Annotated in this window: 191 protein-coding genes and 1 pseudogene (2 of these 192 running past the window's edge); 97 read left to right on the top strand and 95 right to left on the bottom strand. The window is 72.1% G+C overall.

Translation table 11 applies throughout. From position 1 onward, the window contains the following. Positions 1–928, top strand: the 3' portion of a protein-coding gene (locus ACZ5NW_RS01750; protein ID WP_468741703.1) for an ABC transporter ATP-binding protein. 149 nt of this gene lie to the left of the window's left edge; the window shows 928 of its 1,077 coding nt (coding positions 150–1,077); the start codon falls outside the window, past its left edge; it ends in the stop codon at positions 926–928. 25 nt (positions 929–953) lie between these two features. Here the strand turns inward: ACZ5NW_RS01750 and pdxR are convergent, their stop codons facing one another. Then, positions 954–2,618, bottom strand: a complete 1,665-nt coding sequence (gene pdxR, locus ACZ5NW_RS01745) for a MocR-like pyridoxine biosynthesis transcription factor PdxR (RefSeq protein ID WP_468741702.1) — start codon at positions 2,616–2,618, stop codon at positions 954–956. A 21-nt stretch (positions 2,619–2,639) separates the two neighbouring features. Here pdxR and ACZ5NW_RS01740 point away from each other — a divergent pair, with 21 nt between their 5' ends. The 3 genes from ACZ5NW_RS01740 (at position 2,640) to ACZ5NW_RS01730 (ending at position 5,998) form a co-directional block, all read left to right on the top strand. Further along, the gene (locus ACZ5NW_RS01740) at positions 2,640–3,572 is read left to right on the top strand and encodes a DMT family transporter (RefSeq protein WP_468741701.1); all 933 of its coding nucleotides are present in this window, start codon (positions 2,640–2,642) and stop codon (positions 3,570–3,572) included. Positions 3,573–3,698: 126 nt separating this feature from the next. Continuing rightward, entirely contained in the window at positions 3,699–5,147 is a 1,449-nt protein-coding gene (locus tag ACZ5NW_RS01735; RefSeq protein WP_468741700.1) for a family 43 glycosylhydrolase, read from the top strand. Positions 5,148–5,233: 86 nt separating this feature from the next. Then, the gene (locus tag ACZ5NW_RS01730; RefSeq protein WP_468742954.1) at positions 5,234–5,998 is read left to right on the top strand and encodes a polysaccharide deacetylase family protein; all 765 of its coding nucleotides are present in this window, start codon (positions 5,234–5,236) and stop codon (positions 5,996–5,998) included. Positions 5,999–6,064: 66 nt separating this feature from the next. Here the strand turns inward: ACZ5NW_RS01730 and ACZ5NW_RS01725 are convergent, their stop codons facing one another. Then, on the bottom strand, positions 6,065–7,075 hold the full coding sequence (locus ACZ5NW_RS01725) for a DUF2278 family protein (protein ID WP_468741699.1): 1,011 nt from the start codon (positions 7,073–7,075) through the stop codon (positions 6,065–6,067). Positions 7,076–7,218: 143 nt separating this feature from the next. Here ACZ5NW_RS01725 and ACZ5NW_RS01720 point away from each other — a divergent pair, with 143 nt between their 5' ends. Further along, the gene (locus ACZ5NW_RS01720; protein WP_468741698.1) at positions 7,219–7,659 is read left to right on the top strand and encodes an SRPBCC family protein; all 441 of its coding nucleotides are present in this window, start codon (positions 7,219–7,221) and stop codon (positions 7,657–7,659) included. 37 nt (positions 7,660–7,696) lie between these two features. Here the strand turns inward: ACZ5NW_RS01720 and ACZ5NW_RS01715 are convergent, their stop codons facing one another. From ACZ5NW_RS01715 to ACZ5NW_RS01695, 5 genes are all read right to left on the bottom strand, one after another. Continuing rightward, positions 7,697–8,878: an XdhC family protein gene (locus tag ACZ5NW_RS01715; protein WP_468741697.1), complete on the bottom strand. Its 1,182-nt coding sequence runs from the start codon at positions 8,876–8,878 to the stop codon at positions 7,697–7,699. A 38-nt stretch (positions 8,879–8,916) separates the two neighbouring features. Further along, positions 8,917–10,374, bottom strand: coding sequence for an NCS2 family permease (locus ACZ5NW_RS01710; protein ID WP_468741696.1), 1,458 nt, complete (start codon positions 10,372–10,374; stop codon positions 8,917–8,919). 171 nt (positions 10,375–10,545) lie between these two features. After that, complete coding sequence (locus tag ACZ5NW_RS01705) at positions 10,546–12,930, bottom strand: xanthine dehydrogenase family protein molybdopterin-binding subunit (RefSeq protein WP_468741695.1); 2,385 nt, start codon at positions 12,928–12,930, stop codon at positions 10,546–10,548. A 2-nt stretch (positions 12,931–12,932) separates the two neighbouring features. Then, positions 12,933–13,502, bottom strand: coding sequence for a (2Fe-2S)-binding protein (locus ACZ5NW_RS01700; RefSeq protein ID WP_468741694.1), 570 nt, complete (start codon positions 13,500–13,502; stop codon positions 12,933–12,935). Continuing rightward, positions 13,502–14,392 (bottom strand): FAD binding domain-containing protein, encoded by an 891-nt coding sequence (locus ACZ5NW_RS01695; protein ID WP_468741693.1) that lies wholly within the window; start codon positions 14,390–14,392, stop codon positions 13,502–13,504. The genes ACZ5NW_RS01700 and ACZ5NW_RS01695 overlap by 1 nt, the downstream gene beginning before the upstream one ends. Positions 14,393–14,761: 369 nt before the next feature. Between ACZ5NW_RS01695 and ACZ5NW_RS01690 the strand changes: the two genes are divergently transcribed. Further along, complete coding sequence (locus ACZ5NW_RS01690) at positions 14,762–16,435, top strand: PucR family transcriptional regulator (protein ID WP_468741692.1); 1,674 nt, start codon at positions 14,762–14,764, stop codon at positions 16,433–16,435. A gap of 129 nt (positions 16,436–16,564) precedes the next feature. Further along, on the top strand, positions 16,565–17,341 hold the full coding sequence (locus ACZ5NW_RS01685; protein ID WP_468741691.1) for a hypothetical protein: 777 nt from the start codon (positions 16,565–16,567) through the stop codon (positions 17,339–17,341). Positions 17,342–17,383: 42 nt separating this feature from the next. On the opposite strand, the gene ACZ5NW_RS01680 is transcribed toward ACZ5NW_RS01685, so the two are convergent. Continuing rightward, entirely contained in the window at positions 17,384–18,148 is a 765-nt protein-coding gene (locus ACZ5NW_RS01680) for a GntR family transcriptional regulator (RefSeq protein ID WP_468741690.1), read from the bottom strand. Between the two features lie 188 nt (positions 18,149–18,336). Between ACZ5NW_RS01680 and ACZ5NW_RS01675 the strand changes: the two genes are divergently transcribed. Together ACZ5NW_RS01675 and ACZ5NW_RS01670 are read left to right on the top strand one after the other, a co-directional pair. Continuing rightward, a complete protein-coding gene (locus ACZ5NW_RS01675) occupies positions 18,337–19,164 on the top strand; it encodes a (2Fe-2S)-binding protein (RefSeq protein WP_468741689.1) in 828 nt (275 codons plus the stop codon). A gap of 315 nt (positions 19,165–19,479) precedes the next feature. Next, positions 19,480–20,514: a DUF2637 domain-containing protein gene (locus tag ACZ5NW_RS01670; RefSeq protein WP_468741688.1), complete on the top strand. Its 1,035-nt coding sequence runs from the start codon at positions 19,480–19,482 to the stop codon at positions 20,512–20,514. A 72-nt stretch (positions 20,515–20,586) separates the two neighbouring features. Here the strand turns inward: ACZ5NW_RS01670 and ACZ5NW_RS01665 are convergent, their stop codons facing one another. The 3 genes from ACZ5NW_RS01665 to ACZ5NW_RS01655 form a co-directional block, all read right to left on the bottom strand. Then, on the bottom strand, positions 20,587–21,045 hold the full coding sequence (locus ACZ5NW_RS01665) for an ATP-binding protein (protein ID WP_468741687.1): 459 nt from the start codon (positions 21,043–21,045) through the stop codon (positions 20,587–20,589). Positions 21,046–21,383: 338 nt separating this feature from the next. Further along, positions 21,384–23,126, bottom strand: a complete 1,743-nt coding sequence (locus ACZ5NW_RS01660; RefSeq protein WP_468741686.1) for a pyruvate dehydrogenase — start codon at positions 23,124–23,126, stop codon at positions 21,384–21,386. 53 nt (positions 23,127–23,179) lie between these two features. Then, a complete protein-coding gene (locus ACZ5NW_RS01655) occupies positions 23,180–24,937 on the bottom strand; it encodes a PP2C family serine/threonine-protein phosphatase (protein WP_468741685.1) in 1,758 nt (585 codons plus the stop codon). A 434-nt stretch (positions 24,938–25,371) separates the two neighbouring features. On the opposite strand from ACZ5NW_RS01655, the gene ACZ5NW_RS01650 reads away from it, so the two are divergent. From ACZ5NW_RS01650 to ACZ5NW_RS01640, 3 genes are all read left to right on the top strand, one after another. Beyond that, complete coding sequence (locus ACZ5NW_RS01650; RefSeq protein ID WP_468741684.1) at positions 25,372–26,355, top strand: helix-turn-helix domain-containing protein; 984 nt, start codon at positions 25,372–25,374, stop codon at positions 26,353–26,355. Positions 26,356–26,405: 50 nt separating this feature from the next. Then, complete coding sequence (locus ACZ5NW_RS01645; RefSeq protein ID WP_468741683.1) at positions 26,406–26,888, top strand: DUF456 domain-containing protein; 483 nt, start codon at positions 26,406–26,408, stop codon at positions 26,886–26,888. Between the two features lie 128 nt (positions 26,889–27,016). Next, positions 27,017–27,397, top strand: coding sequence for a PPOX class F420-dependent oxidoreductase (locus tag ACZ5NW_RS01640; protein ID WP_468741682.1), 381 nt, complete (start codon positions 27,017–27,019; stop codon positions 27,395–27,397). Here the strand turns inward: ACZ5NW_RS01640 and ACZ5NW_RS01635 are convergent. From ACZ5NW_RS01635 to ACZ5NW_RS01620, 4 genes are all read right to left on the bottom strand, one after another. Next, positions 27,394–27,882, bottom strand: a complete 489-nt coding sequence (locus ACZ5NW_RS01635; RefSeq protein ID WP_468741681.1) for a methylated-DNA--[protein]-cysteine S-methyltransferase — start codon at positions 27,880–27,882, stop codon at positions 27,394–27,396. The two genes, ACZ5NW_RS01640 and ACZ5NW_RS01635, sit on opposite strands and share 4 nt — an antisense overlap. Beyond that, positions 27,879–29,312 (bottom strand): AlkA N-terminal domain-containing protein, encoded by a 1,434-nt coding sequence (locus ACZ5NW_RS01630; protein ID WP_468742953.1) that lies wholly within the window; start codon positions 29,310–29,312, stop codon positions 27,879–27,881. Before ACZ5NW_RS01630 ends, ACZ5NW_RS01635 begins: the two co-directional genes overlap by 4 nt. Before the next feature lie 163 nt (positions 29,313–29,475). Beyond that, positions 29,476–30,579 carry a ribosome small subunit-dependent GTPase A gene (rsgA, locus tag ACZ5NW_RS01625; RefSeq protein ID WP_468741680.1) on the bottom strand — a complete coding sequence of 368 codons (1,104 nt, stop codon included), beginning with the start codon at positions 30,577–30,579 and terminating at the stop codon, positions 29,476–29,478. A 247-nt stretch (positions 30,580–30,826) separates the two neighbouring features. Beyond that, positions 30,827–31,567, bottom strand: a complete 741-nt coding sequence (locus ACZ5NW_RS01620) for a GntR family transcriptional regulator (RefSeq protein ID WP_468741679.1) — start codon at positions 31,565–31,567, stop codon at positions 30,827–30,829. A 223-nt stretch (positions 31,568–31,790) separates the two neighbouring features. Between ACZ5NW_RS01620 and ACZ5NW_RS01615 the strand changes: the two genes are divergently transcribed. The 5 genes from ACZ5NW_RS01615 to ACZ5NW_RS01595 all read left to right on the top strand — a co-directional run bounded on the left by ACZ5NW_RS01615 (position 31,791) and on the right by ACZ5NW_RS01595 (position 37,436). Further along, positions 31,791–32,954 carry an ABC transporter substrate-binding protein gene (locus tag ACZ5NW_RS01615; RefSeq protein WP_468741678.1) on the top strand — a complete coding sequence of 388 codons (1,164 nt, stop codon included), beginning with the start codon at positions 31,791–31,793 and terminating at the stop codon, positions 32,952–32,954. Further along, on the top strand, positions 32,951–33,877 hold the full coding sequence (locus ACZ5NW_RS01610) for an ABC transporter permease (protein WP_468741677.1): 927 nt from the start codon (positions 32,951–32,953) through the stop codon (positions 33,875–33,877). The genes ACZ5NW_RS01615 and ACZ5NW_RS01610 overlap by 4 nt, the downstream gene beginning before the upstream one ends. After that, a complete protein-coding gene (locus tag ACZ5NW_RS01605) occupies positions 33,865–34,719 on the top strand; it encodes an ABC transporter permease (protein WP_468741676.1) in 855 nt (284 codons plus the stop codon). Before ACZ5NW_RS01610 ends, ACZ5NW_RS01605 begins: the two co-directional genes overlap by 13 nt. Positions 34,720–34,723: 4 nt before the next feature. Further along, entirely contained in the window at positions 34,724–35,803 is a 1,080-nt protein-coding gene (locus tag ACZ5NW_RS01600) for an ABC transporter ATP-binding protein (RefSeq protein WP_468741675.1), read from the top strand. A gap of 154 nt (positions 35,804–35,957) precedes the next feature. Further along, positions 35,958–37,436 carry an HAD-IA family hydrolase gene (locus ACZ5NW_RS01595; RefSeq protein ID WP_468741674.1) on the top strand — a complete coding sequence of 493 codons (1,479 nt, stop codon included), beginning with the start codon at positions 35,958–35,960 and terminating at the stop codon, positions 37,434–37,436. 7 nt (positions 37,437–37,443) lie between these two features. Here the strand turns inward: ACZ5NW_RS01595 and ACZ5NW_RS01590 are convergent, their stop codons facing one another. Both ACZ5NW_RS01590 and ACZ5NW_RS01585 read right to left on the bottom strand, forming a co-directional pair. Further along, the gene (locus ACZ5NW_RS01590) at positions 37,444–38,934 is read right to left on the bottom strand and encodes a cellulose binding domain-containing protein (RefSeq protein ID WP_468741673.1); all 1,491 of its coding nucleotides are present in this window, start codon (positions 38,932–38,934) and stop codon (positions 37,444–37,446) included. A gap of 258 nt (positions 38,935–39,192) precedes the next feature. Next, the gene (locus ACZ5NW_RS01585) at positions 39,193–40,515 is read right to left on the bottom strand and encodes a radical SAM protein (protein ID WP_468741672.1); all 1,323 of its coding nucleotides are present in this window, start codon (positions 40,513–40,515) and stop codon (positions 39,193–39,195) included. A gap of 190 nt (positions 40,516–40,705) precedes the next feature. Here ACZ5NW_RS01585 and ACZ5NW_RS01580 point away from each other — a divergent pair, with 190 nt between their 5' ends. The 7 genes from ACZ5NW_RS01580 (at position 40,706) to ACZ5NW_RS01550 (ending at position 51,503) form a co-directional block, all read left to right on the top strand. Beyond that, complete coding sequence (locus tag ACZ5NW_RS01580) at positions 40,706–41,971, top strand: FAD-binding protein (protein WP_468741671.1); 1,266 nt, start codon at positions 40,706–40,708, stop codon at positions 41,969–41,971. 138 nt (positions 41,972–42,109) lie between these two features. Beyond that, the gene (locus ACZ5NW_RS01575; RefSeq protein ID WP_468741670.1) at positions 42,110–43,369 is read left to right on the top strand and encodes an ROK family protein; all 1,260 of its coding nucleotides are present in this window, start codon (positions 42,110–42,112) and stop codon (positions 43,367–43,369) included. 85 nt (positions 43,370–43,454) lie between these two features. Beyond that, positions 43,455–45,224, top strand: coding sequence for a glycoside hydrolase (locus ACZ5NW_RS01570; RefSeq protein WP_468741669.1), 1,770 nt, complete (start codon positions 43,455–43,457; stop codon positions 45,222–45,224). A 248-nt stretch (positions 45,225–45,472) separates the two neighbouring features. Next, positions 45,473–46,735, top strand: a complete 1,263-nt coding sequence (locus ACZ5NW_RS01565; RefSeq protein WP_468741668.1) for an ABC transporter substrate-binding protein — start codon at positions 45,473–45,475, stop codon at positions 46,733–46,735. Between the two features lie 20 nt (positions 46,736–46,755). Next, positions 46,756–47,724, top strand: coding sequence for a carbohydrate ABC transporter permease (locus ACZ5NW_RS01560; protein ID WP_468741667.1), 969 nt, complete (start codon positions 46,756–46,758; stop codon positions 47,722–47,724). Next, positions 47,721–48,596, top strand: a complete 876-nt coding sequence (locus ACZ5NW_RS01555; RefSeq protein WP_468741666.1) for a carbohydrate ABC transporter permease — start codon at positions 47,721–47,723, stop codon at positions 48,594–48,596. Before ACZ5NW_RS01560 ends, ACZ5NW_RS01555 begins: the two co-directional genes overlap by 4 nt. Positions 48,597–48,608: 12 nt before the next feature. Then, on the top strand, positions 48,609–51,503 hold the full coding sequence (locus tag ACZ5NW_RS01550) for a glycoside hydrolase family 2 TIM barrel-domain containing protein (protein WP_468741665.1): 2,895 nt from the start codon (positions 48,609–48,611) through the stop codon (positions 51,501–51,503). A 50-nt stretch (positions 51,504–51,553) separates the two neighbouring features. Here the strand turns inward: ACZ5NW_RS01550 and ACZ5NW_RS01545 are convergent, their stop codons facing one another. Beyond that, the gene (locus tag ACZ5NW_RS01545; RefSeq protein WP_468741664.1) at positions 51,554–52,822 is read right to left on the bottom strand and encodes an MFS transporter; all 1,269 of its coding nucleotides are present in this window, start codon (positions 52,820–52,822) and stop codon (positions 51,554–51,556) included. A 123-nt stretch (positions 52,823–52,945) separates the two neighbouring features. Between ACZ5NW_RS01545 and ACZ5NW_RS01540 the strand changes: the two genes are divergently transcribed. The 3 genes from ACZ5NW_RS01540 (at position 52,946) to ACZ5NW_RS01530 (ending at position 55,754) form a co-directional block, all read left to right on the top strand. Beyond that, positions 52,946–54,277 (top strand): jacalin-like lectin, encoded by a 1,332-nt coding sequence (locus ACZ5NW_RS01540; protein ID WP_468741663.1) that lies wholly within the window; start codon positions 52,946–52,948, stop codon positions 54,275–54,277. A gap of 90 nt (positions 54,278–54,367) precedes the next feature. After that, positions 54,368–54,961 (top strand): TetR-like C-terminal domain-containing protein, encoded by a 594-nt coding sequence (locus ACZ5NW_RS01535; protein WP_468741662.1) that lies wholly within the window; start codon positions 54,368–54,370, stop codon positions 54,959–54,961. Further along, complete coding sequence (locus ACZ5NW_RS01530) at positions 54,954–55,754, top strand: alpha/beta fold hydrolase (protein ID WP_468741661.1); 801 nt, start codon at positions 54,954–54,956, stop codon at positions 55,752–55,754. The genes ACZ5NW_RS01535 and ACZ5NW_RS01530 overlap by 8 nt, the downstream gene beginning before the upstream one ends. Here the strand turns inward: ACZ5NW_RS01530 and ACZ5NW_RS01525 are convergent. The 4 genes from ACZ5NW_RS01525 to ACZ5NW_RS01510 form a co-directional block, all read right to left on the bottom strand. Next, positions 55,735–56,499 (bottom strand): isocitrate lyase/PEP mutase family protein, encoded by a 765-nt coding sequence (locus ACZ5NW_RS01525; protein ID WP_468741660.1) that lies wholly within the window; start codon positions 56,497–56,499, stop codon positions 55,735–55,737. The genes ACZ5NW_RS01530 and ACZ5NW_RS01525 overlap by 20 nt on opposite strands. Positions 56,500–56,562: 63 nt before the next feature. After that, a complete protein-coding gene (locus tag ACZ5NW_RS01520; RefSeq protein ID WP_468741659.1) occupies positions 56,563–56,937 on the bottom strand; it encodes a VOC family protein in 375 nt (124 codons plus the stop codon). 81 nt (positions 56,938–57,018) lie between these two features. Beyond that, complete coding sequence (locus ACZ5NW_RS01515) at positions 57,019–58,782, bottom strand: DUF2264 domain-containing protein (RefSeq protein WP_468741658.1); 1,764 nt, start codon at positions 58,780–58,782, stop codon at positions 57,019–57,021. Positions 58,783–58,860: 78 nt separating this feature from the next. Then, positions 58,861–59,907 (bottom strand): rhamnogalacturonan acetylesterase, encoded by a 1,047-nt coding sequence (locus ACZ5NW_RS01510; protein WP_468741657.1) that lies wholly within the window; start codon positions 59,905–59,907, stop codon positions 58,861–58,863. 450 nt (positions 59,908–60,357) lie between these two features. On the opposite strand from ACZ5NW_RS01510, the gene ACZ5NW_RS01505 reads away from it, so the two are divergent. After that, positions 60,358–62,037 carry a rhamnogalacturonan lyase B N-terminal domain-containing protein gene (locus tag ACZ5NW_RS01505; protein ID WP_468741656.1) on the top strand — a complete coding sequence of 560 codons (1,680 nt, stop codon included), beginning with the start codon at positions 60,358–60,360 and terminating at the stop codon, positions 62,035–62,037. Between the two features lie 7 nt (positions 62,038–62,044). Here ACZ5NW_RS01505 and ACZ5NW_RS01500 read toward each other — a convergent pair whose 3' ends face one another. Next, positions 62,045–63,457 (bottom strand): RICIN domain-containing protein, encoded by a 1,413-nt coding sequence (locus ACZ5NW_RS01500; protein ID WP_468741655.1) that lies wholly within the window; start codon positions 63,455–63,457, stop codon positions 62,045–62,047. Positions 63,458–63,642: 185 nt separating this feature from the next. On the opposite strand from ACZ5NW_RS01500, the gene ACZ5NW_RS01495 reads away from it, so the two are divergent. Further along, complete coding sequence (locus tag ACZ5NW_RS01495) at positions 63,643–65,808, top strand: autotransporter (protein WP_468742952.1); 2,166 nt, start codon at positions 63,643–63,645, stop codon at positions 65,806–65,808. A gap of 132 nt (positions 65,809–65,940) precedes the next feature. After that, positions 65,941–66,870: a homocysteine S-methyltransferase gene (mmuM, locus tag ACZ5NW_RS01490; RefSeq protein WP_468741654.1), complete on the top strand. Its 930-nt coding sequence runs from the start codon at positions 65,941–65,943 to the stop codon at positions 66,868–66,870. Between the two features lie 10 nt (positions 66,871–66,880). On the opposite strand, the gene ACZ5NW_RS01485 is transcribed toward mmuM, so the two are convergent. Continuing rightward, positions 66,881–68,596, bottom strand: a complete 1,716-nt coding sequence (locus ACZ5NW_RS01485; RefSeq protein WP_468741653.1) for a carboxylesterase/lipase family protein — start codon at positions 68,594–68,596, stop codon at positions 66,881–66,883. A 269-nt stretch (positions 68,597–68,865) separates the two neighbouring features. Here ACZ5NW_RS01485 and ACZ5NW_RS01480 point away from each other — a divergent pair, with 269 nt between their 5' ends. Further along, positions 68,866–69,879 carry a hydroxyacid dehydrogenase gene (locus ACZ5NW_RS01480; RefSeq protein ID WP_468741652.1) on the top strand — a complete coding sequence of 338 codons (1,014 nt, stop codon included), beginning with the start codon at positions 68,866–68,868 and terminating at the stop codon, positions 69,877–69,879. 255 nt (positions 69,880–70,134) lie between these two features. After that, positions 70,135–70,536, top strand: a complete 402-nt coding sequence (locus ACZ5NW_RS01475; protein WP_468741651.1) for a VOC family protein — start codon at positions 70,135–70,137, stop codon at positions 70,534–70,536. On the opposite strand, the gene ACZ5NW_RS01470 is transcribed toward ACZ5NW_RS01475, so the two are convergent. Further along, positions 70,519–71,196, bottom strand: coding sequence for a helix-turn-helix transcriptional regulator (locus ACZ5NW_RS01470; protein ID WP_468741650.1), 678 nt, complete (start codon positions 71,194–71,196; stop codon positions 70,519–70,521). The two genes, ACZ5NW_RS01475 and ACZ5NW_RS01470, sit on opposite strands and share 18 nt — an antisense overlap. Before the next feature lie 41 nt (positions 71,197–71,237). After that, positions 71,238–72,221 carry an AraC family transcriptional regulator gene (locus ACZ5NW_RS01465; protein WP_468741649.1) on the bottom strand — a complete coding sequence of 328 codons (984 nt, stop codon included), beginning with the start codon at positions 72,219–72,221 and terminating at the stop codon, positions 71,238–71,240. Between the two features lie 80 nt (positions 72,222–72,301). Here ACZ5NW_RS01465 and ACZ5NW_RS01460 point away from each other — a divergent pair, with 80 nt between their 5' ends. Beyond that, complete coding sequence (locus tag ACZ5NW_RS01460) at positions 72,302–73,153, top strand: NmrA family NAD(P)-binding protein (protein ID WP_468741648.1); 852 nt, start codon at positions 72,302–72,304, stop codon at positions 73,151–73,153. 56 nt (positions 73,154–73,209) lie between these two features. Here the strand turns inward: ACZ5NW_RS01460 and ACZ5NW_RS01455 are convergent, their stop codons facing one another. Beyond that, the gene (locus ACZ5NW_RS01455; RefSeq protein WP_468741647.1) at positions 73,210–74,370 is read right to left on the bottom strand and encodes a YihY/virulence factor BrkB family protein; all 1,161 of its coding nucleotides are present in this window, start codon (positions 74,368–74,370) and stop codon (positions 73,210–73,212) included. 189 nt (positions 74,371–74,559) lie between these two features. Between ACZ5NW_RS01455 and ACZ5NW_RS01450 the strand changes: the two genes are divergently transcribed. The 15 genes from ACZ5NW_RS01450 to ACZ5NW_RS01380 all read left to right on the top strand — a co-directional run bounded on the left by ACZ5NW_RS01450 (position 74,560) and on the right by ACZ5NW_RS01380 (position 89,639). After that, on the top strand, positions 74,560–76,194 hold the full coding sequence (locus ACZ5NW_RS01450) for an acyl-CoA dehydrogenase family protein (protein WP_468741646.1): 1,635 nt from the start codon (positions 74,560–74,562) through the stop codon (positions 76,192–76,194). 398 nt (positions 76,195–76,592) lie between these two features. Further along, on the top strand, positions 76,593–77,885 hold the full coding sequence (locus ACZ5NW_RS01445; RefSeq protein WP_468741645.1) for a helix-turn-helix domain-containing protein: 1,293 nt from the start codon (positions 76,593–76,595) through the stop codon (positions 77,883–77,885). 211 nt (positions 77,886–78,096) lie between these two features. Further along, on the top strand, positions 78,097–79,431 hold the full coding sequence (locus ACZ5NW_RS01440) for a hypothetical protein (RefSeq protein WP_468741644.1): 1,335 nt from the start codon (positions 78,097–78,099) through the stop codon (positions 79,429–79,431). Positions 79,432–79,448: 17 nt separating this feature from the next. Then, entirely contained in the window at positions 79,449–80,021 is a 573-nt protein-coding gene (locus ACZ5NW_RS01435) for a GNAT family N-acetyltransferase (RefSeq protein WP_468741643.1), read from the top strand. 127 nt (positions 80,022–80,148) lie between these two features. After that, positions 80,149–80,232 carry a putative leader peptide gene (locus ACZ5NW_RS01430; protein WP_309486338.1) on the top strand — a complete coding sequence of 28 codons (84 nt, stop codon included), beginning with the start codon at positions 80,149–80,151 and terminating at the stop codon, positions 80,230–80,232. Between the two features lie 180 nt (positions 80,233–80,412). After that, on the top strand, positions 80,413–82,110 hold the full coding sequence (locus tag ACZ5NW_RS01425; RefSeq protein ID WP_468741642.1) for a nitrite/sulfite reductase: 1,698 nt from the start codon (positions 80,413–80,415) through the stop codon (positions 82,108–82,110). Positions 82,111–82,138: 28 nt separating this feature from the next. Continuing rightward, positions 82,139–82,318 carry a hypothetical protein gene (locus ACZ5NW_RS01420; protein ID WP_468741641.1) on the top strand — a complete coding sequence of 60 codons (180 nt, stop codon included), beginning with the start codon at positions 82,139–82,141 and terminating at the stop codon, positions 82,316–82,318. Further along, positions 82,315–83,025 (top strand): phosphoadenylyl-sulfate reductase, encoded by a 711-nt coding sequence (locus ACZ5NW_RS01415; RefSeq protein ID WP_468741640.1) that lies wholly within the window; start codon positions 82,315–82,317, stop codon positions 83,023–83,025. Before ACZ5NW_RS01420 ends, ACZ5NW_RS01415 begins: the two co-directional genes overlap by 4 nt. A gap of 23 nt (positions 83,026–83,048) precedes the next feature. After that, on the top strand, positions 83,049–83,585 hold the full coding sequence (cysC, locus tag ACZ5NW_RS01410; RefSeq protein WP_468741639.1) for an adenylyl-sulfate kinase: 537 nt from the start codon (positions 83,049–83,051) through the stop codon (positions 83,583–83,585). Continuing rightward, entirely contained in the window at positions 83,582–84,517 is a 936-nt protein-coding gene (gene cysD / locus ACZ5NW_RS01405; RefSeq protein ID WP_468741638.1) for a sulfate adenylyltransferase subunit CysD, read from the top strand. Before cysC ends, cysD begins: the two co-directional genes overlap by 4 nt. Before the next feature lie 2 nt (positions 84,518–84,519). Continuing rightward, complete coding sequence (locus tag ACZ5NW_RS01400) at positions 84,520–85,854, top strand: sulfate adenylyltransferase subunit 1 (protein WP_468741637.1); 1,335 nt, start codon at positions 84,520–84,522, stop codon at positions 85,852–85,854. Positions 85,855–86,077: 223 nt separating this feature from the next. Beyond that, a complete protein-coding gene (locus ACZ5NW_RS01395; protein ID WP_468741636.1) occupies positions 86,078–87,187 on the top strand; it encodes an aliphatic sulfonate ABC transporter substrate-binding protein in 1,110 nt (369 codons plus the stop codon). Positions 87,188–87,223: 36 nt separating this feature from the next. Next, a complete protein-coding gene (locus ACZ5NW_RS01390; protein ID WP_468741635.1) occupies positions 87,224–88,009 on the top strand; it encodes an ABC transporter ATP-binding protein in 786 nt (261 codons plus the stop codon). Beyond that, positions 87,996–88,892 (top strand): ABC transporter permease, encoded by an 897-nt coding sequence (locus ACZ5NW_RS01385; RefSeq protein ID WP_468741634.1) that lies wholly within the window; start codon positions 87,996–87,998, stop codon positions 88,890–88,892. Before ACZ5NW_RS01390 ends, ACZ5NW_RS01385 begins: the two co-directional genes overlap by 14 nt. A gap of 6 nt (positions 88,893–88,898) precedes the next feature. Then, positions 88,899–89,639 (top strand): sirohydrochlorin chelatase, encoded by a 741-nt coding sequence (locus ACZ5NW_RS01380; protein ID WP_468741633.1) that lies wholly within the window; start codon positions 88,899–88,901, stop codon positions 89,637–89,639. Positions 89,640–89,659: 20 nt separating this feature from the next. Here the strand turns inward: ACZ5NW_RS01380 and ACZ5NW_RS01375 are convergent, their stop codons facing one another. Beyond that, positions 89,660–90,679: an ArsR/SmtB family transcription factor gene (locus ACZ5NW_RS01375; protein ID WP_468741632.1), complete on the bottom strand. Its 1,020-nt coding sequence runs from the start codon at positions 90,677–90,679 to the stop codon at positions 89,660–89,662. Between the two features lie 57 nt (positions 90,680–90,736). On the opposite strand from ACZ5NW_RS01375, the gene ACZ5NW_RS01370 reads away from it, so the two are divergent. Next, on the top strand, positions 90,737–92,029 hold the full coding sequence (locus tag ACZ5NW_RS01370; RefSeq protein WP_468741631.1) for an MFS transporter: 1,293 nt from the start codon (positions 90,737–90,739) through the stop codon (positions 92,027–92,029). A gap of 52 nt (positions 92,030–92,081) precedes the next feature. Here the strand turns inward: ACZ5NW_RS01370 and ACZ5NW_RS01365 are convergent, their stop codons facing one another. The 4 genes from ACZ5NW_RS01365 to ACZ5NW_RS01350 all read right to left on the bottom strand — a co-directional run bounded on the left by ACZ5NW_RS01365 (position 92,082) and on the right by ACZ5NW_RS01350 (position 94,472). Then, positions 92,082–92,702, bottom strand: coding sequence for a mycothiol-dependent nitroreductase Rv2466c family protein (locus tag ACZ5NW_RS01365; protein WP_468741630.1), 621 nt, complete (start codon positions 92,700–92,702; stop codon positions 92,082–92,084). A gap of 89 nt (positions 92,703–92,791) precedes the next feature. Then, complete coding sequence (locus ACZ5NW_RS01360; RefSeq protein ID WP_468741629.1) at positions 92,792–93,391, bottom strand: TIGR03086 family metal-binding protein; 600 nt, start codon at positions 93,389–93,391, stop codon at positions 92,792–92,794. A 102-nt stretch (positions 93,392–93,493) separates the two neighbouring features. After that, positions 93,494–93,889 carry a nuclear transport factor 2 family protein gene (locus tag ACZ5NW_RS01355; protein WP_468741628.1) on the bottom strand — a complete coding sequence of 132 codons (396 nt, stop codon included), beginning with the start codon at positions 93,887–93,889 and terminating at the stop codon, positions 93,494–93,496. Between the two features lie 34 nt (positions 93,890–93,923). Continuing rightward, positions 93,924–94,472, bottom strand: coding sequence for a DUF1697 domain-containing protein (locus tag ACZ5NW_RS01350; protein WP_468741627.1), 549 nt, complete (start codon positions 94,470–94,472; stop codon positions 93,924–93,926). Positions 94,473–94,841: 369 nt separating this feature from the next. Between ACZ5NW_RS01350 and ACZ5NW_RS01345 the strand changes: the two genes are divergently transcribed. Beyond that, positions 94,842–97,103 (top strand): MMPL family transporter, encoded by a 2,262-nt coding sequence (locus ACZ5NW_RS01345; protein ID WP_468741626.1) that lies wholly within the window; start codon positions 94,842–94,844, stop codon positions 97,101–97,103. A gap of 72 nt (positions 97,104–97,175) precedes the next feature. On the opposite strand, the gene ACZ5NW_RS01340 is transcribed toward ACZ5NW_RS01345, so the two are convergent. Beyond that, positions 97,176–97,805, bottom strand: a complete 630-nt coding sequence (locus ACZ5NW_RS01340; RefSeq protein ID WP_468741625.1) for a dihydrofolate reductase family protein — start codon at positions 97,803–97,805, stop codon at positions 97,176–97,178. Positions 97,806–97,996: 191 nt separating this feature from the next. On the opposite strand from ACZ5NW_RS01340, the gene ACZ5NW_RS01335 reads away from it, so the two are divergent. Continuing rightward, positions 97,997–98,860, top strand: a complete 864-nt coding sequence (locus tag ACZ5NW_RS01335) for a phosphotransferase enzyme family protein (protein ID WP_468741624.1) — start codon at positions 97,997–97,999, stop codon at positions 98,858–98,860. A 102-nt stretch (positions 98,861–98,962) separates the two neighbouring features. Here the strand turns inward: ACZ5NW_RS01335 and ACZ5NW_RS01330 are convergent, their stop codons facing one another. From ACZ5NW_RS01330 to ACZ5NW_RS01315, 4 genes are all read right to left on the bottom strand, one after another. Then, positions 98,963–99,676, bottom strand: coding sequence for an exonuclease domain-containing protein (locus tag ACZ5NW_RS01330; RefSeq protein WP_468741623.1), 714 nt, complete (start codon positions 99,674–99,676; stop codon positions 98,963–98,965). 161 nt (positions 99,677–99,837) lie between these two features. Continuing rightward, positions 99,838–101,076: an SAV2148 family HEPN domain-containing protein gene (locus ACZ5NW_RS01325; protein ID WP_468741622.1), complete on the bottom strand. Its 1,239-nt coding sequence runs from the start codon at positions 101,074–101,076 to the stop codon at positions 99,838–99,840. 104 nt (positions 101,077–101,180) lie between these two features. Then, entirely contained in the window at positions 101,181–102,524 is a 1,344-nt protein-coding gene (locus ACZ5NW_RS01320; protein ID WP_468741621.1) for a copper amine oxidase, read from the bottom strand. Positions 102,525–102,568: 44 nt separating this feature from the next. Beyond that, positions 102,569–103,372 (bottom strand): Tat pathway signal sequence domain protein, encoded by an 804-nt coding sequence (locus ACZ5NW_RS01315; protein ID WP_468741620.1) that lies wholly within the window; start codon positions 103,370–103,372, stop codon positions 102,569–102,571. Positions 103,373–103,563: 191 nt separating this feature from the next. On the opposite strand from ACZ5NW_RS01315, the gene glgX reads away from it, so the two are divergent. From glgX to ACZ5NW_RS01300, 3 genes are all read left to right on the top strand, one after another. Then, positions 103,564–105,666 (top strand): glycogen debranching protein GlgX, encoded by a 2,103-nt coding sequence (gene glgX / locus ACZ5NW_RS01310; protein ID WP_468741619.1) that lies wholly within the window; start codon positions 103,564–103,566, stop codon positions 105,664–105,666. Between the two features lie 124 nt (positions 105,667–105,790). Further along, positions 105,791–108,133 (top strand): malto-oligosyltrehalose synthase, encoded by a 2,343-nt coding sequence (gene treY, locus ACZ5NW_RS01305; RefSeq protein WP_468741618.1) that lies wholly within the window; start codon positions 105,791–105,793, stop codon positions 108,131–108,133. A 210-nt stretch (positions 108,134–108,343) separates the two neighbouring features. Then, positions 108,344–109,609 (top strand): M14 family zinc carboxypeptidase, encoded by a 1,266-nt coding sequence (locus tag ACZ5NW_RS01300; RefSeq protein ID WP_468741617.1) that lies wholly within the window; start codon positions 108,344–108,346, stop codon positions 109,607–109,609. A gap of 49 nt (positions 109,610–109,658) precedes the next feature. On the opposite strand, the gene ACZ5NW_RS01295 is transcribed toward ACZ5NW_RS01300, so the two are convergent. The 3 genes from ACZ5NW_RS01295 to ACZ5NW_RS01285 all read right to left on the bottom strand — a co-directional run bounded on the left by ACZ5NW_RS01295 (position 109,659) and on the right by ACZ5NW_RS01285 (position 112,117). Further along, positions 109,659–110,072 carry an SSI family serine proteinase inhibitor gene (locus tag ACZ5NW_RS01295; RefSeq protein WP_468741616.1) on the bottom strand — a complete coding sequence of 138 codons (414 nt, stop codon included), beginning with the start codon at positions 110,070–110,072 and terminating at the stop codon, positions 109,659–109,661. After that, positions 110,069–111,391, bottom strand: a complete 1,323-nt coding sequence (locus tag ACZ5NW_RS01290) for a M14 family zinc carboxypeptidase (RefSeq protein ID WP_468742951.1) — start codon at positions 111,389–111,391, stop codon at positions 110,069–110,071. Before ACZ5NW_RS01290 ends, ACZ5NW_RS01295 begins: the two co-directional genes overlap by 4 nt. A 174-nt stretch (positions 111,392–111,565) precedes the next feature. Beyond that, positions 111,566–112,117 (bottom strand): FHA domain-containing protein, encoded by a 552-nt coding sequence (locus tag ACZ5NW_RS01285; RefSeq protein WP_468741615.1) that lies wholly within the window; start codon positions 112,115–112,117, stop codon positions 111,566–111,568. A 204-nt stretch (positions 112,118–112,321) separates the two neighbouring features. Between ACZ5NW_RS01285 and treZ the strand changes: the two genes are divergently transcribed. Beyond that, entirely contained in the window at positions 112,322–114,067 is a 1,746-nt protein-coding gene (gene treZ / locus ACZ5NW_RS01280) for a malto-oligosyltrehalose trehalohydrolase (RefSeq protein WP_468741614.1), read from the top strand. A gap of 117 nt (positions 114,068–114,184) precedes the next feature. Here the strand turns inward: treZ and ACZ5NW_RS01275 are convergent, their stop codons facing one another. The 5 genes from ACZ5NW_RS01275 to ACZ5NW_RS01255 form a co-directional block, all read right to left on the bottom strand. Continuing rightward, entirely contained in the window at positions 114,185–115,126 is a 942-nt protein-coding gene (locus ACZ5NW_RS01275; RefSeq protein WP_468741613.1) for an aminoglycoside phosphotransferase family protein, read from the bottom strand. A gap of 46 nt (positions 115,127–115,172) precedes the next feature. After that, positions 115,173–116,300 (bottom strand): aminopeptidase P family protein, encoded by a 1,128-nt coding sequence (locus ACZ5NW_RS01270; protein WP_468741612.1) that lies wholly within the window; start codon positions 116,298–116,300, stop codon positions 115,173–115,175. Positions 116,301–116,418: 118 nt separating this feature from the next. After that, the gene (locus ACZ5NW_RS01265; RefSeq protein WP_468741611.1) at positions 116,419–117,075 is read right to left on the bottom strand and encodes a LysE family translocator; all 657 of its coding nucleotides are present in this window, start codon (positions 117,073–117,075) and stop codon (positions 116,419–116,421) included. Between the two features lie 97 nt (positions 117,076–117,172). After that, a complete protein-coding gene (locus ACZ5NW_RS01260) occupies positions 117,173–117,823 on the bottom strand; it encodes a PDZ domain-containing protein (RefSeq protein WP_468741610.1) in 651 nt (216 codons plus the stop codon). 118 nt (positions 117,824–117,941) lie between these two features. Next, on the bottom strand, positions 117,942–118,808 hold the full coding sequence (locus ACZ5NW_RS01255; RefSeq protein WP_468741609.1) for a LysR family transcriptional regulator: 867 nt from the start codon (positions 118,806–118,808) through the stop codon (positions 117,942–117,944). A gap of 86 nt (positions 118,809–118,894) precedes the next feature. On the opposite strand from ACZ5NW_RS01255, the gene ACZ5NW_RS01250 reads away from it, so the two are divergent. After that, positions 118,895–119,632 (top strand): CTP synthase C-terminal region-related (seleno)protein, encoded by a 738-nt coding sequence (locus ACZ5NW_RS01250; RefSeq protein WP_468741608.1) that lies wholly within the window; start codon positions 118,895–118,897, stop codon positions 119,630–119,632. On the opposite strand, the gene phsA is transcribed toward ACZ5NW_RS01250, so the two are convergent. From phsA to ACZ5NW_RS01220, 6 genes are all read right to left on the bottom strand, one after another. Next, positions 119,620–121,494 carry an O-aminophenol oxidase PhsA gene (phsA, locus tag ACZ5NW_RS01245; protein WP_468741607.1) on the bottom strand — a complete coding sequence of 625 codons (1,875 nt, stop codon included), beginning with the start codon at positions 121,492–121,494 and terminating at the stop codon, positions 119,620–119,622. The genes ACZ5NW_RS01250 and phsA overlap by 13 nt on opposite strands. A gap of 192 nt (positions 121,495–121,686) precedes the next feature. Next, entirely contained in the window at positions 121,687–123,867 is a 2,181-nt protein-coding gene (gene cyc2 / locus ACZ5NW_RS01240; RefSeq protein ID WP_468741606.1) for a germacradienol/geosmin synthase Cyc2, read from the bottom strand. A 228-nt stretch (positions 123,868–124,095) separates the two neighbouring features. After that, positions 124,096–124,947 carry a TIGR03619 family F420-dependent LLM class oxidoreductase gene (locus ACZ5NW_RS01235; protein ID WP_468741605.1) on the bottom strand — a complete coding sequence of 284 codons (852 nt, stop codon included), beginning with the start codon at positions 124,945–124,947 and terminating at the stop codon, positions 124,096–124,098. Positions 124,948–125,062: 115 nt separating this feature from the next. Then, a complete protein-coding gene (locus ACZ5NW_RS01230; protein ID WP_468741604.1) occupies positions 125,063–126,250 on the bottom strand; it encodes a damage-control phosphatase ARMT1 family protein in 1,188 nt (395 codons plus the stop codon). A gap of 99 nt (positions 126,251–126,349) precedes the next feature. Then, the gene (locus ACZ5NW_RS01225) at positions 126,350–127,009 is read right to left on the bottom strand and encodes a ScbR family autoregulator-binding transcription factor (protein ID WP_468741603.1); all 660 of its coding nucleotides are present in this window, start codon (positions 127,007–127,009) and stop codon (positions 126,350–126,352) included. 70 nt (positions 127,010–127,079) lie between these two features. Beyond that, entirely contained in the window at positions 127,080–127,982 is a 903-nt protein-coding gene (locus tag ACZ5NW_RS01220; protein ID WP_468741602.1) for a ScbA/BarX family gamma-butyrolactone biosynthesis protein, read from the bottom strand. A gap of 177 nt (positions 127,983–128,159) precedes the next feature. On the opposite strand from ACZ5NW_RS01220, the gene ACZ5NW_RS01215 reads away from it, so the two are divergent. Continuing rightward, positions 128,160–128,816 carry a ScbR family autoregulator-binding transcription factor gene (locus tag ACZ5NW_RS01215; protein WP_468741601.1) on the top strand — a complete coding sequence of 219 codons (657 nt, stop codon included), beginning with the start codon at positions 128,160–128,162 and terminating at the stop codon, positions 128,814–128,816. Between the two features lie 136 nt (positions 128,817–128,952). Here ACZ5NW_RS01215 and ACZ5NW_RS01210 read toward each other — a convergent pair whose 3' ends face one another. Then, on the bottom strand, positions 128,953–130,773 hold the full coding sequence (locus tag ACZ5NW_RS01210) for a S8 family serine peptidase (RefSeq protein ID WP_468741600.1): 1,821 nt from the start codon (positions 130,771–130,773) through the stop codon (positions 128,953–128,955). Positions 130,774–131,142: 369 nt separating this feature from the next. Here ACZ5NW_RS01210 and ACZ5NW_RS01205 point away from each other — a divergent pair, with 369 nt between their 5' ends. Beyond that, positions 131,143–132,096, top strand: a complete 954-nt coding sequence (locus ACZ5NW_RS01205) for a lytic polysaccharide monooxygenase auxiliary activity family 9 protein (RefSeq protein ID WP_468741599.1) — start codon at positions 131,143–131,145, stop codon at positions 132,094–132,096. An 18-nt stretch (positions 132,097–132,114) separates the two neighbouring features. Here the strand turns inward: ACZ5NW_RS01205 and ACZ5NW_RS01200 are convergent, their stop codons facing one another. Then, positions 132,115–132,750, bottom strand: coding sequence for a Tat pathway signal sequence domain protein (locus tag ACZ5NW_RS01200; protein WP_468741598.1), 636 nt, complete (start codon positions 132,748–132,750; stop codon positions 132,115–132,117). A gap of 689 nt (positions 132,751–133,439) precedes the next feature. On the opposite strand from ACZ5NW_RS01200, the gene ACZ5NW_RS01195 reads away from it, so the two are divergent. Together ACZ5NW_RS01195 and ACZ5NW_RS01190 are read left to right on the top strand one after the other, a co-directional pair. Then, complete coding sequence (locus tag ACZ5NW_RS01195; protein ID WP_468741597.1) at positions 133,440–134,114, top strand: DUF6230 family protein; 675 nt, start codon at positions 133,440–133,442, stop codon at positions 134,112–134,114. Further along, on the top strand, positions 134,111–134,566 hold the full coding sequence (locus tag ACZ5NW_RS01190; protein WP_468741596.1) for a DUF6114 domain-containing protein: 456 nt from the start codon (positions 134,111–134,113) through the stop codon (positions 134,564–134,566). The genes ACZ5NW_RS01195 and ACZ5NW_RS01190 overlap by 4 nt, the downstream gene beginning before the upstream one ends. Positions 134,567–134,732: 166 nt before the next feature. Here ACZ5NW_RS01190 and ACZ5NW_RS01185 read toward each other — a convergent pair whose 3' ends face one another. Further along, complete coding sequence (locus ACZ5NW_RS01185; RefSeq protein ID WP_468741595.1) at positions 134,733–135,146, bottom strand: ankyrin repeat domain-containing protein; 414 nt, start codon at positions 135,144–135,146, stop codon at positions 134,733–134,735. A 193-nt stretch (positions 135,147–135,339) separates the two neighbouring features. Here ACZ5NW_RS01185 and ACZ5NW_RS01180 point away from each other — a divergent pair, with 193 nt between their 5' ends. Continuing rightward, positions 135,340–136,722, top strand: a complete 1,383-nt coding sequence (locus ACZ5NW_RS01180) for a glycoside hydrolase family 43 protein (protein ID WP_468741594.1) — start codon at positions 135,340–135,342, stop codon at positions 136,720–136,722. An 85-nt stretch (positions 136,723–136,807) separates the two neighbouring features. Here the strand turns inward: ACZ5NW_RS01180 and ACZ5NW_RS01175 are convergent, their stop codons facing one another. After that, entirely contained in the window at positions 136,808–137,764 is a 957-nt protein-coding gene (locus ACZ5NW_RS01175; protein ID WP_468741593.1) for an ABC transporter substrate-binding protein, read from the bottom strand. 365 nt (positions 137,765–138,129) lie between these two features. On the opposite strand from ACZ5NW_RS01175, the gene ACZ5NW_RS01170 reads away from it, so the two are divergent. The 4 genes from ACZ5NW_RS01170 to ACZ5NW_RS01155 all read left to right on the top strand — a co-directional run bounded on the left by ACZ5NW_RS01170 (position 138,130) and on the right by ACZ5NW_RS01155 (position 142,338). Next, positions 138,130–140,724 (top strand): ATP-binding protein, encoded by a 2,595-nt coding sequence (locus ACZ5NW_RS01170; protein ID WP_468741592.1) that lies wholly within the window; start codon positions 138,130–138,132, stop codon positions 140,722–140,724. Further along, the gene (locus ACZ5NW_RS01165) at positions 140,721–141,233 is read left to right on the top strand and encodes a roadblock/LC7 domain-containing protein (protein WP_468741591.1); all 513 of its coding nucleotides are present in this window, start codon (positions 140,721–140,723) and stop codon (positions 141,231–141,233) included. The genes ACZ5NW_RS01170 and ACZ5NW_RS01165 overlap by 4 nt, the downstream gene beginning before the upstream one ends. 72 nt (positions 141,234–141,305) lie before the next feature. Then, complete coding sequence (locus ACZ5NW_RS01160; protein WP_468741590.1) at positions 141,306–141,752, top strand: DUF742 domain-containing protein; 447 nt, start codon at positions 141,306–141,308, stop codon at positions 141,750–141,752. Continuing rightward, positions 141,739–142,338, top strand: coding sequence for a GTP-binding protein (locus ACZ5NW_RS01155; protein ID WP_468741589.1), 600 nt, complete (start codon positions 141,739–141,741; stop codon positions 142,336–142,338). The genes ACZ5NW_RS01160 and ACZ5NW_RS01155 overlap by 14 nt, the downstream gene beginning before the upstream one ends. Before the next feature lie 42 nt (positions 142,339–142,380). Here the strand turns inward: ACZ5NW_RS01155 and ACZ5NW_RS01150 are convergent, their stop codons facing one another. The 6 genes from ACZ5NW_RS01150 to ACZ5NW_RS01125 all read right to left on the bottom strand — a co-directional run bounded on the left by ACZ5NW_RS01150 (position 142,381) and on the right by ACZ5NW_RS01125 (position 147,530). Continuing rightward, a complete protein-coding gene (locus ACZ5NW_RS01150) occupies positions 142,381–143,049 on the bottom strand; it encodes an ABC transporter permease (protein WP_468741588.1) in 669 nt (222 codons plus the stop codon). Then, entirely contained in the window at positions 143,046–143,741 is a 696-nt protein-coding gene (locus ACZ5NW_RS01145) for an ABC transporter permease (protein ID WP_468741587.1), read from the bottom strand. Before ACZ5NW_RS01145 ends, ACZ5NW_RS01150 begins: the two co-directional genes overlap by 4 nt. Continuing rightward, on the bottom strand, positions 143,738–144,877 hold the full coding sequence (locus tag ACZ5NW_RS01140) for an ABC transporter ATP-binding protein (RefSeq protein ID WP_468741586.1): 1,140 nt from the start codon (positions 144,875–144,877) through the stop codon (positions 143,738–143,740). The genes ACZ5NW_RS01145 and ACZ5NW_RS01140 overlap by 4 nt, the downstream gene beginning before the upstream one ends. Positions 144,878–145,012: 135 nt before the next feature. Beyond that, positions 145,013–145,735 carry an FAD:protein FMN transferase gene (locus tag ACZ5NW_RS01135; protein ID WP_468741585.1) on the bottom strand — a complete coding sequence of 241 codons (723 nt, stop codon included), beginning with the start codon at positions 145,733–145,735 and terminating at the stop codon, positions 145,013–145,015. 2 nt (positions 145,736–145,737) lie between these two features. Beyond that, positions 145,738–146,133 carry an FMN-binding protein gene (locus ACZ5NW_RS01130; RefSeq protein ID WP_468741584.1) on the bottom strand — a complete coding sequence of 132 codons (396 nt, stop codon included), beginning with the start codon at positions 146,131–146,133 and terminating at the stop codon, positions 145,738–145,740. 56 nt (positions 146,134–146,189) lie between these two features. Beyond that, positions 146,190–147,530, bottom strand: a complete 1,341-nt coding sequence (locus tag ACZ5NW_RS01125) for a ferredoxin reductase family protein (RefSeq protein ID WP_468741583.1) — start codon at positions 147,528–147,530, stop codon at positions 146,190–146,192. Positions 147,531–147,748: 218 nt separating this feature from the next. Here ACZ5NW_RS01125 and ACZ5NW_RS01120 point away from each other — a divergent pair, with 218 nt between their 5' ends. The 3 genes from ACZ5NW_RS01120 to ACZ5NW_RS01110 all read left to right on the top strand — a co-directional run bounded on the left by ACZ5NW_RS01120 (position 147,749) and on the right by ACZ5NW_RS01110 (position 151,161). Next, complete coding sequence (locus ACZ5NW_RS01120) at positions 147,749–148,438, top strand: response regulator transcription factor (RefSeq protein WP_468741582.1); 690 nt, start codon at positions 147,749–147,751, stop codon at positions 148,436–148,438. Continuing rightward, positions 148,435–149,904, top strand: coding sequence for a sensor histidine kinase (locus ACZ5NW_RS01115; RefSeq protein ID WP_468741581.1), 1,470 nt, complete (start codon positions 148,435–148,437; stop codon positions 149,902–149,904). The genes ACZ5NW_RS01120 and ACZ5NW_RS01115 overlap by 4 nt, the downstream gene beginning before the upstream one ends. 246 nt (positions 149,905–150,150) lie before the next feature. Then, complete coding sequence (locus ACZ5NW_RS01110) at positions 150,151–151,161, top strand: lysylphosphatidylglycerol synthase transmembrane domain-containing protein (RefSeq protein WP_468741580.1); 1,011 nt, start codon at positions 150,151–150,153, stop codon at positions 151,159–151,161. Between the two features lie 18 nt (positions 151,162–151,179). On the opposite strand, the gene msrB is transcribed toward ACZ5NW_RS01110, so the two are convergent. The 4 genes from msrB to ACZ5NW_RS01090 form a co-directional block, all read right to left on the bottom strand. Continuing rightward, positions 151,180–151,587, bottom strand: a complete 408-nt coding sequence (msrB, locus tag ACZ5NW_RS01105; RefSeq protein ID WP_468741579.1) for a peptide-methionine (R)-S-oxide reductase MsrB — start codon at positions 151,585–151,587, stop codon at positions 151,180–151,182. 14 nt (positions 151,588–151,601) lie between these two features. Next, positions 151,602–152,990, bottom strand: coding sequence for a UDP-N-acetylmuramate--L-alanine ligase (murC, locus tag ACZ5NW_RS01100; RefSeq protein ID WP_468741578.1), 1,389 nt, complete (start codon positions 152,988–152,990; stop codon positions 151,602–151,604). An 83-nt stretch (positions 152,991–153,073) separates the two neighbouring features. Further along, positions 153,074–153,547 carry an indole-3-glycerol phosphate synthase gene (locus tag ACZ5NW_RS01095; protein ID WP_468741577.1) on the bottom strand — a complete coding sequence of 158 codons (474 nt, stop codon included), beginning with the start codon at positions 153,545–153,547 and terminating at the stop codon, positions 153,074–153,076. Positions 153,548–153,655: 108 nt separating this feature from the next. Further along, positions 153,656–154,696, bottom strand: a complete 1,041-nt coding sequence (locus tag ACZ5NW_RS01090) for a pyrimidine reductase family protein (protein ID WP_468741576.1) — start codon at positions 154,694–154,696, stop codon at positions 153,656–153,658. A gap of 36 nt (positions 154,697–154,732) precedes the next feature. On the opposite strand from ACZ5NW_RS01090, the gene zapE reads away from it, so the two are divergent. The 5 genes from zapE (at position 154,733) to ACZ5NW_RS01065 (ending at position 158,666) form a co-directional block, all read left to right on the top strand. Further along, entirely contained in the window at positions 154,733–155,854 is a 1,122-nt protein-coding gene (zapE, locus tag ACZ5NW_RS01085) for a cell division protein ZapE (RefSeq protein ID WP_468741575.1), read from the top strand. Between the two features lie 121 nt (positions 155,855–155,975). Then, on the top strand, positions 155,976–156,761 hold the full coding sequence (locus tag ACZ5NW_RS01080; RefSeq protein WP_468741574.1) for a slipin family protein: 786 nt from the start codon (positions 155,976–155,978) through the stop codon (positions 156,759–156,761). 117 nt (positions 156,762–156,878) lie between these two features. Then, entirely contained in the window at positions 156,879–157,715 is an 837-nt protein-coding gene (locus ACZ5NW_RS01075; protein WP_468741573.1) for a polysaccharide deacetylase family protein, read from the top strand. 18 nt (positions 157,716–157,733) lie between these two features. After that, complete coding sequence (locus ACZ5NW_RS01070; protein WP_468741572.1) at positions 157,734–157,913, top strand: hypothetical protein; 180 nt, start codon at positions 157,734–157,736, stop codon at positions 157,911–157,913. Positions 157,914–157,958: 45 nt separating this feature from the next. Next, positions 157,959–158,666, top strand: a complete 708-nt coding sequence (locus ACZ5NW_RS01065; protein ID WP_468741571.1) for a peptidyl-tRNA hydrolase — start codon at positions 157,959–157,961, stop codon at positions 158,664–158,666. 20 nt (positions 158,667–158,686) lie between these two features. Here the strand turns inward: ACZ5NW_RS01065 and ACZ5NW_RS01060 are convergent, their stop codons facing one another. Then, entirely contained in the window at positions 158,687–162,301 is a 3,615-nt protein-coding gene (locus ACZ5NW_RS01060) for an nSTAND1 domain-containing NTPase (protein WP_468741570.1), read from the bottom strand. A gap of 188 nt (positions 162,302–162,489) precedes the next feature. Here ACZ5NW_RS01060 and ACZ5NW_RS01055 point away from each other — a divergent pair, with 188 nt between their 5' ends. The 4 genes from ACZ5NW_RS01055 to ACZ5NW_RS01040 all read left to right on the top strand — a co-directional run bounded on the left by ACZ5NW_RS01055 (position 162,490) and on the right by ACZ5NW_RS01040 (position 167,501). After that, the gene (locus ACZ5NW_RS01055) at positions 162,490–163,836 is read left to right on the top strand and encodes an MbnB/TglH/ChrH family RiPP precursor modification enzyme (RefSeq protein ID WP_468741569.1); all 1,347 of its coding nucleotides are present in this window, start codon (positions 162,490–162,492) and stop codon (positions 163,834–163,836) included. Positions 163,837–164,081: 245 nt separating this feature from the next. Beyond that, positions 164,082–164,882, top strand: coding sequence for a DUF4142 domain-containing protein (locus ACZ5NW_RS01050; protein ID WP_468741568.1), 801 nt, complete (start codon positions 164,082–164,084; stop codon positions 164,880–164,882). Positions 164,883–164,996: 114 nt separating this feature from the next. Then, complete coding sequence (locus tag ACZ5NW_RS01045; RefSeq protein ID WP_468741567.1) at positions 164,997–165,785, top strand: TIGR04222 domain-containing membrane protein; 789 nt, start codon at positions 164,997–164,999, stop codon at positions 165,783–165,785. A gap of 129 nt (positions 165,786–165,914) precedes the next feature. Then, positions 165,915–167,501, top strand: a complete 1,587-nt coding sequence (locus ACZ5NW_RS01040) for an alpha/beta hydrolase (RefSeq protein WP_468741566.1) — start codon at positions 165,915–165,917, stop codon at positions 167,499–167,501. 88 nt (positions 167,502–167,589) lie between these two features. Here the strand turns inward: ACZ5NW_RS01040 and hemQ are convergent, their stop codons facing one another. Both hemQ and hemG read right to left on the bottom strand, forming a co-directional pair. Next, positions 167,590–168,321 (bottom strand): hydrogen peroxide-dependent heme synthase, encoded by a 732-nt coding sequence (gene hemQ / locus ACZ5NW_RS01035; RefSeq protein ID WP_468741565.1) that lies wholly within the window; start codon positions 168,319–168,321, stop codon positions 167,590–167,592. Positions 168,322–168,326: 5 nt separating this feature from the next. Further along, positions 168,327–169,781: a protoporphyrinogen oxidase gene (gene hemG, locus ACZ5NW_RS01030; RefSeq protein WP_468741564.1), complete on the bottom strand. Its 1,455-nt coding sequence runs from the start codon at positions 169,779–169,781 to the stop codon at positions 168,327–168,329. A 186-nt stretch (positions 169,782–169,967) separates the two neighbouring features. Here hemG and ACZ5NW_RS01025 point away from each other — a divergent pair, with 186 nt between their 5' ends. Both ACZ5NW_RS01025 and ACZ5NW_RS01020 read left to right on the top strand, forming a co-directional pair. Next, on the top strand, positions 169,968–170,981 hold the full coding sequence (locus ACZ5NW_RS01025; RefSeq protein ID WP_468741563.1) for a DUF4349 domain-containing protein: 1,014 nt from the start codon (positions 169,968–169,970) through the stop codon (positions 170,979–170,981). A 55-nt stretch (positions 170,982–171,036) separates the two neighbouring features. Beyond that, positions 171,037–172,452, top strand: coding sequence for an FAD-dependent oxidoreductase (locus ACZ5NW_RS01020; RefSeq protein ID WP_468741562.1), 1,416 nt, complete (start codon positions 171,037–171,039; stop codon positions 172,450–172,452). Positions 172,453–172,487: 35 nt separating this feature from the next. On the opposite strand, the gene ACZ5NW_RS01015 is transcribed toward ACZ5NW_RS01020, so the two are convergent. Beyond that, a complete protein-coding gene (locus ACZ5NW_RS01015) occupies positions 172,488–172,754 on the bottom strand; it encodes a hypothetical protein (RefSeq protein WP_468741561.1) in 267 nt (88 codons plus the stop codon). A 92-nt stretch (positions 172,755–172,846) separates the two neighbouring features. On the opposite strand from ACZ5NW_RS01015, the gene ACZ5NW_RS01010 reads away from it, so the two are divergent. Further along, positions 172,847–173,665: a rhomboid family intramembrane serine protease gene (locus tag ACZ5NW_RS01010; RefSeq protein WP_468741560.1), complete on the top strand. Its 819-nt coding sequence runs from the start codon at positions 172,847–172,849 to the stop codon at positions 173,663–173,665. A 52-nt stretch (positions 173,666–173,717) separates the two neighbouring features. Here the strand turns inward: ACZ5NW_RS01010 and hemE are convergent, their stop codons facing one another. Then, on the bottom strand, positions 173,718–174,785 hold the full coding sequence (gene hemE / locus ACZ5NW_RS01005; RefSeq protein ID WP_468741559.1) for a uroporphyrinogen decarboxylase: 1,068 nt from the start codon (positions 174,783–174,785) through the stop codon (positions 173,718–173,720). 96 nt (positions 174,786–174,881) lie between these two features. Between hemE and ACZ5NW_RS01000 the strand changes: the two genes are divergently transcribed. The 5 genes from ACZ5NW_RS01000 (at position 174,882) to ACZ5NW_RS00980 (ending at position 181,634) form a co-directional block, all read left to right on the top strand. Then, on the top strand, positions 174,882–175,550 hold the full coding sequence (locus ACZ5NW_RS01000) for a DUF3000 domain-containing protein (RefSeq protein WP_468741558.1): 669 nt from the start codon (positions 174,882–174,884) through the stop codon (positions 175,548–175,550). Between the two features lie 314 nt (positions 175,551–175,864). Further along, entirely contained in the window at positions 175,865–176,527 is a 663-nt protein-coding gene (locus ACZ5NW_RS00995) for a response regulator transcription factor (protein WP_003972894.1), read from the top strand. A gap of 225 nt (positions 176,528–176,752) precedes the next feature. Then, the gene (locus ACZ5NW_RS00990; protein WP_468741557.1) at positions 176,753–178,042 is read left to right on the top strand and encodes a ribonuclease D; all 1,290 of its coding nucleotides are present in this window, start codon (positions 176,753–176,755) and stop codon (positions 178,040–178,042) included. A 248-nt stretch (positions 178,043–178,290) separates the two neighbouring features. Then, entirely contained in the window at positions 178,291–179,508 is a 1,218-nt protein-coding gene (locus tag ACZ5NW_RS00985) for a thiolase family protein (protein WP_468741556.1), read from the top strand. Continuing rightward, positions 179,505–181,634: a 3-hydroxyacyl-CoA dehydrogenase NAD-binding domain-containing protein gene (locus ACZ5NW_RS00980; RefSeq protein ID WP_468741555.1), complete on the top strand. Its 2,130-nt coding sequence runs from the start codon at positions 179,505–179,507 to the stop codon at positions 181,632–181,634. The genes ACZ5NW_RS00985 and ACZ5NW_RS00980 overlap by 4 nt, the downstream gene beginning before the upstream one ends. A 109-nt stretch (positions 181,635–181,743) precedes the next feature. Here ACZ5NW_RS00980 and ACZ5NW_RS00975 read toward each other — a convergent pair whose 3' ends face one another. Further along, positions 181,744–182,760, bottom strand: a complete 1,017-nt coding sequence (locus tag ACZ5NW_RS00975) for a DUF8189 domain-containing protein (RefSeq protein WP_468741554.1) — start codon at positions 182,758–182,760, stop codon at positions 181,744–181,746. A 96-nt stretch (positions 182,761–182,856) separates the two neighbouring features. Here ACZ5NW_RS00975 and ACZ5NW_RS00970 point away from each other — a divergent pair, with 96 nt between their 5' ends. Beyond that, positions 182,857–183,228, top strand: a complete 372-nt coding sequence (locus tag ACZ5NW_RS00970; RefSeq protein WP_468741553.1) for an NTP pyrophosphohydrolase — start codon at positions 182,857–182,859, stop codon at positions 183,226–183,228. Positions 183,229–183,274: 46 nt separating this feature from the next. Here the strand turns inward: ACZ5NW_RS00970 and ACZ5NW_RS00965 are convergent, their stop codons facing one another. The 9 genes from ACZ5NW_RS00965 to ngcE form a co-directional block, all read right to left on the bottom strand. Then, entirely contained in the window at positions 183,275–184,804 is a 1,530-nt protein-coding gene (locus tag ACZ5NW_RS00965; RefSeq protein ID WP_468741552.1) for an amino acid permease, read from the bottom strand. A gap of 143 nt (positions 184,805–184,947) precedes the next feature. Next, positions 184,948–186,876, bottom strand: coding sequence for a 1-deoxy-D-xylulose-5-phosphate synthase (gene dxs, locus ACZ5NW_RS00960; protein ID WP_468741551.1), 1,929 nt, complete (start codon positions 186,874–186,876; stop codon positions 184,948–184,950). A 208-nt stretch (positions 186,877–187,084) separates the two neighbouring features. Continuing rightward, a complete protein-coding gene (locus tag ACZ5NW_RS00955) occupies positions 187,085–188,431 on the bottom strand; it encodes a sugar ABC transporter permease (protein WP_468741550.1) in 1,347 nt (448 codons plus the stop codon). Then, positions 188,428–189,219, bottom strand: a complete 792-nt coding sequence (locus ACZ5NW_RS00950) for an ATP-binding cassette domain-containing protein (RefSeq protein WP_468741549.1) — start codon at positions 189,217–189,219, stop codon at positions 188,428–188,430. Before ACZ5NW_RS00950 ends, ACZ5NW_RS00955 begins: the two co-directional genes overlap by 4 nt. A 254-nt stretch (positions 189,220–189,473) precedes the next feature. Then, complete coding sequence (locus ACZ5NW_RS00945; RefSeq protein WP_468741548.1) at positions 189,474–190,562, bottom strand: sugar ABC transporter substrate-binding protein; 1,089 nt, start codon at positions 190,560–190,562, stop codon at positions 189,474–189,476. Positions 190,563–190,696: 134 nt separating this feature from the next. Further along, positions 190,697–191,908: an ROK family transcriptional regulator gene (locus ACZ5NW_RS00940; RefSeq protein ID WP_468741547.1), complete on the bottom strand. Its 1,212-nt coding sequence runs from the start codon at positions 191,906–191,908 to the stop codon at positions 190,697–190,699. 274 nt (positions 191,909–192,182) lie between these two features. Then, positions 192,183–193,109 carry a carbohydrate ABC transporter permease gene (locus tag ACZ5NW_RS00935; RefSeq protein WP_468741546.1) on the bottom strand — a complete coding sequence of 309 codons (927 nt, stop codon included), beginning with the start codon at positions 193,107–193,109 and terminating at the stop codon, positions 192,183–192,185. Between the two features lie 2 nt (positions 193,110–193,111). Continuing rightward, entirely contained in the window at positions 193,112–194,038 is a 927-nt protein-coding gene (locus ACZ5NW_RS00930) for a carbohydrate ABC transporter permease (protein ID WP_468741545.1), read from the bottom strand. A 38-nt stretch (positions 194,039–194,076) separates the two neighbouring features. Further along, a complete protein-coding gene (ngcE, locus tag ACZ5NW_RS00925; RefSeq protein ID WP_468741544.1) occupies positions 194,077–195,528 on the bottom strand; it encodes an N-acetylglucosamine/diacetylchitobiose ABC transporter substrate-binding protein in 1,452 nt (483 codons plus the stop codon). A gap of 337 nt (positions 195,529–195,865) precedes the next feature. On the opposite strand from ngcE, the gene ACZ5NW_RS00920 reads away from it, so the two are divergent. Next, the gene (locus ACZ5NW_RS00920; RefSeq protein ID WP_468741543.1) at positions 195,866–199,672 is read left to right on the top strand and encodes a GH92 family glycosyl hydrolase; all 3,807 of its coding nucleotides are present in this window, start codon (positions 195,866–195,868) and stop codon (positions 199,670–199,672) included. Between the two features lie 110 nt (positions 199,673–199,782). After that, entirely contained in the window at positions 199,783–201,774 is a 1,992-nt protein-coding gene (locus ACZ5NW_RS00915; protein ID WP_468741542.1) for an alpha-glucuronidase, read from the top strand. Between the two features lie 13 nt (positions 201,775–201,787). Here ACZ5NW_RS00915 and ACZ5NW_RS00910 read toward each other — a convergent pair whose 3' ends face one another. From ACZ5NW_RS00910 to ACZ5NW_RS00890, 5 genes are all read right to left on the bottom strand, one after another. Next, positions 201,788–202,468 carry a hypothetical protein gene (locus tag ACZ5NW_RS00910; RefSeq protein WP_468741541.1) on the bottom strand — a complete coding sequence of 227 codons (681 nt, stop codon included), beginning with the start codon at positions 202,466–202,468 and terminating at the stop codon, positions 201,788–201,790. Between the two features lie 36 nt (positions 202,469–202,504). Beyond that, entirely contained in the window at positions 202,505–204,022 is a 1,518-nt protein-coding gene (locus tag ACZ5NW_RS00905) for a GH39 family glycosyl hydrolase (RefSeq protein WP_468741540.1), read from the bottom strand. Beyond that, positions 204,019–205,686: an ABC transporter substrate-binding protein gene (locus tag ACZ5NW_RS00900; protein WP_468741539.1), complete on the bottom strand. Its 1,668-nt coding sequence runs from the start codon at positions 205,684–205,686 to the stop codon at positions 204,019–204,021. Before ACZ5NW_RS00900 ends, ACZ5NW_RS00905 begins: the two co-directional genes overlap by 4 nt. 68 nt (positions 205,687–205,754) lie before the next feature. Next, positions 205,755–206,627, bottom strand: a complete 873-nt coding sequence (locus tag ACZ5NW_RS00895; RefSeq protein ID WP_468742950.1) for a carbohydrate ABC transporter permease — start codon at positions 206,625–206,627, stop codon at positions 205,755–205,757. Positions 206,628–206,644: 17 nt separating this feature from the next. After that, a complete protein-coding gene (locus tag ACZ5NW_RS00890) occupies positions 206,645–207,637 on the bottom strand; it encodes an ABC transporter permease (RefSeq protein ID WP_468741538.1) in 993 nt (330 codons plus the stop codon). Between the two features lie 248 nt (positions 207,638–207,885). Between ACZ5NW_RS00890 and ACZ5NW_RS00885 the strand changes: the two genes are divergently transcribed. Further along, entirely contained in the window at positions 207,886–208,884 is a 999-nt protein-coding gene (locus tag ACZ5NW_RS00885) for an acetylxylan esterase (protein WP_468741537.1), read from the top strand. Positions 208,885–209,156: 272 nt separating this feature from the next. On the opposite strand, the gene ACZ5NW_RS00880 is transcribed toward ACZ5NW_RS00885, so the two are convergent. The 3 genes from ACZ5NW_RS00880 to ACZ5NW_RS00870 all read right to left on the bottom strand — a co-directional run bounded on the left by ACZ5NW_RS00880 (position 209,157) and on the right by ACZ5NW_RS00870 (position 214,148). Beyond that, positions 209,157–210,233: a lytic polysaccharide monooxygenase gene (locus ACZ5NW_RS00880; RefSeq protein WP_468741536.1), complete on the bottom strand. Its 1,077-nt coding sequence runs from the start codon at positions 210,231–210,233 to the stop codon at positions 209,157–209,159. 238 nt (positions 210,234–210,471) lie between these two features. Then, complete coding sequence (gene acnA / locus ACZ5NW_RS00875) at positions 210,472–213,189, bottom strand: aconitate hydratase AcnA (protein WP_468741535.1); 2,718 nt, start codon at positions 213,187–213,189, stop codon at positions 210,472–210,474. 209 nt (positions 213,190–213,398) lie between these two features. Then, positions 213,399–214,148, bottom strand: coding sequence for a hypothetical protein (locus ACZ5NW_RS00870; RefSeq protein ID WP_468741534.1), 750 nt, complete (start codon positions 214,146–214,148; stop codon positions 213,399–213,401). 212 nt (positions 214,149–214,360) lie between these two features. Between ACZ5NW_RS00870 and ACZ5NW_RS00865 the strand changes: the two genes are divergently transcribed. The 3 genes from ACZ5NW_RS00865 to ACZ5NW_RS00855 all read left to right on the top strand — a co-directional run bounded on the left by ACZ5NW_RS00865 (position 214,361) and on the right by ACZ5NW_RS00855 (position 219,034). Then, positions 214,361–215,890, top strand: a complete 1,530-nt coding sequence (locus tag ACZ5NW_RS00865; RefSeq protein ID WP_468741533.1) for a helix-turn-helix domain-containing protein — start codon at positions 214,361–214,363, stop codon at positions 215,888–215,890. Between the two features lie 273 nt (positions 215,891–216,163). Continuing rightward, on the top strand, positions 216,164–217,735 hold the full coding sequence (locus tag ACZ5NW_RS00860) for an MFS transporter (RefSeq protein ID WP_468741532.1): 1,572 nt from the start codon (positions 216,164–216,166) through the stop codon (positions 217,733–217,735). A gap of 60 nt (positions 217,736–217,795) precedes the next feature. Further along, the gene (locus tag ACZ5NW_RS00855) at positions 217,796–219,034 is read left to right on the top strand and encodes a glycosyltransferase (RefSeq protein ID WP_468741531.1); all 1,239 of its coding nucleotides are present in this window, start codon (positions 217,796–217,798) and stop codon (positions 219,032–219,034) included. A 161-nt stretch (positions 219,035–219,195) separates the two neighbouring features. Here the strand turns inward: ACZ5NW_RS00855 and ACZ5NW_RS00850 are convergent, their stop codons facing one another. After that, positions 219,196–219,633, bottom strand: coding sequence for a DUF6299 family protein (locus ACZ5NW_RS00850; protein ID WP_468741530.1), 438 nt, complete (start codon positions 219,631–219,633; stop codon positions 219,196–219,198). Positions 219,634–219,878: 245 nt separating this feature from the next. Between ACZ5NW_RS00850 and ACZ5NW_RS00845 the strand changes: the two are divergent. Next, positions 219,879–220,046: pseudogene (locus tag ACZ5NW_RS00845) on the top strand (DUF5999 family protein); the annotation flags it as partial. A gap of 2 nt (positions 220,047–220,048) precedes the next feature. Here ACZ5NW_RS00845 and ACZ5NW_RS00840 read toward each other — a convergent pair. Both ACZ5NW_RS00840 and ACZ5NW_RS00835 read right to left on the bottom strand, forming a co-directional pair. Further along, positions 220,049–220,450, bottom strand: a complete 402-nt coding sequence (locus ACZ5NW_RS00840; RefSeq protein WP_468741529.1) for a RidA family protein — start codon at positions 220,448–220,450, stop codon at positions 220,049–220,051. Continuing rightward, complete coding sequence (locus ACZ5NW_RS00835) at positions 220,447–221,574, bottom strand: acyl-CoA dehydrogenase family protein (RefSeq protein WP_468741528.1); 1,128 nt, start codon at positions 221,572–221,574, stop codon at positions 220,447–220,449. Before ACZ5NW_RS00835 ends, ACZ5NW_RS00840 begins: the two co-directional genes overlap by 4 nt. A gap of 128 nt (positions 221,575–221,702) precedes the next feature. Between ACZ5NW_RS00835 and ACZ5NW_RS00830 the strand changes: the two genes are divergently transcribed. Together ACZ5NW_RS00830 and ACZ5NW_RS00825 are read left to right on the top strand one after the other, a co-directional pair. After that, positions 221,703–223,292 (top strand): AMP-binding protein, encoded by a 1,590-nt coding sequence (locus ACZ5NW_RS00830; RefSeq protein ID WP_468741527.1) that lies wholly within the window; start codon positions 221,703–221,705, stop codon positions 223,290–223,292. Between the two features lie 15 nt (positions 223,293–223,307). Next, on the top strand, positions 223,308–224,165 hold the full coding sequence (locus ACZ5NW_RS00825) for a PaaX family transcriptional regulator (protein ID WP_468741526.1): 858 nt from the start codon (positions 223,308–223,310) through the stop codon (positions 224,163–224,165). A 2-nt stretch (positions 224,166–224,167) separates the two neighbouring features. Here the strand turns inward: ACZ5NW_RS00825 and ACZ5NW_RS00820 are convergent, their stop codons facing one another. Continuing rightward, positions 224,168–226,456, bottom strand: a complete 2,289-nt coding sequence (locus tag ACZ5NW_RS00820) for a bifunctional salicylyl-CoA 5-hydroxylase/oxidoreductase (RefSeq protein ID WP_468741525.1) — start codon at positions 226,454–226,456, stop codon at positions 224,168–224,170. Positions 226,457–226,458: 2 nt separating this feature from the next. Continuing rightward, a complete protein-coding gene (locus tag ACZ5NW_RS00815) occupies positions 226,459–227,286 on the bottom strand; it encodes an enoyl-CoA hydratase family protein (RefSeq protein ID WP_468741524.1) in 828 nt (275 codons plus the stop codon). 269 nt (positions 227,287–227,555) lie between these two features. On the opposite strand from ACZ5NW_RS00815, the gene ACZ5NW_RS00810 reads away from it, so the two are divergent. Next, on the top strand, positions 227,556–228,014 hold the full coding sequence (locus ACZ5NW_RS00810; RefSeq protein WP_468742949.1) for an ATP-binding protein: 459 nt from the start codon (positions 227,556–227,558) through the stop codon (positions 228,012–228,014). Positions 228,015–228,020: 6 nt separating this feature from the next. On the opposite strand, the gene argF is transcribed toward ACZ5NW_RS00810, so the two are convergent. Both argF and ACZ5NW_RS00800 read right to left on the bottom strand, forming a co-directional pair. Beyond that, a complete protein-coding gene (gene argF / locus ACZ5NW_RS00805; protein ID WP_468741523.1) occupies positions 228,021–229,028 on the bottom strand; it encodes an ornithine carbamoyltransferase in 1,008 nt (335 codons plus the stop codon). A 119-nt stretch (positions 229,029–229,147) separates the two neighbouring features. After that, positions 229,148–230,374, bottom strand: coding sequence for an arginine deiminase (locus ACZ5NW_RS00800; protein WP_468741522.1), 1,227 nt, complete (start codon positions 230,372–230,374; stop codon positions 229,148–229,150). 152 nt (positions 230,375–230,526) lie between these two features. Here ACZ5NW_RS00800 and ACZ5NW_RS00795 point away from each other — a divergent pair, with 152 nt between their 5' ends. Beyond that, positions 230,527–230,686: the beginning of an SPFH domain-containing protein gene (locus ACZ5NW_RS00795; protein ID WP_468741521.1), read on the top strand. The gene runs 1,037 nt beyond the window's last position; 160 of the gene's 1,197 nt are visible here — the first part of the coding sequence; it begins with the start codon at positions 230,527–230,529; the stop codon falls past the right edge of the window.

Here is a 230,686-nt window from a genome sequence, read left to right as displayed (position 1 = left end):
CAAGACCACCGCCCTGCGCGCCCTCGCCGGGCTCGTCGCGCTGTCCGGCGGCCATCTGCGGCTGGACGGCGCGGAGTTGGACCGTACGCCGCCGGAGTCCCGCCCGGTCGGCGTCGTCTTCCAGGACTATCTGCTCTTCCCCCACCTGTCCGCGCTGGACAACGTGGCCTTCGGACCGCGCTGCCACGGTGCCGGCAAGGCGCGGGCCCGCGCCGAGGCGGCCGCCTGGCTGGAGCGCATGGGCCTCGCCGAGCACGCCGCGAGCAAGCCGCGCGGGCTCTCCGGCGGGCAGGCGCAGCGCGTCGCGCTCGCCCGTGCCCTGGCCACCCGGCCACGCCTGCTGCTGCTCGACGAGCCGCTGGCCGCCCTCGACGCCCGCACCCGCCTCGACGTGCGCGCCCAGCTCCGTCACCATCTGGCCGCGTTCGAGGCGGTCGCCGTCCTCGTCACGCACGACCCGCTGGACGCCATGGTGCTCGCGGACCGTCTGGTGGTGGTCGAGGAGGGCCGGGTCGTCCAGGAGGGCACGCCGTCCGACATCGCCCGCCGTCCGCGGACGGACTACATCGCCCATCTCGTCGGCCTCAACCTGTACCGGGGCCGGGCCGAGGGCCACACGGTCCACGTCGACGAGGGGCCCGCGATCACCACCACCGAGGACCTCACCGGCCCGGTCTTCGTCGCCTTCCCGCCGAGCGCGGTCACCCTGCACCGGGACCGGCCCACCGGATCCAGCGCCCGCAACGTCTGGCGCTGCGCGGTGGCCGGCCTGGAGACCCACGGCGACCAGATCCGCACCGCCCTCACCGGCGAGCTCCCGCTGGCCGCCGACCTGACGACGGCGGCCGCGGCGGAACTCGGCCTGCACCCCGGAGCGGAGGTCTGGGCGACCGTGAAGGCGACCCAGACACACGCGTACCCGGCGTGAGGGAGGCGGTCGGGCGGGGCGGAGGTCAGGCGCGCAGGTCGCGCAGGGCGGCGCCGATGACGGCGATGCCCTCGTCGATCGCGTGGGCCGGGCCCGCCGCGTAGCCGAGCACCAGGCCGGGTGGCCCGGGGGCGATCCGGTGCCAGGACAGCGGCTGCGCCTTGACGCCCCGCTCCAGGGCGGCCGCGGCGAGGTCGACGTCGCTGAAGCCCGCTCCAGGGCGGCCGTGCGCAGGGCGTCGTCCGCCGCGGAAGCCCCCGCCGGGGACGCCGTCGGTCGCGTCGCCGAAGGTGATCATGAGGTGCAGGCCGGCCGCGGCGCCGTGCACACGGGCGCCGGGCAGATGCTCCGCCACGGCCCGCAGCATCACGTCCCGGCGCCTGCGGTGGCGGCGCCGGACATGGCGCAGATGCCGTTCCAGCTCGCCCGAGTCCATCAGCCGGGCCAGTACCAGCTGGGTCAGGACGCCGTTGCCGAGGTCGGCGTACCGCTTGGCGGTCACCACGGCGTCCAGCCGGTCCCGTGGGACGAGGAGCCAGCCGACCCGGAGCGCGGGCGCGAGCAGTTTGGAGACGCTGCCCGCGTAGCAGACGCCCTCGGGCATCAGCGAGCGCAGTGCCGGCACCGGCGGCCGGTCGTAACGGTGCTCGGCGTCGTAGTCGTCCTCGATCACCACCCCGCCGTCAGCCGCCCAGCGCAGCAGTTCGCGGCGGCGTTCCCCGTCGAGGACGACACCGGTGGGGAACTGGTGGGCCGGCGTCATCAGCACCGCCCGGGCCCCACCGGCCCGCAGCGCGCCCACGTCGAGCCCGCCGGCGTCGACGGGGACGGGCACGGTGACGTGACCCCCGTACTCCAGCTGCTGGCGCGCCCCGAGGGATCCGGGGTCCTCGACGGCGACACGGCGGATCCCGTCCGCCCGCAGGATCTGTCCGAGCAGGCCCAGGGCCTGCGCCACCCCCGCGACCACGACGACCTCGTCAGGGTCGGCGCGGATACCGCGGTTGCGGGCCAGCCAGCCGACGACGGCCCGGCGCAGGGCGGGGGCGCCCCGGGGGTCGCCGTAGCCGAAGTCGGCGGGGGTGACCCCGGCGAGGGCGGCGCGTTCGGCACGCAGCCAGGCGGTCCGGGGGAAGGCGGCGAGGTCGGGGACGCCCGGGGAGAGATCGATCCGGCAGGGCAGCGCGCGCAGGGCGTCGACGACCCCCTCACGGTCGGCCGAGCCGAAGACCTCGCGTCCGGGGGCGGGCGGGCGCGGGGGTGCGGGTGCGGGTGGGTGTTCAGGTGTGCGCGCTGATTTCGGCGTCGGCCTCGTGGCGGCGGCCGGAGCCGCCACGACCACCGTGCCGAGCCGGCCGCGGCCGGCGATCTGGCCGGACTCGGCGAGCCGCCGGTACGCCTCGGTGACCACGCCCCGGGTGACGCGCAGCTCGTCGGCGAGCACCCGGCTGGCCGGCAAGCGGGTCCCCACGGGCAGCCGTCCGTCGGCGATGGCCGACCGCAGCCGCTCGGCGAGCCAGGCGGTACGCCCGCCGGGCGGCGCCTGGCCGATGTCCAACTGGAGGAAGTCCGACCCCGAGACGGAGATCGGGGCCGGGGTCGGGGCCGGGGCCGAGGTCTCCGCCGGCCGGGCGTCCGCCCTTTTGGACCCCTTGGCCCGTGGGGTCGTGGACCTGTTCATGGCGTCCATTGTGTCGGCAGGGTGGCCGGTATGGACACTCCCTCCGCTTCCCTCGGCCGGCTCGTCCCCGGCATGGTCGGTATGACGCTGGTCGGCAGCAGCGTCACCGTCTCGCACACCCTCGTCGACGCCCCGCTGTTCACCGCCCAGGCCGTCCGCTACGCCGCCGCCACCGTGTTCCTGCTGGTCATGGCGCGGTTCGCGGGGGCCCGGGTGGTGCGGCCGCGCGGTGTGGAATGGCTCTGGCTGGCCGGCGTCGCGGTCACCGGGCTGGTCCTGTTCAACGTGGCCGTGGTCCGGGGCGTCGAGCACGCGGAGCCCGCCGTGGTCGCCGTCGCGGTGGCCTGCGCACCGGTCGTGCTCGGCGTCGCGGGCCCGCTGCTGGAGCGGCGCAAACCGAGTCGGCAGGTGCTGCTGGCCGCGCCCGTGGTGGTGGCGGGTGCGGTGCTGGTGGAGGGGACGGGCCGGACCGACGCCGTCGGGGTGGCCTGGGCGGCGCTCACCCTGGGCTGCGAGGCCGCGTTCACGCTGCTGGCGGTGCCGGTGCTGCGGCGGCACGGCCCGTGGGGGGTGTCGGTGCACGCGATGTGGCTGGGCGGCGCGCTGCTGTCCGTCTTGGGCTGGACGGTGGAGGGTCCGTCGGCGGCGGGGGAGCTGACCGGGGCCCAGTGGGCGGCCGTCGGCTATCTGGCGCTGCTGGTGACGGCGGTCGCGTTCGTGCTCTGGTACTCGACGGTGCGTGCGGTGGGGGCGGGGCGGGCCGGACTGCTCACCGGCATCGCGCCGCTCGCCGCGGCGGGCGTCGGCGCCGCCTCCGGCTCGGGCGCGCCGGGGCCGTCGGTGTGGCTGGGCATCGCCGTGGTGATCGCCGGCCTGGTCGGGGGTCTGCGACCGGGGCGGACCGGGACCCCGGATCCGGCGGTCGCCGGGAGCCGCCCCGCGACGGTCCACCCGCCCGTCTGAGGCGCCCGTGGCGGGGGCGGGGGTCGGCAGCCCGCCTCCGTCCAAACCATTGACGAGAACATGCCCACCCCCTATGTTCTGGCCGCAGTTACGAACCACGTTCGAAATTACGGACGGAGAACTCCCTTGACCCGCACCGCCGTTCGGCTGCTCACGGCCGCCTTCATGGCCCTCGCCGCCGCCCTGATCGGCCCGGCAGCCCCCGTCCACGCCGCCGCACCCGACTCCCCCGCCGTGACGTACACCAACCCGATCGCCGAGAAGCGGGCCGACCCGCACATCGTCAAACACACCGACGGCTACTACTACTTCACCGCGACGGTCCCCGAGTACGACCGGATCGTGCTGCGCCGGGCCACGACCCTCCAGGGCCTGTCGACGGCCCAGGAGGTCACCATCTGGACCAAGCACAGCAGTGGCGTCATGGGCGCCCACATCTGGGCGCCGGAGATCCACTTCATCGACGGCAAGTGGTACGTGTACTTCGCGGCCGGGTCGACGTCCGACGTGTGGGCGATCCGGATGTACGTCCTGGAGGGCACCGGCGCCAACCCGCTGACCGCAACCTGGACCGAGAAGGGCCAGATCAGGACCACATGGGAGAGCTTCTCCCTGGACTCCACCACCTTCGTGGTGAACGGCGTGCGCTATCTGGCCTGGGCGCAGCGCAATCCGGCCGAGGACAACAACACCAGCCTGTTCATCGCGAAGCTGGCCAACCCCTGGACGATCGAGGGGACTCCGACGGAGATCTCGCAGCCGACGCTGCCCTGGGAGACCGTCGGTTACAAGGTGAACGAGGGCCCGGCGGTGATCCAGCACGGCGGCAAGGTCTTCCTGACGTACTCGGCGAGCGCCACCGACGCCAACTACTGCCTGGGCATGCTGACCGCGTCGGCGACGGCCGATCTCACCGACGCGGCGTCCTGGTCGAAGGGTTCGTCACCGGTCTTCACGTCGAACGCCGCGACCTCGCAGTACGGTCCCGGCCACAACTCCTTCACCGTCTCCGAGGACGGCAGGTCGGACATCCTCGTCTACCACGACCGCGCCTACAAGGACATCACCGGCGACCCGCTGAACGACCCCAACCGCCGCACCCGTGTGCAGAAGCTGTACTGGAAGGCCGACGGCACCCCCGACTTCGGCGTCCCGGTCGCCGACGGGGTCAGTCCGCAGCGCTTCTCCTCGTACAACTACGCCGACCGATTCATCCGCCACTGGGACTACCGCGCCCGCATCGAGGCGAACGTCAGCCCGCTCGCGGACTCGCAGTTCCGGGTGGTGCCGGGGCTGACCGGCAGCGGCACGGTCTCCCTGGAGTCGGCGAACTTCCCCGGCTACTACCTGCGGCACAGGAACTTCGAGGTGTGGCTGGAGAAGAACGACGGGACGACGGGGTTCGCCTCGGACGCCGCCTTCCACCGCCGCTCCGGACTCGCCGACCCGGCGGGTGTCTCCTACGAGTCCGTCAACTACCCCGGCCGCTATGTCCGGCACTACGACTACCAGCTGTATGTGCAGACCCCGAGCACCGCGACGGACCGGGGGGACGCCACCTTCTACGCCCAGTGACCGGCCGAGAGGGCACGCGGCCGGGACTATACGCGGGGCGTATACGCGGTATGTATAGTCTCGGCATGCCCTCTCCGACCAGGATGATGAAGAAAACGCGGTCCGGGTTGCGTGCCGCCGCCGTCTCGGCGGCGGCCGCGTGCCTGGCGCTCGCGCTCACCGGCTGCGGCGGCCTCGACACCACCGCCCCGAGCTCCGTGCGCGCGCGGCCCGCGGCCACCGCCCAGGCCCGGGTCGGCACCGTCGACTGCAGTGAGGCGAAGTGCATCGCGCTCACCTTCGACGCCGGGCCGAGCGAGCACTCCGCCCGGCTGCTGGACATCCTGAAGGAGAAGCAGGTGCCGGCCACCTTCTTCCTGCTCGGGCAGCGGCACATCGAGAAGTACCCGGAGCTGGTGCGGCGGATGGCGGCGGAGGGTCACGAGGTGGCCAGCCACACCTGGGACCACAAGATCCTCACCGAGCTGAAACCGGACGAGATACGCGAGGAGCTGGAGCGGCCGAACCAGGCGATCGAGCGCCTCACCGGTCACCGGCCCACCCTGATGCGCCCGCCGCAGGGCCGCACGAACGACACCGTGCACGCGGTCTGCCGCGAGCTGGGCATCGCCGAGGTGCTGTGGACGGTGACCGCCAAGGACTACCGGACGGACGACCCCGACCTGATAGAGCGGCGCGTCCTCGACCAGGCCGACCGGGACGGGATCATCCTGCTGCACGACCTCTACGACGGAACCGTGCCGGCCGTGCCCGGCATCATCGACTCACTGAAGGCGCGCGGCTTCGTCTTTGTGACGGTCCCTCAACTCCTGGCCCCGGGACGGGCGGAACCCGGCAAGGTGTACCGCTGACGGAGGACGGCCCCGCGGGGGCCCGGCGATCGGTGGACGGGCTGCCCCGCGGGGTGCGGCGGGCGGTCAGAAGACGACCGACCAGCCTTCCCTGGACGCCTGTTCGGCGGTGTAGGAGACGCCGTGCACCTTGAGGCCGGCCGCGTCGACGAGGGTGATCTCCCCACCGTGGTTGCCGAGTTGGGCGCCGCCGTCGAGCGGCACGGGCAGCGCGGCGCCGGGGGCGAGCGGACCCGCCGGGACGGCGGAGAACTGGCCGATGCGGTCCAGCAGGCGCCAGCCGGTGAGGTCGACCGGCTCCGGGGAGGCGTTGAGCAGGGTGACCCGCTCGGCCTCCGGGGCCGGTCCGGCCGGGTTGACCAGGGCGGCGACGATCCGCACGGGCTGCGCACCGGGCTCGGGGCGGGTGCCGTCGGCCTCCGGGATCGTGTGGCCGGTGCTGTCGTCGGTGTGCCAGGACTGGCTCTGGAAGGCGAGGAAGATACCGACCCAGCGCTGCTCGGAGGGGAAGTGCAGCAGCAGGCCGCCGTCCTGCCAGACCCCGTCGTCCCCTCTGAACCGGCCGCTGTTGCCCTGGTTCATATGGACGTCGTGCACGCCGTTGCCCGGCAGGAAGCCGAACACCTTGTCCGCGATGGCGCTTTCGGGTCCCCAGCGCTCGCCGAAGATGTACAACCGGGCGTCCTCGGTCTCGACCGCGCGGCGGACGTAGTGGTCGAGGAGGTCGGCGAGGTCGTTGTCCGGGCCGGTGACCTCGGGCGGCAGCGGCCGCATCTTCGCCGGGTCGAACAGATTGCCGCGCACGAAGTCGAGGTTGGGGCCGCCGGGGCCCGGCGGCAGCGTGTTCCAGCCGCTGCCCAGGCCCGCCAGACGGGCCGTGACGGGGTGGTGGAGGTCGTCGTCGAGCAGGTAGAGCAGCTCCGAAGGGCTCTGCTGCGACAGCACGTTGACGGAGGCACGGTAGTGCGTGCCGGTGTCGTCCGTGAGGTGGATCTGGTAGTGCGGGGTATCGGCGGCACCTTCACGCCGGGTGCCCTCCGCGCGCGCGATCAGCACGCCATAACTCTTCAACGGCATGGTGCTCAACTCCCCTGGGGCAGGACGCGATGTCACCGTGCGCACAGAGTAGAGGGAACAGGTCCGATTATATCCGGAGTGGGGGCAATTGGACATCTGTGTTCCGCCTGGGTCCGCGCTCCGGACGGCTTTACGATCACTTCGTGGTCGTCTTCCATCTCGAACGCACGGCACCGCTCTCCCCGGCGGAGGCCTGGCGTCGGCTCACGGAGTGGTCCCGGCACGGCGACGCGGTGCCGCTGACCCGGATCGATGTGCTCACTCCCCCGCCCACGCACGAGGGCACGGTGTTCGTGGCCCGTTCGGGGCTGGGCCCGCTGTCCGTCGCCGACCGGATGGAGATCACCGTCTGGCGCCCGCCGGCGGACGGCGAGCCGGGCCTGTGCCGGCTGGAGAAGCGCGGCCGCCTGGTGCGCGGCTGGGCCGAGATCGACGTCCGGCCGGGTCCGGGCGGACGCGCGCGGGTGGTCTGGCTGGAGGATCTGCGCGTACGCCCCCTGCCGTCCTTCTGCGACCCGCTGCTGCGCGTGACGGCCCGCTGGACGTTCGGCAGGGCGGTCAACCGGCTGCTGCGCACGCCCTGACGGACGTACGCCACCGGACCGGGGCACCGAAGGGGGGTCAGGCCACCGAGTCGACGCGGTCCGCCGGGAGGGCGGTCGCGTCGTGGTGGATGGGGATGCGGGCGCCCGTGAGGGGGACGCCGCTGCCGCCGCGCCGGTGGGCGACGATCTCCGCGCCGATCGACAGGGCCGTCTCCTCCGGGGTGCGCGCGCCGAGGTCGAGGCCGATCGGGGAGCGCAGCCGGGCCAGCTCCAGCTCGCTCACGCCGACGGCGCGCAGCCGCTCGTTGCGGTCGAGGTGGGTGCGGCGGGAGCCCATCGCGCCGACGTAGGCGACGGGCAGGCGCAGGGCCAGGCGCAGCAGCGGGACGTCGAACTTGGCGTCGTGGGTCAGCACGCACAGGACGGTGCGCGCGTCGGTCCGGGTGCGCTCCAGATACCGGTGCGGCCACTCGACGACGATGTCGTCGGCCTCGGGGAAGCGCGCGCGGGTCGCGAAGACCGGGCGCGCGTCGCACACGGTGACGTGGTAGCCGAGGAACGCGCCGACCCGCACCAGCGCCGACGCGAAGTCGATCGCGCCGAACACGATCATCCGGGGCGGGGGGACGGACGACTCGACGAGGACGGTCAGCGGGGCGCCGCAGCGCGAGCCCTGTTCGCCGATCTCCAGGGTGCCGGTGCGGCCGGCGTCCAGGAAGGCGGCGGCCTCGGCGGCGACCGTACGGTCCAGCTCGGGGTGCGCGCCGAAGCCACCCTCGTAGGCCGGACCCCGCTCGGCACCCCACTGCCCCGTGCCCTCGGGTCGGACCAGCAGGGCCCGGCCCAGCAGCTCCGCCGGTCCGGACACGATCCGCGCCACGGCTGCCGCCGCCCCGCGCGCCGCCGCCGCGAGCGCCCCGGCGAGCACCGGCCGGGCGGGGTCGCCCGACCGGACCGGGGTGACGAGGATGTCGATGACGCCGCCGCAGGTCAGGCCGACGGCGAACGCGTCGTCGTCGCTGTAGCCGAAGCGCTCAAGGACGGTCTCCCCGTCCTCCAGGGCCTGCCGGCACAGCTCGTACACCGCGCCCTCCACACAACCGCCGGAGACCGAGCCGATCGCCGTGCCGTCGGCGTCGACCGCGAGGGCGGCGCCGGGCTGGCGAGGGGCGCTGCCGCCGACGGCCACCACGGTGGCCACGGCGAAGTCGCGTCCCTGCTCGACCCACCGGTGCAGCTCTTCGGCGATGTCCAGCATCTCTCGGTCTCCTCACGGAAGTCGTGTAAAGGGGGCGGCTAGTGCACGCCCATCCAGCTCTCAATGGGCTTCAGGGCGAAATACACGAAGAAGATCACCGTCAGGGCCCACATGAACGCCCCGATCTCCCGCGCCTTGCCCTGGGCGACCTTGATGGCGACGTACGAGATGACGCCCGCCGCGACGCCCGCCGTGATCGAGTACGTGAACGGCATGATCACGACCGTCAGGAACACCGGGATCGCCGTCGCGCGGTCCGCCCAGTCGACGTGCCGCGCGTTCATCATCATCATCGCGCCGATCACGACCAGGGCCGCCGCTGCCACCTCGCCCGGCACGATCGCCGTCAGCGGGGTGAAGAACAGGCACGCCGCGAAGAACAGGCCGGTGACGACGGAGGACAGGCCGGTTCGGGCGCCCTCGCCCACTCCCGTCGCCGACTCCACGAACACCGTCTGGCCCGAGGCTCCCGCCAGGCCGCCGATCGCGCCGCCGGCGCCGTCGATGAACAGCGCCTTCGACAGGCCCGGCATCCGGCCCTGCTCGTCGGCCAGCTCGGCCTCCGTACCGACGCCGATGATCGTCGCCATCGCGTCGAAGAAGCCCGCCAGGACCAGGGTGAACACGATCATGCCGACCGTCATCGCGCCGACCTCGCCCCAGCCGCCGAACTCGACGTCGCCGAAGATCGAGAAGTCCGGCATCGAGACCGCGCTGCCGTGGAGTTCGGGGGCGCCGCCGGCCCACTGCCCGGGGTCGACGACGTCGAGCGCGTTGAGCACGACGGCCAGGACGGTGCCGCCGACGATGCCGATCAGGATGGCGCCGGGGACGCCGCGCGCCTGGAGCATGAAGATGGCGAGCAGCGTGGCGGCGAACAACAGGATCGGCCAGCCCGCGAGTTCGCCCGTCGGGCCCAGCGTCACCGGGGTCGCCTTGCCCTGGTGCACGAAGCCGGCCTTGTAGAAGCCGATGAGGGCGACGAACAGGCCGATGCCCATGGTGATGGCGTGCTTGAGGGCCAGCGGGATGGCGTTCATGATCATCTCGCGCAGGCCGGTGACGACCAGCAGCATGATGACGACGCCGTACATCACACACATGCCCATGGCCTGCGGCCAGGTCATCTGCGGCGCGACCTGCGAGGACAGGACGCCGGAGACGGAGAGGCCGGCGGCGAGCGCGAGCGGTACCTTGCCGAAGAAGCCCATCAGCAGCGTGGTGAAGGCCGCCGCGAACGCCGTCGCGGTGATCAGGGCCTTCTGGCCGAGCGTGTCCCCCGCCACGTCCTTTCCGGACAGGATCAGGGGGTTGAGCAGCAGGATGTACGCCATCGCCATGAAGGTGGTGACGCCACCGCGCACCTCACGGGCGACCGTGGATCCGCGCTGGGATATGTGGAAGTACCGGTCGAGCCAGGACCGTCCGGCCGGGACGCGGGAGCCTTCACCCGCGTCGTCGGCAACGGTCGTCGGCTCAAGTGACTGCTGGGTCATGTGGGCCTACTCCCAAGGTTCAAAGGGGCACCCGCGAACTACGGTGAGCGGTGCGGGATTTGGGAAGGTGCTGCGGCCGCACGACCCGGGGGACGGCCCGAGACGAACGAACGGGATACTCCGGGCGGCACGTCGAAGTGTGACGTTCCCGTGCCGCCCGGAGAGATATGACTACGCCGTGCCCGTGAGGTGCTCCGGGCGTACCGGCGTCCTGTTCAGCTCCAGGCCCGTCGCGTTGCGGATCGCCGCGAGGACAGCGGGAGTCGAGGACAGGGTGGGGGCCTCGCCGACGCCGCGCAGCCCGTACGGGGCGTGCTCGTCGGCGAGTTCGAGCACGTCGACGGGGATGATCGGCGTGTCGAGGATCGTGGGAAGGAGGTAGTCCGTGAAGGACGGGTTCCTGACCTTCGCGGTCACGGGATCGACGATGATCTCCTCCATCACCGCGATGCCCATGCCCTGGAGGGTGCCGCCCTGGATCTGGCCGAGGACGGACAGCGGGTTGAGGGCCTTGCCGACATCCTGGGCGCAGGCCAGCTCGACCACCTTGACCAGGCCGAGTTCGGTGTCGACCTCGACGACGGCGCGGTGCGCGGCGAAGGAGTACTGGACGTGGCCGTTGCCCTGGCCGGTGCGCAGGTCGAAGGGCTCGGTCGGCCGGTGCCGCCACTCCTCCTCGATCTCGACGACCTCGTCCTCCAGGACGTCCGCCAGGTCGGCGAGGACCTCGCCGCCGTCGGTGACGACCTTGCCGCCCTCCAGGAGGAGTTCGGCGGTGGCCCAGGCCGGGTGGTACGTACCGAACTTGCGGCGGCCGATCTCCAGGACCCGCTCGCGGACCAGCTCGCAGGCGTTCTTCACGGCGCCGCCGGTGACGTACGTCTGACGCGAGGCGGACGTCGAACCGGCGCTGCCCACCTGGGTGTCCGCCGGGTGGATGGTCACCTGCGCGACGCCCAGCTCGGTGCGGGCGATCTGCGCGTGGACGGTGACGCCGCCCTGGCCGACCTCCGCCATCGCGGTGTGGACGGTGGCGACGGGCTCGCCGCCGACGACCTCCATGCGCACCTTGGCGGTGGAGTAGTCGTCGAAGCCCTCGGAGAAGCCGACGTTCTTGATGCCGACCGCGTAGCCCACACCGCGTACGACGCCCTCGCCGTGGGTGGTGTTGGACAGACCGCCGGGCAGCTGCCGTACGTCGGCGCCCTCGCTGGACTCCCACTGGCGCTCGGGCGGCAGGGGCATCGCCTTGACGCGGCGCAGGAGTTCGGCGACCGGCGCCGGGGAGTCGACCGGCTGCCCGGTCGGCATGATCGTGCCCTGCTCCATCGCGTTGAGCCGGCGGAACTCCACCCGGTCCATGCCGAGCCGGTCGGCGACCTTGTCCATCTGCGCCTCGTAGGCGAAGCACGCCTGGACCGCGCCGAAGCCGCGCATCGCGCCGCAGGGCGGGTTGTTGGTGTAGAGGGCGATGGCCTCGATCTCGACGTCGTCGACGACGTACGGGCCGATGCCGAGGGAGGAGGCGTTGCCGACGACGGCCGGGGAGGCCGAGGCGTAGGCGCCGCCGTCGAGCACGATCCGGCACTTGACGTGGGTGAGCTTGCCCTCGCGCGTGGCGCCGTGCTCGTAGTACAGCCGCGCCGGGTGGCGGTGGACGTGGCCGAAGAAGGACTCGAAGCGGTTGTAGACGATCTTGACGGGCTTGCCGGTGCGCAGCGCGAGCAGGCAGGCGTGGATCTGCATGGACAGGTCCTCGCGGCCGCCGAACGCGCCGCCGACGCCGGCCAGCGTCATGCGCACCTTCTCCTCGGGCAGGCCGAGGACGGGCGCGATCTGGCGCAGGTCGGAGTGGAGCCACTGGGTGGCGATGTAGAGGTGGACGCCGCCGTCCTCCTCGGGCACCGCGAGACCGGACTCGGGCCCGAGGAAGGCCTGGTCCTGCATGCCGAAGTAGTACTCGCCCCGGACGATGACGTCGGCCTTCTTCGCGGCCTCGTTGGCGTCGCCCCGGACGATCGGCTGGCGGTGGACGATGTTCGGGTGCGGGACGTGCCCGATGTGGTGGTCGGTGCGGTTCTCGTGCACGAGGATCGCGTCCGGCGCGGTCGCGGAGGCCTCGTCGGTGATGACGGGCAGCTCGCGGTACTCCACCTTGATCTTGGCGGCGGCGCGGCGGGCGGTCTCCGGGTGGTCGGCGGCGACGATGGCGACGGGCTCGCCGTGGTGGCGCACCTTGCCGTGCGCCAGGACCGGGGTGTCCTGGATCTCCAGGCCGTAGTTCTTCACATCGGTCGGCAGATCGTCGTACGTCATGACGGCGTAGACGCCGGGGGTCTTCAGTGCCTCGCTCGTGTCGATCGAGACGATCTCGGCGTGGGCGACGGGGGAGCGCAGGATCTGGCCCCAGAGCATGTCCTCGTGCCACATGTCGGACGAGTACGCGAACTCGCCGGTGACCTTGAGGGTGCCGTCCGGGCGGAGCGTGGACTCGCCGATGCCGCCCTTGGTCGGGGAGCCTTGCGTGATCTTCGTAGGAGCGCCGTTGGCGGGCATGCTCAGACCCCCTCTGACTGCCGGGCGGCCGCCAGGCGGACCGCGTCCATGATCTTCTCGTAGCCCGTGCAGCGGCACAGGTTGCCCGACAGGGCCTCGCGGATGTCCGCGTCGGTCGGGTTGGGGTTGCGCTCCAGCATCTCGTCGGCGGCGACCAGCAGACCCGGGGTGCAGAAGCCGCACTGGACGGCGCCGGCGTCGATGAACGCCTGCTGGATCGGGGCGAGTTCGGCGCCCTCACCGGTCTGGGAGTCCTGGCCCTTGGCGGCCCACTGCTTCGCCTCGTCGAGCGAGGTCCCGCAAGTGGAGCCACAGGCACGCTGCTTGGCGAAGTCGGCGAGACCCTCGACGGTCACCACGTCACGGCCTTCCACCTGGCCCGCCGCGACCAGACACGCACACACCGGCACACCGTCCAGGCGGACCGTGCAGGAACCGCACTCGCCCTGCTCGCAGGCGTTCTTGGAACCCGGCAGCCCGAGTCGCTCCCTGAGCACGTACAGCAGGGACTCGCCCTCCCAGACGTCGTCGGCCTCCTGCGGACGGCCATTGACCGTGAAATTGACGCGCATTACGCGACTCCCTCCGTGTGAGCGGCGGTGCCGCGGTACGACTCCCAGGTCCAGGTCAGCGTGCGGCGCGCCATGACGCCCACCGCGTGGCGGCGGTAGCTCGCGGTGCCCCGGACGTCGTCGATCGGGTTGCAGGCGGCGGCGCACAGGTCCGCGAACTGCTTGGCGACCGAGGGGGTGATGATCTTTCCGTTGTCCCAGAAGCCGCCCTCGTCGAGCGCCGCGTTCAGGAACTCCTCGGCGGCCTTGGCCCGGATGGGCGTAGGAGCGGCCGAGCCGATCCCCGTACGGACGGTCCGTGTCCGCGGGTGCAGGGCGAGGCCGAAGGCGCACACGGCGATGACCATGGCGTTGCGGGTGCCGACCTTGGAGTACTGCTGCGGGCCGTCGGCCTTCTTGATGTGGACGGCGCGGATCAGCTCGTCGGGCGCGAGGGCGTTGCGCTTCACGCCGGTGTAGAACGCGTCGATGGGGATGCGGCGGGAGCCGCGCACCGACTCCACCTCGACCTCGGCGCCGGCCGCCAGCAGGGCGGGGTGGGCGTCGCCGGCCGGCGAGGCGGTGCCGAGATTGCCTCCGACGCCGCCGCGGTTGCGGATCTGCGGGGAGGCGACGGTGTGCGAGGCCAGGGCCAGGGCGGGCAGCTCGGCCCGCAGGTTCTCCATGATCCTCGTGTAGGGGACGGAGGCACCGAGCCGCACACTGTCCTCGCCGACCTCCCACTCGTAGAGGTCACCGACGCGGTTGAGGTCGAGGAGGTACTCGGGCCGCCGGTGGTCGAAGTTGATCTCGACCATCACATCGGTGCCACCCGCAATCGGCACAGCGGTGGGGTGCTCGGCCTTCGCGGCGAGCGCCTCCTCCCAGCTGGCGGGGCGAAGGAAGTCCATGACCGGCTCTCTTCTTCATCATCGGGGGTCGTACGGATCGAGCCAGATCAGGTGCGGCGGGCCCGGCTCGTTCATGTGCTGTTCACGCGGAGTGGGGTCAGTACACAGCGCCTTACTGCGACCGGGTCAGTCACGGAAACCATGAAGGAGTTGGCTGGCCAGGCCGGGCATCTTGTAGATTCGTATGAACGGAGGTCATCAGTAACCTCCTGGTTTTCCTGTGGAAACGTAGGAAACACCCAGGCCATCGACGAGTGCGGCTCGCGACGGCCCCGAGCGGCTGCCGAGGACCCCCGCGCCCGGGACTCCTCCCGGCGGAGCCCTCATGATTCATCGTAGATTTCGAGACAAGGAACGGCGGCGACAAGAATGCGGCTGCGCGCACTGCTGGACACGGACGCGCTGGGCCTGCGGCTGCTCGGTGGCGAGGACGAGCTGGACCGCACCGTGCGCGGTGTGATGACGACGGATCTGCGGGATCCCAGCCGCTATCTCTCCGGCGGCGAGCTGGTGCTCACCGGTCTGGCGTGGCGCCGGGACGCCGACGACTCCGAGCCGTTCGTACGGATCCTGACGCAGGCCGGGGTGGCCGCGCTGGCGGCCGGCGAGGCCGAGCTCGGGGACGTCCCCGAGGACCTCGTCGTGGCCTGCGCCCGGCACCGGCTGCCGCTGTTCGCCGTGCACGAGTCGGTGGCGTTCGCGACCATCACCGAGCACGTGGTGCGGCAGGTCAGCGGCGAGCGCGCCGGGGACCTGGCGGCCGTGGTGGACCGGCACCGGCGGATGATGACCTCGGGCCCGGCGGGCGGCGGCCCGGACGTCGTACTGGACCTGCTCGGCTCCGACCTGGACCTGCGCGCCTGGGTGCTCTCCCCCACCGGCCGGCTGATCGCGGGCTCCGAGCTCGCCGCCGGCGGGCTGCCCGCCGACGTGTGCGCGAAGCTGGCGGCCGAGCATCTGGCGGCGGTGCGCACCGGCCGCCGGGGCCCCTACCGGGTGACGGTCGGCCCGGCGACGTACTCGCTGTTCCCGGTCCGTGGCAGCGGCCGCTCCCCGCAGGGCGGGCGGGACGTGCGGGAGAGCGTGCTGTCGGACTGGCTGCTGGCCGTGGAGGCGGACGCCGGGGACTGGGCGGACGAGCGGCTCGACCTGCTGCAGGGCGTCACCCAGCTGATCGCGGTCGAGCGCGACCGCCGGGACGCGGCCCGCACGGTCCGCCGCCGCCTCGCCCAGGAGGTCCTGGAGCTGGTGCAGACGGGCGCGGCGCCCGCCGAGATCGCCGCCCGGCTGCGGGTGGCGGCCCCGGTGCTGCTGCCCGGCCTGGGCGCGGCCCCGCACTGGCAGGTGGTCGTGGCCCGGGTGGAGTGGGACGGCGGGGAGGTGGAGACCGGCGCGGTGGCGCAGTCGCTGCTGGAGGAGATCCTCGTCGACCCGCTGGCGACCGGCCCGGAGCCGTCCGACCGGATCGCCGTCGCCCACACGGGTGACGAGGCGATCGCCCTGGTTCCGCTTCCGGCGATGGCGGCCGAGCAGGACGGCTCCGAGACCGGCGTCCTCGCCGACGCCCTCCTGGCGTCGGTGCGCGACCCTCTGTCGGCCGGGCTGGACGACGACGGCCGCCTCACCCTGGGCGTGAGCGCGGCGGTGCACTCGGCGGAGGGCCTGCGCGGCGCGCTGGAGGAGGCCCGGCACGCCCGCCGGGTCGCGGCGGCGCGACCGGGCCGGGTCTGCGCGGCGGGCCACCAGGAACTCGCCTCGCACGTCCTGCTGCTGCCCTTCGTCCCCGACGACGTCCGCCGCGCCTTCACGGCCCGGCTCCTCGACCCGCTGCGCGACTACGACCGCCGGCACCGGGCCGAGCTGATCCCCACGCTGGAGGCGTTCCTCGACTGCGACGGCTCCTGGACGCGCTGCGCCTCCCGGCTCCACCTGCACGTCAACACGCTGCGCTACCGGGTGGGCCGCATCGAGCAGTTGACGAGCCGGGACCTGTCGCGCCTGGAGGACAAGCTGGACTTCTTCCTGGCGCTGCGCATGAGCTGAAACCTGTGACCCGCGGGACTCCCCCGACTTTGTGAATTCTTTCACCCATCCTCTTGGCTGCACCGGTCCATCCGTGCTGAGATGCGGCCACCACTCAAGAGCTCGATGGCGTGCTAATGGGGAGGGCAAGTGGCGCAGACCGCCATGTCTGGTGAGGGAACTACCGATGGTGACGATCCGCTCCAGACCGCGGTGTGGCGGCTGCGCTCGCGGGCCTGCTGGGCCGACGCGGCCGCCCTGCTGCCGGCCGACACCGCGCCCGGCTCGCTGCAACGGGCCGCGCTGCTGGTCGAACGGTGTCTGTACACCGAGCGGGGCTGGGAGGACGCGGAGGACGCGCTGCGTACGGCGGAGGCGCTCGCGCACACCGACGACGAGCGCGGCGCCGCCGCCTGCGAACGGGGCCAACTCGCCTACGCCGCCACGCTGCACGGTGTCCGCGACCGCGCCGACGAGGCCCGCGCCGCGCTCGGCCGGGCGGCGGCGCTGATCCCTCCGGGGGCGGCGGGCCGGGCGCTGCTGGACTTCCGCCGGGGGCTGCTGGCGGAGAACCTGGCACGCTCCCCGCAGGCGGCGCGGGCGGCGTACCGCAGGGCGCACGCGGCCGCCACGGCGCACTCCGACGCGCTGCTGCTGTCCTTCACCTGGCGCCATCTCGCGGGACTGGCCCTGCGGGACGGCGAGTTGGCGGAGGCCCGGCACGGCTTCGCCGAATCCCTGCGCATCCGCGAGGAGTTGGGCTACCTGGTGGGCACGGCCCCGGCGCTGGTGTCCCTGGCGGACGCGGAGACGGAACCGGAGGCGTCCCGCCTGCGGGAGGAGGCGAGGAGACTCTTCCGGCTGCTCGGGGGCGTACCGACCTGGCTGGCCCGACAGTTGGCGGGACCGGAGGCGGCGACGGCGTAGCGCGGCGGACACCCGCGGGGGCACCCGCGGGAGGCGTGCTGCTCAGCCGAAGTGCCCCCGCACCAGCATCTGTACGGCGTCCAGGTCCCGTGCGGCGAGGGCGTCCAGCAGGGCCATGTGGTCGGCCGCGTCGGCGATGAGCCGGGCGGACGAAGGGCCCTGGGTCCGGCGGTGCAGGTCCTCGGCGAGCCGGACCAGCTGCTCGTTGCCCGCGAGAGCGAGCACCGCCCGGTGGAAGGCGCGGTCGGACTCGGCGTACGTCGCCCGGCACCCGGAGGCCGCCGCCCGCACGGTCGCCTCGGCGAGCGGCCGCAGTTCGGCCCACCGCTCGGCCGGCACCGTGCGCGCGAGCCGCAGCACCATCGGCACCTCGATGAGCGACCGCACCTCGGCGAGCTCCGCGAGCTCGCGCGCCCCGCGCTCGACGATCCGGAAGCCCCGGTTGGGCACGACCTCGACGGCGCCTTCGAGGGCCAGCTGCTGCATGGCCTCCCGCACAGGCGTCGCCGAGACCCCGAAGCGCTCCCCGAGGACCGGCGCCGAGTACACCTCGCCGGGCGTCAGCTCGCCGGAGTCCAGGGCCCTGCGCAGGGCGTCGAGGATCTGTCCGCGCACCGAGGACCGCTGCACCAGGGGCCGGGGCCGCGGGATCGGCGCCTCGCCGTGCGTGTGCTCGCCCCGGGCGGCGGGGAGGCCGCCGGGCGGCTCGGGCGTCCGCCGCTCCCGGCCGACGTCCGCCGCGCGCGGCTGCGCCGGCACCCGCGCCCCGGCCGTCGTCTCGCCGGAGCCGTGCGTGCCCTGTTTCACGGGGTCCTCCTCTGGCTCCGGGCTTGTCGGTACTTGGGGTCATTACGGCCGGTTGTTACTCGTCCGTCAAGCACCTTAGGCGCACCGGGCGAGAGTTCAAATCCACCCAGGGGACAGGTAAGGTAAGGCTTACCTTCAATCGCTGCCGAAACGGCCGCGCGACGACTGACGGAAACGGTGGCCCCGGCATGCCTGTGACGGACGCGTACGCCCGCCTCGCGGAGGCCTTCCCCCGCCTGACCGTACGAACGCTCGCACACGGCGAACCGGCTCCCCGGGGCGGCGGCTGGGTCGCCGCCACCGCGCTCGCGGAGGGCGGCCCCGCGCTCGACGCCTTCCTCTCCTGGGACGACGTCCAGGTGCTGCGCGACTACGGGCAGCAGGCCCGCCCCGACGTCATAGCGAGCTTCGGCCTGCACCGCTACGCCTGGCCGGCCTGCCTGCTGATCACCGTCCCGTGGTTCCTGCACCGCCGGGTCCCCCGCTACCCCGTGACCCACGTCTCCTACGACCGCACCGGCGACGGTATGCGCCTGGCGGTCCGGCCGCCCGCGTCCTTCGCGTGCCTGCCCGACGATCCGGCGGCCGCGCTGCCCGGCGCCCGGGTGGTCGCGGACGAGGAGGCGCTGCGCGCGGAGGTGCGCGCCGCGGTCGCCGAGCACCACGAGCCGCTCCTCGCCGGCTTCGGCCCGCGCATGCGGCGCGGCGGGCGGGCCCTGTGGGGCATGGTGACCGACGAGGTCGTCGAGGGCCTGTGGTACGTCGCCCATCTGCTCGGCGAGCAGGACCGCGCCCGGCACGAGCTGGAGCTGCTGCTGCCCGGCGCCACCCGGCCCTACGTCGGATCGGCGGCGTTCCGCGAGCTGACCGGCCCGAACGGCGAGTCGCTGGCCACCCGGGACCGGGCGAGCTGTTGCATGTTCTACACCGTGCGCCCCCAGGACACCTGCGCCACCTGCCCGCGCACCTGCGACGCCGACCGGGTCGCCAAACTCGTGGCGGCCGCCGCGGGTTGAGGCCCCCTCAGACGCGTCACCCGGGCGCGGGCGGAGCCCTCCCGTCCCGTATGATCGACGCCGACGAGGCCGCCGTAGGTTACGGGTGGTTCACAACTTCCTCACCTGTCGCGGGAACTTTCCGTGGAACCACCCGTACGGGTAGTCTTATTCGAACTCAACTCCCGCCCCTCAAGCGGCAGTTCGAGCAGAACGTCGCCCTGGGCATTCCCTTGCACTTCCTTGGCGGCCTCTTGCCCCGAAACCCCCTGAGGGCTGCTGGGAGTGGGCCACTATGGCGGGCGTTACGCCCTATCCCAATGCAAGGGACCCCAGATGAGACTGACCGACATATCGCTGAACTGGCTGCTTCCGGGCGCCGTACTGCTCCTGGGCATGCTGGCGGCGGTGGCGGTGCTCGCGCGCAGCAAGCGATCCGGGGAGCACGCCAAGACCGAGGATTCCTGGGAGCGCAGCGAGGAGCGCCGTCGGCGCAAGGAGGCCATATACGGCACCGCCTCCTATGTGCTGCTCTTCTGCTGTGCGGCCGTCGCGGCCGCGCTCTCCTTCCACGGTCTGGTGGGCTTCGGCGAGCAGAACCTGGGCCTCACCGACGGCTGGCAGTACCTGGTGCCGTTCGGCCTGGACGGAGCGGCCATGTTCTGCTCCGTGCTCGCGGTGCGCGAGGCCAGCCACGGTGACGCGGCCCTCGGCTCCCGGATACTCGTATGGGCCTTCGCGGGCGCCGCGGCCTGGTTCAACTGGGTGCACGCGCCGCGCGGCCTCGGCCACGACGGCGCCCCGCAGTTCTTCTCCGGCATGTCGCTGTCGGCGGCCGTACTGTTCGACCGCGCGCTGAAGCAGACCCGCCGGGCCGCGCTGCGCGAGCAGGGCCTGGTGCCGCGTCCCCTTCCGCAGATCCGCATCGTGCGCTGGCTGCGGGCCCCCCGCGAGACCTACCGCGCCTGGTCGCTCATGCTCCTGGAGGGTGTGCGCAGCCTGGACGAGGCCGTCGAGGAGGTGCGCGAGGACAAGCGCCAGAAGGAGGAGAACCGACTGCGCCGCCGCGACCAGCAGCGCGTGGAGCGGGCTCAGCTGAAGGCGCTCAGCCGGGGCCACCGCGGCCTGATCGGCCGGGGCGGACGCGAGCTGGAGATGCCCGTCGAGCGAGGCGGCGAGCGCGTCACCGCGGAGCCTGCCATATCCGCGGCGGAGCAGCTGCCCGTACGCGCCCGTCCCTCGTTGCAGCCCGTCCGCAGCGGTTCTGACCCGATCACCGTCGACCTCACCGCGGAGGACGACACCATGGCCCTGCCGCGCCTCGACTCCCTGGAGCGCAAGCTCAAGGACCTGGAGCAGCAGTTCGGCTGAGACCGGGGGCACGACCTCGGACATACGACGGGACGGGGTGCGGCGAAGAGCCGCACCCCGTCCCGTTTTCCGTCAGGCCGCGTCCGTGCCCAGTTCGAACCACACCGCCTTGCCGACGGCGTGCGAGCACACCCCCCACGCGTCGGCGAGGGACTCCACGAGAAGCAGGCCCCGGCCGTGCGTGCCGTCGTCGGCGTCCGGCACGCGCACCCGGGGCCTCGCGGCCACGAAGTCCCTGACCTCCACCCGCAGGCCGGAGGGTCCCACGGTCGCGGTCAGGACCGCGTCGTGGTCGGTGTGGACGAGCGCGTTGGTGACGAGCTCGCTGGTGAGCAGCTCCGCGATGTCGGAGCGTCCCGGCCTCCCCCAGTGCCGGAGGAGTTCGCGCATCTCCCGCCGGGCCTCGGGCACCGCCCGCAGGTCCGACCGCCCCAGTCTGCGCCGCAGTCGGTGTGACTGCGGCCGCCCCGGAGCGCTGTCGGTCGTCTCCTGTTCCGTCCCCCGGTCCGCCGAGGTACCCGCGATCGTCATGGGACCGCTGCCTCGTGCCTGCCTCTTCATGACCCCCGCCCGCGCGCCGATGTCGGTTCCCCTCCTGCTCGAACACGTACACGGGGATCCTTGCCCCCCTGGGCACCGGCCCAGTCCTGCCGCATCCCCGACGGCCGCCCCTTCGGCCACGCCCAGGTACCCGGATACCGACCGGGCCGTTCCTGGCGGCCGAACTCCGTTAAGAATTGGGGCTGTTGATCCCGAACATCGGGCCACCACACCCCTGCCCCGCCGGACCCGCCCACGACCCGCCCCCCGAATTTGGCCGAAACGCGATCCCGCCGACGGGCCTCGAACGCGTCACGGGGCCGCGCCGCCTAAGGCCGGGGCACGTTGCGGAGGTTGGAGCGGGCGAGCTGGAGCATGCGGCCGACGCCGCCGTCCAGCACGATCTTCGAGGCGGACAGCGCGAAGCCGGTGACCATCTCCCTGCTGATCTTCGGGGGGATGGACAGGGCGTTGGGGTCGGTGACGACATCGACGAGGGCGGGGCCCTTGTGCCGGAAGGCGTCCTTGAGGGCGCCGGCGAGCTGCTTCGGCTTCTCCACCCGGATGCCGTGGGCGCCGCAGGCGCGGGCGACGGCGGCGAAGTCGGGGTTCCTGTTCGTGGTGCCGTACGAGGGCAGTCCGGCGACCAGCATCTCCAACTCCACCATGCCGAGCGAGGAGTTGTTGAACAGAACGACCTTCACGGGGAGGTCGTACTGCACCAGCGTCAGGAAGTCGCCCATCAGCATGGAGAATCCGCCGTCGCCGGACATCGACACGACCTGCCGGCGACGATCGGTGAACTGGGCGCCGATGGCCATCGGCAGCGCGTTCGCCATCGAGCCGTGGGAGAAGGACCCGATGACGCGACGGCGACCGTTGGGGGTGATGTACCGGGCGGCCCACACATTGCACATCCCGGTGTCCACGGTGAACACGGCGTCGTCGGCGGCGAGTTCGTCGAGCACGGACGCCACGTACTCGGGGTGGATCGGCACATGCTTGTCCACCCTGCGGGTGTACGCCCGCACCACTCCCTCCAGCGCGTCGGCGTGCTTCTTCAGCATCCGGTCGAGGAAGCGCCGGTCGGTCTTCTCCCGCACGCGCGGGACGAGACAGCGCAGCGTCTCCCGGACGTCGCCCCACACCGCCAGGTCCACCTTCGCACGGCGGCCCAGCACTTCGGGGCGCACATCGATCTGCGCGATCCTCACGTCGTCGGGCAGGAAGGCGTTGTACGGGAAGTCGGTGCCGAGCAGGATCAGCAGGTCGCACTCGTGGGTGGCCTCGTAGGCGGCGCCGTAGCCGAGGAGTCCGCTCATGCCGACGTCGTAGGGGTTGTCGTACTGGATGAACTCCTTGCCGCGCAGGGCGTGTCCCACCGGGGACTTGACCTTCTGCGCGAACTCCATGACCTCCGCGTGCGCGCCGGCCGTGCCGCTGCCGCAGAACAGGGTGACCCGCTCGGCCCCGTCGATCAGCTCGACGAGCCGGTCGAGTTCGGCGTCGCCGGGGCGGACGGTGGGCCGGGCCGTGACCAGGGCGGTCTCGGCGGCCTTCTCGGGCGCGGGCTCGGCGGCGATGTCGCCGGGCAGGGCGACGACGCTGACGCCGGACCGCCCGACGGCGTGCTGGATGGCGGTCTGGAGCAGTCTCGGCATCTGCCGGGGGCTGGAGATCAGCTCGCTGTAGTGGCTGCACTCGCGGAACAGCTGGTCGGGGTGGGTCTCCTGGAAGTAGCCGAGGCCGATCTCGCTGGAGGGGATGTGGGAGGCGAGGGCGAGCACCGGGGCCATGGAGCGGTGGGCGTCGTAGAGGCCGTTGATGAGGTGCAGGTTGCCGGGGCCGCAGGAGCCCGCGCACGCCGCGAGCCTCCCGGTGATCTGTGCCTCGGCGCCGGCGGCGAACGCGGCGGTCTCCTCGTGGCGGACCTGGATCCAGTCGATCGCGGAGTTGCGGCGCACGGCGTCCACGACGGGGTTGAGGCTGTCCCCGACGACGCCGTAGAGGCGTTTCACCCCCGCCTCGACAAGGATGTCCGTGAACTGTTCGGCGACGGTCCGCTTGGCCATGGCTCGATGCACCCCTCAGGTCGCTTGGGTCCATCAATCCACAGGTGGCGCGTTCACGCCTCCCACACGGCGGCGGCCGTACGGTCGTCGGCGTACCCCTTCACCCGCACCTGGGTGTCCGCGAGGAACGCGGCGAGGCCGGGCGGGGCGGGCGGCGACCACCGATCCGTGAGGTGGGCAGACAGCTCGGGTTCCCCGCGCAGAGGGTCGGCGAGTCCGGCGGTGCACATCAGGAGCGTGTCACCCGGACGGGCTACGGAGGCGCGGAAGCGGAAGGGTTCGGGGCGGGGGCCCGGCGACGGGTCGTAGGGGTCCGGCGGGGTGATCCGGTCGCCCTCGGGCGGCCGGGCCGGCGGCGAGCCGAATCCGACGACCGGGCCGCCGGCGATCTCCCCGGGCGCGGGCTCGATGTCCTGCCAGATGCCGTCCCGCAGGCGGAACAGTCCGCCCGGACCGACGCCGAAGAAGACGCGGGTGCGGCAGTCCGGGTCGGCGGGCAGCAGCAGACAGCGCAGGGTGGCCGCGTACTCCCCGGGTTCCAGGCCCTGTTCGGCGGCGCTGGCGCGCAGTCGGCCGAGGCTGCGGTCGGTGAGGCGGTGCAGGCCCGACTTCAGGTCGCCGCGCCGGGCCGCGCGGATGTCCTCGGCCAGCCGCGCGTGACTGCGGCCGACGGCCCGGGCGATCCACGCGCACACCTCGGCGGCCGCGCGATGGGCGCCCGGCGTGGCGCGGGCGCCGGTGGCCATGGCGACGAGGACGAGGGCGTGCTCGCCACTGCCGAAGCGGGCGGTGAGCAGGGAGTCGCGGCGCGGCTCGCCCCGGTAGCGCGCGGAGTCCCCGCGCACGGAGACCGCCCGCAGCGTGCAGGCCCCGTACCGGGCGCCGTCCAGCACGGTGTCGGGGACGAGATCGTCGAGATCCTCCGGATCGGCGAGGGGCAGAGCGGTGGGCTCGCCCTCGTAGGTGGGCGGCCCGGATCCGACGTAGTCCTTGTACGCGGGGGTGGGTGTGGGGGCGGGGCCGAGATAGGCCGCCTCGTCGTCGGCGGGCGGGGACGCGGAGGGCGAGGGCAGGGAGTCGGGTGCGGTGCGGGCGGAGGGGATGACGGGGGTGGCGGGGATTTCCGGGGTGGCGGAGGCCGGGTGGGGTGGCGCCGGGTCGGACGGGACGGGCGGCGCTGGGGGCGCGGGGAGGGGCGGATGGCGGTCGGGGGAGCCGGGTGAGCCGGGCGAGCCGGGTGAGCCAGGTGAGTCGGGCGCGCCGGGTGACGGGGTCTCGGCGGAGGCACGGGCACCAGTGGCGGCGGAGGTGGGGCTTTGCGGGGCTTCCGGGCTCTCCGGCCGGTACGGGGATTGCGGGGCTTCCGGGGTCCCCGCGCCGTACAGGGGCGGCGCCTCCGGGCTCCCCGGACCGTACGGGGATCGCGGCGCCTCCGGGCTCCCCTGCCCGTACGAGGATCGCGGCGCCCCCGGGCTGCTCCCCGGCCCTCCTCGCCCCTCGGGTGGCCGGCCCGGTCGTTCCGCGAAGCCCGGTGGCAAGGGGCCGGGTGGGACGGCGCCGGGTCCAGGGGGCGTGTCAGCGGGGGCCTCCCCGCGTTCCCCGGGCTCCCTCGGCTCCTCCCAGGTGTCCCAGCGGTCGGCCCCCGCCGGTGCCGCGGGCCGGTCCGCGCTCACCGTGCCCACCACGGAGGCGAACCGGTCGTCGAGGGAGTCCGGCGCTGCCGTGGGGCCCGTGTCCTCGGTGGAGTCGTCGTACAACTGGCCCCACCAGTCGTCCTCGTGACCGGTGGGCCTTCCCCCCTGCTGGCTCATGCCCCTGATTGTCCACCGCACGGGCCGGAAGAAAACGGGGCATCAGGAAAAACCGGCCCGCCACCCCGCGCCGAACCCACACCCCGGGGGACATCTCGAACGCGAGTGCGATGAGCGTCGCCGGACGGCTCCACCCCCCACGGGAGAGCCGCCCGGCGACGTCGGGTGATCCGGGCGCCGATCCCCTGGGCGCCCCTGCGCGTCGGCGCACCCGGATCACGTTCGGGAAGATCCGCGGTGACGGATGATCACGGTCACCGCCGTGGCCACACCTTGGCAGAGTGAGCGGTGCTACGGCGATGATGTGCCGAGGCGGGTTTACGCCGTGGCCGGTTCCCGCCAGCCACGCGCGCCCAAGCCCCGTCCGCGCAGGTCGTTCGGGTCGCGCGGGTTCGTACGGAGGAAGCGGTCAGGTCAGGGAGGGACGGCCCCGGATGCTGGGAGCGATCGGGCTCGACGAGACGCACGAGGCGGCCTACCGGGCGCTGGTGTCGGTGGGCGCCGCCGATGTCCCCGATCTCGCGCGCCGACTGGCGCTGGGCGAGGCCGACACCGAGCGTGCGCTGCGCCGCCTGGAGGGCCAGGGCCTGGCCGCGCAGTCGTCGGGGCGGCCGGGCCGCTGGGTGGCCGCTCCCCCGGCGGTCGCGCTGGCGGCGCTCCTCACCCAGCAGCGCCATGAGCTGGAGCGGGCGGAGCTGGCGGCCGCCCTGCTCGCCCAGGAGTACCGGGCCTCGGCCGCCGAACCGTCGGTGCACGACCTCGTCGAGGTGGTCACGGGCGCGTCGGCGGTCGCGCAGCGCTTCCTGCAGATCCAGCTCGGCGCCACCGAGGAGGTGTGCGCCCTGGTCACCGGGACCCCGGTCGCGGTGACCGGCATGGAGAACGACGCGGAGGAGCGCGCCGCCGAGCGCGGGGTGCGCTACCGGGTGGTGATCGAGCGGGCGGTCCTCGACCAGCCGCACGGCATCACCGAAGTGACGGCCGCGCTCGGCCGGGACGAGCGGGTGCGCGTGGTGGACGAGGTGCCGACGAAGCTGGTGGTGGCCGACGGCTCGCTCGCCCTGGTGCCACTGACCGGCCGCGGCACCGAGCCGGCCGCGCTGGTGGTGCACGCCAGCGGGCTGCTGGAGCTGCTGTCGGGTCTGTTCGAGTCGGTGTGGCGGCAGGCGCTGCCGCTGCGCCTGGGCGTGGAGGGGGTGTCGGAGCAGGGCCCGGACGGCCCCGACGCCGCCGATCTGGAGATCCTGTCGCTGCTGCTGGCCGGGCTGACCGACGCGAGCGTGGCCAAACAGCTCGACCTGGGCCTGCGGACCGTGCAGCGCCGGGTGAAGCGGCTGATGGAGCTGACCGGGGTGACGACCCGGCTGCAATTGGGCTGGCACGCGTACGAGCGGGGTTGGGTGGCGCGCGAGCCCTGAGCCGCCCTTCTTGACCTGCGGGTCCCCGAACGCTCCGGCACTCTGGGCAGATGGGAGCGTGGGAACTCCTGCTGGTGGGCCTGGTCATCCTCTTCGGCCTGTGCGGAGTGCTGGTGCCCGGGGTGCCGGGGTCGTGGCTGGTGTGGTCCGCGGTCCTGTGGTGGGCGCTGAAGGATCCGCGGCCGGTCGCCTGGGCGGTGCTGGTGAGCGCCACGGTCGCGCTGTTCCTGTCCCAGGTGGTCCGCTGGGCGCTGCCGCCGCGCCGGCTCCGCGCGGGCGGTGCCACGCCCCGCATGGCGGTGTACGCCGGGGTCGGGGCGCTGCTCGGCTTCGTACTGCTGCCCGTGGTGGGCGCCATCCCCGGTTTCATGGCGGGCGTCTATCTGTGCGAGCGTCTGCGCCTGGGCCGCCATGGCGAGGCCCGAGCGGCCCTGCGCACGGTGATGCGCTCCGGCGGCTCCAGCGTCCTGGCTGAACTCTTCACCTGCCTGCTGATCGCGGGGGCGTGGCTGGGCGCGGTGCTGTGGGGGTGAGGGCGGGGCTACGGATCTACGGACCTACCGATCTACGGGGCTACGGGGCTACGGGGCTACGGCGTAGGCCCGGGGGCCTAGGGCGATGAACCGATGTGTCCAGGACGGGCCGGTGGTTGGCTGGTGCCATGGCGGAATGGGTGGAATTCAGCGCGGCGGAGCGGGCGTATCTGACGGGGCAGCGGCTGGGGCGGATGGCGACCGTCGATCAGCGGGGGCAGCCGCAGGCGAATCCGGTGGGGTTCCGGCTGCGGGACGACGGCACGATCCTCATCGGCGGATACGCGATGGGCACGACGAAGAAGTGGCGCAATCTGCGGACGAACCCGAAGGTCGCGCTGGTCGTGGACGACATCGTGAGCGTGCGGCCGTGGCGGGTGCGCGGGGTGGACATCCGCGGCGAGGCCGAGCTCCTGGTCGGCCCGCACGACCTCGGCCCGCACTTCAGCGAGGAGGTCATCCGCATCCACCCGGCACGCGTCCACAGCTGGGGCCTGGAGGAGAGCTAGCGGACACCCTCCAGGGTGAGCAGGCTGAGCTTGCGGTCCAGGCCGCCCGCGTAGCCGGTGAGGGAGCCGTCGGCGCCGATCACCCGGTGGCAGGGGCGGACGATCAGCAGCGGGTTGGCGCCGATCGCCCCGCCGACGGCCCGTACGGCGGCCCGGGAGGCGCCGACGCGCGCCGCGATCTCGCCGTACGTCGTGGTCGCGCCGTACGGCACGTCGTCCAGGGCGTCCCAGACGCGCTCCCGGAAGGCCGTGCCGGCGGGGCGCAGCGGCAGGCGGAACTCCTTCAGCTCGGCGGCGAAATAGGCGCCGAGCTGGTCGGCGGCATCCCGGAAGGGCCCGGGATCGTGCCGCCACCCGTCCTGAACGGCCCGTCCGCCCTTCTGCCCGGGCAGGGAGAGGGAGGTCAGGGCGCCGTCGGGGTCGGCGGTCAGCAGGAGGGGGCCGAGCGGGCTGTCCACGCTCGTGAAGTACGTCGTCCCGGTCATCGTCGCTCCAGTGTGTCAGGCGTGTCGGGGGTGTCGGGGTCGTCGGGGGTGCCGCTGCCGGCCGCCCGCAGGTGGTGCAGGGCGTAGGTGCGCCAGGGGCGCCAGCTGTCGGGGAGGTCCGCGCCCGGTGGCTCCACGTCGGGGTCGCCGAGGGCGCGGGCCCGGATCGCGGCGGCGGTGCGGGCGTCCAGGCCGGGCAGGGCGAGCAGCGCCCGTTCGGCGTCGTCGCGGTCGGCGCCGGGGTCCAGGCGTACGGTGCCGTCGGCGAGGGCGGCGGCCAGCGCGCCCAGGGGGCCGTCGGGTTCCGCCTCGGCGAGGACCGCCGGTTCGGGGAAGAGGTGGGTGAGGGTGCCGCAGGGCGCGTCGAGGGCCTTGCCGTAGGCGTTCACCAGGCGTTCGGCCTCCGTCCGGCCGACGAGGGCCCGTACGGCGTACTCCTCGGCGTCGGCGGTGCCGGGCGCCCGTAGCCCGGGCCGGGCGGCGACGAGCGGGGCGAGCCGGGGGTCGGCGCCGAGGCGCTCGTCCACGGCGTAGGGGTCGGCGTCGAGGTCGAAGAGGCGCCGCAGCCGCTGGACGGCGGTGGTGAGGTCGCGGTGGTCGGTGAGGTGCAGCCGGGCGTCGAGCCAGGCTCCCGGGTGGGTCGCCGACCCGGTGGGGGCGGCGCCGGAGCGCTCGTGGACGGCGGCGACGCCGGTGCCGTACGGCAGCCGGAGCGTGCGCCGGTACGTGCGCCGTCCGGTCCGGCCGCTCACGTCCTCGACGCCGGTGACGGCCTCGCGCTCCAGCAGATCGAACACGGCGGCCGCGTGGTACGGGCCGCGGTGGGCGAGGCGGAGCGGGATCCCGGCGGCCGGGGTGGCCGTACGGCGTGCCGGGTGGCCGGCGGCGCGCAGGGCGGTCGGGGTGGCGGCGTAGACGGCGCGGATCGTGTCGTTGAACTGCCGGACGCTGGCGAAGCCGGACGCGAAGGCGATCTCGGTGATCGGCAGGTCGGTGGTCTGGAGCAGGACCCGTGCGGTGTGCGCGCGCTGGGCGCGGGCGAGGGCGACGGGGCCGGCGCCGAGTTCGGCGGTGAGCTGCCGCTGGACCTGGCGGGCGCTGTAGCCGAGGCGGTCCGCGAGACCGGCGACGCCCTCGCGGTCGACAACGCCGTCGCCGATGAGCCGCATGGCGCGGCCTACGACATCGGCGCGGACGTTCCACTCGGCCGAGCCGGGCACGGCGTCGGGCCGGCACCGCCGGCAGGCCCGGAAACCGGAGCCCTGCGCGGCGGCGGCGGTCGCGAAGAACCGGACATTGCGCCGCTTCGGCGTCACGGCGGGGCAGCTGGGCCGGCAGTAGATGCCGGTGGTCTCGACGGCGAAGAAGAACGCGCCGTCGAACCGCGCGTCCCGGCTGCGGACCGCTTCGTACCTGGTGTCTTCGTCCATCACGTGGTCCAGTCTCCGCCGGGGGCGGGACGGCCGCTGGCGGAAAACGGACATGGCGATGACGGTGGCGGCGGCGGTCGTGGTGGTGGCGGTTGTGAAAGCCCACGGAGCGCCGCCGGACGGGCGCGGGTGTGGCCGCCCGTCCGGCGGGTGAGGGGGCGTCCTACCGCTGGTGGCCGCGCTTCGCCTCCATCGCGGCCCGCCCGATCTGCCCCTTGCGCTTCCAGTCCTTGCGGAGCTCCGCCCGCATCCGGGCGTCCGTCTTGGCGACGATCCACTGGTTCTCGCGCTTCAGCTTGCGATAGCTCTCCAGCCGGCGCTGCGGCAGCGTGCCCTCCTCGATCGCGGCCAGCACCGCGCACCCGGGCTCGGCCTCGTGCGCGCAGTCGTGGAAGCGGCATCCCTCGGCGAGTTCCTCGATCTCGGCGAAGACCTGCCCGACGCCGCTCTCGGCGTCCCACAGGCCGACGCCCCTGAGGCCGGGGGTGTCGATGAGGACCCCGCCGCCCGGGAGGGCGAGCAGATTGCGCGTGGTGGTGGTGTGGCGGCCCTTGCCGTCGACGTCACGGATCGCCTGGACCTCCATCACCTCCGTCCCGAGCAGCGCGTTCGCCAGCGTGGACTTTCCGGCGCCGGACTGTCCGAGCAGCACGGAGGTGCCGCCGCCGACGACCGCGGTGAGGACGTCGAGCCCGTCCCCGGTGAGCGCGCTGACGGTCAGCACCGGCACGCCGGGCGCCGTCGTCTCCACGTCCTGGACGAGATACGACAGCGTCACCGCGTCGGGCACGACGTCGGCCTTGGTGAGCACGACGACGGGCTGTGCCCCGGACTCCCAGGCGAGGGCGAGGAAGCGCTCGATGCGGCCGAGGTCGAGCTCCGCGGCCAGGGACACGGCGACGATCGCGTGGTCGACGTTGGCCGCGAGGATCTGCCCCTCGGACCTCTTGGAGGAGGTGGAGCGCACGAACGCGGTACGGCGCGGCAGATACGTCCGTACGTAGCGAGGGTTGCCGCCGGGCTCGACGGCGACCCAGTCGCCGGTGCACACGACCCGCAGGGGATCGTGCGGGGTGACGAAGGCGGTGTCGGCGCGGACGACGCCGTCCGCGAGGGCGACGTCGCACTGGCCGCGGTCCACGCGGATCACGCGGCCGGGCAGCAGGCCTTCGGCGAGGTGGGGGGCGAACGCGTCCGCCCATGCGTCGTCCCAGCCGTAGGCGACGAGCGCGGAGAAAGCAGAGGGGTAAGTCGAGGGGGAAGTCAACGGGTGACCCTTCACAAGGGTGGCCCCGGCACGGTGTGAGGTGGTCAGCCGGCGGCCACGGAGGTGGAGTGGACGATCTTCTGGATGCGGGCAGCGCCCATCGCAAAGACAGCCATCGGTCACACCTCCTGTTCCTCGCTGGACCTCAAGTCGCTCTGACCTCAAGTCGTTGTGGGTCTCACCCTAGAAGACGTCCTCGCCCGGACGCCAACCCTTTTTTCGCCGCGTCCCTTTGGCCCGCCCCGGTTCACTCGGCCGTCTTGCGTGCCAACGCGTTGTTCCCGATGGAGTTGTGCACGCTGAAGCTCACCGCGTCGGAGCGATAGCGGTCGTCGGACCACTCCACCGGCCGGCCCTCGCGGGTGGTGGTCACCCGGCGGACGCGCAGCAGGGGGCTGGTGCGGCGGATGCCCAGCAGTTCGGCGTCCCGGGCGCCGGCCGCGACCGCGTCGATGACGTGCTCGCCGTAGGCGAAGACCAACCCCGTCTCGTCGTACAGGCGTTGGGTGACGGACGGGCAGTCCGGCTCGATGGCCTCCACGGCCGGGGTGATCCAGTCGGCGTAGACGGTCCGTTCGAGCAGCACCGGTTCGCCGTCGAGTCCGCGGACCCGCAGCACGTGCAACACGGGTGTGCCCTCGCGCAGTTGGAGGCGCACCGCGTCCTCCTGGGTGGCGGGGCGGCGCTCCTGGGCGACCACCCGGCCGGTCGCCTCGCGGCCCATGGCGCGCGCCCACTGGGCGAAGCTGCGCAGTTCGGCGAAGCTCTGGCTGCGCCGGCTGGCCAGCACCACGCGGCGGGCGCCCTGGCGGGAGCCGATGAGCCCCTCGGCGGTGAGGGCCGCGACGGCCTGGCGGACCGTGCCGCGCGAGACGCCGTACCGCGCCGCGAGGTCGGTCTCCGCGGGCAGCAGAGCGCCCACGGTGTACTCCTCGCGGTCGATCGCCCGCCGCAGTGCGTCGGCGATCTCCTCGTGTCGCGCCGCCATGCGTTCCCTCCGAATCGGCCGCTGTGCACAGCGTGACCAGCCTAATGGACATCCGTCACCGACCGGTGCCGACCGGGATTGTGCAGGGAATCGGGGGTCGGCGTTTCGCCGGAGTTCATGAACGGGACACCGGCACCGGGCGTACTGAGGCCAACTTGTTCAGACAAGTCATCCGCTTCTTCTGCATCACCTCCCGAACCCTCACGCGTCCCCTGGAGCAGCCGTGCCCCTCTCCCCGCGCCCGTCGAGAACCGCCGTCCTGAGCGGCTCCCTCGCCGTCGTCGCCGCGCTCGCCCTGAGCGCCTGCGGCGCCGCCCCCGACACCGCGTCCACCACCGCCGACGGCAAGAACGCCGCCACCGCCACCTCGCTCGCCGACTTCGGCGGCATGGACAAGCTGGTCGCCGCCGCGAAGAAGGAGGGCACCCTGCACGCCATCGCCCTCCCCCGCGACTGGGCGAACTACGGTGCCCTGATCGACGGGTTCCAGAAGAAGTACGGCATCAAGATCGAGGTGGAGAACCCGGACGGTTCCAGCCAGGACGAGATCAACGCGGTCACCTCCCGCGCGAAGCAGGACCGCGCCCCCGACGTCCTGGACCTGGGCTCCTCCTTCGCGCTCAGCGCCGCCCAGCAGGGGCTGCTGGCGCCGTACAAGGTGGCCGGGTTCGCCGATCTGCCCGAGGCGCAGAAGGACGCGCAAGGCCGCTGGTACAACGACTACGGCGGCTATGTCTCGATCGGCTGCGACGCCGCACGCGTGAAGCAGTGCCCGACCACCTTCGCGGACCTGCTGAAGCCGCAGTACAAGGGCCAGGTCGCGCTCAACGGCAATCCCACCAAGTCGGGTTCGGCGTACGCGGGCGTCTTCGCGGCGTCGCTCGCCAACGGCGGTTCCTTCGACGACATCCAGCCTGGCCTGGACTTCTTCTCGAAGCTGAAGAAGAACGGCAACTACACGCCCGTGGAGTCGACTCCGGCGACCGTCGAGAAGGGCGAGACACCGATCAGCATCGACTGGGACTACCTCAACGCCGGGTACGCCGACGAGTTCACGTCCAAGGGCCTGAAGTGGCAGGTCGCCGTCCCCGCCGACGGACAGTTCTCGCAGTACTACTCGCAGGCCGTCAACAAGGACGCCCCGCACCCGGCGGCCGCCCGGCTGTGGGAGGAGTACCTGTACAGCGCCGAGGGCCAGAACCTGTGGCTGAAGGGCTATGCCCGTCCGGCGCTGATGGCCGCGCTGGAGAAGGCCGGCACGCTCGACGCGACCGCCGCCGCGAAGCTTCCGAAGGTGTCCGGCACGCCGACCTTCCCGACGGAGGCGCAGCAGAGCAAGGCCAAGGCCGCTCTCACGCAGGGCTGGGCGAAGGCCGTCTCCGGATGACCGCCGCACTGCCCGGCACCGTCGAGGCGAAATTCCCCCCTCCCGCCCCCGACGAGGTGGCCGCCGCTTCCCCGAAGCGGCGGCGCCGCGCCGGCGGTGGGCTCGCCGTGGTCCCGCTGCTCGCGTTCACCGCGATCGCCTTCGGCGTGCCCTTCGCGGCGATGGTCGACGGTGCCTTCACGACCCGGGACCCGGCCACGGGCGTCACGTCGTACACCACGGGCAATGTGACCGCCTCGCTGCACGACGCGTACCTGACCGCCCTGCTCGGCAGTGTGAAGCTGTCCGCCGTCTCCGCCGCGATCGCGACGGTGCTGGGGCTGCCGCTCGCGCAGGCCGTCGTCACCTCGCGCCTGCGGGCCCTGCGCGAGGGCGTGCTCACCGCCTCCGGGGTGCTCGCCAACTTCGGCGGCGTCCCCCTGGCCTTCGCCTTCGTCGCCACCCTCGGCAACGCCGGTGTCCTCACCACGCGGCTGCGGCTCGCGGACCGGGGCTGGGACCTGTACAGCTTCTGGGGACTGGTCGTCGTCTACCTGTACTTCCTCATCCCGCTGATGGTCCTCACCGTGACGCCCGCCCTGGAGGGCCTGCGCACGCAGTGGCGGGAGGCCGCGTACAACAACGACGCCGACACCCCGCGGTACTGGGCGCACGTCGCCGTGCCCGTGCTCGCGCCCACGCTGCTCGGCGGGTTCGTGCTGCTCTTCGGCAGCGCCTTCGCCGCGTACGCCACCGCGGCCGCCATGGTGGGCAGTTCGGTGCCGCTGATCACGCTCCAGATCGCCGACGCCATCTCCGGCAACGTCCAGGTCGGCCAGGAGAACATGGCGCTCGCCCTCAGCCTCGACATGGTCCTGATCGCAGGCCTGGTCATGGCCGTGTACCTGCCCCTGCAACGCCGGAGTGCCCGATGGCTCGCCTGAACTCCCCCGCGGCCCGGCCGGTTTCCGCCGCGTCCGGGCCGGCCCGGTGGCGCTGGGCCGTGCTCGGCCTGGCCGGGCTGTACTTCCTGCTCCCGCTCGCCGCGTCCGTCGTGTTCACCGTCGACGTGCCCGGCCGGGGGATCACCCTCGACGCCTACACGCAGATCGTCGGCGCCGACGGCTTCACCTCCTCGCTGCTGCTGTCGCTGGAGCTGGCGGCCGCCACCATCGCGCTGGTGCTGGTCCTGATGGTGCCCGCCATGGTCGCGCTGCGGCTCGGCGCGCCCCGGCTGCGGCCGGTCGTCGAGGTGGTGTGCTCGCTGCCGCTGGTGGTGCCGCCGATCGCGTTCGTCGCGGGCTGGGTCACCGTCCTGAAGTGGGGTCCCGAACACCTCTCCCGCACCCCGCTGTTCCAGACGTTCGTCGCGATCCAGAATCCGCGCTTCCCGTTCGTGCTGGTCATGGCGTACGCCGTGATGGCGCTGCCGTTCGTGCACCGGGCGCTGGACGCCGGGCTGCGCGCGATCGACGTGCGCACCCTCGTCGAGGCCGCCCGCAGCTGCGGGGCCAACTGGCCGACCGCGCTGGTGCGGGCGGTGCTGCCCAATCTGCGCGGCGCGCTGCTGAACGCGTCGTTCCTGACGCTGGCCCTGGTGCTGGGCGAGTTCACCGTCGCCCAGCTGCTCGGCTTCCAGCCCTTCGCGGTGTGGATCGTCACCGTCTCCGGCTCCCAGGCCCAGCTGTCCGTCGCCGTATCCGTGCTCAGTCTGCTGGTGACCTGGGCACTTCTCCTCGCGCTCGCCTCCGCCGGCGGCCGCTCCCGCACCTCGCCCAGGGGATGAGGACATGACTGTCACTGTTGTTGAGGAAAAGTCCGCCACGACCGCGGCCACGGTCGAATTCCGGGGCCTGCGCCGGGAGTTCGGACCGACCGTCGCCCTGGACGGGCTGGATCTGAGCGTACGGCCGGGCGAACTGCTCGCGCTGCTCGGCCCGTCGGGCTGCGGCAAGACCACCGCCCTGCGGATGCTCGCCGGGTTCGAGCATCCCGACGCCGGCGCGGTGCTCGTCGACGGACGGGACATCACACGGGTGCCGGCACATCGCCGGGACGCCGGGATGGTCTTCCAGTCGTACAGCCTCTTCCCGCATCTGAACGCGCTCGACAACGTGGCCTTCGGGCTGCGGATGCGCAAGGTGCGCACGGCCGAACGGCGCGCCCGGTCCGCCGAGTTGCTGGAGCTGGTGGGGCTGGGCGACAAGGCCGAGCGGTTCCCGCACCAGCTGTCCGGCGGGCAGCAGCAGCGCGTCGCGCTGGCCCGGGCGCTCGCGCTGCGGCCGCGGGTGCTGCTGCTGGACGAGCCGCTGTCCGCGCTCGACGCCAAGGTGCGGCTGTCGCTGCGCGAGGAGATCCGTCGCCTTCAGCGCGAACTCGGCATCACCACCCTGTTCGTGACGCACGATCAGGAGGAGGCGCTGTCCATGGCCGACCGGGTCGCGGTGATGCGCGCCGGACGGCTCGAACAGTGCGCGGAACCGGCGGAGTTGTACGGCCGCCCCGCCACCGCGTTCGTCGCGGAGTTCGTCGGCACGATGAGCCGGATCCCGGGCCGGGTCTCGGACGGCGTGGTCGAGGTGCTCGGGCAGCGGCTGCCGGTCGACGGCGCCGCGCCGGCGGAGGACACGGTGAACGTCCTGGTGCGTCCGGAGGCCGTTCGGGTGCGCCGCGACGAGGCCGGTGCGGCGCGGGTCGTCGCCAGCGCGTTCCTCGGCGCCGTCGTCCGCGTCACCGTCCGCCTCGCCGACGGCACCGAGGTGAAGGCCGACCTGCCCGCCCACGAGGCCACCGGCCTGGCCGCCGGAGCCCCGGTCGACGTATCTCTCCCCGACCGCCCGGTACTGGTGGCCGAACGTACGGCCCGGTGAAGAGGCCCCAGTGAAGGCCCTGTGAAGAAGGCCGTCACGAAGACGGCCGTGGCGAAGGCGGCCACCGCGAAGACGGCCACCGCGAAAACAGCCATCGTAGAGACGACCGCCGTAAGACGACCGTCGCGAAAGAACGCGAAAGAAGAGGTTTCACGTGTCCCCCCACCCCCAACTTCCGCTCCAAGCCGTCCTGTTCGACATGGACGGCACGCTCGTCGACACCGAGCGGCTGTGGTGGGAGGCGGTGGAGCAGGTCGCCGGGCGGGCGCTGACCGAGGCGGACCAGCCGGAGGTGCTCGGCCGCGCCGTCGAGCACACGGCCGCCTGGCTCGCCACGGCCACCGGCCACCCGGCGGCCCGGACCGCCGAACGGCTCCACACCGCGTTCGCGGACCGCGTCCGCACCGGCGTCGTCCCCCGCCCCGGCGCCCTGGACCTGCTCGACGCCCTCGCCCGGGAGGGCGTACCCACCGCGCTGGTCACCGCGTCGCCCCGGTCCGTCGCCGACACCGTGCTGGACGCGCTGGGCCGCGACCGCTTCGCGGTGTCCGTCACGGCCGACGACACCGCCCGTACCAAGCCCGCCCCGGACCCCTATCTCGCCGCGTGCCGCGCCCTCGGCGTCGATCCGGCGGCCTGCGTGGCGGTCGAGGACACCCCGACCGGGGTCAGTTCGGCGGAGGCGGCCGGCTGCGCGGTCCTCGCCGTGCCGTCGCTCGCCCCGATCGAGCCGGCGCCCGGACGGGTCGTACGGCAGAGCCTCGCCGGGGTCGCACCGGCCGAGCTGACCGCCATGGTCCGGCCCGGACTGCGGGTGCTGACCTGGAACCTGTGGCTCGGCGGCCGCGAGGTGGACGACCACCGCGCCAAGCAGCTCGCGGCGATCCTGGACAGCGGCGCGGACGTGGTCGGGCTCCAGGAGACGGGCGGCACGGCCGCCGGGGAACTCGCCGCGGCCCTGGGCTGGCACCACCACCGGGCCGGCGAGAACCTGGGTCTCCTCAGCCGCCACCCCATCACCGCCCGGTTCGGCGACCCCGACGTCGGTTTCTACGGCGCGGCCGGGGTGCGGATCGCGCTGGGCGCGGGCCGCGCGGCCGACATCTGGACGGTCCACCTGCCCGCCTGGCCCTACGGCCCCTACGAGCAGGCCTTCGGCGACCGCCCCGCGCAGACGCTGATCGCCCACGAGGAGGAGCGGTTGGCGGTCCTGCGCGACACGCTGCGCCGGATCGCCGAGGCCGGCGATCCCGATGTCCCGGTGGTCCTGACCGGTGACTTCAACAGCCCCTCCCACCTGGACCGGCCCGAGCTCGCCTGGCCGGTGACCCGGGCCGCCGAGGAGGCCGGGCTGCGCGACTCCTACCGGGAGGCCCACCCGGACCCGGTCGCCGAGCCCGGCCACACCTGGTCGCCGGTCCACCCCCTGCACGAGGACGGCAGCGGGCGCCCCGAGCCGCAGGACCGCATCGACTTCGTCCTGTACGGCGGCCGGGGCCTGCGCGTCCTCGACGCCCGTACGGTGGTCACCGGAACCCCGCGTCCCTGGCCCGACGTCGCCGGGAACGCCTGGCCGTCGGACCACGCCGCGGTGCTGACGACGTTCGCGGTGACCCCCCGCACGGATCACTGACGGCGCGTCAGGACGTCGTACAGGGGTGCCCGTTGAGGTCGAAGGCCGAGGGGGCGCCGTTCCCGCCGTGCCAGGAGGCGAGGAAGCCGAAGGTGAGGGAGGCGCCCGCCGCGACGGTCCGGTTGTAGTCGGCGGCCGCGGCGATGACGCGGGCGCCGCTCTGGGTGAAGCCCGCGTCCCACATCTGGGTCACCTTCTGCCCGTCCGGGAAGGACCAGCCGACGCTCCAGGAGGCGAGGGCGTCGTCGGTGGTGACGGTGACGGTCGCCTGGAAGCCCTCGGGCCACTCGTTGACGAGCTCGTAGTGGGCCGAGCAGACCGACGCGCCGGGGGTGCCCGTGCCGCCCGCGGCGGTGGACGAGGAGGTGCCCTGCGGCTCGGGGTCGGGCCGGCCGCCGTCGCCGGGCGTGGCGGAGCCGGAGGTCGTCGACGAGGTCTCCGGGGATCGGGAGCCCGGCGTGGAGGTGGACGGCCGGACGCTCGGGAACGGCAGGGCGGGGCCGGAGCCCGCGACGGGGCTGCTGTCCGTGGGCAGGCGGGTGGCGATGTCGTGGCCGGAGTCGCCGAACGGCATCATCGACGCGGCCAGCGCCAGCAGCGAGACCAGTACGGCGGCCGCGAGCAGCCCGTGCCGCAGCACGCGCGCCCGGCCGGCGCCGTTCCGCGCGTCGTCGCCGTCCGGGTCGGGCACGTCGGGGCGTCCGGCGCCGAGGCGGACCTCGGCGGCCCGGCGGCGGCGCTCCAGATAGGCGAGCCCGCCCCAGCCGATGACGCCCTGGGCGAGCGCGCCCGGCAGTCCGCCGCCGTGCAGCCGCAGGCACGCGGCGGCCTCCGCGCACTCCTGGCAGGTCGCGAGGTGGCGGGAGAGGTCCTCGGGCGTGTCGGCGACCGGGGAGCGGGTGACGGCGTCCAGGAGGCGGATGTAGCTGCGGCACTCGGCGCCCATGGGCGTGTCGAGGTGGTTGCGGTGGCAGCGGTCCCGGAACAGCGCGCGCACCTGGTTCAGTTCCTCGGCCGCGGCGGCCGGGTCCAGGCCGAGCCGGCGGGCCACACCGCGCAGCGGCAGCGCCTCCACCTCGGCCAGCCACAGCAGGGCGGCGTCCGGTTCCTGCATGTCGCGCAGTCCGCGCAGCGCGATGGGCCGGCCCAGGGGCGGGCCGGTGTAGCGGGCGGCCTTGTCCGAGTTGAGCCACAGGCGCAGGTCGGGGTCGAGCTTGTGGCCCTGGCCGGCGGCCTCCCAGTCGGCCGCCGTGGTGCGCACGGCGGTCAGCAGCAGGGGGATGCGGGGCAGACGGGGCGAGCGGCGGCCCGCGCCGCGTCGGGTACCGTCTTCGGCGGCGCGGGCCTCGCGTATGCCGAGCGCGAAGGCCTCGCGGGCCAGTTGGTGGGCCGCGGTCGAACCGGCCGTGCACAGGTCGGCGTACGACAGGACGGCGTCCCAGCACTCCGAGAACAGCGCGGCCTCGGCGTCGTCCCTCGGGGTCGGCAGGTCGGGCATGGGTCTCCTGCATTCGAATGCGAGGTCAACTCACCATGACGGCAATGGAGTTGGGGGGAACCTCGCGGCAGGGCCAGAGCTTTTCACGTTACCGACACAACTGACAAGCGCCGTCTTCAGATGTCATGACCAGCGGCTCACCGCCGGTTGCCTTGTCGACAAAGCGTCCGGTCCGTACGCGCGCCGGACTCCGGTTCCGGCTACTGGTACGGACGCGGACGCCCTGTTTCTCATCGCCTCACGCGAACGCCGCCTCGGTCACGCCACCGGCGTCGGCTCCCCGGCGGGCAGGCTGTCCATGAAGGAGCTGACGGAGAACACCGCGCGGCCGGGGCCGGGCGGGCCGTAGCCGGGGGGCGAGGAGAGGCCGAACTCGTCCATCGTCGCGCGATACGCCTCCAGGAGCCGGATGTGGTACTCCAGCGGCGCGCCCTGCGGGTTGGCCTTGCCGAGCGGGGTGGTGGGCTCCGGGCACCAGGTGGTGAAACGGGGCGTGATGCCGTGCGACATGAAGAAGCGCAGGCCCTCGGTGGTCGACGCGATCGCCTCGTCGACGGTGGTGAAGCCGAACGGCTCGGCCATCTCCACGCCCGCCACGAAGTTGGGGATCACGTTGCGCGCGCCGAACACGTCGGCGGAGTCGAGGATCCGCCGGTGCCACTCGTCGCGGCCGACGTAGCGCTCCTTGCCCGGGCAGTACATCTTGAACAGATACTCGTCCCACACCTCGTAGTTGGGGTGGTAGATCTGCACGCCGTAGTCCTTGAAGCGCTGCACGTCGTCCTTGGGCAGCGCCTGGGCGACGACCTTGCCGATCCAGCGGCCCGGGAAGCGCTCCTCGATGGCCTTGGCGTAGTGGCCGTAGAAGTCGGCCTCGTCGCGCCCGGAGACCGTCTTGGTGATGGCGCCGCCGGTGAGGGTGTAGGCGGTGGAGGCCTTCGCCGTGTCGTACCGGTCGATGATCTCCAGGGCCTCCAGGACCTCCTCGACGTCCTTCACCCCGGTGTACGGGCGCCCGGCGGCCTTGTGCTGGCGCCAGTTGTGGTTGATGTCGCAGTACTGGCACTCCTCCTTGGCGCCGAAGTACTGGCAGACCCGGAAGACGGTCAGATAGATCAGGTAACCCCACTGGATGGTGGGGGCCACCTCCATGACCGACTTCCCGTTGGACAGCTTGTGCCGGTAGTACTCCGGCATCGGCGGCACGCCGACGTCCGCGATCCGCCGGCCGTCGAGATACAGCCCGAGCAGGCCCTCGTCGTCCGCGGCGACCCGGTACGGCGACGCCGGGTTCACCCGCACGGAGACAACCGTGCGCCGCAGGTCGTAGGGCCCGCCGGTGAGGATGATCTCCTCGGGCGGCCGCCGGAGCGCGGCCTCGCCCAGCTCCGGCAGGGTGCCGTGGTCGAAGGAGAAGATGAAGTACGACTTCGGCTTCACCTCGCCGCTCTCGTTGTCGCTCAGCGCCGACGGGTCGAAGGCCACGCCGCCGCGCAGCAGGTCCTCCTTGAAGACGGCCTCCCGCGGAACGTGCGGAAACCGCTCCATCAGATCCTCGACCAGCGCGGTACGGCTGCCCATCCGTCTCTCCTCCCGGCTCAGGCGTACGACTCCTCACGGTATGCCCCCGCCGTGCGAGGACGCGGGGCGGGGGTCCGGTCAGCGTGTCCCGCCGCCGGACCGGCACGATACGTTCCTCCTGCGGAGACACGCGCGATGCTCGTTCTCGTCGTTTCCGCTGTTTCCTCGTTTCCTCGGAAGGGGCGACCGTATGACCGGGACGGCCGGGGCCGTGACCAACTGGGCGGGCAACATCACCTACGCCGCCAAGGAGCTGCACCGTCCGCGGTCGCTCGACGCCCTGCGGGCGCTGGTCGCGCGGAGCGAACGGGTGCGGGTGCTGGGCAGCGGGCACTCCTTCAACCGGATCGCCGAGCCGGGCCCCGAGGGCGCGCTGGTGTCCCTGGACGCGCTGCCCGCCGTCACCGACATCGACACCGCGGCCCGCACGGTACGGGTCGGCGGCGGGGTCCGCTACGCCGAGCTGGCCCGCCGGGTGCACGAGAGGGGCCTCGCGCTGCCCAACATGGCGTCCCTTCCGCACATCTCGGTGGCCGGCTCGGTGGCCACCGGGACGCATGGATCGGGGGTGGGAAACGGTTCCCTCGCCGCCGCCGTGCGGGAGGTGGAGATCGTCACGGCGGACGGGGAGGTCGTCGTCATCGGGCGGGGCGACGAGCGCTTCGGCGCGGCGGTCACCTCGCTCGGCGCGCTCGGCGCGGTCACCGCGCTCACCCTCGACCTGGAGCCCGCCTACGAGGTGGAGCAGCACCTGTTCACGGAGCTCGCGCTGGACGGGCTGGACTTCGAGACGGTGGCGTCGGCCGCGTACAGCGTGAGCCTGTTCACCGACTGGCGGGCGCCGGGCTTCCGGCAGGTGTGGCTCAAGCGCCGCACCGACCAGCCGCTGCCGGACTTCCCGTGGGCGGCGCCCGCCACCGAGAAGCTGCACCCGGTGCCGGGGATGCCGGCGCTCCACTGCACGGAGCAGTTCGGCGTGCCGGGGCCCTGGCACGAGCGGCTGCCGCACTTCCGGGCGGAGTTCACGCCGAGCAGCGGGGCGGAGCTGCAGAGCGAGTATCTGATGGCGCGGTCGTCCGCCGTCGAGATGCTGTATGCGATCGACAGGATCCGGGAGACGGTCGCCCCCGTACTGCAGACCTGCGAGGTGCGCACGATCGCCGCCGACGAGCAGTGGCTCGGTCCGGCGTACGGGCGCGACTCCGTGGCCGTGCATTTCACCTGGACCGACGACACCGAGGCCGTGCTGCCGGTGGTCCGGGAGGTGGAGGCGGCGCTGGAGCCGTTCGCGGCGCGGCCGCACTGGGGGAAGGTGTTCACGATGCCGCCGGCGGTCGTCCGTGGACTGTATGCACGGGCCGACGACTTCGCGGCGGTCGTCCGTGGACTCGATCCCGCCGGCACGTTCACCAACCCCTTCGTGCGGGACGTCCTCGGCGACGCACCGGACCGCTGACGCGACTCCCCGAAGGCGACTTTATAAACCCCCTTTCCTAACCCCTTGTCGAAAGCTCGGCAACGCCATAGCCTGGCGCGGCGCCGGAGCGAGGACGCCCCGGCCGGCCCGGCACGGGGAAGGGATGGGTCGACTCCGGTGAAGCGCACATCACGTGACATCCGCACCGCGAACCGCTACGAGGTGCTGCGCCAGATCATCGCCCGCTCGCCCACCTCCCGGCAGGAGCTGGCGGCCGCCACCGGTCTGTCGCTCGCCACGGTCGCCACCCTCGTCGGCGAGCTGCTGGACCTGCGGATGATCACCGAGGTCGGGTTCGAGGACTCGGCCGGTGGCCGCCCCCGGGGCCTGGTCGCCGTCCACGCGACCGGCGGCGCGCTGATCGGCGTCGACATCGCCGAGACGTACGTCCACGTCGAGCTGTTCGACCTCGCGCTGAACGTGCTGGCCCGGGCCGAGGAGGACCTCAGCCCCGGCGAGAGCCGCCCCGAGCAGGTGGTCGGCCATGTCGCCGCGGCCGTCGGCTCGGTGGTCGCGCAGGCCGGGATCGAGGGCGCGCGGGTGCTCGGCGTCGGCGTGAGCGTGCCGGGGCAGGTGGACCGCGCCACCGGTATCGCGGAGTACGCGCCGAACTGGGACTGGCACGACGTACCGCTGCTCGACCTGCTCACCGAGCACATCGCCTACCCGCTGTACCTGGACAATCCGCTGCGCGCCAGCGCGGTGGCCGAGCTGTGGTTCGGGGCGGCGCGCGGGCGCGGGGACGCGGTGGTGGTCAACCTCGGCACCGGCGTCGGCGCCGGCCTCGTCCTGGGCGGCGGCCTGCACCGGGGCGTCAGCAACAGCGCCGGCGAGTGGGGCCACACCACGATCGTGCTGGACGGAAGGCTGTGCCGCTGCGGCAAGCACGGCTGTGTGGAGGCGTATGCCGGCGCGTCCGGCATCATGCTGAGCCTGCGGGAGCTGAGCCCCGACAGCACCTTGCTGCACCCGGAGGACCAGACGGCGACCATCGCCGCACTGGCCCGGGCGACGCGCGAGCGGGACCCGGTGGCCCTCAAGGTGGTCCGCGACACGGTCCGTTACCTCGGCGCCGGCATCGCCAACCTGGTCAATCTGTTCAACCCCGAGGTGGTCGTGCTCAGCAGCTGGGTCGCGGCCGCCCTCGGCGAGCCCCTGGTCGCCGAGGTGCGCGAGGCCGTCGCCCGGCACGCGCTGAAGCGGCCGCTGGCCGCCACCGAGATCGTCCTCTCCCCGATCCCCACGGACCCGGTCTGCCTGGGCGCGGCGACCTTCGCGCTCGAAGGGGCCCTGCAGTCCGTCGGGCAGCTCCGCAGAGACCGAACGCACCCCCAGCGCACCACCCCCGCAAGGAGCCGTACCGCACCGCCTTCATGACGACGGAAGGGATGCAGTTGTGACGCGCACCGCCAGACCCGTTCTCGCGACAGCCGCAGCCGCGCTGGCTGTCACGGGAAGCCTGTTGTCCGCCCCGCCCGCGACCGCCGCGGGCACCTTACCGGCGGAGGTCTCCCCGCACGCCGCCCAGACCATCGACAACATCGGCGCCTCGGGCGCCTGGTGGGTCAACGACCTCCAGCACTTCGACCCGAAGGTCCAGGACCGGGTCGCCCGACTGCTGTTCTCCCGGCAGGGGTTGGACCTCAGCTCGTACCGCTACAACATCGGCGGCGGTGGCACGGGGGTGACGTACGCGCCCCGCGCCCCCGAGGACTTCCTGCGCGAGGACGGGACGTACGACTGGAGCAAGGACAAGGCCGGCCGCACCTTCCTGTACGCCGCGGCCCGGTACGGCGTCGAGGACCTGATCGCCTTCGTCAACAGCGCGCCCGCCGCGTGGAAGACCAACGGCAAGAGCTGCGGCGGCTATCTGAGGACGGAGAACGAGAAGGACTTCGCGAAGTACGTCGCCGACGTCACCGACCACTTCGCCCGGCAGGGCGTCGGGATCGACTACATCAGCCCGTTCAACGAGCCGACCAACAGCTTCGACAGCTGCGGCCAGGAGGGCATGCTGGTGCCGGTCGACCAACGCGACGACATCGTCCGGGCGTTGGGCGCCGAGCAGCGGGCCCGGCACCAGCGGACCGGGATCATCGCCGACGAGTCGTCGAGCACGGTGAAGTTCAACGAGGAAGTCCCGCAGTGGATTTCACAGCCCGGGACCGCGCAGTACGTCGACCGGCTGGCCCACCACACCTACGACAACCCGGGCGACGCCAACCGGGCGAAGGTGTACGAGACGTCGAAGGCGGCCGGCATCGCGTCCTGGTCGACGGAGATCTGCTGCTTCGGCAAGGGCGGCACCGGCTGGGCGCAGGAGTACGACCCGACGATCGACGGCGGCCTGAACCTCTCGCGGATCATCTACAAGGACTTCGCGGTCGCCCACGACTCCGCCTTCCAGTGGTGGGTGGCGCTGTCGGAGATGATCGGCACCGACGGCACCACCCGCAACGACCAGGGCTGGAACGACGGACTGATCTACTACGACCCGGATTACGCCACCAACGGCAACCAGACGCTGTACTTCACGAAGCGGTACTACGCGCTCGGCCAGTACAGCAGGTTCGTGAGGCCGGGCTCGGTCGCGCACGACGTGACGGGGCTGCCGGCCGGCGTCGAGGTGTCGACGTACGACCGGAACGGCACCTGGGTGGTGGTCGTCAACAACCACAACACCACCGACACCGCGCTGGATCTGCACTTCAACAGCGGGAAACCGCTGGCGGCCACCCAGGCCGTACGGACGTCGGCGGAGGAGAACTGGGCGAAGGTGGCCCGGCCGAAGGTCGCGGGCGGCACCCTGTCGGCGACGCTCGCGCCCCGCTCGATCACGACGTACGTCCTCGCGCAGAGCAAGCACAGCGCCCCGACGGCCGTCACCGGCGCGCTCGTCGGGAAGCAGTCCGGCAAGTGCCTGGCGGCGGGCGCCGAAGGGGCCTCGCTGGCCACCTGCACGGGCGAGCCGGGTCAGGCGTGGTCCTACGACGCCCGGGGCGCCCTGAAGGGCGTGAACGGCTATCTGACGGCCGGGAGTTCGGGCCTGACGACGACGGACGCGTACACCGGTGACGTGGGCCAGCGGTGGCTGCTCAACGCCAACGGGCAGATCGTCAGCGAGGCGTCCGGAAGGTGCCTGGACGTGAGCGGGCAGTCGACGGCGGACGGCGCCCAGGTGATCCTGTACAGCTGCACCGGCGGCACCAACCAGGCCTGGTCACGGCCGTAGCCGCCCGTCATACCCCGTAGTTCCCCCCTTGGACCGAGGGCCGCCGGCCCCTGACCCGGCGGCCCTCACCCCTTCCCCGCCCCCCTCATGTTCGTCATTCCGAACCGCGCACAACGTTTCGCACAGGCTTCGTCCAACCCCTTGCCGAAGCCTTAGCCGAAGGTTAACGTCCCGCTCCGCAACGCCATTTGAGCCACACCGCGCTGAAGCCGTGGCGCCGCAGCCGCACTCGAGACAAGGACGTCACCATGTCGGCAAGCAACAGCAACTTCTCCCGCCGATCACTCTTCCGGGCCGCGGCGGGCATGGCCGCCGCCGGCACGCTGGCCGCCTGCGGCAGCAACAACGGCCGGAGCAGCGGCTCGGGTTCGGGCCCCAATCTGACGCAGTACTTCCACGCCTACGGCGAGGCGGGCACCGAGCAGGCGATCAAGAAGTACGCGAAGGCGTACCAGGGCGCGAATGTCACCACGCAGTGGATCACCGGCTCCGACTTCGAGAGCAAGCTGTTCGCGACGCTGCTCACCAAGAACGCGCCCGACCTGTTCGAGTTCCACCCGCAGATCCAGCTCGTCAAGAGCGGCCAGGTGGCGGATCTGACGGACATCATCGAGCCGGTCAAGTCCCAGTTCAACCAGGCGGACATCGCCTCGCACACGGTCGACGGCAAGATATACGGCGTCCGCATGATCGACGACCCGCAGTTCTTCTTCTACCGCAAGTCGCTGCTGGAGAAGGCCGGCGTCGGAGTCCCGCAGACCCTCGACGAGCTGATCGAGGCCGCCGCCAAGCTCACCACCAGCAAGGTCAAGGGCCTCTTCCTCGGCAACGACCTGCACCCGGTGATCAACCCGATGATCTGGTCCGCCGGCGCCGACACCCTCAACGAGAAGAACGAGATCGCCTACCACACGGACGGCGTCGTCGAGGGCCTGAAGAAGATGCGCAAACTCTTCACCAGCGGCGACCTGCTCCTCGGCGCCCCGGCCGACTTCTGGGACCCCTCGGCGCTGAACCAGGGCCTGTGCGCGATCCAGTTCTGCGGTATGTGGGCCATGCCGCAGATGCAGCAGGCGCTCGGCGACGACCTCGGCGTCTTCCCCTTCCCGAAGGTCACCGACGCGGGCAAGCCCTCGGTCTACAACGGCGGTTGGTCGATGTTCGTCAACGCCAAGGGCGACAACGTGGACGCGGCCAAGGAGTACGTGAAGTGGCTGTGGATCGACCAGAAGGAGTACCAGGAGGACTGGGCCACCTCCTACGGCTTCCACATCCCGCCGCGCACCTCCCTCGCGCAGTCCGCGACCAAGCTCAAGTCGGGCCTGCCGGCCGAGGGCGTCAAGCTCTTCACCGACTACGGCCACTTCGACAACATCGGCTGGACGCAGGCCATGATCAAGGCCACCGAGGACGTCTTCGCCGACGCCGTCCGCAAGGGCGGTGACCCGGAGGCCGCGCTCGACAAGTGCGACACGGCCGTCAACCGCGAGCTCAAGAAGCTCTTCGGATAGGCCGGCGGACGGACCACGCCATGTCGACGACCACCAAGCTCGACCTCGCGAGCCCCGCCCCCGCCCAGCCCGCCCGGGGCCGACGGCCCCGGCGGGGTCTGCGGGGCAGCCCCACCTTCAACTTCTGGCTCTTCACCGGGCCGTTCCTGGCCGGCCTGATCGTCTTCGTCTACGTCCCGATCGGCTGGAGCATCTGGCTCAGCTTCTTCGAGGCCCGCTTCACCGTCACCCCGGACAAGTTCGTCGGCTTCGAGAACTACACGTACATGCTGACGAACGACAACTTCACCGGCGCGCTGGTGACGTTCACCGTCTTCGCGGCGTTCATCGTGCCCACCACGTGGGCGCTGTCGCTGGCCCTGGCGCTGCTGGTGAACCGGCTCAGGTTCATGCGGGCGTTCTTCCGCTCGGTGTTCTTCCTGCCGACCGCCTGCTCCTACGTGGCGGCCTCGCTGATCTGGAAGATGTCCCTCTTCAACGGCGTCCGCTTCGGCCTGGCCAACACGGTGCTCGGCTGGTTCGGGGTGGAGAACATCGCCTGGCTGGCCGACCCCGACCCGCCGTGGTACTGGCTGGTCATCGTCACCGCCCGCCTGTGGCTGCAGTCCGGTTTCTACATGATTCTCTTCCTGGCCGCCCTGCAGAACATCCCCCAGGAGCTGTACGAGGCCGCCGCCCTCGACGGCGCCAAGCCGGGCTGGCAGACCTTCCGCCACATCACGCTCCCGCAGCTGCGCGCCACCTCCACGGCCGTGATCCTGCTGCTGCTGGTCGCCGCCTACCAGGCGTTCGACGAGTTCTTCAATCTGCTGGCAAAGACCACCTGGGGCCGGCCCCCGCTGGTGGAGCTGTACTACACCGCGCTCGGCCAGAACCAGGACTACGGCGCCGGCAGCGCGGGCGCGGTGATCCTGACCATGCTGATCTGTGTCGTGACCCTCTTCCAGGGCAAGATCATGGGTTTCGGAAGGGGTGACGAGTCCTCGTGACCAGCACCGCGCCGGAGACGGCCAAGCCGCGCCGCAGGAGGCGCGGGGGCGGCGTGATGAGCTCCACCGGTCTCTACCTCGCGACCGGCATCGCCGCTCTCCTCTTCCTGATCCCCTTCTATCTGCTGATCCGCAACGCGCTGTCCACCGACCCGGAGATCACCGGCGAGAACTGGAAGTTCTTCCCCACGGACATCCAGTGGGGCAACATCACCGAACCGTTCGACGACGCCTCGGTCGAGTTCGGGCGGTCGCTGTGGAACTCCATGGTCGTCGGCACCCTGCACACCATCGGCACCCTGCTGGTGTGCTCGCTGGCCGGCTACGGCCTCGCCCGCATCCCGTACCGGCACGCCAACAAGATCTTCTACGCGATCCTGGTGACCCTGATGGTCCCGGCGGCCGTCACCTTCGTCCCCAGCTTCGTGCTGGTGTCCTCCCTCGGCTGGGTGGACTCCTACCGGGGTCTGATCATCCCGGGCCTGTTCAGCGGTTTCACCTGTTTCCTCTTCCGCCAGTACTTCCTGGGCTTCCCCAAGGAGCTGGAGGAGGCGGCGCGCGTGGACGGCCTCGGCTACTGGGGCGCGTACTGGCGGGTCGTCGTGCCGAACTCGCTGAACTTCTTCGCCGCGATCGCGACGATCACCTTCATCAACGGCTGGAACGCCTTCCTGTGGCCGCTGGTCATCGGGCAGGACCCCAGCGCGTGGACGGTGCAGGTGGCACTGTCGTCGTACATGACCAACCAGACCGTCAACTACCACCTGATCTTCATGGCCACGGCCATTTCCATCCTGCCGCTGCTGTTCGTGTTCCTGTTCCTCCAGCGCTGGCTGGTGCAGGGCATCGCGCAGACCGGCATCAAGGGCTGAGCTAGGAGACCGATGTCTTTCCGCACGACCACCGCGGCGACCACGGCCGTCCCGTACGTCGAGGACGTCTCGCCGGGCTCCGGGGCGCTGCCGCCCCGCGCCTGGTACGCCTCCTCGGACGCCGCCTCCCTGTCGCTGAACGGCAGCTGGCGGTTCCGGCTCTCGCAGACGGCCGACGCCGAGGACGACTCGTTCGCAGCCGAGGGCTTCGACACCGGGAACTGGGCCGAGGTGACGGTCCCGGGGCACTGGGTGCTCCAGGGCGACGGGGCGTTCGGCTCCCCGATCTACACCAATCACCTCTTCCCGTTCCCGGTCGACCCGCCGCGCGTACCGACGGAGAACCCCACCGGTGACCATGTGCGCGTCTTCGACCTGCCGGCGGACTGGCCGGACCTCGCCGGGGGCGGCGCGGTGCTGCGGTTCGACGGGGTGGAGTCGTGCGCCCGGGTGTGGCTCAACGGCACCGACCTCGGCGAGTTCAAGGGCTCCCGGCTGCCGCACGAGTTCGCGGTCGGCCATCTGCTGAAGACCGTGGGCAATGTCCTGGCGGTGCGGGTCCACCAGTGGTCGGCCGGCTCCTATCTGGAGGACCAGGACCAGTGGTGGCTGCCGGGCATCTTCCGGGACGTCACCCTGCTGCACCGCCCGGCCGGCTGCGCGCTCGACTTCTTCGTGCACGCCTCCTACGACCACGCCACCGGAGCGGGCACCCTGCGCGTCGACTCCGACGTCGACGGCCGGGTCACCGTGCCGGACCTCGGCATCGACATCGCCACCGGCGAGGCGGCGACGGTCCCCGTCCGGCCGTGGACCGCCGAGACGCCCACGCTGTACGACGGCGTCCTCGCCACCGAGGGCGAGCGGGTGCCGCTGCGCATCGGTTTCCGTACCGTCGTCCTCGAAGACCGCCTGATCAAGGTCAACGGCGAGGCGATCCTGTTCAAGGGCGTCAACCGGCACGAGTGGCACCCCGAGAAGGGGCGCGCGCTCGACCTGGACACCATGCGCGAGGACGTGCTGCTGATGAAGCGGCACAACGTCAACGCCGTCCGCACCTCGCACTACCCGCCCCACCCGGCCTTCCTGGACCTGTGCGACGAGCTGGGCCTGTGGGTGATCGACGAGTGCGACCTGGAGACCCACGGCTTCGTCGAACAGGACTGGCGCGACAACCCCTGCGACGACGACCGCTGGACCCCCGCCCTGCTCGACCGCGCCGCCCGCATGGTGGAGCGGGACAAGAACCACCCGTCGGTCGTGATCTGGTCCCTCGGCAACGAGGCCGGCACCGGCCGGGGCCTGACCGCGATGGCCGAGTGGATCCACGCCCGCGACACCTCCCGCCTGGTCCACTACGAGGGCGACCTCGACTGCCGTGACACCGACGTGTACTCACGGATGTACGCCTTCCACGAGGAGGTCGAGCGGATCGGCCGCGACCTGGACGGCGGCACCCATCGGCGGCGCCAACTGCCCTTCATCCTCTGCGAGTACGCCCACGCCATGGGCAACGGACCCGGCGGACTCGCCGACTACCAGCGGCTGTTCGAGTCCTACGACCGGCTCCAGGGCGGGTTCGTCTGGGAGTGGATCGACCACGGCATCAAGGACGAGCGCCACGGCTACGCGTACGGCGGCGACTTCGGCGAGGAGCTGCACGACGGCAACTTCGTCTGCGACGGCCTGGTCTTCCCCGACCGCACCCCCTCCCCCGGCCTGATCGAGTTCAAGAAGGTGATCGAGCCGGTCGCGATCGTCCCGCAGGGCCCGGACGGCACGGTCCGTGTCACCAACAAGCAGGACTTCGCCGACCTGTCCGCGTACGCCTTCGAGTGGTCCTACCACGTGGACGGCGAGACGGTCGCCTCGGGCAGCCTGTCCGTGCCGCCGCTCGCGGCGGGCGCGTCGGCCGAGGTGAAGTTGGAACGGCCGCCGGCGGAAGCCCGGGCGGGCGCGGAGACGGGCTGGACGGTGCGCGCGCTGCTCGCCGAGGACACCGCCTGGGCGCCGCGCGGCCATGTCGTGGCGTGGGGGCAGGTGCCGGGCGCGGCGCGCACGGTGCCGTCGGTCGCGGCGAGCGACGGTCCGGCCGTCGCGGACGGGCTGATCACGCTGGGCCCGGCCGCGTTCGACGCGCGCACCGGCGCGCTGCGGAGCATCGGCGCGGTGGAGGTGACCGGGCTGCGCCTGGACGTGTGGCGGGCGACCACCGACAACGACGACGGCGCGCCCTGGCAATCGGACGTCCGGCACGGTCTGCTGTGGCGCAAGCTGGGCCTGCACCGCATGCGGCACCGGCTGGACGCGGTCGAGGCCGGCGACGACACGCTGACCGTGCGCACCCGGGTGGCGCCGGCCGCCTGGGAGGTGGGCCTGGCGACCGTCTACCGCTGGACGTCGGACGGCAGCCGGCTGCGGCTGACGGTGTCGGTGACACCGGAGGGCGACTGGACGGTGCCGCTGCCGCGGCTCGGCATCCGGTTCGGGCTGCCGGGTCCGGCGGACGCGGTGCGCTGGTTCGGCGGCGGGCCCGGGGAGGCGTATCCGGACAGCAGGGCGGCGTCGATGGTCGGCCGCTGGCAGTCGACCGTGGACCGTCTGCAGACGCCGTACGTCCGGCCGCAGGAGAACGGCGCCCGTGCCGACGTCCGCTGGGCGGAGCTCGGCGGCCTGCGCGTCGAGGGCGACCCCGAGTTCTGGTTCAGCGCCCGCCGCTGGACCACCGAGCAGCTCGACGCCGCCGCGCACCGCACCGATCTGGTGCCCGGTGACACGGTGTGGGTCAACCTCGACCACGGGCAGCACGGCATCGGATCGCAGTCCTGCGGTCCGGGCCCGCTGCCGCAGTACTTCCTGGACGTCGCCCCCGCCGAGTTCTCCTTCGTGTTCTCGGTGACCGACTGATTCACGGTGACCGGCCGGCCCGTCGTCCACCGGGCCGGCCGTGCGGCCGCTCAGCGGGGGCGCCCCGACCGTCGTATCGGGGTCGCCAGGGCCGCCAGCGCGATGAGCGCACAGCACCCGCCGGCGACCGCCGCGACCGGCGCCGTGCCGTGCCGCTGCGCCGCCCAGGTCAGGGTGGCCGCGCCGACCGGGGCGGCGGAGTACTGCACGGTCCAGAAGGCGGAGGTGACCCGGCCGAGCAGGGCCTCGGGGGTGACCTCCTGGCGCAGGGACATCGAGCAGGTGCCCGCGACCGCCACGGCCGCCAGGAAGGCGGCGGCGAGCACGGCGACGACGGGCACCTGCCGCGCCCACCCCAGTCCGGCCACGGCGCAGCCGGACACCGCGACCGCGCCCGTCCAGGCCCGGCCGAACCCCAGGCGGCGGCGCAGACGGGCCACCAGAAGGGACCCGGTCACCGTGCCGAGCGCACCGATCGCCAGGACCGTGCCGACCGTGCCGTCGTCGTGTCCGAGGTCGTGCTTGAGGTGGTAGATGACCAGGTCGTTCAGGCCGAGCGTGAGGAAACTGAAGACGAACAGCAGCGCGGTCAGCGCCCGCAGCACGGGATGACCGTACAGAAACGCGACGCCGGCCCGCAGATCCCGCCACAGCCCGAGCCGCGGCGCGGGCCGCTCCCCGATCCGCTCGTCGGCGGGCCGGGGACGCAGGCGTACGACGGCGAGGCAGGCCGCCGAGACGCCGAAGCTGGCCGCGTCCACCCCCACGGCGGCGGCCGGTCCGGTCCAGGCGGCGACGACGCCCGCGCACAGCGGTCCCAGCACGCCGGCGGCGGCCGCGGTGGCGTTCAGCCGGCCGTTGGCCTCGGTGAGCCGGTCGGCGCCGACCAGGCCGCGCACCACCGTCACATAGCCGACGGCGAAGAGCATGCCGACCGCCTCGCACAGCGGCAGCACGGTGTACAGCAGCCAGACGCGCGGCCCGAACAGCCAGACCAGCGGCACCAGTCCGTACAGCACCAGGCGCACCAGGTCGCAGCCGATGAGCAGACGGCGCCGGTCGACGCGGTCCACGACCGTCCCGGCGAACACGGCCGCCACCACCGAGGCCGCGCCGCCGGCCGCCGTGAGCAGGCCCATCCGGGCGAGCGACCCGGTGGCCTCCAGGACCAGCAGGGGCAGTGCGACGAGGGCGAAGGAGTCACCGAGGACGGAGAGGGTCTGCGCCGTCCAGAAGATCCCGAAGTCCCGCTGCCGCCACAGCGGCCGGCCCCCGTCCCGGCCGGCCTCCCGCACCTGTCCCCGCCGCGTCCCGTACACCGATCGCCCCGCCTCTCTCCGTTTCCCCAACTGTCCTTCCCCGTCAGACTGGTTGACACCGAACATGAGCACCGTTCATGTTCGAGCCCACCCCTTCCTCCCCCGACCGGAGACACCCCCACCATGAGAAGACTGATCGGCACCCTCGCGGCCGCCGCACTGGCCCTCACCGGTCTCGCCACCGCCGGCACGAGCCCCGCCGCCGCGAGCCCCGCCGCCGCGGACTCGGGCACCTTCAACGTGCTGACGTACAACGTCGCGGGCCTGCCCGAGGGCCTCAGCTCCGGCCACCCGGCCACCAACACCCCGTTGATCTCTCCACGGTTGGCGGCGTACGACATCGTCAACGTCCAGGAGGACTTCAACTACCACGCGGCCCTGTACGCGGGCGACAACCACCCGTACCGCACGGCGACCAGCGGCGGCGCCGCGTTCGGTGACGGCCTCAACACCCTCTCCGACGTCCCCTTCGAGGACTTCGAGCGGGTGAAGTGGAACGCGTGCACCGGCACCAACTGCCTGACGCCCAAGGGTTTCACACTGGCCCGGGTGCGGCTCGCCGAGGGCGTGTTCATCGACCTGTACAACGTGCACACCAACGCCGACGACGATGACGCGGCCCTCGCCGCCCGCCGCGCCAACATCGAGCAGCTCTCGGCCTTCATCCAGGCCAACTCGGCCGGCAACGCGGTGATCGTGATGGGCGACACGAACACGCGCTACACCCGCAGCGGCGACAACATCCGCACGCTGGCCGACCAGAACGGTCTCACGGACGCGTGGGTGCGCCTGGTGCGCGGCGGTACCCGGCCGACCCAGGGCGCCGCCCCCCTGCTGTGCCCGACGACGGCTCCGCCGAACGACTGCGAGGTCGTGGACAAGGTCCTCTACCGCGGCAGCAACCTGCTGTCCCTGACGGCGACGCGCTACAACAACGAGTGGGCGTCGTTCCTGGACTCCGCCGGCGGCAATCTGTCCGACCACTTCCCGCACACGGTCGGCTTCTCCTACACCCTCGCCTCCGGTCTGCGCGCGAGCGACTTCTTCGGCGGACCGCACGGTACCGCGTTCAGCGACGCGGACGACCTCCCGGCCGCGCTCTCCCCGCGCACGCTGACCCTGCGCGGCGGCTCCCGCCTCGACGCGGTCTCGCTGACGCATGACGGCGGCACGACGCTGACCCACGGCGGTACGGGCGGCACGGCGACCTCGCTCACCCTGGCGAGCGGCGAGCACCTCACCTCGGTGAAGTTGACGGAGGGTCAGAAGGACGGCCACACGCGGCTCTTCTCGGCGTCCTTCACGACGGACAAGGGCCGCGGCCTGACCTCGGGCACGGCGACGGCGGACAGCAGGACCTTCACCGCCCCCGCCGGCTGGCAGATCGTCGGGTTCACGGGCCGCTCGGGCGACGAGATGGACAAGCTGGGCGTGCTGTACGCGCCGATCGGCTGAGCACCCGGCACCGCACGGGATCCAAGAGGTGGCAGGCGGAAACCTAGATGCCCTAGGATTCCGCCTGTCGCCATCGAAGGAGGACTCCGTATGCCCCGTGCGGGACTGACCGCCGACCGCCTGGTCGCGGCCGCCGCCGACCTCGCCGACGAGGTGGGCTTCGACAACGTCAGCCTGTCCGCGCTCGCCCGGCGCTTCGGCGTGAAGGACGCGAGCCTCTACTCGCACGTCAAAAACCTCCAGGACCTGCGCACCCGGCTGGCCCTGCACGCGGGCGCGGAGATGATCGACCGGATCGCGGCGGCCGTCGCCGGCCGGGCCGGCAAGGACGCGCTGGCCGCCTTCGCGGGCGCCTACCGGGCGTACGCCCTGGAGCGGCCGGGCCGTTACGCGGCAACCCAGATCCGCATGGACCAAGCCCTGATCGCCGAGTCCCCGCTCCTGCGCCGCACCGCCGAGATCACCTACGGAATGCTCCGCGCCTACGGTCTCGACGAACCCGATCTCACCGACGCCGTCCGCCTGTTGCGCAGCACCTTCCACGGCTACTGCGCGCTGGAGTCCACCGGCGGCTTCGGCGCCCCCCGCGACGTGCAGCACTCCTGGGACCGCTGCGTCGACGCCCTGCATGTGCTGCTCCTGAACTGGCCCCGCGAGGAAACGGACACGGACCGCGATGACTGATCTCCACTACGACGTCCTCGGCGGCGGACCCGTACTGCTCGTCGTCCCGGGCGGCGCGGGCCACCCCATGGGGCTCGGTCCGCTCACCGACGCGCTCGCCGAGCGGTTCACCGTCGTCACCTTCGACCCCCTCGGCCTCGCCCACGGCCGCCTCGGGCTGCCCGTCGCCGACCAGCGGGTCGAGGAGTGGAGCGACGGGGCGCGGCGGGTGCTCGACGCGGTGCTGCCCGACGGCGAGCGCGCGTACGTCCTCGGCACCAGCTCCGGCGGCATCGCCGCGCTCGACCTCCTCGCCCGGCATCCCGGGCGGTTGCGGCACGTGATCGCGCACGAGCCGCCCTGCGTGGGCGTGCTGCCCGACGGGGAGCGTCAACTGGCCGCGTTCCAGGGGGTGTACGACACCTACCGCACCGCCGGACCCGCGGCGGCGGGGGCCCGCCTGGGCGCCGTGCTCGCCGACCGGCCGACCGAGGAGCCCGCGCCCACCGAGTCCGCCCGGCCCCTGTCCCGCGACGAGGAGTCGAACAGTCCGATGGCCCTGTTCCTCGCCCACGTCCTGCGGGGTTTCACCGCGTACGTCCCCGCTCCGGGGATCCCGCCCGTGCCGCTCACGCTCGCCGCCGGGACCGACTCCCGGGGGCACCTCCTGCATCGTACGGCCGCGTTCCTCGCGGAGCGCGCGGAGAGCGGCTTCGTCGAGTTCCCCGGCGGTCATCTGGGAGCTCTGGAGCATCCGCGCGGGTTCGCGGCGGCCGTGGCGGACGTCCTCTGCCTCACACCGGACCGGCCGTAGCGTTCAGCAGCGCCTGCACCTCGTCGTACGCCGGTGCCGGGCCCCGCGGTGTCCGGCCGGCGCGGATGTCCGTCAGCGTGTCCAGGGCGGCGCCCAGGGCCCGCCGGTACAGCAGCGAGCCCAGGCTGACACGGCGTACGCCGAGGTCGGCGAGGTGCGGGAGGGCGGGCCCGGCAGGCGAGTAGAGGATGTTGAGCGGGACGTCGAGGTGCCGGACGAGGGCGGCGATCTCTCCTGGATCGCTCAGTCCCGGCACGAACACCCCGTCCGCGCCCGCCTGCCGGTAGGCGTCCAGCCGTTCCCTGGTGCCGGTGCCGTCGCCGAGCCAGTACGTGTCGGTGCGGGCGTTGACGAAGAGGCCGGGGGCGGCCGCCTTGACGGCGGCGATCTTCGCGGCGTGCCGGCCGACCGGGCCCAGGCCGTCCTCCAGGTTGATGCCGACCACACCGACCGCGGCCAGCTGCCGCGCGAACTCCCCCACCTCGTCCGGGTCTTCGCTGAAACCGCTCTCCGCGTCGACGGACACATACCAGGGCTGCGACCCCAGGACGCGGGCGAGCCGCAGGGTCTCCTCCCGGGTCGCCGCCGCCCCGTCGGGCAGCCCGGCGGCCGCGGCGACACCGAGACTCGTCGTCCCGACCGCCGAGAAACCGAGCGCGACGACGGCCGCCGCGGAGGCGTGATCCCAGACGTTGGGCAGAAGCAGGGGCTCGGGGGCGTGGTGGAGCGCGGCGAAGGAGGTCATGGGGCCACGCTAGGTCCGCGAACCTTCGGCCCTAGCCGAACTGTCCTGAACGGACCGACCCCGTCAGCCCGTCGCCGCCCGTTCCCGCGCGCTGCGCTCCACGCAGAACTCGTTGCCCTCCGGATCGGCGAGCACGGCCCACCCCGTGCCGTCGGGTCGGCGCCGGTCGTCGACCAGCGTGGCGCCAAGGGCGAGCAGCCGCTCGACCTCCTCGTCGCGCGTGCGGTCCTGGGGCTGGAGGTCGAAGTGGACGCGGTTCTTGACGGTCTTCTTGTCCGGCACGGTGACGAAGAGCAGCCCGGCCCCCTCGATCAGCACCTCCGGGTCGCCCGGCTCGTCGGCGTCCTGCAACGGCTGTCCGAGGACCTCGGACCAGAACAGCCCGAGGGCGTAGGCGTCGGCGGAGTCGATGGTCGTGTGGCGGATCGCAGATGTCATTCCACGGATTCTCGTCCGCCCCCGGAAACCGGGCGACAACTTTTTCCGCGCCGGCGGCGACTTCAGACCGTCGAACCCCGCTCAGCGGCGCGTCACCGACCACGACGACGCTCCGGATCGCCCGTCGGGAGCCGTGAACCGGTAGTGCTCCCGCGTTCCGTCGGACCACTGGAGGTGCACCTCGTGCGAGTCGTGCCGGTCGTGCGCGTCGTGCGCCTCCACCGTGACGAGCCGTGTCAGCGGGACGGGGTCCGGCTCGGCGGTGAGCCGGGCGAGGGCCACGAAGAGGGTGGGTCCGTCGCCCGTCTCACCGGTCAGCGTCGGTTGCTCCAACGGTTCCCGCACCGCGGCGAGTCCGGCTCCCGCCCCGGCCGGCTCCAGTTCGGTCCGTACGCCGTCGGCGGGCGCCCAGCCGGTGATCCGTACCGGCGTGCCCGGAGCCGCCCCCACGACGAGGTGGGCGCGCACCTCGGCCGCGCCGCGGGCCACGACCAGGCTGGTCACCCGGGCCGTGCCGGAGGCCGCGGTGTGCCGGGAGGCCGCCCAGCCGTCGCCGACGCCCAGCGGCTCGATCTCGGTGCGGCCGGGGTCGTCGCCGAGGGTCACGCTGTTGTCGTACGACGCGGAGGGCGCCGTCACGGTGGAGTAGGCGAGGCGGGTGTAGTACGGGTCGTAGCGGACGTCCTCGCTGCCGTGGTTGTGCAGCCGGACCAGTCCGTCCGAACGGGTCGACTGGAGCAGCCAGTTGGGGGCGGCGATGGGGGTGACCGCGTCCGCCCGCTCGGTCGGCCCGGGCTCCTCGGTGGCCGTCCAGACCTCGTGGTCGGGCGGAAGCAGCAGGCCGAGGAATCCCTTGCTGGCCCAGTAGGGGGAGGCCGGTCCGGAGTAGCCCTGAAGGACCCTCTCGTCCGGGCCGTGCCAGCCGAGGGTGAGCAGACCGCGGGAGTCGACCGCGCCGCGCTCCAGGAAGTACTTCAGGGCGCCCGAGGCGAGGCGGCGCGTCTCCCCAGGGGCCAGCGGGGTGTGTCCGGTCAGGGCGCCGAGCCAGAGCGGGGCGGCGGTGGCGAAACGGTACGTCAGGGAGCGGCCCTGATGCAGGGGGGCTCCGTCGGCGCCGAACAGGCGGGCGTAGTCGGCGAGGTGTTCCGACAGCCGCATACCGTAGACGGACAGCAGTTCATCGTCGCCCGCCAGCCAGGCGTGGAGCACCGGATACAGGTGCATCGCCCAGCCGTTGTAGTAGTCGAACTTCCGGCCGTCGCCGTCGGTGTACCAGCCGCCGCCGACGTACCACCGCTCGATCCGCTCCAGACCGCGCTCGGCGGCCGTGCGGGACGCCTTCGTCTCGTAGCCGACCGACTCCAGGAATCCGCCGACCGTGACCGGGAACAACTCCCAGTTGCACGGCCACGGTTCGGCGGTGAGCGCGTCCTCCAGCCAGGCCGCGGCCCGCTGCCGTACGGCGTCGTCGAGGCGGTCCCACAGCACCTCGCGGGTCAGCCGCAGCGCGAGCGCGATCGACGCCGCCTCGACCAGGGGCTGCCCGCGGTGTCCGATCCGGGGCCAGACGCCCGCGGTGCCGGCGGCGAGGCCGTCGGCGTAGCGCTGGAGCGCGGTCTCGTCGCGGCGGAAGGCCGCCAGCAGCAGCGTGCGGGCGTATCCCTCCAGGCCGTCGGAGAGCCGGCCCGACCAGCTCTCGTGGTCGCCGGGGAGGTGGTAGAGGGCGCGGTCGTCGGTGGCGTACGGCTCCACGGCGGCGAGCAGGGCGTCGGCGGCCGCCTCCCAGTGGGCGCGGGTGTATCCGGTGTACGGGCTGCGGTCGACCGCGGGCGGAGGCAGGTGCATCGGGTCTGTCGGTCCTTCCGGAGGGGAACCTGGAGCGCCTCGGTTCCGGTCCCGGCGCTCCAGGGGCTCATACGGGGTTCATCCCACCCGGACCAGGCCCTCCGGCACCAGATGCCGGGCGACGAGTTCGTCGCGCACCAGGCCGGCGTAGAGGGTGGCGCCGTGCTCGGAGGTGTGGGTGTTGTCGCGCTTCTCGTCGGTGAGGTAGAGCGCCTTGGAGCCCTCCACGCCCAGCGACTCGACGAGCGCCTTGGTCTTCGCCGTGAGGTCGATCAGCGGGACGCCCTCGGCGGCGGCGACCGAGCGGATCACGGCCGGGTGGTCGACGCCGAGGCCGTTGACGAGGAGCGCGGTGTTGTTGTTCAGCGTGCCGTCGGAGTTGAACCAGCGGCGCACGATCGGGGTGACGAGCACCGGCTCGCCGCCCCGGGCGCGCACGCCGGCCACCAGGGTCTCCAGGTTGGTCCGGTAGGTGGCTTCGTCGGTCGTCTTGTCGTTGTGGGCGAGCTGAATGAGGACAAGATCGCCGGGGCGGATCAGCGTGTCGACCGTCGCCCAGAGCCGGGGGTCGGCGAGGTAGGTGACCGTACTCTCCCCGGAATCTGCGTGGTTGGCGACCGACAGCCCCTTCCGCAGGTACTGCGGCAACTGTTGGCCCCAGCCGGAGTACGGGGCGCCGGGCTGGTCGCAGACCGTGGAGTCGCCGACGAGGAGGATCTGCCGGGCGTGGCGAGCGGGGGTGACCCGGATGTCGGCGAGGGCGGGCGCGGAGCCGCCGATGACCAGGTCCAGGCCGGGAGTTCCCTCGGCGCCGGTGGGTTCGCCCTCCGGCGTACGGACGTCGACGGTGAAGCCGCGGGCGACGCGCTCGCCGGCCGGGACGTCGGTCTCGGGCAGGAGCGCGCGCCGGGTCTCGCCGGTGACGCTCGTGCTGGAGTCGGCGTCGTCGCCGAGGAGGACCTTCACGTCGTAGGTGCCGGCCGGGACGTCGAAGTGGCAGACGCCGGCGGTGCAGTGGTCGAGGCCGAGGGGCCTCCCGCCGGCGCCGTGCGCGTGGGCGGGCGCGGCCGCCAGCGCGGCGCTCAGGCTCACCGCCGCCAGCAGGGCGATGTTGAAACGTCTCACGTGCGGCTCCTCCGTCACGGCGTCGGGTCCTGGCCGCTGGACGGTACCGCCTTCGGCAAGCGCTTTCTAGTCCTGGGGTGCCATTCACAGAACTGCCAACGCTCCCCGCGCGAAAGCCCTTTCGCGAAATCGATTCAACTGCCACCCTGCAAGAGCTCGCCCGGCAGGTCGGCCGGAGACCGGGAGCCCTTCCGGCCACCCCGGCGGGCGGCGGCGGTCGACGGGGGCGACGGCAGGGCGGCGGCTGTCGACGCGTGCCGCACCCCGACGAGCCGACCCCGGGCGCCTCCGCACCGGACCCCGCCTGGACCCGCACGACGACCGCGACCCGCACGACGGTCGCGACCCGGCGAACGGGTCCGACCCCGGCAGCACGTCCGGCGCGACCTGCCGGACGGGCTCCGACACCCGCACCCACCCCCACACACACCTCCCGTAAGGAGGATCCCCATGTCCGCATCCCCGCAACGGCCCCTCGGCCGCCGCGCCTTCGTGGTCGGCACCGCTGCCGCCGCCGGCGGCGCCGCCCTCGCCGGCCCGCTCGCGCCGATCGCCTCGGCCGCGTCCTTCGGCTGGCGCGACGACGGCTCGAACTACGTCGTCGACACCGGCGCCAACCTCGTCTTCAAGATCAGCAAGACCAACGGCGACCTGACCTCGCTGGTGTACAAGGGCACCGAGTACCAGGGCTACGGCGGCAAGAACTCGCACATCGAATCCGGCCTCGGCACCTCCACGGTGACGATCCGTCAGTCGGGCTCGACGATCCTGATCTCGGTCGCCTACGGCACACTGCGGCACTACTACGCGGCCCGCAGCGGCGAGAACAACATCTACCTGTGGACCAACCGCGCCGACACCTCGGTCGCCTCGACCCGCTTCATCCTGCGCGTCAAGGCGGGCCTGCTCCTCAACGACGAGCCCGATTCCTACACTTACGCGCCCACCACCATCGAGGCCTCGGACGTCTTCGCGAAGTCCGACGGCCAGACCCGCTCCAAGCACTACTCCAAGCTGCGGGTCATCGACTACAACTACATCGGCTGGAGCGCGAACGGCGTCGGCCTGTGGATCGTCCGCTCCAACCACGAGAAGGCCTCCGGCGGCCCCTTCTACCGCTCCCTCCTGCGCCACCAGAGCGCGGACGGCGGCGGCCTGTACGAGATCCTGCACTACGCCCAGAACCAGACCGAGGACGAGCGCTTCGGCCTCCAGGGCCCGTACGTCATCGCCCTCACGGACGGCGGCGCCCCCTCCTCGTCTCTCTACCCGGGCACCCTGACCACCTCCTGGGCCGACTCCCTCGGCATCTCCGGGTACGTGCCGGCGAGCGGCCGCGGCCGGGTCGCGGGCGTCGGGATCACCGGCCGCAACACGGCGTACCCGTACACGGTCGGGCTCGCCAACTCGGCCGCCCAGTACTGGACTTCGGCCCGCGCCTCGGACGGCTGGTTCTCGATCGCGGGCGCGCTGCCGGGGACGTACACGCTGACCGTCTACAAGGGCGAACTCGCCGTTTACACCACCTCGGTGACGGTGACCGCGGGCGGCACGACCACCCTCAACACGATCGCGATCCCGTCCTCGAACGACCCGAGCAACGCGAGCGCGATCTGGCGCATCAACGACTGGAACGGCACCCCGAGCGGCTTCAAGAACGCCGACCTCATGACGTACGCCCACCCGTCCGACGTCCGCGCCGCGGCCTGGACGGGCAACGTGGTCATCGGCAGCGGCACCGAGACCTCGGCCTTCCCCTGCTACCTCTGGAAGGACGTCAACAGCGGTCTGCTCGTGTACTTCAAGCTGACCGCTGCCCAGGCCGCCGCCGCTCACACGCTGCGCATCGGTGTGACGACGGCCTACGCCAACGGACGGCCGCAGGTCGTCGTCAACGACACCTGGACGTCGACGATCCCCTCCCCGCCCACCCAGCCGAGCACCCGGTCCCTGACCAACGGCTCCTACCGGGGCAACAACCACACGTTCACCTACAGCGTCCCGGCGAGCGCCTGGCGCACGGACACCGGCCAGTACAACATCCTGAAGATCAACGTGGTGAGCGGTTCGGGGACGACGGGCTATCTCAGCGCCGGTACGTCGATCGACGCGATCGATCTGCTGGTCTGACCTCACGTCATGTTCCGCGCGTCCACTGCTGGTTGGTCGCTCCGTTGCAGGTGTACGTGATGATCGCGGCGGAGTTGGCGGTGGACGCGCCGTTCACGTCGAGGCACTCGCCGGTGGCGCGGGCCTTGATGTTCACGTACGACCCCGAGGCGACCACCGACCACTGCTGGGTGGTCGTACCGGAGTCGCAGTCCTCCTGGGTGACATTGGTGGCGTTCTCCTGGAGGCACAGGGAGCTGCCGCGGCCGACCAGCTGGTAGTAGCCGGTGCCGAGGTCCTTGAACCACCACTTCTGGTTGCCGCCGCTGTTGCAGGTGTACTGGGTGAGGGCGATGCCCTGCCGGAGCGACTGGTTGGGCACGTCCGCGCACTTGGAACTGTTGTGCGCGATCAGCGTGTTGTACGTGGCGCTCGTCCCGCCGATCGTGCCGGCGGCCGTGTCCACGGTGATCTCCGGGTACCAGGACATGGACATCGTGGTGGAGGTGGGGAAGGCCAGCGGCAGCCACACGTACCGGGAGTCGTTGACGGTCCCGCCGAAGGAGTTGCCCCAGCGGTCGCCCATGTAGAGGTACGAGGTGCCGGACGTCCCGGTGATCGGGAGGACGTACGCGGTCTGGGAGTTGTACGTCGTGGAGTCGCCGACGTTCGCCATCGAGGTCCACGGTCCGGCGAGCGAGGTGGCGGTGGCGTACTGCTGCTGGTTGGCGCTCCAGCCGGTGGCGCCCGAAGTGAGCATGAAGTAGACGCCGCCCCGCTTGAAGAGCGCCGGGGCCTCGCGATGGCCGCTCGGCCACGGGTTGGCGACCAGGCTGTCGATGGCCGTGTAGTCGGCGGTCAGCTTGTAGATGTGCAGGTCGTAGTTCTCGTTGGCGGCCGAGACCATGTAGCCGGTGCCGTCGGTGTCGACGTACGTGGTGATGTCGCGGGACATGTACTGGCCGAGGGGGCGGAAGCTGCCCTGGTAGGTGTAGCTGCCGTCGACGGTGTCGGAGACGGCGACGGCCGCGCGGGCCTCGCTGTAGTCCGTGCCGTTCTCCTTGTGCATCCACATCACGAACTTGCCGGTGGACGCGTTGTAGACGACCTTGGGCCGCTCGATGTAGGCGGTGCCCAGCTCGGCGGCGGAGGACTGGGTCAGGACGTTGTTCCTGAACTCCCAGTTCTTCAGGTCGGTGGAGCGGTAGACGGAGACAGCCTTGAAGGTGTTGTCGGCGTTGCGGTTCTCGCCGAACCAGTAGTAGTACGACCCGACCTTGATGACTCCGCCGCCGTGCGCGTGCACCACATCGCCCGCGGTGTCGGTGAACTGGGTGCCGTTGGCCACGGTCTGGGTGGCCGCCTGGGCGGGGCCCGCGGTGGCGAGGGCGCCGGCCAGCGCCAGCAGCACGGCGAGGAGGATCGCGTACGCGCGTCTCATCTCAGGTCTCTCCTTCAAGTTCGAGACTGCGAACGGCGTGTGGCGTGACGAACGCCGAAAAGGTAAGGGTGTGTCACGGCCGGGTCAACGGGTCTGACGAGACAGGAGGGAAAGCCCTGCGCAAGCGTTTTCCACCGCAGGGCGATTTTCTGTTATCCGTGGCCGCCCGATCCGTCTCCCAAGGTGTGCGCAATCCACTCCCCACCACAGCCTCGGCCGCCGGTGCGCTGGCGGCGGTCGCCGTCCTGCTCGGCGCTCCCCCGGCCTCCGCCGCCGTCCGGGACGTCACCGCCGACGTCCTCGCCGGCCGCGATGTCACCCTGACCGGCGACACCGTGATCACCATGCCCCGCGGCACGACGACGTACGACGGCGTCCTGCGCGGCGAGGGCACCCTGACCGTGCGCGGCGCCGGAACCCTCGTCCTCACCCGGGACAGCGACTTCACCCTGCCCAGGTCCCGACAGCGGCAGCGCGTCACCGTACGGGGCGGCAACCACCCGTACGTCACCACGACCGCCCCGGACCCGCCCGCGATCACCGTCGAGCGCGGGGCGACCCTGCAGTACGGAAACGGCGGCACGACCGGATTGATCGGCCATTTTCCGTACGACACCCCGGCGTTCCGGCTCAACCAGGACAACATCCGGGTCGACGGCACGCTGCGGCTGTCGCTCACGAGCGCCTACAACCTGGGCACGATCAGCGGCTCGGGCCTGATCACGCAGCCCCGCTTCCTCTGGGGCAGCTGGTCCCTGTCGGGCACCCACCCCTTCTCGGGAGTGATCGACAATGGCACGCAACTCAGCGCGGGAGCTCCGGAGTTCGCCACATCGCTGCCGAACGTGCGCAAGGTCCTCAACCAGGGCACCTGGACCGTGGACACGCCTCTCGGGCAGACCGTCACCATGGGCATGGACTTCTACCAGCGCGAGTACGGCAGTGACATCAACATCCAGTCCCGGCCCGGCAGCAAGGTGATCCTGACCGGCCAGTACAGCTGGTCGAACCAGGGCGGCGACACCGACCCGTCCCTCAGCGACCCGGCCCTGAACTGGACGCCCGCGCGCAAGAACGTCAACAAGCGCGGCACCAACATCAAGGGCGCGAACGTCCAGTGGGGCGACGGCACCACCCATCGGATCTTCATGCCGGGAACCGCCGAGACCGTCTACATCAACCTCCTCGCCGCCCGCTCCCGTTCGACGCTCACCTTCGACTACGACGGCCCCGTCACTCTCGGCGCACCCATCGGCGGCGGCGTCTTCCACGACACCCTCGCGGCCCCCGGCGCGGGCGATGTGGTCATCGCCGGGACCCGCGGGAACGACGTGACGTTCGCCGCCGCGCAGTACTACGACGGCTCCACCACCGTGGAGAAGGGCGCGATCCTGCGGCTCGGGTCCGCCCAGGGGGACGGCTCCCTGCTCCTGAGCACCCCCCACAGCCGGATCCGGAACGACGGGACGCTCGTCGTCCAGAACACCGCGAAGGCGGTCTCGCTGTCCCGGATCGGCGGCAGCGGGGCGCTCGTGCAGTCCGGCGCCGCCACCACCACCCTGACGGGCGCCTCCGTGACGTACACGGGGACGACGACGGTCACCCGGGGCACCCTGGCCCTGCGCGGCGGCGCCACGCTCACCAACAGCCGGGCGATCCGGCTCACTTCGGCGGGCGCGCGACTGGACGCGGGCGGCTCCGCGCTGCGCGTGAGGAGCTCGCTGAGCGGCCCGGGCACGGTCCTGGGCGCGGTCGCCAACGAGGGCGCGGTCGTCGGCGGAGTGCGGGTGGCCGGCGACTACACGCAGGACGAGCACGGTCAACTCGGCGCGGCCGCACGGCCGTTGACGGTGAGCGGTGCGGTCCGGCTCGCGGGCGGGCTGGATCTGTCCGCGCTCGCGACCGGTTCCCCCACCGCCTCCGCCTCCCCGTCCGGCTCGGCCGGCCGGCCCTCGCCCCCCGCCGAGATCAGGATCCTGGACCACACCGGTCGCGCCCCGACCACCGGCACGTTCGACGAGCTGCGCGAGGGCACCGAGGTGAAAGTCGGCGACAGCGTCTACCGGATCAGCTACCGGGGCGGCGACGGCAACGACGTCGTCCTCACGGCCGCCGCCGCGGGTGCCTCGGCCGGCGCGCACGGTCCGGCGTCCCCGGACGCCGGCGCCCCGGAGGCGAGCGGCAGTACCGCCGACGGAGACGGGTTCGGATGGTGGCCGTACGTCCTGGCCCTCGGGATGCTCGGCGGACTGGTGGTCCCGGCGACCCTGCGCCGGCAGGGCACCGGCCGCCGACGGGCCGGCCGGCACGCGGCGCACGGAAGCGAGCCGTACGGACCCGTGGACGGCTGAGCGTCGGCTTCCGGGGGGCGGTCGGCGCCCGCGCGGTCGGGAACCCCCGGGGTTCGTCCCATATACCGGTCGGTCTGTTCACCTATTGGACATCGCGGACGCCTTCCCTGCCCTGTCGACTAGCGTCATGTCATGACCAGCGACACCCCTTCCCGTCCCACCCTCGCCGAGGCGCTCGCCGCCGGATCCGTCGTCCTCGACGGCGGCATGTCGAACCAGCTGGAGTCGGCCGGGCACGACCTGAGCGACGAGCTGTGGTCGGCGCGGCTGCTCGCCGAACGGCCCGAGGCCGTCGTCGAGGCCCATCTGGCCTACTTCCTGGCGGGCGCCGACGTGGCGATCACCTCCAGCTACCAGGCCACGTTCGAGGGCTTCGCACGGCGCGGGATCAAACACGAGGAGGCGGCCGGTCTGCTGCGGCGGTCGGTGGAGCTGGCACGGGAGGCGGCCCGACAGGCCCATGCGCGGGGCGTCGCGCGCCCGCTGTGGACGGCGGCCTCGGTCGGCCCGTACGGGGCGATGCTGGCGGACGGCTCCGAGTACCGGGGCCGGTACGGCCTGAGCGTCGACGAGCTGGAACGTTTCCACCGGCCCCGACTGGAGGTGCTGGCCGCCGCCGGACCGGACGTGCTGGCCCTGGAGACCGTGCCGGACGCCGACGAGGCACGGGCGCTGCTGCGCGCGGTGCGCGGGCTGGGGGTGCCCGCCTGGCTCTCGTACACGGTCGACGGTCGGCGGACGCGGGCCGGCCAGCCCCTGGAGGACGCCTTCGCCCTGGCCGCCGACGCGGACGAGGTGATCGCGGTCGGCGTGAACTGCTGCGCCCCGCAGGACGTGGACGCGGCCGTGGAGATCGCCGCCCGGGTGACCGGCAAGCCGGTGGTGGTCTACCCCAACAGCGGCGAGGGCTGGGACGCCGAGGCCCGCGCCTGGACCGGCCGCGCCTCCTTCGCCCCCGAGCAGGTCCTCGCCTGGCGACAGGCCGGGGCCCGTCTGATCGGCGGCTGCTGCCGGGTGGGACCGGAGGCGATCACGTCGATCGCCGGGACGTTGGCGGCGTAGCGACGACGGATCAGTGCCGTCGTTCCCCTGCCGCGCGGCGGAACCTGCGGACGGCGGAGCGCAGTTCCGTGCTCCGGGCGAGGGCGAGGCGCACCGACAGCAGGCTCGACGCGGCGGCCTGCTGTGTTCCGGTGTCGGGGGCGGGGTCGGTACCGGTGCCCGTACCGGTAGCGGTTTCTGGGCCGGGGTCGGCGCCGGGGACGCGGGCGCCGGTCGGCGGTGTGTCGGCCATGTCCCACAGAGCGAGTTCCGCATCCCGTGGACCGTATGCCGTATACGTTCCACCGCCACCCGTCGACTCGCCGCCGTAGATCCGTACCGGATGGGTGGCGTCCCATGCCTCCCACCCGGGATCCCCCGTCTCCGCGAACCGCACCCACGCCCCGTGCATCGCCTCGGCCAGCTCGCGCGGGGCGCCCTCGCCGGCCAGTCTCGCGGACTCCGGCACGTCCCCGGTGTCGAAGACGAAGCCGAGTTCCAGGGCGTGGCAGGCGCCGAGGTCGGGCAGCTGGGAGGGCCAGGCGAACTCGTAGACGTACGACGTTCCGGGGCGGGCGTCGGCCAGGCGCTGGAGCGGGCGGCGCAGCAGGTGGTCGGTGACCATCTGGCCGACGATCTCGGCGGTGCCGGCCTCGGGGTGCAGGGCGCGGTAGCCGCGGGGCACCTCGTGGCCGCAGTGGCAGCGGGCCATGGCGCCGGCCAGGGCGACGGGGCCGAGCCGGTCGACGCGTTCCAGCAGGCCGCCGGGGACGAGCCAGAGGCGGTACTCGTCACGGGTCCAGCCGAGCAGCAGGTCGACACCGGGGGCCGCGTCGCCCGCGACGAGTGCCTCCAGGGGGTCGCGCGGGACGAGGTCGCCGTCGACGACGATGCCGAAGGCGGGCCCGCCCAGGACGGGGCTGCTGAGCCGGCCGGCCTCGGCCTGGGTGCGCAGCAGCAGTTCGCGGTCGACGGCGGCGAACGCCTCGGCGGTGGCCGGCACCTTCAGTCGCGCCGCCATCCGGCGGACCATGCGCCGTACCTTGTCGCGGTCGAGCGCCTCCGGCGCGCCGCTCTGCAGCACGGCCCGCCGGAACAGGCCCTGTGCCTGCGGGGCGGCGATCAGCGCGCCGATGCTGATCGCCCCGGCGGACTGGCCGGCCAGGGTGATCCGCTCGGGGTCGCCGCCGAACGCGGCGATCGAGCGGTGGATCCACCGCAGGGCGGCGAGCTGGTCGCGCAGCCCGGCGTTGGCGGGGGCGTCCGGGAACAGGCCGTAGCCCTCGACGCCCAGGCGGTAGTTGATCGAGACGCAGACGATGCCGTCGCGGGCGAAGGTACGCCCGTCGTAGACCGGCACGGCCGAGGAACCCCTGGTCAGCGCGCCGCCGTGGAACCACACCAGGACCGGCAGCCGGGAGCCCGGGCCGGGTGCCGGGGTCCAGATGTTGAGATTGAGGCATTCGTCGCCGGGCACGACGGGGTCGGACAGGTACTTCTCGAACGCTTCGGAGTACGGCGGTTTCGGCGCCGTCGGCCCGAAGGCGCCCGCGTCGCGCACACCGTCCCAGGGTTCGGGCGGTGCGGGCGGCCGGAACCGACGGGGGCCGAAGGGGGGTGCGGCGTAGGGGATCCCCCGGAAGACCGCGATCCCGCGCTCGTACCTGCCGCGCACGGCCCCGTACGGGGTCCCCACCACGGGGTCCGTGCCGGCCGCGCCCACGGGTTCCGTCCGGTCCGCCGTCATGCGCCCCACCAGCCCTTCGCCGCGCTCCTGCACCGGGTATCACCAGAGCACCACATCGGCGCCGGGTATTCCGGCGCACGAGCCCGGCGGGAGGGCTGTTCGGCGTACATCGGGGTGCCGAAGCCGTGCCGGCCGAGGCATCCATCCGTCGGCGGCGGACCCGTAGCCCCCGCACCGACGATTGACCACGCCTCCACGCCGGATCTACGGTGGAAGGCGCTTTCAGAAAACGCTTTCCCCGCACGCTGTCCCCGCACCTCAGGAGAGGCATGCCCAGCGCCCAGCTGCCCCGGGCCGTGTTCGCGATGGATCCGGTGCACCTCCCGCTGCTGTTTCCGGCACCGCTCCTGGACCGGTTGCGGCGGACCGCCCGGATCGATCCCGCGCTCGTCGTGCGGGACCTCGCCGATCCCGCCGCCCGGGCCGCACTGGCCGACGCGGACGTGCTGATCACCGGCTGGGGCTGCCCCCAGCTGGATGCGGACGTCGTCGTCGCCGCACCCCGGCTGCGTACCGTGCTGCACGCCGCGGGCTCGGTGCGTTCGCTGGTCGGCGAGGCGCTCTGGCAGCGGGGTGTCGCCGTCTCCAGCGCGGTCACCGGCAACGCCGTACCGGTCGCCGAGTACACCCTCGCCATGATCCTGCTCGCCGGGAAGGACGCCTTCACCCATCGCGAGCGCTACCGGCGCACCCACGCCCAGCCCACGCCCGCCGAGACCGCGCCCACCGGCAACCTCGGACGCCGGGTCGGGGTGATCGGCGCGTCCCGGGTGGGCCGCCGGCTGCTGGAGCTGCTGCGGCCCTTCGACTTCGAGGTCCTGCTGTACGACCCGTACGCCGACGCCGTCGAGGCGGCCGACCTCGGTGCTCAACTGGTCTCGCTGGAGGACCTGTTGACACGCAGCGACATCGTGAGTCTGCACGCCCCCGACCTCCCCGAGACCCATCACCTGCTCGACCGGGCCCGGCTCGCGCTGGTCCGGGACGGCGGCGTGCTGATCAACACCTCCCGCGGCGCCCTGGTCGACCACGCCGCGCTCACCGACGAACTGGTGTCCGGCCGGCTGCACGCGATCCTGGACGTCACCGACCCCGAGCCGCTGCGCGCCGACTCCCCTCTCTACACGCTGCCCAACGTCGTCCTCACCCCGCACATCGCGGGATCGCTCGGCAACGAGCTGGAGCGGCTCGGCCGGATCGTCGTGGAGGAACTGGAGCGACTGGCGACGGGCCTCCCCCTGGCCCACGAGGTACACCACGCGGACCTGTCCCGGGTCGCCTGACGCGGCGGAAGCGTTGCGGCGGGCGGCGAAATCGAACGTCTCCACCGCCGCGTCGGCCGGGAACTCCGGGTGGTCCTGCCAGAGGTGCGCGACGGACACCAGGAGATTCCACGAGGCGTCGGCGTGCAGTTCGGCCCGCCGGGGAGCCCTCCGGCCCGGAGGCCCGGAAGTGGCGGACGGCGCGGGGATTACCGCGCCCAGCCGCTGTCCGATTCGTTCAAGACCGCGCATCCGACGGCCGCCTACGGTGGCCGCATGACTCCACGATTCGACGCCATCGAACTGGTCGTCTCCGACATGGCCGCCTCCCTCGCCTTCTACCGCCGGCTCGGCCTCGTCTTCCCCGAGGGGGCGGAGCAGCAGCCGCACGTCGAGACGGAACTGCCGGGCGGGCTGCGCCTGTTGCTCGACACCGAGGAGACGGTGCGCTCCTTCCACCCGGGGTGGCGGGCCCCGTCCGGAAGCGGGCGCGTCTCGCTCGCGGTGCGCTGCGACGGGCCGGACGAGGTCGACGCGGTCTACGCGGAGCTGGTGGACGCCGGTCACCACGGCGAGCTCAAGCCGTGGGACGCGTTCTGGGGGCAGCGGTACGCCGTCGTGCACGACCCGGACGGAAACGGCGTCGATCTGTTCGCGCCGCTAGCTCCGCGGCAGTAGATCGGTCGCCGTCACGCCCGTCAACTCACGTACGTCCCGGGAGAGATGGGCCTGGTCGGCGTATCCGGAGCGGGCCGCCGTCTCCGCGAGCGGCACGCCGGTGCGGGCCAGGGCGAGGGCTCGCTGCAGCCGTAGGATGCGGGCCAGCGTCTTGGGGCCGTAGCCGAAGGCGGTGAGCGAGCGGCGGTGCAACTGGCGGGCACCGTAGCCGAGTTCGTCGGCGGTCGCGCCCACCGGACGGCCTGCGGCGAGGGCGGCGACCAGTCGGCGCAGGGCCGCGTCGGGCGGGGCCGCCCGTTCCAGGGCCAGTTCCTCCAGGCCCGTCGCCGGGTCCGGCGCGGCCGCCACTCTCGCGCGCAGCCGCCGTACCTCCCCGGCCGGCCACAGCTCGGCCAACTCCACGCGTCGGTCGCGCAGTTCGTGGGCCGGTACGCCGAGGAAGGCGGGCGCGGCACCGGGGAAGAAGCGAAGGCCGGCCCAGGGGGTGGGCGGGCCGTCGGGGACGTACGCGCGCGTGTCGGGGCCGGCGACCAGCAGCCGCCCCTCGTTCCAGAGCAGGTCCATGCACCCGTCGGGCAGCACCGGACCCGCCCCGGCGCCATAGGGGGTGTTGGTCCACACCACCGCCCCGTCCAGCCGCGAGGGACGCTCCCTGTACATGCGAGCAAGGCTACGCCGCGACCGCCCCTGCGCCCCTCCCCCTACACCCCCTGCGCCACCGCCCTCCCCCGGTGTTCCTGTGGGCTCACCCCGTACACCCGTTTGAACGCGATGGAGAGCGCGAATGCGCTTCCGTAGCCGACCTCTCGGGCGATCGCGCCGAGCGTGTCGTCGGTGTCGCGCAGGCGGTCCGCGGCCAGGGCCAGGCGCCAGCCCGTCAGATAGGTCATCGGGGGCTCGCCGACCAGCGCGGTGAAGCGGCGGGCCAGGGCGGCGCGCGAGACGCCCGCCTTGGCCGCGAGCGACGCGACGGTCCACGGGTGGGCCGGGTCGCCCTGGACGAGCCGCAGCACGGGACCCACGACCGGGTCCGCCAGCGCCCGGTACCAGGCGGGCGCCTCCGCCTCGGGCCGGGCGAACCAGGCCCGCAGCGCGGCGATGACCAGCAGGTCCAGCATCCGGTCCAGGACCACCTCCTGGCCGGGCTCGTCGCGCACGATCTCCGTCATGAGCAGCGGGGTGAGCGGGTACGGCCACACCGCGGCCGGCAGCGCGAGCAGCGGCGGCAGCGCGTCGAGGAGCCGTCCGCTGATCTCGCCCCGCATCAGATACGTACCGATCAGCAGGACCGTTTCGCCGTCGGTCCGGTCGCCCCAGGTGCGCACACCCAGGTCCATCGATCCGTTGAGCGGGCGCCCGTCGGGGTAGGCGCAGGCGCCGCCGGGCAGGATCAGCGCCTGCGGGGCGGTGGCGGGGTCGTCGGCGCAGGTGTACGGCGCGGGGCCGCGGGCGATGGCGAGGTCGCCGGGGCCGAGCCGGACGGGGTCGCCCGTGTCCGGCAGGACCCAGGCCGCGCCGCGCACCACGAGCATCACCGTCAGCGGGGCGCGGTCCTCGACGCGCACGCTCCACGGCGGGTCGAAGCACGCTCGGATCATGAGGGCACCACGCGCGCGTGGCCCCTCCAGCAGCCCCGCGAGGGGGTCACCCTGGGTGAGGAGGGTCGAACGTGGGGGTGCGTCCATGCGGTCAGCGTAGACGCGCGCGTATGCGGGTGAGGCGTTCGGCGATGGGCCGCTCCGGCTCCCGGCGTTTCACTGGAGGCATGACGGCGAACACGGCGCACGAGACACGGAACATGACGGTGGTGGTGACCGGCGCGACCGGTCGCAGCGGCAGCAGGGTGGCGCGGTCCGCGGAGGCGGCGGGGCTGACGGTCCGGGAGGCCACCCGCGCCCGGGGCTTCGACTGGTACGCCCCGGCGACCTGGGCGGACACCCTGCGCGGAGCGGACGCGGCCTATCTGGTGCACCCCTCGGACGTGGGCGCCCCGGACGCGCCGCGCACGATCGGGCTGTTCGCGCACGAGGCGGTCTCGCTCGGCGTACGGCGGCTGGTGCTGTTGTCGTCGCGCGGTGAGGAGGACGCCCGGCCGACGGAGGAGGCGCTGCGCGAGTCGGGGGCGGACTGGACGGTCGTACGGGCCGCGTGGTTCGCGCAGAACTTCAGCGAGGGCCCGCTGGTGGAGGAGCTGCGGGAAACCGGTGAGCTGGTGTTTCCGGGCGGGGAGGTGCGGGAGCCGTTCGTCGACCTGGGGGATGTGGCGGACGTGGTGGTGAGGGTGCTGACGGCGGGCGAGCGGTACGTGGGGCAGTCGCTCGCGGTGTCGGGGCCGCGCCTGCTGACGTTCCGGGAAGCGGTCGCGGAGATCGCTCGGGCGACCGGGCGCCCGCTGACGTACACGCCGGTGCCGGCGCGGCGGTACGGGGAGCGGCTGGCCGGCTTCGGGGTGCCGGCCGAGGAGGTGGATTTCCTGGTCGAGCTGTTCGAGTCGCTGCTCGACGGGCGCAACGCGTACCTCTCGGACGACGGGGTGCGGCAGGTGCTGGGCCGGGCGCCGCGCGACTTCTCGGAGTTCGCCAGGGAGACGGCGGCGACGGGCGTCTGGAAACACTGAGCGCGCCGCGGACGCCGTGCACTGTGCCGACGCCCGCGCGCCCCGGGCCCGACGCCCTACGTCTCCCCGTTCGACCCCTCCCCCTGTCCCTTGGACGGCGTCTTCGCGTGGGTGCGCAGGCGGCCCGTCACGTCCTCCGGGGGGAGGAAGCGGGACCAGCGCTCGGGGAACTCGGACGGCATGTCGGGGTCGTCCGGATCCTCCTCGTGGGAGCGGGCGGCGGCGACGCGGGCGACGTACTCGGCGGCCTCCTCCTGGCGCAGCCGCTCGTTGGCGGCGCGGGCGGCGGCGGTCGCGGCGGCCGGCCAGACCCGGTCGATCGCGGCGTTGACGGCGGCCCCGACGAGCACGGCGAAGGCGGACACACCGATCCACAGCAGGACGGCGACGGCGGCGGCGAGCGAGCCGTAGATGGTGGCGCCCTCGATGGTGTTCTGGAGGTAGATGCGCAGCAGGAAGCTGCCGAGCACCCACATGCCGAGCGCCACCAGCGCGCCGGGCACGTCCTCGATCCACGGGGAGCGCACCGGCACGGACACGTGGTAGAGCGTCGTGAGGAAGGCGACGGACAGCCCGATGACGACGGGCCAGTACAGCACCTGCACGACCGTCGCCGACCAGGGCACGATCCGCACCACGGCGTCCGGCCCGGCCACGATGAGCGGCAGCGCGATGGAGCCGATCAGCAGGGCGGCGAGGAACAGCAGGAAGGCGACGACCCGCGTCTTGACGATCCCGCGCACACCGTCCAGGCCGTACATCACGGTGATCGTGTCGATGAAGACATTGACCGCGCGCGATCCGGACCACAGGGCGAACAGAAAACCGATGGAGATGACGTCGGGCCGGCCGCCCCTCATCACGTCGTCGAGGATGGGCTGGGCGATCTGCCGCACGCCCTTGTCGGAGAGCACCGTCCGCGAGGCGTCGAGGATGTTGGCCTCCAGGCTGCTGATGGTGTCGGTGCCGGTCCAGTCGTCGACGTAGCCGAGCAGGCCGATGAGGCTGAGCAGGAGGGGCGGCACGGACAGCAGCGAGAAGAAGGCGGCCTCGGCGGCCAGGCCGAGGATGCGGTACTCGATGCAGGAATTGACGGTGTCCTTCAGGAGCAGCCAGGCGGTCCGGCGCTTGGAGACGTTCCGGTAGAGGGCACGCGCCCGGTGGAGACGCCCCGGGGCGCTCTCGGGTTGCTCGGGTGACTGACTTGCTGGCTGCACGTCCTAAAGGTATCCGCCACGGGAGGCTCCACTCATCCCCGGTGGACGGCGCTGTTCTCCCCGGTGGGCCGCGCTGTGGGGTCGCGGCCCGGGTGCCGGGCGGCGCCGGCACCGGCCGGTGCCAGGCTCGGGCCCGCCGGATCGTGTCCCGGCCGCCATGCGGACCGTACCCGGGGGTACGTTCGCGGTATGGCAGGCAGCACGCACACCGTGACCAACCAGCCCCCGCCCCTCGTCGGGTACGACGTCTACGGCGCCGACCGCGCCCTGGTGGCGGCCGTCGAACGGCATCTCGACCCGACGCTGCTGGACGAGGCGCGCGGCGACCTCTCCGCGCTGGGCCGGGCCGCGGGCTCGGCCCAGCTCCAGGAGTGGGCCGTCCAGGCCGATCAGAATCCACCGCGGCTGCGCACCCACGACCGGTACGGAAACCGCGTCGACGAGGTCGACTTCCATCCCGCCTGGCACCGGCTGCTCGGCAAGGGCGTGGGGGCCGGCCTGACCGCGGCCTGGGCACGGCCCGGCGGGCATGTGCGGCGGGCGGCCGGGTTCCTGGTCTGGACGCAGGTCGACGCCGGCACATGCTGTCCGCTGTCCATGACCCACGCGGCCGTGCCCGCGCTGCGGGCGGAGCCGGCTCTGGCAGCCGAGTGGGAGCCCCGGCTGACGTCCACCCTGTACGAGAGGGTGCTGCGGCCCGCCCCCTTGAAGGCGGGGGCGCTGTTCGGGATGGGCATGACGGAGAAGCAGGGCGGCAGTGACGTCCGGGCCAACACCACGCAGGCGCGGCCGCTCGCCGAGGCGGGGACGTACGTCCTGACCGGGCACAAGTGGTTCTGCTCGGCGCCCATGTCCGACGGTTTCCTGGTGCTGGCGCAGGCGCCGGACGGACTGACGTGTTTCCTGGTGCCTCGGGTCCTGGCGGACGGTACGCGCAATCCGTTTCTGATCCAGCGTCTGAAGGACAAGCTGGGAAACCGGTCGAACGCCTCCGCCGAGGTCGAGTTCGACGGCACCTGGGCGCGTCGGGTCGGTGAGGAGGGCCGGGGGGTGCGCACGATCATCGACATGGTCGCGGCGACCCGGCTGGACTGTGTGCTGGGCTCGGCGGGGCTGATGCGGCAGGCGGTCGTGCAGGCGCTGCACCACTGCGCGCACCGCGCGGCGTTCGGCGGGAAGCTGCTCGACAAGCCGTTGATGCGCAATGTTCTGGCCGATCTGGCGCTGGAGTCGGAGGCGGCGACGGCGCTGGCGCTGCGCCTGGCGGCGGCCTGCGACGACGGCGGCGAGCAGGAGCGGGCGCTGCTGCGGATCGCGGTGCCGGCCGCGAAGTACTGGGTGACGAAGCGGTGCGCGCCGGTGGTGGTGGAGGCCGCGGAGTGTCTGGGCGGAAACGGTTATGTCGAGGAGTCGGGGATGCCCCGGCTGGTGCGCGAGTCGCCGCTGAACTCCATCTGGGAGGGCGCCGGGAATGTGCAGGCGCTGGATGTGCTGCGGGCGCTGCGGCGCGAGCCGGGGGCGCTCGACGCGTATCTGCGGGAGGTCGGGCAGGCGCGGGGTGCCGATCACCGGCTGGACGCGGCGATCAAGGACCTGCTGACGGATCTGGCCGATCTGGAGGGTGTCGAGGCGCGGGCCCGGCGGCTGGCGGAGCGGTTCGCGCTGGTGCTCCAGGGGGCGCTGCTGGTGCGGTTCGCGCCGCCGGAGGTCGCCGACGCGTTCTGCGCGGCCCGGCTGGGCGGTGACGCGGGCGCGGCCTTCGGGACGCTGCCGCACACGCTGGATCTCAAGGCGGTGGTGGACCGGGCGGGGCCGCCGTCGTGACGCCGCGCCCGCGTCCTCGGCTGCGCGCCGCCGAACGGGGAAACAGCTCCGCCGAGCCGGGAGCACAGGTCCGCCGAGCTGCGAAAACAACGCCGCTGAGCTGGGAGAACAGGTCGCGGGGGTGATGCTGCGCCGACACGGCACCACCCCCGCGGGTATGGCCCTGCGAGGCCAGATACGCCGCTCGGGACGGCGTGCGTCAAGTTTCAATCACCCTGGGGACGTCCACCAGGGTTGCAGAGGGTTGCAACTTGGTGCCGGAGTGTCCGGACTGCGCCCCTCCGCCGGGCGCGGGCGGCAGTATTGAGACGCATCAGCGCGACCGGAAACCGTCGGCCGCGAGGCTTGACATCCGGTCACTCATCCGTCCGAGCGCATGTCCTCCCCGGGAGGCCCCTGTGGCGAACTCGCCCAAGAACGTGGCGCAGCTCGCGGCCGTCGACGCGGCGCGGGCCGCGCGGGTGCTCAGCGAGGTGCGCGACGCGCGGCTCGCCGGCCGGCGGGCCCGGCCCGCGCCGCGCCCGGTGATCGAGCAGTCCTGGAACCGCATGCTGCGCAGCGGGGTCGACCCCGATCACGATGTCCGGTCGGGTCTGCTCAGCGCCGACGAGGTGCGCCGGCGCCGGGAGGAGTCACCGCTGAAGGACGTGCTCCCGGTGCTGCGCGAGGGGTTGCTGTCGGTCGCGGACGTGGCGCACCACATCATGGTCGTCGCCGACGACGAGGGCCGGGTGCTGTGGCGGGAGGGCTGCAGTCCGGTGCTGCGCCGGGCGGACGGGCTGGGTTTCGAGCTGGGCGCGGACTGGCGCGAGGACGTCGTGGGCACCAACGGCATCGGCACGCCGGCGGTGGTGCGCAGACCGGTCCAGGTGTTCGCCTCCGAGCACTTCGTGCGCTCGCAGACGACGTGGACCTGCGCGGGCGCCCCGATCACGGATCCGCGCGACGGGCGGCTGCTGGGTGTGGTGGACGTCAGCGGTCCGCTGGAGACGATGCATCCGGCGACCCTGGCCTGGGTCGGCTCGGTGGCCCAGCTCGCCGAGGCCCGGCTGCGCGAACGGCATCTGGGCGCGCTGGAGCGGCTGCGGGCGGTGGCGGCGCCGGTGCTGGCGCGGCTGGGCGGGCGGGCCGCGGTGGTGGACCGGGACGGCTGGACGGCGGCGGTCACCGGGATGCCGTACGCGAACCGCATCGCGCTGCCCAAGGCGCCCGCGCCGGGCCGCCGGTGGCTGCCGGCGCTGGGGCTGTGCTCGATGGAACCGCTGGACGGCGGCTGGCTGGTGCGGCCCGTCGACGAACCGGTGCCGACGGGCGCCACCCGGATCGCCCTGGATCTGACGCGGCCGCGCCGCTGGTCGGTGACGGTGTCGGGTCCGGCGGGTTCGTGGACGCGCGAACTGAGTCCGCGGCACGCCGAGTTGCTCTATCTGCTGGCGGTGCGGCGCGGCGGGCGCAGCGCGGCGGAACTGGCCGAGGACGTGTTCGGCGATCCGGCGCGCACGGTGACGGTGCGGGCCGAGATGTCGCGGATACGGCGGTATCTCGGGGGTCTCCTGGAACACCGGCCGTATCGTTTCTGCGAGGACACGGAGGTCGAGGTGCTCCTCCCCGACGACCCCCGGGACCTGCTCCCGCATTCCTCGGCGCCGGCGCTGCTCGGCGAGCGGGCGACGGCCGGAAGCGAGCGGTGACCCCACACCACCGCACACCGTGAATGTCCCTACCTCACCGCGACGCCGCTCGGGGCGTCTTCCGTACAACCCGGACCATCTTCCGTATATCTGCGGGGTCTTCGTCCGCCGCACGGGTCACCTGCCGTAGCATCCCTCTACGGGCCACCCCACCTGCTCCTCGGTCAACGTACGGATCATCAGGCGCAGTTGGCTCGCCTCGGGAGGACGAATGAAGCATCGGGGCCGACATCGCCGGCGCAGGCGCGGCAGGGCGTTGCGCGCGTTCCTGGCCGGAACCGCTCTCGCGCTCACCGGCGCCGCCACCATGATCAGCGCGTCCCAGGCCACCGTGACGAACGAGCCTGGAGCCCTGAAGCCGCTGACCGCTCCCGCCGCCGCCGAGCAGGCGGAACTCACCGAGGAAGCGGTCCCCCAGGCATCGCTGGACCTGCTCGCCTCGGGCATGGGCCGGCCGGTCGGGGTCGGCGAGGTGCTGGCCGACCCCGACGGCACGCTGCGCGACGCCATCGGCTGCACGTCCGCCGAGCGCCGGGCGCTGCCCGTGGCGCCGACGGCCACGCGCGCGTACTGCTGGGACGCCGACGACACGCGCGGCTGGCAGCCGGGCGCGGTCACCACCTCCGGGGACGCGGACGAGGACGGCCGCTGGGGTGCGAACCGGGTGATCCTCTCCGGCTGGTCGGCCCTCGACGGCGCGGCGGGAGGCCGCACCACGGCGGGCGACCGCGGCAGGGCGGGCGACGGCCGGCTGGCCCGGGTCGCCGTCGTCGACGCCAACGACCTCGGCTCGCTCACCTACACCTGGGTGCTGCTGGTCGTCCCGGTGGAGGGCGGCCGCGACTACCGGGCGCTCGGCTCACGTGTCGCCGGAATGGTCTGGTACCAGAACAAGCTGCTGGTCACCGCCGACGAGGGGGACCGGGCCGCGCTCTACGTCTACGACATGAACCGCGTCCAGCGCGCGAACGTGACCGGTGACGCGGTCGGCCGGGTGCCGGGCGGCTGGTCGGCGCACGGCGAGCGGTACGTCCTGCCGGCCGTCGGGGTGTACCGGGCGACGGGCGGTGCGCGGGCGCCGTACGCCGCCTCCGTCTCGCTGGACCGCAGCACCGCGCCGGACAGCCTGGTGGCCGCCGAGTGGACGCTGCCCGGCGGCGACCGGCACGCGCGCCTGTGGCGCTACCCCCTCAGCACCCTGCCGGAGCGCTCCGGGCTGCTGCACACGGACGCGGCGGGACGGGCGGTGCCGACCGAGGTGTACGAGACGAAGGCGACCGGGGTGCGCGGGGTGCTCGCGCGCGGGGACGCCTGGTACGTGACGCGCGCGGCCGACGCGCACGAGCGGCACGGCACGCTGTGGCGGCTGGACGAGGACGGTTCGCGGGCCGCGGAGTGCGGGACCGGAGCCGCGGACTCGCGGCGCTGCTGGAGCGGGCTGACGGAATCGCTTTCCTACGCGGAGGACAGCGGGGAGGTGTGGACACAGTCCGGGCAGGCGCTGTTCGCGATGCCGCTGGCCTCGATCGACAGATCGGCGGAGTAAATGGTTACCTGGCCGGCATGACCAGCATTCCCGTGACCACGTGGTCGCTGGAGCAGACCGCTCCGAGCGACCTCCTCCCGGCCGCCGCGCCGGACGACGACGTCCGGATCGTGCGCTCGGCGGTGCCCTCACCCGAGTTCAGCCGTTTCCTGTACACGTCGGTGGGCGGGGACATCCGCTGGATCGACCGGCTCGGCTGGTCGTACGCGCGCTGGGAGGAGCATCTGGCGCGTCCGGGTGTCGAGACGTGGGTGGCCTACGAGCGGGGCACGCCGGCGGGATACGTGGAGCTGAGCCCGCAGGACGACGGGATCGTGGAGATCGAGTACTTCGGGCTGATCCCGGCCTTCCGGGGGCGGCGCATCGGCGGGCATCTGCTGTCGTACGGCACCGCCCGCGCCTGGGACCTGGCGGACCGCTGGCCGGGGCTGGCCGAGACGAAGCGGGTGTGGCTGCACACCTGCAGCCTGGACGGCGAGCACGCGATGGCGAACTACCAGCGGCGGGGCTTCAAGCTGTTCGACACCAAGGTGGAGGAGCAGCGCGAGGTGACCGCGCCGGGACCCTGGCCTGGGGCATACCCTGCCTGACCTGCGCGGACAAGACCCACGGCGCAGTGTGTGACCGACGACACCCTTGTCCCACATTCCGGGACAAGGGTGTCCGCATGATGGACGAAGCTGGACTGTGTCCAGATCCGCGTGACACGCTTCCGCCATGTCTGGAACTGGAATTGCCTTGGTGAGTCGGCGGCACGTCGACCTCGGCCGCATGTCCAGCGCCATCTGTCCGGCGAGCTGACAGCCACAGCACCGCCGCACTCCCCCGCTCTCGCCCCAGCGCCGCGCAACGATGCGCACGCAGCACCTCCGTGCGCCCGTACGCGCAGGTCAGAGCCTCCCTCCCGCCCCGACCGCCACCCGCATCGACGGCGCCGCGCGCCGGTCCCTGCCCGCTGCTGTCCCGAAGGACGTTTTCACCATGGCCGCCACCCCGCAGAACCCTGCCGCCTCCGCGCCCCGCCGCAAGGTGAGCCGTCACCGCGGTGAGGGTCAGTGGGCGATGGGTCACTTCACCCCGCTGAACGGTGCCGAGCAGTTCAAGAAGGACGACGACGGTCTCAATGTGCGGACACGCATTGAGACGATCTACTCCCAGCGCGGCTTCGACTCCATCGACCCCAACGACCTGCGCGGCCGTATGCGCTGGTGGGGCCTGTACACCCAGCGCCGCCCCGGGATCGACGGCGGCAAGACGGCGATCCTGGAGCCGGAGGAGCTGGACGACAGCTACTTCATGATGCGCGTCCGCGTCGACGGCGGGCGGCTCACCACCCGTCAGCTGCGGGTGATCGGCGAGATCTCGCAGGAGTTCGCGCGCGGCACCGCCGACATCACCGACCGGCAGAACATCCAGCTGCACTGGGTCCGCATCGAGGACGTGCCCACCATCTGGAACCGGCTGGAGGCCGTGGGTCTGTCCACCACCGAGGCGTGCGGCGACGTCCCGCGCGTCATCCTCGGCTCGCCCGTCGCCGGCATCGCCGAGGACGAGATCATCGACGGCACGCCCGCGATCGAGGAGGCCCACCGCCGGATCGTCGGCAACCCGGACTTCTCCAACCTGCCGCGCAAGTTCAAGTCCGCGATCTCCGGCTCGCCGCTGCTCGACGTGGCGCACGAGATCAATGACGTCGCGTTCGTCGGCGTGGACCACCCCGAGCACGGCCCCGGCTTCGACGTGTGGGTCGGCGGCGGTCTGTCGACCAACCCGAAGATCGGTGTCCGGCTGGGCGCCTGGGTGCCGCTGGACGAGGTCGCGGACGTCTTCGAGGGCGTCGTCTCGATCTTCCGTGACTACGGCTACCGGCGGCTGCGCACCCGCGCCCGGCTGAAGTTCCTGGTCGCCGACTGGGGCGCGGAGAAGTTCCGGCAGGTACTGGAGGACGAGTACCTGAAGCGCAAGCTCGTCGACGGCCCGGCCCCCGCGCAGCCTGTGGAGCGCTGGCGCGACCACGTCGGTGTGCACCGGCAGAAGGACGGGCGTTTCTACGTCGGTTTCGCACCGCGTGTCGGCCGCGTCGACGGCACCACCCTCACCAAGATCGCCGACCTGGCGGAGGCGCACGGCTCGGGCCGGGTGCGCACCACCGTCGAACAGAAGATGATCGTCCTCGATGTCGAGGAGGCGCGGGTCGCCTCGCTGGTCGAGGCCCTGGAGGCGCTGGACCTGACGGCCGAGCCGTCCCCGTTCCGGCGCGGCACGATGGCCTGCACCGGCATCGAGTACTGCAAGCTCGCCATCGTCGAGACCAAGGCGCGCGGCGCCTCGCTGATCGACGAACTGGAGCGCCGCATGCCCGAGTTCGACGAGCCGATCACCATCAACATCAACGGCTGCCCGAACGCCTGCGCCCGTATCCAGGTCGCGGACATCGGTCTCAAGGGCCAGCTGGTCCTCGACGAGCGGGGCGAGCAGGTCGAGGGCTTCCAGGTGCACCTGGGCGGCGCGCTCGGCCTGGAGGCCGGCTTCGGCCGCAAGGTGCGCGGTCTGAAGGTCACGGCCGAGGAACTGCCGGACTACATCGAGCGGGTGCTGAAGCGGTTCCAGGCCGAGCGCGAGGACGGCGAGCGGTTCGCCACCTGGGTGGCGCGCGCCTCCGAGGAGGCACTGTCGTGAGCGCGGCGAACGAGACGAGGGACGCGGTATGAGCGAGCGGGCTGCCCCCTTCCACTGCCCCTACTGCGGCGACGAGGACCTGCGTCCCAACGACCAGGGTCACGGCGCCTGGGAATGCGCGGCGTGCAACCGGGCCTTCCAGCTGAAGTTCCTCGGGCTGCTGGCCCGGGGTCTTCGGCGAGCCGACACCGGAGGGGACCAGATATGACGACGACTCAGCAGGCGTACGCCGATGAGGAGTTGAAGGCGCTCGCCGAGCAGGCGGGCCGCGAGCTGGAGGACGCCTCCGCCCTGGAGATCCTGCGGTGGGCGGTGGACACCTTCGGCAAGGACTTCTGCGTGACGTCCTCGATGGAGGACGCGGTGGTCGCGCATCTCGCCTCGCGCGTGCGCAAGGGCGTGGACGTGGTGTTCCTCGACACCGGTTACCACTTCCCCGAGACCATCGGCACCCGGGACGCGGTGGCCGCGGTGATGGACGTCAACGTCATCACCCTCACCCCGCGCCGGACGGTCGCCGAGCAGGACGCCGAGTACGGCCCGCGACTGCACGACCGGGACCCCGACCTGTGCTGCAAGCTGCGCAAGGTGCAGCCGCTGGAGGAGGGCCTGAAGGGCTACCGGGCCTGGGCGACGGGCCTGCGCCGCGACGAGTCCCCGACCCGGGCGAACACCCCGGTCGTCGGCTGGGACGACAAGCGCCGCAAGGTGAAGATCTCCCCGATCGCCCGCTGGACGCAGGACGACGTGGACGCCTACGTCGCCGAGCACGGCGTGCTGACCAACCCCCTGCTGATGGACGGCTACGCCTCGATCGGCTGCGCCCCCTGCACCCGGCGGGTCCTGGAGGGCGAGGACGCGCGGGCCGGCCGCTGGGCGGGACGCGCGAAGACCGAGTGCGGGCTGCACGGATGACGACGAACCACCAGGAGACTGACGTGAGAAGCGGAGCCACCGTCTGGCTCACGGGTCTGCCCAGCGCCGGCAAGACCACCATCGCCCACGAGCTGGCCGGCCGGCTGCGCACCGAGGGCCGGCTCGTCGAGGTGCTCGACGGCGACGAGATCCGCGAGTTCATCTCGGCGGGCCTCGGCTTCAGCCGCGAGGACCGGCACACCAATGTGCAGCGCATCGGTTTCCTCGCCGAACTGCTCGCCCGTAACGGCGTGACCACGCTCGTCCCGGTGATCGCGCCCTACGCCGACAGCCGCGAGGCGGTGCGCAAGCGCCACCAGCAGAGCGGAACCGCCTACCTGGAGGTGCATGTGGCGACGCCCGTCGAGGTGTGCTCCGTGCGCGACGTGAAGGGCCTGTACGCCAAGCAGGCCGCGGGCGAACTGACCGGGCTCACCGGCGTCGACGACCCGTACGAGGCGCCCGAGGCGCCCGATCTGCGCATCGAGTCGCAGCACCAGACCGTCCAGGAGTCCGCGGCCGCGGTTCACGCGCTGCTCACCGAAAGGGGACTGGCATGACGACCGTCGCCTCCGTCCACGAGGGCACCGGCACCCCGTACTCCCTGACGCACCTGGACGCGCTGGAGTCCGAGGCGGTGCACATCTTCCGCGAGGTCGCGGGCGAGTTCGAGAACCCGGTGATCCTGTTCTCCGGCGGCAAGGACTCCATCGTCATGCTGCACCTGGCGCTGAAGGCGTTCGCCCCCGCGGCCGTCCCCTTCGCGCTGCTGCACGTCGACACCGGGCACAACTTCCCCGAGGTCATCGACTACCGCGACCGCACGGTCGCCCGGCACGGGCTGCGCCTGCACGTCGCGTCCGTGCAGGACTACATCGACCGCGGGGTGCTCAAGGAGCGCCCGGACGGGACCCGCAACCCGCTCCAGACGCTGCCGCTCACCGAGAAGATCCAGAGCGAGCGGTTCGACGCGGTCTTCGGCGGCGGCCGGCGCGACGAGGAGAAGGCCCGGGCCAAGGAGCGCGTCTTCTCGCTGCGCGACGAGTTCTCGCAGTGGGACCCGCGTCGGCAGCGCCCCGAGCTGTGGAACCTGTACAACGGGCGGCACGCGCCGGGCGAGCACGTCCGGGTGTTCCCGCTCTCCAACTGGACCGAGCTGGACGTCTGGCAGTACATCGCCCGTGAGGGCATCGAACTGCCGGACATCTACTTCGCGCACGAGCGCGAGGTGTTCCGGCGCGGCGGGATGTGGCTGACCGCCGGCGAGTGGGGCGGGCCGAAGGACGACGAGACGGTCGAGAAGCGGCTGATCCGCTACCGCACCGTCGGCGACATGTCCTGCACGGGCGCGGTCGACTCCGACGCGACCACGCTGGACGCCGTGATCGCCGAGATCGCCGCCTCCCGGCTTACCGAGCGCGGTGCGACCCGCGCCGACGACAAGCTCTCCGAGGCCGCGATGGAAGACCGCAAGCGCGAGGGGTACTTCTAAGCATGAGCACGACCACGACCGAGGAACTCTCGGCCACCACGCTGCTGCGATTCGCCACCGCGGGCTCCGTCGACGACGGCAAGTCCACCCTGGTGGGCCGGCTGCTGCACGACTCCAAGTCGGTGCTCACCGACCAGCTGGAGGCCGTGGAGCGCGCCTCCGCGAGCCGGGGCCAGGAGGGTCCCGACCTCGCGCTGCTCACGGACGGCCTGCGCGCCGAACGCGAGCAGGGCATCACCATCGACGTGGCCTACCGCTACTTCGCCACCGCGCGCCGGCGGTTCATCCTCGCCGACACGCCGGGCCATGTGCAGTACACCCGGAACATGGTCACCGGCGCCTCGACCGCCGAGCTGACCGTGATCCTCGTCGACGCCCGCAACGGCGTCGTCGAGCAGACCCGCCGGCACGCGGCGATCGCGGCCCTGCTGCGCGTCCCGCACGTGGTGCTCGCCGTCAACAAGATGGACCTGGTCGACTACGCGGAGACCGTCTTCGCGTCGATCGCCGAGGAGTTCACCGCGTACGCCACCGAGCTGGGCGTCCCGGAGGTCACCGCGATCCCGATCTCGGCGCTCGCCGGTGACAACGTGGTGGAGCCGTCCGCGAACATGGACTGGTACGGCGGCCCGACCGTGCTGGAACACCTGGAAACGGTTCCCGTCAGCCATGATCTGGCGCACTGCCACGCGCGGCTGCCCGTGCAGTACGTGATCCGGCCGCAGACTGCCGAGCACCCCGACTACCGGGGCTACGCGGGCCAGATCGCGGCCGGCACCTTCCACGTCGGCGAGGCGGTCACCGTGCTGCCGTCCGGCCGGGCCACCCGGATCGCGGGCATCGACCTGCTGGGCACGCCGGTCGACACCGCCTGGACCACGCAGTCGGTCACCGTCCTGCTGGAGGACGACCTCGACGTCTCGCGCGGCGATCTGATCGTGCCCAGCAAGGACGCGCCGGCGACGACGCAGGACATCGAGGCGACCGTCTGCCATGTGGCCGACGAGCCGCTGACGGTGGGCCACCGGGTGCTGCTCAAGCACGGCACCCGCACGGTCAAGGCGATCGTCAAGGACATCCCCTCCCGGCTCACGCTGGACGACCTGTCCCTGCACCCGCACCCGGGACAGCTCGCCGCCAACGACATCGGCCGGGTGAAGATCCGCACCGCGGAACCGCTTCCCGTGGATGCCTACGCCGACTCGCGCCGCACCGGGTCCTTCATCCTGATCGACCCGGCCGACGGCACCACGCTCACCGCGGGCATGGTCGGCGAGTCGTTCGCCTCCCCGGAGCCGGTCAGGGACGAGGCCGGGGACGACGGGTGGGACTTCTGACATGAACTCCACCGACTACTACGCGACGTTCGCGAAGGAGGGCGGCCGCGTCGGCAGCGGCGACCTCGGCAGCGGACAGGGCGGGGTGGCCCGATGTGTGCGATGACGTACGCGCACCGCTCGCGCGCCCGCACCCCCCACCCCCGTAGACGAAGACCTGCCGACCTCCCGGCCACGACCTGAGGGATCGTGACCGCCGGGCCTCCGAGAGGACACGCCTCCCGTGCCTGCCACCACCGCTCTTCGCCGCACACTCGCGGTCGCCGCCGCGCTCCCCCTGCTCACGCTGGCCGCCTGCGGCTACGGCTCCTCCAAGGACGACGACAGCGGCACGAACCAGAAGGTCGCCGCCGGTGCCGAGAAGATCGACGGTCTCGACTCCGTCAAGATCGGTTACTTCGGCAATCTGACCCACGCCACCGCGCTCGTGGGCGTGAACAAGGGCTACTTCCAGAAGGCGCTCGGCGCCACGCAGGCGAAGTACCAGATCTTCAACGCCGGACCCTCCGAGATCGAGGCCCTGAACTCCGGTTCCATCGACATCGGCTGGATCGGCCCGTCCCCGGCGATCAACGGCTACACCAAGTCCGACGGCAAGAACCTGCGGATCATCGGCGGCTCGGCGTCCGGCGGGGTCAAGCTCGTCGTCGACCCGAAGAAGATCAAGTCCCTGGCGGACGTCAAGGGCAAGAAGATCGCCACCCCGCAGCTCGGCAACACACAGGACGTGGCGTTCCTCAACTGGATCGCGGAGCAGGGCTGGAAGGTCGACGCCGAGAGCGGCAAGGGCGACGTCTCGGTGGTCCGCACCGACAACAAGGTCACCCCGGACGCCTACAAGTCGGGCTCCATCGACGGCGCGTGGGTCCCGGAGCCGACGGCGTCGAAGCTGGTCGCCGAGGGCGCGAAGGTACTGCTGGACGAGGCGTCGCTGTGGCCCGACAAGAAGTTCGTGATCACGAACATCATCGTGTCGCAGAAGTTCCTCAAGGAGCACCCGAAGGCCGTCGAGGCGGTGCTGAAGGCGTCCGTCGAGACCAACAAGTGGATCAACGCGAACCCGGACGAGGCGAAGGCCGCGGCGAACGCCCAGCTGAAGACCGACTCGGGCAAGGAGCTGCCGGCCAAGGTCCTGGACCCGGCGTGGCAGTCGGTCCGGTTCATCGACGACCCGCTGGCGGCCACCCTCCACACCGAGGCGGAGCACGCGGTCAAGGCCGGTCTGCTGAAGCAGCCGAAGCTCGACGGCATCTATGACCTGACCCTGCTGAACAAGGTCCTCCAGGCCGAGGGCGAAGCGACCGTCGACGATGCCGGCCTCGGCGTCAAGTAAGCCCCGATTCCCCAGAGTTCCCAGGAGGTGACGACCATGGCCACCGCGATCGTGAAGGCCGAGGACGCCGAGTCGGTCGAGTACGCCGCCCGGATCGAGCACGTCTCGAAGTCCTTTGCCACTCCCGCCGGGCAGCAGCTCGTCCTCGACGACATCTCGCTGGATGTCGCGCCGGGCGAGTTCGTCACCCTCCTGGGGGCCTCGGGCTGCGGCAAGTCGACGCTGCTGAACCTGGTGGCGGGCCTGGACCGGCCCACCGCCGGCAGCATCGAGACCGACGGGCGTCCGGCGCTGATGTTCCAGGAGCACGCCCTGTTCCCGTGGCTGACCGCGGGCAAGAACATCGAACTCGCCCTGAAACTGGGCGGAGTGGCCAAGGCCGAGCGGCGCGGCCGCGCCGAGCGGCTGCTCGAACTGGTCCGGCTGAAGGGGTCGTACGGCAAGCGGGTGCACGAGCTGTCCGGCGGTATGCGCCAGCGCGTGGCGTTGGCCCGGGCGCTCGCTCAGGACAGCCGGCTGCTGCTGATGGACGAGCCGTTCGCGGCGCTCGACGCGATCACCCGCGACGTGCTGCACGACGAGCTGACCCGGATCTGGGAGGAGACGGGCGTCTCCGTCCTGTTCGTCACGCACAACGTGCGCGAGGCCGTGCGGCTCGCGCAGCGTGTGGTGCTGCTGTCCTCCCGGCCCGGCCGGGTGGCCCGCGAGTGGCGGGTCGGCATTCCGCAGCCGCGCCGTATCGAGGACGCGCCGGTCGCCGAACTGTCCCTGGAGATCACGGACGTACTGCGTGGGGAGATCCGCCGACATGGCCAGCACTGAGACCACCGGCAAGAGCGCGGACACCACCGCCCTGGGCGGGCTGGAGGCCGGCCTCGACGCCCTGGAGACGTCGGCGGCGAGCCGTGCGCCGTTCCGCCGGACCTTCGTGGACAAGATCCTGCCGCCGATCGTGGCGATCGCGGTGGTCCTCGTCCTGTGGCAGGCGCTGATCTCGCTGAAGATCGTGGACGATCCGAGCAAGCTGCCCTCGCCCGCGGACGTGGGCGGCGAGTTCAAGGACGCCTGGCTGGAGGGCAAGCTCCTGGACTTCGTGTGGACGAGTGTCTCGCGCGGTCTGCTGGGCTTCCTGTTCGCACTGGCGATCGGCACGCCGCTGGGGCTGCTGGTGGCGCGGGTGAAGTTCGTACGGGCGGCGATCGGGCCGATCCTGTCCGGGCTGCAGTCCCTGCCGTCGGTGGCGTGGGTGCCGCCGGCCGTGATCTGGCTGGGCCTGAACAACTCGATGATGTACGCGGTGATCCTGCTGGGCGCGGTGCCGTCCATCGCCAACGGTCTGGTCTCCGGCATCGACCAGGTGCCGCCGCTGTTCCTGCGGGCCGGCCGCACGATGGGGGCGACCGGTCTGAAGGGTGCCTGGCACATCGTCATGCCGGCGGCCCTGCCCGGGTACTTGGCGGGGCTGAAGCAGGGCTGGGCGTTCTCCTGGCGGTCGTTGATGGCTGCGGAGATCATCGCGACCTCGCCGGACCTCGGCATCGGGCTGGGCGCGCTGCTGGAGAACGGCCGCAACACCAGCTCCATGTCGATGGTGTTCGAGGCGATCATCCTGATCCTGTTCGTCGGCATCGCGATCGATCTGCTGATCTTCAGCCCGCTGGAGCGGTGGGTGCTGCGCAGTCGCGGCCTGCTGACGAGGAGCTGACCGTCCATGCGCAACGAGCCGGTTCTCCTCGTCATCGCCCACGGCAGCCGTGATCCGCGGCATGCCGCGACCGTGCACGCCCTGGTGGAGCGGGTGCGGTCGCTGCGGCCGGGCCTGCGGGTGGAAACCGGCTTCCTGGACTTCAACATCCCGTCTACGCAAGGGATGTTGGAGTCGCTGGCGGCGGAGGGCGTACGCGATGTGGTGGCGCTGCCGCTGCTGCTGACGCGGGCGTTCCACGCGAAGGCGGACATCCCGGCGGTGCTGCGGGACGCGCCGCCGCGGCTGCGGATCCGGCAGGCGGAGGTGCTCGGCCCGTCGCCGCTGCTGCTGTCCGCGCTCGAACGCCGCCTGTACGAGGCCGGGGTGAGCCCGGCCGACAAGTCCCGGACCGGGGTCGTGCTGGCCTCGGCCGGGTCCACCGACCCGGAGGCGATCGCGGTGATCGCAGCAATCGCGCGGGAGTGGCGGCACACCGGTTGGTGCGCCGTGCGGCCCGCGTTCGCCTCCGCGTCTCTGCCCCGGGTCGAGGACGCGGTGCGCGAGCTGCGCGCGCTGGGCTGCGCGCGGGTCGCCGTGGCGCCGTACGTCCTCGCCCCGGGCCGCCTGCCCGACCGCATCGCCGAGGGCGCGGCCCACGCGGACATCCTGTCCGAGGTCCTGGGCCCGGCCCCGGAGGTGGCCCGCCTCCTCCTGCACCGCTACGACGCGGCACACGTACGGGTGCCGGCGGCGCTGGGTGCCTAGGGCCTGACGCCGGCCGAGCCTTACGGCGACGATGCCTCTCCGGGGGCGTCCGTCCGGCACAGGGCGTCGCCCGTCGGGGTGCGGGTGTAGCGGACGACGCGGCCGGTGCGGGTGCGGGTGAGCAGGCCCGCGGCGTGCAGGACGGCGAGGTGCTGGCTGACCGCGCCCGGGGTGACGTCCAGGCGGTGGGCGAGTTCGGTCGTGGAGGCCGGTTCGGCGAGCAGGCGCAGCAGGCGGGCCCGGGGGCGGCCGAGGAGGCGGTCCAGGGGGTGGCCGGTGACCGGGGGCGGGGTCTCGGCGAGAGTGGCGCGACCGCGGGCGGGATAGATCAGCACCGGTGGGCGCGAGGTGTCGATGAGGGGCTGGGCGCCGCGGGCGAAGATCGTCGGCAGCAGCACCATGCCGCGTCCGGCGATGCCGACGACGGGTTCGGTCCAGGGCGCCTGCACCACGAAGTCGCTGGTGGACAGCCGCAGTCGGGAGCCGTTCCAGGTGAGCCGCGGGTCGAGGTCCTGAAGGACCGCGCTCGCGCCCCGTTCGGCGAGCACCTTGCCCCGATGGGCGAGATCGGCCTCCAGGATGCTCTGGACGCGCGGCCACCAGTCGGCGGCCAGGCAGTCGCGCCAGTACGCGTCGAGGGCGTCGGCGATCCGCGCGAGGAACGCCTCCGGCTCGGCCAGTCCCCGGACGACGACGGGCGGCAGCGCGTCCTCGGTGCGGTAGGTGGCGCGGAAGTCGGCGACGACCACGTCGGCCGGCGTGGCGCGGATCCGGTCGAGTTCGTCGGCGAAGGCAGGTCGGGCGCGCTCGGGACGCGGGGTGAGGAAGTCCGGGACCCACAGCCAGGGGCTGACCAGCGCGGTGAGCGCCTCGTGGTCGAGGGCGTCGAGGCGCGGGCGGATGCGGCGCAGCCAGGGCCGGTGGTGCGGATAGCGGGCCGGGTCGTACAGGGTGCGCAGCGAGAACACCGCCTCCTGCAACGGGGAGTACGCGAAGGAGGTGGTGGCGAGGTCTCCGATGGCGAAACGGAACTCGATCATTGAGCCCCACGCTAAATCATTGCCCCGCGCGACGGGCGCCCGGGTTGGCTGAGGGTCATGACCACGACACCGGCCGAACAGGTCTCCGATCAGGATCGTCCTCCGACGTCGGGGCTCGCGGGGCTGCTGCCCACCGAGCCCGCCCTGCGCCGCGCGACGGCGCTGACCCTCGTCAACTCCCTGGGAAACGGCCTCTACTTCCCGCTCGGGATTCTGTACTTCACGCGGATCGTCGGCCTGGAGGCCACGTCGGTGGGCGTCGGGATGACCGTCGCGGGCCTGGTCGGCGTGGTCGCCGGGGTGCCGGCCGGGCGGGCCGCGGACCGGTGGGGCTCCCGGCGCGTGGGCGCGCTGCTGTGGGGCGGGAGCGGGCTGGCCACGGCGGCGTACGCGCTGGTGCACTCGTACGCCGGCTTCCTGATCGCGGTGGTGTGCGCGACGGGGCTCATGCAGGCCGCGCGCGGGGTTCAGGGCGCGGTGTACGCGGACGTGCTGCCGCTGGCGACGCGGGTGGAGGCGCGCGCGTATCTGCGGATGGTGACCAACGTCGGCATGGCGGCGGGCGGCGCGGTGGGCGCGGTGGCGCTCCAACTCGACACCCGGGGCGCCTATGTGACGGTGATTCTGATCGACGCGGTGTCCTTCCTCGCCCCGGCCCTGCTGCTGCCCCGGCTTCCGCTGGCGCCGCACGCGGTCGACCGGCCCGCGCTCGCGGCGGACGCGCCGGCGGCGGACCGCTGGCGGGCGGTGCGGGATCTGCCCTACTTGGCGGTGACCGTGCTCAACGCGGTGCTGGTGGTGCAGTACACGCTGTCCGAGGTGGGGCTGCCGCTGTGGATCGTGGAGCGGACGGACGCGCCGCGCTGGACGGCGGCGCTGCTGATGATCGTGAACTGTGTGCTGGTGGCGCTGTTGCAGGTGCGGGTGGCCCGCCGGGCGTCCCATGTGCCGTCCGCCGTACGGGCGATGGGCTGGTCGGGGCTGCTGCTGGCCGGGGCCTGCGCGGTGTACGCGGTGTCGGCGGGACTGTCCCCGCTGTGGGCGGTGCTCGCGCTGACGGCCGGGGCCGTGGTCCAGGTGGGCGCGGAGGTGCTGTCGGCGGCCGGCGGGTGGACCCTCGGTTACGAGTTGGCGGACTCCCGGGCCCACGGCGTGTACCAGGGCGTGTTCGGGGCGGGCATGGCGGCCGGGATGACCGCGGGGCCGGCCCTGGTCACGGTGACGGCCGTGCAGCACGGCACGATCGGATGGGCGGCGCTGGGCGCGCTGTTCGCGGCGGCGGGCCTCGCGGTGGCCCCGGCGGTACGCCGGGCGGGGCGGGACGGGTGGCGGGGCGAGGGGCTGACCTGACGGGACGAGGACAGCGCCGCGCGGCCCCCTCGCGCCCTCGCCCCCTCCTCCCCTACGCGAAGGACAGTCCGCCGGTCCGGGTCCGCTTCAGTTCGAAGACGTCCGGGTGGACGGCCAACACGCGGAAGGCGTCGAAGAGTTCGGCGGCCCCCTCGCCGCGCGGGATCGCCCGCAGCACCGGCCCGAACCACACCGTTCCGTCGACATGGATGGTCGGCGTGCCCACGTACCCGCCCGACTCCGGCTCGACGCCCGCCGCGTGAGCGCTGCGCACCGCCTCGTCGTACGACGGGTCGTGCGCGGCGGAGGCGAGTTCCGCGGGGAGTCCGAGCTCGGCCAGGGCCTCGGTGACGACGGCGTCGAAGTCCTTCTGGCCGCCCTCGTGGATGCGCGTTCCGAAGGCGGTGTAGAGATCGCGCAGCACCTTGTCGCCGTGTTCCCGCGCCGCGGCCGCCGCGACCCGGGCCGGGCCCAGCGACTTGTCGACCAAGGTGCGGTACCAGTCGGGGAGTTCGTTCCCCACGTTGTGCAGGTAGAGGCTCATCGCGTGGAAACGGAGGTCGAGCGGGCGGTGCCGTTCGACCTCCAGCAGCCAGCGGGAGGTGATCCAGGCGAAGGGGCAGGCGGCGTCGAACCAGAAGTCGACCCGGGTGGGCGCGGTGCTGTCGTTCATGTGATCGACCCTAGCCAGCGATTGGGTCCTTATCACGGCCCATTTGAGATCGGCTTTCTTGGTCCAATCGGGGATCCAAGGGGGTTCCGTCAGCCGAGCTTCGGGTCCCGGCCGCTCTCACCCAGGGCCCGGGCGAACACTGGCGCGTCCTCGGGGACCGGCACCGGGGCGGCGAAGCCGTCGTACTGGCGGTAGAGGTCCGCGTTCCGCCGCACCACGTCGTGGACGAAGCGGGCCGCGCCCTCGGAGATGCGCAGGTCCTGGCCGGTGCAGACGGCGACGTCCCAGCCGTGCACCGCCATCTCCTTGATGATCATTCCGGCGATGTCGGCGGCGGGCAGGGCCGCCCCGCCCAGGTCGACGTCGCCCTCCCAGATCGCCGGGTCCGCCCAGGCGGCGACCGCCCGGTCGAGCTGGGCGGCGTACGCCTCGGCCCACCCGGGGTCGGCGGTGAAGTCGCGGGCGGTCAGCTCCTCGGGGAGCGGGATGCGGCGGGCGCGGTGCTCCAGGCCGTGGGAGGTGTAGAGCACCCAGTGGTTGACCAGGGCCCTCATGTCCCAGTCGGTGCAGTGGGTCGGCTCGTCCAGGCGCTCCGCCGGGACGCCGCGCGCGATACGGGCGGCCTCGGCGGCGCACTCGGCCATGTACTGGTGTGCCGTGCTGTGCGGGTGTGCCGTGTCGTCGTTCATGAGGATCACGCTAGGGACGACCGACCCGCCCGGTCTTGAAAAAACGCGACAGACCACCGCGCGACGACCGGCCCACCCCGCCCCACACTCCCGTCGGCCTCCTCAGCTGTCCGGCCGCTGCTCCGTCGCTCCGGGCGTGAAGGGTGTCGCCTGGTGGAAGTACATCCGCCACCCGTCCTCCGTGCGCCGCCACAGCGAGCTGCGGTGGGCGTGCCGGCCCTCGCGGCCGGTGTCGAAGGTGAGGTGCACGAGGTCGGGGGCGAGTTCGGTGCCGGTCATCCGGGTGACGGTGACGGGGCTGTCGTCGGGGTCGGTGTCGGCGGCGAGGGCGGCGATGATCGAGGGCCGGTCCCACACCCGCCCGGAGGCCCCGAACTCGTGGAAGCCGGGGTGCAGCAACGCCGCGACCCGCTCGGGCGAGCAGCGCACGGCCGGGTCGAGCAGCCGCAGTTCGCCCTCGATCGCGGCCGCGACACTCGCCGGCAGGGGCTCGGCCATCGGTGAACTCCCCTCCGCCGCCCCTCGCTTCCCCTCACCCACTCGTCAACTCCACCAGCTTCACCACAGTGTTCCAGTTCCGGCTGGTGGCGATCAGACCCTTGGTGAAGCGGGGCTTCGCGAGCTGTTCGGCGAGTTTGGAGCGGCCGAGGCCGTCGGGGGCGTAGAGGTACAGGGCGCGGTCGCCGAGGCGGAACTCCTCGGGGGCGTGGGCGGCCGGGTCGATCTCCGCGAAGCGGGCCGCGTCGACGGGTCCGGAGAAGTAGGTGACGTGCAGTTGCTTGGGCTGGAGGTCGGCGGCCGGGAAGGGGCAGGCGTCGGCGACCGCCTTGAGGTAGGCGTGGTCGCGCACGATCACGCCGACGGCGAAGCCGAACCGCTCCTCGATGGCCTCGGTGATGCGCGCGGCGTGGGATTCCTCGTCGCCGTGGTCGGCGGTGAAGACGGCCTGGCCGCTCTGGAGGTGGGTGCGCACACCGTCGTAGCCGAGACCGTCGAGCAGGGTGCGCAGATCGGCCATCGGGACCTTCCTGCTGCCGCCCACGTTGATGCCGCGCAGCAGCGCCGCGTACGTCGTCGCCATGGCCCCACTCTAAGCGGCCGTCGTGCCCCGTGGGGGTGGGCACGAGGGCCGCTCAGGGTGGGGGTGCGGGTCACTCTGACGCATCCGCCGGGTGTGGATCAAGCCCTCCACGCTGCTGCGATTTCCTCAACAAGGTTTCTTAACAGCGTGTACACATGCCGCGCACCCTGATCGTCTTCCCCGAGGGTCCCGGATAGATGTAGGGGGCCACTGTCCTCCCCAGCGGTGACAGCGCCCAGTCCGAGCGGAGGAGTCGGGCGCCCGGCACTTCACCGGCCAGCACGACGAGATGGCTTTATCCGGCCCATACCTTCATTACGGAAGGTGGCGGCAGGGGGCTGTCACCGTGCACGAGGGGGCATGCCCGTCATGAGGAAGCAGGAAGCGCGGGTGCGGGGCCTCGCCGCCCGGGCCGGCGGCTGGAGCGCGCGCCATCGATGGGCGGCCGTCGGTATCTGGGTGCTGTTCGTCGTCCTGGCGATGGGACTCGGCTCGGCCGCCGGCCGGGTCGATGTCAGCGAGAGCGATCAGCTCAAGGGCGAGACACACACCGCCGCCAAGATCATCGAGGACGCGGGGATCGAGGAACCGGCCAGCGAGACGGTCCTGGTCCAGGCCAAGGGCTCGGGGCTCAAGGCCACGGACACCGAGTTCCGGCAGGCCGTCCAGTCGGTCGTCAAGGCCGTCGAGTCGACCGGTCGGGTCACGGATGTGACCTCGCCGTACGACACGCGGACCATCTCCGCGGACGGCCGCAGCGCCCTGGTGCAGTTCGACATGCGCGGTGACTCCGACACCGCCGGGGACCGGGTCCAGCCGGTCCTCGACGCGGTCGCCGGGGTGCAGAAGGAGCACGCCGACACGCTGCGGATCGAGGAGATCGGCGGCGCCAGCATGATGAAGACGTTCGACGACGCGTTCGGCGACGACTTCCAGAAGGCCGAGTACTCCGCGGTGCCGGTGGCCCTCGGCATTCTGCTCATCGCCTTCGGCGCGCTGGTGGCGGCACTGCTCCCCGTGCTGCTGGCGATCTCCGCGATCATGGCGACGATGGGCCTGATGGGCGTCGTCAGCCATGTGATGCCGATGAGCGACACCGCCAACTCCGTGATGCTGCTGGTCGGTCTGGCCGTCGGCGTCGACTACTGCCTGTTCTATCTGCGCCGTGAGCGCGAGGAGCGGGCGGCCGGGAGGGACGCGCAGACGGCCCTGCAGATCGCCGCCGCCACCAGTGGCCGGGCGGTCGTCGTCTCCGGCATCACCGTGTGTGTGGCGATGGCGGGCATGCTGTTCACCGGGCTCGTCACGTTCCAGGGGATGGGTCTGGCCTCGCTGATGGTCGTGGCGGTCGCCATGGTCGGCTCGGTGACCGTGCTTCCGGCGCTGCTGTCGCTGCTGGGCGAGCGCGTCGAGAAGGGGCGGATCCCGTTCCTGCGCAAGGCCATGGAGCGCCGGGCCGCCCGTACCGGCGGGGAGAGCCGGTTCTGGACGGCCGTGCTGCGGGGTGTGCTCGCCAAGCCGCTGGTGTCGGTGCTCGTCGCGGGCGGCGCGCTGCTGGCGATCGCGGCTCCCGCGGTCGGCATGAAGACGCAGAACCTCACGCTGGACCAGGAGTTCGGCGACTCGCTGGCGATCGTGCAGACGTACAACCGGGTCAACGGCGCCTTCCCGGGCGGCTCGGAGCCGGCCGAGGTGGTCGTCAAGGCGAAGGACATCAACGCCCCCGAGGTGAAGGACGCCCTCGCCGCCTTCAAGGACCGGGCGATCAGTTCGGGCGCCTCGCGCGGCCCGGTCGAGATCAAGCTGCACGACGCGCAGAACATCGCCTACGTGTACGTTCCGCTGGTCGGCGGCTCCGACCTCGACAAGGCGGGCGCGAGCCTGGAGAAGCTGCGCGACGAGGTGCGTCCGGCGACGCTGGGCAAGGTGACCGGGGTCCAGGCCCCGATCACCGGGCAGGTGGCCGGTTCGCACGACTTCAACGACCAGCTCGGCGGCGCCGTGATCCCGGTGTTCGCGTTCGTGGTGGTCTTCGCCTTCTTCCTGATGCTGCTGTCGTTCCGCTCGCTGACGGTCGCGATCACCTCGATCCTGCTGAACCTGCTGTCGGTGGGCGCGGCCTACGGCATCCTGGTCGCCGTCTTCCAGCACGGCTGGGGCGCGTCCCTGGTGGGCGCGGAGGGCGTCGGCGCGATCGTCACCTGGCTGCCGCTGTTCCTCTTCGTGATCCTGTTCGGCCTGTCGATGGACTACCACGTCTTCGTGGTCTCCCGGATCCGCGAGGCGCGGCTGCGCGGCCGGTCGACGAAGGACGCGATCCAGCACGGTGTGGTCACCACGGCCGGTGTGGTCACCAGCGCCGCGGTCATCATGGTCGCCGTGTTCGCGATCTTCGGCACGCTGTCCATGCAGTCGATGAAGCAGATGGGTGTCGGCCTCGCGGCCGCGGTGCTGATCGACGCGACGATCATCCGGGGCGTGCTGCTCCCGGCGGTGATGGCACTGCTCGGCGAGCGCAACTGGTACCTGCCGAAGTGGCTGCACCGGCTGCCCGACCTCACCCACGACGAGTCCCCGGAGGCGGTCGGCCCGACGGCGCGGGACGACGAGGGTGAGCCCGCCAGGGTGTGAACCCACCTCCGAGCAGGGCCCGTTGGTATCCCGATGACCAACGGGCCCTGCTCGTCGTCCTGTTGCTTCGTTTCAGTGGCCCACCCGGAGCACCCGATACGTCACATGGGTGACCCCGCTCGCCGCCCGTGACTCCACCTGCTCCAGATCCAGTGCCGGGACGCCGTCGAACAGCCGGGTACCGGCGCCGAGTGTGAACGGCACGATGTGCAGCCGCACCTCGTCGACCAGGCCCGCGGCGAGGTACTGGTTGATGGTGGTCGCGCCGCCGTGGACGGAGACGTCGCGGTCGCCGGCCGCCTCCCGCGCACGGCTCAGCGCGGACTCGATGCCGTCGGTGACGAAGTGGAACGTGGTGCCACCGGCCATCGGCTGCGGCTCGCGCGGATGGTGGGTGAGCACGAAGACCGGTACGTGGAAGGGGGGATTCTCGCCCCACCAGCCGTTCCACTCCCGGTCCCACGCGCCGCGCACCGGGCCGAACATGTTGCGGCCCACGATGAACGCCCCGGCCGCCGTCATCCGGTCGATCTCGGCCCGGTTCTCCTCGGGCGTGTCGAACATCCAGGCGTGCAGCCGGCCGCCCCAGCCGTCAGCGCCGTCGTCGCCGAACGGGCGCTCCTCGGTCTGGTCGAGCCCGGCCGCGTACCCGTCGACCGAGATCGAGAGGTCGCAGGTCACCCTGCCCGTACGTGGGGTCATCGCACTGTCCTCCTCATGACGCCCGCCGCCTGCGCGAGGGGCTGCTCGGCTTCCGCCGACGACCGGGTAGACCGGAGCGGGGCCACGAACTCATCGTGCGGCCCCGCCGTCCCCCGCGCACGCCTCCCCACCTGGGTGAATGCGACACTGGCCGTCGAACGGCACGGGGGCGGACGACACGGAGGCGGGCGATGGACGAGGCACGGGCGCGCGAGGTACTGGCCGCGGCGGGGGTGCTGCCGGGGCCGGCCGGGGGCGCGCGGCTGCTCGCCCTCGGCGAGAACGCGGTGTTCGCCGCCGGTGACCTGGTCGTCAAGGTGGGCCGGGACGCCGAACTCCTCGACCGCGCGCGCCGCGAGCTGGACATCGCCCGGTGGCTCGCGGAGACGGGCGTGCCGGCGGTCCGCGCGGCCGTGGCCGAGCCGCTGCTGGTGGCGGGGCATCCGGTGACGGTGTGGCACCGGCTGCCCGATCCCGTACGGCCCGCCGGGCCACGGGATCTGGCGGAACTGCTGCGGCTGGTGCACGCCCTGCCCGCCCCGTCCTTCGCCCTGCCGCCGCGTGATCTGCTCTCCGGGGTGGAGCGCTGGCTGCGGCTGGCCGGGGAGGCGATCGATCCGGCGGACGCGGCCTATCTGCGCGAGCGGCGGGACGGATTCGCGGCGGCCGCGGCCGCGCTCACCCCGCGACTGCCGGCCGGCCCGATCCACGGTGACGCGCTGCCGCGCAATGTGCACGTCGGCCCCGACGGTCCGGTGCTGGTCGACCTGGAGACCTTCTCCGCCGATCTGCGGGAGCACGACCTGGTGGTGATGGCCCTCTCCCTGGACCGCTACGGCCTGCCGGCCGACTCCTACGACGCCTTCACCGAGACCTACGGCTGGGACGTACGCGAGTGGGAGGGCTGCGCGGTGCTGCGCGGGGCCCGGGAGACGGCGAGCTGCGCATGGGTGGCCCAGCACGCCCCGAGCAACCCGAAGGCCCGCGAGGAGTTCGACCGCAGGGTGGCATCACTGCGCGACGGCGATCCGACGGTCAGGTGGTACCCCTTCTAGGCGCGCCTTGCAAGAGACGGCAACGACACCCACCCCAAAGGGGCGCGGGAACTGCGCGACCAGCCACAAACCGACCCGCACCCGACGTCACACCGTCACGCGTCACGCCGTCACAACCTCCCGCACCGGCCACGTCCCATCCACCACAGCGGCAGCGTCCTTGCGGCGCAGGAAGTCCTGGAAGTCCGCCGCCCACTCGGCATACCACTCGATCTGCCGCCGGTGCAGCTCCGCGGGACCGAGCGCCGCCACCTTGGCATGGCGGTCGGCTATCGCGCAGGCCAGCCGCGCCGCCGCGAGGGCGTCGGCGGAGGCGTCGTGGGCGGAGTCGAGGGCGACGCCGTACTCCGCGCAGACGGCTTCGAGGTTGCGCTTGCCGCGGCGGTAGCGGTCGGCCCAGCGGTCGATGGTGTACGGGTCGACGACGGGCGCCGGATCGAGGCCGCCGAGCCGCTCGCGCAGGGAGGGCAGGCCGTGCCGGTGCAGTTCGGCGGAGAGCAGGGTGAGGTCGAAGGCCGCGTTGTAGGCGACCACCGGTACGCCCGTCTTCCAGTAGCCCACGAGGACCTCGGCGACGGCGTCGGCGACCTCGTCGGCCGGGCGGCCCTCGGCGGCCGCGCGCTCATTGCTGATGCCGTGGACCGCGACCGCGTCCGCCGGGATCTCCACGCCCGGATCGGCGAGCCACTCCCGGTGTCCGAGCGTCCGCCCGTCCCTGACCTCGATCACGGCCGCGGTGACGATGCGCGCCTCGCGCGGATCGGTGCCGGTCGTCTCCAGGTCGAAGCCGATCAGCAGCTCCCGGTGCCAGGCCATGGTGGCCCCCCTTCTTGGTGGTGCGTCCCCCAGTGGTCTCCACCTTCCCACGCACCACTGACAACCAGAGGATCGCCTTCCGCTTACGCCGCCCGACACCACCGGGCCCGGCCCCTCAGCGTCCGAACACCGACCGAACACCAGCCCTCGAAAAGGACAGTTCAGGACACTGGCCGCGAATCCGCCCAACCCAGCTCGAACTCCTCGCGATACGCCGCGAAAAGTCCCCCTTCGTCCATCTCACCCGACTTGACCACCCGGTTGCCGCCGCGCAGCACCAGCACCGGCGCCTCCATCCCGCGCATGCGCCGCAGATACGACTGCACCACCCCGATGCCGTCGGTGCCGTCGCCGTCGACCAGATAGGCCGTGAAGCGGGGCGTGTCGTCGTAGACCTGGATCTGGAAGGCGCCGGGATCGCGCAGCCGGGAGCGGACCCGGCGCATGTGCAGGATGTTCATCTCCACGGCGCGGCTCAGCTCACCCCGCTTGATGCCGAGTTCCCGCTCGCGCCGCTTGACGGCGCTGGAGGCGGGGTTGAGGAACAGCAGCCGCACCCGGCAGCCGGCCTCGGCGAGGCGGACCAGCCGACGCCCGGAGAAGTTCTGCACGAGCAGGTTGAGGCCGATGCCGATGGCGTCGATGCGGCGGGCGCCGTCGAAGATGTCCTCGGCGGGGAACTGACGCAGCAGCCGCACCCGGTCGGGGTGGACGGCGACCACGTCCGCGTACCGGTCACCGACGAGGTCCTCGACGGCGTCCACGGGCAGCCGGCGCGCGGACGGCACGTCGCCGCCGGTGCCGAGCATCTCCAGCAGGCGCGCGGAGGCCCGCTCGGCCTGGTTCAGCACGGCCTCGGACAGCGCCCGGTTGCGGGAGACGACATTGCGGGTCACCTCCAGCTCGTCCAGGGCCAGTTCGACGTCCCGGCGGTCGTCGAAGTACGGCTCGAAGCACGGCCAGTGCTGCACCATCAGCTCCCGCAGCTGAGGCAGCGTCAGGAAGGAGATGACGTTGTCGTCGGCCGGGTCGAGCAGATAGCCCTTGCGCCGGCTGACCTCGCGGACGGCGACGGCGCGCTGCACCCACTCCTGTCCGGCGGGACCGGCCGCGGCGACCACCCAGTCGTCGCCGTGCACGGGCTCGTAGATGGGCCGCAGCACGGCGGCCACGACGGCGCGCAGCCGCTGTTCGACGAGGTTCAGCCAGATGTAGGCCCGGCCGGCCCGCTGTGCGCGCGTGCGCACCTCGCGCCAGGCCTCGGCGTCCCAGTCCAGCTCCGGTCCGATGGCACCCGGTTCCATCGGCCGGGCCAGGGACACCGTGCCGGGCGGGACGTCTGCGGAGCCTCCCTCGTGACCCTCGTCACCAGGGGGCAGCTCCAGCCCTCCCGAGCCCACCCAAGCACCGCCTTCCGCTCCCCCGAGCTCTCCGTCCCAACGATCAAGGAAGGGTACTCCGGGAGCGGTCGGCGGTGCAGCCGGATGGACAGGGTCGAGGCCAACTACCTCGGTTCCACTTGGCCGTTCTGGTCCGCGAGGGCCGGCGGAGTGAGCGGATTCATAGCGGTGACGTCCCGCGGGGCGATGGAGAAGCCCTGCCAGTGGACCGGCATGGGCTGCTGGTCCTCGTCACGCGCGATGTGGTGGAAGCCGACGTTGACCCAGGCCACGGGGTGGGTCAGGGTCTGTCCGTCGACCCAGGTGTCGACGGTCTTGCCGTGCCCGGCACCGCAGTTGAGGGGGTTGTTGCTGGCGTACTGCTCGCACTTGTTGTACTCGGTGAAGTAGACGTCGTGCTTCGTGAAGGAGCGGCCCGAGTACTTGCTGGTGGCGCCGGGGACGAGCTCGTAGGAGCGCGGGTGGTCGTCCTTGTTCGTGCCGGCCGTGCTGACCACGCGCCACCAGCGCATGTTCTGCGCGTCACCGGCGAGTTCCTTGGTGACGGCGGTGCGGGTGGTCTTCGCCGTCGGGCCCTGCTGTCCGGGCCGGCGCGGGGTGACCACCGAGTCGTACTGCTCGATCTTCGTCTTCGAGGAGCCGTCGAGGCCGAAGTCGAGCCGCCAGAACACGTTGTGGCTGTGGCTGGTGGCCCGGGACTTGGGGCCCTTGCCGATGGGCCAGCCCCGGCCGTCCCCGGCGTCGTAGTCGAAGGGCGAGAGGCTGCCGGTGGCGCCGACGTTCATGTTCAGGGTGCCGTCGTCGGAGAAGCGCCACTCGGTCATGTACTCGTACCAGCCGACCTTGTTGACGGTGTAGACGAGCAGGTCCTTGCCCTGGGCCTGGTAGACCTTGTTCGGCTCGTCGGCCTGCATGCGGTAGGCGTGGCCGCGCGAACGGGTGGTGGTGCACAGGCCCTTGACGTCGGGGTGCTCGGGGTCGAAGGAGTCCGGGACCTTGACCGTCTTGATGGTGCCGCCGGGACACTCGGCGGGGTCCAGGTTCACCAGCCCGGAGCCGAAGTTGTAGTCGGTGACGTCGTTGTACTCGTTGGTGCCGTCGTCGTACGGCACATGGATCTGGGCGATCTTGGCGCTGTTGAGGACCTTGATCGGCGCCGCCTCGCCGGGCGGCTGGTAGCTGACGTCCTCCAGGACGAGACCGGACTTGGCCTCGTAGCGCCAGCACATCCGCCAGGTGGTGCCGGTGGAGAGCGTCTGCTCGATCCGGTAGGCCGCGCTGCAGCCGGGGGCCGGCGCGGCGGCCGCCTCGGGCCGGGCGACGGCGGGGCCGGCGGCGGTCGTGACGCCGGCCGCCAGCGCGGCCACGGACAGGCCCACGGCGGCCGTACGGCGGGCGCGGCCGGTGCTCAGCGCGCGGGTGCCGCTGATCGAACGCTGTACGCGCATGAAGACATGGCTCCTTGACAGGGAGTTCGGGTGGGAGGGCCGGGTCAGCCGGCGAGCCGTACGACCTTGCGGGCGCTGAGGTCGATCACCAGGGACCGCGCGTCGATCCACGCGCCGTTGCGCACCTTCGGCAGCAGGCGCACACAGCGGTGGGCGCCGCAGGTGTCGAGGGCGGCGGGCTGGGCGCCGGGGGCGGACCGGTAGATCATGCTGGCGAGCAGCAGCTGGTCCGGCGAGGTGAGCGCGGCGCCGGTGGCGTCCTTGTAGTCGGCCTTGAGGTCCTTGCCGAGCGGGTCGGCGATCAGCAGCCGGGCCGCCTCGGTCTGCTCCTCGGGGCTCAGCGGCGGCTGTACGCCCCGCTGGACGGCGGTCGCCGCGACCTTGCCGGTGCCCAGGTCGACCGTCCTGGTGATGAGCGTGTCGTTCGTGTAGTCGTAGAACGTGACGTCCGCGCGGCGCGGCGCGGCGGGGTCGTCGACCTCGTCGGCGGCCGGCTCGGCCAGTTCCACGCCGAGGCGCTGCGGTCCGCGGTCGCCGTCGACGTCCTTGGACGAGGTCAGCATCTGCCGGCTGAGCGCGATCCGCGTCACCCGTTCGGTCTCGTCGTCGGTCAGCGGATCGCGGCCGGTGCCCTTCGCGCCCTCCTCGGGCGCCTGCTCGACCACGCCGGGCCGGACCCCGGCGGCCCCGTCGCGCTGTGCGGCCGCGGCCGTGCCCCCCTGGCCCGCGTTGTCGTCGGCCCCCGCCGTGCCCGGCAGGGTGATCCCGACCATCACGGCCGTACCGGCCACCGCGATGGCCGCACCCGCCACCACCTTGCCCAGGTGGCGGCGCACTGTCGTGCGCACAATGTCCCCCTACTCCCCCAAGTTCCCCGGGAGTATGTGTCTGCCCCACTGGTTCGGCATACGCCGTACGCCGGCCTATGCACTGGTCGATGGGTAAGAGGGACGTGAGGCGTAGGTGGTTCCCTTACTTTCGGCAGGACTCGTCGGCAAGGCGCCCACGGCGGCGCTGGACACCTGGAAGAGTCGTATCCATGCAGGTCTGGCCTGGAGAGGCGTACCCCCTCGGTGCCACGTACGACGGCGCCGGCACGAACTTCGCGGTCTTCACGGAGGCCGCGGACCGAGTAGAGCTGTGTCTGCTGCACGACGACGGCTCGGAGACGGCGGTGGAACTGCGCGAGAGCGACGCGTTCGTCCGGCACGCGTATCTGCCGGGCGTGATGCCCGGCCAGCGCTACGGCTACCGGGTGCACGGCCCCTACGACCCCGGTCGCGGGATCCGCTGCAACTCGGCGAAGCTGCTCCTCGACCCGTACGCGAAGGCGATCAGCGGGTCCGTGCGCTGGGGCGAGGAGGTGTACGGCTACCACTTCGACGCGCCCGAGAAGCGCAACGACCTCGACTCGGCGCCGCACACCATGGCGTCGGTCGTGGTCAACCCATACTTCGACTGGGGCGACGACCGGCCGCCGCGCACCGGCTACCACCACACGGTGATCTACGAGGCCCATGTGAAGGGCCTCACGATGCGCCATCCGGGGCTGCCGGAGGAGCTGCGCGGCACCTACGCGGGCCTCGCGCACCCGGCGGTCATCGACCATCTGACCGAGCTCGGGGTGACGGCCCTGGAGCTGATGCCGGTGCATCAGTTCGTCAACGACCACCGGCTGGTCGACATGGGCCTGAACAACTACTGGGGCTACAACACGATCGGCTTCTTCGCCCCGCACAACGCCTACGCCTCCTGGGGCGACCGCGGGCAGCAGGTGCTGGAGTTCAAGTCGGCGGTGCGGGCGCTGCACGAGGCGGGCATCGAGGTCATCCTGGACGTGGTCTACAACCACACCGCCGAGGGCAACCACCTGGGCCCGACGCTGTCCTTCCGGGGCATCGACAACCAGCGCTACTACCGCCTCACGGACGACCCGCGCTACTACATGGACACCACAGGCACCGGCAACTCCCTGCTGATGCGCTCCCCGCACGTCCTGCAACTGATCATGGACTCGCTGCGGTACTGGGTCCTGGAGATGCATGTCGACGGGTTCCGCTTCGACCTCGCGGCGACCCTGGCCCGGCAGTTCCACGAGGTGGACCGGCTGTCGTCGTTCTTCGACCTGGTCCAGCAGGATCCGGTGGTCTCGCAGGTCAAGCTGATCGCCGAGCCGTGGGACGTGGGCGAGGGCGGCTACCAGGTGGGCAACTTCCCGCCGCTGTGGACCGAGTGGAACGGCAAGTACCGCGACACCGTGCGCGACCTGTGGCGGGGCGAGCCCCGCACGGTCGGGGAGTTCGCCTCCCGGCTGACCGGCTCCTCCGACCTCTACCAGGACGACGGCCGCCGCCCGCTGGCCTCCATCAACTTCGTGACCTGCCACGACGGCTTCACCCTGCACGACCTGGTGTCGTACAACGACAAGCACAACCAGGCCAACGGCGAGGACAACCGGGACGGCGAGAGCCACAACCGGTCCTGGAACTGCGGGACGGAGGGCCCGAGCGACGACCCGGAGGTGCTGCGGCTGCGCGCCCGCCAGATGCGCAACTTCGTCGCCACGCTGATGCTGTCCCAGGGCGTCCCCATGATCAGTCACGGGGACGAGTTCGCGCGCACCCAGCGGGGCAACAACAACGCCTACTGCCAGGACAGCGAGCTGGCGTGGGTGGAGTGGCCCGAGGGCGGGCACGACCTGCTGGACTTCACGCGCGCGCTGGTGCGGCTGCGCAAGGAGCATCCCGTCTTCCGGCGGCGGCGCTTCTTCCACGGGCGGCCCGTGGAGGGCACCCACGACGACCTGTCCGACATCGCCTGGTTCACGCCCGAGGGCCGGGAGATGACCCAGCGGGACTGGGACTCGGCGCAGGCGTCGGCGCTGACGGTGTTCCTCAACGGCAACGCCATCTCCGAGCCGGGCGCCCGGGGGGAGCGGGTCGCCGACGACTCGTTCCTGCTGATGTTCAACGCGTCGGCGCGTCCGCTGGAGTTCGTGGTGCCGGTGGATCACGGGCGGCAGTGGGGGGTGATCGTCGACACGGCGCAGGAGGGGGTGGTGGCGGAGGGAGCGAAGGTGCAGGCCGGGGATCGGTTGACGCTGGTGGATCGGAGCATGGTTGTTTTGCAGCGGCCGGCTTAGCGTCCGGGGGGGCGGAGCGTGGCCGGCTGCGGGTCCGTGTGGGCTGATCGCGCCCACGCGGCGGTAGCCGCATATGGACGACAGCCCCGCGCCCCTTGGGTGGGTCCTGGGTACGTAGGTTCACATGAACCCTGCGTCTGCGCTTCCCACCGCCACCTATCGGCTCCAGCTCCAGCCCGCCTTCCCGTTCGCCGCCGCTGCCGACGCCGTGCCGTACCTCGCCTCGCTCGGGGTGTCTCATCTGCATCTCTCGCCCGTCCTGGAGGCCGTGCCCGGGTCTTTGCACGGGTATGACGTCGTCGATCACGCGTGCGTGCGTGAGGAGCTCGGCGGGGAGCGGGGGCTGCGGGAGCTGGCGGGCGTCGCCCGGGACCACGGGCTCGGGCTCGTCGTGGACATCGTGCCCAACCACATGGCGATGGCGCCCCGTCACAACCGCGCCCTGTGGGAGGTGCTCAAGGAGGGGCCGCGATCGCCGTACGCGCGCTGGTTCGACATCGACTGGGAGGCGCGGGGCGGGCAGGTGCTGCTGCCCGTGCTCGGCGCGCCGGTCGGGGAGGAGCTGAAGCGGCTCCGGGTCGAGGCAGGGGTGCTGCGCTACTACGACCATGTCCTGCCCTTGCGGGAGGGCACCGAGGAGCTGCCGCTGCCGGAGCTGCTGGACGCCCAGTGGTACCGGCCGGTGTGGTGGCGGCTGGCCCGCACGGAGCTGAACTACCGGCGGTTCTTCAGCATCTCGGAGCTGATCGGGGTGCGGGTGGAGGACCCGGCGGTGTTCGAGGCCACGCACGGCACGATCCTGCGGCTGCTGCACGAGGGTGTGCTCGACGGGCTGCGCGTCGACCACCCGGACGGCCTCGCCGACCCCGACGCCTATCTGGAGCGGCTGCACGCGGCGTCCGGGGGCCGCTGGACCGTCGTGGAGAAGATCCTCGCCGACGGGGAGCGTCTGCCGGCCTCCTGGCCCGTCGCCGGGACCACCGGCTACGACGCCCTGCGGCACGTCGACGGGCTGTTCGCCGACCCGGCCGGCGCCGCGGACCTCCTCGCCCGCTACCGGCGTTTCGCGGCCCCGCAGACGGACCGGGGCGGCGACTGGGACGCGACGGTACGACGGGCCGCGTACGCGGTCCTCACGCACGAACTGGCCGCCGAGCTGGACCGGCTCACCCGGGCGGCGGTACGGGTCTGCGACGCCTCTCCCGACCCCTCGCTGCGCGACCGGGCGCCCTGGGCGCTGCGCACCGCCCTGGAGGAGCTGCTGGTCCGGCTGGAGGTGTACCGGCCCTACGCCTCCACGGACGCGGCCGTCGTGGTCACCGAGGAGGCCGCCGCCGGGGCCCGGCAGGCCTTCGTCGTGCCCGAGGAGGCCGGCGCGGTCGACGTCGTGCGCGACCTGGTGCTGGGGCGGCGCGGCGGGGACGGGCCGGAGCACCGGGACTTCCGGGCCCGGTTCGCGCAGACGGCGTCCGCGCTGCGCGCCAAGTCCGTGGAGGACACGGCGTTCTACCGGTACGTGCCGCTGCTGTCGGCGACCGAGGTGGGCGGCGAGCCGGACCGGCCGGCGGTGTCCCCGGACGCCTTCCACGCGTACTGCGCGCGCGTGCAGCGCGACTGGCCGCTGACCGGGACCGTGGTGTCGACGCACGACACCAAGCGCAGCGCGGACGTGCGCGCCGCGCTGGCCGTGCTCACCGAGTGCCCGGAGCGCTGGGACGCCCTGCTGGCCGAGGTGGCCCGCCCGGAGGACGTCGCGCCGGACGGACAGCTGGCGTGGGCGGCCTGGCAGACGGTGTTCGGGCTCGGCCCGGCGGCGCCGGAGCGGATCGGCGAGGCGCTGCTGAAGCATGTGCGCGAGGCGGGCCTGTACACGAGCTGGACGGAGCAGGAGCCGCCGTACGAGGACGCGGTGGCCGCGTTCGTCGCGGCGGGGCCGTGTGGGGCGCAGGGCGCGCGGGTGGCCGCGCTGCGCGCCGACCTGGAGCCGCACATCCGGGCCAATGTGCTGGGCACCGCCCTGGTGCACCTGACCATGCCGGGGGTGCCGGACGTCTACCAGGGCACCGAGGGTGAGTACCGCGCCCTGGTGGATCCCGACAACCGGCGGCCGGTGCGCTTCCCGCCCGAGGCGGCGGGCGAGAAGAACGCGCTGACCTCGGCCGCGCTGCGGCTGCGCGCGCGGCGGCCGGAGGTGTTCGGGGCGGCGGCGACGTACGCGCCGCTGCCGGCCGAGGGGCCGGCGGCGGACCACTGTCTGGCGTTCTCCCGCTCCGGCGCGGTGGTCACCGCGGTGACCCGGCTGTCGCTGCGGCTGACGCGGGCGGGCGGCTGGCGCGACACCCGGCTGCCGCTGCCGCCGGGACGCTGGCGGGACGTCCTGCTGCCGGAGCGGGAGTTCGCGGGACACGCGCGCGTGGCGGAGCTGTTGGAGCACGTGCCGGTGGCGTTGCTGGAGCGGGTGGGGTGAGGGGGCCCTGGGTGGGGTGCGTCGGGGTGCCGGGGCGGGGCGGGTGCGGGCACCCGGGGCGGGGCCGGTGACCTTTCCGGAGCGGGCGGGGGAGGTGGCAGCCGGTGCGCGCAACCGGGCGCCCCCGGGAGCCTCCCCGGGGTGTCCTTGACACCGCTCCGCGTCCGTGGGGTACTGCGGATGCGAAGCCGGGCTGGATGAACGACGGGGGTGAGTGTCCTGCCGGTGCTGCGCTATCCCACGGTGCCCGAACTGACCGCCTCCGCCAGGGCGTTGGCCGCGCTGCGGCCCGGACTGTGCACCCTGCGCCAGGTGGGCCGGTCCCGGGCGGGCCGCCCGCTCCACCTGCTGTCCGTGGGCCACGCCCGGCGCGCCGTGCTCGTCGTCGCGGGCGCCCACGCCAACGAGCCGACCGGCGGCCCGGCCCTGCTCGCGGTCGCCGAACGGGTGCTGCGGGAGCCGGAGTTGCTGGACGGCACGTCCTGGCACTTCCTGCTCTGCGCGGACCCGGACGGGGCCAGCCTGCATGTGACCCCGGCGCCGCGCAGCCTCCTGGAGTACCACCTCGGCTTCTACCGGCCGACGGCGCCGGAACAGCCCGAGTGGTCCCCCGCCGTCCTCCCGCCCGACCGGCTGCCGCCCGAGACCCGCGCCCTGACCCGCGTCATCGACGAGCTGCGGCCCTACCTCCAGGTGACCCTGCACGGCACCGATCTGGGCGGCAGCTGGGTGCAGTTGACGAAGGACGTCCCCGGACTCGCCGAGCCCTTCGCCCGGTCCGCGGCGGAGCTGCGCATCCCGGTGGAGACGGGCGCCTCGGACGCGGCGGGCTGGCCGTCCGCCGGTCCCGGCGTGCATGTGATGCCCGGCCCGGGGGCGGGCGCGGCGTATCCGAGCATGCCGGACGACGCACGGCACAGCACCTGGTACCACGTCCACCGGTACGGCGGTCTGACCGCGGTCGTGGAGGTGCCGATGTGGGCGAGCGACCTGGTGCACGACCAGGCCCCGCATCCCGCCCCGGCGGCGGCGATACGGGGCCTGGCGCGCCGTCTGCTGCGGGACGGGCGGGAGGTCGAGCAGGTGCTCGCGGAGGCGCTGCCCCGCCTGGAGGACGCCGACGGGCCCCTGCTGCGGGCGGCGCGGTGGGCGCTGGAGCTGGTGCCGGGGCTGGCCGAGGACTGGACCCGGGTGCCGCCGGCGGACACCACGCGCGCGTACGTGGGGAGCGTGGACGCGTACGCGCGCCGGCTGCCGCTGCGGGCGGCGGCGATGCTGCTGCGCGTCCTCCAGGAGCGGGAGGACCACGCGGCGCCCCGCCTGGAGCACCTCGTCGCGACGTGGAGCGACTCCTTCGCCCGCCGCTTCCACGCGCGCTGGGTCCCGCTGGAGCACCAGGTGGAGCACCAGTCGCGCACGGTGGTCACGGCGGCCCTGCACGCCCGCGCGGTGTCCTCGACACCGCCCGCCCGCTGAGAGACCGCCGCGCCACCGGACGGGGCTCGGGGTGGCATCCTGCTGCCGGTCACTCGTCCAGGGCGAACACCGCTCCCGTCTCCGCGTCCATCTCGCAGCGGTTGGCGAACGTCTGCGTGTAGTGCACGGGACGCCCGTTCCAGCGGCCCTCCGCGCGGGCGGTCACCGGGGCGTAGACGAGGGGGCAGACGGCGTCCCGCCGCACGGGGAGGGCCGTGATGTCGCCGTCGGTGTCCGTCAGCGCCGCGCAGGCCTCGGCGGCGCGGGAGTGGCCCTGGGGCGGGTCGCACATCAGGAGGGTGCCGCGCATGTCGCCGGAGCGGGCGTCGCCCCGGCTGACGGACAGCTGGAGCCAGTTGCCGGGCCAGGTGGCATGGGGAATCGCCCGGGCGTGGGCGGGGGCGGCGGCGAGCAGAAGGAGGGCCGCCGCGGACAGGGTGGTGCGGGTGAGGAAGCGGTTCATTCCCGATGCATCGGCACGGCGGCCTGTGCGCCCCACCCCGGCTCACCCGAACGGGGGCGCGACGCTGTCCGGCGGCCCGCCAGCTCGAACGCGGCGAGCACCACCCGCGCCTGGTACTCCGCCTGCCGCGCGACCGGGATCCAGCGCGCCCCGAGGCCCTCGCGGAAGTCCGCGCACCGTGCGTCGATGAGCCGGTCCAGCTCCGGCAGGGCCCCGGCCGGGTCGGCCCCGGCCGCCCGGACGAGCTGGTGCAGCAGTCCCGCCGTACGCGCGGCGAGGCGGCGGCCCGCGATGCCGAGGGCCGCCAGATGGGCACAGGTGAGCGGCGGCAGGGGGCGGGCGGGGTCGGCGGTGGCCGGGTCCCAGGCGTCGGCGAGGCCGGGGCAGACGAGGGCGTAGTCGTCGATCGGGGCGAGCAGGCGGTCCGCGTCGGGCAGCGCGACGAGCTGCGGGCGCACGCGCGCGAGGAGCCGCTCCAGCCGCCGGGCGTCGTGGCGCAGGGTCGCGCTGACGGCGCGCAGGACGGCGTCCCGGTCGGCGGGCTCGGAGCCGTCCGCGACGGCCGCCACGCCCCACATGGGCGCCTCGACGATCGCGGTCACCGTGCCGTAGCGGTGGGGGTGGAACCAGGTGGACTCGACGGCCGCCTCGGTGATCGCGGCGGCGAGGTCGCCCCGGCGCGGCGGGGGGATCCGGTAGACGGCGGGGCCGAGGGCCGGCCAGTACAGGGTGTCGTAGGCGCCCAGTTCGCGCGGGATACCGAGGCGGGCGGCGGTGTGCGCGACGCGCCGGTCGAGGCCGGGCAGGTCACGGGTCAGCTCGACGAAGCCGCCGCCGACGTCGACGCCGTGCAGCGAGCACTGGAAGAAAGGTTTCAGTTCGTCCTGGAGGGCGATCAGGGCGCGGGTCTCCGGCAGGGCGGCCCGGTCCGCGCCCTCGGGCAGCCACTCGGGCTGTTCCAGGAAGCCCGGGCGGAAGAAGTGCCGGAAGTAGCGGCCGAGGCGGTAGGGGCCGGACAGCCAGCCCTCGTTGCGGCGCAGACCGTCGGGGTCGAGGCAGAGCAGCAGATGCCAGGTGGCGTCGGCGCCCTCGGTGAGCCGGGGGTCGGCGAGGGCCCGCTCGGCGAGCCGCAGGACGGTGGCCCCGCCGACGGGCTCGTTGGCGTGCGGGCCGGCGACGACGAGGGCGTGGCGGTCGCCGTGGCCGACGGAGAGCAGCCACAGCGGCGTGCCGGCCCGGGAGGTGCCCACGCGGCGCAGCCGGGCGTCACGGGGGTGGCGGGCGGCGAGCGCGGCGGCCCTGGCGGCGAGCTCGTCCACGGTCGGATAGCGCGGGAGGGGCGGCAAGCACACCTCCCCAGTGCGGCGCCGGTGCTTCACCCCGGGTCGCGGCGGGTCCACGGGGAGTCATCACAGTGGGTCATGGCACGGGGGTACGTCAACACCGTGGAGAGGAGCGGTGTTTGAGACACGCTGACCGGATCCGGCGGGTCGTCAGCCGGCCGACAGGCGGAACGCCATCCGGCCGAAGGAGACCTGGTCGCCCTCGCGGACGACGATGGCACCGACGACCCGGCGCCCGTTGACGGTGGTGCCGTTGGTGGAGCCGAGGTCCCGCAGCACCCACAGGCCGCTCTGGAGGCTCAGTTCGGCGTGCACGCGCGAGACCGTCTCGTGGGTCAGCCGCAGCCCGTTGGCGGGGTCACGGCCGATGCGCAGGGGGTGGCCGGTGCCGGGGTGGGGCAGCATCAGCTTGGGCAGCCGCTCGGCCTGCCAGGCCCTGCGCAGCCGTACGGTGAAGCCGGAGACGGCCTCCACGGTGCCGAGGACGACGCGGGAGAAGCGGTTCTCCTGGGGGAGGTCGGCGGTGAGCGCGGCGAGTTCGTCCGAGCGGCGGGCGGCGAGGGCCAGCTCCATGCGGCGGATGAACGTGTCGTGCGACAGGCGTCCCAGGGCGACGCCGTCCCGCAGCACCTTCAGCGCCTTGTCGCGCTCCGCGTCCGACAGCCGCGCGGGGTACGTGTTGAACTCGAAAGACGACGTCACGCACGTGATTGTCGGTCAGTGAACCCCGGGTGTCCAGAAAACGGGAAAACGGCGGCACGCGCGCGTGCGAGGCGACACCCGCCGCCCGCGCCTGCACGATGGACGGGCCAGGGCCTGCCCGGCCGATCCGTCGCCGTCGCTCTCCCGCGGCCCGGTCCGCCGGAGAGGCCCTGCGTCCCGATGAGCAGACGAAGGGGAACGTCCGTGCAGTTCGAGGTGTGGGCACCGCAGGCCGATCGTGTGACGCTCCGGTGCGACGGGGTCACGCGCGCGATGGAGCGCGATCCGGAACGGGTGGGGTGGTGGCGGGGCGAGGCGGAGGCCGGGGACGGCTCGCGCTACGGGTTCGCGGTGGACGACGGCCCGGTGCTGCCCGACCCGCGCTCGCGCCGTCAGCCCGACGGCCCGGACGGCCTGAGCACCGTCGTCGACCCCGGGCGGTACGCGTGGCGTGCCGAGTGGCCGGGACGGCCGCTGCGGGACGCGGTGCTGTACGAGCTGCACGTGGGCACGTTCACCCGCGAGGGCACCCTGGACGCGGCCGCCGGGCGGCTCGGCCATCTCGCCGGACTGGGCGTCACCCACGTGGAGTTGATGCCGCTGTGCCCGTTCCCGGGCCGGCACGGCTGGGGCTACGAGGGGGTGTCGCTGTGGGCCGTGCACGAGCCGTACGGCGGCCCCGAGGCGCTGAGGCGGTTCGTGGACCGGGCGCACGAGCTGGGGCTCGGCGTGGTCCTGGACGTGGTGCACAACCATCTGGGCCCGTCCGGCAATTACCTGCCGGCGTTCGGCCCGTACTTCACCGACACGCACCACACGCCGTGGGGCGCCGCCGTGAACCTGGACGCGCCCGGCTCGGACGAGGTGCGCGCGTATCTGGTGGGCAGCGCGCTGGCGTGGCTGCGGGACTACCGGCTGGACGGGCTGCGGCTGGACGCGGTGCACGCGCTGCGGGACACGCGCGCGTACCCCTTCCTGGAGGAGCTCTCCGCGGCCGTGGACGCGCTGGCCGTCGACACGGGCCGGCCGCTGTTCCTGATCGCGGAGTCCGACCTGAACGACCCGCGGCTGATCACCGCGCGCGCGGAGCACGGCCTGGGGCTGCACGCGCAGTGGAACGACGACTTCCACCACAGCCTGCACACCGCGCTGACCGGCGAGTCGCAGGGCTACTACGCGGACTTCGCGCGCACCCCGCTCGCGGCCCTGGCGAAGACCCTGACGTCCGGCTTCTTCCACGACGGCACGTACTCCTCCTTCCGGGGCCGCCGGCACGGGCGGCCGCTGGATCGCGCGCGCGTGGCCGGGCACCGGCTGCTGGGCTACAGCCAGACCCACGACCAGGTCGGCAACCGCGCCCAGGGCGACCGGCTGTCCGCGTCCCTCTCCCCCGGCCTGCTGGCCTGCGCGGCGGCGCTGACCCTCACGGCGCCCTTCACGCCGATGCTGTTCATGGGCGAGGAGTGGGCCGCGGGCACGCCCTGGCAGTTCTTCACCGACCACACGGATCCCGAGCTCGCGGAGGCGGTACGGCGGGGCAGGCGCCGGGAGTTCGCCGCGCACGGGTGGGCCGAGGAGGACGTGCCCGACCCGCAGGACCCGGCGACCCGCGAGCGCTCCTGCCTGGACTGGTCCGAGCCGGAACGCGCCCCGCACGCGCGCGTGCTGGCGTGGTACCGCGACCTGATCGCGCTGCGCCGCGCCCACCCCGACCTCACCGACCCGGACCTCGCCGACCTGCGCGTCGCCTTCGACGAGGCCGCCCGCTGGATCGCCGTCCGGCGCGGTGACGTACGCGTGGCGGTGAACCTGGGAAAGGAGCCCGCGGCGATTCCGCTGGGGTCGCGTCCGGCGCGGGTGCTGGCCGCGTGGGAGCCGGTGGATGGTCCGGGGGACGACGGGCTGTTGCACGTGCCCGGGGAGTCATGTGTGGTGCTGGAGCAGGAATGAGCGCCTGAGGAGCCGGGGGTGCGCTCGTACGGCGGCTGCGGGTCGTCTGGGAGCCTCGCGCAGTTCCCCGCGCCCCTTGGGTGGGATCACTCGCCTCGAATGAAAGTTGACGATCCGTCAGGTTGCCTCGTCGTCGGGGAGATCCGTGACGCGCTCCAGGAGGATCGGCTCCCAGGCGTGACGGAGCTGGGTGCGCAGCGCCGGCAGGGGGTCCGTGCCGCGGCCGTCCAGGCGCGCCGCGAGGGCGATCACCGTGTCGCAGCGGGCCAGCCACAGGCCGCGCAGGCAGGGGCGGGCGCCGTAGCCGGCGAGGGTGGCGGCGCGCACCGCCGTGGGCGAGCCGACGGCGCGGGCGAGACCGGCGATGTCCTCGGCGGGGTCCCCGAGGACCGCGTCCGTCCAGCCGAGGACGCCCCGTACCCGGCCGTCGGCGCCGACCACGAGGTGCTCGGCGCGCAGCCGGTGGTGGACGAGCACGGCCGTACCGGGCTGGGCGGCGAGCTGGGCCGCGCCGGGCGGCGTGAGCTGGTGCAGCCGGGCGGGGTCGAACTCGTCGGCGGCCGCGAGGCGGGCCGCGGACTGCACGGCCATCCTGCGCAGCGCCTCCAGGGAGCGCGGGGCGGTCCGCGGCACGCCGAGGGCCTCCGCCTGCCGGGGCGGCACCTCGCGCAGCCCGGTGAACAGCCCGGCGAGGTCGCCCTCGCCGGCCGCGGACACGTCGTGCTCCCCGGCCGTGCCGCCGGGCACCAGGGTGTCGAGGGTGCAGGACAGTCCCGGGGACCAGTCGCCGTGGGCCACGCTGACGGGCACGGCGAGGGGGATGTGCGGGCGGACGAGGTCGCGCAGCCGCAGCTCGCGGCGCTGGCGGACGGCCGTCTCCCGGTCGGTGGCGAGCCGCAGCACATGGCGGTCGCCGACCCACCAGGTGGAGTGTCCGCCGCCCTCGGCGACGGGGCGTACGTCGGGTCCGCCCGCGCCGGCCGGGGCCGGTTCCTCCTTGAGGAAGGTGCGGACCAGTCTGCGGACGGTGTCCGCGGTGGGTGTCGGTGCCTGGGTCATCGATCGCGCCGTCGTCGCAGGGGTGGGTGCGGGCTCCTGGTGTCGGTCAGTCCACTATGACCATCTCGCGGGTGGTGTCGTTGAGCCGGCGGCCGCCGTCCTCGGTGACCGTGACGATGTCCTCGATGCGCACCCCGAAACGGCCGGGCAGGTAGATGCCGGGTTCCACGGAGAAGCACATGCCGGGGACGAGCGGCTGCTCCTCCCCCTCGATCATGTACGGCGGTTCGTGGGTGGTCACGCCGATGCCGTGCCCGGTGCGGTGGATGAAGTACTCGCCGTAGCCGGCGTCCGTGATGACCGCGCGGGCGGCCCGGTCGACGTCCTGGCAGGCGACGCCGGGCCGGACGGCCCGGAAGCCCGCCTCCTGGGCCTCGCGGACGATGTCGTGGACCCGCCGCTCCTCGTCGGTGGGTTCGCCGACGTGCACGGTGCGGCTGGTGTCGGAGCCGTAGCCGTCCTTGAGGCCGCCGAAGTCGAGGACGACCATGTCGCCGCGCTCGATGACCCGGTCGCCCGTCTCGTGGTGCGGATTGGCGCCGTTGGGGCCGGAACCGACGATGGTGAAGTCGACCTGCTCGTGCCCGTGCTCGCGCAGCAGCCGGGCGAGGTCGGCGCCGACCTCGGACTCCCGCCGGCCGGCGAAGCGCACGCCGCGGATCTCCTCGAACGTCGCGTCCGCGGCCGCCCCCGCCGCCGCCATCAGTTCCAGCTCGGCGGCGTCCTTGACGGCCCGCAGCATGGGCAGGGCCTCGGTGAGGGAGGCGTAGGAGGTGCCGGGCAGGGCCCTCTGCAGGGCGAGCAGGTGCAGGGCCCAGGCGTTGTCACTGACGCCGAACCTGCCGGTGGCGTCCAGGAGGGCCGCGGTGGCCGCGTAGGGGTCCTTGCCGTCGGTCCAGTCCCGCAGGGTCAGCGCGGGCGCCCCGGTCGCCTTCGCGGCGTCGGGGGCCTCCAGGGCGGGGACGACGAGCTCGGGGTTCTGGCCGGGGACCAGGACGAGCAGGGTGAGCCGCTCGGTGACGGCGGTGGGCGCGTAGCCGGTGAGCCACACCAGGTCCGGTCCCGGCGCCACCAGGAGCCCGGCGAGTCCCGCGTCGGCGGCCGCGCGCGCGGCCCGGTCCATACGGGACCGGTAGTCGTCGGCGGTGAACGGCGCGGGCGTACGGCCGGTCATCCGGACCTCCCTCGATGAAGACGACGAAAACGGGTGAGGACCACGGGCAGCATCCTGCCGGTCCGACGGATGCCGCGCGAGCCGATCCGCTCAGCGCGTCCCGCCCGGGCCCGCCCGGTCAGCCCTCCAGCGCCATGCGCACGCCCAGGAGGAGCAGGACACCGCCGGAGACCTGCTCCAGGCGACGGCGCACCCCGGCCCGGGACAGCACGGCCTTCAGCCGGCCGACGAACCACACGTACAGGCCGTAGTAACCGACTTCGTACACGGCCCAGAGGGCGGCCAGGCCGACCATCGCCGGCAGGTGCGGGGCGCCCTCGGGAACGAACTGCGGCAGGAAGGACAGGGCGAACACGGCCGCCTTGGGGTTGGCGAGGTTGAGCAGCAGCCCGGCGCGGTACGAGGACCGGCCGCTGCGCTCCGGAGCCACCAGGCCGCCGCCTCCGCCGCCCCCGTCCTCGCCGGTGTCCTCGCCCTCGCCGCCGCTCCGTCCGCGCCGCGCCTGCCGCAGCGTCTGGACGCCGAAGGCGATCAGGACGATCCCGCCGCCGACGCGCATCACGTCGTACGCCACCTGCGAGGCCGTGAGCAGCGCGGTCAGACCGAGGGCGGCGACGAGGCCCCAGATGAAGACTCCGGTCTCGTTGCCGAGGACGGTGAGGAAGCCGGCGCGGCGGCTGCGCAGCGACTGCCGGACGATCAGTACGGTGCTGGGTCCCGGCGAGGCCGCGATGAGGGTGCAGGCCCCGAGGAAGGCGAGGAGGGTGCTCGGCATGAGGTCATCGTGACGCGGGCGGGCGGGGCGGACCAGTGTTTTTCGCGAAGCCGTCGAGCCCGCGCGCGGCGACCCCGGTCGGGTACGGGGCGTCGGCTCAGGTGACGACGCCGGGAACGATCACCAACTGCTGATAGCCCCCACTGGTATGACGGACCGTCAGTTTGTACTCCCGGCCGGGACGGGCCTCGTCGACCGCCCGGACGAGGTCGGCCGCCGACTCGACGCGGGACGTGCCGAACCAGAGCAGGACGTCGCCGCGCACCAGGCCGGCGGTGTAGCCCGGGCCGGGGATGTGCACGGCGATCACCTGGGCGCCGGCCTTCTCGGCGTCCACGGCCTCCACGCCCAGGGTGGCGGCGGGGGCGGCCGCCGGGGTGGCCCCCGGCGGGTGGGCCGCGCCGGAGGGGAGCCCGATGCCGGGCGCGGACTGCCCACTGGTCTGCGCGCCGGTCTGCCGGCCACTCTTCCCGGGGGTCTGCCCGGGGGGCTGCCCGGCGGCCTGGCGCTGGAGCTCCGCGAGCTTGCTCATGCCGATCACCGTCGCGCCCACGGTGCCGAGGCCGACCCCGGCCAGCACCAGGACGGTCGCGACGAACAGGCAGAACAACAGGGTCGTCAGTCGCCGGCCCCGCCGGCGCGCGGCGTGCGGCCGTCGGCCCGGGGCGCCGGACCTCCCGCCGCTTCCGCCCTCGGCGGACGGTTCCTGACCGGGCATGGGCTTGGGACGCAACGCAGTCTGTTCCATGGGGATCGCCTCCGGCTGGTGCTCTACCCGGCCGACCGGCACCCGAAGGACCACGAACGAGTGAGACTGACCGGCGGTCAACGGAGGAAGCCGCCCCGACCCACCCCCTCCCCCCGGCTCACGCCCCCATGGACAACGCCGTCACCAAGGCCGCCGCCGCACCCGTCGGGGCGGTCGCGTGGACGAGTTCCACGCGGTGGACGACGCGCGGGTGGGTGACCGGGACGGCGGTCGTGCCGGGGGCGTTCTCGGCGGCGGTGCGGGGCAGCAGGGTCAGGCCGTGGCCCTGCGCGGCCAGCGCGGTCAGCGCGCGGATGTCCGTGCCGTCGTAGCGCAGCGCGGGGCGGAAGCCGTGGCCGCCGGTCGCGGCGCGCAGCTGGGGCAGCGGCAGGCCGGCGTCGGGCGCGTCCAGCCAGCGCGCGTCCGCGAGGTCGCCGAGGCGCAGTCGTGGGCGCCCGGCCAGGGGGTGGGCGGCGGGCAGCAGCACGCACACGGGCTCCTCGGCGACGCCGTAGGTGGTCAGGGGCGCCACGTCGGGCAGCCGCAGCGGGTCGCTGGGCGCGGCCAGCCCGTCGACCAGGCCGACATCGGCCGTGCCGGCGGCGACGGCGGCGGGCACCTCGTCCCGGGTGAGCACGCGCAGCGTGACCCCGGCGGGCGGCAGCGCGGCGAGGACGCGGGCGCCGAGCGCGGTCGGCGAGGCGGCGAGCGTCAGTCCGTGGGCGGGCGCGGCGGCCATCCGGGCGATGTCCGCGCGGGCCGCGTCCAGCCGCAGCAGGAGCGGCGCCGCGTGCTCCAGGAGCCGCTCGCCGGCCGGCGTGGGGGCGACGGGCCGGCGGGTGAGCAGCGGGACGCCCAGGTCCTGCTCCAGCGACGCGATGTGCTGGGAGACGGCCGACTGGGTGTAGCCGAGTGCGCGGGCGGCCTCGGAGAAGGAGGCGAGGCGGGCGACCGTGACGTAGGTACGCAGGAGGTGGGGGTCCATCCGACCAGCATGCCATCAGCAACCCTTATGGAAGGTGCAGCAATCATCGTTGGACGTGAACCCGGGGTGGTGCCCACGATGGGGCCATGACCGACACCGCAGCTCAGATCGCCAAGGTCGCCCTGGTCGGCGACCGCTCCCCCAACGTCGTCTCGCACACCCGCGTCCCCCTCCTCCTGGAGTCGCTCGCCACCCGGGAGCGGCTGGTCCTGGACCCGTACTGGATCCCCTCCGAGGACGCCGAGGCGCCCGGCGCGGTGCGGGGTTTCGACGCGGTGTGGGTGGTGCCGGGGAGTCCGTACCGCAGTGAGGCGGGAGTGCTGGCCGCGATCCGCACCGCACGCGAGGACGGCATTCCGTTCCTCGGCACGTGCGGCGGCTTCCAGCACGCCCTGCTGGAGTTCGCCCGCCACGCCTGCGGCCTGCCGCACGTGGCGCACGCCGAGAACGACCCGGACGCCGACGACTTCCTCATCGAGCCGCTGGCCTGCTCGCTGGCGGGCCACGAGGACACGGTCACGCTGGAGGAGGGCTCCCTCGCGTACACGCTGATCGGCGCGGAGCGCACGGTGGAGCGCTACTCCTGCCACTACGGCCCGTCCCGGCACCTCGACACCCTGCGCGCGCACGGCCTGCGCTTCTCCGGCCACGACGGCTCGGGTCAGGTGCGGATCGCCGAACTGCCCGGTCACCCCTTCTTCCTGGCCTCGCTGTTCCAGCCGGAGCTGTACGGCGACGGCACGCGCCCGCACCCGATGATCCTGGGGCTGGCGCGTGCCGCGGTCGAGCACGCGGCTCGCGCGCGGGCGGTTCAGCCCGTGTGACCCGAGTGGCCTCCGTGGGGGTCGTGGGAGGCGCCGTGGTCGAACTTCAGCGCCTCCGGCGGCAGGACCACGAACGGCCGCATCATGCCCATGTCCTCGTGTTCGAGGAGGTGGCAGTGGTACATGAAGCGGCCGTACGCCCCGTCGAACCGGCCCATGACACGCAGCGCCTGGTTGCCCGGCACGCGGAAGACGTCCTTGAGGCCCTGCTCGTTGGGCGCGAGCGGGATCTGTGTGCCGGGGTCGAACCGGATCGGCGTGCGGGTGCCGCCGACCGCCGGGTCGAAGCCGGAGACGTCGTACGGGTCGCGGCCGAGCAGCTGGAAGTCGGCCAGGTGGATGTGCATGGGGTGGACGATGGGCGCCAGGTTGAGGAAGGTCCACTGTTCGTGGCTGCCCTCGGCGATGGTGAAGCCCAGCCCGTCGTTGAAGGTCCGCGCGGTGCGCCGGTACGTCTTCGTGGTGCCGTCGGCCCCGGTGACCTGGATGACGCCCTCGGCCGGGAACTGGATGCCGCTCGCGTCCTCGATCGGGGTCATCTCCCAGATCTCGGGGTGTCCGCCGCCGCCCTTGGTGGCCGGCGGGGTGAGCACGATCAGGCGGTGGCCGTGCGGGGTGTCGTGGGTGAGCCGGCGGAAGGAGCCGGAGAGCACCTCGGGCAGTTCGAAGGCGTCCGGCTCGCAGGACTCCCCCACGCGGAACTCCAGCACCGCCGGATACCGTACGTTGCCCACCGGGTCGGGCACCCCGGCCGGCTGGTTGGGGCCCTTGTTGACCAGGCGCAGGGTGCGGCCCGCGAGGGCGCGGAAGTCGACGAGCAGGTCGAAGCGCTCGGCCGGCGCGGCGGTCAGTGTGGGCAGGGTGGCGTCGAAGTCGATCCGGACGGGGCGCGGCAGCAGTCCGCCGTCGCTGCCGATCTGGTGGACGACGCCCGGTACCGGGTTGTCGTCCTCGTCGACGAGGACGAGGTTGTAGATGCGCGCGTTGGAGGCGTTGACCAGCCGGAAGCGGTACCAGTCGTTCGCCACGTCGGCGTACGGCCAGATGCGGCCGTTGACCGTGGTGTACGGGCCGGTGAACGGCACGCTGACCGGCTTGCCCGTCTCCGGGTTGCTCGCCTGGACGACGATCGTCTTGTGCAGCAGCCGTCCGTTGAGACGGCCGTCCTCGTCGGTGTCGAGGTTGCGGTCGGCGATCAGCAGCGGGATCTCCCGGTCCCCGGAGGGCAGGTGCAGGGCGTCCTCCTCGTCGTCCCGGACGAGGTAGGTGCCGTACAGGCCCGTCATCACGTTCCACCGGGTGATGTTCATGGCGTGGTCGTGGTACCACCACTGCACCGCCTGGTGCTCGTTGGGGTACTCCGAGAGCTGGGCGTCGCCCGAGCCCACGGCGTTGTCCGCCCAGCCGTCGTTGCCGCCGCCCGTCTGGGCGCCGTGCAGATGGGTGACGGACCAGGCGGGCAGGGCGGCGACGTCCGGATCGGGGGCGATGCCCTCACGGCCCGGCTCGGTGGAGGCGGGCGCGGTGCCCGGGGCGCGGGCGGGCACGCCGACGGCGGTGACCGGGTACTCGCTGCCCCGGGGGATGCGGTTGGTCCAGGCGATGCGCACGCGCTGTCCGCGCCGCACCTCGATGGTCGGGCCCGGCACCCGGCCGTCGTAGCCCCACATCAGGGTCGGCGGCAGCTGCGGGTGCAGGCGCACCCAGGTGGGGCGCAGGGCGATCTCGGTCTCCTGCGTCACGTCGGTGGACGCGGGGCGCAGGATCGGCGGGACGGTCAGCGGCGCCACATACGGCGTCAGCTCGCCCGGCGCCGCGCCCGCCGGGACGGTATCGGCGATCTGCTCGATGACATCGGTCAAGGTCGAACACCCCCGTTGTGTTCTGTGGTCGGTCCGAGTGGGTCTGTCGTCGTTCCCCACACCTCAGAAGACTCCTGACGCCTCGCCAAGGTTCCCGGATTGCCCCCTTCCGCATGGGAAAGGCCGGAAAGCACCTTATGGAAGGAGTCAGTCCGGTTACCAAGGAGTCAGTCCGGTTGCCGGTGGCGGGACCTAGCCGAACGCCGGCACGGGCGCCGGCACCGGCACCGGCGCCGGGGAGCGGTCCGGCAGGAAACCATGGGCGCGGCGGGCCAGGTAGTCGGCCTTGTAGCGGTCGACCTGGCGATGCCAGTTCAGGATCCCCGCCAGCCAGTTCCGCAGGTCGTCGACATAGACGCCCAGGGCGGCGCGGGCCTCCTCCGAGAGGTCGAAGTCGTCCTGAAGGACGGGGAGTTCGTGAGCGACGACATGCTCGAACTGCTGCATCCGCTGCGTCGTGAGGTCGTGCACGATGCCGAGCGCGGTCGGGTAGTCGCAGCCGAAGAAGTTCTGCACGACGAGGATCGCGTTGTGCATCTCGCCCTCGTACTCGATCTCCTTCTGGTACGAGAAGATGTCGTTGAGCAGGCACGCGTAGTCCATGGCGGAGTTCTCCAGCGAGCGGACGGGTCCGCTGCGGTAGACCTCCGGCGGCAGGGCGGGCCCGTGGCCCATGCGGCACAGGCTCAGCGTGAGGTCGGAGCCGAAGGTGGCGCGGCGCATCTCCAGGTAGTCGACCGGGTCCGGCACCCGGTTCTGCAGGTGGTTGGAGAGCTCCCACACCCAGCTCTCGGTCATGCTGTCGACCGCCGCGCGCAGGGTGCCGCGCTGATCGGGCGTCATGTCGGCGGTGGTGCGCGCCCACAGGTCGATCAGGCCGCGTTCCATGCCGTTGACGGGGACGGGCGCCTCCTCCCCGTCGACGGGCATGCAGGCCGACAGGCGGGTCGTGGTGAGCCGTGCGGCGGCCAGGTCGCGGCGGTGGCCGAAGACGAGGGGGTAGTAGTCGTCGCCGTAGGTGCCCCAGGCGAGCCAGGCGGCGCTGAGGTCGAGGGCCTCGGGGGTCGCGTCCGGGTCGATGCCGGCCGAGCACAGCGGCAGGTCGAAGGCGGCGAGCTTGTCCTCGTCCCAGACGCCCTCGGCCAGCATGCCCATCCGGTGCATCCACTCGGCGAGGCGGCCGCGGGCGCCCTCCAGGTGCGGGCTGATCTGCACGGGGAAGGGCATGTGGAAGTCGGGCAGCACCGAGGGGCCGACCTTCTGGAACGGCACGTGCGCGTAGGCGCGCAGACGCTCCGCGGCGGCCGAGGCGAGCAGGGCGCCGACGTCGGCCGCGGAGGTGCCCGCTCGGGTCAGCCGTTCCCAGGGCGCGCCGGAACCGGCCCCCTCGTTCATGTAGCGGCTGGAGCGCAGGTGCCACTCGTGGCCGCCGGACTGCCAGTCCTGCAGCCCCTTGGTGTACGCGGCGACGGCGGCGACCTCGTCCGGGCGCAGCCCCTGCTCCAGCGCCACCGCGGGCACCTCGGTCAGGGCGGTGTGCTCGAACTGGTGCAGCCGGGAGGTGAGGATGTCGTTGACGGTCTCGGCGGCCTCCTGGGTGGTGCAGCCGAAGAACGTCTCCAGGACGAGGACGCCGTTGCTGTTCTCTCCCTCCTCCTCGACCTCCCGCTGGTAGGAGAACAGGTCGTTGCGCAGGTGCACGGCGTCGGAGAAGGTCTCCATCAGCACCCGCAGCGGTCGCGATCCGGCGACGGAGGCCGGCACCTCGGCGGTCGCGTACTCCACCAGGCCCGCCGACCAGGGCGCGCCGCCCACCTTGCGGCGCATCTCGATGTACTCGACGGGGTTGGCGATCCGCCCCTCGTTGATGTTGGACAGCTCCCACATCGACTCGTTCAGCAGATGCTCGGTCGCTACGGCGAAGCGGCGGCGCCAGTCGGCGGACATCGCCGGCACGGTCCGCGCCCACAGGTCGGCGAGGCCCGCCTCCACCGGGTTCTCCGGCTCGGGCACGTCGGCGGACAGGTCCAGCGGCATGAAGAGGGGCAGCCGGTCGAGGTGGGCCTTGCCGGCGGCGCGGTCCTGGGTGCGTTTGTACATGTCCAGGAAGTGGTCGTCGAAGAAGAACACCCACACGTACCAGTCGGTGATCAGCGACAGGGCGTCGGCGTCGCAGTCGGGGTGGGTGTAGGCGCACAGCAGGCCGTAGTCGTGGGCGTCGAGGTCGGACTGCTCCCAGACCCCGGATCCCTCCAGCATGCCCATGTCCCGCGCCCATTGCGTCGAATGGGCGCGGGCCGTGTCGAGATGCGGGTTGAGCCGCGCGGGATACGGCATGTAGAAGTGCGGGAGGTGAAAGGGCTGCTGCGTCATGGCCGGGCCCTACCCGTGGCCCCCGACGGCCATCCACCCGGCGGCACATGATCACACCATCGCGTGAATCGCGGGGAAAACGAGGCGAGTTTCTCCGCGGGCCGTGCCGTCGTCGGGGTTTCTCACGCCCTCGCGACGCGCGCCGTCGCCAGGGTCCTCATGCCTTCGCCACGCGCGCCGTCGCCAGGCTCCTCACCCCCTCGCGAACGCGCACCGTCGCCAGGATCCTCACGCCTTCGCGGCGTGCGGGACGATCTCGTCCGCGACCCATCCCAGCGCGTCGGTCAGGGCCTCCGTGGCCACCGGCAGCCACAGCGAGGCGGAGGTGAGCCCCGCCTCGGCGAGCCGCCCGAGTTCGTCCCGGACGCTCTCGGCCGTCGCGTCGTGCCCGCCGAGGGGAGTGCCGGGCACCTGGACGGCGGCGGCGAAGCCCGGCGGTACGAGGAACAGGCCCGCCGTGAGGGCGAGTTCGGCCGGGTCGCGGCCCATGTCCTCCCCCAGGGCCGCGAGCCGGCCGCGCACCTCCGAGAGCCCGGCGGCGTCCACGCCCGAGCCGTGCCAGGCGTCGCCGTGGCGCAGCGCCCGGCGCAGGGCCGCGTCGCTGTGCCCGCCCACCCACACCGCGGGCCCACCCGGTGTGCGCGGCCGCACCCCGAGACGGTCGCCCCGCCACAACTCCCGTACCGCGGCAAGGTTTTCGTCGGCGCGACGGCCGCGTCCGGAAAAGGGGACGCCGACGGCCGCGTACTCCTCGGTGTCCCAGCCGGTGCCCACGCCGAGGGCGAAGCGGCCGCCGGAGAGGCGGTCGAGGGTGGCCGTCTGGTGGGCGAGCACGACCGGGTTGTACAGGGGCAGGATCAGGACGCTGGTGACCAGCCCGATCCGCCGGGTCGCCCCGGCGATCGCGGAGAGCAGTACCAGCGGGTCCGGGGTCACCCCGAGATCACCCGCCAGCACATGGCTGCTCGCGAAGACGTGGTCGAAACCGGCCTCCTCGGCGGTGCGGGCGAGATCGAGTACCCCGTCGAGTTCGTCCTCCCGCGCGGGCCACAGCCGGTGCGGAGCCACTCCGATGCGCATGTCGTACGGTTCCCTTCGTCCGGGTCGGCGGCGCCGGGCGGTCGGCGCACGCACCCGCTCAACACCGCGACGACACCACCTCATCCCCGCCGGGTCTCCGAGGTGTGACGTCGACTCAGCGGCTGACCTGGATCAGGGCGTGGGTGCCGGCGGTGCGCCAGCGCCGGCCCTCCTCGGCGACCAGGGCGGCCTCGGTTTCGGGGCTCAGGCCCGTGATCACGTCGGACTTGAGGGTGCGCAGGGCGGCGACCGGGCCGGGGAAAGCGGCGGTGACGTCGGCGAAGGCGGTGGTCGGCGGCCAGCGGCGATCGCCCACGAGACGGCGGTAGTTGAGGTCGCCCTTGAGGACGGTCAGCGTGGCGGAGGCGAACTCGGCGCGCAGGTCCTCGGGCATCCGCGCGTACGGCAGGGGCGCGGCGGAGAAGGGGTGGGCGCGGACGGCGAGGGTGCCGTCGGTCATCGCGGTCCAGAGGAGGCGGCCGTGGGCAGCGGCGGCGCCGGATGCGGCGGTCAGCCGACGCAGGGCGTCGACGACGTCGGCGGTGGTGGCGTCGGAGACGTAGTACGGGTAGGGCTTGACGTGCAGCACCACCCGTCGGACCCGGCCCTCGGCGAGGAGGTGGGCGAGCAGCAGGAGGTCGGGGACCAGCTCGCGGCCCGCGTTGTCGGCGACCAGGCAGAGGGTGCCGCCGCCGGTGAGCAGCGGCCAGAGGCTCTCGCTGTCGTCGGCCACCAGGCCCGGGGCGGCGGCCCGCCCCTCGGCGTCGGCGTCGGAGAGCCGGAAGCCGAGGTCGGCGCGGTTGCCCCAGAGCGACCCGTGCAGCAGGGCGCGGCCGCGTTCGTCGGCGGGGCGGTCGGCGAGCGCGTCGAGGGCGGCGAGCTCCTCATCGGTCTCGGGCGCGTCGAGTTCGGCGAGTTTGGAGGGCCGGAAGGGGTCGATGCCCTGCCAGGGGCCGGGGGTGAAGTAGCCGACGGCGTCGAGGAGTCGGCGGTAGAAGAAGCTCTCGGACCACAGCCAGGGCACGTCGTACCAGGAGCGGCCCGCGTAGGTGTCCATCCCCCAGTCCCGCCAGCGCGGCGCGTCGTGGGCGTCGTCGGGCAGGGCTTCGATCACCCCGTGCGCGCAGCTGTCGAGCAGGGTGTCGAGCGCCTGCCCGATGGCGGGCTCGTAGGGGAAGGCGTCGCGCACCTGCCGGATGATCGCGGGGTGCCGTTCGGCGAGGACGCCGTGGGGGAAGGAGCCCGGCTCGTCACCGTGGATGACGGGCGGCGGGGTGGGCGTGGGGGCGGGGGTGCGCGGCATGGGGCTCACGGTAGCGCGGGGGCAGGGGGCGGCACGGGGGCGCGCGCCGGGCGTCCGGGACGCCCGTCATCACACCCCCACCGCCGTCGTGCGCGCCGCTCACACGACCGCGCAGCCCGCCAGGATCTCGCGTTCCAGTCGGGTGGCCAGGCTCAGATAGCGTGGCCGCCGGGGTACCGGGACCAGGCCTCTGATCAGGACGTACCACATCTCCGCCATGCGGCGCGGCAGTCGGGTCGCCGGTTCGCGGTGGCGGCCGACGACGCGGGTGCCGACGAAGAAGCAGACCAGCGAGTGGGCCACGGCGTCGACGTCGATGTCCGGGTGGATGTCGGCCTCGCGGACCGCGCCGGCCAGCCCCCGGGAGATCAACTCCAGCCATTCGGCGAAGGGATGGCGCAGCGGTGGTCGTATCGCGACGCCTCCGGTGGCCAGTCGCAGCCCGGCGCGGGTGATGGGTCCCTCGACGGAGAGGCGGGCGATGCCGAACGTGAGTCGCATCAGCGCTTCCAGCGAGGTGTATCCCCGGTCGTCGATCTCGCCCGCGACGCGCCGGGACGCCTGGGACTGCAATTCCATGATCGCGTGGGCCAGGTCCTCCTTGGCCGCGAAGTGGAAGTACAGCGCGCCCTTGGTGACTTGGGCGTGCTCGACGATGTCACTGAGGCTGGTCGACTCGTAGCCGTGCCGGTCGAACAGGTCGGCCGCAGCCGTGATGATCGTCGCGCGGGTCTGCTCTGCGCGTAACTGCCTCACCATCGAGTGAACTCTCCTGGGCCGGTAAAGAACGGGTCATGCCGTTTGTTTCTTACCCCCTGTACACAATAACTCACCCCTGAACGGTACCGACCCGGCACTCGAAAACCGCCGACTCCCCTTGGGTTCCTACGACTTGGATCGCGTCGTCGCCCTCGCCCTTCGTCCCGATCCAGATGGGTTCGTCCAGTTCGGCATAGCGGTGGAAGACGGCGTGATACGCCGCCGGGCTGCGGTTTTCCGCCGTGCGCAGCAACGCGGCCTGGCGGGCGGCCTCCAGCAGAAGCATCCCGGGAACGTGATCGAGCGGGTGGTCGAAGAAAACGGGGTGCGCGGTATCTACCCGCAACTGCCAGCGGTCCGGCTCCACGGACGCCCCCAGGACGACGTCCGTGGGCAGTGCGCGGCCCACGACGGCGGGCGGCAGCCCGGGCGGGACGGGTATGGGCGTCACGCCGTGCGGCGTGCGACCACCCCGCAGCCTGGTGTAGACCGCCGCGCCGACGACGGTGAAGGCGACATGGGCGGTCGCGACGCGGGTGCCGTCGCGCAGGACGTGCGCGGTGTAGCGGGCGTCGACCGGGCGGCGGCCCCGGTACTGGACGTGGGTGAAGGCGAGTTCGACCTCCGGCTCGGCGGGCAGCGGTCCGACCGTCAACCCCGCGGGCTCGGTGGTGACGTCGAATTCCTTCAGGACGAACTGATGGTCCAGCGGCACGTCGTACTCGGTGTGCGCGAGGAGCGTGCCGCTCTGCCGGATCGTCTCCACGACGAGCAGGGGGTCGTACGCCGTCCAGTCGGGCGACACGTGTAACCCGTGGGCGCGGGGCCACTGCGCGGACACGGTGAAACGGTCGGTGCCGGTGCGCCGCCAGCCGATGGGGAGGGTCTCCGCGACGGCGGCGCGGTGGACGAGTTGACGAGGAACAGTTGCCGTCAAGGACGGGACGTCGGCAAGCTGCCGCGGTCGAGTCATCTCTCTCCCTACGGTCCCCCGAAGGCCACGGCAGACGGCGAACCGTCCGCTCCGTTGAGCGTTAGAGTACGAGGCGACCGGTTTGTTTTCAATCAGATCAGTCGACGGCATCCTATGATCGGCCCGAACGTGCACGCGATCGCGAGATGGGCCAACTCGGCGCCATAAGGGGCTTATATGGCAAAACAGGAGCGCGCCATCAGGACGCGCCGGGCGATCCTGGAAGCGGCCGGCGCGGTCTTCGACGAGCACGGCTACACCTCCACCACCATCGCCATGGTCCTGGAGCGTGCCGAAGTCACCAAGGGCGCCCTGTACTTCCACTTCCCGTCGAAGGAATCGCTGGCCCAGGCGGTGGTGGACGCTCAGGTCCCCTTCGGCTCCGTACCGCCGCAGCCCTGCAAGCTGCAGGAGATCGTCGACATGACCTTCGTGGTCGGGCAGCGGCTGCTCACCAACCCGCTGCTGCGGGCGGGTGTCCGACTGGCGGTGGACCAGGAGACGCCGGCCGGGGTGGACCACGGCGAGCCGTTCCGGCAGTGGGCCGACCGGCTCACCACCGTGCTCGAACAGGCCCGTGAGCGGGGCGAGTTGCTGCCGACGGTGAAGCCGAGGGAGACCGTGGAGCTGCTGGTGGGCACCTTCACCGGCATTCAGCTGATGTCCCGCGCGGTGTCCGGTCGTACGGATCTCGCGGACAGGCTCGCGGTGATGTGGGCGCACATGCTGCCGAGCATCGCGGTGCCGGGTCTGCTGCCGGGCCTGGACGCCCGCGCCGACCGGGGCATCAGGGTTCTCGCCTCCCTGGAGCCCGCGGACCGCGCGGCCTCCTGAAGACGGCTTCCGGGACCGAGGACGTCCACCGGGACACGGGAAGCGGGCCGGCCGGTGTCCATCCACACCGGTCGGCCCGCTCGTTCGACGGCACCCTCGGTCCGCTGTGCCGGGGGTCGGCTGTCGGCTGTCCGCCTCAGAAGGTCAGCTTCCAGCTGTTGAGCGTGCCCGTGTCCTGCGCGGCCACGTCCTGCACCCGCAGCTTCCAGGTGCCGTTGGCCACCTCGCTGGAGGCGTTCACCGAGTACGTGGTGACGACGTCGTCCGCGGAGTCGGAGGAGCTGGAGGACTTCAGACGGTAGGTCGAGCCGTCGGGCGCCACCAGGTCGATGACCAGGTCACCGCGGTAGGTGTGGGTGATGTTCACGCCGACCTGAAGGGCGGACGGGGCGTTGCCGCTGATGCCGCTGACCGTGATCGGGGACTCGATCGCGGAACCGTTGTCCGGGATGGCCACGGCCGAGGAGCTGGAGAAGGTGGTGCCCCCCGTGGAGCCGCCGGAGCCGCCGGAGCCGCTCACCGCCTGCACCGTCCTGGCCGCGTCCGCCAGGCCCGCGCCGCAGCCGCCCGAGCAGGCGCCGGGCAGGGCCCGCGCGTTGGTCTTGATGGCCGACTCGACCTGGGCCGGGGTCAGCGCGGAGTTCGCCGACTTCACCAGCGCCGCCAGGCCCGCGATGTGCGGGGTGGCCATGCTGGTGCCCTGGTAGTACTTGTAGGTCTCGCTCGACGGGCCCTGCGTGCCGGTGTTCAGCGTGGACAGGATGCCGTTGGCCGTGGCGGTGCGGGTCTCGCCGCCGGGCGCCGCGATGTCCACCAGGGAACCGTAGTTGGAGTAGGACGCCTTGGCGCCGGCGCGGTTGGTCGCGGCGACCGAGATGACGTTGTTGCAGTTGCCCGGGTTGTGGTTCGCGACGTTGTCGTTCTCGTTGCCGGCCGCCACGACGACGGTCGTGCCGCGGCTCACGGCCCCGTTGATGGCGTTCTGGGTGGCCGCGCTGCAGGCGCCGTCGCCACCGAGGCTCATGTTGATGACCTTGGCGACATTGGTGTTGGCGGGCACGCCGGAGACGGTGCCGCCGGACGCCCAGGTGATGGCGTCGATGATGTCGGAGTCGTAGCCGCCGCACTGACCGAGCACGCGCACCGGGGAGATCTTCGCGCCGTAGGCGATGCCGGCGACGCCCTTGCCGTTGTTGGTGACCGCGGCGATGGTGCCGGCGACGTGGGTGCCGTGCCAGGAGGAGGTGGTGGCCGTCCAGTCCGTGCCGCACTGGCCGTTGGTGGTCCAGTCGCCGGGGTCGGCCGGGTTGCTGTCGCGCCCGTCGCCGTCGTTGGAGACCGCGGTGTCTGAGATGAAGTCGTAGCCGGCGACGATGTTCGCGGCGAGGTCGGAGTGCGCGACGTAACCGGTGTCGATGACGGCGACCGTGACGCCGGAGCCGGTCGAGGTCGGCCAGGCGGCGGGGACGTCCATCCCGGCCGTGGTCTCGAACAGGTCCCACTGCTTGGAGTACTCGGTGTCGTTCGGGTCGGCCATCGGCTTGTTGAGGCGGTCCGGGACCACGTAGGCGACGCTCGGGTCGGCCTTGTACTGGGCGACGACGTCGGCGACGTCCGTCGTGGTGAGGTCGTCACCGAGGTCGACCAGGGCGGCGCCGGTGCCGAGGCGGCGCTGGAAGTCGACGTCCTCGCCGGCCTCCTTGCCCTTGGCGGCGGCGTCGGCCTCGGCGGCCCGGTTCGACGTGGCCTCCTGCGCACCGGACTTGTAACCCACGATGAGGCGCTCGGCCGGGGTGCCGGGCGCGGCCTGGGTCTGGGCGGCGGGGACGGCGGCGGTGTCCTGGGGGGCGGACTCCTGGGCGGCGGCGACGGAGGCGGTCGTCGCGGCGGCCAGCAGGGCCGCGGAGACCGCGGCGACGGATATCAGCTTCCGTCTCAGGGTGGGTGAGGTGCGCAAGGGCGTGCCTTTCGTGGCCCGCTCCGGGCAGGGCGGAGCGGCGGTCGATTCGCTTCGGCGTCGAAGCGGCGGGGGGTGAATCGAGGTGCAGCACAGTGGCCGGCCAGGGCGTGATCGCCGACTTTCTCAGGGGTTACCTGTGGGTCAGCTGTGCTGGAACGATAGGCAACGGGCAGGTCGTCGGGATACAGGGGAAACCCTTGACCCGGCTGGAAACACACCCTCGACGAGGGCGCGTTGACCGCGATTGTCCGTTTTCTCGCGGGGCGTGAGGTGCGGAACCGGTCTACCGGCGCATTGAACGCGCCGGACCGGATTCCCGTACTCCCACGGAAGCCCGTTCCCGTGCCGGCCGAGGAGACGTCCCCGATGCCCCGGATGACCGCATTCCGTACCACCGCCGCGCTGGCGGCCACCGCTGTGAGTCCGCTGCTGCTGGGGGTGTGGGCGGCCGGCCCGGCCCAGGCGCACGGGGCGCCGACGGATCCGGTGAGCCGGGTCTACGCCTGCTCCCCGGACGGCGGCGCGGCGGCCCGGTCGGCGTCCTGCCGGGCGGCCGTGGCCGCGAACGGCGGCCCCCTCACCGCCTGGGACAACCTGCGGGTGGCGAACGTGAACGGCCGGGACCGGAGCACGATCCCCGACGGGCGGCTGTGCAGCGGCGGGCTGCCCGCCTACCGGGGCCTGGACCTCGCCCGCGCCGACTGGCCGTCGACCCGTCTGACGCCGGGCGGGACGCTGCGGATGACGTACGCCTCGACGATCGCGCACTCGGGCACGTTCAAGCTGTATCTGACGAAGCCGGGCTACGACCCGACGAAACCGCTGACCTGGTCCGATCTGCCCGAGCGCCCCTTCGCCGAGATCGCGGACCCGGCGCTGACGAACGGCGCGTACCACCTCACGGCGAAGCTGCCCGCCGACCGGACGGACCGTCAGGTGCTGTACACGATCTGGCAGAACACGAGCACGCCGGACACCTACTACTCCTGCTCCGACGTGGTGTTCCCACAGGCGGCCGGCGGCACGGAGAGGGCGTCCGGGGGCGCGGCGGCGGGGACGCCCACGGCCCGGCCGACGGCGAGCGCCGCGGACACCGCTGCCGCGCGCACCTCCGCGAGCCCGGCCGTGCGATCCCCCGTCGGTACGCCGTCCGCCACGGCCCCCGGGACGGTGGGGACCGTGGCGGCCGGGACCCCGGTGGCGTCCACCACCACCGGGGCCGGTTCGGGGCCGTCCGCGCCGCTGCTGGCGGGCGGCGCCGCGGCGGTGCTGGTGCTCACCGGCGCCGCCGCCCTGCTGTACCGGCTGCGGCGCCGGTGAACCTCCGATCTACGGCGGTCAGTTGACGGTGACGGCGACGCCCGCGTCGGTCACGGGGGCGTACTTGGCGGTGAAGTAGCCGTTGGCGAAGCACAGGGACGAGCCGGACGACTTGGTGAAGCGCTGGGCGGTGAAGGTGATGCTGTGGTCGGCGTTGTCGGTCACCCCGGAGATGCTGGGCGCCTGGTAGACGCAGTTGATGCTGCCGAGCAGGGTGCGCAGCACGACCGTCGTCTGGATGGCGCCGCTCGCCGGGGTGATGGTGATGGTGCCGCCGGAGCTCACCGCGGCCGTGTACGCCAGGTTGTTGACCGTGATGCTGGTGACGCCGAGCACGCCGCCCACGTTGGCGGAGCAGGAGCCGAAGGTGTGGGCGGTGAGGGACTCGGTGGCGGTGCCGGGCGCGGTGGGGTTGTCCGTGACGGCCGCCGTGAACGACGAGGTCGCACAGGAGAGGCCGCTGGTGCCGGTCGCGCTGGAGTAGAGCGTGGCGTTGGTGCCACTGGCCAGGGACGCGGTGAGGACGTCGCCGACCGCGACGGGGGTGCCGTCGGCGGTCAGGACGGCGGTGTCGTCGGCGGAGGCCGGGGCGATCGCCGTGAGCGAGAGCGCGGCGACGGTACCGGCGACGGCGAGGAGCGAGCGTGCACGCATGCGGGTGCCTCTTTCTGATGTGGGGAGTGCGTTGAGGGTTTTCGGAAAACGGTTGCTGCGCGGGGCCCGGCGCCGGGAGGTGAAACGCCGCGCCGACCGTCGCCGGTCCGTGACGCCTTCTCCGTACGTGACGGACCGGCAACGGCGGCCGGCCGGTGACCGGCCGAGGGCTCGGGGGTGACGCGCCTTCGACCGGACCGGGCGGAAAGGGCGTGCGGAAGCGGCCCGCAGGGGGAAGCGGCCGCGGCCGACGCCGTGGCGGAACTCGGACGCGGGGCGATGGATGCACCCCGTGCCGATGAAGGGTCCGGGAAGCGCGGGCACGGTGCCGCGCGGCGGATCCGGCGCCACGGATCCGGGCTGGGCCAGGGAGAGTTGTAGACCTGGGAGCCTGTCAACGTCAAGGCGTAGCAAGCAAGTTGACGGTCAGACAGATATATGCGGAGTCCCGGCTCGGCGGAGGGTGAAGGCGGCACCCCATCGGCGTCACACGATGGACACCGTTTTTCCACACCTCCCTTGACCCTGGGTGTAACCATCGGTAACTTCCGAATCGGCTACTGCCGCGTAACGTGAAAGCCCTTGCGATGTCCGGGAGTTGTGAGGAGACGTGCGCGGCAGCCGCTGTCCGCGCCAGGACAACGTGCCACTGAAGCCCAACCCGCGTGACTATGCCCCTGGGAGCAGACATGGCCTCGTCCCCGGACGTCTCGTCCGCCGACCACCCCCCCGAGCAAGCCGGGGACCCAGCAAGCGGTTCCACGGAGAGACGCGGCCGGGTCCGGCTGCGCCGGGCCGCCGTCCTCGCGGTGCCCGCGACCGCGGCCGCCGCGGGCCTCGCGATCCTCACCGCCGAGGGAGCGCTGGGGGTGCAGTTCGCCATCTCCGGCATGCCGTTCGTGGTCACCGCCGACAAGCTCGAAGGCGATGGGTTCGCGCAGTTCGGCTCGCTGGACCACATGATCGAGAACAGCCCCAACGAGGGCGACACCGGCGGTCAGGTCCTGGTCGTCACCTCGGTGGTGAAGTCGGGCAAGCTGACCAACCTGTGCCAGAGCGTCGACCTCGGCGGCATCCAGCTCGTCCTCACCGCCGGCGACAAGGGCACGAAGGTGAGCGTGGACAACCTCGCCATCGACTCCGACGACATCACCGGCAACGCCGAGTTCAACAAGATCGAGATCGGCCGCGACGCCAGCACCCTCGACAAGGTCGACACCCGGGGCCTGCCGGGCGTCTACGCCCAGCAGGCGGACAAGGTCGTCATCACCGACCTGTACCAGCACAACTACGCCGCCACCGCGGCCGTCTTCAAACTTCCCGACCTGCACATGAGCTTCGGAAGCAAGGGCTGCCCGCGGTGAACCGCTTTCCACGCTGGCGGCGGTGGAGGGGCGGGCGGCCCTTCACGGGCGGGCTGCTGCTCGCGCTGGCGGGCACCGAGATCCTTCTGACCATGAAGGCCCCGATCTCGGTCGTGCTGCACACCGGCATGCAGGGGCTCGCGGGGTATCTCCTGCCGGCCCTGATGGTGGTGCTCGGTCTGCTGATCGTCTTCAATCCGGCCCAGCGCCTGTTCTACTCCATCACCGGAGCGCTGCTCACCCTGGGCACCTGGGTCACCTCCAACCTGGGCGGCTTCGTCATCGGTCTGCTCCTCGGGCTGATCGGCAGTTCGCTGGCCTTCGGCTGGCTGCCGGACCAGGAGCCCCGCCGGGTCCGCCGGCAGCGCCGCAAGCAGGCGCGGGCCGCCGCGGCCGAGGCGCTACGGCCCCCCGCGCCGCCCTCTCTTCCCGAGGCGGGCGGACCGGCTTGAGCGCGGCGCGCGTCGAGGAGCCCTGAACCCTCCTCGACGCGCCCGCCGCCGGACAGCGCACCTAGGGCCTGTCCGGCGGATCATGCCGCAGACGCGGGGCCTGGCACGCCCATCTGCGCTGACGAGGTCCCGCCGATATCCTGCGACCTGATCCGCCGGACAGGCCCTAGGCACCCGCCGCCACCAGCACGTCGATCGTCTCGGCGTGGGGGCCGGTTCTGGCCCACTCCAGTGGGGTGAGTCCGGTGCCGGCGTCCTCGCGCAGGGTGGGGTCGGCGCCATGGGCGAGCAGGACGCGGACCGTCTCGGTGTGGCCCCAGCAGGCGGCCGCGCACAGGGGCAGTCCGTCCGATCCGGGCCCGCCGCTCTCCGCGTCGGGCGGGGCGCCGGCCGCGAGCAGTCGCCGGGCGGCGTCCGCGTTTCCCTGGACCGAGGCCGCGTACAGGGGTGTTTCGCCGTGGACGTCCGGCGCCGCCGGATCGGCTCCGGCCCGCAGCAGCGTGTCGATCTGCTTCCCCGAGCCGCATATCGCCGCCTCGACGAGCCGTTTCGTCAGTTTCTTGCGCCGTCGTCGGTTCACGACCGACGAGCGTAGCGATCTCCGATCTCCTCGAGCGCGGGCAGGGACGGCGGAAATCCGCCAAGCCCGCCCGCATCATTGACGCGCACCCGTCACACCCCTACCGTCCTGATCGCCCCATCGAACCGCGTTCGGAATCTCGGACATACGCACAGATCGATCGCCCAAGGGCCCGCACCCCGTGGAGAGCACGATGACCACCCCCGCACCGCACCACCCCTCACGCCGTCTGTTCCTCGGCGCGGCCGCCGCCGTCCCGCTGGCCCTCACCCTCGGCTCCGGCACCGCCCACGCGGCCGACTCGGCGTACGTCATGGGCTACTTCACCGAGTCCCCGGACATGCTGGGCGCGGACTACGGTCTGCACCTCGCCGTCAGCACCGACGGGCTGGAGTGGACGCCGCTCAACCAGAACAACCCCGTCGCCTCCCCCACCGCGGGCTCCGGGGGCCTGCGCGACCCGTTCATCCTGCGCAAGCAGGACGGCACGTTCGTGGTGCTCGCGACGGACCTCAAGGGCACGGACTGGACCTACGTCAGTCAGTACATCCATGTCTGGGACTCGGTCGACCTGCGGACCTTCACCGGCTACCGGCGGATGAAGCTGCACGACATGAACACCCACAGCTGGGCCCCGGAGGCGTACTGGGACGCGAGCCGCGGCCAGTACGGGGTGATCTACTCCTCGGTCAACAGCAGCGGCCACAACGTGATCATGGTGAACTACACCAGCGACTTCGTCACCGCCGGCGCCCCGCAGGTCTTCTTCGACCCCGGTTACGACGTCATCGACGGCGATCTGGCGATCGGCGTGGGCGGCTACAACTACCTCTATTTCAAGAAGAACTCGACGCTCGTCGGCGCCCGTTCCACCTCCCTGGAACCGGGCAGCTTCACCCCGTTCAGCACCCCGGTCTCGCACGGCGGCACCGAGGCCCCGACCCTGGTCAAGTCCCTCACATCGCGCTCGACCTGGTACCTGTGGGGAGACACCTGGTCGCCCAACGGCGTGTTCTACGCCTGGCGGACCGACGACCTGGCGGCCGGCACCTGGACGGCGCTCGACCAGAGGACCTACACCCAGCCGCTCAACTCCAAGCACCTCACGATCCACCCGATCACCACGACCGAGTACGACAACCTCATCGCCCGCTGGGGCACCCCTACCTGGAACCGGCTGAAGTCCTACAACTACCCGGCCCGTTACATCCGCCACGCCGACTACGTCGGCCGCATCGACGCGTACGCCTTCGACCCGTACCCGGACTCCCAGTGGAAGCTGGTCCCGGGCCTGGCCGACAGCGCGGGAGTGTCCTTCCAGTCGGTCAACTACCCGACCCGCTATCTGCGGCACTACAACTACCAGCTGCGCCTGGACGCCAACGACGGCACCTCGACGTTCGCGGCGGACGCGACCTTCTACCGCACCGCGGGCCTGGCGGACGCGACATGGGCGTCGTTCCGGTCGTACAACTACCCGACGCGCTACATCCGGCACGCCGACTACGTCCTGCGCATCGACCCCGTCTCCACGGCCTCCGAGCGACAGGACGCGACCTTCCGCGTGGGGTACTGAGACCTGGTTCCGGTCAGGACGGCCCGGGTGCCCTCGTCGCGCGGGGCACCCGGGCCGGTCCGTTCGTCGTCGTGCGTACGGACCGTCAGTCCAGGCCGGCCGACTTCAGCCAGGCCCTGGCGACGTCGAGCGGGTCCTTGTTCTCCAGCTGGACCTTGGTGTCCAGGTCGCGGAGGGTCTTGGTGTCGAGCTTGGCGGAGACGGCGTTGAGGGCGGCGACGCCCTCGTCGGACAGACCGCTCTTGTAGACGAGCGGGGTCACGTTCGCGAAGCCGAAGAGGTTCTTCGGGTCCTGGAGGACGACGAACTTCTCCTTGGTGATGCTCGCGTCGGTGGTGAAGATGTCCGCGGCCTGCACGGTGTTCTTCTTCAGCGCAGCCTTGGTGAGCGGGCCGCCCGCGTCGAGCGCCTTGAAGTTCTTGAACTTCAGGCCGTAGACCGACTCCAGGCCGAGCATGCCCTGCTGGCGGGTCTGGAACTCCGGCGAGCCGCCGAGGACCAGGTCCGGCGCGGCGTCCTTGAGGTCCGCGAGCGTCGATTCCCCGGTGAGGTTGTACTTCTTGGCGGTCTCCGCGTTGATCGTGACGGAGTCCTTGTCCTCGGCCGGGGACGACTCCAGCAGCGTCAGCTTGGAGTCGAGCTTGGCCGCCAGGGCGGCGTTCACGGTGGAGACCGACTTCTGCTCGGCCTTGGCGTCGAGGTAGGCCAGCAAAGAACCGTTGTACTCCGGGAGAACGGTGATGGAGCCGTTCTTGAGCAGGCCGTAAGTGGTCTCGCGGCTGCCGATGTTCGGCTTGTAGGACACCTTGATGCCCTTGGCCTTCAGGGCTTCGCCGTAGATGTCGGCGAGGAGGATGCTCTCCGCGAAGTTGTTGGAGCCGACGACGACGGTGCTGCCGTCGGCCTTGCCTCCGTCGAGCGGGTTGTCGGAGTCGTCGGAGGAGCCGCATCCCGCCAACAGGGCCGTCGCCGCGGCGAGCGCGACGGCTGCCGCGCCGGGGTGTCTCCGGATGGACCTGTTGCTGTGGGCTTTGGAAGTCACGTTTCCGTTCCGGGCTCTGGGGGTCGGTGAAGCTCGCTGTCCCCGATCCAATCCAGCCGCTTCTCGGTCAGTCAAGGGCGGCTGTGTTAACGATTCACTTCGTATCAGGGGCGGTTGAACATCGAAGAGGGTCGGAGGCGCTTCGTAATTGATTCTTGACGTAGGGCAACCCCTTGATCGTTCAAGAAGGCGATAGTCTCGCCGGAGTTGACGTCGGTCACATCGGCGCGTGGGGGTCGCTCCGGTTTCGTCAAGCATCACGCGTGATGCCGACGCGAAATTGACCGAAAGTCGAAGAACGTCGATCGAAGTCGGCCAGAAGCGCGCGTCGCGCGCCGGTGGCAGCACCCCACGAAGGAGGCCCGGTGTCCACGAAAGAAGTGGACGCGCCCGTCCGGCCGGCACCCTCGCCCGTGCGCGGGGGTCTGCGGGGCTTCGCCGACCGGTGGCCCTTCCAGCGCAAGCTCACCCTGCTCGTCGGCGTGCCGCTCGCCGTGATCGTGGTGCTGCTGGCCTATCTCGTCGTCGACCTGGTCCAGGAGTCCGACCGGGCCGAGAGCGCCGCGCAGTTGGCGCGCGACAGCGCCCAGGTCGCCCGGCTGGTCTCGCTCGTCGAGGCCGAGCACCAGCAGGCCATCGTGCTCTCGGTGCGCCACGAGGCGTCCTTCGACGGCGGCACGCCCTCCACCGACCCCTACCGTCTGGCCCAGGTCACCGTCGACACCCAGGTCCGCACGGTCCGCGAGACCTTCGGGGACCGGCTGCCGGCCACCGAGGCGCAGGCGCTGCGGGAGATCGAGGGCCTGGCCGGCCTGCGCAGCACCATCGAGCAGGGCTATCTGCCCGCCGACAACATCGACCCGGCGTACTCCGGCGCGGCCCGCGGCCTCATCGACGGTCTGGGCCTGGACCGCAACGCCGCGCTCGCCACCACCTTCACCGGCAATCTGCTCGACTCGCTGCTGCGCGCCGACGCCGCGCACGGCGCCTACGAGACCGGCGTGTTCTCGGCGCGCACCGGGGACACCAACGCGCTGATCGAGTTCACCGGCGCGGTCGGCTCGTACGAGCTGTACACCTACCAGGCCGAGCGGTTCGCCCAGTTCGCCACCGAGGACCAGGCCGACCGGCTGGGCGGCATCGAGCACAACGCCTCGCAGGCCGCGATCGACCGGCACTACGCCGAGCTGGCGGTCGACCCCAGCTCCCTGCAGGCCGGCTCCACCGCGCAGATCCGCACCGCGCTGCGCGACGCGCTCGGCTCCTACGGCGACTACCAGCAGCAGGCCGAGATCCGGCTGAAGGTCACCGGCTCGCTCATCGACGAGATCGCCGACCGGGCCGAGGACGCGGCGAGCAGCGCCGAGTGGCGGGTGGGCGTGCTGCTGAGCCTGACGCTCATCGGTTTCGCGCTGTGGATCGGTTTCTCCGTGCTCGTACGGCGCTCGGTGATCCGGCCCGTGCTGGCGCTCACCGGGGCCGCGCAGGAGGTCGCCGACGTCGCCGGGCGCGAGCTGGCGCGGGTGGCCGACGACGACGCCGAGGAGAGCGGGCCGCCGCGGCTGCGCGAGCTGCCGGTCACCGCCGACGACGAGATCGGCGAACTCGCCGAGGCGTTCAACAACGTGCAGACCACGGCGGCGGCGCTGCTGGAACGGCAGGTGCTCAGCCGGCGCAACGTCGCCGAGATGTTCGGCAACGTGGGGCGCCGTGTCAGCAATTTGACGACACGTCAGCTCGCGCTGATCGACGCCGTGGAGCGCGGCGAGACGGACCCGGCCCTGCTGGAGCGGCTGTACTCCATCGACCACATCGCCGTGCGTCTGCGGCGCAACGCCGACTCCCTGATGCTGCTGGCGGGCATCCGCGAGACGGTGCTGGACTCGGGTCCGAGCGCGCTGACCAACGTCGTACGGGCCGCGCTCGGGCAGATCGAGGGGTACCAGCGGGTTCAGCTGCACGCCGGGACCGAGCTCATGGTCGAGCCCGACATCATCGGCGACCTCACGCTGATGATGGCGGAACTGCTGGAGAACGCCGTCTCGTTCTCCCCCGCCGACAGTTCCGTCGAGGTCACGGTGAGCGCGGGCGAGAAGGCGGCGTTCATCACGATCGCCGACCACGGGCTCGGGATGAGCGCGGAGCGCCTCGCCGAGGAGAACGCCCGGCTGGTCCGCCGCGAGCGCCTCGACCTCGTCCCGACGAAGGTGCTGGGCCTGTTCGTGGTGGGCGCGCTGGCGCGCCGCTGGGACATCGACGTGACCCTCACCCGTACGCCGGGCGGCGGTGTGACGGCGGAGGTGGCCATCCCGTCGTCCCTGCTGCTGACGCTGAGCGGGGTCGAGGTGAGCGGGGCAACGGCTTCCACACCGGTCGCGGAACGGGCGGCTGCCTCCACACCGGCGACGGAGCAGACGCCCGCCTCCGCGCCGGTCACCGATCAGGCGACCGCCCCGACACCGGGTACGGAGTCCGCGTCCGACTCCGCCCCGACCGGCCCCACCCCCTCCGCCCCGGCCACCACCGCGGCCGCGGGCGCCCTCCCCCGCCGCACCCCGCGCCGCGACCCCGCCGCGTCCGACACCGGGACCCCGCTCATCCCCCGGGCCCGCGCGGAACAGCCGGCCCCCGCCGGGCAGCCGGACGGTGCCGGGCAGCCGGGCGGTGCCCGGCCGCTGCGGCGCCGGGTGCGCGGGGCGACCCTGCGGACGTCCGCCGAGGCGGAGGCCCAGCAGGCCGCCCGCCGGGCCGTACCCCCCGCCGACGCGGACGCGGTCCGCAGCGCGCTGGAGGAGTTCGAGGCGGCGGTGGAACGCGCTCACCGCGACACCGCGGAGATCCCCGTCGGCGGTCTGCGGGGCCACGACGGAGCCACGACGCCCGCCGAGGACCGACCCCCCGTCGGCGACCGCACCCCCGTGCAGGACCAGAACCACCTTCCGGAAGGAGCCGAGCAGTGAGTACGTCGACAGGTGACACCCCGACGGCCGACGCCACGCCGACCGATCTGCGGGCCGCCGCAGCCGACTTCACCTGGCTGCTCAACCGTTTCGCCACCGAGACGGCGGGCGTCGTCGACGCCATCGCCGTGTCGTCCGACGGCCTGCTCATCGCCGTGTCGGAGCTGCGCGAGCACGCGGACTCCGAGCGGCTGGCCGCGATCGTCTCCGGCATCACCAGCCTCGCGGCCGGCGCCTCCGGCAACTACGGCCTGGGCGGACTGAACAAGGTCATCATCGATCTGGAGGGCGGGCATGTCCTGGTCTCCGCGATCGGCAGCGGCGCCGTCCTCGGCGTGGTCACCGACAAGGAGGCCAAGCTGGGCAACATCGCCTACGAGATGACGGTGTTCGCCAACCGCGCCGGCGCCGCGCTCAGCCCGCAGCTGGTACTGGAGCTGAAGAACTCCGTCGGCGCCGCCCAGAGCCAGGCCAAGAGCCAGGCCAGGAACAAGGGCAGACTGCGCTGACGGGCCGCCGCCCGGCCGGGGAGCGGTCAGCGGCGGCAGGCCCGGGCAGCGAGAAGAGAAAGAGGACCACCGATGGCGGACGGCCGCACTGAGCGCGGCGCCGGTGAGGACGGCGCCGCACCGGTCGGCCCCGCCCCCGCCGTGCGCCCTTTCCTGGTCACCGCCGGCCGGGTGGCGGGCGGCGGTGACCGGGCGGAGTCCGGCGGCCGGCCGATGCCCGTCGAGACCCAGCTGGTGGCGACCGCCGCCGGGCTCGACGCGCTCGACCGGCTCTCCTTCGAGCGGCACGACATCGTCGCCGCCTGCCGCCGCCCGCAGTCCATCGCGGAGATCGCGGCGCGGCTGCGGCTGCATCTGAACGTGGTGCGGGTCCTCGCCGAGGACCTGCGCGCGGCGGGGCAGCTGACGGTGCACGTGCCCGACTCCGGCGTCACCCATGACGCCTCCGTTCTGCGCAGGGTTATCGATGGCCTGCGGGCCATCCCCGACTCCCGAGGGGTACTCCGTGACACCGACTGACCCGACCGCCGGCGGCGCGGCCGCGCAGGCCGCCGTACGGCCGCCGCTGCCGGTGAAACTGGTGATCGCGGGCGGTTTCGGCGTGGGCAAGACGACGGCCGTCGGGTCGATCTCCGAGATCGAGCCGCTGACCACCGAGGCGGCCATCACCGAGGTCGCGGCGGGCGTCGACGACCTCTCGCACACGCCGCGCAAGACGACGACCACGGTGGCGATGGACTTCGGCTGCATCACCATCGATCCGACGCTGAAGCTGTATCTGTTCGGCACGCCCGGGCAGGAGCGGTTCGGTTTCATGTGGGACGACATCGTCGAGGGCGCGGTCGGCGGGCTGGTGATCGTCGACACGCGGCGGCTGGACGACTGCTACGCGGCCGTGGACTACTTCGAGCACAAGGGCATCCCGTTCGCCGTCGCGATCAACGCGTTCGACGGGAAGGTGGAGCACACGCTGGACGAGGTGCGCTGGGCGCTCGACGTCACCGACGGCGTGCCGCTGGTCGTCTTCGACGCGCGGGAGCGGGGCTCGGTGCGGGACGCGCTGCTGGTGGTGCTGGAGCAGGCGCTGAGCCGGGCGGAGAGCTGACGGGGCGGCCGTCTCATCCGAAACGGCCGCCCGCACCAGGCTTCAGACCCGGTGCCGTACGCCGGGCGACACCGCGATCCGGCCCGCCGCCCAGAACACGGCGAGCGTGGCCAGGGCCAGTCCCGCGACCAGGGTGGCGCCGCCGACGACCTTCTCGTAGTCGTGCTGGTAGAGGCCGTCGATGATGAACCGGCCGAGGCCGCCGAGCGAGACGTAAGCGGCGATGGTGGCCGTGGAGACGATCTGGATGGCGCCGGAACGCAGGCCGCTGAGGATCAGCGGGAGCGCGGCGGGCAGTTCGACCTGGAAGAGCACTCCGGCCTCGCTCATGCCCATGCCCCGCGCGGCGTCGACCGGTGAGGGGTCGACGGAGCGCATCGCCTCGTAGGTGGTGACGAGGATCGGCGGGATGGCGAGGACGACCAGCGGGATCATCACGTTCACCAGGCCGAAGCCCAGCAGCAGGGTCATCAGCACCAGCAGGCCGAAGGTGGGCAGGGCGCGCCCGCCGGTGGCGATCAGGGCGATGGCGTTGCCGCCGCGCCCGTAGTGGCCGGTGACCAGGCCGGTCGGCAGCCCGATGAGGGCGGCGAGGGCGAGCGCCTGCAGGGTGTATCGGATGTGTTCCCCGACGCGTGTGGGGATGCCGTCGTAGCCGTGCCAGTGGGCGCTGTCGCTGAAGAAGGCGTTGATGAAGTGGAGCACATTCACCGGGCTGCGCCCTCCAGTTCGGGCTTCGGCCTGCGCCGATCACGGGTGCCGCGCGGCATCCACGGCGTCAGCAGCAGGCGTACGACGACCAGCAGGGCGTCGACGAGGATGGCGAGGCCGGCCATGCTGAGGACGGCGTTCACGGCGAGTTCGGGCCGGTTGTAGATGTTCGCGTCGTTGATGAGATTGCCGAGGCCGCCCTGGTTTCCGATGAGCGCGCCGATGCTGACGAGGCTGATGCTGGACACGGTCGCCACGCGGAGCCCGGCGATGATCGCGGGCACCGAGATCGGCAACTGGACCTGGACGTAGCGGCGTACGGGTCCGAAGCCCATGGCTTTCGCGGCGGCGAGTGTTTCCTGCGGGACCGAGCGGACGGCGTCGACGATCGCGGGGACGAGAACGACGAGGCTGTAGACGGTGAGCGGGATCATCACCGTGAGCTCGGTCTGGCCGGTGTAGTCGATGAGGATCACGAAGAACGCCAGTGAGGGAATGGCGTAGAGCACGGTCGTCACCCACAGCACGGGCGGGTAGAGCCAGCGGAAGCGGACGCACAACTGGGCGAGCGGCAGGGCGATCACGAGCCCGGCCAGCACCGGCAGCAGGGCCTCGCGCACGTGGAGGCCGACGAGTCCGAGCCAGCTGTGCTGGAGGTCGCTGGGGATGTCGAAGAGGCGGTCCCAGTTCATCCGGCGACCTTCGTGGTGTCGCCGGCCGGGCTCTGTTCCGCGTGGGCGCCGCGGATCGCCTCGGCGATGGTCTGCTGGGAGACGACTCCGGTCACCCGTCCTTCGGTGTCGACGGCGACGGCCCAGCCGGTGGGCGAGAGCACGGCGCAGTCGAGGGCGGCCCGCAGGGAGTCCGTGCCGGCGACGAACGGCCGTCCGTGGGGCAGCAGTCGGGACCGGTCGATGCTTCCGGCGGTCAGGTCGCTGGGCTCGCTCCAGCCGAGCGGTCGGCCGTCGAGGTCCGTGACGAGGAGGTAGGGGGTGTCGGCCGCGGTGCGGGCGGCGATCTGCTCGGCCGTGGAGTCGGTCGCGACGATCGGGGTGGTGAGCAGGTCGAGTCCCGCGGAGGAGAAGAAGGACAGCCGCCGGATGCCGCGGTCGGCGCCGAGGAAGTCCTCGACGAAGTCGTCGGCGGGGTGGGTGAGCAGTTCGGCGGGCGGGGCGAACTGGGCGAGGCGGCCGCCGGTGCGCAGCACGGCGACCATGGTGCCCAGTTTGACGGCCTCGTCGATGTCGTGCGTGACGAAGACGATGGTCTTGCCCAACTCCTCCTGGATTCTGAGGAGTTCGTCCTGGAGTCCCTTGCGGACGATCGGGTCGACGGCGGAGAACGGCTCGTCCATGAGCAGGACGGGCGGGTCGGCGGCGAGGGCGCGGGCGACGCCGACGCGCTGCTGCTGGCCGCCGGAGAGCTGGTAGGGGTAGCGCCGGGCGAGCGCCGCGTCGAGGCCGACGCGGTCCATCAACTCGCGGGCACGGGCGCGGGACCTGTCCTTGCTCCAGCCGAGCAGGCGGGGCACGGTGGCGATGTTGTCGAGGATGGTGCGGTGTTGGAAGAGCCCGGCGTTCTGGATGACGTAACCCATGGACCGGCGCAGGGTGTTGACGGGCTGCTGCTGGATGTCCTGGCCGTCGAGGAGGATGGTGCCCTCGCTCGGTTCGACCATCCGGTTGATCATGCGCAGGGTGGTGGTCTTGCCGCATCCGGAGGGACCGACGAGGACGGTGATGGATCGGTCGGGTATCTCGAGAGAGAGCCGGTCGACCGCCACCGTGCCGTCCGGGTACCGCTTGGTGACTGAATCTATCCGTATCAAAACGCCGAATACCCTTCGGGACTGGCAGAATCCGCCCGCTCCTGAACGCGCTCGCACGGGCCGTTGCGGGGAGAGTCTAGACCTGTTGTGTTGCGGCAGTTCGACGGACGAACGGGCCGCGCGCCGGCATCCGGCTCACGCCGCGACCGGCCACCCCGCCGTCCGCAGCACCCTGCGCCCCGCGTCCACCGCGAACACCTCGCAGCCCTCCCGCGCGGCCGCCCAGTCGACGCCCTCCGGGCCCATCGCGAAGGCCGCCGTCGCCATGGCGTCCGCCTGCGTGAGGGTCGGCGCGACGACGCTGAGGCTGAGCAGGCCGGTCGCCGCCCGGCCGGTACGGCCGTCCACGATGTGGTCGCCGCGCTCGTAGCGCGCGGAGGTGGCGATCGCCCCGTCGGTGAGCTCGACCACGGTGCACAGCTGGTCGGCGTGCTCCGGATGCCGTACGCCCACGCGCCAGGGGCCGCCCGAAACAACCACGTCTCCCCCGGCGTTGAGGCAGAAGCGACGCGTCCCGGCGGCCGTCAGCAGATCCCCCGCCCGCTGCACCGACCACCCCTTCACCATCGCGCAGGGATCGAAACCCCGGCCGGGCAGCCGGACGTCGAAGGCCCCGCCCGTCGCGATCCGGTACTCCTCGCACAGGTCGAGCACCTCGGTGAGGTCGGCGCTCAGCTCCCCGGCGGCCAGCTCGCCGCGCCCGTGACGGGAGACCTCGCTGTCGGGCCGGAACGGGCTGAACCGCTCGTCCACCTCCCGCAACCAGTCGAAGACGGTGTCGTCGAGGCCCGCCGGGACGACCGCGTCATCGATGCGCAGCGAGACGGGAAAGCCCATGACGTGCTCGACCCGGCGCACGGTCAGGCGCCGCCCTTCGCGTCGATCGCCGCCTGGAGCGACTCCTTGTAGCCCTCGCTCGTGATGGTGGCCCCGGACACGGTGTCGATGTCCGCGCTCTGCGCCTCCAGGGTCTCGGCGATCAGCTTCGGTACGGCCGCCTCCGTCTGCGGGTGGTCCGGCGCCTTCAGCATCCGTACGGCGGTGATCTTCCCGCCGGTGTACGTCACCTCGACCTGTACGTCGCCCTTCTCCGTGTTCACGGTCGTACCGGCGACAACGGTTCCGCCGGCCGCGGGCGTGGACGCCGGCGCGGCCGCCTCGGTGTCCGAGGAGGAGGACGCGGTGGACGGCTCGTAGCGCCAGACGGGGATCAGCCCGGCGATCGACAGGACCAGGACCGGCAGTGCTCGTTTCACAGTGTCTCTCTCATCCCGCTCACAGTTGTGCTCCCATCCCGCTCACAGCGTTTCTGTCATCCCGCCAGGCTGAACCGCTCGAAGTGGATCTGCGGCCGGGGTACGCCGAGTTCGCGCAGGGTGCCGAGGACCGCCTTCATCATCGGCGGGGGACCGCACAGATAGACGTCCCGCCCGGCGATGTCCGGCACGAGGAGCGACAGCGCGTTCGGTGCCAGCCGGTCCGGGACGGACGGGCCGGTGACCAGGTGGAGTTCGGCGCCCTTGGCGTGCGCCAGCTCGCGCAGTTCGTCGTAGAGGACGGCGTCGCGTTCGCCGGTGACGCGGTAGATCACCACCGCGTGGCCGTGCAGCTCCTCCAGCAGGGCGCGGATGGGGGTGACGCCGACGCCGCCCGCGATGAGCACGGCGTCGGGGCGGGTGCGGTGCAGGGTGGTGAAGGCGCCGTAGGGACCCTCGGCGAAGACGCGGGTGCCGGGCTCGATGTGGCGCAGCGCGGCGGAGCCGGGGCCGGCGGCCTTGACGGTCAGGCGCAGCCGGGTGCCGTCCGGGGCGGCCGACAGGGAGAAGGGGTTGGCCTGCCACCAGCGGTCGCGGGTGAGGAAGCGCCACAGGAAGAACTGGCCGGCCCGGGCGGGCAGCCGGTCCAGGTCGCGGCCGGTGATGTAGACGGAGACGACGTTGTCCGACTCGGGGACGACGGCCTCGACGCGCAGCTGGTGGCGCAGGTTGCGCCACAGCGGCAGCACCAGCCGGCCGAGGAACACCGCGGCGAGGGCGACACCCCACAGCGCGTACCAGTAGGTCTTCGCGGCGGACGACGCGGTGAACGTCGTTCCGACGGCGACCTGGTGGGTGAAGGCCAGCACCACGGCGACGTAGGTGTAGAGGTGGATGAAGTGCCAGGTCTCGTAGGCGAGCCGGCGCCGGGCCCAGCGGGCGGAGACGGCACCGACGACCAGGATCAGGGCGAACGCGACGATCGCGCGCAGCACGCCCTCGGCGGTCTCGGCGAGGTCGACGAGCTGGTTCAGCGGGTCCATCGAGCCGGCCATGTCGGCGTAGCCGAAGGTGATGAACACGACGTGCCCGACGAGGGTCCACAACAGGCCGAAGCCGGTCCAGCGGTGCCAGTCGGTCAGCCGGTCCATGCCGATCCGGCGGTCGAGCCAGGGCAGCCGGGCCACCAGCAGCAGCTGGAAGGCCATGAACAGGGCGGCGTACAGGCCGGCGAACCGGCCCAGCACGACGAGGGCGTTCGAGCCGAATCCGGCGTCGGCGGCGAAAGAGGTCACGACGGCCGCGTTCGCGGCCAGCACGGCGTACAGGCCGACGCGGGCCACGACCTTGGGGCGTATCGCCGTGGGGGGTGAGGGAGGCGATTGGACGGTCGTCACGGACGAAAGACTCCTTGGGCGGGACCCCGTGGCCGGGAATCCCTCGATCTGGTCCTCGGCACACTCGGAGTACTCGGGATGCTCGGGATGCTCGCGATACAGAGCCTTGCCGACCGACGCTGTCGTTTTCCTGTCGTACAACTTTCAAGAGGATATCGATCTGCCCGGGAGCGACGGCCGGGGGCGGCGGGCCGGGGCGCGTGACGCAGTATGAGCGGGTGGAAAAAGTACGACTCCTCGTCGTGGACGACGACCCGCCGATCGCCGATCTCGTGGCGACGGTCGCCCGTTACGAGGGCTGGGACGCCGTCACGGCGCATTCGGGCGAGGAGGCGCTGAGCCGCGCCGCCGAGTTCCGCCCGGACATCGTGGTGCTCGATCTGATGCTGCCGGACATCGACGGTTTCGGTGTCCTGGACGGGCTGCGCCGCTCGGGGACGATGGTGCCGGTGGTGTTCCTGACGGCGCGGGACGGGGTCGCGGACCGGGTGGCGGGGCTGACCCGGGGCGGCGACGACTACCTGGTGAAACCATTCGCCGTGGAGGAGCTGATGGCCCGGCTGCGCACGGTCCTGCGCCGCGCCGCGGGCCCCGGTTTCCAGCGGTCGATGCTCCGGGTCGCCGATCTGACGATGGACGAGGACACCCGTGAGGTCCGCCGGGGCGGACAGCTGCTGACGCTCACCCCCACCGAGTACGAGGTGCTGCGCTATCTGCTGCGCAAGTCGCCGACCGTGCTCACCAAGGCGCAGATCCTCGACCATGTGTGGGAATACGGCTTCGGCGGCCGCTCCAACGTCGTGGAGCTGGTGGTCAGCCGGCTGCGCCGCAAGCTCGACGCGACGGGCGAGCCGCTGATCCAGACGGTACGCGGTTTCGGATACGTCATACGGCAGGCGGCGGAGTGATCGGCCGGCTGCGGCGGACGTATCGCAGGCTGCGGCTCGGCACCCGGCTGGCGCTGAGTCTGGGGGCGCTGTCCCTGGTGGTGTTCGCGGTCGTCGGCACCTGTCTGACCACGTACATGCGCGACTATCTGTCGGCGCAGCTCAACGACCAGCTCAAGCTGGCGCAGGTGGCCCAGTCCAAGAGCATCGCGGCGTCCGGCACGCTGGACGGCAAGAAGTACTACCGCTGGTACTACGCGGTGTACGACGTGTCGGGCGGCACGCCGGTGCTGCGCAAGCCGGAGGACCCGGCGGACGTGCCGGAGGACGTCGACCGGCTGACCGCGCTGGCGCGGGCGCAGACGGCGGCGGGCACGGAGGTCCTGCGCACCGAGAACCTGCGGGGCGACGGCGAGTACCGGCTGCGCGCGTGCGAGGTGGAGCCCGGCGTGGTCCTGGTCAGCGGTGCGCCGCTGGACGACATCGACGACACCGTGCACCGGTTGATCACCGTGCAGGTCGTCGCGTTCGGGCTCGCGCTGGCGGCGCTCGTGGTGTTCGGCCGGGCGATGCTGCGGCGCGGTCTGAAACCGCTGTCCGACATGGCGCACACCGCGCACGGCATCGCCTCGCACGATCTCACCGAGTCGGCGGCGCGGCTGCCGTTGCGGGCGGACCGGCCGGGCGGCGGACCGGAGGTGGAGGAGCTGCGGACGGCGTTCAACACGATGCTGGAGCACATCGACGACTCGCTCGCGGTGCGCGCGGAGGCCGAGCAGCGGCTGCGCCGCTTCGTCGCGGACGCCTCCCACGAGCTGCGGACACCGCTGATGTCCGTACGCGGTTACGCGGACCTGTTCCAGTACGCGGCGGCGAACGCGCCCGAGGAGCGGGAGCGGCATCTGGCCCGGCTGCGCGCCGAGGCAGCCCGGATGGGCGTGCTCCTCGACGATCTGCTGCTGCTCGCGCGGCTGGACGCGGCGGAGGTGGACGCGCCGCTGCGGATGACGGACGCGGATCTGGTGGAGCTGGTGGAGCAGGCGGCGGACGCCTTCCGCGCGACCCATCGCGACCACCCGCTGACGGTGGCCCCGGGCCCGGACCGGCTGACGCTCCGCGGGGACCCGCAGCGCATCCGGCAGGTCCTGGACAACCTGCTCACCAACGCGGCCGTGCACACCCCTGCCGGGACCCCGGTGTCGGTGGAGGTGTCGGTCGCCGAGCGGTCGGTCGTCGGACAGTCGGTCGTCGGCCGGTCGGCGGTGATCCGTGTCGCCGACCGCGGCCCGGGTATCCCGTCCGGCGACCGCGCGCGGGTCTTCGACCGCTTCTACCGGGTCGACAAGGCCCGCAGCCGCGACCGCGGCGGCAGTGGTCTCGGCCTGTCGGTGGCGAGTTCACTGGTCCGGGCCCACGGCGGAACGATCACCCTCGACGACGAACCCGACCACACGGTCTTCACGGTGACCCTGCCCCTGCGCCGATGAACCCTCCCCGCCCGCTGGGATGAGCGACCCGCCGGTGGGGCAGAACCTTATCCAGACCGCACCGCAGTAGCAGACAGCACCGCAGTCGCCCCTCCGCCCACGGGGCGTCGGTTTTCGGACACCGCGCCGTCACACCGGAGGGGAACGCCTTCCCCCGTCCCCCTCCCCGCCGTGGGCCCCGGGCCCTGCCCGATCCGTCAGCCGTGCCGCCGAGGCGTGGCGTGACGCGGAAGGACGACGTGCGCCGTGTCCCTGTTGCCGCTCGACGACGCCACCGCCCCGCTGCCCGTACCCCTGGGCCGCGCCCGCCCCCTCTCCCCCTCCGCCGCCCGGCACGCCCGCCGCGCCCTGAGCCTGGTCCCGCTTCTGTTCCTGGGCGTGTGGGCGGCCCTGGACTGGCGCACGGTGCGCGACGGGGTGACCCGGCTCGCCGGAGCCGACCCGTGGTGGCTGCTGCTGGGCGCGCTGTTCACGTTCCTGGGCTGTGTGGCCGCGGCCTGCATCCGGCAGGGTGCCGTCCCGGACCGGCTGCCGCCCGGCCTGCTGATCGCCTCGCAGTTCGCCGCGGGCGCGGCCAACCATCTCCTGCCGGCGAGTCTCGGCGCGCACGCGGTCACCCTGCGCTTCCTTCAGCGCCAGGGCGTCCCGATGCCCCGGGCGACCGCGTCGCTCGCCCTGTACTCCCTGGTCAGGGCGATCGCGAAGACCCCGGTGGTGCTGGTGTTCCTGCTCGCCGCCCCGAACGCCGTACGCCCCGCGGCGCTGCTCCCGGACGCCCGCACCCTGCTCGTGGCGGTCGCCGGCGTACTGCTTCCCCCGGCGTCGGCCGTCGTGGTGCTGACCGCGATCCGTCCGCTGCGCCGCCCCGCGCTGGACTTCGTCCGCACGGCGCTGCGCGGCGTACGGCAGCTGCACACCCGCCCGAGCCGCTTCCTGCCGCTGTGGGGCGGGGCGATGGCGGCCCCGCTGATCCAGGCGGGCATCGTCGCCTCGGTCGGCACCGCGCTCGACGTCCCGCTGTCCTGGGCGCAGTTGGCGTTCGCCTACCTCGCGGCGAGCACGGCGGCGGGCGCGGTGCCGGCCCCCGGTGGCATCGGCCCGATGGACGCGGCGCTGGTCCTCACCCTCGCCGCCTACGGCACCCCGCTGTCCCTGGCCACGGCCACGGTCATCGGGTACCGCGTCCTGACGGTCTGGCTCCCGCTGCTGCCGGGGATGCTGGTGATCTCGGCGATGGTGCAGCGGGAGGCCCTGTGACGGTCGCCCGCGGAAGCCTCAGTCCCGCGCCGGCTCCAGCCGCAGCGAGATGCTGTTGATGCAGTACCGCTGGTCGGTGGGGGTCGGGTAGCCCTCCCCGGCGAAGACATGGCCGAGGTGCGAGCCGCACCGGGCGCAGCGCACCTCGGTGCGGAGCATGCCGTGGGAACGGTCCTCGATGAGCTCCACCGCGTCGGTGTCCTTCGGGTCGTAGAAGGACGGCCAGCCGCAGTGCGAGGCGAACTTGGTGTCGGAGGTGAACAGTTCGGCGCCGCACGCCCGGCAGGAGTAGACGCCCGTGGTCGTGGTGTCGGTGTACTCACCGGTGAACGCGGGCTCCGTCGCGGCCTGCCGCAGGACGGCGTACTCGGCCGGGGTCAGCTCCGCGCGCCACTGCTCGTCGGGCTTTTCGACGTCGTACGACATGAGGGCCAACCCCTTTACTTGTCCGCGAGACGGTCCAGAATGCGCGGGCCGAGGTCCGTCACGTCCCCCGCGCCCATGGTGAGAACGAGATCGCCGGGCTTCGCCATTCCCGCGACGACGTCCGGTGCGGCGTCCTTGTCGTGCACGGGCGTCACATCGGCGCCCGCCGCCCGCGCGGCGTCGATGATCAGCTCGCTGGTGACGCCGGGGATCGGGTCCTCGCGGGCGGGGTAGATGTCGAGGACGACGGAGGCGTCGGCGAGGGCCAGCGCCTGGCCCATCTCCTGGCCCAGTTCCTGGGTGCGGGAGAAGAGGTGGGGCTGGAAGAGGACGAGGATCCGGGCGTCGCCGGCCGCGGCCCGCATGGCCTCCAGGTCGGCGGTCATCTCGGTGGGGTGGTGGGCGTAGGAGTCGATGACCTGGACGCCCGCCTCCTCGCCCTTGAGCTGGAGGCGCCGCTTGACGCCGGTGTACGCGGCGATCGCGGGGGCGAGTTCGGCCGCCGGGATGCCGAGGGCGACGCCGGCGGTGAGGGCGGCGACGGCGTTGTGGGCGTAGTGCCGGCCGGGGACGGAGACCGTGAAGACGATCTCCTGGCCGTCGAGCAGGACGGTGACCTCGCTCTTGAGGCCCTGCGCGACCACGGAGAGCACGCGGACGTCGGCGTCCTCGGCCTCGCCGTACCTGACGACGCGCACGCCGTCGATCCGGCGGGTCAGCTCGCGGGCGCCCTCGTGGTCGGCGGAGATCACCAGCGTGCCGCCGGGCACGATCTTCCCGGCGAACGTCTCGAAGGACTCGTAGATCTCGTCCATGGAGGCGTAGTTGGCGTGGTGGTCCAGCTCCACGTTGAGGACGATGGCCACCTCGGGCGCGTACGTGTGGAAGCTGCGGTCGGACTCGTCGGCCTCGGCGACGAAGATCTCGCCGTCGCCGTGCAGGGCGTTGGAGCCGGGGGCGTCCAGGTCGCCGCCGATGGCGTACGACGGCTCGCGGCCCAGCTCCGACAGGGACACGGCGAGCATGGAGGTGGTGGTCGTCTTGCCGTGGGTGCCGGCGACGGCGATGGCCCGCAGGCCCTCCATCAGCGCGGCGAGCGCGTCGGAGCGGTGCACGACGGGGATCCCGAGTTCGGCGGCGCGGACGAGCTCGGGGTTGTCCTTGCGGATCGCCGAGGAGACGACGACGCAGCTGGCGTCGTCGGCGAGGTGCCCGGCGGCGTGCCCGATGTGCACGGTCACGCCGAGTGCCCGCAGCGCGTCGGCGGTGGCCGACTCCTTGGCGTCGCTGCCGGCGACCCGGGCCCCGCGCTGGGCGAGGATCTTGGCGATCCCCGACATCCCGGCCCCGCCGATGCCGATGAAGTGCGGTCGGTCCATGGCGGAAGGGATGCCGGGTGCCATGCGTGATCTCCAAGGATGCGGTGCGTACGAGGATGAAGCGGCTCCAGCCTATTGCCTGCGCCCACCGCACCTGTGGAAAGGGGCTACGCCTTGCTGTGCGAGAAGAGCTTCAGCACCGGGACGCCCACCTTGTGCCGGGCTCGCGAGGCCCAGTCGCGGTGGAAGAACTCCTCCACGTAGTGGGGGTCGGTCAGCACGATCACCTCGTCGGCCCGCACCTCGTCGACGACGGCCTTCAGCGCGTCCAGCGGATGGTCCTCGACGAACCGCCCCTGCGCCGGGCTCCCGGCGGTGCGCAGGGCCGTGAGGGACACCTCCAGCGCCCGTTCCGCGACGCTCGCGGCCTCCTCCCCCTCCGGCGTCTCCCCTTCCCGCACGGCCTCGTCCAGCTCGCCGAGGGCGATGTCGTCGATGGCCCGGAGCAATCGGTCCGCCTGATCGCCGCGCGGCTGGAGGAGCACATGGAAGGAGACCGGTTCGTCGCCGTGCAACGTGGTGACGAACTCCACGTCGACGGACGTGAGGGCCTTCTCGATCATCAAAACGCTTGTGAACACCAGCGCCCCATTCTCGTGGGCCTCTTGGCCCTGCGGAAACCATCCTTCCCCGTGCCAGCACGGGTTGTTGCGGTCCTAGTCTGCCCACCCGAAGCTAAACGGAACGAATCATTCCGCTGTTTTCGGGACCTCGGGGGTGTCGTGTCGGGACCTTTGGTAACGGCTGAAGAGAAATCCTTCCTCCTCCAGCAGCGAGACCAGGGCGAACCGATGCGGAACCGCCACCGCCGGTCCGCCCGCGATCCGCTGGGCGTTCCCCGCGGTGAGCATCGGGGAGACGGTCAGACACAGTTCGTCGAGGACTCCGGCGGCGACGAACTGCCCGAGCATCCGGGGTCCGCCCTCGGTGAGCAGCCGGGTGTGCCCCAGCTCGGCGAGCGCCCGTACGGCCCGGGCCGGGTCCACGCCCATGCCGTCCCCGGCGACGATCACCCGGGCGCCCGCCTTCTCCGCCGCCGCGATCCGGTCGGGGGCCGCGGCGGCGCCGGTGAGGACGAGGGTGGGCACCAGGGGCGAGGTGAACAGCGGCAGGGAGAAGTCGAGGTCGAGGCTCGCGGTGACCACCGCGATCGCCGGCGCGGGCGCCTGACCGGCGGCCGCGCGCCGCTCGGCGAACTCCGTACGCGCGCGTGCGGGGCGGTACCCCTCCTGCCGTACCGTTTCCGCACCGACGACGACCACGTCCGCGAGCGCCCGCAGTGTGCCGAAGATCCGCATGTCGGCCGCGTTGGAGATGGGCTGCGAACGGCCCTCGTGCTGGGCCGCGCCGTCGAGGGTGGAGACCATGTTGGCCCGCAGCCAGGCCCGCGGCGCCCGACCGGGCACGGATCCGGGCACGGATCCCGGCTCAGGGACGGACTCGGGTTCAGGCGCGAATCCCGGCTCGGGCACGGGCGCGGGCATGGGCACGGGCGCCGGCGCGAGCCCCGACTCGGGCGCGAACTCCGGCTCCGGCTCCAGCTCCGGCTCGAAGCCCAGCTCGGGATAGGCGTAGGCGTCGGCGAGCTCGTCGAGGCTCCACTCGCGGCCCTCGCGGTCCTCCAGGGCCGCCGCCGTCCCGCCGCCCGGGGAGGCGCCGGGGCCCCCAGGGGCCCGGCCACCGGAGGTGTTGGCCGCTGTCTGGTCGGTCACAGGGAACAGGCGTCGCATCCTCGCAGTCTGGCACGACCTTTAGCATGGGGAACCGTGTCGTCCTCTCATCCCGCCACCGGTTCCCGCGCCCCCAGCGTCGACGCGATAGCCGACGCGGTCCCGTTGTCCCTGAGCGCCCGCGAGCCGCACGTCCCCGCGGACCGCCTGGTCGCCGAGATGGTGCCGCCGCCGCGTTTCGACTCGGTCCGCTTCAGCACCTATCTGCCGGACCCGAACCAGCCCAGCCAGACCGAGGCGGTCGGGATCCTGGAGAGCTTCGCGAGCGGCCTCGGCGGATCGCACGCGGTGGGTACCGCCAAACGGGGGTTCCTCGGCTTCGGCCGCGCCAAGGCCCCGAAGACGCCGCCGGGCCCGCGGGGCGTCTATCTGGACGGCGGTTACGGCGTCGGCAAGACCCACCTGCTGGCCTCCCTGTGGCACGCCACCCCGGCCGACCCCTCCCTGAAGGCCTTCGGCACGTTCGTGGAGCTGACCAACCTGGTCGGCGCCCTCGGCTTCCAGCAGACCGTACGCACCCTCTCCGGGCACCGCCTGCTGTGCATCGACGAGTTCGAGCTGGACGACCCCGGCGACACCGTGTTGGTGTCGACGCTGCTCGGCAAGCTCGTCGAGGCGGGGGTCGCGCTCGCCGCCACCTCCAACACCCTGCCGGGCAAGCTCGGCGAGGGCCGGTTCGCGGCCGCCGACTTCCTGCGTGAGATCCAGGGCCTGTCGGCGCACTTCCGCGCCCTGCGGATCGACGGCGAGGACTACCGCCACCGCGGCCTGCCGCAGGCGCCGGCGCCGTTCTCCGACGAACAGGTGACGAAGGTCGCGTACGCCACCGAGGGCGCCTCGCTCGACGACTTCCCGCACCTGCTGGCGCACCTCGCGCGGGTGCACCCCAGCCGCTACGGCGCGCTGACCGACGGCGTGCGCGCGGTCTGCCTCACGGACGTCGGCCCGGTGCCCGACCAGTCGACGGCCCTGCGGCTCGTCGTCCTGGCCGACCGGCTGTACGACCGCGAGGTGCCGGTGCTGGCGTCCGGACAGCCGTTCGACCAGCTGTTCAGCGAGGAGATGCTGAACGGCGGCTACCGCAAGAAGTACTTCCGGGCGATCTCCCGCCTCACCGCCCTGGCCCGCGACGCGAAGCCGCTCGTCACGAACATCTGAGCGAACGGAACGGTCCCGGCCGTGACGCGGGATCGTGGCCCGGAGGATCGTGGCCCGGGACCGTACAGCGGGCATATCGTTACAGGAGCGGACATTCAGGCCTCTCGTGGAGGAGGTCGCCATGGTGGAGGCGCTGCTGGGGGCGATCGCGGTGGCCGGCGTCGCGGGCCTGGTCTATCTGTGGGCGGCCGCGCGGGTCGTGAAGCAGTACGAACGCGGCGTGGTCTTCCGGCTGGGGCGGGTGCGCGGCGCGGAGCGCGGTCCGGGGTTCACCCTGATCGTCCCGGCCGTGGACCGGCTGCGGAAGGTCAACATGCAGATCGTCACGATGCCCGTGCCCGCACAGGAGGGCATCACCCGGGACAACGTGACCGTGCGCGTCGACGCCGTCGTCTACTTCAAGGTGGTGGACGCGGCGGCGGCCATCGTCAACGTCGAGGACTACCGCTTCGCGGTCTCGCAGATGGCGCAGACCTCGCTGCGCTCCATCATCGGCAAGAGCGAGCTGGACGACCTGCTGTCGAACCGGGAGAAGCTCAACGAGGGCCTTGAACTGATGATCGACAGCCCCGCCGTCGGATGGGGCGTGCAGATCGACCGGGTCGAGATCAAGGACGTGTCGCTGCCGGACACGATGAAGCGGTCCATGGCCCGCCAGGCCGAGGCCGACCGGGAACGCCGGGCCCGGGTCATCAACGCCGACGCCGAGCTCCAGGCGTCCAAGAAGCTCGCCGAGGCGGCCCAGCAGATGGCGGAGACGCCCTCCGCGCTCCAACTGCGGCTGCTCCAGACGGTGATGGCGGTGGCCGCCGAGAAGAACTCGACGCTCGTGCTGCCGATCCCGGTGGAGCTGCTGCGCTTCCTGGAGAAGGCACCGCCCCAGCCGCCGCAGGCACTCGACACCTGAGCCGCGGGCCCTCGACACCTGACGCCTGCGCCGCCGGCGGACCCGGCCGGGTGACATCGCCGGAGAGGCGCACACCGCGCCCCGACGATCGCCGCTTTCCGGTCATACCGTCATACGGTGATCTTTCCCGTACGTCATGTCGTCACCGTCTGCGCCCTGGGCGCCGCCCTCGTCGGATGCGGCGGCGCCCAGCCGCCCCGGGCCGCCCGCCCCGCCTCCCCCGCCGCGGTCACCCCGTCCCGTCCGCCGACGCTCGCGCCGGGCCCCGCCGGTCTGACCCCCGTCTTCCGGCACGCCGTCACCCGGGACAAGGTGGTCGCCCTCACCTTCGACGCGGACATGACCGCGGATCAGGGGCCGCGGGCGGCGGCCGGGGAACACTTCGACAACCCCGGCCTGATCCGGGCCCTGCGCACGCTCGACGTTCCCGCAACCGTCTTCATGACCGGCCGCTGGGCGGAGCAGTACCCGGACCAGGCTCGCTCGATCGACCGCGACCCGCTGTTCGAGATCGCCAACCACTCCTACAGCCACTACGCCTTCACGGCCGACTGCTACGGCCTGCCGACCGTCTCCGAGGACCGGATGCGGGCGGACGTGGAACGCGCGTACACCGCTTTCCGCAGCGCCGGGGTGCCGGACGCGATGCCGTACTTCCGTTTCCCCGGCGGCTGCTACGACCGGCGGGCGCTGCGCGCGGTGAGCGGGACGGGGGTGACGGCCGTGCAGTGGGACGTGGTGAGCGGGGACGCGTTCGCGACCGACGCGCGGGCCGTGGCCCGGCAGGTGCTGGAGGGGGTGCGGCCGGGGTCGGTCGTGGTCATGCACTGCACGCGCAGCGCGGCGCCGACGACCGAGCGGGCGGTGCGGGAGATCGTGCCCGAGCTGCGCCGGCAGGGGTACCGGTTCGTCAAGGTGTCCCAGCTCATCGGCGCCGCGAACACCCGGCGCTGACCCCCGTACGCTGGGCGTATGAGCGACGACGAGTACTGCGTGATCGACGCGGCCAGGCCCCCTAGGGCCGACGGCCCGCCGTACGCGGAGTGCGTGCTGTGCCGGGAGCCGACGGAGTACCCCGAGTCGTACAAGGGGATCACGCTGTGCCCGGTGTGCGAGTGGCAGGAGGCACAGCGGACGGCGTGTTCGGGCTGACCGGCGGTTCCCGGTGCCCGCGCGTGCCCCTTTAGGGTGGCCGGTGTGAGCGAGTCAGTCAGTGACAGTCCGTTTCAGCCCGAAGCCGGTACCCGGGACGAGGCGCCGCAGTTCGTGCTGCCCCTGGTCGTACGGATAGAGAAGGCCGCGCCCCCGGCCCGTACCGACGCCCTGGAGACCGCGGCGCGTGCCGTGCTGCTCCTGCTCTGCGACGAGCGGTCGGGCGGGGACGGTGAGTGGGCGCGGGCCGTGGGGGACTGGGAGGGCGCCCGGATCCGCAAGGTCGTACGGCGGGCCCGGGGTGCGGAGTGGCGGCGGGCCGAGGCGCTGCCCGGGATCACCGTGACGGGGAAGTCCGCCGAAGTACGGGTCTTCCCGCCGGTGCCGCTCGACGGATGGCCGAAGGATCTCGTGAAGCTTCAGGTCTCCGGAACCGATCTCGACGATCCCGAGACGCCCGCCGAGGCCGAGCCCGGGGTGCCCGTGCTGTGGCTGAACCCCGAACTCGGCATGTCCGCCGGCAAGGCGATGGCCCAGGCCGGGCACGGGGCGCAGCTCGCCTGGTGGGAACTGCCGGACGAGGAGCGGGCGGCCTGGCGGGACGCCGGTTTCCCCCTCGCCGTACGCACCGCCGAGGCCGAGCGGTGGCGCGAGCTGGTGGACAGCGGACTGCCGCTGGTACGCGACGCGGGCTTCACCGAGATCGCCCCGGGCTCCTGCACGGTGGTCGCCGACCATCCCGCGCTGCGGTAGCGAACCGCGGCGGAAACGTCTCAGTCCGGTGGCGACGGCGTGTCCGGGAGGAGAAAGCCGTGCCGTTCCTCCGCGGTCAGGCCGCGGGAGACCCGGCTGTGTGCCAGGGCGAGCAGTTCGGCCTTGTCGCGGACCGCGTGCCACACCCGTGCCGTGCCGTCTCCCGACGCCGTCGCCACCTGTGTGCCGTCCGCGGACCAGGCGACGCCCTCGGTCCATGCCTCGTGACCGCGCAGGACGGCCAGCTCGACTCCCTCGGCGAGGTGCCACACCCGGGCGGTGCAGTCGTCGTAGGCGAGGGCCAGCCGGGTGCCGCACGGCGACCAGGCGAGGTCCCGGACGACGTCCTCCTGGGGCAGCAGACGCAACAGCTCGGGCGTTCCTGGTGACCGGGACGGATCGGGGCCGCCCGGATCGGGCAGGCGCCACACCCGCACCGTGCGGTCGCGTGACGCCGTCGCCATGAGCGTCCCGTCGGGCGACCAGCCGACGCCGTTGACCCCGTCGTCGTGCGCGTCGAGGAGAGCGTGCTGTGTCCCGTCGGCGAGCCGCCACACCCTGGCCGTCGCGTCGTTGGAGCCGCTCAGCAGATGGCGTCCGTCCGGCGACCAGGTCAGCGAGCGCACCATCGCCTCGTGCCCCTCGAACACCGTCGGCGGCGCACCGGTGCGCAGGTCCCACACCCTTATCGTGTCGTCCCGGCCGCAGCTGGCGACGCGCTCGCCGTCCGGGCTGAACACGGCCCGGCGCACGCCTTCCTGATGTCCCGTCAGTGTCAGGTGTACGGCGCCGGTACGGGTGTCCCAGACGCGTACCGCGCGATCGTAGGAGCCGGTGACCAGGAAACGACCGTCGGGCGAGAAGTGGCAGCCGCGCACCTCGCCCTCGTGGCGCAGCAGGCCGGTCTGCGCGCCGGTGCGGGTGTCCCAGACGCGGGCGGTTCCGTCCCGGGAGCCGGTTGCCATCGTGGTGCCGTCCGGGGACCAGGACACGGTGCGCACCCATCCGGTGTGGCCGGCCAGCAGGAGCCGTTCGGGGCTGGGGCGGGCGTCCCACAGCCGGATGGTGGCGTCCCGGGAGGCGGTGGCCATCCGGACGCCGTCCGGGGACCACGCGGCGGCCGTCACCCAGTCCTTGTGCCCGCGCAGCACCTGCCGGGCGGCGCCGTCGTCGGCGCTCCACAGCCGGGCCGTGGTGTCCCGGGAGGCGGTGACGGCCCGGCCGCCGTCGGGCGACCACATCACCGCGGTGAGGTCGTGCCGGTGGCCGTGCAGGACCAGGCGCTGTACGCCTTCGGCCGCGTCCCACATACGGGCGGTGCGGTCGCGGGCGCCGGTGAGCAGCCGGGTCCCGTCCGGGGACCAGTCCACCGAGTCGATCCAGCCGCGGTGCCCGGTCACCTCGGTCACCGCCCGCTCGGGTCCGGGCGCCGACAGGTCCCACAGACGCACGGTGCGGTCACCCGCCGCGGAGGCGAGTCGGGTGGAGTCCGGCGAGAAACGCACGGATGTGACCCAGTCCTGATGACCCGTCAGAACAGCGGTGGACTGCCCGGTGCGCGGATCCCACAGGCGCACCGTGTGATCGCGGGCGCCGGTGGCCACCGTGGCACCGTCGGGCGACCAGGCCACCGAGGTGATCCGGTGCTCGTGGCCGAGGAGCACGGCGCGTTCCTCACCGGTTTCGGCGTCCCAGATCCGGGCGGTGCCGTCCTGGCTCGCGGTCACCAGCGAGGTCCCGTCCGGCGCCCAGGCCACGGCCTCGACCTGCCGGGAGTGGCCCCGGAGCACGGCCGTCTCCTCGCCCCGCTCCGCGTCCCACAGCCGTGCGGTGTGGTCGTGGGACGCGGACAGCAGACGGCGCCCGTCCGGGGACCAGGCCACGTCCCACACCCATCCGGTGTGCCCGGTGAGCACGGCGCGCTGCCGGGACGCCTCCAGCGCCGCGTGGAGCGCGGCGAAGGCGGCGCGCCGCGGGGCGCACTCCTCGACGGCGGTGACGGCGAGCAGCAGCGCCAGTTCCGGATCGACCTCCGTGGTGAGCAGGGCCTGGTGCGCGATCGAGTCGGACAGCCTCTCCAGCCAGGCCGTGTCGTTGCGGCGCGAGGTCTCCAGGAACTCGCGTGCCAGTGAGCTCTCCTCCCACAGCCCGGGCTGTTCCTCCACCCACCGCATCACCGCGCGCAGGCGTTCGTCGCGCAGCAGGTGGTTGTGCTCCCGCCCGCTGCGTTCCCAGTCCTGGGCCCAGCGCTCGACCTGGGAGCGTCTGCGCAGATGGTCGGCCCGGGCGTCCAGGTCCTGGCGCAGCGGGACCCAGTGCCGGAAGAGCGCCTCGTGGGCGACGTCCACGACGACGGAGTCGCCGTCGGGCCGGGTGGTCAGCAGCCGCGCCTCCACGAAGGCGTCGACGACGACCAGTTCGGCGGAGCCGAAGGCGTCGCGCCGGACCCGGCGCCGGGTGGGCTCGGCGCCCTCCAGGGTCACGAAGCGGGAGACGACCCGCAGGACGTCCGGTTCGCTGATCCCTCGGCCGGCCAGTTCGGCGGACACCTTCTCGGCCTGCCGGACGAGCGCGCCGCTGACCCCGCCGAGCCGCTCGTAGTCCTCTCGCCGTACGACGCCGCTCTCGCGCACCCGCAGGAAGAGCTGCTGGAGGGTGAAGGCGAGCAGCGGCAGCGCGTCCCCGCTGCCCGTGTCGTCGACCATGCGCGCCACCACCCCGGGCGCGAAGCGCAGCCCGGCGAGGGCCGCCGGCTCCTCGACGATCTGCCCGAGCGCGTCCCTGCCGAGGGCTCCCACCATCACCGGCCGCTGCACGAGGGAGGCGAAGGGGGACGCCAGCAAGGGAGTCAGGAACTCGGAACGGACGGTGGCCACGACCCAGAGGGCGGGATCGCGTTCCAGCGCCGTCCGGAGCAGGCCGAGGAACTCCTCACGGGCGTCGGGTGCGGCCTGGGTGAACAGTTCCTCCATCTGGTCCACCACCAGCAGAACGGCCGCCGCACCCCGGTGACGCCGGGCAGAGCGCACCTCGTCCACCAGCCGGACGAGTTCCCCGGCGCCTCCCTCGCGCAGCCGTTCCTCGACCGCCGAAGGAGTCATGCCCCCGGGACCCGGCCCGAGCGCGGCGGCGATCGCGTGGGCCAGGCCGCGCAGAGGATCGTCCCCGGGCCGCAGCGGCGGCACCACCAGCCAGGCCGTACGGCGCCGTGACAGGGCCGGGATCAGACCGGCCTGGACGAGCGAGGACTTGCCGCTGCCCGACGGCCCGACCACGGCGACGAACGCCTGCCGGGCTCGCGGGACGGCCGGGTGCAGCCGGTCGGTCAGCTCCTCCGTCTCGGCGGCCCGCCCGAAGAACACGGCGGCGTCCTCGTCGGTGAACGCCTCCAGGCCCGGGTAGGGCGGCCGGTGGGCCGTCCAGAGCGGCCGGGCGTCGGACTTGTTGCGGTTGTCCACCAGCACCTGGGCGACGAGGCCGGCGATCGACAGGCCGAGCCCGGGAAAGACGGCGATCCACAGCGAGCCGTGCCCGGTGGCCGCGGCCGACAGCGCGGTCGCGCCGGTGAGCACGACCAGGGCGGCCGTCCAACGGGTGAGCCCTCCCCACGTGCCGTGCAGCAGTCGTCGAGTCAACGCGCTCCCCCCTCGAAGCGGTTGGATACCCACCCCACGGGCCCACCATCCGCCCCGCACCCCCCTACCGGGCGCGTCGCGCGGCGGCGGAACCTCAAATGTTGCTCTGAAGGTGCCCCGCGGGCGGTTCGGGCCCCCGGGGCGGGGTCATACCCCCGTCACCACCAGGGGGGACCGAAGGAGTGGCCATGGCGGTGCGCGAAGGACACGGGGGACACGGGGGACGCGGGGCGCGGCTCGGAGCGGGGATCGGCTGGCGTCCGGAGATCGCGGACGCGGTGGAGCGGATGCCCGGCATCGACTGGGTCGAGGTCGTCGCCGAGAACGTCTGCCCCGGCCATCTGCCGGACTCCCTGCTGCGGCTGCGCGAGCGCGGCGTCACGGTCGTGCCGCACGGCGTGTCCCTGGGGCTCGGCGGCGCCGACCGTCCGGACGAGGGGCGGCTGACGGCCCTCGCCGAGCGGGCCGAGGCGCTGGGCTCGCCGCTGGTCACCGAGCACATCGCGTTCGTCCGCGCGGGCGGGCCGCTGACCGCCTCCCCGCGCCTGGAAGCCGGCCATCTGCTGCCCGTCCCGCGCACCCGCGACGCCCTCGACGTGCTGTGCGAGAACGTGCGGATAGCGCAGCGGGCGCTGCCGGTGCCGCTGGCCGTCGAGAACATCGCGGCCCTCATCGCCTGGCCGGGCGAGGAGATGACGGAGGGCCAGTTCCTGTACGAGCTGGCCGACCGCACCGGTGTGCGCCTGCTGATCGACGTGGCCAACCTGCACACCAACCACGTCAACCGCGGCGAGGACCCGGCCAAGGCGCTCGCCGAGCTGCCTCTGGAGGCCATCGCGTATGTGCATGTCGCGGGCGGTTTCGAGCGGGACGGCGTGTGGCACGACAGCCACGCCCACCCCGTACCGGGCCCGGTCCTCGACGTCCTCACGGACCTCGCCTCCCGCGTCAGCCCGCCCGGGGTGCTCCTGGAACGCGACGAGAACTTCCCCGAACCGGCCGAACTGGAGCGGGAGCTGACCGCGATCCGCGAGGCGGTGGAGACGGGCACCCGCGCGCGTACGGGGGCAGCGGCGGCAGCGGAGACGGCCGCCCTGACGTCGGCCCCGCGCACCGCCCCGGCCGTCGGCGAGCCCGTGCGGCAGCGGCTCGCGCTCGCGCTGACCGCGCTGCTCTCCGCGCTGGTCGCGGGGACTCCCGCGCCGGAGGGCTTCGACCGGGCGCGGCTCGCCGTGCAGTCCCGGGCGCTGGCCTCGAAGCGGGCGGACATCGTGGCGAAGGTGGCCCCGGAACTGCCGGACATCCTGGGCCCGGACTTCCGCCCCGCGTTCCTCGCCTACGCCCACACCCGTCCCCTGCGCGGCGGCTACCGCCGGGACGCCCTGGACTTCGCCGAGCATCTGCTGCTGAACACCGGCCTGAAGGAGGGCCGTGCCAAGCGGGCCCTGAGGCAGTGGTGGCTGGACCGCTCGGGCCCGGCCCCGCGACGCCGCTCACGGCTGGCACGGGTGGGGCGCTCGCTGATCGGCCGGTGAGCGTTCGGTCGTACGGCCGGGCTCCTCGCTGTGCGCGGACTAACACCCGCAGCCCACCGACGCACCCGACCGCCCGATTCACCCGCCTTCCTGCACCTATGCCACCCGCTCCCCTGCCCCGTTTCACCCCCAATGCCCCATCTCAACCCTGCACCCGAGTGCGGAAGTTGGCACGGACCCCGCAGTAATATGCCAATCCCGCACCCGAAACGAACCAGCGTGCGGTGCCATGAGCAGGAGGCACCATGCGATCGCGACCACGACCCCCGATCAAGGGCAGAGGTCTCTTCAGCGGCACCGGCCTCATCATCACCGGCCTGACGGCGACCCTGGCGGCGCTGATCTTCCCGATCTGGTCGTACGCCGACCGGTCCGGGACGGGACTGGACGTGCTGAACACCCAGACGGTGTCGACGCGGTACGGCCCGCTGTCCGGTCTCGACCGCGAGTTCATCACCAAGGTGCGACTGGCGGGCCTGTGGGAACTGCCGGCCGGCCGGCAGGCGCAGCAGAAGGGCACCACCCAGGCCGTACGGACCGCGGGGCAGCATCTGATCGAGGGGCACGCCTTCCTCGACGAGCGGGTCCGCGGCGTGGCCTCCCGCCTCGGCCTGGAACTGCCCAACGAGCCCACCGACGAGCAGAAGGGCTGGCTGGCGGAGCTCTCCGCGGCGCAGGGCACCGCCTACGACCGCGATTTCGCCAACATCCTGCGCCTCGCGCACGGCCGGGTGTTCTCGGTGGTCGCGCAGGTGCGCGCCGGCACCCGCAACTCGCTGGTGCGCGACCTCGCCGACGACGCCAACGCGACCGTCCTGGACCACATCAAGGTCCTGGAGGCCACCGGATACGTCGACTACGACGCCCTGGCCCGCGCCCTGGCCTCCGGCGCGACGCCGTCGCTGACGTTCTCCTCCGGTCCGCCGGGCCCGGTGGACGACCCCGCCCCGGCGGTCCCGGTCGCCCCGGCCCCGCAGGAGCCCACGCCGTCCCCGAGCTACTCCCTGCCGCCGGCCGTCAGCGGCCCGCCACCCGAAGGCTCCTGACCGGCCGGGAAGCCAGGTCCCCTCAGGGAAGCGGAACGTCACATATCCACAACGCTCCGTCCGGATGGTGAACAGGCCATGGCCATGCCAGGGCGTCTGTCATAGAAACACGGCATGTTCTGGGTCCTTCTCCTGCTGCCGGCGTGGGCCGTCGCGGGCGCGGCGTGCACGCGGCTGTGCCTGGCCGCCGTACGGGCGGCGGCCGCCGACGACGAGAACGCGGGCCGGGGACACGATCTGACGCTGTACGAGGCGGCGTTCCTGTCCGGCGGGCCCGGCAGGGTCGCCGAGCTGACCCTGGTGTCCATGGCCCGCCAGCGGCGGCTGCTGCTCGCCCACACCGGCTGGGCGACGGTCGTGGATCCGCTCGGGCGGGACGAGATGGAACGGTCCGTCATAGGGGCCATCGGTCCCGAGGGGCAGTCCCGGATCGCGCCCGTGCGCGCCGCGGCGGCGACCGCGGACGCCGTCCGCTCGATCGCGGACCGGCTGGTCGGCGCGGGCCTCGCGGTGCCCGACGGGGCGCGTACGACGGTGGCGACCGGGGTGCGGCAGGTGCGGATCGCCGCCGCCGTCGTCCTGGCGCTGGGAGCGGCCGCGCTGCTCACGCCGGTCCCCTCGGAAGTGCCACGCTCGCAGATCGCGCTCTGGTTCGCGCTGCCGCTCGCCCTCACGCTGAGCTGTCTGGCCATCGCGCGCGTGGAGGTCCATCCGTACGCGCGCTGGGCCTCCCCGGCGGGGCAGCGGCTGCTGGGCGCGCTGACGCGGGGGACGGCGGACATGGACGCCGGCGACGACGACCGTACGTATCTGACCTCCGTCGCCGTACGAGGCATCCGCGCGGTCGGCGAACCGGACCTGCGGGCGGCCTTCACCGCCCGCACCACCCCCTGGCCCGACTGACCGAGGCCCCCGGCGCCCTCCGGGGGCGCACGGGGGCATTGGGGCCGACACCCGGGGGCGGTGCTTGCCTTCCCCGACGGTCGAACCAAACATCCCTTTTGTCGCCGCCGCGCACCGAAGGGACACGCGATGAGAGCCGCCGCCCTCTACTCGGCCGCCGGAGCCCTGCTCCTGGCCACCCTCACCGCCGTCCCCGCGGGAGGCGTCCCCCAGGGCTCACGGGCCGCCGCCGAGGCGCGCGGCGTCGCGCTCGCGGCCGCCCGGGCCGAGGCCGCCGGGATCACCTTCGGCGCGTGCCCGGGGGCGCAGGACATGCCCGGCAGCATGCGGTGCGGCACCGTCACGGTCCCCCTCGACTACGCCCGTCCGGACGGCCGGCAGATCCGGCTGAACGTCAGCCGGGTGCAGGCCACCCACCGCGACCCGCACAACAGCAAGCGCCGGGTGCCCCGGCAGGGCGCGCTGGTGTTCAATCCGGGCGGGCCGGGCGGCTCGGGCCTGTACTTCCCGCTGATCGGCCTGCTGCCGGAGTGGAAGCGCATCGGCGCGGCCTACGACCTGGTCGGCTACGACCCACGCGGGGTGGGCCGTTCGGCACCGCTGTCCTGCCAGGACCCGAAACACTTCTTCAAGGGCCCGTCGCCGGCCCCCACGCACCCCTCGGAGACGTTCAAGCGGGAGCGGATCGCCGAGGCGAAGGCGTACGCGCGCGGGTGCGCGCAGCGCGGCGGCGAGGCGCTGCGCCACATCAACTCGCTGAACAACGCCCGCGACCTCGACGTGCTGCGGTCCGCGCTCGGCGAGGAGCGGCTGACCTTCATGGGGGCGTCGTACGGCACGTACTTCGGGGCGCTGTACGCCGCGCTCTTCCCCACGCACGTACGGCGGATGGTGTTCGACGCGGCGGTGAACCCGGACCCCGAGCAGATCTGGTACCGCGGCAACCTGGCCCAGTCGGCGGCGTTCGAGAGCCGCTGGGCGGACTTCCGGGAGTGGATCGCCGCGCACGACGACGTGTACGGGCTCGGCGACACACCGGAGGCGGTGCAGCGCAGCTACGAGCGGGCGCGGGCCCGGCTGGCGGCGGAGCCCGCGGGCGGGAAGGTCGGACCCGGCCAGTTGCAGGGGGCGTTCCTCCAGGCCGGGTACTACGACGACTACTGGCCGCACCGCGCGCGGGCGCTGTCGGACTACCTCAGGGGCGATCCTCGGCAGCTGATCGCGCAGGCCGGGCCGGTCGCGGAGGCGGCGGCGGAGGCGGAGAACGCCAAGGCCGTCTACACGGCCGTGGAGTGCAACGACGGGCCCTGGCCGACCGATTGGCGGGTGTGGGACCGGGACAACACGCGGCTCGCGCGCGTGGCGCCCTTCGAGACGTGGGACAACGTGTGGGCGAACCTGCCCTGCGCGTACTGGCCCGTGGCCCGGCAGCGCCCCTTGGACGTGCGGACCGGACCGGGTGAGTTGCCGCCGACCCTGATCCTGGCCGCGGAGCGGGACGCCGCCGCGCCGTACGAGGGGGCGCTGGAGATGCATCGGCGGCTGGCCGGGTCGGTGCTGGTGACCGAGCGGGACGCCGGGACCCATGGGATCGCGGGCGGGCCGAATCGGTGCGTCAACGGGCACCTTGAGGCGTATTTGCTGGAGGGGCGGCTGCCGGTTCGACGCGCGGCCTGTGCGGGGCATCCGGCGCCTGAGCCTCGGGCCGCTCGGTGATGCCGTCCGCGGGTCGTCCTGGACTGATCGCGCGGTTCCCCGCGCCCCTTTCGGGGCGCGGGTGACCACCGGCGTTCGACAACAGCCCTTACGCCAGGCCCGCCACCAGGTCGGCCACGGACTTGCGGCGGCCCGTGTAGAACGGCACCTCCTCGCGGACGTGCATGCGGGCCTCCGAGCCGCGCAGGTGGCGCATGAGGTCGACGATGCGGTGCAGTTCGTCGGCCTCGAAGGCCAGGATCCACTCGTAGTCGCCCAGCGAGAACGACGCGACCGTGTTGGCGCGGACGTCCGGGAAGCCACGGGCCATCTTGCCGTGGTCGGCGAGCATGCGGCGGCGGTCCTCGTCGGGGAGCAGGTACCAGTCGTAGCTGCGCACGAACGGGTACACGCTCACGTAGTCGCGCGGCGTCTCGTCGGCGAGGAACGCCGGGATGTGCGAGCGGTTGAACTCGGCGGGGCGGTGCAGCGCCATGTTCGACCAGACCGGCTCCAGGGCGCGGCCCAGCTTCGTGCGGCGGAAGAGGTTGTACGCCTCCTGGAGCTGGTCGCTGGTCTCGGCGTGCCACCAGATCATGACGTCGGCGTCGGCGCGCAGCCCGGACAGGTCGTACGTGCCGCGGATCGTCACGTCCTTGGCGGCGAGCTGGTCGAACAGCTCCTGGACCTCGTCCGCGTACCCCGCGCGGTCCTCGGGCAGCGCGTCCTTCAGCCTGAAGACGGACCACAGTGTGTAGCGGATGACCTCGTTGAGGTCCTTGGCCAGCTTGCCCTTGTTCGGGATCCTGCCGGCCTCGGTGGTGGGGGCGTCGTCACTCATGCCCCTTATTCTCCCGCTCCTCCGTGCAGACTCTGCACCGGGTGGGCGGTGAGCTCCTGCACACCGCCCGGGTCTCCTGCCAGCTGGTCCACCGCCGCGTGGGCGCTCGCGACGCAGGCGGGGATGCCGACGCCGTCGTACGGCGCGCCGCACACCGCGAGGCCGGGGAGCTTGGCCACGTGCTCGCGGATGCGGGCCACGCGCGCGTGGTGGCCGACCGGGTACTGGGGCAGGCCGTCGGTCCAGCGGGTGACGCGGGTCTCCAGGGGGGCGGCGTCGAGGCCGACGGCCTTACGCAGGTCGTGCCGGGACACGTCGACCAGGTGGGCGTCCTCGTGGCCGAGGATCTCCGTCTCGCCGTACCGCCCGACGGAGGTGCGCAGGACGATCACGTCGGGGTCCTGGGCGCCGATCCAGCCCCACTTCTGGGAGGCGAACGTGGACGCCTTGATGGTGCGGCCGTCGACGGGCGGCACGAGGAAGCCGCTGCCCTCGGGGAGGGCGACGTCGGCGCGGCGGTAGGCGAGGGTGACCAGGGCCATGGAGGCGTACTCGATGGCGCGCAGCTCGGCGGCGGCGCCGGGGGACTCGGCGGACAGCAGCCGGGCGGCGGCGGGCGCGGGGACGGCGAGGACCACCGCGTCGGCCTCGACGGTGCGGTCGTCGGCGTACACCTCCCAGCCGTCGCCCGTATGGCGCAGGCCGTGCACCGCGCTGCCCACGCGGATCTCGCCGCCCCGCGCGCGGACCGCGTCGGCGACGGCGAGCGGCAGGGTGCCGATGCCGCCGTCGAGGCCCATGAACACCGGGCCGGTCTGCTGGTCGGCCGCCGCCCTGGCCTGGATGGCGCGGACGGCCTCGGTCAGCGAGGTGTGGGTGCGGGCGGCCTGGAAGAGCTGGGGGACGGCCGAGCGCATCGAGAGGCGGTACGCGTCTCCGGCGTAGACCCCGCCGAGGAGGGGCTCCACGAGGCGGTCGACGACCTCGCGGCCGAGGCGCGCCGCCACGTACTCCCCCACCGCCACGTCGTCGCCGACCTCGGTGCGGGGCAGGTCGGCGTCGCGCTCGATGCGGGCGAGTCCCTCGTAGGACAGGACGCCGGCGAGGGCGGCGGCGGTGCCCGGGACGCCCATCACATGCCCCTTGGGCATGGGGCGCAGGGCGCCGCGGGTCCAGATCGACGCCGTCGCGGTGGCCGGCGGCCGGAGCCGGTCGGCGAGGCCCACCTCGCGTGCGAGGCCCACCGCCTCGGGGCGGCGGGCCAGCATCGACTCGGCGCCCAGGTCCGCGCGCACGCCCGCGATGTCGCCGGCCAGCAGCTTGCCGCCGACCCGGCCGGAGGCCTCCAGCACGGTCACGCGCGCGCCGCGCCCCAGCAGCCGGTGCGCGGCGGCGAGGCCCGCGATGCCGGCTCCGATGACGACGACGTGCTGCCCGGTGGCCGTGTGGGGTGCGCTCATGGCTCCACCTTCTCAGACGTCACTGACAGTCGTGCCAGGGGCCTTTGGACCCCGGGGCCGGGACCCGTGTCGCCCCGCCGAGTCCGGACCGTGACCGCTTCGGAACGCGCCCGCGTCAAACGTCCCGGCCCCGTGCGGCGTCCAAGGAGCGTCAGTCGTCACAACACCCTGGGGGGTCAAGCCCGTATGCGCACACGTCATCCCGCACGACGTCCGGTCCCGGTCCTGGCCGGTCTCCTGCTCGCCGCCTGCCTCGCCCTCACGGGCTGCAGCGGCGCGAACGACACCGGCGCGAGCAGCTCCGACGCGAAGGCGGCCGCCGGCGGCGAGATGGCCGGTCCGGCGGACGCCAAGGAGGGCTCGGGGGCCGCCGGGGCCGCCGGCTCGAAGGCCACGGCCCCGGCCGCGCCCAAGCTCACGGCGAACCAGATCATCCGAACGGCGACCCTGACCGTGCAGGTCGGGGACGTACCGAAGGCCCTCGCGGCGGCCCGTGCGGCGGCCGAGGGAGCGGGCGGTTACGTCGGCGACGAGACCACCACCCGCGACGAGGACGGGGACGAGCACACGCGCGTGGTGCTGCGCGTGCCGGTCGCCGCGTACGAGACGGTCCTCACCGACCTCCAGGGCACGGGCAGGCTGATGGAGCGCACCGCGAAGGCCCAGGACGTCACCGACGAGGTCGTCGACGTCGACAGCCGGGTCCAGTCGCAGCGCGCCAGCGTCGCGCGGGTGCGCGAGCTGATGGGGCGGGCCACCAAGCTCAGCGACGTCCTCGTGCTGGAGGGCGAGCTGAGCAACCGCGAGGCGGAGCTGGAGTCGCTGCTCGCCCGGCAGGCGTCCCTGAAGGACCGCACCGCCATGGCGACGATCACCCTCACCCTGGACGAGAAGCCGACGCCGAAGGACACCGGGAACGACGAGCCGGGCTTCGTGGACGCGCTGAGCGGCGGCTGGGACGCGTTCGTGGCGACCCTGCGGTGGATCGCGATGGCGCTCGGCGCGGTCCTGCCCTTCGCGGCCCTGGCCGCGCTGCTGGCCCTGCTGTGGCTGCGTGTCGTACGGCCCCGCAGGCGCCGCGCGGCCGCCGCGCGCCCGGTCGCCGCGCCGGAGCCCACCTCCGCGCCGGAGCCGGAACCCGCGCCCGCGGTGACGCCCGCCGTTCCGCAGGAGGAGCCGCGACGCGGTGAGCGGGACTGACGGTACTGGCGGGGCTGACGGGACCCGGCATGCCGCGCGCCCGTAGCGTGTTCGCATGAGCATGAGCGGCAACGCGCACGGCGGGGGCGGCAGCGGCGGGCCCGCCCGGGAACGGCTGGTCGTGATCGGCGGGGACGCGGCGGGCATGTCCGCCGCGTCCCAGGCCCGTCGGATGAAGGGCCCGGACGCCCTGGAGATCGTGGCGTTCGAACGCGGCCACTTCACGTCGTACTCGGCGTGCGGCATCCCCTACTGGGTGGGCGGCACCGTCCCCGAACGCGACCGGCTGATCGCCCGTACGGCACGGGAGCACCGTTCGCGCGGCATCGACCTGCGACTGCGCACCGAGGTCACGGAGATCGACGTGGCCGGGCAGCGGGTACGCACGCGTGACGTGGACTCCGGGGAGCGTTCCTGGACGTCGTACGACCGGCTGGTCGTCGCGACCGGCGCGCACCCGATCCGCCCGGACATGCCGGGCGCCGACGCCGCCGGGGTGCACGGCGTGCAGACGCTGGACGACGGCCAGGCCCTCCTCGACAGCCTGACACGCGCGCGGGGGCGGCGGGCGGTCGTCGTCGGCGCGGGCTACATCGGCGTGGAGATGGCGGAGGCGCTCATCAACCGCGGCTACGAGGTCACGATCGTCAACCGGGGCAGCGAGCCCATGTCCACCCTGGACCCGGACATGGGCCGCCTGGTGCACGAGGCGCTGGAGGGCCTGGGCATCACCATGGTCAACGACGCCGAGGTCACCGAGCTGCGCACGGACGACGACGGTTGGGTCGAGGCCGTGGTCACGCGGGACGCCGAGTATCCGGCCGACGTGGTCGTGCTGGGCATCGGCGTGCGCCCCGAGACCGCGCTCGCCGAGGCCGCCGGCCTCCCCCTGGGGGCCCACCGGGGCCTGCTGACCGATCTGTCGATGCGGGTGCGCGGCCACGAGAACATCTGGGCGGGCGGCGACTGCGTGGAGGTCCTCGACCTCGTCTCCGGGCAGGAGCGCCATGTCGCCCTGGGCACCCACGCCAACAAGCACGGCCAGGTCATCGGCACCAATGTGGGAGGCGGTTACGCCACGTTTCCCGGCGTGGTCGGCACGGCGGTGAGCAAGGTCTGCGACCTGGAGATCGCCCGCACGGGTCTGAGGGAGAAGGACGCGCGCAGGGTGGGTCTGCAGTTCGAGGCGGTGACGATCGAGTCCACGAGCCGCGCGGGCTACTACCCGGGCGCGAACCCCATGACGGTCAAGATGCTCGCGGAACGCCGCACGGGCCGGCTGCTGGGCGTGCAGATCGTGGGCCGGGAGGGCGCGGCGAAACGGGTCGACATCGCCGCGGTGGCCCTGACGGCCGGCATGACGGTGGAACAGATGACCGCCCTGGACCTCGGCTACGCGCCGCCCTTCTCACCGGTGTGGGACCCCGTCCTGGTGGCGGCGAGAAAGGCGGCGGCGAGGGTTCGGACCTAGGACCCCGCGACCCGGCAAGAGCCGAACGCTGGGCTCTAGGCCGTCCCGCTGATCCGTGGCAGGGCGGAGACGGCTGCCGCGGCCTGCTCGACCGGCTTGGCGTGGGCCGCCGCGGCCGGCCGTGACCGCAGCCGATGGCTGACGGCTTCGTCGAGCGTCACCGGCCGCTGCGTCTGCGCGGCCAAGCGAGCCGCCTCCTGGCCCAGCCGGGCCACGTCCTCCCACGGCAGCCGCACCACGAGGGACAGCTCCGCCTCGCCGTCGGGCAGAGCGTGCATCGGAGGAGTAACTCGGTCGTTCATCGCCTGATCCTCACGTCGGTTGCCCCCTCATACGCACGGGCGCGGCGGCGTGTTCACCGATTCGCCGAACGGATCGGGGGCAGTACTTCCTTGTGGTCATCCCCGTCCATGACGTGAACCCGGTGCGCCGCACCCCCTGGGTGACGTACGCGCTGATCGCAGCGAACGTCTTCGTCTTCCTGTTCATGCCCGGCCTGGCCGGCTCCGTGGCGGGGGACAGCAGCCTGGCCCAGTCCTGTCATCTGCACGCGTTCCTGGAGCACTACGCGGCCGTACCCCGCGAGTTGATCCACCATCAGATGCCGCCACTGGTCCCCACGGGCGACGTCGGGGTCGGCCCGCACGGGGCGGGCTGCGTGGTGGGCCCGCCGGACTACGACAAGTCGCCCGCGCTCAGCGTCTTCACGGCGATGTTCCTGCACGGCGGCTGGCTGCATCTGCTGGGCAACATGCTGTTCCTGCTGATTTTCGGCAACAACATCGAGGACCGCATGGGCCACGTCCGCTTCGCGCTGTTCTACGTCGCCTGCGGCTACGCGGCGTCGTACGGCTTCGCGCTCCTCAACGACGGCTCGGCGGACCCGCTGATCGGCGCGTCCGGCGCGATCGCCGGGGTCCTGGGCGCCTATCTGGTGCTGTATCCGAGGGTCAGGGTGTGGGTCCTGGTGCCGTTCCTGATCTTCCTGCCGCTGCGGCTGCCGGCCTGGCTGGTGCTGGGCTTCTGGTTCGCGCTGCAGGCGGTGTACTCCTCCGGCGAGGGCGTCTCCGACGCGGGCACGGTGGCGTACGCCGCCCATGTGGTCGGTTTCCTCGCGGGCATGCTGCTGGCCTGGCCGCTCAAGGCGGGCACGCCCCAGCCGCCGGAGCCGCGCGGCCTGCTGTTCGGCAGACGGGCCCGTCCCGGTTGGTGACGTACGAGGCCCCCGGACCGCGCGGTCCGGGGGCCTCGTACGGGAGATGCCGTCAGCGGGCCGTGCGCGTGTGGACGTAGTCCACGAGGTGGGTGAGGGCGTCCGGGTCGGTGGAGGGCAGGACGCCGTGGCCGAGGTTGAAGACATGGCCCTCCAGTCCGGCGGCCGCGTCGAGGACCTCGCGCGTCCTGGCCTCGACGGCCTCCCGGGTGGAGAAAAGGATCGTCGGGTCGAGGTTGCCCTGGAGCGCCTTGCCGGGGCCGACGCGGCGGGCGGCCTCGTCGAGCGGGACGCGCCAGTCGACGCCGACGACGTCCGCGCCGGCCTCGCCCATGAGGTTCAGCAGCTCGCCGGTGCCGACGCCGAAGTGGATGCGCGGGACGCCGTAGCCCGAAACGGCGTCGAAGACCTTCGCCGAGGCCGGCATGACGGAGCGCCGGTAGTCGGCGGGGGCGAGGGCGCCGACCCAGGAGTCGAAGAGCTGCACGGCGCTGACGCCCGCCTCGATCTGGACCCTGAGGAAGGCGGCGGTGATGTCGGCGAGGCGGTCGAGCAGGTCGGCCCACAGCTCGGGGTCGCCGTACATCATCGCCTTGGCGTTCTCGTACGTGCGGGACGGGCCGCCCTCGACGAGGTAGCTCGCGAGGGTGAAAGGCGCGCCGGCGAAGCCGATGAGGGGGGTGGCGCCGAGCTCGCCGGTCAGCAGGCCGATCGCCTCGGTGACGTAGGGGACGTCCTCGGGGGTGAGGTCGCGCAGCCGCGCGAGGTCGGCGCGGGTGCGGATCGGCTGCTCGACGACCGGGCCGACGCCGGGCTTGATGTCGAGGTCGATGCCGATGGCCTTGAGCGGGACGACGATGTCGCTGAAGAAGATCGCCGCGTCGACGTGGTGCCGGCGCACGGGCTGCAGCGTGATCTCGGTGACCAGCTCGGGCCGCATGCAGGACTCCAGCATGGGGATGCCCTCGCGGACCTTGCGGTACTCCGGCAGCGAGCGCCCGGCCTGCCGCATGAACCACACCGGCGTGTGCGGGACGGGTTCACGCCTGCACGCCTTCAGGAAGGGGCTGTCGTACGTCGCTGTCGGCTGCTTGCCCGTGGGGCTTCCGTTGGCACTCACGTCGGCAAGTCTCCCACGGCGCGAAGGCCGACCCGGCCGCACCCCGACGGGTGTCTTGCCCTGCGCGAAGGCCCCGTTCCCCTTAATCTTCCCCGCATGGCTGCGGCTCAGGGACGACTGTCGGACGGCGCTGGCGGAATGGACGACGAGAACGAGGGGGACCGGGATGGGACCAGGACGGCTCCGCTGCCCTTCCGGGCCGCCGTCGAGGCGCTGCGGGCGGCGCGGCTGCGACCGCAGATCGAGATCGAGCCGACCCCGCCGCCCCAGCGGCTCGCCCCGTTCGCGTACGCCCTGGAGGCGACGGTGGTCGACGGCGAGCAGGATCTGGCGGACGGCCGGCTGGTGCTGCTGCACGACCCGGCCGGGCACGACGCCTGGCGCGGGACGTTCCGGCTGGTGACGCTGATCCGGGCCGAGCTGGAGCCGGAGATGGCGGCCGACCCGCTGCTGCCGGACGTGTCGTGGTCCTGGCTGACCGGCGCGCTGCAGGCGCGCGGGCTGACGTACGGCGAGCCGAGCGGCACCGTCACGCGCGCGAGTTCGCACTACTTCGGCGGGCTGTCCGCGCGCCCGGCGGCCTCGCAGATCGAGATCCGTGCCTCGTGGACGCCCCGGGAGGGCCTCGGCGGGGTGCCGGACACGGCCGGGCATCTGGCGTCCTGGTGCGATCTGCTGGCGCAGGTCGCGGGGCTGCCGCCGGCCGGTCCGGGGGACGCGTCGGTGGTGACGCTGCCGCAGCGGCGGGACCCCCAGTCCCGCTGAGCCGCCCCCTCCCGCCCCTCCCGTTCCCTCCGGTCATCTGATCCGCTGTTCAACCCCGCACGGGCACATCTTGGGGATCTCTTTGTCGATACGGACACTTTCCGACTCACCCGGCCCGATCTCGCCACCCAAACGGGCTCGATCGTGCCCGTCCGAACCGATTCGATCTTCGGATGATCGATCGCGTGTCCGAATTGCACGGATTGTTACTCACTAGATCGTGATCATTCTCTAAAGGACGCCGGGGTCGGTGCCGAAGACGACTGTGACCTTGAAAGCAGGGTTCGTCCCCATCCCGCCCCCCAGGAGGCCTGGTGTCCGTTCTCCTCGAGCAGCCCGCAAGCCTGGTCGCCTACCGCCCGAACAAGCCCACCGCCATGGTGGTCGTGGCCGACCCGCGCGTCCGCTCCACCGTCACCCGTCACCTCTGGGCGCTCGGCGTGCGCGATGTCATCGAGGCCTCGTCCGTCGCGGAGGCTCGTCCCCGCATCGGCAACCCCCGCGACATCTGCGTCGCCGACGTCCACCTGCCCGACGGCTCGGGCCTCACCCTCCTGTCGGAGACCCGCGCCGCGGGCTGGCCCAACGGGCTCGCCCTCTCCGCCGCCGACGACATCGGCGCCGTGCGCAACGCCCTCGCGGGCGGCGTCAAGGGCTATGTCGTCACCGGCACCCGCACCAACGTCGGGCTCCCCACCCGGCCCGGTGCCGCCCCCATCGGCGCGGCCGCCGCCCGCCTGCACCGCCGCCCCCCGGGTGCCCCGAGCCACCCGGGCGGCTACCGCGAGCTGTCCGGCCGCGAGGTCGAGGTGCTGCGCCTCGTTGCCGAGGGCCAGTCGAACAAGGCGATCGGCGTCTCCATGGGCCTGTCCGCGCTGACCGTCAAGAGCCACCTCGCCCGCATCGCCCGCAAGCTGGGCACCGGCGACCGCGCCGGCATGGTCGCGGTGGCGCTGCGCACCGGGATCATCCACTGACCCCGCTCGTCCCCCTCCCGTCCCCTCCCCTTCGCGCGCTCCCCCTGTTCCCCTCCCCTTCTCCGTCCGCTCCGACGTGATCAGGACGGGCCGCCGGCCCCGCCCACGTCCCCACCCGGCCGTGAACCCCGTCTTTCCCCGACCTGACCGGTTTACGACCCTCCGGTGCCCGTCGACGGAACGTTCCGTCGGCGGGTGCCGTCCCCGCACGGATACCCTTGACCGGTGACCGACGCCCAAGAAACCGCAGCAGCCAGCTCACTGCGAACCACCGGAGGCGCCCCTCCGGACGACGGCGGATCGACTGCTCCGGGGGCGCCGACACCCTTGCTGGAACCTCGTGAGGGCATTCCGCCCGTGATCGCCGACGAGGCCGCCCTCGCCGAGGCGATCGCCGCCTTCGCCGCCGGCTCCGGCCCCGTCGCCGTCGACGCCGAGCGTGCCTCCGGCTACCGCTACGGCCAGCGGGCCTACCTCGTCCAGCTGCGCCGGCAGGGCGCGGGCACCGCGTTGATCGACCCGGTGGCCTGCCCCGATCTGTCCGCCCTCGGCGAGGCGCTGTCCGGCACCGAGTGGGTGCTGCACGCCGCCACCCAGGATCTGCCCTGTCTGCGTGAGATAGGCATGGTGCCGACCCGGCTGTTCGACACCGAGCTGGCCGGGCGTCTCGCCGGCTTCCCCCGCGTCGGACTGGGCGCGATGGTCGAGAGCGTGCTCGGCTTCGTCCTGGAGAAGGGTCACTCCGCGGTCGACTGGTCCACCCGCCCGCTGCCCGAGCCGTGGCTGCGCTACGCCGCGCTCGACGTCGAGCTCCTCGTCGACCTGCGCGACGCGCTGGAGAAGGAGCTGGACCGGCAGGGGAAGCTGGAGTGGGCCCGGCAGGAGTTCGACGCGATCGCGTCCGCGCCGCCCGCCGAGCCGCGCAAGGATCCCTGGCGCCGGACGTCCGGGATGCACAAGGTGCGGCGCCGCCGGCAGCTGGCCGTCGTGCGGGAGCTGTGGCTCACCCGGGACCGGATCGCGCAGCGGCGCGACGTGTCGCCGGGCAAGGTGCTCTCCGACGCGGCGATCGTCGAGGCGGCGCTGGCCGTCCCGGTGAACGTGCACGCGCTGGCCGCGCTGAACGGGTTCGGGCATCGCGTGGGGCGGCGGCAGCTGGAGCAGTGGCAGGCGGCGGTGGACCGGGCCAGGGCACTGCCCGAGGCGCAGCTGCCGCAGCCGGGGCAACCGGTTGCCGGGCCGCCGCCGCCCCGGGCCTGGGCCGACAAGGACCCCGCGGCCGCGGCGCGGCTGTCGGCCGCCCGGGCCGCGGTCTCCGCGGTGGCCGAGGAGCTGAACATGCCCCAGGAGAACCTGATCGCGCCGGACACCGTGCGCAGAGTCTGCTGGGAGCCGCCGCAGCAGGTGGACGGCGAGTCGGTCACCGCTCTGCTCGCGGCGTACGGGGCACGGGCCTGGCAGGTGGAGTTGGTGGCGCCGGTGCTCGTCGAGGCGCTGTCCGTCAAGGGGGCCTAGGGAAAGGCACCGACCGGGCCCTTGAAGCGGAACCGGGGCATCGAGATCACGCCAAGATCCTGGGACGACAGGGAGAGGAAGGGTCCGGGCTGCCGGTGGCGGCGGAGACGGGGCTGCGGATGTGACGTTCGCCGCTGTGCCCCTGGGGACTGGGCATCAACGTTACTCACAAGTAGCATGAACCTGAGCGCGCGCTCAGCGCTTGCGCGTCGCCGCAGTGCCACCCCGCACCCTGGAGGAGAGCCATCGTGCCTCGTACCGTCAGGGACGTCGTCTTCGTCGACGGCGTCCGCACCCCGTTCGGCAAGGCGGGCCCGAAGGGCATCTACCACGAGACCCGCGCCGACGACCTCGTCGTCAAGGCGATCCGGGAGCTGCTGCGCCGCAACCCCGGTCTCGACCCGAAGAAGATCGACGAGGTGGCCATCGCGGCGACCACGCAGATCGGCGACCAGGGCCTGACCCTCGGCCGCACGGCCGGCATCCTGGCCGGTCTCCCCCAGTCGGTGCCCGGCTACTCCATCGACCGCATGTGCGCCGGCGCCCTGACCGCCGTCACCTCGGTCGCGGGCTCGGTCGCCTTCGGTGCGTACGACATCGCGATCGCCGGCGGTGTCGAGCACATGGGCCGCCACCCGATGGGCGAGGGCGTGGACCCCAACCCGCGCTTCGTCTCCGAGAAGCTGGTCGACGAGTCGGCGCTGTTCATGGGCATGACCGCCGAGAACCTGCACGACCGCTACCCGCAGATCACCAAGCAGCGCGCCGACGAGTACGCGGTGCGCTCGCAGGAGAAGGCCGCCAAGGCGTACGCCAACGGCAAGATCCAGCAGGACCTGGTGCCGATCTCGGTGCGCCGCACCAACGCCGAGGCCGGCGAGACCGGCTGGGGCCTGGTCACCGCCGACGAGCCGATGCGCCCGGGCACCACGCTGGAGAACCTCCAGGGTCTGAAGACGCCGTTCCGCGTCCACGGCCGGGTCACCGCCGGTAACGCGGCCGGTCTGAACGACGGCGCCACCGCGTCCCTGATCGCGTCCGAGGACTTCGCCCGCGAGAACGGCCTGCCGGTCAAGATGCGCCTCGTCTCCTACGCCTTCGCGGGCGTGGAGCCGGAGGTCATGGGCTACGGCCCGATCCCGGCGACCGAGAAGGCGCTCGCGCAGGCGGGTCTGTCCATCTCCGACATCGGCCTGTTCGAGATCAACGAGGCCTTCGCCGTCCAGGTCCTGGCCTTCCTCGACCACTACGGCATCGCGGACGACGACGAGCGCGTCAACCAGTACGGCGGCGCGATCGCCTTCGGTCACCCGCTCGCCTCCTCCGGCGTCCGTCTGATGACGCAGCTGGCCCGCCAGTTCGAGGAGCAGCCGCAGGTCCGCTACGGCCTGACCACCATGTGCGTCGGCTTCGGCATGGGCGCGACGGTCATCTGGGAGAACCCGCACTTCGAGGGGGACAAGTGAGCACCACCGCTGAGCTGCTGAAGAACGCGGCCGAGCTGTTCCCCGACGAGGTCGTGACGCAGGCGCACGTGCGCCACCTCGACCTGCCGTTCGGCGCCGGGCGCTTCGCGCTGATCACGCTGGACAACGGTTTCGACCACACCAAGCCGACCACCTTCGGTCCGGCCTCGCTGGCGAACCTCAACACCGCGATCGACCAGGTCGAGGCGGAGGCCGCGGCCGGTGAGATCGTCGGCGCCGGTATCACCGGCAAGCCGTTCATCTTCGCCGTCGGCGCCGACCTCAAGGGCATGGAGATCCTCAAGGAGTACGACCACGCCCTCGCCATCGGCAAGGGCGGCCACGACGTCTTCAAGCGCCTGTCGGCCCTCGCGGTCCCCACGTTCGCGTACTACAACGGCGCGGCGATGGGCGGTGGCGTCGAGGTCGGTCTGCACTGCACCTACCGGACCGTTTCGAAGGCGCTTCCCGCGTTCTCCCTGCCCGAGGTCTTCCTCGGCCTGGTCCCCGGCTGGGGCGGCTGCACGCTGCTGCCGAACCTGATCGGCGCCGACAAGGCCGTCTCGGTGATCGTCGAGAACAGCCTCAACCAGAACAAGCAGCTCAAGGGCCAGCAGGTCTTCGACCTCGGCATCGCCGACGCGCTGTTCGAGGGCGCCGACTTCCTGGAGCAGTCGCTGCTGTGGACCGCGCGGGTCCTCAAGGGCGACATCGAGGTCGAGCGCCCGGTGATCGACCGCGGTGAGGCCTGGGACCAGGCCGTCGCCCGGGGCCGTTTCATCGCGGACTCCAAGGTGCACGGCGCGGCCCCTGCCGCCTACCGCGCCCTGGACATCATCGACGGCGCCCGCAACGGCGACCTGCAGCAGGGCTACGACGCCGAGGACAAGGCGCTCGCCGACCTGATGCTGAGCGGCGAACTGCGCGCCGGCATCTACGCGTTCAACCTGGTGCAGAAGCGCGGCAAGCGCCCCGCGGGCGCCCCGGACAAGAACCTGGCGCGTCCGGTCACCAAGGTCGGCGTCGTCGGCGCCGGTCTGATGGCCTCCCAGCTCGCGCTGCTGTTCCTGCGCCGTCTGGAGGTGCCGGTCGTGCTGACCGACATCGACCAGGAGCGCGTCGACAAGGGCGTGGGCTATGTGCACGCCGAGATCGACAAGCTGCTCGGCAAGGGCCGGATCAACCAGGACAAGGCCAACCGCCTCAAGGCGCTGGTGACCGGTGTCCTCGACAAGGCCGAGGGCTTCGCGGACGCGGACTTCATCATCGAGGCCGTGTTCGAGGAGATCGGTGTCAAGCAGCAGGTGTTCGCGGAGGTCGAGGCGGTCGCCCCGGCGCACGCGATCCTGGCCACCAACACCTCCTCGCTGTCGGTGACGGAGATGGCGTCGAAGCTGAAGCACCCCGAGCGGGTCGTGGGCTTCCACTTCTTCAACCCGGTCGCGGTCCTCCCGCTGCTGGAGATCGTGCGCGGTGAGGCCACCGACGACGCGTCGCTCGCGACCGCGTTCGCCGTGGCCAAGAAGCTGAAGAAGACCGCGGTTCTGGTCAAGGACGCTCCCGCTTTCGTCGTGAACCGTATCCTCACCCGCTTCATGGGCGAGATCCAGAACGTCATCGACGAGGGCACCCCGGTCGAGGTGGCGGAGAAGGCGGTGGAGCCGCTGGGCCTGCCGATGTCCCCGCTGGTCCTGCTGGAGCTGGTCGGCCCGGCGATCGGTCTGCATGTGTCGGAGACCCTCAACCGGGCGTTCCCGGACCGCTTCACGGTCTCCGAGAACCTCGCGGCGGTCGTCAAGGCGGGCAAGCGCGGCTTCTACGTCTACGACTCCGGCAAGCCGGAGCTGGACCCCGAGGTCGCCGCGCTGCTGAAGCAGGGCGATGTCGTCCTGACCGAGGAGCAGGTCCGTGACCGCGTCCTGGACGCCGTCGCCCAGGAGATCGGGCTCATGCTCGACGAGGGCGTGGTCGCCGAGGCGCAGGACATCGACCTGTGCCTGATCACCGGCGCCGGCTGGCCCTTCCACCTGGGCGGCATCACGCCGTACCTGGACCGTGAGGGCGTGTCGGAGCGGGTGAACGGGAAGCGGTTCCTGGCTCCGGGCGTGGCGTCGGTCTCGGCGTAACGGTCGCAGAACACCAGCGAAGAGGGCCTCCGCGGCGGCGGGGGCCCTCTGCGTTTCGCGCGTTCCTCCGACGCCGACACCGACCCGGCCGGGATCTTCCTCCCGGTTCTCAGACTTCCTGCCAGGCCGTCAGGGCGAGGCCCGGCTCGTCCTTGCGGCGGGTGATCAGGAGGCGGCCGGTCGACGGGGAGAGGCTCGCGGCGACGGTGCGGCCTTCGTGGTCCTCGGCGAGGGCCACCTCGGCGTCGGGCTCCAGCTCGGGCCCGGACTCGGTCCACCAGGCGCCGGCCGCCTCCTCCTCGGTCGGGTAGGCGGCGAAGGCGACCCGGCCGCTCGCCGAGCGCTGGGCGAGCAACGTGCAGTCGTGGCCGTCGAGTTCGCAGCGGATCGCCGCGACGGGGCCGGGCCCGGCCGACGCGACGACGGCCACCGGCTTGCCGCCGGGACGCCAGGCGCACACATCGCCGGAGTCGTCGGTGTAGAAGAGGGTGGTGTGCTCCGGGGAGGTGGCCAGGGCGCGCAGGGTGCCGGGGCGCACCGGCGCCTCCAGCCGCTCCTCCAGTACGGGTATCGTGCCCGGCTCGGCCTGCCGGTAGTAGAGCGCGCCGCCGTCCACGGCCGCGTACGCCTCCACGCAGCCGCTCTCCGCGGTCACCGCGACCGGCGGGCCCTGGGTGCCCTGGCCCTTGAGGTCGCGCCACGGGTCCCAGCCGCCGCGCTCCTTCTGGGCGACCATGCTGAGTCCGGTGCCGAAGTTGCGGACGAAGACATGGGCGCGGCCCTGGGCGTCCACCGCCACGGCCGGGGTGCTGGTGCGGTCGCCCTTCTTGTTGGGGTGGCCGATGGGCGTCCAGTCGAGGGCGGACAGCAGGGCCCGGAAGTGGGCGGAGTGCACCAGGCCGGACTCGCCGGGCACGGTGGGCCGCCAGGACACCAGGTGGCCGTAGCCGTCGACGCCGTGTCCGACGGCGAAGTCCTGCCGCACCTGCTGCTCGCCGCCGACGCGGCGCGGGGCCGCCCAGGCGCCGCCGGGCACCTGCTCCGCCCGGCACAGTACGGCGTCCTGCGACGCCAGATAGACACTGAGCCGCCCATCGCGGCCACGCATGAGCCAGTCGCCGTTCACCCGCTCACTGTATGTCGGCGGGCTCGGGGGACGGACCGTCGGGGCGGGGTTCGGGGACGGCGTACGGGGGCGCCGGGGCGTGCGAGGCTTGGGCGCATGGATGACAGCGTGCCCGAGCTGGTGATCGTCGACGCGGCGAATGTCGTCGGATCGGTGCCCGACGGATGGTGGCGGGACCGGCGGGGGGCCGCGGAGCGGCTGCGGGACCGGCTGGCGGCCGAGGGGGTGCCGGGCCGGCCGGGGGCGGTGGAGATCGTGCTGGTGGTGGAGGGCGCGGCGCGCGGTGTGGGGTCGGTGCCCGGGGTACGGGTGGAGTCGGCGCCGGGCAGCGGTGACGACCGCGTGGTCGAGCTGGTCGCGGACCGGGGTGACCGTCCGTGCCTGGTGGTGACGGCGGATCGGGAACTGCGGCGGCGGGTGGGCGAGCTGGGGGCGGCGGTGGCGGGGCCTCGTACGGTACGAGGATGAGGCGACCGCGCTCGGAACCCCCCACCGGCCCCCCGCCGAACGACGCCTACATGTCCCCCGTCTCCCCCCGGTCGTCCTTGACGACCTGACCCACCGTCGTCTGCTCGCCCCGGGCCAGACGGCTGTGCCTGCGCCCGTACAGGAAGTAGACGACGAACCCGATCACCATCCAGATCCCGAAGCGGAGCCAGGTCTCGGCGGGCAGGTTGAGCATCAGCCAGAGGGACGCGCACACCGAGAGGATCGGGACGACCGGCACCCACGGAGTGCGGAAGGCGCGGTGCAGGTCGGGGCGGGTCCGGCGGAGGATGATCACGCCGATCGCGACGACGACGAAGGCGAAGAGCGTGCCGATGTTCACCAGCTCGGCGAGTTCGCTGAGGCTGGTGAAGCCGGCCAGGATCGCGATGAGCACGCCGAGCAGGATGGTCGGCCGGTGGGGGGTCTTGAACCGAGGGTGGACGTGGGAGAAGAAGCGGGGCAGCAGTCCGTCGCGGCTCATGGCGAAGAAGACCCGGGTCTGGCCCAGCAGCAGGATCATGCAGACCGTGGTCAGGCCGACGGCGGCGCCGAAGCTGATGAAGCCCGCGAACCAGGGGTGCCCGGTGTGCTTGAAGGCGTCGGCGAGCGGCGCGCTCACGGACAGCTTGGTGTAGTGCTCCATCCCGGTGACGACGATCGACACGGCGACGTAGAGGACCGTGCAGATCACCAGGGATCCCAGGATGCCGCGGGGCATGTCCCGCTGCGGGTTCTTGGTCTCCTCGGCGGCCGTGGCGACGACGTCGAAGCCGATGAAGGCGAAGAAGACGACGGACGCGGCGGTGAAGATGCCCATGACGCCGAAGTTGGAGGGTGCCCAGCCGAAGATCAGCTGGATGAGCGGCGACTTGAGGCTGTTGCCCGCCTCGACGGTCTGCGCCTTCGGGATGAAGGGGTCGTAGTTCTCGCCGTGGATGAAGAAGGCACCGGCGATGATCACGGTGAGGACGACGGTCACCTTGACGGCGACGACGAGCGAGGTGACCCGGGCGGAGAGCTTCGTGCCGAGTACGAGGATGCCGGTCAGCACCAGGACGAGGGCGGCGGCGAGGATGTCGAAGCCGAAGCCGTCGGCTCCCTCTCGGCCGCTCAGCGCGTCCGGCAGATGCCAGCCCACGTTGTCCATCAGTGAGGCGATGTAGCCGGACCAGCCGACGGCGACCACCGCCGTACCGAGCGCGAACTCCAGGACGAGGTCCCAGCCGATGATCCAGGCCGGCAGTTCGCCGAGGGAGGCGTAACTGAAGGTGTACGCGGAGCCGGCCACCGGAACGGTGGAGGCGAACTCGGCGTAGCAGAGCGCGGCGAGCGCGCAGGCGACGCCGGCCGCGACGAAGGCCAGGGCGACGGCGGGACCGGCGTTGTTCTTGGCGACCGTGCCGGTGAGGACGAAGATGCCGGTGCCGATGATGACGCCGACGCCGAAGACCGTGAGGTCCAGTGCGGACAGGGATTTCTTGAGCGCGTGCTCGGGTTCCTCGGTGTCGAGGATGGACTGCTCTACCTTCTTCGTCCGGAAGAGGGTGCTGCTCACGGGCGTACCTCCCACGCTGTGTCGTCCTCCGACATGATCGAGAGGGGGCGTGGTACGTATGCCCCGGCACGGGGCCCTTCACGCGAATGGGCCGATTTCACCACTCTCACAGGGGTGAAACCGGCCCATCGGCGGCATGTCGGTCAGTCGCGCGCGGGCTCCACCGAGTCGACCTCGGCGGTCGGGCGGTCGAACCGGCCGTCCAGCTTGGAGACGAGGCCGGTCACCTGGCGGGCGATGTCCGGGGCGGTCAGCCCGATCTCGGCCATCACCTCGGCGCGGGAGGCGTGGTCGAGGAAGCGCGGCGGGATGCCGAAGTCGCGCAGCGGGACGTCGACGCCGGCGTCGCGCAGGGCCTGGGCGACGGCGGAGCCGACGCCGCCGACGCGGGAGTTGTCCTCGACGGTGACGACCACGCGGTGGCGCTCGGCGAGCGGGGCCATGGCCTCGTCGACGGGCTTGACCCAGCGCGGGTCGACGACGGTGGTGGAGATGCCCTGCTTGTCGAGCAGGTCGGCGATCTCCAGGCACATCGGGGCGAGGGCGCCCACCGAGACGAGCAGCACGTCGGGCCGGTCGGTGCCCGGCTCGCGCAGCACGTCCATGCCGCCGACGCGGCCCACGGCCGGCACGGCGGGGCCGACGGCGCCCTTGGAGAACCGTACGACGGTCGGCGCGTCGTCGACGGCGACGGCCTCGCGGAGCTGGGCGCGGACCTGGTCGGCGTCGCGCGGGGCGGCGAGCCGCAGGCCGGGGACGACCTGGAGGATCGACATGTCCCACATGCCGTTGTGGGAGGCACCGTCGGTGCCGGTGACACCGGCCCGGTCCAGGACGAAGGTCACCCCGCACTTGTGGAGGGCGACGTCCATGAGGACCTGGTCGAAGGCGCGGTTGAGGAAGGTGGCGTAGACGGCGAAGACGGGGTGGAGTCCGCCGGTCGCCAGGCCCGCCGCGGAGACGGCGCCGTGCTGCTCCGCGATGCCGACGTCGTAGACCCGCTCGGGGAAGGCCTTGGCGAACTTGTCGAGGCCGACCGGCTGGAGCATGGCGGCGGTGATCGCGACGATGTCCTCGCGTTCCTTGCCGAGGGCGACCATCTCCTCGCCGAAGACGGAGGTCCAGTCCGCGCCGGAGGAGGCGATGGGCAGGCCGGTGTCGGGATGGATCTTGCCGACGGCGTGGAAGCGGTCGGCCTCGTCCTGGAGGGCGGGCTGGTAGCCGCGGCCCTTCTCGGTGAGGCAGTGCACGATCACCGGGCCGCCGAAGCGCTTGGCGCGGGCGAGCGCGGACTCCAGGGCCTCGATGTCGTGGCCGTCGATGGGGCCGACGTACTTCAGGCCGAGGTCCTCGAACATGCCCTGCGGGGCGATGAAGTCCTTCAGGCCCTTCTTGGCGCCGTGCAGGGTCTCGTAGAGCGGCTTGCCGACGACCGGGGTGCGCTCCAGGAGGTCCTTGCCGCGCGCCAGGAACCGCTCGTAGCCGTCGGTGGTGCGCAGGGTGGCGAGGTGGTTGGCGAGGCCGCCGATGGTGGGGGCGTAGGAGCGCTCGTTGTCGTTGACGACGATGACCAGCGGGCGGTCCTTGGCGTCGGCGATGTTGTTGAGCGCCTCCCAGGCCATGCCGCCGGTGAGCGCGCCGTCACCGATGACGGCCACGACGTGGGCGTCGCGTTTGCGCAGCTGGTTGGCCTTGGCGAGGCCGTCGGCCCAGCCGAGCACGGTGGAGGCGTGGCTGTTCTCGATGACGTCGTGCTCGGACTCGGCCTGCGAGGGGTAGCCGGACAGGCCGCCCTTCATCTTCAGCCGGGAGAAGTCCTGGCGGCCGGTGAGCAGCTTGTGCACATAGGACTGGTGGCCGGTGTCCCAGAGGACCTTGTCCTTCGGCGACTCGAAGACGCGGTGCAGGGCGATGGTCAGCTCGACGACGCCGAGGTTGGGGCCGAGGTGGCCGCCGGTCTTGGAGACGGCGTCGACGAGGAAGGTCCGGATCTCCCCTGCCAGCTGGTCCAGCTCCTCCAGGCTGAGCCGGTCCAGATCGCGCGGTCCCGTGATGCGGGTCAGCAGCGGCACCCGTGCCTCCTTGCAGTAAAAGCTGTTCGAGCTGTTGCCGGGCTCGCCCGAGTCTAATGTGGCCCGGTCCGATGACACGACGATGCCCGACACCTTGTGAGTGCCGGGCAACACGTCCGACCCGAAAGGGGCGCGGGGAACTGCGCGACAAGCCACGACGGCGGCCCGGACGCAATCCCACCGCACCCCGTACGGCGAGAGCGCGAGGCTAGGCCCGCCCAGCCGCCTTCTGACTACGACGCGACACCGAGTCGATGACGACCGCACCGAGCAGAACACCACCAGTGATCATGTACTGGATCGAGGTGTTCATGTTCAGCAGGTTGAGACCGGTCGTGATCGACTGGATCACGAGCATGCCGAGCAGGGCGGACCACACGGAACCACGGCCACCGAAGAGGCTCGTACCACCGATGACCGCGGCGGCGATCGCCAGCATCAGGGTGTTGCCGCCACCGGCGCTCAGCGTGGCGGACGCCGTCTGACCGGCGAAGAACATACCGCCGATCGCCGCGAAACCACCGGAGATGGCGAACACGCTGATCCGGACGAACGGCACGCTGATACCGGCACGGCGCGCCGCCTCGATGCCGCCGCCGACCGCGAAGACCTTGCGGCCGTACGTGGTACGACGCAGCACGAAGTCCACGATCACCAGCGCCGCGAGGAAGATCACCAGCGCGTTGGAGACGCCCTGCGCGTTGTTCAGCACGGCGGCCGCGACGAAGGACGCGATCGCCAGCAGACCGACGCGGACGAGGATCTCGCCGGTGGGCCGGAACGGCACACCCGCGGCCTTGCGGCGGCGCTGCTCACCGAAGTTGCCGACGAGCGAGAGCACGACACCGAGGCCGGCCAGCACGTAGGCGCCGATGATCGCCTGGTCCATGAAGAACGAGCTCTGGCCGAGCAGCTTCACCGGGCCCTCGTCGTTCGGGATGTTGATCGTGCCGCTCGAACCGAGCAGCCACAGCATCAGGCCGTTCCAGCCGAGGAAGCCGGCCAGGGTCACGACGAACGCCGGCACACCGACCTTGGCGAAGAACCAGCCGTGCAGGGCGCCGATGGCGATGCCGCTCGCGATCGCGAGGACCAGGGCCAGCCAGACGTTCATGCCGTGTTCGACGACCCAGACGGCGAAGAGGGTGGACGCCAGGCCGCTGACGGAACCGACGGAGAGGTCGATCTCGCCGAGGAGCAGGACGAACACCAGGCCGATGGCCAGCATGCCGGTGGCCGACATGAAGTAGCTGATGTCCGACAGGTTGGCGGCGCTCAGGAAGCGGTCGTTCTTCGCCTGGAAGATGATCCAGATGATGATCAGGCCGATGACGACGGGCAGGGAGCCCAGCTCACCGCCCTTGATCTTGCGCTTGAACTCCGTGATGTAGCCCTTGAAGCCCTCTTCGCGGACCAGCAGACGCGGGTCGACGACGGGGACACCGGCGGCCGTGGGGTCGTCGGCGGGCGCGACGGTGTTCTGGTCCGCGACCGCGCCGTCGGTCTTGCCGACCTTGGCGGAGTCGCCCTTCACGGTCTTCGACGTGTCGCTCACTTTGCCGCCTCCGTGCTGCGACGCCCCGCACGACGGGTCACGGCGTTGTCCGTGGCACCCGTGATCGCGGCGATGATCTCTTCGTGGCTGGTGTCCTTCACGGGGAAGGAGCCGTTGTTCTTGCCCAGGCGCAGGACGGCGACGGTGTCCGCGACCGCCTTGACGTCGGCCATGTTGTGGCTGATCAGGATGACGGCGAGGTTGCGCTCGCGCAGCCGCTCGACCAGGTCGAGGACCTGGGCGGTCTGCTCGACACCGAGGGCGGCGGTGGGCTCGTCGAGGATGACCAGCTTGGGCTCGCCGATCAGGGCGCGCGCGATCGCGACGACCTGGCGCTGACCGCCGGAGAGGCTCGCGATCGGGATGCGCACGCTCGGGATGCGGATGGAGAGCGTGGACAGCAGCTCGCGGGAGTTCTTCTCCATCGTCACCTCGTCGATGACGCCGCGGTGGAGCAGCTCACGTCCGAGGTAGAGGTTGCCGACCACGTCGAGGTTGTCGCACAGGGCGAGGTCCTGGTAGACCGTCGCGACGCCGAGTCCCTGGGCGTCGTGCGGCTTGTTGATGCTGACCTGCTTGCCCTCCCACTCGATGACGCCCTCATCGATGGGGTGGACGCCGGCGATCGTCTTGACCAGCGTCGACTTTCCTGCGCCGTTGTCGCCGACCAGGGCGACGACTTCTCCGGCGTGGACCTCCAGATCGACGTCGGTGAGGGCCTGGACCGCACCGAATCGCTTGGAGACTCCGCGCAACGCCAGCACGGGCGTAGCGGACACGTGAACCATCTCCTTCGCCGCCTGACCGGCGGGGATGCCGCGCTTGGGGTAAGGCGCGGAGGGATGTGCGGGGCGCGTCGGCCGCGGGGGCGGCGACGGTGACGCACAAGGTTTACAGAACGAACATGCGCGAACCCGCTGCACTTGGCAACGGTCTCCATCCGACGCCCGCCCCGCAGCGGGGTGGAAAGGTGGGGCGGGCGTCGGAGGGGTCTCGCGGGGCCGCCGGCGGTCACGGGGACCGCCGGTCGGCGTCGGGTGCCTTACTGCAGGCCGGCGGCCTTGCAGGCGGCGGCGTACTGGGCGGTGCAGATCTGCGCGACGGTGTACAGACCGTCCTTGACGACCGTGTCCTTGATGTTGGCCTTGGTGACCGACACCGGGGTCAGCAGCTGCGAGGGAACCTTGTCACCGGAACCGCTGGTCAGCGTGGTGGAGGTGAGGCTCTTGATGTCCTTGCCCTGGAGCAGGTCGACCGCGATCGTGGCGGCGGCGTCGGCCTCCGGCTTGTAGGCCTTGTAGACCGTTGCGGACTGGGTGCCGGCGACGATCCGCTGGATGGCGGCGAGCTCGGCGTCCTGACCGGTCAGCGGGGTGTTGCTGATACCGGCGCCCTTGAGGGTGTTGGCGATACCACCGGCCATGCCGTCGTTGGCGGAGTAGACACCGGCGATGTTCTTCGCACCCAGCTGGGTGATGGCGGCGGACATCTTCTCCGCGGCGACGGTGTCCTTCCACAGGCCGGACTGCTCGTAGGCGATCTTGACCTTGCCGTCGAGGGTCTTGTGCGCGCCTTCCTTGAACTGGGCGGCGTTCGGGTCGGCGTCGTCACCGTTGATCATGACGACGTTCGCCGACGGGGTGGCCTTGGCGCCCATCGCGTCGAGCAGCGCCTGGCCCTGCAGCTCGCCGACCTTCACGTTGTCGAAGGAGACGTACGCGGAGACCGGACCCTGGGCGAGACGGTCGTACGCGACGACCTTGACGCCCTTGGCCACGGCGGCCTGGATGGAGGACTTGATGGCGGCCGAGTCCTGGGCGGAGATCGCGATGACCTTCACGCCCTTGGTGACCATGGTGCTGACCTGCTGCGCCTGCTTGTTCGCGTCGGCCGCGGCGTTCGCGTACTCGACGGTGCAGTCGGAGCACAGCTCCTTGACCTTGGCCTCGAAGTACGGCTTGTCGAACTTCTCGTACCGGGCCGTGACGCTGTCGGGGAGCAGCAGGCCGATGGACTTGTTGCCGGAGCTGCTGCTGCCGGAGTCGTTGTTGTCCTTGTCGCCCGCCTTGCCGCACGCGGCAATCGACAGGGCCATGGACACGGCGGTGGCGCCGATCACGACTCTACGCATCGTTGCGTTCATTGGGTTGTGCCTCCCTGACAGGGCCGCAACGCTGCGGCCGAGGTGGCTCGAAGTCAACTCGGCCGCAAGTTCGACGTCAAGAAGTAAATACTTAACGAGATGGCAACGGCGTCATTCGTTCTCTAAGTGAAGGCGGGTGCCGCGGTGGACAGGGGCCCCACCCCAGTCCCGTCCAAAAGGGTCGAATCACCCATCTCGCTCAATGCGAGGGCGAGTGCTCCGAGCACCTCCGCGCGACCCCCAAGTGCCCCGGGGAGAACGGAGAGTTGACGTGCCGCGCTGGGGATGGCGTAGCGACCGACGGACTCCCTGATGGGCCCGAGCACCAGTTCACCGGCCTCGGCGAGATCACCGCCCAGGACCACCCGGCTCGGGTTCAGAAGGTTGCAGAGGTTGGCGACTCCACTGCCGATATGGCGGCCGACGTCGGCGATCACCCGACGGCAGCCCGGATCCCCGTCCTTGGCCAGCCGTACGACGCCTTCCATGGTCAGGTCGGTGCCGTGACTGGGCTGGAGCAACGGCAGCACATAGCGTGCGGCCGCGAAGGTCTCCAGGCAGCCCCGGTTCCCGCAGCGGCAGACCGGTCCGGATTCATCAAGTGTAATATGTCCGATTTCTCCCGCAGTGCCACCTGGGCCGCGATAGATCTTCCCGTCGATGACGAGACCGGCGCCGACACCGCTGGCGACCTTGATGTACGCCAGATCGCGCACACCGCGGCCGCTGCCCCAGACCATCTCGCCGAGGGCGCCGAGATTGGCGTCGTTGTCCACATGCACCGGCACGCCCAGGCGTTCACGCAGCTCCTCGGCGGGTCGGGTGCCGATCCAGCCGGGCAGGATGGCCGAGGAGCCGAGGGTTCCGGACTCCAGATCGATGGGCCCGGGCACGCCGAGGCCGACGCCGGCGATCTTCCCGCGATCCACCCCGATGGCTTCCACCAGCCGGGTGACGAGCCGCTCCGCCCGGTCGAAGCCCTGACTGGAGGAGGCGTCGACGTCGAGCGGCTCGGACTCCTCGGCCAGCACCTGGTGGGCGAGGTTGCCGATGGCGACCCGAAGGTGGGTATGGCCGAAATCAACCCCTATGACGATCCCGGCGTCACCGCTGAGGGAGACGGCCCGGGCGCGTCGGCCACCGGCCGATGTGGGCGTGACCTCGACGGTTCCGCCGTCCTTCAGCTCCCGGACGATGTTGGAGACGGTCGCCGCGGACAGGCCGGTGGTCCGGGCGATCTCCGCCTGGGTGAGGGAACCGGCCAGCCGGACGGCTCGTACGACCCGCTCCAGGTTGGCCCGATGCAGCGACGACTGCGACCCCGGAGTCTCCACGACGACCTCCTGCGCGCGGGGCCGCTTCGATGAGACCCCGTCTATGTCCAACTAGTGAACTCTAAGCTGAGCCGTTCGGGTTGCCTCCCGTCAAGAGGTTGAACAGCATCCGCTGGGTCGAACAAGCGCGGGCCGTGAGGTCGCGGTGCGTGGGGAGACGGGTGCGGGGCGTGGTGGAAGGCGGGGTTCCGGGGCGCGGAAGCGTGAGCGGTGTGGGCCGGTGTGATGGGATTTGAGGCTTGTGAGGGCTGCTTGTGATCGGAGCTTGAAGGAACTACTTCAGTGCCCCCGCCGTCAGCCCCGTGACCACCTGCCGCTGGAAGACGATGTACGCGCCCAGCACCGGCAGCATCGCCATCACCAGGCCCGCGAACAGGCCCGACCAGTCGCCCTTGTAGCCCTGGCTCACCGCCAGCTGCACCAGGCCCTGGGTGAGGACGTGCTTGTCCGGGTCGGTGTTCAGGACCGTGGGGAGCATGTACTGGTTCCACTGGCCGAGGAAGTTGAAGATGCCGACGCTGATCAGGCCCGGCTTGGCCATGGGCAGCATGATCTGGAAGAAGGTCCGGGTGTGCGAGGCGCCGTCCACGAACGCGGCCTCCGCGACCGAGGTGGGCAGCGTGCGGAAGAACGCCGTGAGAAAGAACACCGTGAACGGCAGCGAGTACGCGATGTACACCAGGATCAGCCCGTGGATGGTGTTGAGCAGGCCCATGTTGTTCACCACGTAGAACAGCGGGACCAGGGCGAGCATGACCGGGAAGCTCATGCCGCCGACGAAGAGGAAGTAGATGAACCGGTTGCCGGGGAAGTCGAACCGGGCCAGCACATAGGCCGCCATCGAGCCCAGGACCAGCGTGCCGATGAGGGAACCCCCCACCACCAGGACGGTGTTGAGGAAGTAGTCGCTCATGTTGGCGTCGGTCCAGGCCCGCGACCAGTTGTCGAAGTGCAGTTTGTCCGGCAGCGACCAGGGCGAGCCGAAGATCGACGCGTCGTCCTTGAAGGACGTCATCACCGCCCACACCAGCGGCAGCACCACCATGACGGCCCAGATCACCAGCACGCCGTGCGAGAAGACATTGAGGATGCGCCCCTCGCGCCGCCGTCCGCGCGCCGGCCGCTCGGCCGGCGGGCCCACCTTCACGACCGGCGCGCCGGACCCGGCCGGCACCTCGGCGGGGCTCTGCGTCGTCTTCATCCTCAGTACTCCAGCCGCTCGCGACGGCCCAGCCGCAGCACGACCGCGGCGAACGCGAGCGTGACGACGAGGAGGGCGACGCCGATGGTGGTGGCGTAGGCGGCCTGACCGTCCCGGAACGCCTTCTGGTACACGTACAGGGTCATCACCGTGGTCGAGTAGTCGGGGCCGCCCGGCCCGGTCGTCATGATCTGCACGACCGCGAACGACTCGGCGCCCAGGGCGAGGATGCCCATATAGACCCAGCCGGACTGCACGGTGTCCCACAGCAGCGGCAGGGTGAGACGGAAGAACGTGGTGGCGCGGCCGGCCCCGTCCAGCAGGGCCGCCTCGTACAGGTCCGAGGGGATCGACGCCATGCCGGCGGAGAACAGCACGACGAAGAAGCCGACCGACGACCACACCAGCACCGCCATCACGCACCACAGCGCGAGGTTCGGATCGCCCAGCCACAGCGGCTGGACGCCGTCCAGGCCGATGCCCCGCAGGACGGAGTTGATCGCGCCGCTGTCCGGGTTGTAGGCGAAGGCGAACAGCAGCGCGACGATCGCAATCGACAGCACCTGCGGAAAGAAATAGACGATCTTGTAGAAGGACGAGCCCCGCACGCCGGAAATGGCGGGGCCGCCCTTCCTTCTGCGCCCGCCCACATTGATCATGAAGGAGAGGAACAGCGCGAGACCGATCGTCACGAGCGGCAGCACGATCGCGAACATCAAGCTGTGCCGCAAGGACTTCCAGAAGATGTCGTCGTGGAGCATCCGCCGGTAATTGTCCAGGCCGACCATCTTGAATTCGGGGCTCAGACCGGTCCAGTCCGTGAACGAGTAGTAGATGGACTGGATGAAGGGCCAGATCACGAAGAGCGCGTACAGTCCGAGGGGCAGCGCGAGGAACCCCACGATGAACCGGTACTTGCCGTGCTGCATCGCCACTCCGGTGCGTTGCGGAAACGGGTTTCTGCTGCCTACTGGTGCTTGTAGTGCTTGATCGACGTGTCCTTCGCGGCCTCGTCGGCGAATCCCTGGATCTTCTTGATGGCCTCGGCGGGAGTGAGCCGGCCGGCCATCATCTCGCCGAGTCCGGCCACGCCGATCTTCTCCTTCTGCAACTGGACGTACCAGTCCTGGAGACGGGGATTGACCACGTTCTGACCGGCCTTCTCCAGCGCCGCGACGCCGGACTTGAGGCCGGGGGTGAGGGTGATGCCGTCGGTGCCGCCGTTGTACGCGGTGAGCGACTTGACCTTGGCGGTGAAGTTCTTGGAGGACGCCTCGCTGAGCATGATGCGCAGCTGTTCCATGCCGCCCGCCCCGTTGCCGGCCTTGGCCGGTACGACGAAGGGTTCGCCGCCGGAGGCCCAGATGGTGCCGAAGGGCATCTTGTCGGAGCTGTCGATGCCGGTGGGCGCGGAGACGGCGAGGTCGAAGTCGGCGGGGATGACGTTCGCCGACTCGTTCTCCACCCAGGAGCCGTTGGGGATGAACAGGGCCTTGCCCTTGGCCCAGGCGGTCTGCGACTGGATGTGGTCCAGGCCGGGGGTGCCCTGCAGGACGTAGCCCTTGCGGTACAGCTCGTAGTACGCCTCGAAACAGGCCTTGACGGCCGGGTGCCGCCAGGCGTTCGGCTCCAGGTTGTCGATGGCGTCGAGGACTTCGCGGCCGCCCACCTTGCCGATCATCGGGTAGAGCGAGAAGGGCAGGTAGTACGGGTACTTGCCGGCGTAGGTCCAGCCCGCCATGCCCTGCTTCTTGGCCTTGGCGCAGACCGCGAGCATCTGGTCCCAGGTCTGCGGGTACTGCTCGTCGAGCGCGTCCAGGGCCTTCTGCGAGTACCAGACGCCGTACACCGTGTAGGCGTAGTACAGGATCCAGACGGGGGCGCCGTCGAACTGACCCATCTCGACGATGCCGGGGCGCAGCGTGTCGCGGACCTTCTTGTTCGGGTCGTCGTAGGAGGGCGCGTCGAGCAGCGGGGTGAGGTCGGCGAGCTGTTTCTTGCCGACGAGGACGCCCATGTCCATCTGTTCGGCGCCGGAGTTGTCGATGAGGTCGGGCGGGGTGCCCTGGTTGAAGCGGGGCTGGAGCGTGGACTGGATCTTCTGGGTGGCCGAGAACTTCACCTTGGCCTTGGGGAAGGCTCTTTCGTAGATCTTGACGGCGTCCTCGGCGTACTCCTTGCCGAAACCGCCGTCGAACAGGACGAACTCCAGCTGCTCGGTCTCATTCACGGCGAGCGGGTTCTTCGCGGTCTTCTTGCCCGCTTTCGCCTTGTCCTCGTCGCCGCCGCCGCTGCTGGCGCACGCGGACAGAAATCCCGTCGCGGGAACGGAGATCAGGCCGATTGCGGCGGTCCGCTTGATCAGATCGCGGCGGCCGACTCCGGTCGGCCGGGAGTTCTCTGCGGAAGTGGATCCCATGCTCAAGTCCTCGCCTTCTCCAGGACTCAGGCGGTGAACCGGATCCTCCGGGCACCGCGGTCTGGTCAAGCTGGGTCGTGCAGGAAACGCCGACAGGTATAGTCCACTTCCCGCCGACTGGGCAAGATCGAATGCAGGGTTGGCCGCTGGTCTTTTCCGAGTTGAGACCTGCTGGAAATACGGGCGGGGCGCGGGGGCGGGGCCGGAGGAATTCGCGTCATGGGCAGCACATTGCCCACTCAACGTCCTTGACAACCCTCCTCACTTGGCCCCCTACTGTTTCCCGCACCCCGAGCCAGACAACGTTGTCCAGCCAGTGCAGGGAGAGTGCTCGCGCATGCAGCGACGCGGTGGACGGTTCCATGGTTTTCGGGCGGTCGTCGTCACGGCCGCCCTCCTGATGTCCGTCGGCGCGCCGGGGACGGCGGTCGCGGTCGCCCCGCCGCCGCCCGCGCCGTTACCCGCCCGGGCGTTCGCCTCCTCCTTCGAGGCCGGTGAGCCCGCCCCGGACTGGGTGAGCACGGTCGACACGGGCCCCGGCGGGGGAAAGCGGTCCTCGGGTGTCGACGGCGGTTACGGCGGCGGGCTCCCCGGCGATGTCACCGACCGCGTCACGGAGATCCGGGCGAGCGCGGAGAACACGGGCGGCGGCGAGGTGAAGGAGAACCTGCTCGACGGCGAGGCCGGCACCAAGTGGCTGACCTTCGCGCCCACCGGGCGGCTGGAGTTCGACCTGGACGAGCCGGTCGCCCTGGCCTCCTACGCGCTGACCTCCGCCAACGACGCCGCCGAACGCGATCCGGCGGACTGGACGCTGAGCGGCTCGGCGGACGGCTCCGACTGGACCGCCCTCGACACCCGCACCGGGGAAACCTTCGGCGAACGGTTCCAGACCCGGACATACGCCGTGGACGGGCCGGCCGCCTACCGGCACTTCCGGATCGACATCACGAGGAATCACGGCGCCGACCTCCTCCAGCTCGCCGATGTGCGGTTCGGCACCGGCGGCGGGAGCGGTCCGGTGCCGCCCGACATGCTGACGGTCGTCGACCACGGCCCCAGCGGCTCCCCCACCGCGAAGGCGCGGGCCGGCTTCACCGGCCTGAAGGCCCTGCGCTACAGCGGGCGTCACACCGCCACCGGGCGGGCCTACTCGTACAACAAGGTGTTCGACGTCGACGTCCGGGTGGGGGCGCGGACCCGGCTGTCGTACCGGATCTTCCCGGCCATGGCGGACGGTGAGCGCGACTACGCCGCCACACATGTCGCCGTGGACCTGGCCTTCACGGACGGCACCCATCTCAGCGACCTCGGCGCGACCGACGCGCAGGGTTTCCCGCTCACTCCGCGCGGGCAGGGCGCGGCGAAGGTGCTGTACGTCAACCAGTGGAACGACGTGGTCGCGTCGATCGGTCGGGTCGCGGCGGGAAAGACCGTGGACCGGATCCTGCTCGCCTACGACTCCCCCGCCGGACCGGCGCGGTTCCGCGGCTGGGTGGACGACATCGCGCTGCGCCCGGCGGTGCCCGAGCCGGTCCGGGCCCACAAGGCGGACTACGCCCTGACCACGCGCGGAACGCTGTCCAGCGGCGGTTTCTCCCGTGGAAACACGTTTCCGGCGACGGCCGTGCCGCACGGGTTCAACTTCTGGACCCCGGTGACGAACGCGTCCTCGCTGAGCTGGCTGTACGACTACGCGCGGGGGAACGACGAGCGGAACCTGCCGGAGATCCAGGCGTTCGGCGCGAGTCATGAGCCGAGCCCGTGGATGGGCGACCGGCAGACGTTCCAGGTGATGCCGTCCGCCGCGCCGGGCGTCCCGGACACCGGCCGCACGGCGCGAGCGCTGGCCTTCCGGCACGCCGACGAGGTCGCGCGGCCGTACGTCTACGGGGTGCGGTTCGAGAACGGGCTGCGGGCGGAGCTGGCGCCGACGGATCACGCGGCGGCCCTGCGCTTCACCTACCCGGGCGACGACGCCAGCGTGATCTTCGACAATGTCACCGATCAGGCCGGCCTGACCCTCGACACCACGGCCGGCGTCGTGACCGGATACTCCGACGTCAAGTCCGGGCTGTCGACGGGCGCGACCCGGCTCTTCGTATACGGCGAGTTCGACGCGCCGGTGACCGACGGGGCGGTCGACGGCGTCAAGGGCTATCTGCGGTTCGACGCGGGACCCGACCGGACGGTGACGCTGCGGCTGGCGACCTCGCTGATCGGCGTGGACCAGGCGCGGGAGAACCTGCGGCAGGAGATCCCGGAGGGCACGGACTTCGACACGGTGCGGTCCGAGGCCCGGCGGCAGTGGGACCGGCTGCTGGGGAAGGTGGAGGTCGAGGGCGCGAGCACGGACCAGCTGACGACCCTCTACTCCAGCCTCTACCGGCTGTATCTGTATCCCAACTCCGGCTTCGAGAAGGTCGGTTCGGCGTTCCGGTACGCGTCGCCCTTCTCGCCCGCGACGGGTCCGGACACCCCGACGCACACCGGCGCGAACATCGTCGAGGGCAGGGTGTACGTCAACAACGGCTTCTGGGACACCTATCGGACCACCTGGCCCGCCTACAGCCTGCTGACGCCGAGTCAGGCGGGCGTGCTGACGGACGGGTTCGTGCAGCAGTACAAGGACGGCGGCTGGACCTCGCGCTGGTCGTCCCCGGGGTACGCGGATCTGATGACCGGCACCTCGTCGGACGTCGCCTTCGCCGACGCCTACGTCAAGGGCGTCTCCTTCGACGCGAAGGCGGCGTACGAGGCGGCGCTGAAGAACGCGACGGTCGTGCCGCCGTCCTCCGGCGTGGGGCGCAAGGGCATGGCCACCTCACCCTTCCTCGGCTACACGAGCACGGCGACGCACGAGGGCCTGTCGTGGGCGCTGGAGGGATACCTCAACGACTACGGGATCGCCCGGATGGGTCAGGCCCTGTACCGGAGAACGGGCGAGAAACGCTATGCGGAGGAGTCGGCGTACTTCCTCGACCGCGCGCGGGGGTACGTCCGTCTCTTCGACCCGCGGGCCGGCTTCTTCCAGGGCCGCGACGAGAAGGGCGGATGGCGGGTGCCGTCGTCCTCCTACGACCCTCGGGTGTGGGGGTACGACTACACGGAGACGAACGGCTGGGGCTACGCCTTCACCGCCCCGCAGGACAGCCGCGGCCTCGCGAACCTCTACGGCGGCCGGGCCGGCCTCGCGCGGAAACTCGACGCCTTCTTCGCGACGCCCGAAACCGCCTCCCCCGAGTTCGCCGGATCCTACGGCGGGGTCATCCACGAGATGACGGAGGCGCGGGACGTCCGGATGGGCATGTACGGGCACTCCAACCAGGTCGCGCACCACACGATCTACCTGTACGACGCGGCGGGGCAGCCCTGGAAGGCGCAGGCGAAGGTCCGCGAGGTGCTGTCCCGGCTCTACGTCGGCAGCGCGATCGGCCAGGGCTACCACGGCGACGAGGACAACGGCGAGCAGTCGGCCTGGTACCTGTTCTCCGCCCTCGGCTTCTACCCGCTGGTGACGGGCAGCGGCGACTACGCCGTCGGCTCACCGCTGTTCACCAAGGCGACCGTCCATCTGGACAACGGCCGCGACCTGGTGATCAAGGCGCCGAACAACAGCGCACGGAACGTCTACGTGCAGGGTCTGAAGGTCGACGGCAGGCCCTGGACATCGACCTCCCTGCCGCACGCGCTGCTGGCGAAGGGGGCGACGCTGGAGTTCGCGATGGGCCCGCGGCCGTCCGCCTGGGGCACCGGAAAGAACGCGGCACCGGTGTCGATCACCCAGGACGAGAAGGTGCCGAACCCGCGCACCGACCGGCTGCGGGGCGAGGGAGCCCTGTCCGACAACACCTCCGCCACCTCCTCCCGGGTGACCACCACGGCCCTCCCGGTCACCGCGGCCACCCGGGCCGTCCAGTACACGCTGACCTCGGCCGGCCGCGCCGACGCCCCCACGGGCTGGGTGCTGCAGGGCTCGGCGGACGGCCGCACCTGGACCGATCTGGACCGGCGCGCCGGGGAGTCCTTCTCGTGGGACCGCCAGACCCGCCCCTTCACCGTCGCGCGGCCGGGCACGTACGCGCGGTACCGCCTGGTCCTGGATCGCCAATCCACCCTGGCGGAGGTGGAGTTGTTGTCCTGATCCGATGTCCGGCGGGCGACACCGTCTGTCCCGCGCGTCACCCGTGACCCAGAATGGCCTCGCCGTGAGTCGACAAGTCCGTGGACGACGACGCCCCGTCTGGAGGGACCATGCCGTTCGCCGTGCCCGTCCTGCCCGAGGGAGTCGATCCCGCCTGGCTGCCGGCCGAGGCCTTCCGGCCGTTGGGCGGCCGGCGGACGCTGATCCGTGGCTCGGGGCCGTTGACGGACACCGTGCACGGTGAAGTCGCCGACGCCTGCGAGCGGTTCGGCGGGCAGGTGGTGCGGGGCGAGGGGGAGCCCGGCGCCTCGTACGACCTGGTGCTGGAGACGACGGACGCGGACCACCTCGGTGACGAGGGGTTCGCGTTCGCGCGTTCGGGGGGTACGACGACCGTCTCGGCGGGTGGTCGACGCGGGCTGCTGTACGGCCTGTTCCACGTCGTGCGGCTCGGTGAAGGGGCGTTCCGGGGGACTTGGGCGACGCAGACGCATCGGCCGGCCGTCGCGCTGCGGATGCTGGACCACTGGGACAACGTGGCCGTGCATCCGGTCATGGGCCAGGTGGAGCGCGGATACGCGGGCGGCTCACTGTTCTGGCGGGACGGGCGGGCTCGGGGGGAACTGGAGCGGGTCGGATGGTACGGGCGGCTGCTCGCCGCGTGCGGGGTCAACGCGGTCGCCGTCAACAACGTCAACGTGCACGCGGCCGAGGCCCGGCTGCTGACCGAGCGGATCGGTGACGTCGCCGACATCGCGGGCGCGTTGCGGCCGTACGGGATCCGTACGCTGCTGTCCGTGTCCTTCGCCTCGCCGCTTCTGCTCGGCGGACTCGACACCGCCGATCCGCTCGACGAGGACGTCCGGCGGTGGTGGGCCGACGCGGTCCGCCGCGTGTACGACGTGATCCCGGACTTCGGCGGCTTCGTCGTCAAGGCCGACTCGGAGGGGCAGCCGGGGCCGTTCGCGTACGGACGCACGCACGCGGACGGGGCGAACCTGCTGGCCGCCGCGCTCGCCCCGTACGGCGGTACGGTCCTGTGGCGGGCGTTCGTCTACGACCACCGGCAGGACTGGCGGGACCGCTCGACGGACCGGGCGCGTGCCGCGTACGACCATTTCGCCCCGCTGGACGGGGAGTTCGCGGACAACGCCGTCCTCCAGGTGAAGCACGGGCCGATGGACTTCCAGGTGCGTGAGCCGGTGTCACCGGTGCTGGCCGCGCTGCCGCGCACCAGGGTCGCGGTGGAGTTCCAGGCCACGCAGGAGTACACCGGGCAGCAACGGCATGTGTGCTGGCTGGGGCCGATGTGGAGCGAGGTGCTGCGGTTCCGGCCGGAGGGGGCGTCCGCCGGGGACATCGGGGGCGCGGCCGATGCCTTCGTCGCGGTGTCGAACGCCGGTGACGATCCCTTCTGGACCGGGCATCCGCTCGCGCAGGCGAACCTCTACACCTTCGGGCGGCTGGCCTGGCAGCCCGGCGCCGACCCGGGGCGGATCCTGGACGAGTGGATCGGGCTGTCCTTCCCGGGCGCGCCCGAGCGGCTGGCCGACGGGCTGCGGGCGGTGCTGTCCGGCTCGTGGCGGACGTACGAGAAGTACACCGCGCCCCTGGGTGTCGGCTTCATGATGCAGCCGGGACACCACTACGGGCCGAGCGTCGACGGCTACGAGTACAGCCCCTGGGGGACCTATCACTTCGCCGACCGGGACGGCGTCGGCGTCGACCGCAGCGCGGCCACGGGAACCGGTTACGCGGCGCAGTACGCCAAGCCGTGGTCCGAGGTGTACGAGTCGCCCGACACCTGCCCCGACGAACTGCTGCTGTTCTTCCACCACGTCCCGTACGGGCATGTGCTGCACAGCGGGAAGACGGTGATCCAGCACATCTACGACACGCGCTTCGAGGGCGTGGCGGAGGCCGAGGAGGCCCGCCGGGTGTGGTCGGGCCTCGCGGGGCTGGTGGATCCCGCGCGGCACGCGCGCGTGGCGGAGCGGTTCGAGGAGCAGCTGCGGTCGGCGCGGGAGTGGCGGGACCAGGTCAACAGCTACTTCCTGAGGAAGTCGGGGGTGCCGGACGCGCGGGGCCGCCGGATCTACTGACGGCACCAGGCGGTCATGCGGTGAAGTCCTCCCGGGTCTCGGTGATCACCGGGCGGCTGGTGTGCAGCAGGGAGAGCAGGAGGGGGGTGGTGAGCAGGGCGGGGGCGGCCGCGGTGAGGGCGGCGGTGAGGCCGCCGGTCAGGACGAGCAGGGAGAGGACGCCGAGGGTGACGCGGGGCCGGTGGAGCAGGAAGTGGCCGGCGAGACGGGCGGTGTCGCGGGCGCGGAAGGCGAAGAGGGAGGTGAGGATCAGGGCGTGGGCGGCCCAGAGCAGCGCGGTGACGCCGATGAGGGCGAGGAGCGCGGCCCACCAGCCGGGCAGTCCGGTGGCGGCGAAGTGGGTGAGGGTGAACGCGATGAGTGTCAGCCAGGCCAGCAGGGGCGCCCAGAGCTTCAGGGCGGGCAGGGCGTTGAGGCGCAGGCCGCGGGCGTAGACGCGGGCCGGGTGGAGGTCGGTGAGGTCGCGGCCGCGGTGGTGCAGGGCGTAGACGGCGGCGGAGGCGGCCGGGCCGAGCGGGAGCAGGCAGAGGGCGGCGAGGGGCAGGTTGGCCGGGTCGGGGCCGAGGAGGAGCAGCACGGCCAGGCCGGGTGAGGTGGTGGTGAGGACCAGGAGCTGGGTGGTGAGGAGGGTGTGGACGAGGGCGGCGGCCCGGGACAGGGAGCCCGTCCCGAAGTCGGTGACGGCGCTGCTCATGCGGTTGCCTCCCCCCTCATCAGGTCTCCTCCCCGGTCATGAGGTCTCCTCGTCGCGGGCGAGGAGCCGGTGTTCGTCCCACCAGGGCGGGGTCTCGTCGACCAGGGGGGTCAGTTCGACGAGGGTGATCTCGTGGCGGGCGAGGGTCAGGCGCAGGTCGGCGCGGCCGTCCGTGAGGGGCAGTCGGCTGTGGCCGCGTGCGGGCTCGGCGGCCTCGTGCAGGATGTCCAGCATGCCGGGTTTCGGGGAGCGCGGGCTGCCCATGCGGCGCCAGGCGGTGTAGGCGTTTCCGTGCTCCTCGTCGACGGTGGAGCGGCGCACGAAGGCTTCGCCTCGTGGGGCGACGGGCACGGACAGGCGCAGGTCGTGGCGGTCGGGGCCGGGAGTGCGGCCGGTCGGGTCGACGGGGGCCCAGGCGAGGACGGTGACCCGGCCGTCGGGGTGGCGGGTCACCAGGTGGTCGTCGCCGCGGGCCAGCAGGTCGGCGCCCATGCGGGCCATGAACGCGTACAGGTGGTACGTCGGTTTTCTGACCTGCCGGTGGGTGAGGAGGCCGAAGCCGCCGTGGAAGAGGGCGGTGGGGACGCCCGCCTCCTCGAACACGTCGCTGAAGGTCCAGTAGGAGAAGGAGTCGGCGTGCTCGCCGCCGGCGGCGAGCACGGGCGCCAGGTAGGCGGCGTGGAAGGCGGTGTCGTGGATCGGGTTGTCGGGGCAGTAGGAGGAGTTGAACTCGGTGATGTGGACGGGCAGTTCGGCGTAGCGCGTGTTCTTGAGCTGTTCGCGCGGGGTGGCGAACTGGGTGAGCAGGTCGCCGGCGGGGGCGAGTGTCTGGTGGGAGCCGAAGGGCACGTGCTGAGCGGGCCCGGAGGTGTAGGCGTGACGGGAGACGAAGTCGACGGGGACCTCGTGTTCGGCGGTGAACTCGGCGAACCGGACGAGCCAGGGGTCGGCGCCGGGTGAGATCGCGGGGCCGCCGACCTGGAGGGCGGCGTCCACCTCCTTGACGGTGTGCGCGGTGATCTCGTAGAGCCGGTGGTAGGCCTTCTCGTCCGCGTCCTGCCAGAAGTCGGGCAGGTTAGGCTCGTTCCAGACCTCGATGGGCCAGGTGCGCACCTCGTCGAGGCCGTAGCGGTCGACGAGGTGGACGAGGGTGGCGCGGACCAGGTCGGCCCACTCCCGGTGGTCGCGGGGCGGGGTGACGTTGCCGCGCCACCAGAAGACGGTCCGGTCCCCCGAGGCCAACTCGGGTGGCATGAAGCCGAGTTCGAGGAAGGGACGGATGCCGAGGGCGAGGTAGGCGTCGATGATCTGGTCGACGTAGGTGAAGGAGTGGTGGACGTGCCGGGTGCCCTGCCAGGTGTAGGGCCGGTGGACGCCCATGCCGTCGCTGAGCAGGCCGTGGCCCCGGATGTGACGGAAGCCGATGTCCTGCTGGAGCCGGGCGAGGGAGTCCTGGTAGTCGCGGCGCAGGGCGAGGTCGGCGCGGCCGGTGCCGACGCAGAAGCGCCAGGCGTCGGGGAGGCGGCCGAGGGCGGTGTCGGGGACGCGGATCACCCGTTCTCCTTCTTGTAGCGCTCGTGGGCCTTGTTGTGCAGGGAGAGCAACTGGTCCATGTTCTTGGCCTTCAACTCGGAGACGTAGTCGTCCCATTCGGACAACGGCCGCTTGCCGAGGGCGAATTGGAGGGTGTTCTGGGTGACGTGGTCCTTGAGCGGGGTGTCCCAGAGAGTGGCCTGTTCCTGCTCGACGGACTGCAGGGGGTGGGCCGGGTCGACGGGCAGCTGCCGGCGCTGGGCCATGGCGTCCTGGAACTTCTTCTCGTCGGGGCCGAAGGACGAGGAGACCAGCTCCCAGCTGCCGCCGTAGGTGAACACGCCGTTGAAGAAGCCGAAGTCCTTCTGCAGGTCCTTGGGGGCGTCGGGGTCGGAGCCCATCAGGCTGATGCCCTCGGCCGGCCGGTAGTGGCCGCCGGTGTAGGTGTAGGTCTTGCCCTGGACGCCCCACTTGGCGAAGCGCTGGCCCTCGTCGGAGTACCACAGCCAGTCGACGAACTGCATCATGGCGACGAAGTCGTCGCTCTTGAGGGCCTTGCTGGAGATCATGACACCGTTCTCCAGGCGGCCGCCGCCGAGCAGGACGGGGCCCGCCGGGCCGATGGGCACCGGCACCATCTCGATGGTGGCGCCCTTGACCTGCTTGCCCAGGTTGTAGCGGTAGTTCTGCACGAGCTCCTGCGGGTTGGCGCTGATCGCGAAGGACTTCTCGGCGAGGAGTTTCTTGACCGCGTCGTCGTCGGTCTGGGTGAAACTCTCCGGGTCCATGAGCTTCTCGGCGACCAGCTTCCGCAGATATTCGATGACCTGGCGGAAGCCTTCCTGGGCGCCGGTGAAGACGAACTCGCCCTTCTGCGCGTCCCAGCTGACGTTGTCGTACGACCATCCGGCGCGGACGCCGTAGGCCTGGCCGAGGTAGCCGAGCAACGCGCCGGCGGGGAAGGTGGTGTTGGTGCTCCAGCGGTCGGAGAACGGGTAGCGGTCGGGGTACTCGGTCTTGATCGCCTTGAAGACGTCGTACACCTCGTCCCAGGTGGTGGGCAGACTCAGGCCGAGCCGGTCGAGGACGTCGGTGCGCAGGGCGAGCGAGTAGCCGGACTTGGCCTTCTCGTGCAGTCCGGGCAGCAGGTAGTAGTTGCCGTCGGACTGGCGGATGGAGTCGAGTTCGGGCTCCAGCCGCCACTTCTTCACCTTGTCCCGGAAGTTGGGCATCAGATGGATGTACCGGCTGACGGGGAGGATGGCGCCGGAGGAGACGAAGGCGACCTCGGAGGGGTGGTAGGTCTTGGGGATGAGGAAGGGGGCGTCGCCGGCGCCGATGAGGAGGCTGCGCTTCTTCTCGTAGTCGCTCAAGGGGACGGAGATCGGTTTCAGGGTGACGCCGGTGCGGCGGGTGAGTTCCTTCCAGAACAGCCAGCTGTTCTTCATCGGGTAGCTCGGGTTGTCGTTGTGCAGGAGGGAGAAGGACAGCGGCTTGGTCGCCTTGAACTGCTGTCCGGCCCGGTAGTCCTTCATCGCGCCGTTCTGCTTCTTCGACAGGTCCTTGCCGTCGCCCCCGTCGTCACCGCTGCCGCAGCCGGTGAGGCCGGCGAGGCCGATGAATCCGGCGGCGGCCAGAATCTGACGCCGCGACAACTGTCCGCTGTTCTCAAGGGAGTTCTTCACGGACACTCCTTTGTTCCCGTGGGGGTACGGCTGATGAAAGGGGGGTTGGCCGCAAGAGAGCCCCAGCCCTATCCCTTGACCGCGCCGAGCATCACGCCCGACACGAAGTAGCGCTGGACGAACGGGTACACGCTGAGGATCGGCAGCGAGGTGAGGACGATCGTGACCGCCTGGATGTTGGCGGCGACCTGGCTGCCCTGCTCGGTGCTGGCGCCCGCGTTGGTGGCTCCGGTGGCACCGGCGATGAGGTTGCGCAGATAGACGGTGACCGGCATGAGGTCGTTCCGGTCCATGTACAGATAGGCCTGGAACCAGGAGTTCCAGAAGGACACCGAGTAGAAGAGCACCATCGTCGCGATGACCGCCTTGGACAGCGGCAGCACGACCCTGAGCAGGATGCCGTACGTGCTGAGGCCGTCGATGGCGGCGGCCTCCTCCAGTTCGGTGGGCAGGCTCTCGAAGAACGCCTTCATCACCAGCAGGTTGAAGACGCTGATGGCGTTGGGCAGGGCGATCGCCCACACGGAGTTCTTCAGTCCGAGGCTGGTGACCAGCACATAGTTGGGGATGAGGCCGCCGGAGAAGAACATGGTGAACACGGCGACCCCGACGAGGAGACCCCGGCCCCTGAGGTGTTTCTTCGACAGGACGTAGGCATAGCAGGTGGTGAGGACCATGGCGACGGCGGTCGCCACCACCGTGTAGAACACGGTGTTTCCGTAGCCGCGCCAGAAGGTGCTGTCGGAGAACACGATCCGGTAGGTGGTGAGGTCGAACCCCTTGGGCCACAGCGTGACCTCCCCGGCCCGGATCTGGCGCTCGCCGCTGAAGGAGCGGGCGACGATATTGGCGAAGGGGTAGAGGGTCACCACGACGACGAGGGTGAGGATCACTCCGTTGACGCCCTGGAAGACGCGGTAGCCGCGCGAGGGGCGGTGCACGGAGGGCCGTACGGGGCTCACCACAGGCTCGTCCCCACCGTGCGGCGCGACAGCTGGTTCGCGGAGGTGATCAGGACGAGGCCGATGATCGCCTCGAAGAGGCCGATCGCGGCGGCGTAGCTGAAGCTGTTGGACTCGACGCCGGCGCGGTAGAGGTAGGTGGAGACCACGTCGGAGGTCTGATACGTCAGCGGGTTGTAGAGCAGCAGGATCTTCTCGAAGCCGACCGCCATGAAGGTGCCGATGTTGAGGATCAGCAGGGTGATCATGGTGGGCCGGATGCCGGGCAGGGTGACGTGCCAGGTCTGCTGCCAGCGGTTCGCGCCGTCGATGCGGGCGGCCTCGTAGAGGTCGTCGTCGATGGTGGTGAGCGCGGCCAGATAGAGGATCGTGCCCCAGCCTGCGGTCTGCCAGATCTCCGAGCCGACGTAGATCGTGCGGAACCACCCGGGTTCCTGGATGAAGCGGATCGGGTCGTGGCCGAACCAGCCCAGGGCGTGGTTGACCGGTCCGTCGGTGGCGAGCATCTGCATCGTGATGCCGGCGACGATGACGATCGACAGGAAGTGCGGCAGATACGACACCGATTGCACAAAGCGCTTCAGTGCCGTGCGGCGCACCTCGTTGAGCAGCAGCGCCAGGACGAGCGGGACCGGGAAACAGAAGACCAGGGTCAGCGCGCCCAGCCACAGGGTGTTGCGGAAGACCTGCCAGAACGTGGGGTCGGACAGGAACATGCGGACGTAGCGCAGGCCCACCCATTGCTCGCCGAAGATCGAACCGCCCGGCTCGAAGCGGCGGAAGGCGATGACGTTTCCGATCATCGGCAGATAGCGGAACAGCAGGAAGAACACCAGCGGCAGCACGGCCAGGGAGTACAGCTGCCAGTCGCGACGCAGCGCCCGCCGCCAGCCGGGGCGGCCCGGGGGCCGGGCGGGGCGGGTGCGGGCCCGCGTCGGCGGCGGGTCCTGGGTGCCGGGGGGTGGGGCCGGTGTGGTGGACGTGCTCATGCTCGGTCCTCCTGGGGCGGAGATGCGGAACCGAAACTTTCGAGCTCTTACCGGTAACTTCGCGGCAACTTACGGGCACCCGGAAAGCGCTGTCAATGGGTGGTGCGGGGGTGGATCCCGGGGGCGGGCGGGACGTTGCTTTCCCTGACGGCCGGGGTAGAACGCGGGAGTTGACAGCCGGCCCGTCCGCAAATTTCTGTGCCGTGTACGCAACGATCGCCCGCCCACGACCCCTGCGAGGTGCCGCCGTGCCCGCGTTCGACCTGCCGCTGCCGGAGCTGGAACTCCACCGCCCGGATCCCGGGGAGCCCGCCGACTTCGACGCGTTCTGGCAGCAGACCCTCGACGAGGCGTCCCGGCACGATCCGCTGGCCGACGTGCGACCGGTGAAGACCGGGCTGCGGCTCACCCGGACCTGGGACGTCACCTTCCGGGGCTTCGCCGGGGACCCGGTCCGGGCCTGGTTCAGCCTGCCCGCCGACGCGTCTGATCCACTCCCGGCGGTGGTCGAGTACGCGGGCTACGGGCGCGGCCGGGGCTTCCCCCACGACCGGCTGACCTGGGTGAACGCCGGCTACGCGCATCTGCTGATGGACAACCGCGGCCAGGGCGACCAGTACGGCGACGGCGGCGCCACCCCCGACCCGCACGCCGGCGCCCCCGGCGGCCCCGGCCCCGCCGTGCGCGGGCTGCTCGACCCCCGCGACCATCACTACCGGCGGCTGATCACCGACGCGGTGCGCGCGGTGACGGCGGTCCGTTCGCTCCCCGGGGTCGACCCGACCCGTACGGCGGTCGTGGGAAACAGCCAGGGCGGCGGACTCGCGCTGGCCGTCGCCGGGTTGGTGCCGGACCTCGCGGCGGCGGTCGTCACCGCGCCACTGCTGTGCGGCATCCGCCGGGCCCTGGACCTCACCGACGCCGGCCCCTACGGCGAGATCGCCGCGTACCTCGCCGTGCACCGGGGTGCCGAGCACGCCGCCTATCGCACCCTGTCCTATCTGGAGGGCATCTCCTTCGCCCGCCGCGCCCACGCCCCGGCCCACTTCGGCACCGGCCTGCGCGACACGGTGTGCCCGCCGAGCGGGGCGTACGCGGCGTACAACCGCTATGGCGAGCTCACGGGGAAGGATCCGCGCCGGGAGATCCACGCCTATGCCTTCAACGGTCACGAGGGGGGCGAGGGGGCACAGGTGCGGCTCCAACTGCTGTGGATGGCCGATGTGTTGGAGCAGGCGCGAGGTTGAGGGGCTGCCCCTGGCGGGGTAACGGGGGGCGTCCCCCGCTCGTTCATCTCACCGACGTGCCCGCCACCCCAACTGATTTGACATCGTTGTCCGTTGAGGCGGTACAGTCAGGTGTAGACCACATCTACGACCCGACCTCCCCTCCCCCCGTCCGTGGCACCGTCCGGCCGGGGCTCCTCCCGGTCGGCCCCTCTCCCCCGTGGGGGTCGGCCGGGCTCGCGGACCCGGTGGACCATCGGCTCACTCCACCGGGTCCGCCCCGAGCGATCCGGTCAGCCGACCCGACAGGGCAGGGTCGTGGCGCTGTCGCCGCCGGAGCCGGAGACGACATAGCCGAAGGTCGCACTCTGACCCGGACTCAACGAGCCGTTCCAGTCGGCGTTGTGGACCATCACCGCCTGGCCGTTGTAGGTGGGATTGCCGTTCCAGAGGCTGGCCACCGACTGCCCCGCGGGCAGGTTCCAGTCGACCATCCAGCCGAGCATCGGGACGTCACCGGTGTTGGTGACGGTCACCTCGGACTGGTAGCCGCCGCTCCACGTCCCCGTCGTCCTCCGGGTGGCGGAGCAGGTGCCGGGGACCGGGTCGGTGGGATTGCCGGGCTCGTGAATACCCGTCACCTCGCCGTGGCCGCCGTCGAAGACGACGTCGGAGCAGGAGTAGAAGGTCTCCGCGCTGTCCGAGCGCTGCCAGACCATGTAGATGATGTGGCGGCCCGACTTGTTGGCCGGAAGCTTCCCGGTCCAGGAGTAGTTGGCCTCGACGGTGCCCGGGGTGCCGTGCAGCGGCGGGTGGTCGGCGGAGAGGAAGGGCTGGGCCTCGATGTCGTCCCAGGTGAGGGTCTTGGTCGGGTCGAAGCCGTCCTTGGTGACGTAGACGTAGAACCAACCCGGGTGCGCGGCCCAGGCGTTGTAGGAGAAGTCGACGGTGGCACCCGAGGTGAGATGGGTGAGCGGCCAGTCGTTGCGGGGGGCGTTGAAGCCGGTGAAGTTGGGGTTTCCGCCGCTGCACAGCTGGCCGTCCGGGACGAAGCCACGGGTGCGGCCGGCGCCGTCCGAGCGCAGCACGGAGAACCAGTTGTAGAACGGCGTGGTGCCGCTGACCTGCTGGGCGTTGCGGCAGGCCGGGTTGACCGGCTTGATCTCGCCGGTGTCGGTGAGGCCGTCCTGCCAGCACAGGAACGTGCGGCTGCCGGGTTTCATCGGGGTGCCGTGGGCCTCCGCCTTGCCGCCGGCCGTGACGACCAGGCCGAGGGCGGGAACGGTGGCGAGCAGGGAGACGAGGACGAGGAGGAGGGCCCTGGCACGTAAGGCCGAGGTGGACGCCGAGATCATTTTTGTCAGGATCATGACAGATGAGTCCGTCCCTTCGTGTACGGACCGTGCGGGTGGGGGGTGTGCGCGTACAGGAGGCGGAAGCGCTCCGGGCGGGTTCCGGTCCGATGGGAGCGCTCCCACCTCCCGTGGCGGAAGGTAGCGCGAATGGGGGCGGGTGTAAACGGGGAGCGCGTCCTGAGGGAGGGGTAAACGGCGGGGCCGCACCCCCGGTTTCCCGGGGATGCGGCCCTCACGTGCCCTGCTGAGCCGCTTACTTGCGGATCAGGCTGCGCAGCACGTACTGCATGATGCCGCCGTTGCGGTAGTAGTCGGCCTCACCGGGGGTGTCGATGCGGACGACCGCGTCGAACTCGACGCCCGTGTCGGTGGTGACCTTGACCGTGCGCGGCGTGCGGCCCTCGTTGAGCTCGGTGACGCCCGCGATGGAGAAGGTCTCCTCGCCGGTCAGACCGAGGGACTCGGCCGAGGCGCCCTCCGGGAACTGGAGCGGCAGGACGCCCATGCCGATGAGGTTCGAGCGGTGGATGCGCTCGTACGACTCGGCGATGACGGCCTTGACGCCGAGGAGCGCGGTGCCCTTGGCGGCCCAGTCGCGGGACGAGCCGGAGCCGTACTCCTTGCCGGCCAGGACGACCAGCGGGATGCCGGCGGCCTGGTAGTTCTGCGAGGCGTCGTAGATGAACGACACCGGGCCGTCGGCCTGGGTGAAGTCGCGGGTGTAACCGCCCTCCGTCCCCGGCGCGATCTGGTTGCGCAGGCGGATGTTGGCGAACGTACCGCGGATCATGACCTCGTGGTTGCCGCGGCGCGAGCCGTAGCTGTTGAAGTCACGACGCTCGACACCGTGCTCGGTGAGGTACTTGCCGGCCGGGGTGTCGGCCTTGATCGCACCGGCCGGGGAGATGTGGTCGGTGGTGACCGAGTCGCCCAGCTTGGCGAGGACACGGGCGCCCGTGATGTCGGAGACCGGGGTGGTCTCCATCGTCATGCCCTCGAAGTACGGGGGCTTGCGGACGTACGTCGACTCGGGGTCCCACTCGAAGGTGTTGCCGGTCGGGATCGGCAGGGCCTGCCACTGGGCGTCGCCCGCGAAGACGTCCTGGTAGGACTTGTTGAACATGTCCTCGCCGATGGCGTTGGCCACGACGTCGTTGACCTCGGCCTCGGAGGGCCAGATGTCCTTGAGGTAGACCGGGTTGCCGTCCTGGTCGGTGCCCAGGGCGTCACGCGTGATGTCGACCTTCATGGAGCCCGCGATGGCGTACGCGACGACCAGCGGCGGGGACGCCAGGTAGTTCATCTTGACGTCGGGGTTGATCCGGCCCTCGAAGTTGCGGTTGCCGGAGAGGACCGAGGTGACCGCGAGGTCGTGGTCGTTGACGGCCTTGGAGACCTCCTCCGGCAGCGGGCCGGAGTTGCCGATGCAGGTGGTGCAGCCGTAGCCGACGAGGTTGAAGCCGACCTTGTCGAGGTACGGCGTCAGGCCCGCCTTGTCGAAGTAGTCGGTGACGACCTTGGAGCCCGGGGCGAGGGTGGTCTTGACCCACGGCTTGCGGGTCAGGCCCTTCTCGACCGCCTTCTTGGCCACCAGCGCGGCGGCGACCATGACGTACGGGTTGGAGGTGTTGGTGCAGGAGGTGATGGCGGCGACCGTCACCGCACCGTGGTCGATCTCGTACGTCGAGCCGTCGGGGGCGGTCACGGTGACCGGGTTGGACGGGGCGCCGTTCGGGGCGACGGCCGGGGCGTCGGAGGCCGGGAAGGACTCCTGGCCCGCCTCGTCCACGATGTCGACGTAGTTGCGTACGTCGGTCTTGAACTGCTCGGCGGCGTTCGCGAGGACGATGCGGTCCTGCGGGCGCTTCGGGCCGGCGATGGACGGGACGACCGTGGACAGGTCCAGTTCGAGCTTCTCGGAGAAGTCCGGCTCGGCCTTCGGGTCCAGCCAGAGGCCCTGCTCCTTGGCGTACGCCTCGACGAGCGCGACCTGCTGCTCGGAGCGGCCGGTGAGCTTGAGGTAGTTCAGGGTCTCGGCGTCGATCGGGAAGATCGCGGCGGTGGAGCCGAACTCCGGGGACATGTTGCCGATGGTGGCGCGGTTCGCGAGGGAGGTCGCGGCGACGCCCTCACCGTAGAACTCGACGAACTTGCCGACGACGCCGTGCTTGCGCAGCATCTCGGTGATGGTCAGCACCAGGTCGGTGGCGGTGGTGCCCGGGGTGAGCTCACCGGTCAGCTTGAAGCCGACGACGCGCGGGATGAGCATCGAGACCGGCTGGCCGAGCATCGCGGCCTCGGCCTCGATGCCGCCGACGCCCCAGCCCAGCACACCGAGGCCGTTGACCATGGTGGTGTGCGAGTCGGTGCCGACGAGGGTGTCCGGGTAGGCCTGGCCGTTGCGGACCATGACCGTACGGGCCAGGTGCTCGATGTTCACCTGGTGGACGATGCCGGTGCCCGGCGGGACGACCTTGAACTCGTCGAAGGCGGTCTGGCCCCAGCGCAGGAACTGGTAGCGCTCCTTGTTGCGGCCGTACTCCAGCTCGACGTTCTGCGCGAACGCCTCGTTGGTGCCGAACTTGTCGGCGATGACGGAGTGGTCGATGACCAGCTCGGCCGGGGCGAGCGGGTTGATCTTCGCCGGGTCGCCGCCGAGCTCCTTGACGGCCTCGCGCATGGTGGCGAGGTCCACGACACAGGGCACGCCGGTGAAGTCCTGCATGATCACGCGGGCGGGCGTGAACTGGATCTCCTGCGACGGCTGGGCCTGGGAGTCCCAGCTGCCGAGGGCACGGATGTGGTCGGCGGTGATGTTCGCGCCGTCCTCGGTGCGGAGCAGGTTCTCCAGCAGAACCTTGAGGCTGTACGGAAGGCGAGCCGAGCCTTCCACCTTGTCCAGCCGGAAGATCTCGTACGACTCGTCGCCCACCTGCAGCGTGCTGCGGGCGTCGAAGCTGTTCGCCGACACGACAGTCTCCTTCATTGATGTGCGCGTTCCCACCGCAATCCTGCCGCCACGACGTCTTGGCCGATCCGCTAAGGTAAGGCTAAGTTAGGTAACCCTCACTAGGGTGGCGGCTGCGGTACGCCTCGGCAGATATCTCGATGTCGAGATAACTCTAGTACATGGGGGCGGGATGGTCATGCCCGACCCGGCTCGGCGGTGGTCACACGGGGCTACCAGTCCTTTTCGGCGGTCATCTTCGCGGGAGCGAGGACGTCCACATGGCCGTGGTCGCCGTACGTGGACTGCCGCCAGTGGGCGAAGACCCCGGCGGCCCGCTCCAGGGCCTTGTCCTCCTCCACGCCGTAGTCGACATGCATCCGGGACAGGGTGTACCCGGCGCCGCCGGTGGTACAGACGCTGACACTCTCGACATGGGCGGCGAGGGCTGCGTCCGCCTTCGGGGCGCCGGTCTTGAGATACGCGAGGAATTCCCGGGTCATCGAGAACCAACGGCCCTCCCCGAGACCACCGTCCTCGGTGGTGTCCTCCACGGGCGAGCCCTGATCGTCGGTCGTGGTGTCCGGGAGCTCCTTGCCGGCGTCGTCCGATGTGGTGTCCGGGAGCTCCTTGCCGGCGTCGTCCGATGTGGTGTCCGGCAGCTCCTGGGCATCGTCCGATGTGGTGTCCGGCAGTTCCTTCCCGGCGTCGTCCGACGTCGTGTCCGGGAGTTCCTGGGCATCGTCCGACGTGGCGTCCGGCAACTCCTGACCGGTGTCGTCCGACGTCGTGTCCGGGAGTTCCCCTCCCTCGTCCGTCGTGTCCGGTTCTCCCACGACGTCGCACGACTTGCCCGGCCCGGCCGACGAGATGTCCGATGAGCCGCCCGCCGAGTCGTCCACGCGCTCCGTACCGCACGCGGTCAACCAGCAGGAGCAGACGAGTGCGGCGGCGATGACGGCACGCCGCATCTGGATCCTCATGTGCGTTCCCCCTTTCGGGAGGTGAGAGGGACACGCACGGGCCGGGGTTCCATGCCGCACGGCATGCCCGATCCGGATATCGGATGATTTGGCACTACGTTGCCGATTGCGGGGTACCCGTTGTTCCCAGTGGCCCTGACGGAGGCTCACGGGTATCACCCGAACGGACCCCCCGTCAGGCGCCATCTCATATCTGAGATAACCTCAACCTCATGGCAGACGACTACCTCGTACGCATCGGCAAGCTCATCCGTGACGCCCGGCAGCACCGGGGCTGGACACAGACGCAGCTGGCCGAAGCGCTCGGCACCAGTCAGAGCGCCGTCAATCGCATCGAGCGCGGCAACCAGAACATCAGCCTTGAGATGATCGCCCGAATCGGTGAAGCCCTGGACAGTGAGATCGTCTCGCTGGGCTACGCCGGCCCGATGCATCTGCGCGTGGTCGGCGGCCGTCGGCTGTCCGGTGCCATCGATGTCAAGACGAGCAAGAACGCGTGCGTGGCCCTGCTGTGCGCCTCCCTGCTCAACAAGGGCCGTACGGTGCTGCGCCGGGTCGCGCGCATCGAGGAGGTCTACCGCCTGCTGGAAGTGCTCAACTCCATCGGCGTACGCACCCGTTGGATCAACGACGGCGTGGACCTGGAGATCGTGCCGCCGGCCCGGCTGGACATGGCGGCGATCGACGCCGAGGCCGCCGTGCGCACCCGCTCCATCATCATGTTCTTCGGCCCGCTGCTGCACCGCATGGACCACTTCAAGCTGCCCTACGCCGGCGGCTGCGACCTCGGCACCCGGACCATCGAGCCGCACATGATCGCGCTGCGCCGCTTCGGCCTCGACATCGCGGCGACGGAGGGGCAGTACCACGCCCTCGTGGACCGCTCGGTGCGCCCGGACCGGCCGATCGTGCTGACCGAGCGCGGCGACACCGTGACGGAGAACGCGCTGCTGGCCGCCGCCCGGCACGACGGGGTGACCGTCATCCGCAACGCCTCCTCCAACTACATGGTCCAGGACCTGTGTTTCTTCCTGGAGGCGCTGGGCGTCGCCGTCGAGGGCATCGGCACCACCACGCTGACCGTGCACGGCGTGCCGGAGATCGACGTCGACGTGGACTACTCCCCCTCCGAGGACCCGGTCGAGGCGATGAGCCTGCTGGCCGCCGCCGTCGTCACCGAGTCGGAGCTGACGGTGCGGCGCGTGCCGATCGAGTTCCTGGAGATCGAGCTCGCGGTGCTGGAGGAGATGGGCCTCGACCACGACCGCACCCCGGAGTACTTCGCGGACAACGGCCGTACGCGCCTGGTGGACCTCACCGTCCGGCCCTCCAAGCTGGAGGCGCCGATCGACAAGATCCACCCCATGCCGTTCCCGGGCCTGAACATCGACAACGTGCCGTTCTTCGCGGCGATCGCGGCCGTCGCCCAGGGCAAGACCCTCATCCACGACTGGGTCTACGACAACCGGGCGATCTATCTGACCGACCTCAACCGCCTCGGCGGACGCCTCCAGCTCCTCGACCCGCACCGGGTGCTGGTGGAGGGCCCGACCCGCTGGCGCGCCGCCGAGATGATGTGCCCGCCGGCCCTGCGCCCCGCGGTGGTCGTCCTGCTGGCGATGATGGCGGCGGAGGGCACCTCGGTGCTGCGCAACGTGTACGTCATCAACCGCGGTTACGAGGACCTGGCCGAACGCCTGAACACGATCGGCGCGCAGATCGAGATCTTCCGGGACATCTGAGCCCCCGGCCCCCGTTCACGCCCACCCGGCCCGGACCGGCCGTTGCGACCGGCCCGGTCCGGGCATTGCGGACGGTCCGGGCCGGGCATTGCGGACGGCCCGGGCCGGGTCGGGCACATCCCGAACACCAAGAGAAACCAAAGAAACACGTCTTAACACTCTCTTGCATCCGACTTGGGCAGCTGCTGCTGGTCGTCTTCCTAAGGTCGAGGTGTCAACCTGGCTCCGTCGCGCCATGTCTCGTCACCTCGTTCCCCCACGGGAGTACCTGAGATGCCGAAGTCCCGCGTACGTCCCGGCAAGTGGTGGATGCTCGGCGCTGTTTCCGTCGCCACCTTCATGCTGCTGCTCGACGTCACCGTCGTGAACGTGGCACTGCCGGACATCCAGCGGTCGCTGGACTCCAGCTTCTTCGACCTTCAGTGGGTCATCGACGCCTACGCCCTCACCCTCGCCGTCTTCCTGCTCGCCGCCGGCACCCTCGCCGACCGGCTCGGCCGGCGCCGCGTCTTCGTCGTCGGCCTCGCCGTCTTCACGGTCGCGTCGCTGTTGTGCGGCCTGGCCGGCGACCCGCTGACCCTGAATCTCGCGCGCGGCGTGGAGGGGATCGGCGGAGCGGTGATGTACGCCGTCGCCCCGGCGCTGATCGCGAACGACTTCCACGGCCGGCAGCGCGCCGTCGCCTTCGGCATCTCCGGCGGCGTCACGGGCCTCGCCGTGGCCGTGGGACCGCTCCTCGGCGGGGCGCTCACCGCGATCAGCTGGCGGTGGATCTTCCTGCTGAACGTGCCGATCGGCGTCCTGGTCACCGTCGTCATGCTCACCCGGGTCGCCGAGTCGCGGGACCCCGAGCGCCGGCGCATCGACTGGCCCGGCCTCGCGGTGTTCTCCCTCGCGCTGACCATGCTCGTCTTCGCGCTCATCCGGGGCGAGGCGCGGGGGTGGACCGATCCGCTCATCCTCGGGCTGTTCGCCGGCGCCGGGGTGCTGCTGCCGGTCTTCGTGCTGATCGAACGCCGGCGGACCGATCCGATGCTCGACCTCGGTCTGTTCCGGATCCGTTCCTTCAACGGGCTGGCCATCGCGACCGTGGCGGCCAACGCCGCGCTGATGACGGCCATCCTGTTCCAGGTCCTGTACATGCAGTACGTCCTCGGGTTCTCCGCGTACGACACGGGGGTGCGCTATCTCCCCCTGACCCTGGCGGTGTTCGTCGCCGCCGCCGTGTCGGGCACCGTGGCGGACCGGGTCCCGGCCCGGCTGCTCGTCGGCGTCGGCTGTGTCGCGCTGGGGCTCGGCATGCTGGCCGCCGACGGCGTCACCGCCCACTCCCCGTGGACCGATCTGCTCCCCGGCATGCTGCTGGCCGGCTTCGGGATGGGCGTGTTCAACCCCGTCCGGGCGGCCGCCGCCGTCGCCCTGGTGCCGGTGTCCCGGGCGGGCATGGCCTCCGGTATGAGCGAGACCTTCCAGCAGGGCGGTGTCGCCCTGGGCGTGGCCGCCCTCGGCTCGGTCGCCCACGCCCGGATGAGCAGCGACTTCTCGGCGACGGTCACCGCTTCCGGGCGGTTCCCGGACCGGGTCGCGGACCAGCTCGCGGAGGCGGTCGCCGCGGGCCGGCTGACCGAGGTGGCGGGCGCGGTCCCGCCCGACCGGCGCGCGTTCGTGGCCGGCGCTGCCAACGACGCCTTCGTCGCGGGCCTCGACCTCGTCATGCGCGTCGGCGGCGTCGTCGCCGTCGTGGGAGGTCTGCTCGGCTTCGCCCTGATGCGCCGGCGCGACTTCCCCGGCGAACCCGCGCCGGATGCCGAGCGGCCCGCGGCGGAGGTGACGACCGCGCACTGAACACCCCGGGCGAGAAGCCCCCGTCGGTCCACGAGCACACGAGCAGAGAGGTCTTCCGTCATGAGCCGGTTTCTCTTCTACACCGCACCCGGCAGCGGCCATGTGTACCCGCTGATCCCCACCCTGAACGAGCTGCGGCGCCGGGGGCACGAGGCGGTCGTCTGCGCCGAGGAACCGCTCCTGGAAACCCTGCGCAAACAGGGTTTCACGGCGCTGCCGATCGCCCCCGAGATCGAGGCGCGTGAGGACGACACCTGGAAGGCGCGCACCCCGATCGGCGCGCTGCGGCGCTCGGTCGCGATGTACGTCCACCGGTCGCGGTACGAGGTGGTCGACATCCAGAAGGCGATAGCGGAGATACGGCCCGATGTGATCGCCCTGGACAACAACTGCTGGGGTGCGGCGGCCGCCGCCGAGGCGTCGGGGCTGCCGTGGGCCCAACTGGCCACCTTCCTGCTGCCGTTGACCACCCGGGACGCGCCGCCGTTCGGGCTGGGGCTGAAGCCCGCGGCCGGCTGGCCGGGGAAGCTGCGGGACGAGGTGCTGCGGCAGGGGGCCGTCCCGCTGTTCGACATGGCGTTGCCGCCGGTGAACCGGTTGCGGCGGAGCCTGGGGCTGCCGAAGGTGAGACACGTTCCGGATCTGTACATGACGGCGCCGCTTGTCCTGTCGTACACCGCGGAGCCGTTGGAGTACCCGCGCACCGAACTGCCGGCGTCCGTGCGCATGGTGGGGCCCAGCAGCTGGGACACGGCCGCGGACGAGGAGGAGCCGGAGTGGCTGGCCCGGCTGGAACGGCCGGTCGTCCTGGTCACGGTCTCCACGGTGTTCCAGGACGACGCCAAGCTCGTCCAGACGGCCCTGGACGCGTTGGCCGACGAGCCGTACGACGTGGTCGCCACGACGGCGTCGGTGGACCCCGCGAGTTTCCGCGCCCCGGCCAACGCCCATCTGTTCCGGTACGTGCCGCACAGCTTGGTGCTGCGCAGGGCGGCCGCGGTGGTGTGTCACGGCGGGATGGGAATCACCCAGAAGGCGCTGCTGGCGGAGGTGCCGGTGTGCGTGGTGCCGTTCGGGCGGGACCAGTTGGAGGTCGCGCGGCGGGTGGAGCTGTCCGGGGCGGGGACGCGGCTGCTGCCGGGGCGGCTGAACGCGGAGCGGTTGCGGGCGGCCGTGCGGGGCGCTGTCGCGCGGAAGCCGCAGGCCGAGCGGGTCGCTGCGCGGCTGGGCAGTGCGGGTGGGGCGGAGGCCGCGGCCGGTGAGCTGGAGAAGTTGTTGGCGGTGGGGTCGAAGCTGTAGCTGTTCGGGCGCGGGTGCGTGGGGGTGTTCGCGCGGTTCCCAGCGCCCCTGGCGGTTGTCGTTCGGGTGCGGGTGCGTGGGGCGTTCTCGCGCAGTTCCCCGCGCCCCTTTCGGGGTGGGCCGGGGTTTTGGGTGTGAGGCCGGCCCACCCGTTCGGGGGCTCAGCCGGTTACCAGGGCCACGTCCTGGGCGGTCCTCGCGTGGAAGTGGGGCAGGGGGAGGCCGCTGTCGGGGCGCAGTTCCATCAGGGTGGCCTCGACGCGGGCCGCGCCGGGCTTCAGCGTGTCCGGCGACGGGCGGCCGGTGTTCTGCCAGGTGTGCACCGCGCCGTCGCACACCGCCCGGCTGCCGCCGATGCCGTACCGCACGTCGTCCGCCGCGTCCTGGTCGACGGAGGAGCTGACGAAGACCGGCCCGGAGTTGCCGAGGCAGCGGTAGGTGCCGGAGAGGGTGACGGTGCCGTCTGCGGCGATGCGGCCGGTCGGGTCGACGGTGACCGTCTCGTCGGGGTCGGCGGAGGCCGGGACGGCCATCAGCAGCAGGGCGGCCACGGCGGCGGGGCCGAGGAGCGTGCGCAGGGACGGGAAGGACGACGCCATGGGAGAACCTCCAGGTGTGGGGGCTTCCACTGGTACCGGTCGAGCGCCCCGACGGCCGTGATCGTCACTCCTTCGGTGGCGAGTCCGCGACGTTTCGTCGACGTACGGTCGTGGGTGTGTCCTGGTGTTGTCACGCTCGGCGCCGCCCTCTGGCGGGGCCCGCCGGGACGGGCGCATGGTCGATCCAGAGGGGACGGCCCGCACGGCCGGCCCCACCGGACAGGCCCTCGACGCGGAGGTGCGCCATGTGTTCCCACCAGACCTCGACCGAGCCCCTCGCCCCGCAGCACATCGTGGCCGCCCACCCCGAGCAGGGCTGGTCCCTGCTGTGCGACGGCACGATCGTCTTCGACGACTCCGGTGAGCTGCTGCCCGACGGCCGTGTCGTCGCCCCGCACCGCCTGCCCGCAGATCATCAGTCCGGCAGGACCGCGAATCCGTCGAGTTCCACGAGCGCCTGCTCGTCCCACAGGCGGACGATCCCGACGACCGCCATGGCGGGGTAGTCCCGCCCGGCCGACTGCCGCCAGATGACGCCGATGTCACGGGCGTGGGCCCGGTAGTCGGCGACGTCGGTGACATACACGGTGACGCGTGCCAGATCGGCGGCCGAGCCGCCCGCCGCGGCCAGCGCGGCCAGCAGGTTGGCGAGCGCCCGCTCGAACTGCTCGGGCAACGACGCCCCTACGACCTTCCCGTCGCCGTCGAGCGCGGTCTGGCCCGCGAGGAACACCACCCGGGAGCCGGTGGCGACCACGGCGTGCGAGAAGCCGGCCGGCGGGGACAACTCCGGCGGGTTGACTCGCCGTACGCTCACCGCGTCTCCCTCCGTCTGTACAACTCCTTGGCGATGATGCCCCGTTGGACCTCGCTCGCGCCTTCGTAGACGCGGGGTGCCCGCACCTCCCGGTAGAGGTGTTCCAGCAGGTGCCCGCGCTCCAGCGCCCGGGCGCCGTGGAGTTGGACGGCCGCGTCCACGACGTACTGCGCGGTCTCGGTGGCGAGGAGTTTCGCCATCGCGGCGCGCCGCGGGACGTCCGGGTCGCCGCTGTCGTACGCCGTCGCCGCCGCGTACACCATCAGCCGGGCCGCCTCCGTGCGCAGGGCCATCTCGGCGACCTGGTGGGCCACGGCCTGGAGGTCGCTCAGGGTGCCGCCGAAGGCGTCGCGCCGGGCGGTGTGGTCGAGGGTGGCGTCGAGGGCCGCCTGGGCCATGCCGACGGCGAAGGCGCCGACGCTGGGCCGGAAACGGTTGAGCGTGTCCATCGCCACGCGGAAGCCGCCGTCGACGTCACCGAGCAGGTCGTCCGCCGTGACGGGTACGGCGTCGAAGCCGAGCGCGCCGATGGGGTGCGGGGAGAGCATGTCGAGGGGGCGGCCGGTGAGGCCGGGGCGGTCGGCGGGGACGAGGAAGGCGGTGACGCCGCGGGCGCCGGCGCCCGCGGTCGTCCGCGCGAAAACGGTGTAGAAATCGGCTTCGGGGGCGTTGGAGATCCAGCATTTCTCACCGGTGAGCCGCCAGCTCGACGGGCCGTCGGGCTCGGCGGTCAGGGTGAGCGCGGCGGCGTCGGAGCCCGCTCCCGGCTCGCTCAGCGCGAAGGCGGCCACCGCGGCGCCCTCGCCCACCGCCGGCAGCCAGCGGTCCCGCTGGGCCGGGGTGCCGTGGGCGTGGACGGGGTGGGCGCCGAGCCCCTGGAGGGCGAGGGCGGTCTCCGCCTCCGTGCAGGCGTAGGCCAGTGCCTCCCGCATCAGGCAGAGGTCGACGGCGCCGGAGGTGAACAGGCGGGCGGGCAGCCCGAGCCGGCCGAGTTCGGTGAGCAGGGCGCGGTTGACGCGGCCGGGCTCGCCCTTCTCGGCGAGCGGGCGCAGCCGGTCGGCGGCCAGGGCGGTCAGTTCGGCACGCCAGGCGGTCTGTGCCGGTTCGAGCGAGAATGCGGACATCGCCGGTCCCCTCTCCCGTACGCTCCCCCGACCATATCGCGCCCTGTTGACTGTCGTCACCAACACGATACGCTCCAGGAGCGAGCCCGGCGGGATCCGCCGGACAGGCCCTGAGGGGGCGAACCGCCATGAACGTCTCGGCCCACGTCGACACCTTCGCGCGCGACCACCTCCCGCCCCCCGAGCAGTGGCCCGAGCTGGTCTTCGACCTGCCGGAGCTGCGCTACCCCGAACGGCTGAACTGCGCCGCCGAACTCCTCGGCCACGCCGACCCGGACCGCCCGGCCTTCCACACCCCGGCCACCACCTGGACGTACGGCGAACTGCGCGCCCGTGTCGACCGGCTCGCGCATCTCCTCTCCGGCGAGCTGGGCGTCGTCCCCGGGAACCGGGTGCTGCTGCGCGGGCCCACGACGCCCTGGCTGGCCGCCTGCTGGCTCGCGGTGCTGAAGGCGGGCGCGATCGCGGTCACCGTCCTCGCCCAGCAGCGCCCGCACGAGCTGCGCACGATGTGCGGGATCGCCCGGGTGGAGCACGCGCTGTGCGACGTCCGCTGCGTCGACGACCTCGCCAAGGCCGAGGTGCCGGGCCTGAGGATCACCACCTACGGCGGTGACGGCCCCGACGACCTGCTGCGCCGCCCGGCGCCGAACACGCCGTACCGGGCCGTGGACACCGCGGCCGACGACGTGGCGCTGATCGCGTTCACCTCCGGCACCACCGGCCGCCCCAAGGGATGTCTGCACTTCCACCGGGACGTGCTCGCCATCGCGGACACCTTCGCCCGGCACGTCCTCAAGCCGCGGCCGGACGACGTCTTCGCGGGCAGTCCCCCGCTCGGCTTCACCTTCGGCCTGGGCGGCCTGGTCGTCTTCCCCCTGCGGGCCGGCGCCAGCGCGCTGCTGCTCGAACAGGCGGGCCCGCGGGAGCTGTTGCCGGCGCTCGCCGAGCACCGGGTGTCCGTGCTGTTCACCGCCCCGACCGCCTACCGGGCGATGCTCGCCGAGCAGGCCGGGTACGACCTGTCCCATCTGCGCCGCTGCGTCTCCGCCGGCGAGAACCTGCCGGAGGCCACCTGGCGGGCCTGGTACGAGCGCACCGGGCTGCGCATCATCAACGGCATCGGCGCCACCGAACTGCTCCACATCTTCATCTCCGCGGCCGACGACGCCATCCGCCCGGGCACGACCGGGGTGCCGGTGCCCGGCTGGCGGGCGCGCGTGCAGGACGAGCACGGCGAACCGGTGCCCGACGGTGAGCCCGGACTGCTCGCCGTGCGCGGCCCGGTCGGCTGCCGCTACCTCGCCGACCCGCGCCAGCGCGACTACGTGCGCGGCGGCTGGAACATCACCGGTGACACCTACGTCCGGGAGAGCGACGGCTACTTCCGGTACGTCGCCCGCGCCGACGACATGATCATCTCAGCGGGGTACAACATCGCCGGGCCGGAGGTCGAGGACGCGCTGCTGCGCCACCCGGACGTCGTCGAGGCGGCCGTCGTGGGCCGGCCCGACGAGGCGCGCGGGCAGGTCGTGGTCGGTTTCGTGGTGCTGCGGGAGGGCGCGGCGCGGGACGCCGACGCACTGCGCGCCTTCGTCAAGGAGGAGGTCGCGCCGTACAAGTGCCCGCGCGAGATCGTGTTCCTGGACGCGCTGCCCCGCACGGCCACCGGCAAGCTCCAGCGCTTCCGGCTGCGCACCGAAGGCGACCGGCAGTGATGCCGACGACCTAAAATGATCAACGTGTCAGACCAGCATGCTCCCCGGTCTCTGATCGTCACGCTCTACGGCGCCTACGGCCGCTTCGCGCCGGGCCCCGTGCCCGTCGCCGAGCTGATCCGGCTGCTCGCCGCGGTGGGCGTCGACGCGCCCTCCGTACGGTCCTCGGTGTCCCGGCTGAAACGGCGCGGGCTACTGGTGCCGGCCCGGACGGCCGAGGGCGCGGCGGGGTACGAACTGTCGCCGGAGGCACGGCAGTTGCTCGACGACGGCGATCGGCGCATCTACGCCACCGCGCCGCCGGAGGACGAGGGCTGGGTGCTGGCGGTGTTCTCGGTGCCGGAGTCGGAGCGGCAGAAGCGGCATGTGCTGCGGTCCCGGCTCGCCGCGCTCGGCTTCGGCACGGCGACCCCGGGTGTCTGGATCGCCCCGGCCCGCCTCTACGAGGAGACCCGGCACACGCTCCAGCGGCTGCACCTCGATCCGTACGTCGATCTGTTCCGCGGCGAGCATCTCGGCTTCGCGCCGACCGTCGAGGCGGTGGCCCGCTGGTGGGACCTGGCGGCGATCGCCAAGGCGCACGAGGCGTTCCTGGACCGGCACGAGCGGGTGCGGGACGCGTGGGAGCGGCGGCCGGACACCCCACCGGAGGAGGCCTACCGCGACTACCTCCTCGCCCTGGACTCCTGGCGCCACCTGCCGTACACCGACCCCGGCCTACCCCCCCGACTCCTGCCCCAGGACTGGCCGGGCGCCCGCTCGACAGAGGTCTTCCACACCCTGCACAAACGCCTGCGGGACGCGGGAGCCCAGTTCGCGGGAGTCACCCACGCCACCTCTCGCCCCACCGAGTCGGGTGGTAGGGGGGCATAGCCTCAGCCTCGGCGGCCGGTTTGGGGGCGGCGGCTTCCGGCCAGGTAGGGCTCCGGCCACCGCACACCCGCCCCCGCATACCCCTGCTCCGCCGCCGCGTGCAACGTCCAGTGCGGGTCGTACAGATGTGGCCGGGCCAACGCGCACAGATCCGCCCGCCCCGCGAGAATCAGCGAGTTCACATCGTCCCAGGACGAGATCGCGCCGACGGCGATCACCGGCACCCCCACCTCGTGCCGGATCCGGTCCGCGAACGGCGTCTGGTACGACCGCCCGAACTCCGGTGCCTCCTCGGCCACCACCTGCCCGGTGGACACATCGATCGCGTCGGCCCCGTGCGCGGCGAACGCGCGGGCGATCTCCACCGCGTCCTCCCCGGTGTTCCCGCCCGCCGCCCAGTCGGTGGCGGAGATCCGCACGGTCATGGGCCGCTCCTGGGGCCACACCCCTCGTACGGCGTCGAAGACCTCCAGCGGGAACCGCAACCGTTTGTCCAGCGACCCGCCGTACCCGTCGGTCCGCCGATTCGTCAGCGGCGACAGGAAGCCGGACAGCAAGTACCCGTGCGCGCAGTGGAGTTCGAGCAGATCGAAGCCGGCCCGAGCGGCCCGCCAGGCGGCGGCGGTGAACTGCTCGCGCAGGTCGGTGAGTTGGGCCAGCGACAGTTCGCGCGGAACCTGGCTGCCCGCCTTGTACGGCAGTGCAGAGGCGGCCACGAGCGGCCAGTTGCCCTCGGGCAGCGGCTCGTCCATCCCCTCCCACATCAGTCTCGTCGAGCCCTTGCGCCCGCTGTGCCCGAGCTGCACCCCGATCGCCGTCCCCGGCGCCCGCTCGTGCACGAAGTCGGTGACGCGCCGCCACGCCTCGCCCTGCCGTCCGGTGTACAGGCCGGCGCAGCCGGGCGTGATCCGGCCCGTCTCGCTCACGCACACCATCTCGGTCATGACCAGCCCCGCCCCGCCGAGCGCCCGCGCGCCCAGGTGGACGAGGTGGAAGTCGCCGGGGACGCCGTCGGTGGCGGAGTACATGTCCATGGGGGACACGACGACCCGGTTGCGCAGGGTCAGCCCGCGCAGCCGGAACGGTGTGAACATCGGGGGCGTGTCCACCGGGCAGCCGAACTCGCGTTCCACGGCGGCGGTGAAGTGCGCGTCGCGCAGCCGCAGGTTGTCGTGGGTGACGCGGCGGCTGCGGGTGAGGAGGTTGAAGGCGAACTGGCGGGGCGGCTGGTCGAGATAGAGCCCCAGGTTCTCGAACCACTCCAGGCTGGCCCGCGCGGCCCGCTGGGTGGAGGCGACGACCGGCTTGCGCTCCTCCTCGTAGGCCGCCAGCGCCTCCTGAAGGGAGGGCTGTCGTCGCAGGCAGGCGGCGAGGGCGAGGGCGTCCTCGACGGCGAGCTTGGTGCCGGAGCCGATGGAGAAGTGGGCGGTGTGGGCGGCGTCGCCGAGGAGGACGACGTTGCCGTGCGACCAGCGTTCGTTGACGACCGTGCGGAAGGTCGTCCAGGCCGACTTGTTGGAGGTCAGCGGCCGCCCGCCGAGCGCCTCCGTGAAGATCTTCGCGCAGGTGTCGACGGACTCCCGCTCGTCCATCGCGTCGAATCCGGCGGCACGCCAGACCTCCTCGCGCATCTCGACGATCACCGTCGAGGCGTCGGCGGAGAAGGGGTAGCCGTGCAGCTGCATGACGCCGTGCTCGGTCTCGGCGATCTCGAAACGGAAGGCGTCGAAGGGGAAGTCGGCGGCGAGCCAGATGTACCGGCAGCGGTGGGACGTGATCGTCGGCCGGAACACGGCCGGGTAGGCCTCGCGGGTCGCGCTGTGCACCCCGTCGGCGGCCACGACCAGGTCGTACGTCTGCGCCAGCCGGCCGGCGTCGGGGGCCTCGGTGCGGAAGCGGAGTTCCACGCCGAGGGCGCGGCAGCGGTCGTGGAGTATCTCCAGAAGACGTTTTCTGCCGAGGGCGGCGAAGCCGTGGCCGCCCGAGCGGTGGCGGGTGCCGCGGTGGACGATGTCGATGTCGTCCCAGCGGACGAAGTCCCGCTGCAGGGCGGCGTAGACCTCGGGGTCGGCGTGTTCGATGCCGCCGAGGGTCTCGTCGGAGAGGACCACGCCGAAACCGAAGGTGTCGTCGGGGGCGTTGCGTTCCCACAGGGTCACTTCTCGTGCGGGGTCGTGGCGTTTGAGCAGGGCGGCGGTGTAGAGGCCGCCAGGGCCTCCGCCCACGATCGCGACGCGGAGGGGGTGGTCGGGCGACCCTTCCGGTGGCACGGTCCCCTGGGCCGAGAGCATGCCTAGGTCCCTTGCCATTTCGGTGGCCGCTTCTCCGTGAACGCGGCGTGGAACTCCGCGTAGTCGTCGCCGTTCATCAGCAGGGCCTGGGTCGCCGCGTCCATTTCCACGGCCGCCGCCAGCGGCATGTCCAGTTCCGCCGTCAGCAGGGCCTTCGTCTGGGCGTACGCCAGGGCGGGGCCCCCGGCGAGGCGGCGGGCGAGCTCTTGGGCGGCCGCGCCCGCTCCGCCCTCCTCGGTCAGTTCGCTGATCAGGCCGATGCGCTCCGCCTCGGTCGCCCGGACCGGGTCGCCCAGCATCAGCAGGCGGGTGGCGTGACCGAGGCCGACGACCCGGGGCAGCAGATAGGCCGCGCCCATGTCGCCGCCGGACAGGCCCACCCGGGTGAAGAGGAAGGCGAAGCGGGCCGTGGGGTCGGCGACCCGGAAGTCCGCGGCCAGCGCCAGGACCGCTCCCGCGCCGGCCGCCACGCCGTGCACGGCGGCGATCACCGGGAAGGGGCATTCCCGTACGGCCCGTACGACCTGCCCGGTCATCCGGTTGAAGTCGAGCAGCTGGGCGGTGTCCATGGACAGCGTGGCGCCGATGATCTCGTCGACGTCGCCGCCGGAGCAGAAGCCGCGTCCCTCGCCGGCCAGCACGAGGGCCCGGACGGACCGCTCGCGGGACAGCTCGGCGAGCAGATCGCGCAGGTCGGCGTAGGCGCCGAAGGTGAGCGCGTTGAGCCGGTCGGGGCGGGCGAGGGTGACCGTGGCGACGCCGTCGGCGTGCTCGACGCGAAGGTGTTCCCAGTCGGCGGTGCGGGCGGCGGATCCGAGGAAGGGACTCACCCTTCGAAGTTATCACTCATCCGTGACTGTCGTCATGAGTGCGACACAACGCTTTGTGTCACCGCCGGCCCGGGTGTCACCGCTCGTCGATAAGGCGGTAACAACGGGATCGGACGCGCGACACCGATCGTTGACCGGGGTAAGCCGCCCGACAGCGGGGCCGAACGCCCCGTACGACGCCCGCCGTGCGCCCCTGCCGGAGGCGGCCGTACCATTCCTAAGGTTGAAAGCAGGACCGCCTGATGACGACGATCACGGGAACCTGCGCCATGAACGGACTCGACGTGCACGAACGCCCCTCAGCCCCCGCCTCCTGGCGCATCGCGCTGCCGCGCACCGCCGCGGCCGTGCCGGTGGCCCGGGCCCTGGTCCGTACGGCGCTGGCCGATCTGGAGCACGGCGCGGACAGCGACACCGCGGAGCTGCTCACGGCCGAGCTGGTGGCGAACGCCGTGGAGCACACCGCGGGGACCGGCCCGATAGAGCTGGTGGTGGAGCTGCTGCCGGGCGACTGCCGCGTCGAGGTGCACGACTCGGATCCGGCGCCGCCCGGCGATCTGACCCGTCCCGCGGGCGGCGCGCCCGACCCGTGGCAGGAGCACGGGCGCGGCCTGCTGCTGATCCGCGCCCTCAGCTCGTCGTGCGGGCACCGCCCCACCGACCAGGGCAAGGCGGTGTGGTTCCGGCTGGCGGCGGTGCCGCCCCAGTGGCGGCCGCGTCCGGCGTAGCCGCCGTCAGGCGAGGGTGGCGACCAGGACGGCCTTGATGGTGTGCAGCCGGTTCTCCGCCTCGTCGAAGACGACCGAGTGCTCCGACTCGAAGACCTCGTCGGTGACCTCCAGCGAGTCCAGGCCGTGGCTCTCGTAGATCTCCCGGCCGACCTTGGTGCCGAGGTCGTGGAAGGCCGGCAGACAGTGCAGGAACCTCACGTCCGGGTTGCCGGTGGCGCGCAGCACGTCCATGGTCACCGCGTACGGGCCGAGCAGCGCGATGCGCTCGTCCCAGACCGCCTTGGGCTCGCCCATCGACACCCAGACGTCGGTGGCGACGAAGTCGGCGCCGCGCACGCCCTCCTTCACGTCGTCGGTGAGCGTGATCCGGGCGCCGGAGGCGTCGGCGAGCTGCCGGGCCAGCGCGACGATCGTCTCGTCCGGCCACAGCAGCCTGGGCGCGACGATCCGGACGTCCATGCCGAGCAGGGCGCCGGTGACCAGGTAGGAGTTGCCCATGTTGTAGCGGGCGTCGCCGAGGTAGGCGTAGGCGATCCGGGACAGGGGCTTGTCGCTGTGCTCGGTCATGGTGAGCACGTCGGCGAGCATCTGGGTGGGGTGCCATTCGTCGGTGAGCCCGTTGAAGACGGGGACCCCGGCGTAGGTGGCGAGCTCCTCGATCACGCCCTGGCCGTGGCCGCGGTACTCGATCCCGTCGTACATCCGGCCGAGGACGCGCGCGGTGTCCTTCACGGACTCCTTGTGCCCGATCTGCGAGCCGGACGGGTCGAGGTAGGTGGTGGCGGCGCCCTGGTCGGCGGCGGCGACCTCGAACGCGCAGCGGGTGCGCGTCGAGGTCTTCTCGAAGATCAGCGCGATGTTCTTCCCGGTCAGGTACCGCGTCTCGGCCCCGGCCCGCTTGGCGGCCTTCAGCTCGGCGGCCAGCTCGACCAGGCCGCGGAACTCCTCCTCGGTGAAGTCCAGCTCCTTGAGGAAGTGGCGGCCGGCGAGGGCGGTCGGGACAGTCGCCATGGGGGCGCTCCAGAGGGACGTGAGACGAATCGAACGGAGGAACTCTGGAAGTCTATACGATGTTCAGCATTTATATACAGAGGCGGGGTCGTGAGCCGTATCGGCTCCGGCCCTCCCGCCTACGGCACCGCGTCCCGCTCCACCGGGCAGCTCATACAGCGCGGGCCGCCCCGCCCCCGGCCCAGCTCGCTCCCCGGGATCTCGATCACCTCGATGCCCTGCTTGCGCAGATGGGTGTTGGTGGTGGAGTTGCGTTCGTAGGCGACGACCACGCCGGGCTCGACGCAGAGCACGTTGCAGCCGTCGTCCCACTGCTCGCGCTCGGCGGCATGCACGTCCTGGGTGGCGGTCAGCACCCGGATCTCGCTGAGGCCGAGGGCGGCGGCGATGGCGCGGTGCATGTGCTCCGGCGGATGGTCGGTGACCTTGAGCTCCTTCTCGCCGACGCCCGGCTCGATGGTGTACGAGCGCAGCATGCCGAGGCCCGCGTACTGGGTGAAGGTGTCGCCGTCGACCATCGTCATCACGGTGTCGAGGTGCATGAGGGCGCGCCGCTTGGGCATGTCGAGGGCCACGATGGTCTGCGCGGAGCCGGCCGCGAACAGTTTGTGGGCGAGCATCTCGACGGCCTGGGGCGTGGTGCGCTCGCTCATGCCGATGAGGACCGCCCCGTTGCCGATCACCAGGACGTCGCCGCCCTCGATGGTGGACGGGTAGTCGGCCTGCCCCTCGGACCAGATGTGGAACGTCTCGTCGCGGAACAGCGGGTGGTGCCGGTAGATCGCCTCGAAGTGGACGGTCTCGCGCTGCCGGGCCGGCCAGCGCATGGCGTTGATGGAGACACCGTCGTAGATCCACGCGGAGGTGTCCCGGGTGAAGAGGTGGTTGGGCAGCGGGCGCAGGAGGAAGTCGTCGAGCTCCATGACGTGGAAGCGCACGGAGATCGGCTCGGAGTGCTCCTCCAGGAACTCCCGTTTGGTCATGCCGCCGACGAGCGCCTCGGCGAGCGCGTCGGCGGGCAGGGTGTCGAAGACCGCTCTGAGGTGGTCGGTGGCGAGGGGCCCGTACTCCTTCTCGTCGAAGACCCGGTCCAGGACGAGCGCCCGCGCCTCCGGCACTTCCAGGGTCCGGGTGAGCAGGTCGCCGAAGAGGTGCACGGCGACGCCGCGGTCGCGGAGCACGTCCGCGAACCCGTCGTGCTCGGCGCGCGCCCGGCGCACCCACAGCACGTCGTCGAAGAGAAGGGCGTCCTTGTTGCTGGGGGTGAGCCTTTTGAGCTCTAGATCGGGCCGGTGCAGGATGACGCGGCGCAGCCGCCCGGCCTCGGAGTCGACATGGAATCCCATGTACCCATCCTGACCACCGGGGCGCCGCTTCACCCCGGTTCCGCGCGTTCTCGTCGAACACACCAGCCCTTTTCGTCCCCTTGACGACAAGCGGCGCCATGAATATCGTCGTACTGACGACAAGGCGGGCGAGGCATCGCGAGGGGACTCATATGGCCGACATCACCCGGCGCCTGGGCTGGCGCCATCTGCGCGGAGCACCGACCGCGCACATCCGTCACCACCGCTCGGGCAAGCTGGTGCACGACGGGCCGGGGCTCAGCTTCTGGTTCCGCTCACTCACCGCGGCGCTCTCCGAAATCCCGGTGGACG

The organism is Streptomyces sp. NPDC032126 (assembly GCF_055580085.1).
The sequence above is the reverse complement of the archived record's forward strand: the minus strand, read 5'-3'. Positions and strand labels throughout refer to the sequence as shown.

Excerpts from the sequence above, each read along its gene's own strand:
- ACZ5NW_RS01370 (WP_468741631.1), top strand. The coding sequence starts at position 90,737 with ATGACCACGACACCGGCCGAACAGGTCTCCGATCAGGATCGTCCTCCG.
- hemG (WP_468741564.1), bottom strand. The coding sequence starts at position 169,781 with ATGAGCGCACCCCACACGGCCACCGGGCAGCACGTCGTCGTCATCGGA.
- ACZ5NW_RS01225 (WP_468741603.1), bottom strand. The coding sequence starts at position 127,009 with ATGGTGAGGCAGTTACGCGCAGAGCAGACCCGCGCGACGATCATCACG.
- ACZ5NW_RS01590 (WP_468741673.1), bottom strand. The coding sequence starts at position 38,934 with ATGCCCGACCTGCCGACCCCGAGGGACGACGCCGAGGCCGCGCTGTTC.
- ACZ5NW_RS01525 (WP_468741660.1), bottom strand. The coding sequence starts at position 56,499 with ATGACCTCCTTCGCCGCGCTCCACCACGCCCCCGAGCCCCTGCTTCTG.
- ACZ5NW_RS01635 (WP_468741681.1), bottom strand. The coding sequence starts at position 27,882 with ATGACCGGGACGACGTACTTCACGAGCGTGGACAGCCCGCTCGGCCCC.
- ACZ5NW_RS01605 (WP_468741676.1), top strand. The coding sequence starts at position 33,865 with ATGGCTCGCCTGAACTCCCCCGCGGCCCGGCCGGTTTCCGCCGCGTCC.
- glgX (WP_468741619.1), top strand. The coding sequence starts at position 103,564 with ATGCAGGTCTGGCCTGGAGAGGCGTACCCCCTCGGTGCCACGTACGAC.
- ACZ5NW_RS00945 (WP_468741548.1), bottom strand. The coding sequence starts at position 190,562 with ATGCGTAGAGTCGTGATCGGCGCCACCGCCGTGTCCATGGCCCTGTCG.
- ACZ5NW_RS01160 (WP_468741590.1), top strand. The coding sequence starts at position 141,306 with ATGGCGGACGGCCGCACTGAGCGCGGCGCCGGTGAGGACGGCGCCGCA.
- ACZ5NW_RS01650 (WP_468741684.1), top strand. The coding sequence starts at position 25,372 with ATGCTGGGAGCGATCGGGCTCGACGAGACGCACGAGGCGGCCTACCGG.
- ACZ5NW_RS01655 (WP_468741685.1), bottom strand. The coding sequence starts at position 24,937 with ATGAGCCAGCAGGGGGGAAGGCCCACCGGTCACGAGGACGACTGGTGG.
- argF (WP_468741523.1), bottom strand. The coding sequence starts at position 229,028 with ATGGCGACTGTCCCGACCGCCCTCGCCGGCCGCCACTTCCTCAAGGAG.
- ACZ5NW_RS01485 (WP_468741653.1), bottom strand. The coding sequence starts at position 68,596 with ATGACGGCGGACCGGACGGAACCCGTGGGCGCGGCCGGCACGGACCCC.
- murC (WP_468741578.1), bottom strand. The coding sequence starts at position 152,990 with ATGGCACCCGGCATCCCTTCCGCCATGGACCGACCGCACTTCATCGGC.
- ngcE (WP_468741544.1), bottom strand. The coding sequence starts at position 195,528 with ATGGGATCCACTTCCGCAGAGAACTCCCGGCCGACCGGAGTCGGCCGC.
- ACZ5NW_RS01465 (WP_468741649.1), bottom strand. The coding sequence starts at position 72,221 with ATGGACGCACCCCCACGTTCGACCCTCCTCACCCAGGGTGACCCCCTC.
- ACZ5NW_RS01690 (WP_468741692.1), top strand. The coding sequence starts at position 14,762 with ATGCGGCTGCGCGCACTGCTGGACACGGACGCGCTGGGCCTGCGGCTG.
- ACZ5NW_RS00935 (WP_468741546.1), bottom strand. The coding sequence starts at position 193,109 with ATGAAGACGACGCAGAGCCCCGCCGAGGTGCCGGCCGGGTCCGGCGCG.
- ACZ5NW_RS01205 (WP_468741599.1), top strand. The coding sequence starts at position 131,143 with ATGCCCCGGATGACCGCATTCCGTACCACCGCCGCGCTGGCGGCCACC.
- ACZ5NW_RS00830 (WP_468741527.1), top strand. The coding sequence starts at position 221,703 with ATGAACGTCTCGGCCCACGTCGACACCTTCGCGCGCGACCACCTCCCG.
- ACZ5NW_RS00835 (WP_468741528.1), bottom strand. The coding sequence starts at position 221,574 with ATGTCCGCATTCTCGCTCGAACCGGCACAGACCGCCTGGCGTGCCGAA.
- ACZ5NW_RS01675 (WP_468741689.1), top strand. The coding sequence starts at position 18,337 with ATGCCTGTGACGGACGCGTACGCCCGCCTCGCGGAGGCCTTCCCCCGC.
- pdxR (WP_468741702.1), bottom strand. The coding sequence starts at position 2,618 with ATGGACGCCATGAACAGGTCCACGACCCCACGGGCCAAGGGGTCCAAA.
- ACZ5NW_RS01070 (WP_468741572.1), top strand. The coding sequence starts at position 157,734 with ATGAGCGACGACGAGTACTGCGTGATCGACGCGGCCAGGCCCCCTAGG.
- ACZ5NW_RS01475 (WP_468741651.1), top strand. The coding sequence starts at position 70,135 with ATGACTCCACGATTCGACGCCATCGAACTGGTCGTCTCCGACATGGCC.
- ACZ5NW_RS01725 (WP_468741699.1), bottom strand. The coding sequence starts at position 7,075 with ATGCCGTTGAAGAGTTATGGCGTGCTGATCGCGCGCGCGGAGGGCACC.
- ACZ5NW_RS01045 (WP_468741567.1), top strand. The coding sequence starts at position 164,997 with ATGTTCTGGGTCCTTCTCCTGCTGCCGGCGTGGGCCGTCGCGGGCGCG.
- ACZ5NW_RS01470 (WP_468741650.1), bottom strand. The coding sequence starts at position 71,196 with ATGTACAGGGAGCGTCCCTCGCGGCTGGACGGGGCGGTGGTGTGGACC.
- ACZ5NW_RS01220 (WP_468741602.1), bottom strand. The coding sequence starts at position 127,982 with ATGACTCGACCGCGGCAGCTTGCCGACGTCCCGTCCTTGACGGCAACT.
- ACZ5NW_RS01620 (WP_468741679.1), bottom strand. The coding sequence starts at position 31,567 with ATGGCGGCGCGACACGAGGAGATCGCCGACGCACTGCGGCGGGCGATC.
- ACZ5NW_RS00855 (WP_468741531.1), top strand. The coding sequence starts at position 217,796 with ATGAGCCGGTTTCTCTTCTACACCGCACCCGGCAGCGGCCATGTGTAC.
- ACZ5NW_RS01430 (WP_309486338.1), top strand. The coding sequence starts at position 80,149 with ATGTCTGGAACTGGAATTGCCTTGGTGAGTCGGCGGCACGTCGACCTC.
- ACZ5NW_RS01055 (WP_468741569.1), top strand. The coding sequence starts at position 162,490 with ATGGCGGTGCGCGAAGGACACGGGGGACACGGGGGACGCGGGGCGCGG.
- ACZ5NW_RS01530 (WP_468741661.1), top strand. The coding sequence starts at position 54,954 with ATGACTGATCTCCACTACGACGTCCTCGGCGGCGGACCCGTACTGCTC.
- ACZ5NW_RS01340 (WP_468741625.1), bottom strand. The coding sequence starts at position 97,805 with ATGACCCCACGTACGGGCAGGGTGACCTGCGACCTCTCGATCTCGGTC.
- ACZ5NW_RS00915 (WP_468741542.1), top strand. The coding sequence starts at position 199,783 with ATGCCGTTCGCCGTGCCCGTCCTGCCCGAGGGAGTCGATCCCGCCTGG.
- ACZ5NW_RS01350 (WP_468741627.1), bottom strand. The coding sequence starts at position 94,472 with ATGGCGACGACGTACGCGGCGCTGCTGCGCGGCATCAACGTGGGCGGC.
- ACZ5NW_RS01180 (WP_468741594.1), top strand. The coding sequence starts at position 135,340 with ATGACCACCCCCGCACCGCACCACCCCTCACGCCGTCTGTTCCTCGGC.
- treY (WP_468741618.1), top strand. The coding sequence starts at position 105,791 with ATGAACCCTGCGTCTGCGCTTCCCACCGCCACCTATCGGCTCCAGCTC.
- ACZ5NW_RS01415 (WP_468741640.1), top strand. The coding sequence starts at position 82,315 with ATGACGACGACTCAGCAGGCGTACGCCGATGAGGAGTTGAAGGCGCTC.
- ACZ5NW_RS01355 (WP_468741628.1), bottom strand. The coding sequence starts at position 93,889 with ATGGCCGAGCCCCTGCCGGCGAGTGTCGCGGCCGCGATCGAGGGCGAA.
- ACZ5NW_RS01020 (WP_468741562.1), top strand. The coding sequence starts at position 171,037 with ATGAGCATGAGCGGCAACGCGCACGGCGGGGGCGGCAGCGGCGGGCCC.
- ACZ5NW_RS01440 (WP_468741644.1), top strand. The coding sequence starts at position 78,097 with ATGAAGCATCGGGGCCGACATCGCCGGCGCAGGCGCGGCAGGGCGTTG.
- ACZ5NW_RS00820 (WP_468741525.1), bottom strand. The coding sequence starts at position 226,456 with ATGCTCTCGGCCCAGGGGACCGTGCCACCGGAAGGGTCGCCCGACCAC.
- ACZ5NW_RS00850 (WP_468741530.1), bottom strand. The coding sequence starts at position 219,633 with ATGGCGTCGTCCTTCCCGTCCCTGCGCACGCTCCTCGGCCCCGCCGCC.
- ACZ5NW_RS01710 (WP_468741696.1), bottom strand. The coding sequence starts at position 10,374 with ATGACCCAGCAGTCACTTGAGCCGACGACCGTTGCCGACGACGCGGGT.
- ACZ5NW_RS01360 (WP_468741629.1), bottom strand. The coding sequence starts at position 93,391 with ATGAACGACGACACGGCACACCCGCACAGCACGGCACACCAGTACATG.
- ACZ5NW_RS00970 (WP_468741553.1), top strand. The coding sequence starts at position 182,857 with ATGGATGACAGCGTGCCCGAGCTGGTGATCGTCGACGCGGCGAATGTC.
- ACZ5NW_RS01500 (WP_468741655.1), bottom strand. The coding sequence starts at position 63,457 with ATGAGACGCGCGTACGCGATCCTCCTCGCCGTGCTGCTGGCGCTGGCC.
- ACZ5NW_RS00890 (WP_468741538.1), bottom strand. The coding sequence starts at position 207,637 with ATGAGCACGTCCACCACACCGGCCCCACCCCCCGGCACCCAGGACCCG.
- ACZ5NW_RS01600 (WP_468741675.1), top strand. The coding sequence starts at position 34,724 with ATGACTGTCACTGTTGTTGAGGAAAAGTCCGCCACGACCGCGGCCACG.
- ACZ5NW_RS01200 (WP_468741598.1), bottom strand. The coding sequence starts at position 132,750 with ATGCGTGCACGCTCGCTCCTCGCCGTCGCCGGTACCGTCGCCGCGCTC.
- ACZ5NW_RS01425 (WP_468741642.1), top strand. The coding sequence starts at position 80,413 with ATGGCCGCCACCCCGCAGAACCCTGCCGCCTCCGCGCCCCGCCGCAAG.
- ACZ5NW_RS01295 (WP_468741616.1), bottom strand. The coding sequence starts at position 110,072 with ATGAACCGCTTCCTCACCCGCACCACCCTGTCCGCGGCGGCCCTCCTT.
- ACZ5NW_RS01230 (WP_468741604.1), bottom strand. The coding sequence starts at position 126,250 with ATGCCGCGCACCCCCGCCCCCACGCCCACCCCGCCGCCCGTCATCCAC.
- ACZ5NW_RS00810 (WP_468742949.1), top strand. The coding sequence starts at position 227,556 with ATGAACGGACTCGACGTGCACGAACGCCCCTCAGCCCCCGCCTCCTGG.
- ACZ5NW_RS01000 (WP_468741558.1), top strand. The coding sequence starts at position 174,882 with ATGGCTGCGGCTCAGGGACGACTGTCGGACGGCGCTGGCGGAATGGAC.
- ACZ5NW_RS01270 (WP_468741612.1), bottom strand. The coding sequence starts at position 116,300 with ATGACCGGCCGTACGCCCGCGCCGTTCACCGCCGACGACTACCGGTCC.
- ACZ5NW_RS01565 (WP_468741668.1), top strand. The coding sequence starts at position 45,473 with ATGTCGGCAAGCAACAGCAACTTCTCCCGCCGATCACTCTTCCGGGCC.
- ACZ5NW_RS00825 (WP_468741526.1), top strand. The coding sequence starts at position 223,308 with ATGATCAACGTGTCAGACCAGCATGCTCCCCGGTCTCTGATCGTCACG.
- ACZ5NW_RS01585 (WP_468741672.1), bottom strand. The coding sequence starts at position 40,515 with ATGGGCAGCCGTACCGCGCTGGTCGAGGATCTGATGGAGCGGTTTCCG.
- ACZ5NW_RS01385 (WP_468741634.1), top strand. The coding sequence starts at position 87,996 with ATGGCCAGCACTGAGACCACCGGCAAGAGCGCGGACACCACCGCCCTG.
- ACZ5NW_RS01535 (WP_468741662.1), top strand. The coding sequence starts at position 54,368 with ATGCCCCGTGCGGGACTGACCGCCGACCGCCTGGTCGCGGCCGCCGCC.
- ACZ5NW_RS00880 (WP_468741536.1), bottom strand. The coding sequence starts at position 210,233 with ATGATCCTGACAAAAATGATCTCGGCGTCCACCTCGGCCTTACGTGCC.
- ACZ5NW_RS01540 (WP_468741663.1), top strand. The coding sequence starts at position 52,946 with ATGAGAAGACTGATCGGCACCCTCGCGGCCGCCGCACTGGCCCTCACC.
- ACZ5NW_RS01345 (WP_468741626.1), top strand. The coding sequence starts at position 94,842 with ATGAGGAAGCAGGAAGCGCGGGTGCGGGGCCTCGCCGCCCGGGCCGGC.
- ACZ5NW_RS01610 (WP_468741677.1), top strand. The coding sequence starts at position 32,951 with ATGACCGCCGCACTGCCCGGCACCGTCGAGGCGAAATTCCCCCCTCCC.
- ACZ5NW_RS01400 (WP_468741637.1), top strand. The coding sequence starts at position 84,520 with ATGAGCACGACCACGACCGAGGAACTCTCGGCCACCACGCTGCTGCGA.
- ACZ5NW_RS01705 (WP_468741695.1), bottom strand. The coding sequence starts at position 12,930 with ATGCCCGCCAACGGCGCTCCTACGAAGATCACGCAAGGCTCCCCGACC.
- ACZ5NW_RS01235 (WP_468741605.1), bottom strand. The coding sequence starts at position 124,947 with ATGCGCATCGGAGTGGCTCCGCACCGGCTGTGGCCCGCGCGGGAGGAC.
- ACZ5NW_RS01515 (WP_468741658.1), bottom strand. The coding sequence starts at position 58,782 with ATGCACCTGCCTCCGCCCGCGGTCGACCGCAGCCCGTACACCGGATAC.
- ACZ5NW_RS01645 (WP_468741683.1), top strand. The coding sequence starts at position 26,406 with ATGGGAGCGTGGGAACTCCTGCTGGTGGGCCTGGTCATCCTCTTCGGC.
- ACZ5NW_RS01480 (WP_468741652.1), top strand. The coding sequence starts at position 68,866 with ATGCCCAGCGCCCAGCTGCCCCGGGCCGTGTTCGCGATGGATCCGGTG.
- ACZ5NW_RS01505 (WP_468741656.1), top strand. The coding sequence starts at position 60,358 with ATGTCCGCATCCCCGCAACGGCCCCTCGGCCGCCGCGCCTTCGTGGTC.
- ACZ5NW_RS01275 (WP_468741613.1), bottom strand. The coding sequence starts at position 115,126 with ATGACCCAGGCACCGACACCCACCGCGGACACCGTCCGCAGACTGGTC.
- ACZ5NW_RS01195 (WP_468741597.1), top strand. The coding sequence starts at position 133,440 with ATGGCCTCGTCCCCGGACGTCTCGTCCGCCGACCACCCCCCCGAGCAA.
- ACZ5NW_RS01080 (WP_468741574.1), top strand. The coding sequence starts at position 155,976 with ATGGTGGAGGCGCTGCTGGGGGCGATCGCGGTGGCCGGCGTCGCGGGC.
- ACZ5NW_RS00930 (WP_468741545.1), bottom strand. The coding sequence starts at position 194,038 with ATGCAGCACGGCAAGTACCGGTTCATCGTGGGGTTCCTCGCGCTGCCC.
- ACZ5NW_RS01215 (WP_468741601.1), top strand. The coding sequence starts at position 128,160 with ATGGCAAAACAGGAGCGCGCCATCAGGACGCGCCGGGCGATCCTGGAA.
- ACZ5NW_RS01025 (WP_468741563.1), top strand. The coding sequence starts at position 169,968 with ATGCGCACACGTCATCCCGCACGACGTCCGGTCCCGGTCCTGGCCGGT.
- ACZ5NW_RS01580 (WP_468741671.1), top strand. The coding sequence starts at position 40,706 with ATGACCGGGACGGCCGGGGCCGTGACCAACTGGGCGGGCAACATCACC.
- ACZ5NW_RS01630 (WP_468742953.1), bottom strand. The coding sequence starts at position 29,312 with ATGGACGAAGACACCAGGTACGAAGCGGTCCGCAGCCGGGACGCGCGG.
- ACZ5NW_RS01390 (WP_468741635.1), top strand. The coding sequence starts at position 87,224 with ATGGCCACCGCGATCGTGAAGGCCGAGGACGCCGAGTCGGTCGAGTAC.
- ACZ5NW_RS01740 (WP_468741701.1), top strand. The coding sequence starts at position 2,640 with ATGGACACTCCCTCCGCTTCCCTCGGCCGGCTCGTCCCCGGCATGGTC.
- ACZ5NW_RS00800 (WP_468741522.1), bottom strand. The coding sequence starts at position 230,374 with ATGGGATTCCATGTCGACTCCGAGGCCGGGCGGCTGCGCCGCGTCATC.
- ACZ5NW_RS01255 (WP_468741609.1), bottom strand. The coding sequence starts at position 118,808 with ATGGACCCCCACCTCCTGCGTACCTACGTCACGGTCGCCCGCCTCGCC.
- ACZ5NW_RS01730 (WP_468742954.1), top strand. The coding sequence starts at position 5,234 with ATGAAGAAAACGCGGTCCGGGTTGCGTGCCGCCGCCGTCTCGGCGGCG.
- ACZ5NW_RS01660 (WP_468741686.1), bottom strand. The coding sequence starts at position 23,126 with ATGGCCAAGCGGACCGTCGCCGAACAGTTCACGGACATCCTTGTCGAG.
- ACZ5NW_RS01560 (WP_468741667.1), top strand. The coding sequence starts at position 46,756 with ATGTCGACGACCACCAAGCTCGACCTCGCGAGCCCCGCCCCCGCCCAG.
- ACZ5NW_RS01330 (WP_468741623.1), bottom strand. The coding sequence starts at position 99,676 with ATGGCCTGGCACCGGGAGCTGCTGATCGGCTTCGACCTGGAGACGACC.
- ACZ5NW_RS00865 (WP_468741533.1), top strand. The coding sequence starts at position 214,361 with ATGGCAGACGACTACCTCGTACGCATCGGCAAGCTCATCCGTGACGCC.
- ACZ5NW_RS01450 (WP_468741646.1), top strand. The coding sequence starts at position 74,560 with ATGGCAGGCAGCACGCACACCGTGACCAACCAGCCCCCGCCCCTCGTC.
- ACZ5NW_RS01715 (WP_468741697.1), bottom strand. The coding sequence starts at position 8,878 with ATGCTGGACATCGCCGAAGAGCTGCACCGGTGGGTCGAGCAGGGACGC.
- ACZ5NW_RS00870 (WP_468741534.1), bottom strand. The coding sequence starts at position 214,148 with ATGAGGATCCAGATGCGGCGTGCCGTCATCGCCGCCGCACTCGTCTGC.
- ACZ5NW_RS00950 (WP_468741549.1), bottom strand. The coding sequence starts at position 189,219 with ATGGTTCACGTGTCCGCTACGCCCGTGCTGGCGTTGCGCGGAGTCTCC.
- ACZ5NW_RS01090 (WP_468741576.1), bottom strand. The coding sequence starts at position 154,696 with ATGCGACGCCTGTTCCCTGTGACCGACCAGACAGCGGCCAACACCTCC.
- ACZ5NW_RS00860 (WP_468741532.1), top strand. The coding sequence starts at position 216,164 with ATGCCGAAGTCCCGCGTACGTCCCGGCAAGTGGTGGATGCTCGGCGCT.
- ACZ5NW_RS00910 (WP_468741541.1), bottom strand. The coding sequence starts at position 202,468 with ATGAGCAGCGCCGTCACCGACTTCGGGACGGGCTCCCTGTCCCGGGCC.
- ACZ5NW_RS01420 (WP_468741641.1), top strand. The coding sequence starts at position 82,139 with ATGAGCGAGCGGGCTGCCCCCTTCCACTGCCCCTACTGCGGCGACGAG.
- ACZ5NW_RS01145 (WP_468741587.1), bottom strand. The coding sequence starts at position 143,741 with ATGAACTGGGACCGCCTCTTCGACATCCCCAGCGACCTCCAGCACAGC.
- ACZ5NW_RS01015 (WP_468741561.1), bottom strand. The coding sequence starts at position 172,754 with ATGAACGACCGAGTTACTCCTCCGATGCACGCTCTGCCCGACGGCGAG.
- msrB (WP_468741579.1), bottom strand. The coding sequence starts at position 151,587 with ATGTCGTACGACGTCGAAAAGCCCGACGAGCAGTGGCGCGCGGAGCTG.
- ACZ5NW_RS01265 (WP_468741611.1), bottom strand. The coding sequence starts at position 117,075 with ATGCCGAGCACCCTCCTCGCCTTCCTCGGGGCCTGCACCCTCATCGCG.
- ACZ5NW_RS01550 (WP_468741665.1), top strand. The coding sequence starts at position 48,609 with ATGTCTTTCCGCACGACCACCGCGGCGACCACGGCCGTCCCGTACGTC.
- ACZ5NW_RS01320 (WP_468741621.1), bottom strand. The coding sequence starts at position 102,524 with ATGCGCGTACAGCGTTCGATCAGCGGCACCCGCGCGCTGAGCACCGGC.
- ACZ5NW_RS01640 (WP_468741682.1), top strand. The coding sequence starts at position 27,017 with ATGGCGGAATGGGTGGAATTCAGCGCGGCGGAGCGGGCGTATCTGACG.
- ACZ5NW_RS01665 (WP_468741687.1), bottom strand. The coding sequence starts at position 21,045 with ATGACGATCGCGGGTACCTCGGCGGACCGGGGGACGGAACAGGAGACG.
- ACZ5NW_RS01365 (WP_468741630.1), bottom strand. The coding sequence starts at position 92,702 with ATGAACGACAGCACCGCGCCCACCCGGGTCGACTTCTGGTTCGACGCC.
- ACZ5NW_RS01260 (WP_468741610.1), bottom strand. The coding sequence starts at position 117,823 with ATGGAACAGACTGCGTTGCGTCCCAAGCCCATGCCCGGTCAGGAACCG.
- ACZ5NW_RS01700 (WP_468741694.1), bottom strand. The coding sequence starts at position 13,502 with ATGCGCGTCAATTTCACGGTCAATGGCCGTCCGCAGGAGGCCGACGAC.
- mmuM (WP_468741654.1), top strand. The coding sequence starts at position 65,941 with ATGACCAGCGACACCCCTTCCCGTCCCACCCTCGCCGAGGCGCTCGCC.
- ACZ5NW_RS01695 (WP_468741693.1), bottom strand. The coding sequence starts at position 14,392 with ATGGACTTCCTTCGCCCCGCCAGCTGGGAGGAGGCGCTCGCCGCGAAG.
- ACZ5NW_RS00920 (WP_468741543.1), top strand. The coding sequence starts at position 195,866 with ATGCAGCGACGCGGTGGACGGTTCCATGGTTTTCGGGCGGTCGTCGTC.
- ACZ5NW_RS01435 (WP_468741643.1), top strand. The coding sequence starts at position 79,449 with ATGACCAGCATTCCCGTGACCACGTGGTCGCTGGAGCAGACCGCTCCG.
- ACZ5NW_RS01375 (WP_468741632.1), bottom strand. The coding sequence starts at position 90,679 with ATGATCGAGTTCCGTTTCGCCATCGGAGACCTCGCCACCACCTCCTTC.
- cysD (WP_468741638.1), top strand. The coding sequence starts at position 83,582 with ATGACGACCGTCGCCTCCGTCCACGAGGGCACCGGCACCCCGTACTCC.
- ACZ5NW_RS01670 (WP_468741688.1), top strand. The coding sequence starts at position 19,480 with ATGAGACTGACCGACATATCGCTGAACTGGCTGCTTCCGGGCGCCGTA.
- ACZ5NW_RS01335 (WP_468741624.1), top strand. The coding sequence starts at position 97,997 with ATGGACGAGGCACGGGCGCGCGAGGTACTGGCCGCGGCGGGGGTGCTG.
- ACZ5NW_RS01250 (WP_468741608.1), top strand. The coding sequence starts at position 118,895 with ATGACCGACACCGCAGCTCAGATCGCCAAGGTCGCCCTGGTCGGCGAC.
- ACZ5NW_RS01520 (WP_468741659.1), bottom strand. The coding sequence starts at position 56,937 with ATGACATCTGCGATCCGCCACACGACCATCGACTCCGCCGACGCCTAC.
- ACZ5NW_RS01380 (WP_468741633.1), top strand. The coding sequence starts at position 88,899 with ATGCGCAACGAGCCGGTTCTCCTCGTCATCGCCCACGGCAGCCGTGAT.
- ACZ5NW_RS01050 (WP_468741568.1), top strand. The coding sequence starts at position 164,082 with ATGCGATCGCGACCACGACCCCCGATCAAGGGCAGAGGTCTCTTCAGC.
- ACZ5NW_RS01460 (WP_468741648.1), top strand. The coding sequence starts at position 72,302 with ATGACGGCGAACACGGCGCACGAGACACGGAACATGACGGTGGTGGTG.
- cyc2 (WP_468741606.1), bottom strand. The coding sequence starts at position 123,867 with ATGACGCAGCAGCCCTTTCACCTCCCGCACTTCTACATGCCGTATCCC.
- hemQ (WP_468741565.1), bottom strand. The coding sequence starts at position 168,321 with ATGAGTGACGACGCCCCCACCACCGAGGCCGGCAGGATCCCGAACAAG.
- ACZ5NW_RS01040 (WP_468741566.1), top strand. The coding sequence starts at position 165,915 with ATGAGAGCCGCCGCCCTCTACTCGGCCGCCGGAGCCCTGCTCCTGGCC.